Origin of the sequence: Lysinibacillus sp. Y5S-8 (assembly GCF_036894365.1) — a bacterium.
Lineage (GTDB): Bacteria > Bacillota > Bacilli > Bacillales_A > Planococcaceae > Lysinibacillus > Lysinibacillus fusiformis_D.
Genome location: NZ_CP145889.1, coordinates 869,727 through 1,100,412, shown reverse-complemented (window position 1 = coordinate 1,100,412; position 230,686 = coordinate 869,727). Strand labels below are relative to the sequence as shown.

The 230,686-nt window shown below is 37.6% G+C and carries 219 protein-coding genes, 1 pseudogene, 1 riboswitch and 1 other annotated feature (2 of these 222 only partly in view); of the genes and pseudogenes, 42 read left to right on the top strand and 178 right to left on the bottom strand.

The window, feature by feature from the left end:
- The 39 genes from V6670_RS05110 to V6670_RS04920 form a co-directional block, all read right to left on the bottom strand.
- Positions 1 to 2,253: the 5' end (the start) of an AAA family ATPase gene (locus V6670_RS05110; RefSeq protein WP_338652961.1), read on the bottom strand. Its footprint begins 3,663 nt before the window's first position; only the first 2,253 of its 5,916 coding nucleotides appear in the window; it begins with the start codon at positions 2,251 to 2,253; its stop codon lies off the left edge, out of view.
- Between the two features lie 451 nt (positions 2,254 to 2,704).
- Positions 2,705 to 3,658 (bottom strand): hypothetical protein, encoded by a 954-nt coding sequence (locus tag V6670_RS05105; RefSeq protein WP_338652960.1) that lies wholly within the window; start codon positions 3,656 to 3,658, stop codon positions 2,705 to 2,707.
- A 9-nt stretch (positions 3,659 to 3,667) separates the two neighbouring features.
- Positions 3,668 to 4,753, bottom strand: coding sequence for a DUF3696 domain-containing protein (locus V6670_RS05100; protein ID WP_338652959.1), 1,086 nt, complete (start codon positions 4,751 to 4,753; stop codon positions 3,668 to 3,670).
- A 13-nt stretch (positions 4,754 to 4,766) separates the two neighbouring features.
- Complete coding sequence (locus V6670_RS05095) at positions 4,767 to 6,020, bottom strand: DUF262 domain-containing protein (RefSeq protein WP_338652958.1); 1,254 nt, start codon at positions 6,018 to 6,020, stop codon at positions 4,767 to 4,769.
- Between the two features lie 445 nt (positions 6,021 to 6,465).
- Entirely contained in the window at positions 6,466 to 7,719 is a 1,254-nt protein-coding gene (locus tag V6670_RS05090; RefSeq protein WP_338652956.1) for a site-specific integrase, read from the bottom strand.
- Positions 7,720 to 7,740: 21 nt separating this feature from the next.
- Positions 7,741 to 8,136 (bottom strand): hypothetical protein, encoded by a 396-nt coding sequence (locus V6670_RS05085; RefSeq protein WP_338652954.1) that lies wholly within the window; start codon positions 8,134 to 8,136, stop codon positions 7,741 to 7,743.
- Positions 8,129 to 9,151, bottom strand: a complete 1,023-nt coding sequence (locus V6670_RS05080) for a hypothetical protein (RefSeq protein ID WP_338652953.1) — start codon at positions 9,149 to 9,151, stop codon at positions 8,129 to 8,131. Before V6670_RS05080 ends, V6670_RS05085 begins: the two co-directional genes overlap by 8 nt.
- Positions 9,105 to 11,345 carry a tyrosine-type recombinase/integrase gene (locus V6670_RS05075; protein WP_338652952.1) on the bottom strand — a complete coding sequence of 747 codons (2,241 nt, stop codon included), beginning with the start codon at positions 11,343 to 11,345 and terminating at the stop codon, positions 9,105 to 9,107. Before V6670_RS05075 ends, V6670_RS05080 begins: the two co-directional genes overlap by 47 nt.
- A 1-nt stretch (position 11,346) precedes the next feature.
- Complete coding sequence (locus tag V6670_RS05070) at positions 11,347 to 13,689, bottom strand: hypothetical protein (RefSeq protein WP_338652951.1); 2,343 nt, start codon at positions 13,687 to 13,689, stop codon at positions 11,347 to 11,349.
- Entirely contained in the window at positions 13,689 to 14,267 is a 579-nt protein-coding gene (gene rnhB, locus V6670_RS05065) for a ribonuclease HII (protein ID WP_338652950.1), read from the bottom strand. Before rnhB ends, V6670_RS05070 begins: the two co-directional genes overlap by 1 nt.
- A 166-nt stretch (positions 14,268 to 14,433) precedes the next feature.
- The gene (locus V6670_RS05060; RefSeq protein WP_338652949.1) at positions 14,434 to 14,688 is read right to left on the bottom strand and encodes a hypothetical protein; all 255 of its coding nucleotides are present in this window, start codon (positions 14,686 to 14,688) and stop codon (positions 14,434 to 14,436) included.
- Positions 14,689 to 14,853: 165 nt separating this feature from the next.
- On the bottom strand, positions 14,854 to 15,729 hold the full coding sequence (ylqF, locus tag V6670_RS05055; protein ID WP_036124777.1) for a ribosome biogenesis GTPase YlqF: 876 nt from the start codon (positions 15,727 to 15,729) through the stop codon (positions 14,854 to 14,856).
- Positions 15,730 to 15,786: 57 nt separating this feature from the next.
- Positions 15,787 to 16,350, bottom strand: a complete 564-nt coding sequence (gene lepB / locus V6670_RS05050; RefSeq protein ID WP_036124779.1) for a signal peptidase I — start codon at positions 16,348 to 16,350, stop codon at positions 15,787 to 15,789.
- A 105-nt stretch (positions 16,351 to 16,455) separates the two neighbouring features.
- Complete coding sequence (gene rplS / locus V6670_RS05045) at positions 16,456 to 16,800, bottom strand: 50S ribosomal protein L19 (RefSeq protein WP_036124783.1); 345 nt, start codon at positions 16,798 to 16,800, stop codon at positions 16,456 to 16,458.
- Between the two features lie 116 nt (positions 16,801 to 16,916).
- On the bottom strand, positions 16,917 to 17,654 hold the full coding sequence (gene trmD / locus V6670_RS05040; protein WP_338654496.1) for a tRNA (guanosine(37)-N1)-methyltransferase TrmD: 738 nt from the start codon (positions 17,652 to 17,654) through the stop codon (positions 16,917 to 16,919).
- Positions 17,654 to 18,169: a ribosome maturation factor RimM gene (gene rimM / locus V6670_RS05035; protein WP_036124784.1), complete on the bottom strand. Its 516-nt coding sequence runs from the start codon at positions 18,167 to 18,169 to the stop codon at positions 17,654 to 17,656. The genes trmD and rimM overlap by 1 nt, the downstream gene beginning before the upstream one ends.
- A 386-nt stretch (positions 18,170 to 18,555) precedes the next feature.
- Positions 18,556 to 18,789: a KH domain-containing protein gene (locus tag V6670_RS05030; RefSeq protein WP_004269410.1), complete on the bottom strand. Its 234-nt coding sequence runs from the start codon at positions 18,787 to 18,789 to the stop codon at positions 18,556 to 18,558.
- Between the two features lie 15 nt (positions 18,790 to 18,804).
- The gene (rpsP, locus tag V6670_RS05025; RefSeq protein ID WP_004269411.1) at positions 18,805 to 19,077 is read right to left on the bottom strand and encodes a 30S ribosomal protein S16; all 273 of its coding nucleotides are present in this window, start codon (positions 19,075 to 19,077) and stop codon (positions 18,805 to 18,807) included.
- Between the two features lie 94 nt (positions 19,078 to 19,171).
- Positions 19,172 to 20,530, bottom strand: a complete 1,359-nt coding sequence (gene ffh, locus V6670_RS05020) for a signal recognition particle protein (RefSeq protein WP_036124787.1) — start codon at positions 20,528 to 20,530, stop codon at positions 19,172 to 19,174.
- Positions 20,531 to 20,542: 12 nt separating this feature from the next.
- The gene (locus tag V6670_RS05015; RefSeq protein WP_036124788.1) at positions 20,543 to 20,878 is read right to left on the bottom strand and encodes a putative DNA-binding protein; all 336 of its coding nucleotides are present in this window, start codon (positions 20,876 to 20,878) and stop codon (positions 20,543 to 20,545) included.
- A gap of 201 nt (positions 20,879 to 21,079) precedes the next feature.
- Positions 21,080 to 22,372 carry a signal recognition particle-docking protein FtsY gene (gene ftsY / locus V6670_RS05010; RefSeq protein WP_338652937.1) on the bottom strand — a complete coding sequence of 431 codons (1,293 nt, stop codon included), beginning with the start codon at positions 22,370 to 22,372 and terminating at the stop codon, positions 21,080 to 21,082.
- Positions 22,369 to 25,950, bottom strand: a complete 3,582-nt coding sequence (smc, locus tag V6670_RS05005; RefSeq protein ID WP_058843498.1) for a chromosome segregation protein SMC — start codon at positions 25,948 to 25,950, stop codon at positions 22,369 to 22,371. Before smc ends, ftsY begins: the two co-directional genes overlap by 4 nt.
- 3 nt (positions 25,951 to 25,953) lie before the next feature.
- Positions 25,954 to 26,718 (bottom strand): ribonuclease III, encoded by a 765-nt coding sequence (rnc, locus tag V6670_RS05000; RefSeq protein ID WP_036124796.1) that lies wholly within the window; start codon positions 26,716 to 26,718, stop codon positions 25,954 to 25,956.
- 441 nt (positions 26,719 to 27,159) lie between these two features.
- The gene (acpP, locus tag V6670_RS04995; protein WP_036124798.1) at positions 27,160 to 27,396 is read right to left on the bottom strand and encodes an acyl carrier protein; all 237 of its coding nucleotides are present in this window, start codon (positions 27,394 to 27,396) and stop codon (positions 27,160 to 27,162) included.
- Between the two features lie 58 nt (positions 27,397 to 27,454).
- Positions 27,455 to 28,201, bottom strand: coding sequence for a 3-oxoacyl-[acyl-carrier-protein] reductase (gene fabG, locus V6670_RS04990; RefSeq protein WP_058843497.1), 747 nt, complete (start codon positions 28,199 to 28,201; stop codon positions 27,455 to 27,457).
- Positions 28,194 to 29,147 carry an ACP S-malonyltransferase gene (gene fabD, locus V6670_RS04985; RefSeq protein ID WP_338652934.1) on the bottom strand — a complete coding sequence of 318 codons (954 nt, stop codon included), beginning with the start codon at positions 29,145 to 29,147 and terminating at the stop codon, positions 28,194 to 28,196. The genes fabG and fabD overlap by 8 nt, the downstream gene beginning before the upstream one ends.
- Before the next feature lie 18 nt (positions 29,148 to 29,165).
- Positions 29,166 to 30,158: a phosphate acyltransferase PlsX gene (gene plsX / locus V6670_RS04980; RefSeq protein ID WP_338652933.1), complete on the bottom strand. Its 993-nt coding sequence runs from the start codon at positions 30,156 to 30,158 to the stop codon at positions 29,166 to 29,168.
- A gap of 2 nt (positions 30,159 to 30,160) precedes the next feature.
- On the bottom strand, positions 30,161 to 30,733 hold the full coding sequence (gene fapR, locus V6670_RS04975; RefSeq protein WP_036124838.1) for a transcription factor FapR: 573 nt from the start codon (positions 30,731 to 30,733) through the stop codon (positions 30,161 to 30,163).
- Positions 30,734 to 30,864: 131 nt separating this feature from the next.
- Positions 30,865 to 32,910 (bottom strand): ATP-dependent DNA helicase RecG, encoded by a 2,046-nt coding sequence (recG, locus tag V6670_RS04970; protein WP_338652932.1) that lies wholly within the window; start codon positions 32,908 to 32,910, stop codon positions 30,865 to 30,867.
- A gap of 143 nt (positions 32,911 to 33,053) precedes the next feature.
- On the bottom strand, positions 33,054 to 34,205 hold the full coding sequence (locus V6670_RS04965) for an amidohydrolase (protein WP_338652930.1): 1,152 nt from the start codon (positions 34,203 to 34,205) through the stop codon (positions 33,054 to 33,056).
- Positions 34,206 to 34,369: 164 nt separating this feature from the next.
- Positions 34,370 to 35,278 (bottom strand): L-serine ammonia-lyase, iron-sulfur-dependent, subunit alpha, encoded by a 909-nt coding sequence (sdaAA, locus tag V6670_RS04960; RefSeq protein ID WP_058843493.1) that lies wholly within the window; start codon positions 35,276 to 35,278, stop codon positions 34,370 to 34,372.
- A gap of 14 nt (positions 35,279 to 35,292) precedes the next feature.
- Positions 35,293 to 35,955 (bottom strand): L-serine ammonia-lyase, iron-sulfur-dependent subunit beta, encoded by a 663-nt coding sequence (gene sdaAB, locus V6670_RS04955; RefSeq protein WP_036124814.1) that lies wholly within the window; start codon positions 35,953 to 35,955, stop codon positions 35,293 to 35,295.
- 351 nt (positions 35,956 to 36,306) lie between these two features.
- Complete coding sequence (locus V6670_RS04950; RefSeq protein ID WP_338652928.1) at positions 36,307 to 37,956, bottom strand: DAK2 domain-containing protein; 1,650 nt, start codon at positions 37,954 to 37,956, stop codon at positions 36,307 to 36,309.
- 18 nt (positions 37,957 to 37,974) lie between these two features.
- Positions 37,975 to 38,334 carry an Asp23/Gls24 family envelope stress response protein gene (locus V6670_RS04945; RefSeq protein ID WP_004269431.1) on the bottom strand — a complete coding sequence of 120 codons (360 nt, stop codon included), beginning with the start codon at positions 38,332 to 38,334 and terminating at the stop codon, positions 37,975 to 37,977.
- 108 nt (positions 38,335 to 38,442) lie between these two features.
- Positions 38,443 to 39,648: a diguanylate cyclase gene (locus tag V6670_RS04940; protein WP_338652921.1), complete on the bottom strand. Its 1,206-nt coding sequence runs from the start codon at positions 39,646 to 39,648 to the stop codon at positions 38,443 to 38,445.
- A gap of 728 nt (positions 39,649 to 40,376) precedes the next feature.
- Positions 40,377 to 41,981 carry a M20/M25/M40 family metallo-hydrolase gene (locus tag V6670_RS04935; protein ID WP_338652919.1) on the bottom strand — a complete coding sequence of 535 codons (1,605 nt, stop codon included), beginning with the start codon at positions 41,979 to 41,981 and terminating at the stop codon, positions 40,377 to 40,379.
- Between the two features lie 38 nt (positions 41,982 to 42,019).
- Entirely contained in the window at positions 42,020 to 43,441 is a 1,422-nt protein-coding gene (locus V6670_RS04930; RefSeq protein WP_036124822.1) for an amino acid permease, read from the bottom strand.
- Positions 43,442 to 43,542: 101 nt separating this feature from the next.
- A complete protein-coding gene (locus V6670_RS04925) occupies positions 43,543 to 44,304 on the bottom strand; it encodes an arginine deiminase family protein (RefSeq protein ID WP_141903442.1) in 762 nt (253 codons plus the stop codon).
- A gap of 14 nt (positions 44,305 to 44,318) precedes the next feature.
- Entirely contained in the window at positions 44,319 to 45,191 is an 873-nt protein-coding gene (locus V6670_RS04920; protein ID WP_338652914.1) for an arginine deiminase family protein, read from the bottom strand.
- 267 nt (positions 45,192 to 45,458) lie between these two features.
- On the opposite strand from V6670_RS04920, the gene V6670_RS04915 reads away from it, so the two are divergent.
- Together V6670_RS04915 and rpmB are read left to right on the top strand one after the other, a co-directional pair.
- Positions 45,459 to 46,202 (top strand): IclR family transcriptional regulator, encoded by a 744-nt coding sequence (locus V6670_RS04915; protein WP_141903583.1) that lies wholly within the window; start codon positions 45,459 to 45,461, stop codon positions 46,200 to 46,202.
- A gap of 185 nt (positions 46,203 to 46,387) precedes the next feature.
- Entirely contained in the window at positions 46,388 to 46,576 is a 189-nt protein-coding gene (gene rpmB / locus V6670_RS04910; protein ID WP_004227417.1) for a 50S ribosomal protein L28, read from the top strand.
- A 96-nt stretch (positions 46,577 to 46,672) separates the two neighbouring features.
- On the opposite strand, the gene spoVM is transcribed toward rpmB, so the two are convergent.
- The 15 genes from spoVM to V6670_RS04835 form a co-directional block, all read right to left on the bottom strand.
- The gene (gene spoVM, locus V6670_RS04905) at positions 46,673 to 46,774 is read right to left on the bottom strand and encodes a stage V sporulation protein SpoVM (protein ID WP_099805045.1); all 102 of its coding nucleotides are present in this window, start codon (positions 46,772 to 46,774) and stop codon (positions 46,673 to 46,675) included.
- Positions 46,775 to 46,792: 18 nt separating this feature from the next.
- Entirely contained in the window at positions 46,793 to 47,443 is a 651-nt protein-coding gene (locus V6670_RS04900; RefSeq protein ID WP_141903440.1) for a thiamine diphosphokinase, read from the bottom strand.
- Positions 47,440 to 48,108, bottom strand: a complete 669-nt coding sequence (gene rpe, locus V6670_RS04895; protein ID WP_338654488.1) for a ribulose-phosphate 3-epimerase — start codon at positions 48,106 to 48,108, stop codon at positions 47,440 to 47,442. Before rpe ends, V6670_RS04900 begins: the two co-directional genes overlap by 4 nt.
- Before the next feature lie 2 nt (positions 48,109 to 48,110).
- Complete coding sequence (gene rsgA, locus V6670_RS04890; RefSeq protein WP_141903439.1) at positions 48,111 to 48,995, bottom strand: ribosome small subunit-dependent GTPase A; 885 nt, start codon at positions 48,993 to 48,995, stop codon at positions 48,111 to 48,113.
- Positions 48,996 to 49,006: 11 nt separating this feature from the next.
- Positions 49,007 to 50,995 (bottom strand): Stk1 family PASTA domain-containing Ser/Thr kinase, encoded by a 1,989-nt coding sequence (pknB, locus tag V6670_RS04885; protein WP_338652897.1) that lies wholly within the window; start codon positions 50,993 to 50,995, stop codon positions 49,007 to 49,009.
- A 2-nt stretch (positions 50,996 to 50,997) separates the two neighbouring features.
- Positions 50,998 to 51,747: a Stp1/IreP family PP2C-type Ser/Thr phosphatase gene (locus V6670_RS04880; protein ID WP_058843486.1), complete on the bottom strand. Its 750-nt coding sequence runs from the start codon at positions 51,745 to 51,747 to the stop codon at positions 50,998 to 51,000.
- A 6-nt stretch (positions 51,748 to 51,753) separates the two neighbouring features.
- Positions 51,754 to 52,896 carry a 23S rRNA (adenine(2503)-C(2))-methyltransferase RlmN gene (gene rlmN / locus V6670_RS04875; RefSeq protein WP_036124927.1) on the bottom strand — a complete coding sequence of 381 codons (1,143 nt, stop codon included), beginning with the start codon at positions 52,894 to 52,896 and terminating at the stop codon, positions 51,754 to 51,756.
- Positions 52,896 to 54,257 (bottom strand): 16S rRNA (cytosine(967)-C(5))-methyltransferase RsmB, encoded by a 1,362-nt coding sequence (gene rsmB / locus V6670_RS04870; RefSeq protein WP_141903437.1) that lies wholly within the window; start codon positions 54,255 to 54,257, stop codon positions 52,896 to 52,898. Before rsmB ends, rlmN begins: the two co-directional genes overlap by 1 nt.
- Positions 54,254 to 55,195, bottom strand: a complete 942-nt coding sequence (fmt, locus tag V6670_RS04865) for a methionyl-tRNA formyltransferase (RefSeq protein ID WP_141903436.1) — start codon at positions 55,193 to 55,195, stop codon at positions 54,254 to 54,256. Before fmt ends, rsmB begins: the two co-directional genes overlap by 4 nt.
- Position 55,196: 1 nt before the next feature.
- Positions 55,197 to 55,691 carry a peptide deformylase gene (gene def / locus V6670_RS04860; protein WP_036124934.1) on the bottom strand — a complete coding sequence of 165 codons (495 nt, stop codon included), beginning with the start codon at positions 55,689 to 55,691 and terminating at the stop codon, positions 55,197 to 55,199.
- Positions 55,692 to 55,777: 86 nt separating this feature from the next.
- Positions 55,778 to 58,189, bottom strand: a complete 2,412-nt coding sequence (gene priA, locus V6670_RS04855; RefSeq protein WP_338652896.1) for a primosomal protein N' — start codon at positions 58,187 to 58,189, stop codon at positions 55,778 to 55,780.
- Positions 58,186 to 59,190, bottom strand: a complete 1,005-nt coding sequence (coaBC, locus tag V6670_RS04850; protein WP_141903433.1) for a bifunctional phosphopantothenoylcysteine decarboxylase/phosphopantothenate--cysteine ligase CoaBC — start codon at positions 59,188 to 59,190, stop codon at positions 58,186 to 58,188. Before coaBC ends, priA begins: the two co-directional genes overlap by 4 nt.
- A gap of 125 nt (positions 59,191 to 59,315) precedes the next feature.
- The gene (gene rpoZ, locus V6670_RS04845; RefSeq protein WP_036125003.1) at positions 59,316 to 59,543 is read right to left on the bottom strand and encodes a DNA-directed RNA polymerase subunit omega; all 228 of its coding nucleotides are present in this window, start codon (positions 59,541 to 59,543) and stop codon (positions 59,316 to 59,318) included.
- Positions 59,544 to 59,547: 4 nt separating this feature from the next.
- Entirely contained in the window at positions 59,548 to 60,165 is a 618-nt protein-coding gene (gene gmk / locus V6670_RS04840) for a guanylate kinase (RefSeq protein ID WP_036125005.1), read from the bottom strand.
- Positions 60,166 to 60,208: 43 nt separating this feature from the next.
- On the bottom strand, positions 60,209 to 61,084 hold the full coding sequence (locus tag V6670_RS04835; RefSeq protein ID WP_036125007.1) for a YicC/YloC family endoribonuclease: 876 nt from the start codon (positions 61,082 to 61,084) through the stop codon (positions 60,209 to 60,211).
- A gap of 260 nt (positions 61,085 to 61,344) precedes the next feature.
- Between V6670_RS04835 and V6670_RS04830 the strand changes: the two genes are divergently transcribed.
- The 7 genes from V6670_RS04830 to V6670_RS04800 all read left to right on the top strand — a co-directional run bounded on the left by V6670_RS04830 (position 61,345) and on the right by V6670_RS04800 (position 71,513).
- Positions 61,345 to 63,039 carry an NFACT RNA binding domain-containing protein gene (locus tag V6670_RS04830; RefSeq protein WP_338652895.1) on the top strand — a complete coding sequence of 565 codons (1,695 nt, stop codon included), beginning with the start codon at positions 61,345 to 61,347 and terminating at the stop codon, positions 63,037 to 63,039.
- A gap of 247 nt (positions 63,040 to 63,286) precedes the next feature.
- On the top strand, positions 63,287 to 64,972 hold the full coding sequence (locus V6670_RS04825; protein WP_338652894.1) for a methyl-accepting chemotaxis protein: 1,686 nt from the start codon (positions 63,287 to 63,289) through the stop codon (positions 64,970 to 64,972).
- Positions 64,973 to 65,881: 909 nt separating this feature from the next.
- Entirely contained in the window at positions 65,882 to 67,543 is a 1,662-nt protein-coding gene (locus tag V6670_RS04820) for a peptide ABC transporter substrate-binding protein (RefSeq protein WP_141903430.1), read from the top strand.
- A 132-nt stretch (positions 67,544 to 67,675) separates the two neighbouring features.
- Positions 67,676 to 68,605, top strand: coding sequence for an ABC transporter permease (locus tag V6670_RS04815; protein ID WP_141903429.1), 930 nt, complete (start codon positions 67,676 to 67,678; stop codon positions 68,603 to 68,605).
- Complete coding sequence (locus V6670_RS04810) at positions 68,605 to 69,525, top strand: ABC transporter permease (RefSeq protein WP_141903428.1); 921 nt, start codon at positions 68,605 to 68,607, stop codon at positions 69,523 to 69,525. Before V6670_RS04815 ends, V6670_RS04810 begins: the two co-directional genes overlap by 1 nt.
- A 13-nt stretch (positions 69,526 to 69,538) precedes the next feature.
- The gene (locus tag V6670_RS04805; RefSeq protein ID WP_141903427.1) at positions 69,539 to 70,594 is read left to right on the top strand and encodes an ABC transporter ATP-binding protein; all 1,056 of its coding nucleotides are present in this window, start codon (positions 69,539 to 69,541) and stop codon (positions 70,592 to 70,594) included.
- Positions 70,587 to 71,513, top strand: a complete 927-nt coding sequence (locus V6670_RS04800; RefSeq protein WP_141903426.1) for an ATP-binding cassette domain-containing protein — start codon at positions 70,587 to 70,589, stop codon at positions 71,511 to 71,513. Before V6670_RS04805 ends, V6670_RS04800 begins: the two co-directional genes overlap by 8 nt.
- Before the next feature lie 174 nt (positions 71,514 to 71,687).
- Here V6670_RS04800 and V6670_RS04795 read toward each other — a convergent pair whose 3' ends face one another.
- From V6670_RS04795 to V6670_RS04705, 19 genes are all read right to left on the bottom strand, one after another.
- Entirely contained in the window at positions 71,688 to 73,514 is a 1,827-nt protein-coding gene (locus V6670_RS04795; RefSeq protein WP_141903425.1) for an oligopeptide ABC transporter substrate-binding protein, read from the bottom strand.
- A gap of 17 nt (positions 73,515 to 73,531) precedes the next feature.
- On the bottom strand, positions 73,532 to 74,431 hold the full coding sequence (locus V6670_RS04790; protein ID WP_036125031.1) for an ABC transporter permease: 900 nt from the start codon (positions 74,429 to 74,431) through the stop codon (positions 73,532 to 73,534).
- Positions 74,432 to 74,466: 35 nt separating this feature from the next.
- Positions 74,467 to 75,429 carry an oligopeptide ABC transporter permease gene (gene opp4B / locus V6670_RS04785; protein ID WP_036125033.1) on the bottom strand — a complete coding sequence of 321 codons (963 nt, stop codon included), beginning with the start codon at positions 75,427 to 75,429 and terminating at the stop codon, positions 74,467 to 74,469.
- A 1-nt stretch (position 75,430) separates the two neighbouring features.
- Positions 75,431 to 76,366, bottom strand: a complete 936-nt coding sequence (locus V6670_RS04780; RefSeq protein WP_036125035.1) for an ATP-binding cassette domain-containing protein — start codon at positions 76,364 to 76,366, stop codon at positions 75,431 to 75,433.
- The gene (locus tag V6670_RS04775) at positions 76,363 to 77,376 is read right to left on the bottom strand and encodes an ABC transporter ATP-binding protein (protein ID WP_036125038.1); all 1,014 of its coding nucleotides are present in this window, start codon (positions 77,374 to 77,376) and stop codon (positions 76,363 to 76,365) included. The genes V6670_RS04780 and V6670_RS04775 overlap by 4 nt, the downstream gene beginning before the upstream one ends.
- A gap of 1,068 nt (positions 77,377 to 78,444) precedes the next feature.
- Positions 78,445 to 79,074, bottom strand: a complete 630-nt coding sequence (gene pyrE / locus V6670_RS04770; protein ID WP_338654486.1) for an orotate phosphoribosyltransferase — start codon at positions 79,072 to 79,074, stop codon at positions 78,445 to 78,447.
- 3 nt (positions 79,075 to 79,077) lie between these two features.
- Positions 79,078 to 79,782, bottom strand: coding sequence for an orotidine-5'-phosphate decarboxylase (gene pyrF, locus V6670_RS04765; protein ID WP_338652892.1), 705 nt, complete (start codon positions 79,780 to 79,782; stop codon positions 79,078 to 79,080).
- Positions 79,782 to 80,693 (bottom strand): dihydroorotate dehydrogenase, encoded by a 912-nt coding sequence (locus tag V6670_RS04760; RefSeq protein WP_338652891.1) that lies wholly within the window; start codon positions 80,691 to 80,693, stop codon positions 79,782 to 79,784. Before V6670_RS04760 ends, pyrF begins: the two co-directional genes overlap by 1 nt.
- Complete coding sequence (locus tag V6670_RS04755; protein ID WP_101966394.1) at positions 80,690 to 81,463, bottom strand: dihydroorotate dehydrogenase electron transfer subunit; 774 nt, start codon at positions 81,461 to 81,463, stop codon at positions 80,690 to 80,692. Before V6670_RS04755 ends, V6670_RS04760 begins: the two co-directional genes overlap by 4 nt.
- 1 nt (position 81,464) lies before the next feature.
- Positions 81,465 to 84,662, bottom strand: a complete 3,198-nt coding sequence (gene carB / locus V6670_RS04750; protein WP_141903421.1) for a carbamoyl-phosphate synthase large subunit — start codon at positions 84,660 to 84,662, stop codon at positions 81,465 to 81,467.
- Positions 84,655 to 85,755 carry a glutamine-hydrolyzing carbamoyl-phosphate synthase small subunit gene (gene carA / locus V6670_RS04745; RefSeq protein ID WP_141903420.1) on the bottom strand — a complete coding sequence of 367 codons (1,101 nt, stop codon included), beginning with the start codon at positions 85,753 to 85,755 and terminating at the stop codon, positions 84,655 to 84,657. The genes carB and carA overlap by 8 nt, the downstream gene beginning before the upstream one ends.
- Positions 85,755 to 87,032: a dihydroorotase gene (locus tag V6670_RS04740; protein WP_141903419.1), complete on the bottom strand. Its 1,278-nt coding sequence runs from the start codon at positions 87,030 to 87,032 to the stop codon at positions 85,755 to 85,757. The genes carA and V6670_RS04740 overlap by 1 nt, the downstream gene beginning before the upstream one ends.
- Before the next feature lies 1 nt (position 87,033).
- The gene (locus V6670_RS04735; RefSeq protein WP_338654484.1) at positions 87,034 to 87,912 is read right to left on the bottom strand and encodes an aspartate carbamoyltransferase catalytic subunit; all 879 of its coding nucleotides are present in this window, start codon (positions 87,910 to 87,912) and stop codon (positions 87,034 to 87,036) included.
- Between the two features lie 194 nt (positions 87,913 to 88,106).
- Positions 88,107 to 89,417, bottom strand: a complete 1,311-nt coding sequence (locus V6670_RS04730) for a solute carrier family 23 protein (RefSeq protein ID WP_338652886.1) — start codon at positions 89,415 to 89,417, stop codon at positions 88,107 to 88,109.
- Between the two features lie 17 nt (positions 89,418 to 89,434).
- Positions 89,435 to 89,980 (bottom strand): bifunctional pyr operon transcriptional regulator/uracil phosphoribosyltransferase PyrR, encoded by a 546-nt coding sequence (pyrR, locus tag V6670_RS04725; RefSeq protein ID WP_089931954.1) that lies wholly within the window; start codon positions 89,978 to 89,980, stop codon positions 89,435 to 89,437.
- A gap of 241 nt (positions 89,981 to 90,221) precedes the next feature.
- Positions 90,222 to 91,133 (bottom strand): RluA family pseudouridine synthase, encoded by a 912-nt coding sequence (locus V6670_RS04720; RefSeq protein ID WP_338652884.1) that lies wholly within the window; start codon positions 91,131 to 91,133, stop codon positions 90,222 to 90,224.
- Positions 91,130 to 91,609, bottom strand: coding sequence for a signal peptidase II (gene lspA / locus V6670_RS04715; RefSeq protein ID WP_036125155.1), 480 nt, complete (start codon positions 91,607 to 91,609; stop codon positions 91,130 to 91,132). The genes V6670_RS04720 and lspA overlap by 4 nt, the downstream gene beginning before the upstream one ends.
- A gap of 167 nt (positions 91,610 to 91,776) precedes the next feature.
- Positions 91,777 to 93,345: a cation acetate symporter gene (locus tag V6670_RS04710; RefSeq protein ID WP_036125158.1), complete on the bottom strand. Its 1,569-nt coding sequence runs from the start codon at positions 93,343 to 93,345 to the stop codon at positions 91,777 to 91,779.
- Between the two features lie 24 nt (positions 93,346 to 93,369).
- Positions 93,370 to 93,705: a hypothetical protein gene (locus V6670_RS04705; RefSeq protein WP_036125161.1), complete on the bottom strand. Its 336-nt coding sequence runs from the start codon at positions 93,703 to 93,705 to the stop codon at positions 93,370 to 93,372.
- Positions 93,706 to 93,908: 203 nt separating this feature from the next.
- Between V6670_RS04705 and V6670_RS04700 the strand changes: the two genes are divergently transcribed.
- Positions 93,909 to 95,105 (top strand): AraC family transcriptional regulator, encoded by a 1,197-nt coding sequence (locus tag V6670_RS04700; RefSeq protein WP_338652881.1) that lies wholly within the window; start codon positions 93,909 to 93,911, stop codon positions 95,103 to 95,105.
- A gap of 104 nt (positions 95,106 to 95,209) precedes the next feature.
- Here V6670_RS04700 and ileS read toward each other — a convergent pair whose 3' ends face one another.
- The 31 genes from ileS to V6670_RS04545 form a co-directional block, all read right to left on the bottom strand.
- Positions 95,210 to 97,978, bottom strand: coding sequence for an isoleucine--tRNA ligase (gene ileS / locus V6670_RS04695; RefSeq protein ID WP_338652879.1), 2,769 nt, complete (start codon positions 97,976 to 97,978; stop codon positions 95,210 to 95,212).
- A 111-nt stretch (positions 97,979 to 98,089) separates the two neighbouring features.
- Positions 98,090 to 98,313: a binding site (T-box leader), on the bottom strand.
- A 96-nt stretch (positions 98,314 to 98,409) separates the two neighbouring features.
- A complete protein-coding gene (locus tag V6670_RS04690; protein ID WP_036125171.1) occupies positions 98,410 to 98,934 on the bottom strand; it encodes a DivIVA domain-containing protein in 525 nt (174 codons plus the stop codon).
- 95 nt (positions 98,935 to 99,029) lie between these two features.
- Entirely contained in the window at positions 99,030 to 99,818 is a 789-nt protein-coding gene (locus tag V6670_RS04685) for an RNA-binding protein (protein ID WP_338652876.1), read from the bottom strand.
- A 267-nt stretch (positions 99,819 to 100,085) separates the two neighbouring features.
- Positions 100,086 to 100,367, bottom strand: coding sequence for a YggT family protein (locus V6670_RS04680; RefSeq protein WP_058843470.1), 282 nt, complete (start codon positions 100,365 to 100,367; stop codon positions 100,086 to 100,088).
- Positions 100,368 to 100,387: 20 nt separating this feature from the next.
- Positions 100,388 to 100,885 carry a cell division protein SepF gene (locus tag V6670_RS04675; RefSeq protein WP_036125175.1) on the bottom strand — a complete coding sequence of 166 codons (498 nt, stop codon included), beginning with the start codon at positions 100,883 to 100,885 and terminating at the stop codon, positions 100,388 to 100,390.
- Positions 100,869 to 101,573: a YggS family pyridoxal phosphate-dependent enzyme gene (locus tag V6670_RS04670; protein ID WP_338654481.1), complete on the bottom strand. Its 705-nt coding sequence runs from the start codon at positions 101,571 to 101,573 to the stop codon at positions 100,869 to 100,871. The genes V6670_RS04675 and V6670_RS04670 overlap by 17 nt, the downstream gene beginning before the upstream one ends.
- Positions 101,574 to 101,691: 118 nt before the next feature.
- On the bottom strand, positions 101,692 to 102,039 hold the full coding sequence (locus tag V6670_RS04665; RefSeq protein WP_338652875.1) for a YlmC/YmxH family sporulation protein: 348 nt from the start codon (positions 102,037 to 102,039) through the stop codon (positions 101,692 to 101,694).
- A 23-nt stretch (positions 102,040 to 102,062) separates the two neighbouring features.
- Positions 102,063 to 102,836, bottom strand: a complete 774-nt coding sequence (gene sigG / locus V6670_RS04660) for an RNA polymerase sporulation sigma factor SigG (protein ID WP_010858342.1) — start codon at positions 102,834 to 102,836, stop codon at positions 102,063 to 102,065.
- A gap of 114 nt (positions 102,837 to 102,950) precedes the next feature.
- Positions 102,951 to 103,658, bottom strand: coding sequence for an RNA polymerase sporulation sigma factor SigE (gene sigE, locus V6670_RS04655; protein ID WP_009373518.1), 708 nt, complete (start codon positions 103,656 to 103,658; stop codon positions 102,951 to 102,953).
- A gap of 13 nt (positions 103,659 to 103,671) precedes the next feature.
- Positions 103,672 to 104,505, bottom strand: a complete 834-nt coding sequence (locus tag V6670_RS04650) for a sigma-E processing peptidase SpoIIGA (protein ID WP_036125177.1) — start codon at positions 104,503 to 104,505, stop codon at positions 103,672 to 103,674.
- A 191-nt stretch (positions 104,506 to 104,696) separates the two neighbouring features.
- The gene (gene ftsZ / locus V6670_RS04645) at positions 104,697 to 105,854 is read right to left on the bottom strand and encodes a cell division protein FtsZ (RefSeq protein WP_058843469.1); all 1,158 of its coding nucleotides are present in this window, start codon (positions 105,852 to 105,854) and stop codon (positions 104,697 to 104,699) included.
- Positions 105,855 to 105,907: 53 nt separating this feature from the next.
- The gene (ftsA, locus tag V6670_RS04640; protein ID WP_036125235.1) at positions 105,908 to 107,191 is read right to left on the bottom strand and encodes a cell division protein FtsA; all 1,284 of its coding nucleotides are present in this window, start codon (positions 107,189 to 107,191) and stop codon (positions 105,908 to 105,910) included.
- Between the two features lie 95 nt (positions 107,192 to 107,286).
- Positions 107,287 to 107,658, bottom strand: coding sequence for a small basic family protein (locus V6670_RS04635; protein ID WP_141903411.1), 372 nt, complete (start codon positions 107,656 to 107,658; stop codon positions 107,287 to 107,289).
- Positions 107,659 to 107,661: 3 nt separating this feature from the next.
- Positions 107,662 to 108,381, bottom strand: a complete 720-nt coding sequence (locus tag V6670_RS04630) for a DUF881 domain-containing protein (protein ID WP_141903410.1) — start codon at positions 108,379 to 108,381, stop codon at positions 107,662 to 107,664.
- Positions 108,382 to 108,501: 120 nt separating this feature from the next.
- Positions 108,502 to 109,227, bottom strand: a complete 726-nt coding sequence (locus tag V6670_RS04625) for a DUF881 domain-containing protein (protein WP_036125243.1) — start codon at positions 109,225 to 109,227, stop codon at positions 108,502 to 108,504.
- Positions 109,208 to 110,038 (bottom strand): cell division protein FtsQ/DivIB, encoded by an 831-nt coding sequence (locus V6670_RS04620; RefSeq protein WP_141903409.1) that lies wholly within the window; start codon positions 110,036 to 110,038, stop codon positions 109,208 to 109,210. Before V6670_RS04620 ends, V6670_RS04625 begins: the two co-directional genes overlap by 20 nt.
- A 20-nt stretch (positions 110,039 to 110,058) precedes the next feature.
- The gene (gene ftsW, locus V6670_RS04615; protein ID WP_338652862.1) at positions 110,059 to 111,138 is read right to left on the bottom strand and encodes a putative lipid II flippase FtsW; all 1,080 of its coding nucleotides are present in this window, start codon (positions 111,136 to 111,138) and stop codon (positions 110,059 to 110,061) included.
- A gap of 40 nt (positions 111,139 to 111,178) precedes the next feature.
- Positions 111,179 to 112,528, bottom strand: a complete 1,350-nt coding sequence (gene murD, locus V6670_RS04610; RefSeq protein WP_338652861.1) for a UDP-N-acetylmuramoyl-L-alanine--D-glutamate ligase — start codon at positions 112,526 to 112,528, stop codon at positions 111,179 to 111,181.
- A complete protein-coding gene (gene mraY / locus V6670_RS04605; protein WP_141903406.1) occupies positions 112,528 to 113,499 on the bottom strand; it encodes a phospho-N-acetylmuramoyl-pentapeptide-transferase in 972 nt (323 codons plus the stop codon). The genes murD and mraY overlap by 1 nt, the downstream gene beginning before the upstream one ends.
- Positions 113,500 to 113,624: 125 nt before the next feature.
- The gene (locus V6670_RS04600; RefSeq protein ID WP_141903405.1) at positions 113,625 to 115,541 is read right to left on the bottom strand and encodes a stage V sporulation protein D; all 1,917 of its coding nucleotides are present in this window, start codon (positions 115,539 to 115,541) and stop codon (positions 113,625 to 113,627) included.
- Positions 115,542 to 115,598: 57 nt separating this feature from the next.
- The gene (locus tag V6670_RS04595; RefSeq protein WP_141903404.1) at positions 115,599 to 117,821 is read right to left on the bottom strand and encodes a penicillin-binding protein; all 2,223 of its coding nucleotides are present in this window, start codon (positions 117,819 to 117,821) and stop codon (positions 115,599 to 115,601) included.
- Positions 117,818 to 118,189: a cell division protein FtsL gene (locus tag V6670_RS04590; protein ID WP_141903403.1), complete on the bottom strand. Its 372-nt coding sequence runs from the start codon at positions 118,187 to 118,189 to the stop codon at positions 117,818 to 117,820. Before V6670_RS04590 ends, V6670_RS04595 begins: the two co-directional genes overlap by 4 nt.
- Positions 118,190 to 119,140: a 16S rRNA (cytosine(1402)-N(4))-methyltransferase RsmH gene (gene rsmH / locus V6670_RS04585; protein ID WP_036125261.1), complete on the bottom strand. Its 951-nt coding sequence runs from the start codon at positions 119,138 to 119,140 to the stop codon at positions 118,190 to 118,192.
- A gap of 61 nt (positions 119,141 to 119,201) precedes the next feature.
- Entirely contained in the window at positions 119,202 to 119,633 is a 432-nt protein-coding gene (mraZ, locus tag V6670_RS04580; protein ID WP_036125263.1) for a division/cell wall cluster transcriptional repressor MraZ, read from the bottom strand.
- A 253-nt stretch (positions 119,634 to 119,886) separates the two neighbouring features.
- The gene (gene bshC / locus V6670_RS04575; RefSeq protein ID WP_338652859.1) at positions 119,887 to 121,503 is read right to left on the bottom strand and encodes a bacillithiol biosynthesis cysteine-adding enzyme BshC; all 1,617 of its coding nucleotides are present in this window, start codon (positions 121,501 to 121,503) and stop codon (positions 119,887 to 119,889) included.
- Between the two features lie 278 nt (positions 121,504 to 121,781).
- Complete coding sequence (locus tag V6670_RS04570; RefSeq protein WP_036125267.1) at positions 121,782 to 122,177, bottom strand: DUF3397 domain-containing protein; 396 nt, start codon at positions 122,175 to 122,177, stop codon at positions 121,782 to 121,784.
- Positions 122,174 to 123,076: a 2-dehydropantoate 2-reductase gene (locus V6670_RS04565; protein WP_141903401.1), complete on the bottom strand. Its 903-nt coding sequence runs from the start codon at positions 123,074 to 123,076 to the stop codon at positions 122,174 to 122,176. The genes V6670_RS04570 and V6670_RS04565 overlap by 4 nt, the downstream gene beginning before the upstream one ends.
- Positions 123,077 to 123,289: 213 nt before the next feature.
- Entirely contained in the window at positions 123,290 to 123,667 is a 378-nt protein-coding gene (locus tag V6670_RS04560; protein ID WP_036125273.1) for a transcriptional regulator, read from the bottom strand.
- Between the two features lie 110 nt (positions 123,668 to 123,777).
- The gene (locus V6670_RS04555; protein ID WP_058843463.1) at positions 123,778 to 124,545 is read right to left on the bottom strand and encodes an enoyl-CoA hydratase/isomerase family protein; all 768 of its coding nucleotides are present in this window, start codon (positions 124,543 to 124,545) and stop codon (positions 123,778 to 123,780) included.
- 163 nt (positions 124,546 to 124,708) lie between these two features.
- Positions 124,709 to 124,882, bottom strand: a complete 174-nt coding sequence (gene rpmF / locus V6670_RS04550) for a 50S ribosomal protein L32 (protein WP_010858320.1) — start codon at positions 124,880 to 124,882, stop codon at positions 124,709 to 124,711.
- Between the two features lie 24 nt (positions 124,883 to 124,906).
- On the bottom strand, positions 124,907 to 125,440 hold the full coding sequence (locus tag V6670_RS04545) for a YceD family protein (protein ID WP_036125282.1): 534 nt from the start codon (positions 125,438 to 125,440) through the stop codon (positions 124,907 to 124,909).
- A gap of 167 nt (positions 125,441 to 125,607) precedes the next feature.
- Here V6670_RS04545 and V6670_RS04540 point away from each other — a divergent pair, with 167 nt between their 5' ends.
- The gene (locus V6670_RS04540) at positions 125,608 to 126,819 is read left to right on the top strand and encodes a nucleotidyltransferase (RefSeq protein ID WP_338652839.1); all 1,212 of its coding nucleotides are present in this window, start codon (positions 125,608 to 125,610) and stop codon (positions 126,817 to 126,819) included.
- A gap of 51 nt (positions 126,820 to 126,870) precedes the next feature.
- Here the strand turns inward: V6670_RS04540 and V6670_RS04535 are convergent, their stop codons facing one another.
- The gene (locus tag V6670_RS04535; protein WP_338652835.1) at positions 126,871 to 127,917 is read right to left on the bottom strand and encodes a SepM family pheromone-processing serine protease; all 1,047 of its coding nucleotides are present in this window, start codon (positions 127,915 to 127,917) and stop codon (positions 126,871 to 126,873) included.
- A 118-nt stretch (positions 127,918 to 128,035) separates the two neighbouring features.
- On the opposite strand from V6670_RS04535, the gene V6670_RS04530 reads away from it, so the two are divergent.
- On the top strand, positions 128,036 to 128,935 hold the full coding sequence (locus V6670_RS04530; protein WP_338652833.1) for a hypothetical protein: 900 nt from the start codon (positions 128,036 to 128,038) through the stop codon (positions 128,933 to 128,935).
- Positions 128,936 to 128,993: 58 nt separating this feature from the next.
- On the opposite strand, the gene coaD is transcribed toward V6670_RS04530, so the two are convergent.
- The 3 genes from coaD to V6670_RS04515 form a co-directional block, all read right to left on the bottom strand.
- Positions 128,994 to 129,485 (bottom strand): pantetheine-phosphate adenylyltransferase, encoded by a 492-nt coding sequence (coaD, locus tag V6670_RS04525; protein WP_036125293.1) that lies wholly within the window; start codon positions 129,483 to 129,485, stop codon positions 128,994 to 128,996.
- Position 129,486: 1 nt separating this feature from the next.
- On the bottom strand, positions 129,487 to 130,053 hold the full coding sequence (gene rsmD, locus V6670_RS04520) for a 16S rRNA (guanine(966)-N(2))-methyltransferase RsmD (RefSeq protein ID WP_141903398.1): 567 nt from the start codon (positions 130,051 to 130,053) through the stop codon (positions 129,487 to 129,489).
- Positions 130,054 to 130,125: 72 nt separating this feature from the next.
- The gene (locus V6670_RS04515) at positions 130,126 to 131,547 is read right to left on the bottom strand and encodes an RNA polymerase II (RefSeq protein WP_141903397.1); all 1,422 of its coding nucleotides are present in this window, start codon (positions 131,545 to 131,547) and stop codon (positions 130,126 to 130,128) included.
- Positions 131,548 to 131,603: 56 nt separating this feature from the next.
- Here V6670_RS04515 and V6670_RS04510 point away from each other — a divergent pair, with 56 nt between their 5' ends.
- Positions 131,604 to 131,993 carry a methylthioribose kinase gene (locus V6670_RS04510; protein ID WP_141903396.1) on the top strand — a complete coding sequence of 130 codons (390 nt, stop codon included), beginning with the start codon at positions 131,604 to 131,606 and terminating at the stop codon, positions 131,991 to 131,993.
- A 2-nt stretch (positions 131,994 to 131,995) separates the two neighbouring features.
- Here V6670_RS04510 and V6670_RS04505 read toward each other — a convergent pair whose 3' ends face one another.
- Complete coding sequence (locus V6670_RS04505; RefSeq protein WP_036125303.1) at positions 131,996 to 132,268, bottom strand: YlbG family protein; 273 nt, start codon at positions 132,266 to 132,268, stop codon at positions 131,996 to 131,998.
- Positions 132,269 to 132,595: 327 nt separating this feature from the next.
- Between V6670_RS04505 and V6670_RS04500 the strand changes: the two genes are divergently transcribed.
- Positions 132,596 to 133,510 carry a glycerophosphodiester phosphodiesterase gene (locus tag V6670_RS04500; protein WP_141903395.1) on the top strand — a complete coding sequence of 305 codons (915 nt, stop codon included), beginning with the start codon at positions 132,596 to 132,598 and terminating at the stop codon, positions 133,508 to 133,510.
- Positions 133,511 to 134,032: 522 nt separating this feature from the next.
- On the opposite strand, the gene V6670_RS04495 is transcribed toward V6670_RS04500, so the two are convergent.
- Entirely contained in the window at positions 134,033 to 134,479 is a 447-nt protein-coding gene (locus V6670_RS04495; RefSeq protein WP_036125306.1) for a YlbF family regulator, read from the bottom strand.
- Between the two features lie 90 nt (positions 134,480 to 134,569).
- On the opposite strand from V6670_RS04495, the gene V6670_RS04490 reads away from it, so the two are divergent.
- The gene (locus tag V6670_RS04490; RefSeq protein WP_338652827.1) at positions 134,570 to 135,067 is read left to right on the top strand and encodes a PaaI family thioesterase; all 498 of its coding nucleotides are present in this window, start codon (positions 134,570 to 134,572) and stop codon (positions 135,065 to 135,067) included.
- Here V6670_RS04490 and V6670_RS04485 read toward each other — a convergent pair.
- Together V6670_RS04485 and V6670_RS04480 are read right to left on the bottom strand one after the other, a co-directional pair.
- Entirely contained in the window at positions 135,048 to 136,520 is a 1,473-nt protein-coding gene (locus V6670_RS04485) for a UDP-N-acetylmuramoyl-L-alanyl-D-glutamate--2,6-diaminopimelate ligase (RefSeq protein ID WP_036125315.1), read from the bottom strand. The two genes, V6670_RS04490 and V6670_RS04485, sit on opposite strands and share 20 nt — an antisense overlap.
- Before the next feature lie 150 nt (positions 136,521 to 136,670).
- Positions 136,671 to 137,858, bottom strand: coding sequence for a CAP-associated domain-containing protein (locus V6670_RS04480; protein WP_338652825.1), 1,188 nt, complete (start codon positions 137,856 to 137,858; stop codon positions 136,671 to 136,673).
- Positions 137,859 to 138,005: 147 nt separating this feature from the next.
- On the opposite strand from V6670_RS04480, the gene V6670_RS04475 reads away from it, so the two are divergent.
- On the top strand, positions 138,006 to 138,407 hold the full coding sequence (locus V6670_RS04475) for a YugN family protein (protein ID WP_141903391.1): 402 nt from the start codon (positions 138,006 to 138,008) through the stop codon (positions 138,405 to 138,407).
- Between the two features lie 147 nt (positions 138,408 to 138,554).
- The gene (ytvI, locus tag V6670_RS04470) at positions 138,555 to 139,613 is read left to right on the top strand and encodes a sporulation integral membrane protein YtvI (RefSeq protein WP_141903390.1); all 1,059 of its coding nucleotides are present in this window, start codon (positions 138,555 to 138,557) and stop codon (positions 139,611 to 139,613) included.
- A gap of 18 nt (positions 139,614 to 139,631) precedes the next feature.
- Here the strand turns inward: ytvI and V6670_RS04465 are convergent, their stop codons facing one another.
- From V6670_RS04465 to cyoE, 7 genes are all read right to left on the bottom strand, one after another.
- Positions 139,632 to 140,093 (bottom strand): DUF420 domain-containing protein, encoded by a 462-nt coding sequence (locus V6670_RS04465; protein WP_036125319.1) that lies wholly within the window; start codon positions 140,091 to 140,093, stop codon positions 139,632 to 139,634.
- A gap of 40 nt (positions 140,094 to 140,133) precedes the next feature.
- Positions 140,134 to 141,057 (bottom strand): cytochrome c oxidase assembly factor CtaG, encoded by a 924-nt coding sequence (gene ctaG, locus V6670_RS04460; RefSeq protein WP_036125321.1) that lies wholly within the window; start codon positions 141,055 to 141,057, stop codon positions 140,134 to 140,136.
- 181 nt (positions 141,058 to 141,238) lie between these two features.
- Entirely contained in the window at positions 141,239 to 141,583 is a 345-nt protein-coding gene (locus V6670_RS04455; RefSeq protein WP_036125323.1) for a cytochrome C oxidase subunit IV family protein, read from the bottom strand.
- Positions 141,583 to 142,209 (bottom strand): cytochrome c oxidase subunit 3, encoded by a 627-nt coding sequence (locus V6670_RS04450; RefSeq protein WP_036125326.1) that lies wholly within the window; start codon positions 142,207 to 142,209, stop codon positions 141,583 to 141,585. The genes V6670_RS04455 and V6670_RS04450 overlap by 1 nt, the downstream gene beginning before the upstream one ends.
- Positions 142,209 to 144,092 carry a cytochrome c oxidase subunit I gene (ctaD, locus tag V6670_RS04445; protein ID WP_036125328.1) on the bottom strand — a complete coding sequence of 628 codons (1,884 nt, stop codon included), beginning with the start codon at positions 144,090 to 144,092 and terminating at the stop codon, positions 142,209 to 142,211. The genes V6670_RS04450 and ctaD overlap by 1 nt, the downstream gene beginning before the upstream one ends.
- Positions 144,093 to 144,132: 40 nt before the next feature.
- A complete protein-coding gene (coxB, locus tag V6670_RS04440) occupies positions 144,133 to 145,221 on the bottom strand; it encodes a cytochrome c oxidase subunit II (protein ID WP_141903388.1) in 1,089 nt (362 codons plus the stop codon).
- 99 nt (positions 145,222 to 145,320) lie between these two features.
- Positions 145,321 to 146,238 (bottom strand): heme o synthase, encoded by a 918-nt coding sequence (gene cyoE, locus V6670_RS04435; RefSeq protein ID WP_141903387.1) that lies wholly within the window; start codon positions 146,236 to 146,238, stop codon positions 145,321 to 145,323.
- A 336-nt stretch (positions 146,239 to 146,574) separates the two neighbouring features.
- Between cyoE and V6670_RS04430 the strand changes: the two genes are divergently transcribed.
- Positions 146,575 to 147,498, top strand: coding sequence for a heme A synthase (locus V6670_RS04430; protein WP_036125337.1), 924 nt, complete (start codon positions 146,575 to 146,577; stop codon positions 147,496 to 147,498).
- Positions 147,499 to 147,552: 54 nt separating this feature from the next.
- Here V6670_RS04430 and V6670_RS04425 read toward each other — a convergent pair whose 3' ends face one another.
- From V6670_RS04425 to V6670_RS04405, 5 genes are all read right to left on the bottom strand, one after another.
- Positions 147,553 to 147,741 carry a hypothetical protein gene (locus tag V6670_RS04425; RefSeq protein ID WP_338652814.1) on the bottom strand — a complete coding sequence of 63 codons (189 nt, stop codon included), beginning with the start codon at positions 147,739 to 147,741 and terminating at the stop codon, positions 147,553 to 147,555.
- Positions 147,734 to 148,354: a TetR family transcriptional regulator gene (locus V6670_RS04420; RefSeq protein WP_141903385.1), complete on the bottom strand. Its 621-nt coding sequence runs from the start codon at positions 148,352 to 148,354 to the stop codon at positions 147,734 to 147,736. Before V6670_RS04420 ends, V6670_RS04425 begins: the two co-directional genes overlap by 8 nt.
- Before the next feature lie 131 nt (positions 148,355 to 148,485).
- The gene (pyc, locus tag V6670_RS04415; RefSeq protein ID WP_338652813.1) at positions 148,486 to 151,920 is read right to left on the bottom strand and encodes a pyruvate carboxylase; all 3,435 of its coding nucleotides are present in this window, start codon (positions 151,918 to 151,920) and stop codon (positions 148,486 to 148,488) included.
- A 12-nt stretch (positions 151,921 to 151,932) separates the two neighbouring features.
- Positions 151,933 to 153,114 (bottom strand): FtsW/RodA/SpoVE family cell cycle protein, encoded by a 1,182-nt coding sequence (locus V6670_RS04410; RefSeq protein WP_338652812.1) that lies wholly within the window; start codon positions 153,112 to 153,114, stop codon positions 151,933 to 151,935.
- A 60-nt stretch (positions 153,115 to 153,174) separates the two neighbouring features.
- The gene (locus tag V6670_RS04405; RefSeq protein WP_036125355.1) at positions 153,175 to 153,456 is read right to left on the bottom strand and encodes a YlaN family protein; all 282 of its coding nucleotides are present in this window, start codon (positions 153,454 to 153,456) and stop codon (positions 153,175 to 153,177) included.
- Positions 153,457 to 153,638: 182 nt separating this feature from the next.
- Between V6670_RS04405 and V6670_RS04400 the strand changes: the two genes are divergently transcribed.
- From V6670_RS04400 to V6670_RS04390, 3 genes and pseudogenes are all read left to right on the top strand, one after another.
- Complete coding sequence (locus V6670_RS04400) at positions 153,639 to 154,139, top strand: hypothetical protein (RefSeq protein ID WP_036125357.1); 501 nt, start codon at positions 153,639 to 153,641, stop codon at positions 154,137 to 154,139.
- An 11-nt stretch (positions 154,140 to 154,150) separates the two neighbouring features.
- Complete coding sequence (locus V6670_RS04395; RefSeq protein WP_036125360.1) at positions 154,151 to 154,354, top strand: YlaI family protein; 204 nt, start codon at positions 154,151 to 154,153, stop codon at positions 154,352 to 154,354.
- A 446-nt stretch (positions 154,355 to 154,800) separates the two neighbouring features.
- Positions 154,801 to 155,023 (top strand): annotated as a pseudogene (locus tag V6670_RS04390) (IS5/IS1182 family transposase); the annotation flags it as partial.
- Between the two features lie 90 nt (positions 155,024 to 155,113).
- On the opposite strand, the gene V6670_RS04385 reads toward V6670_RS04390, so the two are convergent.
- The 5 genes from V6670_RS04385 to typA all read right to left on the bottom strand — a co-directional run bounded on the left by V6670_RS04385 (position 155,114) and on the right by typA (position 160,174).
- Positions 155,114 to 155,908, bottom strand: a complete 795-nt coding sequence (locus tag V6670_RS04385; protein WP_141903383.1) for an ABC transporter permease — start codon at positions 155,906 to 155,908, stop codon at positions 155,114 to 155,116.
- The gene (locus tag V6670_RS04380; protein ID WP_338654479.1) at positions 155,901 to 156,668 is read right to left on the bottom strand and encodes an ABC transporter ATP-binding protein; all 768 of its coding nucleotides are present in this window, start codon (positions 156,666 to 156,668) and stop codon (positions 155,901 to 155,903) included. Before V6670_RS04380 ends, V6670_RS04385 begins: the two co-directional genes overlap by 8 nt.
- 1 nt (position 156,669) lies before the next feature.
- On the bottom strand, positions 156,670 to 157,662 hold the full coding sequence (locus tag V6670_RS04375) for an ABC transporter substrate-binding protein (protein WP_338652811.1): 993 nt from the start codon (positions 157,660 to 157,662) through the stop codon (positions 156,670 to 156,672).
- A 238-nt stretch (positions 157,663 to 157,900) separates the two neighbouring features.
- Positions 157,901 to 158,299, bottom strand: coding sequence for a YlaH-like family protein (locus V6670_RS04370; protein WP_036125369.1), 399 nt, complete (start codon positions 158,297 to 158,299; stop codon positions 157,901 to 157,903).
- Between the two features lie 30 nt (positions 158,300 to 158,329).
- On the bottom strand, positions 158,330 to 160,174 hold the full coding sequence (gene typA, locus V6670_RS04365) for a translational GTPase TypA (protein WP_036125372.1): 1,845 nt from the start codon (positions 160,172 to 160,174) through the stop codon (positions 158,330 to 158,332).
- A 138-nt stretch (positions 160,175 to 160,312) separates the two neighbouring features.
- On the opposite strand from typA, the gene V6670_RS04360 reads away from it, so the two are divergent.
- Positions 160,313 to 160,498 carry a DUF5325 family protein gene (locus V6670_RS04360; protein WP_036125374.1) on the top strand — a complete coding sequence of 62 codons (186 nt, stop codon included), beginning with the start codon at positions 160,313 to 160,315 and terminating at the stop codon, positions 160,496 to 160,498.
- 103 nt (positions 160,499 to 160,601) lie between these two features.
- Here V6670_RS04360 and V6670_RS04355 read toward each other — a convergent pair whose 3' ends face one another.
- Both V6670_RS04355 and V6670_RS04350 read right to left on the bottom strand, forming a co-directional pair.
- The gene (locus V6670_RS04355) at positions 160,602 to 161,396 is read right to left on the bottom strand and encodes an inositol monophosphatase family protein (protein ID WP_036125376.1); all 795 of its coding nucleotides are present in this window, start codon (positions 161,394 to 161,396) and stop codon (positions 160,602 to 160,604) included.
- Positions 161,397 to 161,604: 208 nt separating this feature from the next.
- Positions 161,605 to 161,802: a hypothetical protein gene (locus V6670_RS04350; protein ID WP_036125378.1), complete on the bottom strand. Its 198-nt coding sequence runs from the start codon at positions 161,800 to 161,802 to the stop codon at positions 161,605 to 161,607.
- Positions 161,803 to 161,930: 128 nt separating this feature from the next.
- On the opposite strand from V6670_RS04350, the gene V6670_RS04345 reads away from it, so the two are divergent.
- The gene (locus V6670_RS04345; RefSeq protein WP_338652808.1) at positions 161,931 to 162,557 is read left to right on the top strand and encodes a DUF1054 domain-containing protein; all 627 of its coding nucleotides are present in this window, start codon (positions 161,931 to 161,933) and stop codon (positions 162,555 to 162,557) included.
- 113 nt (positions 162,558 to 162,670) lie between these two features.
- Here the strand turns inward: V6670_RS04345 and V6670_RS04340 are convergent, their stop codons facing one another.
- Together V6670_RS04340 and V6670_RS04335 are read right to left on the bottom strand one after the other, a co-directional pair.
- Positions 162,671 to 162,958: a UPF0223 family protein gene (locus tag V6670_RS04340; protein ID WP_036125382.1), complete on the bottom strand. Its 288-nt coding sequence runs from the start codon at positions 162,956 to 162,958 to the stop codon at positions 162,671 to 162,673.
- A 20-nt stretch (positions 162,959 to 162,978) separates the two neighbouring features.
- The gene (locus tag V6670_RS04335) at positions 162,979 to 163,938 is read right to left on the bottom strand and encodes a nitronate monooxygenase family protein (RefSeq protein WP_338652807.1); all 960 of its coding nucleotides are present in this window, start codon (positions 163,936 to 163,938) and stop codon (positions 162,979 to 162,981) included.
- A gap of 143 nt (positions 163,939 to 164,081) precedes the next feature.
- Between V6670_RS04335 and V6670_RS04330 the strand changes: the two genes are divergently transcribed.
- Positions 164,082 to 165,551: an aminotransferase class I/II-fold pyridoxal phosphate-dependent enzyme gene (locus V6670_RS04330; protein WP_058843449.1), complete on the top strand. Its 1,470-nt coding sequence runs from the start codon at positions 164,082 to 164,084 to the stop codon at positions 165,549 to 165,551.
- A 285-nt stretch (positions 165,552 to 165,836) separates the two neighbouring features.
- Positions 165,837 to 166,433: a class I SAM-dependent methyltransferase gene (locus V6670_RS04325; RefSeq protein ID WP_141903378.1), complete on the top strand. Its 597-nt coding sequence runs from the start codon at positions 165,837 to 165,839 to the stop codon at positions 166,431 to 166,433.
- Positions 166,434 to 166,492: 59 nt separating this feature from the next.
- Here V6670_RS04325 and V6670_RS04320 read toward each other — a convergent pair whose 3' ends face one another.
- The 15 genes from V6670_RS04320 to pdhA all read right to left on the bottom strand — a co-directional run bounded on the left by V6670_RS04320 (position 166,493) and on the right by pdhA (position 181,196).
- Entirely contained in the window at positions 166,493 to 167,170 is a 678-nt protein-coding gene (locus tag V6670_RS04320) for an LrgB family protein (protein ID WP_141903377.1), read from the bottom strand.
- Positions 167,163 to 167,609 (bottom strand): CidA/LrgA family protein, encoded by a 447-nt coding sequence (locus tag V6670_RS04315; RefSeq protein WP_338652803.1) that lies wholly within the window; start codon positions 167,607 to 167,609, stop codon positions 167,163 to 167,165. Before V6670_RS04315 ends, V6670_RS04320 begins: the two co-directional genes overlap by 8 nt.
- A gap of 194 nt (positions 167,610 to 167,803) precedes the next feature.
- The gene (locus V6670_RS04310; RefSeq protein WP_058843445.1) at positions 167,804 to 168,586 is read right to left on the bottom strand and encodes an SDR family oxidoreductase; all 783 of its coding nucleotides are present in this window, start codon (positions 168,584 to 168,586) and stop codon (positions 167,804 to 167,806) included.
- A gap of 534 nt (positions 168,587 to 169,120) precedes the next feature.
- Positions 169,121 to 169,933 carry an ABC transporter ATP-binding protein gene (locus V6670_RS04305; protein WP_101966402.1) on the bottom strand — a complete coding sequence of 271 codons (813 nt, stop codon included), beginning with the start codon at positions 169,931 to 169,933 and terminating at the stop codon, positions 169,121 to 169,123.
- On the bottom strand, positions 169,930 to 170,931 hold the full coding sequence (locus V6670_RS04300; protein ID WP_036125460.1) for an iron ABC transporter permease: 1,002 nt from the start codon (positions 170,929 to 170,931) through the stop codon (positions 169,930 to 169,932). Before V6670_RS04300 ends, V6670_RS04305 begins: the two co-directional genes overlap by 4 nt.
- A 14-nt stretch (positions 170,932 to 170,945) precedes the next feature.
- Positions 170,946 to 172,094 (bottom strand): ABC transporter substrate-binding protein, encoded by a 1,149-nt coding sequence (locus V6670_RS04295; protein WP_338652801.1) that lies wholly within the window; start codon positions 172,092 to 172,094, stop codon positions 170,946 to 170,948.
- Entirely contained in the window at positions 172,091 to 172,693 is a 603-nt protein-coding gene (locus tag V6670_RS04290) for a hypothetical protein (RefSeq protein WP_338652799.1), read from the bottom strand. The genes V6670_RS04295 and V6670_RS04290 overlap by 4 nt, the downstream gene beginning before the upstream one ends.
- Positions 172,690 to 173,322, bottom strand: a complete 633-nt coding sequence (locus tag V6670_RS04285) for a hypothetical protein (RefSeq protein ID WP_141903375.1) — start codon at positions 173,320 to 173,322, stop codon at positions 172,690 to 172,692. The genes V6670_RS04290 and V6670_RS04285 overlap by 4 nt, the downstream gene beginning before the upstream one ends.
- 199 nt (positions 173,323 to 173,521) lie before the next feature.
- Complete coding sequence (locus tag V6670_RS04280) at positions 173,522 to 174,130, bottom strand: hypothetical protein (protein ID WP_338652796.1); 609 nt, start codon at positions 174,128 to 174,130, stop codon at positions 173,522 to 173,524.
- Positions 174,130 to 174,756, bottom strand: a complete 627-nt coding sequence (locus V6670_RS04275) for a phosphate starvation-inducible protein PhoH (RefSeq protein ID WP_141903373.1) — start codon at positions 174,754 to 174,756, stop codon at positions 174,130 to 174,132. The genes V6670_RS04280 and V6670_RS04275 overlap by 1 nt, the downstream gene beginning before the upstream one ends.
- Positions 174,757 to 175,185: 429 nt before the next feature.
- Positions 175,186 to 176,091 (bottom strand): LysR family transcriptional regulator, encoded by a 906-nt coding sequence (locus tag V6670_RS04270; protein ID WP_141903372.1) that lies wholly within the window; start codon positions 176,089 to 176,091, stop codon positions 175,186 to 175,188.
- Positions 176,092 to 176,294: 203 nt separating this feature from the next.
- Entirely contained in the window at positions 176,295 to 177,710 is a 1,416-nt protein-coding gene (lpdA, locus tag V6670_RS04265) for a dihydrolipoyl dehydrogenase (protein ID WP_036125472.1), read from the bottom strand.
- A gap of 4 nt (positions 177,711 to 177,714) precedes the next feature.
- Positions 177,715 to 179,052, bottom strand: coding sequence for a dihydrolipoamide acetyltransferase family protein (locus V6670_RS04260; protein WP_338652794.1), 1,338 nt, complete (start codon positions 179,050 to 179,052; stop codon positions 177,715 to 177,717).
- A 47-nt stretch (positions 179,053 to 179,099) separates the two neighbouring features.
- Complete coding sequence (locus V6670_RS04255) at positions 179,100 to 180,077, bottom strand: alpha-ketoacid dehydrogenase subunit beta (protein ID WP_036125477.1); 978 nt, start codon at positions 180,075 to 180,077, stop codon at positions 179,100 to 179,102.
- A 3-nt stretch (positions 180,078 to 180,080) separates the two neighbouring features.
- Entirely contained in the window at positions 180,081 to 181,196 is a 1,116-nt protein-coding gene (gene pdhA / locus V6670_RS04250; RefSeq protein WP_141903370.1) for a pyruvate dehydrogenase (acetyl-transferring) E1 component subunit alpha, read from the bottom strand.
- 394 nt (positions 181,197 to 181,590) lie between these two features.
- Between pdhA and def (V6670_RS04245) the strand changes: the two genes are divergently transcribed.
- Complete coding sequence (gene def / locus V6670_RS04245; RefSeq protein ID WP_036125484.1) at positions 181,591 to 182,148, top strand: peptide deformylase; 558 nt, start codon at positions 181,591 to 181,593, stop codon at positions 182,146 to 182,148.
- A gap of 45 nt (positions 182,149 to 182,193) precedes the next feature.
- On the opposite strand, the gene phnX is transcribed toward def (V6670_RS04245), so the two are convergent.
- Genes phnX through V6670_RS04220 form a run of 5 tightly spaced genes read right to left on the bottom strand, consistent with a single transcriptional unit; the run spans position 182,194 to position 187,450 of the window.
- On the bottom strand, positions 182,194 to 182,988 hold the full coding sequence (gene phnX, locus V6670_RS04240; protein WP_141903369.1) for a phosphonoacetaldehyde hydrolase: 795 nt from the start codon (positions 182,986 to 182,988) through the stop codon (positions 182,194 to 182,196).
- Positions 182,978 to 184,078 (bottom strand): 2-aminoethylphosphonate--pyruvate transaminase, encoded by a 1,101-nt coding sequence (locus V6670_RS04235; protein ID WP_141903368.1) that lies wholly within the window; start codon positions 184,076 to 184,078, stop codon positions 182,978 to 182,980. The genes phnX and V6670_RS04235 overlap by 11 nt, the downstream gene beginning before the upstream one ends.
- A gap of 12 nt (positions 184,079 to 184,090) precedes the next feature.
- Positions 184,091 to 185,077, bottom strand: coding sequence for an extracellular solute-binding protein (locus V6670_RS04230; RefSeq protein ID WP_141903367.1), 987 nt, complete (start codon positions 185,075 to 185,077; stop codon positions 184,091 to 184,093).
- Positions 185,074 to 186,705 carry an ABC transporter permease subunit gene (locus V6670_RS04225; RefSeq protein ID WP_338652792.1) on the bottom strand — a complete coding sequence of 544 codons (1,632 nt, stop codon included), beginning with the start codon at positions 186,703 to 186,705 and terminating at the stop codon, positions 185,074 to 185,076. The genes V6670_RS04230 and V6670_RS04225 overlap by 4 nt, the downstream gene beginning before the upstream one ends.
- On the bottom strand, positions 186,698 to 187,450 hold the full coding sequence (locus tag V6670_RS04220; protein ID WP_338652791.1) for an ABC transporter ATP-binding protein: 753 nt from the start codon (positions 187,448 to 187,450) through the stop codon (positions 186,698 to 186,700). Before V6670_RS04220 ends, V6670_RS04225 begins: the two co-directional genes overlap by 8 nt.
- Before the next feature lie 145 nt (positions 187,451 to 187,595).
- Between V6670_RS04220 and V6670_RS04215 the strand changes: the two genes are divergently transcribed.
- Positions 187,596 to 188,369 (top strand): DeoR/GlpR family DNA-binding transcription regulator, encoded by a 774-nt coding sequence (locus V6670_RS04215; RefSeq protein WP_338652790.1) that lies wholly within the window; start codon positions 187,596 to 187,598, stop codon positions 188,367 to 188,369.
- Positions 188,370 to 188,411: 42 nt separating this feature from the next.
- Here V6670_RS04215 and V6670_RS04210 read toward each other — a convergent pair whose 3' ends face one another.
- Complete coding sequence (locus V6670_RS04210) at positions 188,412 to 189,182, bottom strand: Cof-type HAD-IIB family hydrolase (RefSeq protein ID WP_036125558.1); 771 nt, start codon at positions 189,180 to 189,182, stop codon at positions 188,412 to 188,414.
- Positions 189,183 to 189,617: 435 nt separating this feature from the next.
- On the opposite strand from V6670_RS04210, the gene V6670_RS04205 reads away from it, so the two are divergent.
- The 4 genes from V6670_RS04205 (at position 189,618) to V6670_RS04190 (ending at position 192,574) form a co-directional block, all read left to right on the top strand.
- Entirely contained in the window at positions 189,618 to 189,827 is a 210-nt protein-coding gene (locus V6670_RS04205; protein ID WP_012293082.1) for a DNA-directed RNA polymerase subunit epsilon, read from the top strand.
- Positions 189,828 to 189,832: 5 nt separating this feature from the next.
- Positions 189,833 to 191,500 (top strand): ribonuclease J, encoded by a 1,668-nt coding sequence (locus V6670_RS04200; protein WP_036125500.1) that lies wholly within the window; start codon positions 189,833 to 189,835, stop codon positions 191,498 to 191,500.
- Positions 191,501 to 191,618: 118 nt separating this feature from the next.
- Positions 191,619 to 191,798 carry a hypothetical protein gene (locus V6670_RS04195; protein WP_141904855.1) on the top strand — a complete coding sequence of 60 codons (180 nt, stop codon included), beginning with the start codon at positions 191,619 to 191,621 and terminating at the stop codon, positions 191,796 to 191,798.
- Positions 191,798 to 192,574, top strand: coding sequence for a protein kinase (locus V6670_RS04190; protein WP_338652783.1), 777 nt, complete (start codon positions 191,798 to 191,800; stop codon positions 192,572 to 192,574). The genes V6670_RS04195 and V6670_RS04190 overlap by 1 nt, the downstream gene beginning before the upstream one ends.
- A 48-nt stretch (positions 192,575 to 192,622) precedes the next feature.
- Here the strand turns inward: V6670_RS04190 and V6670_RS04185 are convergent, their stop codons facing one another.
- Positions 192,623 to 193,456 (bottom strand): TetR/AcrR family transcriptional regulator, encoded by an 834-nt coding sequence (locus tag V6670_RS04185; protein ID WP_338652781.1) that lies wholly within the window; start codon positions 193,454 to 193,456, stop codon positions 192,623 to 192,625.
- A gap of 99 nt (positions 193,457 to 193,555) precedes the next feature.
- Here V6670_RS04185 and V6670_RS04180 point away from each other — a divergent pair, with 99 nt between their 5' ends.
- On the top strand, positions 193,556 to 196,645 hold the full coding sequence (locus V6670_RS04180) for an efflux RND transporter permease subunit (RefSeq protein WP_338652780.1): 3,090 nt from the start codon (positions 193,556 to 193,558) through the stop codon (positions 196,643 to 196,645).
- 58 nt (positions 196,646 to 196,703) lie between these two features.
- Here V6670_RS04180 and V6670_RS04175 read toward each other — a convergent pair whose 3' ends face one another.
- Positions 196,704 to 198,272, bottom strand: coding sequence for a family 10 glycosylhydrolase (locus tag V6670_RS04175; RefSeq protein ID WP_338652778.1), 1,569 nt, complete (start codon positions 198,270 to 198,272; stop codon positions 196,704 to 196,706).
- A 592-nt stretch (positions 198,273 to 198,864) separates the two neighbouring features.
- Here V6670_RS04175 and V6670_RS04170 point away from each other — a divergent pair.
- The 3 genes from V6670_RS04170 to V6670_RS04160 all read left to right on the top strand — a co-directional run bounded on the left by V6670_RS04170 (position 198,865) and on the right by V6670_RS04160 (position 200,966).
- Positions 198,865 to 200,088, top strand: coding sequence for an MFS transporter (locus tag V6670_RS04170; RefSeq protein ID WP_338652776.1), 1,224 nt, complete (start codon positions 198,865 to 198,867; stop codon positions 200,086 to 200,088).
- A 75-nt stretch (positions 200,089 to 200,163) separates the two neighbouring features.
- Positions 200,164 to 200,367, top strand: coding sequence for a hypothetical protein (locus tag V6670_RS04165; protein WP_338652775.1), 204 nt, complete (start codon positions 200,164 to 200,166; stop codon positions 200,365 to 200,367).
- A 278-nt stretch (positions 200,368 to 200,645) separates the two neighbouring features.
- On the top strand, positions 200,646 to 200,966 hold the full coding sequence (locus V6670_RS04160) for a GNAT family protein (RefSeq protein WP_338654477.1): 321 nt from the start codon (positions 200,646 to 200,648) through the stop codon (positions 200,964 to 200,966).
- Positions 200,967 to 201,050: 84 nt separating this feature from the next.
- On the opposite strand, the gene V6670_RS04155 is transcribed toward V6670_RS04160, so the two are convergent.
- From V6670_RS04155 to V6670_RS04125, 7 genes are all read right to left on the bottom strand, one after another.
- Positions 201,051 to 202,031 carry a S66 peptidase family protein gene (locus V6670_RS04155; RefSeq protein ID WP_338652774.1) on the bottom strand — a complete coding sequence of 327 codons (981 nt, stop codon included), beginning with the start codon at positions 202,029 to 202,031 and terminating at the stop codon, positions 201,051 to 201,053.
- 24 nt (positions 202,032 to 202,055) lie between these two features.
- On the bottom strand, positions 202,056 to 202,550 hold the full coding sequence (locus tag V6670_RS04150) for a GNAT family N-acetyltransferase (RefSeq protein ID WP_338652772.1): 495 nt from the start codon (positions 202,548 to 202,550) through the stop codon (positions 202,056 to 202,058).
- Between the two features lie 162 nt (positions 202,551 to 202,712).
- A complete protein-coding gene (locus V6670_RS04145; protein WP_338652770.1) occupies positions 202,713 to 203,216 on the bottom strand; it encodes a GNAT family N-acetyltransferase in 504 nt (167 codons plus the stop codon).
- Between the two features lie 131 nt (positions 203,217 to 203,347).
- Entirely contained in the window at positions 203,348 to 203,827 is a 480-nt protein-coding gene (locus V6670_RS04140; protein ID WP_338652768.1) for a hypothetical protein, read from the bottom strand.
- 6 nt (positions 203,828 to 203,833) lie between these two features.
- Positions 203,834 to 204,496 carry a TrkA family potassium uptake protein gene (locus V6670_RS04135; RefSeq protein WP_004224679.1) on the bottom strand — a complete coding sequence of 221 codons (663 nt, stop codon included), beginning with the start codon at positions 204,494 to 204,496 and terminating at the stop codon, positions 203,834 to 203,836.
- Positions 204,497 to 204,638: 142 nt separating this feature from the next.
- Positions 204,639 to 205,094, bottom strand: a complete 456-nt coding sequence (locus tag V6670_RS04130) for a TlpA disulfide reductase family protein (protein ID WP_036125531.1) — start codon at positions 205,092 to 205,094, stop codon at positions 204,639 to 204,641.
- Positions 205,095 to 205,242: 148 nt separating this feature from the next.
- A complete protein-coding gene (locus V6670_RS04125; RefSeq protein ID WP_004224676.1) occupies positions 205,243 to 205,785 on the bottom strand; it encodes a peroxiredoxin in 543 nt (180 codons plus the stop codon).
- A gap of 406 nt (positions 205,786 to 206,191) precedes the next feature.
- Here V6670_RS04125 and V6670_RS04120 point away from each other — a divergent pair, with 406 nt between their 5' ends.
- From V6670_RS04120 to thiW, 7 genes are all read left to right on the top strand, one after another.
- Positions 206,192 to 206,734 carry an XRE family transcriptional regulator gene (locus V6670_RS04120; RefSeq protein WP_036125534.1) on the top strand — a complete coding sequence of 181 codons (543 nt, stop codon included), beginning with the start codon at positions 206,192 to 206,194 and terminating at the stop codon, positions 206,732 to 206,734.
- Between the two features lie 17 nt (positions 206,735 to 206,751).
- Positions 206,752 to 207,858 carry an ABC transporter ATP-binding protein gene (locus tag V6670_RS04115; protein ID WP_036125536.1) on the top strand — a complete coding sequence of 369 codons (1,107 nt, stop codon included), beginning with the start codon at positions 206,752 to 206,754 and terminating at the stop codon, positions 207,856 to 207,858.
- On the top strand, positions 207,848 to 208,657 hold the full coding sequence (locus V6670_RS04110; RefSeq protein ID WP_036125538.1) for an ABC transporter permease: 810 nt from the start codon (positions 207,848 to 207,850) through the stop codon (positions 208,655 to 208,657). Before V6670_RS04115 ends, V6670_RS04110 begins: the two co-directional genes overlap by 11 nt.
- Complete coding sequence (locus V6670_RS04105) at positions 208,654 to 209,451, top strand: ABC transporter permease (protein ID WP_036125540.1); 798 nt, start codon at positions 208,654 to 208,656, stop codon at positions 209,449 to 209,451. Before V6670_RS04110 ends, V6670_RS04105 begins: the two co-directional genes overlap by 4 nt.
- Complete coding sequence (locus V6670_RS04100) at positions 209,448 to 210,521, top strand: ABC transporter substrate-binding protein (protein ID WP_036125543.1); 1,074 nt, start codon at positions 209,448 to 209,450, stop codon at positions 210,519 to 210,521. The genes V6670_RS04105 and V6670_RS04100 overlap by 4 nt, the downstream gene beginning before the upstream one ends.
- A gap of 213 nt (positions 210,522 to 210,734) precedes the next feature.
- The gene (locus V6670_RS04095) at positions 210,735 to 211,931 is read left to right on the top strand and encodes an MFS transporter (RefSeq protein ID WP_141904843.1); all 1,197 of its coding nucleotides are present in this window, start codon (positions 210,735 to 210,737) and stop codon (positions 211,929 to 211,931) included.
- 66 nt (positions 211,932 to 211,997) lie between these two features.
- Positions 211,998 to 212,105, top strand: a riboswitch (TPP riboswitch).
- A 91-nt stretch (positions 212,106 to 212,196) separates the two neighbouring features.
- Positions 212,197 to 212,697 carry an energy coupling factor transporter S component ThiW gene (gene thiW, locus V6670_RS04090; protein ID WP_141904842.1) on the top strand — a complete coding sequence of 167 codons (501 nt, stop codon included), beginning with the start codon at positions 212,197 to 212,199 and terminating at the stop codon, positions 212,695 to 212,697.
- 235 nt (positions 212,698 to 212,932) lie between these two features.
- Here thiW and V6670_RS04085 read toward each other — a convergent pair whose 3' ends face one another.
- From V6670_RS04085 to V6670_RS04015, 15 genes are all read right to left on the bottom strand, one after another.
- On the bottom strand, positions 212,933 to 215,530 hold the full coding sequence (locus V6670_RS04085) for a VWA domain-containing protein (protein WP_338652758.1): 2,598 nt from the start codon (positions 215,528 to 215,530) through the stop codon (positions 212,933 to 212,935).
- Positions 215,514 to 217,259, bottom strand: a complete 1,746-nt coding sequence (locus tag V6670_RS04080; protein ID WP_338652757.1) for a BatA and WFA domain-containing protein — start codon at positions 217,257 to 217,259, stop codon at positions 215,514 to 215,516. Before V6670_RS04080 ends, V6670_RS04085 begins: the two co-directional genes overlap by 17 nt.
- Before the next feature lie 11 nt (positions 217,260 to 217,270).
- Positions 217,271 to 218,146 (bottom strand): DUF58 domain-containing protein, encoded by an 876-nt coding sequence (locus tag V6670_RS04075; RefSeq protein WP_141904839.1) that lies wholly within the window; start codon positions 218,144 to 218,146, stop codon positions 217,271 to 217,273.
- Positions 218,143 to 219,138, bottom strand: coding sequence for a MoxR family ATPase (locus tag V6670_RS04070; protein ID WP_141904838.1), 996 nt, complete (start codon positions 219,136 to 219,138; stop codon positions 218,143 to 218,145). Before V6670_RS04070 ends, V6670_RS04075 begins: the two co-directional genes overlap by 4 nt.
- 11 nt (positions 219,139 to 219,149) lie before the next feature.
- Positions 219,150 to 220,553 (bottom strand): hypothetical protein, encoded by a 1,404-nt coding sequence (locus V6670_RS04065; RefSeq protein WP_338652755.1) that lies wholly within the window; start codon positions 220,551 to 220,553, stop codon positions 219,150 to 219,152.
- Between the two features lie 12 nt (positions 220,554 to 220,565).
- Positions 220,566 to 221,411, bottom strand: a complete 846-nt coding sequence (locus V6670_RS04060; RefSeq protein ID WP_036125707.1) for an ABC transporter permease — start codon at positions 221,409 to 221,411, stop codon at positions 220,566 to 220,568.
- Entirely contained in the window at positions 221,408 to 222,343 is a 936-nt protein-coding gene (locus V6670_RS04055) for an ABC transporter ATP-binding protein (RefSeq protein ID WP_141904836.1), read from the bottom strand. The genes V6670_RS04060 and V6670_RS04055 overlap by 4 nt, the downstream gene beginning before the upstream one ends.
- The gene (locus V6670_RS04050) at positions 222,343 to 224,733 is read right to left on the bottom strand and encodes a hypothetical protein (protein WP_338652753.1); all 2,391 of its coding nucleotides are present in this window, start codon (positions 224,731 to 224,733) and stop codon (positions 222,343 to 222,345) included. Before V6670_RS04050 ends, V6670_RS04055 begins: the two co-directional genes overlap by 1 nt.
- Positions 224,734 to 224,906: 173 nt before the next feature.
- On the bottom strand, positions 224,907 to 225,794 hold the full coding sequence (locus V6670_RS04045; protein WP_036125714.1) for a LysR family transcriptional regulator: 888 nt from the start codon (positions 225,792 to 225,794) through the stop codon (positions 224,907 to 224,909).
- Positions 225,795 to 225,862: 68 nt separating this feature from the next.
- Complete coding sequence (cbpB, locus tag V6670_RS04040) at positions 225,863 to 226,303, bottom strand: cyclic-di-AMP-binding protein CbpB (protein ID WP_036125716.1); 441 nt, start codon at positions 226,301 to 226,303, stop codon at positions 225,863 to 225,865.
- A gap of 197 nt (positions 226,304 to 226,500) precedes the next feature.
- Entirely contained in the window at positions 226,501 to 226,740 is a 240-nt protein-coding gene (locus tag V6670_RS04035; protein ID WP_036125717.1) for a hypothetical protein, read from the bottom strand.
- A gap of 63 nt (positions 226,741 to 226,803) precedes the next feature.
- Complete coding sequence (gene fadH / locus V6670_RS04030; RefSeq protein ID WP_338652748.1) at positions 226,804 to 227,571, bottom strand: 2,4-dienoyl-CoA reductase; 768 nt, start codon at positions 227,569 to 227,571, stop codon at positions 226,804 to 226,806.
- A gap of 154 nt (positions 227,572 to 227,725) precedes the next feature.
- Entirely contained in the window at positions 227,726 to 228,910 is a 1,185-nt protein-coding gene (locus V6670_RS04025; RefSeq protein ID WP_338652747.1) for an iron-containing alcohol dehydrogenase, read from the bottom strand.
- Between the two features lie 16 nt (positions 228,911 to 228,926).
- Positions 228,927 to 229,688, bottom strand: a complete 762-nt coding sequence (locus V6670_RS04020; protein ID WP_338652745.1) for a 3-hydroxybutyrate dehydrogenase — start codon at positions 229,686 to 229,688, stop codon at positions 228,927 to 228,929.
- Between the two features lie 62 nt (positions 229,689 to 229,750).
- Positions 229,751 to 230,686 carry the 3' portion of a CoA-acylating methylmalonate-semialdehyde dehydrogenase gene (locus tag V6670_RS04015; RefSeq protein WP_338652744.1) on the bottom strand. It continues 585 nt past the right edge of the window, so 936 of the gene's 1,521 nt are visible here — the last part of the coding sequence; its start codon lies off the right edge, out of view; it ends in the stop codon at positions 229,751 to 229,753.

The window sequence follows — 230,686 nt, the reverse complement described above, 5'->3', positions numbered from 1 at the left end:
TAATTTATTTACATAAGATTTGTCTAAAACATTATATTCTTTATTATAATACTCAAAGTATGTTTGATGCTGAGATAGCGTAAATACAGCTAGATAAACACTATGGAACTCAATCCAATTCTTTGATTCTAATACTGCCTCGTATGCCAGAATTGCTTGCTCTTCCAAATTCTTTTTTGACATTCCGTTTGCTAATGAATGAATAATATAATCTGTATTAAACACATTAGGTATCATGGCTTTTTTTTCTGCACTCATTAATAAAGGAATAATATTTATCAAGCTATCTCTAGTTAATTCCTTAGACATATAATATTGGGCCAATTGTAAAGCGAGAGCTTTAAATTTAGGACCCTCACTATTCTTAGAAGTTAAAAATACCCTAAAATCATTATGGAACAGTACATATTCATTCTCATTTACTTTTTGTATAAGTGGATATAACAAGTTTAATAGCTCTTCCCAATCTTCTTTCATTAAACCTACCTGTATCGCTTCTTTCAAAAGGTCTATATCCAGACGACCATTCAATAAAATAATTAAACTTGCTAATAATTTATCGGGAAAGACTATTCCTAATGACTTCGAATTTAAAAAATCCGTAACAAATTTCCATATGTAGCTATAATAGTTTGTAATATCTTCACTAACATGTTTGCTGTCTAATATCTTTTTATAATCTTCTAAAGTACTACATTGCTTTGCTTCTTCAATCGCAAAGACTACTGATAAATTGTTACCTTGAGTTTTCTCATAAATAAATCCTGCTAGTATTTCATTGGGAATACTGTAATCAATATTGCTTTCATCTAATAATTTTTTTATATCACCTTGTTCAAGATTTGGTATCATACAATGTTTTACTAATTCCGTTTCTTTTTTTAGCCACAAAGGATAATTTTCATAAAACTCAGCTGGCTGCCCTACTATAATAAAAACTACACCTTTTGAAATTTCTTCAGGCCTAAATAAATTATCTAAAAATGTTACCTCTTTGTTTGCTCTTGCGGCATGATCAATTCCGTCAATACAAATTACAGTTTTTGTTCCTGTTAACTCATAAAGTATTTCAGATAATCGCATAACTTCATTTCGCATCTGTTCAAGCGTACATAATGCGTTTAAAACAGGAACACTGTACTTATGAAGATTACCTTTTAATTTCTTTCTCAGTTGAATTAATAAATCATTCCACAAAGATTCTTGGCGACATAAACCTGCATCATTATTGTAATACTTTTGTTCAGGAGAAATAGGTTTGAATGTATGATATCTAGCAGTAAATAGGTTGTGTTTTAATTGTAGATAACTTATTAAACTTGTTTTACCACTACCAGGATTACCTGAAATCCAAATCACTTTCTTATCCTCTTTTTCTACAATATCTCTAATCACTTGCGCATACATTTCTCTGCTTTTAAAAAAGGGTGTAGGATATGGTAATTCATGTTCGCCATACTCTACATCATGGTTCAATGATAAGGCATCATAAACATCTTCAACAGTTACTTTAGTATTTTCTCTTCTAGTTGTTGCCCAGAACCTTAATTTTGAACATAACTTTTCAAATAAGTTTTCAGCAATGACCTTATTACATTTAAATGTAGTTTCTAAAGAGTTAACCATCACCTCTTCTAGTTCATCTAGCGATCCCTCATTCGACTTAATCTCCAATTTTTTTAAGAAATCAACAACTATTGAATCATCGTTTATTGCAAGTTTAAATTCTTCCCATTGTATTAATAAATCTTTATCAAATAACTCTTGTTGTACATCATCAAGCGACTTCACATTTTTTATAGCCTCTAGAATACTTTCCATAAATAAAGCTAATGGCAAAGAATTATACTTCGTTTCATTAAAAACTCGAGTTGTTTTATTAGTTCCTAACTTTCGATTTGTGTATAGTACTGGAACAATAGATTTGTCTTCATATTCTGAAGCCTCTTTCCATCCGAACGCCAAAGCTCTAATTAGACTTATTTTTTCGTTTCCATTAGAAGACGTAGTACTTTCAATCAATTTACTAAACGTTAAATTTGCTCTTCCTTGATTTCCAATTTCATGCTTAACCTGATAACAAATTTCTTTTTTATTAGTGTACCCAACAACAACATCATCAATAGTATTATGAATGTCAGATTGAAACATTACATATTCAATACTATTATCAGGATTTAACATTCTTATTAACTGTTCTAAACCAACATACCATTCGTACCAATATGGATCTCCAATACCTGGTGTTGTCATGTAGAACCTCCCATTTCAAGAATATTTTTATATAAAAATAAGCTAGCATTTTTTAATGCTAACTTTTATGTAGATTCTAACACAACTTTTAGTTATAGTTTGCAAGAACATATTGTTGTAGTTATTTAAAATTGCTAGTGTCGATTATTTTCTAACTCTTTAAACACTTCGTAGCTCTTTCATCACTTTTATACAACCTGAATTCCTGAATACTTATGAAAGTGTTTCCATTCGCGCTCACCAAAGTCTTTCATTTAAACTGAGTAATCAAAAAACAAATGGCATAGCTAAAATAAAATACTAAGAATTAAGTGGTAATCACAAGAAATAAAAAAATGGCCTCAGCACGGAATCTGCAGACCATTATATTAGTTAAAAACAAAATAAATTAATTAGACGCTATCATATTAGATTCCTTCCTACTTAGACAACTATATAGAAATGTTTATAATTAAAAATTCTTAGTAGGCAAATGTTTTCCAATATAACCAATAAAACATTTTTTAATTGTGTCATCTGGGAAGAAGTGAATTCTCCCACAATATTTCCCTGTAAATCCAATATGATTATAAAAATAATCAGTACTGCCATCAGGTTTTTCAAATAATCGATAAGATTTTAAAGTTGGATTAGATTTAACAGTTTCAGATTCTGTTCTAGCATTAAACCCCAACTGTTTAGGGTCATATAATCCATCATAGCTCGAAAAATACTGTTGGATTCTCATAAGTTTTTTTATAACTTGTTCAACATGGAATTTTTCTGGATCATTATACAATTGAGCCTTAACACTTTCACAAAAAACTAAATTCGGAAATAATACTTCTCTTTCTTCCCACAGATCTTGTCCAGAAGATATCTTTTTAAAGCGATTTTCTGTTAAATTATTGGTTAAGTGATCAAAGTGTATGTCTTTAGAAATGTTATTAACATTTCTACTCTCTTTTATTTCTGTCCCTTCATCATCCAAAGTTAAATAGGATCCATTAATAGTATCAGTAGACCAATTATGATGTGTTTGTAAACTTACAACACTTTCACTCATTTCGGTAGCCACTAAACATCCTATACCGTTATATTCATTCTGATTTAAGGATATAATAAACTCTGATAAAGGATAATCATGAGTTTCTATAAAACTACATCTTTTATTAAAAAACACTCTAAGAAAATCTTTATATTTCTTTTCAACTAACGAATCTTTAAGCCATTCCTGTATTCCATACTCTTTAGATATATTAAAACTATATATATCAGTTGTAGTTATTAGACCATCAAATTCATTTAGATTCTTAGCTCTATGTAATATCTCAACAAATAAATTTATTATATTCCTAGCATTTCCGTGATCATGTTCCTCCATTAGATCAGCATGAATTGAAAGTTCATTCAATACAGTGTACATAGTAACCTCCTAAAACAACTCATCAATTGCTTTTTCCCATTCATCAAAAAAACCATCCGGCCAATCCGATAAACTTCCATCATTCAATATTGCTGGAGAACACTTTGTATGAACTAATTTAGTATTTTCATTAGATTGATAAAAATAATTAAGTCTAATCGAATTTCTACTAATTTTGTTTTGTTTTACAGCTAATCGAATTCCATTGAGCAAATGATCGCTATGTGTTTCTAAAATTACTTGAACACCACCATTACAAGCTTTAGCTATTAATTCCCCCATCTTTCGCTGCCCTTTTGGATGAAGGTGTGCTTCTGGATTCTCAAGAATAATTAGATCTCCTTGTTTTGCTTTGAGTAGACTAACAATAATTGGGGCAACATAACTTAAACCAAAGCCAATATTCAGAGGATTAAATCCATCTTTACCATATTCAACTTCTACAAGGCCTGCTTTTGTATATTTCTTTGAAGTAATCTTTATTCCTGGACTGATTTCAGACAGCCATGCTTCGGTCTGATACAGCAATAAATGACTTTTTACACTTTTATGAATTACGGAAGAATTTTCAACTTTATCTTTTAATCCACGTTCTGCGACAAAATCCGCAAACAATTCCCCTCTGTATCCTAATTGATTTTTCTCAACAACTTCATGATAAGATTTTTTATAAATTCTTTTTGGACCAATTCGTTCGGCAGAGACATATGCGAAAGTAGATTGAAATAAATTGATATTAGAGTTTTTTGTGTCAATAATATTACAAGCTTTTAAACTCTGAAAGTCAGAATCCTTATTGTATTCATAAATCCAATGATATTTATTAAGATCATATTCTATGTAAATTTCAACTTCATCCTTTTCACTATTTCTATATAGCAAGTCATACCCTGTACCCATTTCTGTTATTTCACCATTCAAATGAAGTCCTTTGTTTATTGACCCCATTTCATAAGATTGACGTAGTAATAAGAGTGATTGAATAAGAGTAGATTTCCCCATACTATTTATACCCGCAAAAACATTTAAGTTGGACATTTCTATAAATATTTCTTCAAAACATTTAAAGTTTTTTAAAGTTATACTATTTATCACTTTTTGCACTTCCTTAAATTATTTCATTGATAATTTTTCTAATAGATGTAATCCTTGCTTGAACAGCTTTTTTATCAGATGCTTTCAAACTATATAAGAATTGTTCTTCCTCACACAGAGCAATAAATTTTTCTCTCAACAACATTTTATTATTTACTAAATGATTAATCTCATCATCAGTAAGTGAATTTATAACACTTGACCAAATTTCAAACAAAGCCTTATTTATCGGTCTCTTCCTACCATCTTCTGCTATTTTTCTAAAAGCATATACACCAAATATTTTTTCACATGCTACCATACTCCGAATAAAGCTATTTTTTATGTTATCTAAATAACTTTTATTTGCATTAGCTAATAGTTCCATGGCTGTATTTAAAAACTCTTCAATTGAATTATTATACGAATCTATCGATAAGTAAGTAAAAGCTACATATCTTAAACAAAATTCTCTATCTAACATTCTTTCAGTTTTTATACTTTTATCAGTAGCTTGAACAAATTCTTTAGAAATAGATAGTTCTTTGAGAAAGCTAGCTGCTTGACCATGGTACAAAGCATTTCTTATTTCTTGAGGTTCTAAAACAAGCCCACCTGTATTTATTCTCTTAAAGATATTAAATTTAACATTAACAGGAGTCGCAGGATTTACTAAATAAGCATTTACATTAGTTTCCTCAATTCTTCTTTGCAATGATCTAGGTAACTTATCAAACTTCAATCCATTTAATTCCTTTAAGAACTCCATTCCTTTTAGTGCAAAGGATTTATCCACAATGTACTCTTTTAATGTACTTATTCGCTGTAATCCATCAATAATAAGCCATTTATCATCATTAGTTGCATCAAAATAAAATGCGGGTAATGGTATTCTTAAAAGTATCGATTCTATTAATTGGCTTTTTTGTACAACCCTCCAAAGACCCGATTTACGTTGAAATTCTGAATCAAATTCAAGTTCTTCAAATTTTATTCTTTTAACAATTGAATCAATAGTCATTTTATCCATTTTAATATCAATTTTTGAAGGATCAAACGGGTTGATACTATTATCTAAAAATTCACTACTTTCTTCAGTAGAATCTGGCTCAATATCCGAGTTTATTATTTTAATATTATTTTCTTCAAAATAATTCAAGATACTTTGCAAATCGTCATCTTTTGTATTTATAGTCATCAAGACAATTGATAAATTTAATTCATTTCCTTGTCCTTGAGCTATATGTATTAAATTTGTTAAGTCCTCTTTGTATTTTTCAATAATCATATTGTTTATTCCCCTAACGTATTGTTAATAATAAGGATAGGTGGTGATTCAATTGCATAAAGTCTTTAAAATTGAAGTAAGTGTTACACCAAATTATAATGATAACAAATATAAGCCATATCATTGGGTCTTGTTAGGCTATAATAGTGAATGGTGTAATGAGTGTTTTGGATGGGCAGAATCTCCCACAAAAGCATGGGAAGAAGCGTATACCTTTTACATTACATTCAAAGATTCTTGATTAACAAAAATAATTGTCAATATTACACCTTATATTCATAAAACCAATTATTCCTATTTTATCACAATTTTATTTCCTTTTATTACACTAGTATTATTTAATAATAAACCTTTAATTTACCTAATTATTATCTAATAATACTTTCTCTTCAATCAATTTCTTTTTAATCAACACGAATGTTTTTTATGTCCCTCTAAGTTTTTATCAGGATTGCCCAAACGCTTCTAATATCGCTTGGTTAACCGGATCCTCCATAACTTCTAATAACCCATTATAAAAATAACGATTTACTAGATGAACATAGTGTTTATATGTAGTTCCAATATTCTCATGCCCCATCCATTCACGCAATTCAGCATCTATTACAGCATTATACACATAAGCTTTTCCTAACATATTTGTAGCTTGTAACCTATCAAGAATAAAGTATGTCGCAAATGCGTGTCTAAACATGTATGGAGTAATTTTCTTCTCAGGACATGTATGATTTTGGGCTACTTTGTTAAAGTTATCCCTTAACATTTTCGGTGTAACGACTGTCCCATTCTCTGTTAAAAACAACACATTATTCGGAGGCATTTTCCCATTATTTCTTTCTTGATATCGTGCAGCACGTTTAACCCGTTCTGGTAACCATTTGGTACAAATAATAGCCCAAACATCTGCTGGAAAATTTATTTCTCTATCTTTTCCTTTTGATTCAAAACGAAATCTTATATCATTAAGTGCCAATAACTCTTCATCTCGATAACGTTTAAGCCCTGAATTGATTCCCACACCCATATAAGGCAGCTGAAACAACTCTTTCGGTCTTAAAGCAGTTCTCCATAACACTAGAGCTATAAAACCGTATACAACATCATCAAATAAACCTATAAGTGTTGGTATATTTTCTCGATGAATAAACTTATCTTGTTCGGGGGCAAAAATTGTACTTTTACCATTTGCTATTTCCATGCGTTTCTCTACTTGTTTTTCCATTTTGACCATTGCATTACTACCCTTAATATGAACTGTTACTTTATGTGGATCTATCTTCCAATAATGCTTATAACCCTTTTCTGTTGCCCACTTGAAAAAATAACTTAGCGTAGCTATATAATCCTCAATTGTTTTATGACTAGGTCTACCATATTGATTTCGATTATCAATTAAATAGCCAATATATGCATTTATTACATCCTCATCTGTCAATTGCCAGCTCATTGCTTTAATCCCTTGATCATCTCTCCATTGAAGGAATCTAGCCAATACAGTTGTATATTGCTTTAAAGTTTCAATACTTCTAGACCTTTTTTGTGCCAATGAAATTGCCCAATAACTAGGCCCTTCTATAACTTGAAATTCGTCATCTAAATAAATTGGAACAGTATCCTTAGGAGATACATCAGTATTTTTTAAACCATCAGAATTAAGTAGATGCATATTATCTTTTCCTTTATAAAAATATAAACTCACGAAACGAAGTTGAAGAAGTTCTCAATTAACCAATTTATCTAATTCAGATTGATATAAATTAATTACCCCTTTAACATTTTCTATCTTCTCTTTGAGTTCTCTTAAATTCAATTCATATGAGTGAATAAAGTCAGCTTGGTGTGGATAATCAATCATTTCCTCATGAGAAGATTTATCTCTTAATAGCCCTTTTTCGAATAACTCCACTTCAAGTTTCTCTAACATATTTTTTAACGACGGATTTTGTCTTAACGCACTTTTACCAAACCCACACTCTTCACATATACTTAATCGTATCAACTTATCTTTCCTAGGAGTTATATACTTTTGCCAATCATCTTGTTGATTACGTAATTCGATAAACGCCTCAAATTTCTTAACGTTATTTGCTCCTCTAACTCTTCCTGATTCAGCCATTTTGTAATCCTCCTATAAGGATTTCATCGAATCCTTCGTCAAGAGTAACCTCTTCAAAAATTTCTGAAAATCTAATGATTAACTCTTTTGGAATAGTTGTGTTTAATCTAATCCGACTTTCATTCATATTTCTTTCCAAGCAATCTTGGGTATCACAAAAAACTCTTACACAAACAAACTTACAATCCGAATTTAGATTTCTTATGTACTTTAAAATAATTCTTCTTATTGATTTTGTATGATTAGTCCCATCAAAATATAAGACTGAACCCACATTTTGTGATTTATGTTCTGCAATCCAAGATGATTTACCACTTGCGAAGTTTCCACATAATACATAAACAACACTAGGTGGATAACTTTTATTAAATAAATTATTTAATTTTAATAATGCATCGTATGTTAATTCAAGCAAATCCATTGTTACTATATTTTCTCTCTGAATTTCCGAGTACACATCAATTATTTCCTTTTTTACAAACGGAACCATATTGGTGTTATATTGAGAATCTGCCATTAATCTTTTATTCTCTGCCTCATAGAATTCACACCGTTCTTTGAGTTCGTTTAACTCCAGTAAGATATTAGATTCTCTTCTGGCTTGTTCAGGTGTTTTTTTTGCGAGGTACATATATTTATGAAGTTGATTTAGTAGATTTTGAAATACACTATCAGCTTGAATGCTTAAATTCCCCAAATTTTCTTGACAAATTTTTAATTCATTCTCTAAACGTTGAGCTTCTATTTGCCATCTGGTTTTTTCATGATTTTTTTTGGAAGCTAATTTAAGATGTATTGATGGCTTATTATTTTTTATAACATCACGCACTTCAACCCAATCTGAGTGTTTTGAGTAAATAGTAGCACGACTAACTCCAGAAATTTCAGCTACCTCTGTTACCGTGATTTTTTCCTTACCACTCTCTCGTAACGATGCAATCACTGAATAAACTAATTCTAATGCTTCATTATGCTTTAATATCTTGGTTGCTATTATTATCCCTCCATAATTCAATTAACTGCAAATTCTCATTTGCGAAATCAGGAAATTTAACTTTCACGTAATCTAATCCCTTTAACTCGTATAACCTTTCAATACAGTCCTTTATTGTTTTATTTGAAAAACGTTTTTGACTTTCACTACAACTATCATTTTTTATAAAAGTAGTATGAAATCTGATAGTATCTTCAAGGTCCTCTACCGAGTTGACAGTGAATACAGACCATTTACAATCAGTAACATTACAATTACATGATTCAGGCGCTAAGTGAACTAATCCAGAATGAGTATTTGTACAAATAGCACCGAAAGAAGTTCGATGTAAAATATTTAAACCATCATGTAATAAGATTTGAACGTATTGCTCAAGACCCTCCCAACCATCGTCATTCAATTTAGCCTTAAATAACATTGAATCGTCAGCTAATCTTTTAATCCTATTACCTGCCACACCACCAATACATTTTTTATCTAAAGCTTCTAATAATTCACTTAGTAACTCTTTATTTTGCTCTATTACAGCTATTTTAATTTCTTCAGCCATTCCTGGCATTTTCACGATATATGCAAGTGTCATTGCTAAACTTTTATGAGAAAATAACCTCTTAATGACACCGATATTGTTAGGATTTTGATAAATTGCAAACATAGCAATTGTTTTACGAAATTGATGGGGATGAATATGTTCTATCCCAAGATCTTCACACCAACGTTTAAGAAATTGATTTATACTACGAGCCACAATTTCCTTCCCAAAATTTGAAAAGCAACTAACCATCAACTTCTTTGACTCTCCCCATATTCGAGCTTTTTCTGTTAAGACTTCTAAACATTTAAATGCATTATATGCTATCTCTGGTACCGGGAGTTCTATCGGATCACCTGTTGATCCATCCGATGTTTTAGGAACTGTTATTTTAATTCGAAAATCATCTTCACTCCCCTTAATTTGCCAACAATTACCTTCTTCTAGAAGATACATTTCACTATTCCGCATTCCCGTAACCAAAAAGAGAATTACAACACATGAATTTCTTAAACCATTTACAAGTTCCATGGCCTTTATCTTAAGTTTTCTTACATCATAAATAATTGCCACGTCTATACTCTCTAAATCGATTCCCAGTTTTAAAGCTGCACTTACTACTTCACTTATTTTTAATTTCCTAATGTTAGAAGTGAAAATTTCATTTTGTTTATTCCAATCGGGGTGATTTTTAACAATATCTCTAAGTTTGTTATTTAATTCCCTACTCATTGTAATCTGAGTATAATCCGTAAATTTATAGCTTTGAATATCTAATATCTTCAAATCCATTTCCAACAAATCACTAATAGCTTCTCCCCAATCAAAAGGTTGTATTTTAGCAACATCACCACCTGCTAGATTGGGCCAAAGAACATTGTATAACTTCAAAACTTCAACTGTTTTTTCTCTAATGTTATCTATACAATAAGGAATTAATTCTGAAAGTGTCTCAATTGAAATAGGCAAATATTCTCCCTTATCATCTTCTGCATTTTTAGCCAATTTCGAATATAATTCGTTATCAAACGGTTCAAAATTCAGACGATACTCTACAGGAATCAGTTTGTTCTTTGACAATCCTACCCAATGCTTAACTTGTTTAGCAAAGTCATATATTACACCAGAATTTTTCAAATCATTATTAATAAAATCTATAAAATGTTCTTTCCTTAAATACAAAGTATTTGTGAAAAATCCATTTCCTTGAATATCAACAAAAATTTTTTGTTTATAAAGAAATCTCCCTAAGATTTGTAGTTGTTTTAAAATTCCTTTAGATGTATTAAAAGATCTTACATTTTGCAAACATGCATTTTGAGGTAAAGAATAAAATGCTATCATTTTGAGTAACCGACATAGATATTTATTTTCATTTTCAAGCAAGGATACACCATCCGAAATTTCTTTGTTCCACGAAAAAAAGCAATCATCTTTATATATTAGGCTTCCCTCTTGTCTCCAATCCCAAATAATATCTTTAAAGAAACTTAATTTACTAACCTTTAAATCTAGTATTTTCTCAAATGGGATTTCTGATAAACTATAGAAATTAATAGACATTTCATCTATTTTTTCTTCCTCGACTTGAGTATTACCAGAGTTAATCTCTTCATCTATAAGTTCTAACTTATATTTTTCTGCTATTTGTTCAATAACTCGGTCATACAGATTTTTTTGCATTCTATACTCCTCTCATTATCTTTGGTAATACAACAAAACCCATTTTAGCCAGTTCCCATGCTTTTTTTACTTGATCTTTATTACTCCAATATTCTAAAATTTGATTCCACGCCTCATACTCATCACCGTATTTAAATATCCAATCAGAAGAACCATGTATTATTTTTAACTTTTCCAAATCAAGAATGCGTCGGGCGATATATGGGAGGGCCTCAGGGAATACAATAGCTTGTTTACATAAGGAACACTTGTTAAAATATCTACAACTTTTACCTTGACCAACATAATCATCCCACCCCGGCCACGATGGGTTCTTAGCATCTTCACAAGCAAGTATATATTTTTGTGAACCCACATCTAGTAAGTTTATTATCGTTTTTTCATCCATTTGAAGTTTAAATGCTTCTTTGCTTATTTGTTTCAACTTATCTTGCTCCGTCTTTGCATCATTAGTAGCGTTACGGAGGGATTGAAGTGATGTTGACTCCACTACTCGAACTTTGAAATTAGTTATATCTTCTACAAATTGCTTTTGAATCTCTTTTATTCTTAAATTAAGCACGCTGTTTGTACTTTCATCAGATGTATAATGGTCTATAGATTTTTTGTTAATATGATCAATATCATCACTGATTTCAAATTCGGTTTCACCTAAAAGTTGTTTAATTGATACATATCCAGATCGAACCTTTGGATGAGAAATAGCGGTTGTATCAGAAAAATATTTAAAATTATGCCGATCAATAAACCTTTTTGTTACACCACTAAAATTTTTTTGTTCATTGAAGGATGAAGTTATGTCTTTTTGGTTTGCTGGTATAGTAAATTGCCATAAAAAACCAGTTCTATAGAAAGGGCTATCCTTATATTGAGTTATTATACTTTCAACATATTTAAGCAGTTGATAAGTATCTAACGCTTTATTTTTATTCGAACGACGTGTAACATTTAAAAATTCTCTTCCCTTTGAACCTCGGATTTTTCTTCCGTGAATTATTACATAATTTTCAGGATCTAATAAATCCGGTGTTATATGCGCATCTACGTCATCGCTTATTGAGAGTAGACTTTCAATATTCCATCCAGTATTTATTAAAGCTAGAAGAAAAAACGGGTACAAGGTATCACTTACAAAGTGTTGTGCGGCGTGGACAGCCATTTTCCCCAAGGTTCCATCAAAGAAATTAATTTTACTATTACTATTAAATACAGCACTATTAACTAGAAATGCCAATGGATCTTTATCCTTTAGAATTGTAGTGTTATCCATATTATTATAATTCAAAAAACCCTTTGCCTCGTCGAGATTCATGTAATATGGAAATTTTGGGAATCGTTTCTTTAGTGTGCCTAAAGCTAGATTAAATTGTGATATGGCTCTTACTTGATCAGGAACTTGAGAAATTCTGGTTGCAAATGGAGAACGTCCTAATGAAGCTAATTCTACTCCTTTTTGTATGTATAAATCTTGTAACTGTTCAATTGTATACCCTAGCTCCTCCATTCCTTTCTGAGCATTGGGTGAATTTAAAATAAACCTTTTTATCAATCCACTTTCAGATTGATTTTTCTTTATAATACTTTCATCATTTCTCTGTATGCCTTCATGAAGAAAAAACATAAGATTCTCTATATTCCATTCCTCAGTTACAAGCTCTTCATTAAGACTTAAATACACCTTATGAAAACTCTTAATATTTTTTATATCTTGTATGCAAGCATTGATTAACTCTTTCATTTCTCTAGGATGATATCCTTCAATATTACTCTCTTTTCTTCCCGGACCTGTTGGCCAAGTAAAACCTAATCCTATTGACGGATCTTCAGGAAACAGCATTTGTAATTTTTGGACAATTCGTCTAATTGCTGCAAACCATTTACGACTATGACTATCATCTGGATAAGTACTCCGTAGGTAATTTGTGAATGATTTAGCTACTATAATGTTTATTTCATTTATATTAGCTACATAATTATTGCTCAAATTGTTATCACTATTAAGAAACTCTAGAAAAACTCTAATTCCTTGAGCTATATCTATAATAGTAGTTTTACTACAATCTGGTACAATGATTTCGTTCATACCTACAATAAGTTGTTCAATTAAAACCCTATTTCTGGAATGATTACACACTAGTTCATTGAAATCAACTGTATAGTTACTAACTTGTCCTCTATCCTTTACTTGATAAGTATTTATAAGTGATACAGAAGGCAAATACTTTCTTGAGCTTGCTCTAGAAATAATGGACTCTTCAGAAGCATCTAATGTTAAAAAGTTAACATCAGATGTTTCTTCAATCTTCTTTACCACTATTTTTTTTAACTGTGCCTTTTTAGCCATTAGAACAGCTCCAATTGCTTCTCTAATAACGCACGAATAGGACTGTATGTTTTCCTATGGATAGGACAAGGACCATTCTCTTCTAATGCCGCCATATGACCTTTCGTTAAATAGCCCTTATGCTTATCAAAACCATATTGTGGATACAGCTCATGTAATTCCTTTATTACTTTATCTCGTTCAACTTTAGCTAGAATAGATGCAGCACTAATTGCAGGAATCAAATCATCTCCCTTAATGATAGCTTCAGCTGGAATATCTAAATCAGGTAATTTATTACCATCGACAAAAACTTTATCCGGCTTAATATGTAAGCTTTCTACGGATCTTTTCATACCAAGAAGTGTAGCATTTAATACATTTAGAGTTTCCACTTCCTCTAGCGAAGCAATACTAATACTCCAGCTAAGCGCTTTTTCCTTTATCTCTTCAGCTAATTCCTCACGTCTTTTAGCTGATAACTTTTTCGAGTCTCTTAATCCCTCAATAGGATTGTTCGGGTCAAGAATACAAGCTCCTACCCATACACCTGAAATTGCAGAACCTCTACCTGTCTCATCTACACCACAAATTAACATAAATTATTTCCTCCAATTAGCATCTTCTAAGTTAGCATTAAAACTTCATAGAACTTTACTCCAATAAAAAAACACCTTGTTAGGTGATTCATGACTCTACCCATTCTAGAAAACAAATTAAAGTTAGTCAAACGGATAATTGGTAACATATTATTTAGTTAGACACTCAGTTAGAAAGTAAAATAACACGTCCTGCTTCATCTACACCCGCAACCAATGTATCGATACTCCCATAGCTTAAATCAAATGCTACTTTCGCTTGATGTTCTTGCAGTAATTGACGTTTTTTATCTTGTCGTTTTTGCCAAGTATGCCACGCCTTCTGTACACCTGTTCTTTCATCCGTTGCTATTTCCATCATCCAATCTTGCCATTCTTCTGCACCTTTCAATGCATTGTTAATTTCTTTAATGGTTTTCATTTAAGTGCTCCTTCTTGCTTCTACTCAATAAAACTATATCATGTTCAGTTCTTTATGTAGTCTCTTTCATTTGAAAACTATTTTCCTCTCTATAGTCATTATCGGTAAGAAAATTCATTCCTAAAAGAAAAACTGTCACAAAAGAACATGTGACAGTTTCAATACTTATAATTGTTCAGCTTCTTTTTTTAGCTGTTCATCGACAAAATCAAAGGTCAGTTTGCCTAATTGTAAGCCGCGTATATCTCGAACAATCAGCTGTGCTACTTGATCATAATCAATTTCTCCGCCAGGTCCAAATACACGACGTAGCTTGCCTATATGATCAAAAGTATCCACTAGCTCCTCATGGATAAATTCGAAACCATAACGTTCCTCCATACGCTTTGGATAATGATCGGATAAGAAACGCAAGCCATAGACAGCTAAATCTTCCATATTTGTGATGGTATCCTTAATCGCACCAGTTAAAGCTAATTTAAAGCCTACTTCTTGATCTTCAAATTTTGGCCATAAAATACCTGGTGTATCCAATAGCTCTAGCTCTTTACCAACTTTAATCCATTGCTGTGCTTTTGTTACACCGGGTGTATTTCCGGTTTTAGCGATATTTTTTTTCGCCAAGCGATTAATCAGTGTGGATTTCCCTACGTTAGGTATTCCAACAATCATGGCACGAATAGCTCTAGGTTTCATACCTCGCGCCTTCATGCGATCAAATTTCTCTTTTAAAATTTCTTGCGCCGCTTTTGTTACTTGCTGTAAGCCCTTACCCTCAAGTGAGTTTATGGCTACGGCTTTATGACCACGTTGTGCAAAATATTCTACCCATTTACGTGTTTCTTGCTCATCTGCCATATCCGCTTTATTTAAAATTAAAAGACGAGGTTTTTGGTTAATCACTTCGTCGATCATCGGATTACGTGAGGATAGCGGTAAACGTGCATCTATTAATTCAAATATAATATCGACAAGCTTTAATTTTTCCGTTACTTCACGTCGGGCTTTCGCCATATGCCCTGGAAACCATTGTATTGTCATAGCTATACCTCCTAAACTAAAAGAAAAAGGGAGTGATTAAGCTCTCCCTTTCTTGCATTACTTTACAATTTTTATGTCACTAAATGGCCAGAAAATCAAACTGGTATTACCGATAATTTCCTTTTGTTCAACAAGGCCAATATGACGACTATCTTTACTATTTCGACGGTTATCCCCCATGACAAAAACATATCCTTCTGGAATAGTATCCACGGATACATCAATATCTTTTAAGGTAAAGTCTTCTGTTAGGGTCCCCCCAGCAATTTGCGCTTTATATGCATCTAAATAGGGCTCATCTATTGGTTCACCATTAATATATAATTGATCGTCCTTATATTCCAGCGTATCTCCTGGCAGTCCTATTACACGCTTTATGTAATTTTTTTGTTCAGGTGCATGAAATACAACGATATCAAAACGCTTTGGTTCACCTATTTTATAACCAATCTTATTCACAATCATCCGGTCGCCATCTTCAAGGGTTGGCATCATGGACTCTCCATCAACTGCAATGGGTGTAAATAAAAAATATCGAATCACTGCAGCAATCGCAAATGCAATTAATAGTGCTTTTGTCCATTCCCATAATTCATTCTTTTCTTTCACTTGTTTTTCCATTGAGAATTGCCCCCTTGTCTAACACTATTTTAGATGATAGTGAATAAAGATGACAAGCAAAAAGAAAAGGGGCTTGAACACAAGCCCCTCACTTTTAAGTCATAATTATCGAATTTCTTTAATACGAGCAGCTTTACCACGTAGGTTACGTAGGTAGTAAAGTTTAGCACGACGTACTTTACCACGACGTACAACTTCTAAGTTAGCGATTTTTGGTGTGTGTACAGGGAATGTACGCTCAACACCTACACCGTAAGAAATTTTACGAACTGTGAAAGTTTCGCTAATACCGCCACCACGACGTTTAATTACTACACCTTCGAAAAGTTGGATACGTTCACGAGTACCCTCTACTACTTTCACGTGTACTTTAACAGTATCACCAGGACGGAAAGTTGGTAGATCAGTGCGAAGCTGAGCTTTTGTAATTTCTGTAATAATGTTTGACATTGTTTTCTCTCCTTAGATAGATGCTCTTGCACGCAATCTATGCCACAGCGGAACACCATAATTCAGCACTTCACATAGAAGTACAGATTAGATGTTATCATAAATAGGGCAGGCAATCAAGCATCTTGATGATTGTTTTTTAGTTTTTCTAGATACAATTTTTGCTTGTCTGTTAATGGATAATGCTCCAATAAGTCCGGACGGCGCTCAAAAGTTCTTTTCAGCGATTGTTCCTCTCGCCATTGCTCGATTCTAGCGTGATTCCCCGATAATAAAACATCAGGTACCTTCATCCCACGAAATTCCGCAGGTCGTGTATAATGTGGATGCTCAAGTAGACCCGTTGAAAAAGAATCCTGGATATGCGAATTCTCTTGCCCTAAGACACCAGGCAACAATCGAACTACACTATCAATAACAGTCATAGCGCCTAATTCCCCACCTGTTAACACGAAATCGCCAATGGAAATCTCGTCTGTCACGAGGTGCTGACGTATACGCTCATCATAGCCTTCATAATGACCACATAAGAACACTAACTCCGTTTCTTGTGCTAGCTCTTCTGCTTTTTTCTGGGTGAATCGTTCACCTTGGGGGCACATTAAAATGATACGTGGTTGTTTGCCAGCAGTGATGGCCTCCACTGCACTAAACATAGGTTCAGGCTTTAAAACCATACCCGCACCACCACCATATGGATAGTCATCGACTTGCTTATGTTTGTTCCCTGAAAATGTACGAATATCCGTGACCTCTAGCTTTACAGCACCTTTTTCTTGCGCTTTCTTTAAAATAGATGCACCAAAAACGCCTGAGAACATATCAGGGAACAGGCTTAATACATGAATGTTCATCATAATAAGCCTTCCATTACATGGATGATAATTTTTTTATCTACAACATCAATATCTTTTACGATATCTTCGATATAAGGGATATAATGCTCTTTCTTCGAGCCTTTAACTACCCATACATCGTTTGCTCCTGTTTGCAGGATATCTGCCACAACACCAATTGTTTCGCCCTCTTCAGAAATAACTGTGCAACCTATTATTTCATGGAAAAAGAATTCATTTTCTGCAAGTAGATCATCTGTCATTTGATCTTTTGTTACTTTCAGCATGCCTTCTTTAAACGGTTCAACCAAGTTGATATTGTTCATGCCTTCAAAAGTTAAAAGAATAAAGTTTTTATGACGACGCACCGAACCAATCGTTACCCAGGTTGGCTTCTTATCGTCTTTTTTAAAGGCAGCAAGTTTATTTCCTACTGCAAAACGCTCTTCTTCAAAGTCTGTTGTTGATAATACACGTATCTCACCACGAATACCGTGTGTATTGACAATACGACCTACATTAAACCATTCCATTCAACTTTCACCTCGTAAAAAACTTCTCTCCATAAAGCATCCTGCTCACCCAATAAATAGCTACCGTTCGTTCATTTATCACCGCTTACAGATGTGCTTGGAAGAATGTCGTTTTAGCTAAGACTGATTTGTCTTGTCATTATTAATATAAGCAATACCCTTTAGCTGTAATCGTTATAACAGTTTTCTGCTCTGCTTAAACAGAAGTACTAGATACATGCTGCTGTTAAAACAAGATAAAAAAAGGAAGGAACCTACAAGCTCCCTCCTTCTTTGTCCAGATTTTACGTTTCATGCTAAAAGCCACTTTGAACTCCTAAGCGACATGTAAACACACCTATCAGGACTCATTTGTACTTGTTGCAAGAGCGTGAAAATCTTTTCTATTAATCCAATATATCGACGTAGGTCTTCTTTTGATGGTGACTACCTGCCGCTGAATAAACAATTGTACGAATCGCTTTCGCTACTCGCCCTTGCTTGCCTATGACTTTCCCTCGATCCTCTGGATGAACAAAAAGTTTATAAACAATTCGATTTGCATTTTCATCCGTCTCAATACGAACTTCTTCTGGATAATCGACTAACGGTAAAACGATTGCTTCAATCAGCTGCTTCAAAGACGTCGCCCCCGATTATTTACTGAATTTTTGGTTATGGAATTTTTCCATGATACCTTGTTCTGAGAACAGGTTACGCACTGTATCTGATGGTTTTGCACCGTCAGCTAACCATTTAAGAGCTTTCTCTTCATCAATGTTTACAGTAGCTGGTTGAGTTAGTGGGTTGTAAGTACCAACTGTTTCGATTTGACGACCGTCACGTGGTGAACGAGCGTCTGCAACTACGATACGATAGAAAGGAGATTTTTTAGCTCCCATACGTTTTAAGCGAATTTTAACTGCCATTTTAATAGCACCTCCGAATAAGTTTCACACAAGATAGTATATTATCAATGTTTAGGTTGTTTGTAAAGTGTTTTTTCTTAACACCTAAAAATTATTATTTAAACAATGAATCAAAGCCTGGTAATTTCATTTTTTTCTTGCCTTTACCACTTGCCATTCCAGTCATTTGCTTCATCATTTTTTTCATTTCATCGAATTGCTTAATGAGACGATTCACCTCTTGAATAGATGTCCCAGAGCCTTTAGCAATACGCTTTTTACGGCTACCATTTATGATTTCTGGGTTGGTCTTTTCAGCAGGGGTCATCGAGTAAATAATGGCCTCTACACGCCCCATTTGTTTATCATCTACTTTTACATTATCCAAGCCTTTGATTTTGTTTGCACCTGGGAGCATTTTTAAAATTTCATCAAGTGGTCCCATTTTTTTGACTTGTTGTAATTGTTCAACGAAATCATCAAATGTAAAGGTTTGGGACTTGAATTTTTCTTCTAATTCTTTGGCTTTTGCTTCATCTACATTTGCTTGCGCCTTTTCGATCAGCGACAGAACATCTCCCATGCCTAATATACGAGATGCCATACGCTCTGGATGGAAAGGCTCTAGCGCATCCATTTTCTCACCCATACCGACAAACTTAATCGGTTTCTGCGTTACAGAACGAATGGATAATGCAGCACCACCACGAGTATCACCATCAAGTTTTGTTAAAACAACTCCTGTAATACCAATGGCCTCATTAAAGCTTTCTGCCACATTGACAGCATCCTGACCTGTCATAGCATCGACAACAAGGAATACCTCATCTGGCTCTTTTAATGCACGAATATCTTTTAATTCCTGCATTAAATCTTCATCGATATGAAGACGACCAGCCGTATCGATAATTACCACATCATGATGCTCTTCCTTTGCCAATTCGATTGCTTGACGAGCAATTTCTACTGGAGATACCTCGGTTCCTAAAGCAAAAACAGGTAATGATAACTGTTTACCTAATGTTTGTAGCTGTTGAACGGCTGCTGGGCGATAAACGTCTGCGGCAACTAGTAATGGCTTACGATTAAATTTTTTCCGTAAGACATTTGCCAGTTTTCCTGTAGTCGTCGTTTTACCCGCACCTTGTAAACCGACCATCATAATGACTGTTGGCGGCTTTGTATTAAACTTAATAGGGCTTTGTTCGCCACCCATTAATTCCGTTAATTCATCTTGTACGATTTTAATAACTTGCTGCCCTGGTGTTAAGCTTTGCATAACTTCAACACCGACAGCACGCTCACTTACCTTTTTCACAAACTCTTTGACTACTTTTAAGTTAACATCCGCTTCGATTAAAGCAAATCGGACTTCTCGCATCATTTCTTTAACGTCTTGCTCTGATACTTTCCCTTTGCCTTTAATCTTTTGGATCGTTCCTTGGAGTCGTTCCGCTAATCCTTCAAAAGCCATTGCTTTCGCCTCCTAATCCCATTCTTTCAGCTGTTCAATAAGTGCTAACTGCTGTTCATCTGTCATACTTTTCTCTGTAATCCCCATTGTAAGCTGTGACAGCATTTGGGTACGTTGTTGAAATTTTTCAAGTAAACATAATTTTTCTTCATATTCCTCAAGCATCGCTTCTGTTCGACGAATATTATCGTAAACAGCTTGGCGTGAAACTCCATACGATTCAGCGATTTCTCCTAGAGAGTTATCATCCAAATAGTATAGTTCCATATAACTTCTTTGCTTATCTGTTAATAATGCTTGATAAAAGTCGAAGAGAAAGTTCATGCGTGTTGTTTTTTCAAGTAGCATCGAATGTTTCTCCTCCCGCTATTAGTCATTTGTATCATAACGAAAAGCGCCCGTCTGTGTCAAGGTAATCTCCTTGTCTAAAAGCTTAAATGTCTGCTTGCAGGCATATTTTACGCCTTTAGCTAGTATTACTCTTTTAAACAAGTCAATTCACCTATACACAGTCGAGCGTTTTATAAAATTACTCAGCGATGTTCGCTGTTAATCTTCATTATTTTCTAATTCTTTATCCAAACCATCGGCAAATAAACCATAAACATATCGTTCAGCATCAAATGGCTGTAGATCATCCATTTTCTCACCAAGACCAACAAATTTCACAGGAATGTGCAGCTTATTGCGAATAGCAAGCACAATACCGCCCTTAGCTGTACCGTCTAGCTTCGTTAAAACAATACCTGTTACATTCGTTGCTTCTTTAAATGTTTGTGCTTGCACAAGTGCATTTTGGCCTGTTGTGGCATCTAATGCTAATAATACTTCATGTGGCGCATTTGGAATTTCACGTGAAATGACACGATGTACCTTTTCAAGCTCATTCATTAAGTTCACTTTGTTTTGCAAGCGACCAGCTGTATCGCAAATTAATACATCGGCTTTCCTATTTTTGGCTGCACGAATCGCATCATACATGACTGCCGCTGGATCAGAGCCCTCAGATTGTTTGATAACTTCACAACCGACACGATCTCCCCATACTTGTAATTGATCTATCGCACCAGCACGGAACGTATCACCAGCAGCTAAAACAACGGTTTTCCCTTGTGTTTTTAAGCGATGCGCTAGTTTGCCGATCGTTGTCGTTTTTCCAACGCCATTTACTCCGACAAATAGAATAACTGTCAGCTCACCATCTGGCTGCATATTTAGATCAATTAAATCTTCTTCACCTTGCTCATAAATTTCTACAAGCTTCTCAGAAATCACGGCTTGGATACCGTTCGTATCTTTTATATTTTTACGTTGTACTTCGAAACGCAGTTTATCCATTAGCTCCATAACTGTTTCAAAGCCGACATCAGCTTGTAATAATAAATCCTCTAATTCTTCAAAGAAATCCTCATCCACTTTACGATAACGCGCAACAAGGTCGTTCACTTTAGAAGTAAAGGAATTACGTGTTTTTTCAAGACCAGCCTTGAATTTTTGTGTAATCGACCAAGCAGAAGGCTTTTTCTCCTCTACTGGTGTATCCTCAACAACTGCTAGCTCTTGTACTTCCAGATCTTGTACTTCCGGCTGTATTTCTGGTTGTTCTTTTTCTATTTCAGTTGAAGGTTCTACTGCTGCTTCTTTCACAATTTCCATCTCTGGAGATTCTTCTATTTGCTCAACCACTTCTACATCAACAGTCTCAATAGCAGCCGTTTCGTTTGCTTCATCTAGATCTAGCTCTTGAAGATCAGCATCCTGCTCGTTGTCAAGCGCCTCTAGTTTTTCTTCCTCGGCTGGATTTCCCATTAATTTATCTTTTAAACGCTTAAAAAAACTCATGCTTGTTCGCTCCTTTGCTCCGCAAGTACGGGTTCATCTTCTAATTTTACTGATACGAGTTTTGATACACCCGATTCTTGCATTGTTATACCATACAAGACATCAGCTCCCTCCATCGTCCCTTTACGATGTGTAATAACAATGAATTGTGTGTCACGGCTAAATCTTTTTAAATACTGGCTATAGCGCACAACATTTGCCTCATCCAAAGCCGCCTCTACTTCGTCGAGAATACAGAATGGTACAGGTCGTATATTTAGGATAGAGAATAATAAGGCAATTGCTGTCAGTGCTCGCTCACCACCAGAAAGCAAACTTAAATTTTGTAGTTTTTTCCCTGGAGGTTGTGCCACTATTTCAATGCCTGTTTCTAGTAAATTTTGCGGATCAATTAACACTAAATCCGCTTGCCCACCGCCAAATAATTCACGGAAAACAAGTTTAAATTGTTCTCGTATTGCATAGAACGTTTCACTAAAGCGCAATGTCATTTCTTCATCCATTTCTTTAATGGCTTCATGCAATGTTTCCTGTGCAGCAAGTAAATCCTCTCGTTGTTCAGTTAAGAATGTATGACGTTCAAGTACTCGTTCATATTCCTCAATCGCCCCTAAATTAACAGGACCAAGCTCTTCAATGGATTTTTTCAACAGTTTCACACGGCGTCGTACGAACTCTTCGTCTTCTATCGAAAGAGCTTCTTCCTCTGCCTCTTCGAATGTTAACTGATAGTTTTCTTCGAGTTGTTCTTTGAAATTATCCATTTCAAATTCTAAACGGCTTTGTTTCAACTCATTTGCACGTATTGCTTCAAGGTATCCTTTATGTATACGTTGCATTTCTTTCAGTTGTTCTTCTAATGTTGTGAGTTCTTGTTGTTGCCCTACCTTCTCCTCTTTCTTTCGAGAAATAGTCTCTTGTAAGGCATCTCTTCTCGCTTTCCATGTGATTACCTGCTCCTCAACCTCTTCATCACTTAAATGATTTGTCGATTCATCGGATTGAAGCCATAATATTTCCTGAGAAATATTTTCAACTTTTTGTTGAGCTTTGTTCAATTGTAGTGCTAGCTCAGCAGTGGAAATTTGAACTTGCGACATTTGTTCTTGCATTACTGCTAATTGTGAACGTTTTTCCGCTAGTTGCTCTCGTAATACGTCCTTCTCTGTCTCACCTTGTAGCTTTACCTTACTTAATTGCTCGACAGTATCATTGATTTCGACAAGCTCATCGGCTAGTGCGTTTAATCGCTCCATTGCCTCTTGCTTTTGTGATAACAATGCTTCCTCACGTGTTTTTACATCTTGAGTTTCAGTTGAAGTAAAAGATACTCGGGCTGATAAGCTTTTTTCAACAACCTCTAACTCGCGGATACGACCAGCCTGTTGCATCTCATCTTTTCGTAATTGCTCTCCTTCAAGCTTTAACTGTTCTACTTGATCTCGAAGTGTTGCAAGCTTGTCTTTTTCGGTTGCTACAGCCTGTTCGGCACTATAAATGGAATCCTGTAATGACTCTAGCTTGAGGATTAAATCGTCTAATTCGGCTTTTCTTGTAAAGAGTGAGGATTGCTGTTTCATAGCACCACCCGTTAAAGACCCCCCTGCATTGACAATATCTCCATCAAGTGTGACCACTCGGTATCGGAAACCACATAATCGAGCGATTTGACTGGCCCCTTCCAGATTTGCTGCCACAATGACATGCCCTAAAAGATTTTCAACAATTGTACGATTATCTTCATTAAATGTCACAAGCGCATCTGCTATTTGAATAAAAGCTGGATGCTCTATCGCTAGTTGGATCGTAGCTGGATTAATTTTACGTGACTTCATCACGGTTTTTGGTAAAAAAGTAGCTCGTCCAGCTCGTTTTTGCTTTAACCAATGAATGGCTTGCTGTGCATGTCGTTCATTCGTTGTGACAATATGCTGAGAGGCTGCACCTAAAGCTGTTTCTATCGCTTGAGAGTATTTCCCCTCAACTTGTAGTAATTCAGCGACAGCCCCCTCAATTCCTTGTAATTCACCTTTATCACGAGCAAGCAAAACTTCTTTAACTCCTTGGAAAAATCCTGAAAAATCGGCTTCCAATTCAGCTAATGTATCTTTTCTCGCCTTTAATTGCTGCTGATGCTGATAAGCTTTATACAGCATATCCTGTTTCTCAGCAAAGGAAGAATTTGTATTTTTCAACTGAACTTGCAGCGACTCATATTGTTCAAGCTTAGCTTGCAAATCATTTGTTGTGGAAGTGTGTTCAGCGACTAGCTTTTCTTTCTCAGCAACAATTTGCGTAAGCTCTTGTCCAATTTCATCAGTTTGATTGGACATTCTTGCTGCCATAGCCTTTTGTTGCGCTAATTGCTGATCGATATTTTTCAATTCATTCTTAATAGTTGCTTCTTCATTCAATGAATCAATATATCGATTTTTTTGTTCTTCAATTTCTTGTTCAATTTCCGTAACAGAACGATTTAATGACTGTTCTAACTGTTTAATGCTCTGCTTGAGTATGGAGAGTGCTTGCTGTTTCTCTGAAAATGCTTCTTTTTTCTCCTGTTCTTGTACAAGCAGTACGTCTACTTCTTCTTTTGCTTCTTGTAATGTCGCATTCAGCTGCAGTAGTTGATTGGAAGCATTTTGTCGTTTTTCAGCCATTAGTGCCTTACGACCATCCCAACGCTCTACCTCCATTGTGGCATTGACAAGATCAGCCTGTGAAACATCCAAATAATCATCAAGTTCTTTTAATAACTTGCGAATATTGGTTGTCTGTATATCGATTGTTGCAATATTTTGAGCTTGTTGTTGCTCAGTTGCAGACAGCTCGGTAAATTCAGCTTTTAGTGCATGCAAAGATTGTGCACAATTTTTAAAATCATGCACAAGAATGGCAATATCAAAATCTTTTAGCTCGGTAGACATTTGGACATAGTCTCGCGCACTAGAAGCCTGCATTTCAAGCGGCTCTAATCGGTTGTCTAATTCATGGAGTATATCTAATACACGATACAAATTCTCATCTGTCTCTACAAGCTTATGCTCTGCTTTTTTCTTTCTTATTTTATACTTTAAAACGCCAGCTGCCTCTTCAAAAATCGAACGACGGTCGTCAGGGCGGCTATTTAAGATTTCATCAACACGGCCTTGAGAAATAATTGAAAATGCCTCTTTCCCAAGCCCTGAATCCATAAACAAGTCCGTAATATCCTTCAGGCGACACTGTTGGTTATTTAATAAATATTCACTATCACCTGAACGGTATACGCGTCTTGTTACGCTGACTTCTGTATAAGAAAAAGCAAGTTGCTCGTCAGTATTGTCTAATATAAGTGTTACCTCTGCAAAGTTGAGTGGCTTACGAGAGTCACTGCCAGCAAAAATAACATCTTCCATCTTTGCTCCACGTAACGACTTTGCCGATTGCTCCCCAAGTACCCAACGAATCGCATCTGTGACATTACTTTTTCCACTGCCATTTGGTCCAACAACCGCTGTAACACCGGGTACAAAATCAATTCCAATGCGCTCCGCAAAGGATTTAAAGCCAATCACTTCTAGTCGTTTTAGGAACATCTATTAAGCCTCCTCTTTTGCAGCTTCTTCACGCATCATTCGCATTGCACATTGTGCAGCTTGCTGCTCGGCTTCTTTTTTTGATTTTCCACGACCAATACCAAGCTCTTGCCCGTTCAATAATACGCTTGATACAAAGGTACGGTTATGTGCTGGGCCTTTTTCATCGATTATCTCGTAATGAAGAAGTCCATTATTGGTTTGTTGTACCATTTCTTGCAATTGACTTTTAAAATCCATCACATGCGAAAAAGCACCTACTTCTACTTTTGGGAACACGATACGCTCTAAAAACGACACGACCGTTTGTAATTCTTGATCTAGATAGAGTGCACCTACAAATGATTCAAACACATCTGCAAGTAGCGCTGGGCGTTCCCGACCACCTGTTAATTCCTCACCTTTTCCAAGTAAAACGAAGCGTCCAAAGCCTAATTCATTCGCAAAAATAACTAGTGATGGCTCACAAACGATAGAAGCTCTTAACTTTGTTAACTCACCCTCGCTCATATTTGGGTATTTCTCAAAAAGATATTTAGAAACAGATAGTTCAAGTACTGCGTCTCCTAAAAATTCAAGACGCTCATTATCCGTAAATAGCTTACGGCGATGCTCATTCACATAAGATGAATGCGTGAATGCTTGATACAATAAATTTTTATTAATAAAAGTGATATTTAATTCATGCTGTAACAGCTCGAATTGGTTGCGTACTTTTTCAGGAAGTACGCCAGATTTCTGCATAGTTCCTTTTCTTTTCATAGCCATTGAACAAATCTGCCTTCCTAATAGTTTCTACCGTTTTAGTGTACCTTTTTCAAGGCGTTTATGCAAAAGTATTTCGGCTTAAACACAATGTTTTGGAAATTTTTTCGAAAATTTATCTTATTCATAGAAAATGATCTCCTCTAAAATGAAAGTTGAATGCTTGTGGGACGATTTTTGGTTAACTCCAGTCGTCAGCTCAAAAAAATTTTAGACATTATGCCCCCGATTTCTAACATGAAAAAGGGACGTCAATAGATCGAAAATCGATCTATTTCGTCCCCTTTGAATACATCTTTGTTCATTGAAGCTGCTTCTTCTATCAAGTCAAAGCAGACAAACTATTTCTACTTTATTCATGCTATCATAAATACCATTGTGTATTATGATGACCATCACATCTATAAAGGTGATCCATTTTCGCTAAATAAAGTTTTAACGAAATTAGTTTAATTTACTTTCGATGTATGAAATTGCAGAACCTACTGTTGAGATTTTTTCAGCATCTTCATCAGAAATTTCCATATCAAACTCGTCTTCAAGTTCCATTACAAGTTCAACTACGTCTAATGAGTCAGCACCTAAATCATCACGGAAAGAAGCTTCAAGTGTTACTTCGCTTTCTTCAACACCTAAACGGTCCACGATTACTTTTGTTACACGTTCTAATACTGTAGACAAATGATTCACCTCCCCTCAAATGATTATACAAAAAATCAGCGTATATGCCTAATTGAAATTACATTACCATACCACCATCTATATGAAGCGTTTGCCCTGTCATATAGTTAGCATCATCAGAAGCAAGGAAAGCCACTGCCTTGGCAATATCCTCCGGCTGTCCAAGTTTCGCAAGAGGAATCTGCGTAAGCATACCTTTTTTAATATCTTCTGGTAGTTGCTCTGTCATTTCTGTTTCAATAAAGCCTGGCGCAATAGCATTAACTAAAATATTGCGTGAAGCTAATTCTTTTGCCGTCGTTTTTGTGAGTCCAATAACACCTGCTTTAGCCGCAACATAGTTTGCTTGACCAGCATTACCCGCTACACCAACGATGGAAGAAATATTAATAATACGACCTGCACGCTGCTTCATCATTTGACGTGTTACCGCTTTTGTACAAAGGAAGACCCCTTTAAGATTCGTATTTAATACATCGTCCCATTCGTCTTCCTTCATACGCATTAATAGGTTATCTCTAGTAATACCTGCATTATTCACTAAAATATCAAGTGAACCAAATGTTTTCACAGCGGCATCCATTAATGCGGTTACTTCTTCCGTCTGTGAAACGCTAGCTTGCACCGCAATGGCTTCCCCTCCGTTTGCTTGAATCATCTCAACGACTTCTTCCGCTTTTGCCTGCGAGCCACTATAGTTCACTACAACCTTAGCACCTTCCTCAGCAAGCTTTACAGCAATAGCACGTCCAATCCCTCTTGAAGCTCCTGTTACAACAGCTACTTTACCTTCTAATTTACGCATTGATTGACCACTCCTTCGACGCTTCTAAAACCGCTTCTAATGATGCTTCATCATAGACACAATAAGCAGCAACTGAACGATCAATTTTTTTCAAGAGACCGCTTAATACTTTGCCAGGTCCACATTCGATAAAGACATCGACACCTTGTGCAATCATTTCACGCATAGATGCTTCCCATTGCACTGCACTATATACCTGTTCAACTAGCTCCTGCTGAATCGCTGGTACATCCTTTAATTCCTTCGCCATTACATTGCCGATAACCGGGATTTCAGGTGCAGATAAAGTAATCTCTGCTAATGCTGCTTGCAGTTTCTCTGAGGATGGTCGCATCAATTCAGAATGGAATGGACCGCTCACAACTAAAGGTATTGCGCGCTTTGCCCCTGCTTCTTTTGCAGCAATAATCGCTTTATCTACACCTTCTTTAGTGCCTGAGATAACAATTTGTCCTGGACAATTCACATTGGCTACCTGAACAGAATCACCCGCTGCTGAAACCAGCTCTGTAACTGCGTTCAATGCCTCTAATTCCATCCCTAGAATCGCTGCCATCGCTCCTTGCCCTGCTGGTACAGCTTCATTCATATAAAGACCACGTTTATGCACGATAGACATGGCATCATCAAATGACATTACGCCTGCTAAAACCAATGCACCATATTCTCCAAGCGAATGACCCGCAGCATAGTGTGGCTGAATTCCTGCTGCACGCAGCTTTTCAGCTACCATTACACCCGTAGTAAGAAGTGCTGGCTGAGCGTGGTATGTCAGTGTTAACTCCTCAGCTGGACCTTCTAACATTAACTTAGATAATTCAAATTGAAGAGCTTGATCTGCACGATCATAAAATGCTTTACTGTCTGCTGCATTTTCAACAAACTCTTGACCCATCCCTACTACTTGCGAACCTTGTCCTGGAAAAATAAATGCTATTTTCGTCATTTGAATAATCCCCTTTGTTTAATCAATTTCTAAGTGACGTACTGTATCAGTAATCGTCGAAATAACAGTATGCTCTACCATCGTATTAGCTTGTCGAATCGCACTAAAAATTGCTTTTGCATTCGATGAGCCATGCGCTTTAATTACAGGTGCTTGTAAGCCAAACAACCCTGCACCACCATACTCTGTGTAGTCCATTTTATTTTTTAAGTCACGTAAATTATTTTTCATGAGTGCTGCTGAAATTTTCGTTTTCGTTGATGACATAAATGCCTCTTTTAACATTGAAAATAAAGCGCCAGCCGTCCCTTCAATAGACTTCAACACCATATTGCCTGTAAAGCCATCTGTTACAACAACATCCGCTACTCCATCAAGCAAATCACGCGCTTCTACATTGCCAATAAAATTCAAATCAGCTTCCTTCAATAATTCGAAGGCAGCTTTCGTTAATTCATTACCTTTTTTTTCCTCGGTACCGATATTTAATAGGCCAATTCGTGGTTTTTGTAAGCCCCCAACCTTTTTAGCATAAATATCACCCATAATCGCATATTGCACTAAGTGCTCTGGTCGTGCATCTGCATTTGCTCCTAAATCAAGCATTAAGAAGCCTTTACCATCCAATGTCGGTAATGTTGTAGCCAAAGCTGGACGGGCTATCCCCTCAATTCGGCCAACTTTAAATAAGCCCCCTGCCATTAACGCTCCGGTATTCCCAGCAGATAGGCAAGCATCTGCTCTACCTTCTTCCACCGCTTCCATCATGCGAGCCATTGAAGAATCCTTTTTTCTACGAACAGCACGTGCAGGGTCATCCGTTCCTTCTACTACTTCCTCACAATGTATGATTGTTAATCGATCATGTTGTTTTAAAAATGGCTCAAGCTTATCTTGCTGACCATATAATTGGATTTCTAAATTTGGGATTTGCTCTAATGCTAAGAGTGCACCTTCAACAACTGATTTTGGTGCATTGTCTCCACCCATTCCATCAAGCGCTAATTTCATTGTTACTCACCTTTACCTTTCGTGCGGTACATATCAAATTCACCAACAAAAACGGTTTCACCATTTACGGTAGATGTTACCTCGACTTTTGTACGATGATTAAGATCATCTCGTCCGATAACAATCGCTTTTGTAATAACACGATTTCCAGCACGTACAGGTTTCACAAATGTAATATTGGAATGTACGGTTAATGCTAGTTCGTCATCAATTACTGCAACCGCTAATGAGTTTGCTTGTGCAAACAAATGATGTCCACGTGCGATGCCATTGCGCTGAAAAACATGCTCTTCTTGTACATCAAAAATCGATAGTGCTCGATTATCTAATTCAATATCTACAATTTCTCCGATGACTTCATCAATCGGTAGAGATTTTACTTCATTTTCATAGTTTTTAGAAGCAACATCTTTAATTCGCTCTCGTAATTCTGGTATAGATAACTCCATACGATCTAAACGAATTGTTTGGACACTTACCTGAAACTGTGTTGCTAGCTGTTCATCTGTGACGAATGGATTTTCAGCTATCGTTTCAGATAGTAGTCGCTGTCGCTCTTTTTTCGTTCGTCTCAACATCATTCGCCACCTTTTGAGTTGTTATTAGCACTTGGTACTAATATCAGTATATAGAGTATAAAAAAAGAATGCAAGACTTGTTTTAAAATCAAGTACTTACATTCTCCTATGCTCATAAGCCCTCAATACTAATCGAAGCGCTCTCCTTGTAATACACCAGACTCTTCTAGCATTTTACGCAAGTATTGATAGTCAGCATCCTGCCAAAACGCTTTTGTTTCAAGCATCTCTGTTGCATCTTTTCTTGCGGTCTCGAGTATACGATAATCATGTACTAAATCAGCTACTTTAAAATCTGGCAAACCACTTTGCTTTCTACCAAAAAAGTCCCCTGGTCCCCTTAATTCTAAATCTTTTTCGGCTAAACGGAAACCATCATTCGTTTCCGTCATCGACTGCATACGCTCTTTCCCTTCATCAGACTTAGGATCAGCAAGTAAAATACAATATGACTGGTGCTCACCGCGCCCGACACGCCCTCGGAGCTGGTGCAATTGCGCTAGACCAAAGCGCTCAGCATCATAGACAATCATAAAGGTAGCATTCGGTACATTAACACCTACCTCCACAACTGTTGTAGAAACTAAAAGCTGAATTGTTCCTTCACTAAAATCGCGCATCACCGCATCTTTTTCATCGGCTGATAAACGTCCATGCATTAAACCGACCTGATAACGATCTTTAAAATAAGTGGCTAATTGCTCATAAATTTCTACAGCATTTTGAACATCAAGCTTATCAGATTCCTCAATAAGTGGACAAATAGCATAAGCTTGTCTTCCAGCCGCTAGCTCCAATTCTAGCTTGGACATCACAGAGCCGAGTTGCTCTTTTTTCATCCAATGCGTTTCAATCTGTTTACGGCCCGCTGGCATTTCATCAATTATTGATACATCCATTTCCCCAAATGCAGTAATAGCCAGTGTACGCGGTATAGGAGTAGCAGTCATAAAGAGAACATCTGGATTCTCCCCTTTATCACGCAAAATTCGACGTTGTTCCACACCAAAGCGATGCTGCTCATCTGTGATGACAAAACCTAGCTTTTGAAATATAACATCTGGCTGAATTAACGCATGTGTGCCAATGATAATGTCAAGATCACCATTTGCCAAATCTGCTAAAATCCCTCGTCTCTCCTTTGTTTTAGTTGACCCAGATAACAAAGCAACACGAACATCAAAGGGTTGAAACCATTCTTTTAAGTTCTCCAAGTGCTGTTCCGCTAAAATTTCAGTTGGTGCCATTAAGGCTCCTTGAAAGCCCGCTGTCACAGCTGCATATAAACCGATTGCCGCTACTACTGTTTTCCCAGAACCTACGTCGCCTTGCAGCAAACGATTCATTCGATGTGGTTCCTTCAAATCTTTACAAATTTCATTAACCACTCGTTTTTGAGCATTTGTTAATTCATAGGGCAATGAAGCAATAAATGCTCGTAGTTTATGCACATCAAACTGAATGATTGTGCCACGCTCACTCTCTTTCCGCGTTTTACGTAATGCCTGTATACGCAATTGGAAGTTTAATAGCTCCTCATAAGCAAAGCGTCTTCTTGCTTGTTTAGCATGCCCAGCATCCAGCGGAAAATGGATACCCTCCAAGCCCTCTCGTATCGGAACAAGCTTATAGGACTCCTGTAAATAATATGGAATCGCCTCTGGTAGCTCTGCACCAAAATCATCTAACACTTGTCGCATATATTTACGAAATCTTTTTTGTGGAATCAAACCTTTCAGACTATACACTGGCTCAAAGTCTACTTGATCTGTTTTTGGCCCAAATGTGACAGTTGTACCATTGATTACTTGTCTACCACGATCCCATTTCCCCGTCACAGTAATAATGGAACCCGGTACAAGCTTTTGCTTTAAATAGCCTTGATTGAAAAATACAACTTTTACTAAGTGACGTCCTGCCAAAACTGTTACCTGAAGTCTTGATTTATTACGACCTAAAAATAATATCGTAGGCTCACGTTCTACCTTGCACTCAACTGTAACGCGTTCGTTATGTGGTGTTTGCGCTAAATCTTTTAAACGAAAATCTTCATGTCGATGTGGGAACGTCCATAATAAATCAGCTACTGTATTGATGCCTAGTGATTCAAGATGTGCTGCTGTTTCTTTCCCGATGCCTTTCACTTCATTGACATGGCTAAATAATTCAGTCATCCTATCCCACAACTCCCTTCATTCAAGTGGTACTCTTTATGTAACCATCCTAGCTTCCTCTATCTAATGTATCATATATTAATTCACAGCCTCTACACATAAGCAAAAACCCCATCAATGCATGATAGGGTTATAAACGTCTGTCATTTATATTGCAAAATCATGTCAATAAAAAGCTTAATGGCATCAGGAAAGACATCTTCATCTAAATCAAATTTTGGATGATGATGTGGATATTGGCTTTTTTCGCCACCCATCCCAACAAAAATAAATGCACCTGGCTTATGCTTTAAATAATATGAAAAATCCTCGCCCCCCATCACTGGATCAACAAGCTCGAATACATCCTGCCCAAAATTTTCACAAACGATAGATTCTACGAAGCGTGATTGCTGAGGATCATTGATAAGGGGAGGCGTCCCTATAATAAAATCGATTGTCCCTTTCGCCCCAAAAGCATGGCAAATCCCTTCTGTTAAACTTACCATCTTCGTTTGAATGGTAGCTACTGTTTCAGGAGTTAATGCCCTAATCGTTCCTATTAATTTTGCTGTCTCTGGAATAATGTTATACGTTGTTCCTGCTTGAATATTTCCTACTGTAATAACACCAGCCTCAATAGGATTGATTGTTCGACTAATGATACTCTGAAAGGCTTGCATTAAATGGCTCGCAATATAAATGGGATCAATCGTTTCATGAGGCATTGAACCATGTCCACCATGACCTTGAATCTCAATTTCAAAATCATCGACCGAAGCCATCATTGGCCCATGCGTTAAGCCTATTTTCCCTTTCTCTAAACCCTGCCATAAATGAATACCAAAAATAGCATCAACATCTTCTAGCACGCCATTTTGAATTAAAAAATCTGCTCCACTTGGCGTGATTTCCTCAGCTGATTGGAAAATAAGCATAATATTTGGCTCGATTTTTTCCTTATTCATCGCTATCCATTGTGCTACTGCCAATAAAATCGCTGTATGCCCATCATGACCACACATATGTGCCACACCTGGCTTTTGAGAGATATAGGGCTTATCACCTTCTTCAACAATTGGTAAGGCATCTATATCTGCTCGTAAGGCAATTGTCTTCGTACCTTTTGTTCCTTGAATCATAGCCACTACACTAGGAGGATCATACTCTAATATTTCAATTTGAAGCTGCTCTAATCGTTTACGAATGAATTGACTTGTTTCAAATTCTTGTCCAGAAAGCTCTGGATATTGATGAAGATAACGACGATCTTCTATAGCTTGTTTTGTTAAAAATTGTAGATTAGTTATTTCCACTAAAAAAACTCCTTTTAATTTACCTTGAGCGTTCCTACAAAGGAATGGAGCGTCTTATAAAGCCACCCTTACAAAATGGGTGCTTATTTTATTATACTAAAATCATTCGCAACTAAACCAATATAAAAACATGCTACCTTTTTAGATAGCATGTTTCACCAGTTTTATTGAAGTGCTTTAATACTTTGTAGGCCACCATTTTCAAGTATAGCTTTACTAATAGCCTTACCAGTTGGTGTTGCCGCTAGACCGCCTCGTGCAGTCTCTTTCAGATTCGGACTCATGGATTGTCCAATGCGATACATAGCGCCAATTACTTCATCACAGGGAATACGACTTGTTACACCTGCAAGTGCCATATCTGCCGCTACTAGCGAGTTAGATGCACCCATAGCATTACGTTTGACACATGGTACTTCAACAAGACCTGCTACTGGATCACAGACAAGACCAAGCATATTTTTTAAGGTAATGGCAAATGCTTCCGAACATTGCTGTGGCGTACCTCCAGCCATTTCAACAATGGCAGCAGCCGCCATTCCTGCAGCAGAACCAACTTCTGCCTGACAACCACCAGCAGCACCTGAAATGGAAGCGTTATTCGCAACCACAAACCCAAAAGCTCCTGACGTAAATAAATAACGGATCATTTGCTCACGAGTTGGATTTAATTTATTTTTCACTGCAAAAAGCGTTCCTGGTACAACACCTGCAGAACCCGCTGTCGGCGTTGCACATATTGTTCCCATCGCTGCATTTACTTCATTTGTTGCAACGGCTTTGCTTACAGCATCTAATAATAAATCACCTGATAGTGATTTTCCTTGCGCAATATAATTTTGAAGCAATACGGCGTCCCCACCAGTTAAACCTGTTACTGATTGCACACCTTGTAATCCTCGTTCAATAGCTTCTTCCATCACGGTTAGATTTCGATCCATTTGTTGGATGATTTCTTCTCGCGTTCTGCCAGTAATCAATATTTCCTGTTCGATCATGATTTCTGATATTAATTTTTCTTCTTGCTCTGCTCGTTCTACAAGCTCACGAACATTATGAAATAAAACGTCCATTTTGGGACACCCCCTTAGTTATTAATTTTAGAAACCTTTGTAATATGTGGAATTAAAGATATTTGCTGTAGCACCTTATCTTCAATGTTTTGATCAATTTCAATCACCATTAGAGCTGTTAAACCACGTTCTATACGTGAAACTTCCATATGCCCAATATTGACTTCATGCATTGCTAAACAATTGGCTACATTGGCAATACAGCCAGCACGATCATCATGCACAACAAGAATTGCTGGCATACCACCTGTTAAACGTAGCTTAAAACCATTGACTTCACTGATTTCAATCTTTCCGCCACCAATCGAAATACCAACTACAGACATTTCCCCTTCATCGTCTCCAATGACAAGCCGAGCTGTATTGGGATGCTCCGTATTAGCCGTTTCGGGAATAAATTCATATTCTAATCCCACTTTTTCGGCCTCTTCAAATGCTATTTTAATACGGTCATCAAATGTATCGTAATCTAATAAGCCCCCCACTATCGCAACATCTGTACCATGCCCTCTATACGTTTCAGCAAATGATCCATATAAATGAATTTTTGCCCATTTAGGTTGTCTACCAAATAAATCCCTTGCAACACGCCCAATGCGAGCTGCACCTGCCGTATGAGAGGAGGAAGGCCCAATCATGACTGGTCCAATAATATCAAATACTGAAGTAAACTTCATACAAACACCCCTCTATTCTATTCATATAATAAAATTTATTTTTACTTATATCATGCTTGATAGCTACTATAAAAGTAAAGCATTTAATTTATCAACTTTCAGAAAATTACCACTACTATAATTTATAGTAACTATATAGGCCTATTTTTTGTCCACACCATATATACACATCAATAAAACAGTTGATATTCCATTAATTCCAAATTATTTATCCTCTGGACACGTACATCTAGCTGTTCATATTTAGCACGTTTTTACTAAATATTATACATCCTTCTCTTTGTAGCATAAACAAAAGCAGTACACGTTTTGTGCACTGCTTTCTTTACGGAATAGCAAAGTAGCATGTAATTATTCTACTGAAATAATATATGGATATAACCCTTGTTTACCATCAAATAATTCAACTTCTACATCTGGATAGTTCTCTTCAATGAAAGCTGCTAATGCTGAAGCAGCCTGTTCAGTTGTATCTTCGCCATAGATCACTGTAACTATCTCAGCATCTTCATCGACTAAATCTGTGATTACCTGTTCCGCTGCATCCTTTAATGCAGGTGTAGAAAGGACAATTTTACCTTCTGCTAATGCCATAAAATCATCTTTACGGATTTCCACACCATCAATAGATGTATCACGCACTGCATAGGTTACTTGACCTGTCTTCACATTAGCAAATGCATCGGACATTGTCTTTTTATTTAGATCAACAGCTGCTTCAGGGTTAAACGCTAAAATCGCTGCCATCCCTTGTGGAATCGTCTTCGTAGGAACAACCGCTGCGTCAATCTCTAATAGTTCAACCGCTTGCTCTGCTGCCATAACGATATTTTTATTATTCGGTAAGATTAATACTTTTTCTGCACCGATTTCTTGTACGGCTTTAACGATATCTTCAGTTGAAGGGTTCATTGTTTGACCACCTTCAATGACATATGAAGCACCGATAGAGCGCAATAATTCTGCCACACCCTCACCCATCGCGATCGTTACGATAGCATACGGATGTTTTTCTACTTTTTTGGCAGTCGTTGGCGCTTTATGCTCCTCACCAACAATCGCTGAATGCTGCTCACGCATATTATCAACTTTTATTTTAATAAGACTACCGTATTTTTGTCCGATTGATAAAACAGAACCTGGTTGCTCGGAATGGATATGAACCTTCGCAATTTCTTCATCGGAGATCACAAGCAAAGAATCCCCCAAAGGATTTAATTCATTACGGAAATGCTCCTCATCGAAAGGTTCTTTCCCTTCTTCTAAACGCACCATTATTTCAGTACAATAGCCAAATTCAATATCTTCAGTATTCATGAAATCCTGTACTCTATGATGCTCTGCATTGATTAAATCATCTAAGGTCGCATCATTTTTCTCTGGAAGAGGCTCACCTTTTAAAGAGGCTAGAAACCCTTCATACACAAATAGTAAGCCCTGACCACCACTATCCACAACACCGACCTCTTTTAAAACAGGTAGCAATTCAGGTGTGCGATCTAATGAAGCCTTTGCTTCTGCTGTAAAAGCTTCCATCACGGCAATGATATCGGTTTCAGTTTCTGCCACTTCTACACCTTTTTTTGCCGCCTCACGTGCTACTGTTAAAATAGTTCCTTCTACAGGTTTCATAACAGCTTTATAGGCTGTATCAACACCTGCTTGGAAAGCCGCTGCAAAGCCTTTTGCATCAATGGTTGCTTCTTTTTCAATAAACTTCCCAAAGCCTCGGAATAATTGCGATAGAATAACGCCTGAATTTCCGCGCGCACCCATTAAAAGGCCTTTTGATAATGCCTGTGCTGTTTTACCAATATGTTCTGAAGCGGCAAGTTCTGTTTCCTTTGCGCCAGATGTCATCGATAAGTTCATATTAGTCCCTGTATCACCGTCCGGTACTGGGAATACATTTAATGAATCTACATAATTTGCATTTTGGTATAGATGATGCGCACCCATTTGTACCATTTCAGCAAACTTTATACCGTCTAAAGACTGCATTCGATTTAGTTCCTCCTCTTAATTCGCTACACGAACGCCCTGTACAAAGATATTGACAGATTTTACGCTCATACCTAATGTTTTATCTACTGTATATTTCACTTTCGATTGCACTTGGTAAGCAACTTCCGAAATTTTTGTCCCGTAACTAACAATAATGTACATATCTATATGTAAATCGTCGTCCTGTTGTCGAATAACAACACCTTTTGCGAAGTTTTCTTTACGTAAAATATCAGTTAGACCATCACGAATTTGATGTTTAGATGCCATGCCAACAATACCGTAGCATTCTACAGCAGCACCACCAGCAATTTGTGCAAGTACATCTGTTGAAATATCAATTTGGCCGAATTCATTGTTTAATTCAATTGACATAGGAATGCCTCCTTGGCTCTTTTTGACTAAAGTATATTGTAACACTTCCGTTATAATTTAAGCAACCTAAGGCAGTATAGAAAGGCTTTATAGCAACGTTTTCTGACTTCAAATAGACGCATTTTCCTTTCCGTCAAAAATTGCCATTTTACGAAAATAGTTATTTCGTCCGTTCTGCTTAGCTAAATATAACGCTTGGTCAGCAATATCACAGCATGTTTGTAAATGCTCATGCATTGTCAGGTTAGCATGACACATTCCAATACTAACCGTTACGTATTGAACAATATCTGATTGCCTATGTGGAATCTTTAAGTCACGCACTTCCTTTAAAATTTCTTCACATATAGGCTCTGCAAACTTTTCAGTATGCTGACTAATCATAATAAATTCTTCTCCTCCCCAACGAGCAACAAACGCCTGATACTTCTCTGCAATCTCCGCCAATAAGGAGGCTACTTTAACAATGACCACGTCACCCTGTATATGTCCATAGTAATCATTAAACTTTTTAAAATAATCAATATCAATCATCATTACCGTTAATGTTTGTGGTTGATGAAGCTGATGTCCTATTTTAGTCAATTGCTGATTAAATGCTCGTCGATTTGGCAGATTCGTTAAAGGATCTTTTAGTGCTTGCTCTGCTAACGCTTTATTTTTAACAGCTAACAGCTCTGATAATTGTTTCGTTTTGGTCATTTCTTCATCCAATAAAGTATGCTGTGTAGTTATTTGTTTCCGAACCTTGTAGGTCTGATATTGAATTATGATACCAATCGGAATTAAAAGAGACATCGGTAATATGACTTTAATATTCTCACTGGACATGCCAACACTCAAATACATACTCGCAATAATTGCTGGTGCAGAAAGTAAAATAATCCAACTAATTTTTCGTAAAGGTAATGCAAATACCGTACAAATGATGATTAAAATCACTTCATATAATGCTGCATGATGAAAGAAATAAACATCCATTACCGAAATTGCCGTAATCAATAGCATAATCGTGTAAATATAAATGACAACTAGGTGTTCATACTTCTGTATATTAACAGAGGTAATGTGAATTCGTTTTTCCCTAACAAATAACAATACGGCTATATCTATATAAAACATGGCGATATGAATGGCAATATAGACGGGAACCATGGCTCTTTCTGCTTTGACAAAGAAAACCTCTCCATAATGAATAAGGGAAATAATAGCCGATACATACATGAGTGACCAAGCAACTGTTCTCATCCCTTTTAAATTCGACTGAACCATTTCTTTGCGAATAGAAAAAGCTATTTTTTCTTGATTTTTCATAATACTCGCTCCTAGTGTCCGCTTTCAGTTATATAATGTTCTATATGTATCGTCTAAAGAATGAAAAATACAAGTAGGTCGAAATTTTTTTGATAAATAAAAAAGTTGATACTTTTATAGCATCAACTTTGCATAGTGATGAAAAACAAAACCATCCATAGAATTTTTGTGAAAGGTGAAAATGGATTTCCGTTGCAGGCTATCGCTTGCCTGTGGACGTGCGCCGAGCCGCTTCCTCCACTACTGTGCCGTTTAGAGGCTTGCCTGTCTCGCTATCCCAAGGGAAATAGCCTTCCACGCCAATGTTCCTTTTTAGCAAAGGTTTTCAAATAAAATGTAGATGTTCACTACTCATTTTAAGGAGAGGTATTGTCACTCATCACTTCTCCACATTGAAGAGCCTCTTTTCTTTAATTATACAAATAATGAGCTATTTTGATCGCTTCAGCTAGTATAAAAGTTACTTTTGATTGGAGTGGAGCCTGCGTCACTCCTAGGGGAATTAGCGTCCACAGGTGAGACCCTGGAGCGAAACGTAGTGAGTGAAGCGGCTCATCGGACGCCCCCTGGAAAGGACGCTGGCGGAACGGAAATCAACCCCTCGCCTTGCGAAAGGTTCTTTTTCTGCTATTGACATCACCTTTTTTCAACAAGATGAAAAGTTGATACTTTTATAGCATCAACTTTGTTTATATTATATTCAGTTCAATATTTTAAAATTTATTTGACTAAAAAAGACTTTTAATCAGCTTGTCGATCATAACAGGCATTTCTTTAAAGGCACTATCCACATGCAGTCTTTCTGTTTTTTGGTGTGCATCTTTGCCAAAGGGACCGACATTTAATACAGGCCCCTGTAATGCAGACATTTCTTTAAACGGAATACTATACGTATCTCCCCATACAGGTGTGTTACGTTCGAATGCTAACCACTCGTTTGAATCATCTGTGTAGTTAACATAACTTAAATCACAAATCCCGTTAAAATAGTGAATCTGCTCCACCTCAATAGCAAATGTTTGAGCCGTTTTCTTCATCAATTCAATCGATTGAATAACAAGTGGATGATTGGATGAATTAATTGCTGGATAATAAGGTGGTGCATATAGCAAAACTGTTGCTGGTGCTAATTCCTGACAACGAATCATGAGCTGATCAACAATACGTATACATTTTTCACGATCGTCCCATGCATGATGCTGAAGAACTTGCTGTTTGATCGTTCGCACTTCCTCCTCACCCAATTTATGGATAGCATGCTCCAACAATGCCTCATATCGTAAGACCTGTACATTCCCTACCCCTTGTACTTTTTCTCGGGTGCAAATCTTTTGGTATTGCTCATTACAAGCAGCCATGGCTTGTAATGCCACTTGTTCAAAAATAGCCATTACTTCTGCAGCTGTACGTTTTAATAAAAATACATTGTAAAGTGCAGCCGCACGATATGGTGTTTGTGTAGAATACTCCATTTTTAAATCTTTTAATTGTAAGGAAACTGGCAGTGGCGTACTTTCTCCCAAATCTGTTTCACGGAAAAGAGGATTCCACTCCATATACTGTGTCATATAAGAAGCGATAAAGTTAGCGGTCATGCCCTTTAAAGGTTCGCCAACATGCGTCTCTTTGCCATAAAATAAAGCAGCTGGCATTATTTTCCCTATAGTACCTGAATAGATATATTCATTTGTATCAGATGGCCCTTGCGAAAAGGAAGGTTCACTATTTAAAAATAATTTATAGGTTAGCCCATGTTGTTCACGAAGTCTCACAAGCTCCACAACAGCAGCTCGCATTCCGGCAGAGTTTACTTCCTCATCAGGTACAGTAGTTAAAATCAAATTAATTGGCCATTGTTCAAAGCTTGCCTTTTCAATGAGCTGCATATGTAAAGCAAGTCCCATTTTCATATCCATTGTGCCACGACCAAATAAATAATTACCTGACTCCAAATCAATTCTAGCCGCTTCTGGTAAATCTTCTTTGTATTTAGACTCCATCAGTTTTTTTGTTAATTCCTCTGGATAAAAAGCTAATGGCTCTAGTTCTCCATATTCCTCTGTATGCACTGTATCGAAGTGACTGATTAACACCACTGTTTCTGTTGCTGTTGGGTGCTTATAAAATGCCGTAACAGCATTTCTTCCAAGCCCTGCATCATGTAATTCAATAAGCTCTGGATGTTTTTCAAAATATGGAAGCGTTAACAATTTATCTTTTAATTTATAGGCAAAGTCATTTTCACCCTTTGTCAATGTCCTGCTTTCCCAACTGACAATTTCACATAGCAATGCTCGCAGTTTTTCAGGTGTATTCCACATATAACTATTCATACAAACTCTCCTTTAGCCCCAATTCGTTAAATTTTTGGTTAACGAATTTCTAGTGACTCTTCACTTTTACTATCTGTCGTTGTTGCATTTTTTAATTTCAATTGATAAAAAATCATACAGGCAATAAAGAAGCCAATCCCGTACAGTAAACCGATTCTTTGCGTTGGATCAAACGCTAAAAATACTAAAATAAATACACAAAAGATAATACAAAATACAGGTATTAAAGGAAATAGAGGTGTTTTAAATTTTAAATCAGCCAAATTTCCTCCAGACTTTACATAACGATAGCGGAACATTAGTTGAGAAGCACAAATCCCCATCCATGAGATTGTGACAGAGATTCCGGCCACCGACATGAGTAACACAAATACTGCGTCTGCTTCCATTACACTTGTTAATAAGGATAATAGTGAGAAAGCCATTGTAAAAATGAGCGCATTTAACGGCACTTTATTTTTAGTCAATCGACCAAATAACTTAGGTGCCATTCCCTCTTGTGACATAGAGAATAATAAACGTGTTGACGCATACAGACATGAATTGCCGACTGATAAAATAGCCGTTAATATAACAAAATTCATAATACTAGCTGCATATGGAACACCTGCTATATTCATCAACGTTACAAATGGACTCTCTACAAGACCAAGCTCTGATGCTGGGAATATCGCCGATAATACAATAATGGAGGCAATATAAAAGACTATAATTCTAAAAAGAATAGTACGAATCGCTCTTGGAATATTTTTTTCAGGGTTCTCGGTTTCACCTGCTGCAATACCAACAAGCTCTGATCCCTGATAAGAGAAAATAACATTCATCATTGTGACAAAAATAATAGAAATACCTGCTGGGAATAAACCAGTAGGTGCTAAATTTGTCAGATGTGGCGTTGGACGATCTGCTAATGGAATTAATCCGAAAATGGCCGCACCACCTATAATGATAAATGCTATGACTGCAACAACTTTGATACTAGCAAACCAGAACTCTGCTTCAGCGAAGCCCTTTGTTGTTAAAGCATTTAAGACAAATAAAAGAACCATAAACACAGCACACCAAATCCATATTGGTACAGTCGGAAACCAATGTTGCATTAAAATCCCAGCAGCTGTAAATTCAACACCAGCTGTGGCGGCAGACCCGACAAAATACATCCAGCCTAATGAAAAACCAGCTGAAGGACTAATGAAACGTGTAGCGTATGTTTGGAAGGAGCCTGTAACTGGCATATAAACAGCCAATTCCCCAAGACAGTTCATGACCATAAACAAAATTAGGCCACCAAACAAGTAACCAATTAGAGCACCACCTGGTCCTGCTTGATTAATGGTATAGCCAACATTTAAAAATAAGCCCGTTCCAATAACACCCCCAAGTGAAAGCATTAATAAGTGACGGCTTTTCATCGATCGATTCAATTGATTGTTGTGAAGCTGATCCCCTTTATTCAACATCCATCCCTACTTCCTATATAGTGTAAATATTCAGATATTTAAAGAATAAAAGTACCCAATCAATTTTCCCTTTTAAATTGATTGGGCAATGTTAGCATGTCTTAAAAACGTAATGATAAACAGCTTAAGCCACCATCGTGTTTTCTAAACTCAGACATCTCAAGTTCAATAGTTTGATAGCCAAGATTTTGTAATTTACGATTTGTTTCTGGGTAGCCAGCTGGAATAATAATATAATCATTTACTTGAATACAGTTAGCAGAATATTCATCTTCTTTAGGAATCACGATTTTATCATAAGATTCAAATGCAGGGTGATCGATAAACTCACCAGCTAGCACCATACGATTTTCCCCAACATAGGCAATCCCTGTTTTTAAATGGAAGAACTCTTTTAATGGAATAATAGTCGCTTCATAGCCTTCTTGCTCAACAATTTTTTTAAATTGCTGTGCGCCTTCTTCATTTGTACGGTCTGAGATCCCTACGTAAAATTTCTTCTCTGCTTGTAATACATCTCCACCATCAAGCGTTCCAGCGCCTTTAATATAGTAAATTTTTTCAAAGAATGGTTTCACTGCCGGTTCAATATCTTCGATTTCACGATTACGAGCAGCTGCTCCAGGGTTTGAGATAATAGCAAATTCAGATGTTAATACTGCCGTATCTTCTACAAATGTTGAATCTGGGAATGCTTCATTTGCTGGTAATTGTGTAACTTCAACGCCACATTTTTTCAAAGCATCTATATACTTTTCATGCTGTTCAAACAATTTTTCTAAAATGGGTTTACCTAAATCACTAGTTGTTAAACCGTTTACAAAACTATTTCCTGGATTTTTAACAATAACATTTTTAAACATAATTTTCGTCTCCTTTATCCTCTTACTACTGGACAAGTTAGGCATGTTGGCCCACCTGTTCCTTTAACAGTAATTTCATCACCTTTATATTCAAACACTGTTGCACCAACATCAAGTAGCTGTTGTTTTGTTACTTTGTTCCCTTCAGGAATAACGCACACTCTTGGTGCAAGCGCCAAGACATTACAGCCCAGTGCATCATACTCATCCTTTGGTACTTCTATTAATTGGATGCCTCGCTCGATAAGCAGTTGTCGGAAAAATACCGGCATTAAACGTGAATGTACAACAGCTAAATCTCGATCTACCATACTTATGAAAGACATTAAATGTAAACACTCAGCTTCACCTAAGTCATGTGGTAGCTGCACAACAATAAACTCATCCACCATATCTGCTGTCATTTCCTTTAATTGATGGATAGCTTCATCATTTGTACGATAACCTCTACCTACAACGAGTGTTCGATCATCTAACCAAACAAGATCTCCACCATCTGATACCGCCTCTCCTGCTAGTTCCCCAATGATTGGAATACCTTTCTCCTGTAAAAAGGCCTTATATACTGCTGCTTCTGGCTGTCTCAATTTTTTGCCAGATTTCAGTATAATGGCGCCATTTGGTGTGAATTTAACTGGATCATGTGCATAAAGCGAATCTAACCCTACTTCATCATTAGCAGGCAAATAATCAATCGTATCAACATACTTTTCAAGAATCCTAATAAATTCAGCATATTCTCTTAGCGCTTCTTCATAGTTAGGCTCAGATAAATAGTTAAATGTTTTCCATTCATCGCTAAGATGTGCTTGGCTTCGGAAAGCATCTTTCGGATGTTTTACTATAACGTGTTTCAAAGGTGCATACATTGATGAACAATAATGCATTCCCTTCACCCCTTTTCCGTGTAGTGGAAAACGTTTCCGTTAAGAGGAAAGTTTATATGAAAAATATATTCGTTTTATGCTATACTGTCAATATATTTAGAAAACTTTTTATTTTTCCTTTAATCTAAATTTGGTTTATCCATTGCAAAACAATGGTACGAGGATTCATGTTACACATCTTTGTATAGACATCTATTCGCTCGAAAATATTGGAACTAGACGTAATTGGAGAATAAAAATAAAATAGGAGGAAGGGAGGTGGGACAAATGCAATTATTAGAGCGAGCTATGACGATTGCGAAGGTTTTAGCGTCTGAAGCAGATGACCGTAGCTTGTCTATTTCAGAGCTTTCTACAAAATGCGATTTACCCCTAAGTACTTTACATAGAATTTTAAAAGCCATGATTAAACAAGGTATGATTGAACAGGATGAGCAGACTAAGCATTATCGCCTCGGAACAATATGGATGGAACTTGGCTTACAGGTATATGACACGATGGATTATATTAGTAAAATTAGACCTGAATTAGAACGCTTAGCAAGAGAAGTTGAAGAAAGTGTCTATTTAAGTAAGCCTGCTGGTTTAGATACAATTATTATAGAAAGAATAGACAGTGCTGCAAATCCGATTCGTATTTATGACCAACTTGGTATTCGCATACCTATGCATATCGGCGCAGCCAATAAAGCCATTCTTGCCTCTATGCCTGACACTCAGTCGAAAGAAATTTTGGAACAGCTAATAACGAAAGACGAAATTGCTGAATTAGAAGAACAACTTCAAAACATCCGACAACAGGGCTATGCAATAAGTCATGGAGAACGAACTGCTGGTACTTCCTCCATTGCGGTATCTGTACAAGATGGTTTTGGTGAAGTGATAGGTGCAGTGAGCATCGGCTTTGTGAATTTTAATGTCTCTCAAGATCATATTAATACATTAATTGAACGCTTAGTTGATACTGGTAAACGTGTATCGACGAAACTTGGTTATCGTGGAAAAGGGTAGTAATACTTCTTTTCTTAAGTTTCCCTTCTTTTACTAACTGATTTTTGCCTGTAAAGGTTTTTTTCTTGAAAGGATATGTGAAAACTATTGCACTGAACGCCATCGTATGTTAAATTATTATGGTATGTGAAATACCGAACTGAAATAATAATCTTTCAGCATCAACAGTAAGGAGGGAATACAACATGCCAAAACAATGTGTAATCACTGGACGTAAAGCTCGTACTGGTAACAACCGTTCCCACGCTATGAACGCTAACAAACGTACTTGGGGTGCTAACCTTCAAAAAGTTCGTATCTTAGTTGACGGTAAACCAAAACGTGTATGGGTTTCTGCTCGTGCATTAAAATCAGGTAAAATCGAGCGCGTTTAATCGCCGCTTCTAAAAAATCGATTTCGCATTGGGCGCAAATCGATTTTTTTCTTGTTACAGTATTCAATATACTTAACGTAAAAAATCCGACTAACATTAGTCGGATTTTTTTACTTTCTTATCTTTTTTAAATAGGTTAATACACGTACGCGTGATACTACTCACGAATTTCGGCAGCTGGAACGTATATACTTTCAGGACTCTCTCCCCCTTACGCTAATCTATGCTTCTTATCATTAAACATATGCCATGCGAGAAAGATATAGACCCTGAAGTTCCTATTATTTCATTACTTGTAAATCGTGATGTTCCTAAAGAGATTTCCTCATTCGTTGTTTCATATTTTACTTGCCGTAATGTCACATCTTGAATCGGTTCCTCATGAGCAAAAAAAGACAAGTATCGGTATCGATCATCTGCAAAAATAGTATGCGTACCAGGTAATAAAAATTGCAACATATTTGCATGATTAATAATCTTCAGCTCAACTTGAGGATGCTCTTTTTGGAGTCGATAAATGGAACGAACCGCTGCCTCATAATGATCTAAGCGCCCACCTGTAACACCTGTTAGGACAATTTCTTGAGGTGCATAAGTATAGGCTTTAAGCAAAGCTAAATCCGTGTCTGTTTCATTTTTCTCTTCCTGAAAACGTTGTTGATCATTGGTTTGTGCCATCACAAATTGATATTCCTCATCTGTTAAGGAATCAAAATCACCAACAATGGCATGAGGGGTAATCCCATGCTCCAGTAAATATAAAGCACCACGATCTGCTCCAATAAATACTACATCCTGTTGTTGAAACGATGAAAATGAGCAAAGCTCTTGTTTTGGACCACCTGCACAAACAACGACTATCGTCATCTCTTAATCGCTGCCTCACCAGCCTCTAAAATCTCTTGGAGTGCAGCTGTTCGATCTTCTTTACTATAAATAGCTGATCCTGCCACAAAAATCGTCGCTCCAGCCTGTGCACATGGAACAATCGTTTCAGCAGTAATACCACCATCAATTTCAATGGCAATCTCTAGACCCCGCTCTTTAATAATTGCCGATAACGCTTCAATTTTAGGTACAACAGAATGAATAAATTTTTGTCCACCGAAGCCTGGATTAACAGTCATCAACAATACCATATCGATATCTTCTAAAATGTGTTGAATCGACTCTATGGGTGTATGTGGATTTAATACTACGCCAGCCTTTACACCATACGAACGAATTAATTGTATTGTTCGGTGTAAATGACGACATGCTTCAACATGCACTGTAATATAATCTGCACCAGCTTTTGTAAATTGTTCAATATACTGATCTGGATTTTCAATCATTAAATGTACATCTAACGGTAAATTCGTTAATGGACGGATAGCATCCAATACGATTGAGCCAAATGAAATATTCGGTACAAAGTGACCATCCATGACATCAATATGAATCAGTGTTGCACCTGCTTGCTCTACTTCTTTTACTTCTTCCCCTAATTTTGCAAAATTTGCTGCTAAAATTGATGGTGCTATTTGTATCATCATTAATACCTCGGCTTTCGATCCATAATTTCTTGCATAAATTGCTCATAATGCTTGTAGCGGTAGTCACGAATTTCTCCTGTTTCTACTGCTGCCTTTACTGCACATTTTGGTTCTTTCAAGTGTAAACAGCCTCTGAATTTACAATCATCCGCCACTCTGACCATTTCAGGAAAACATGCGCCTAATTCCTCTTTATCAATTTCATCAAAATCAAAAGAACTGAATCCAGGAGTATCTGCCAATAAACCATCACAGACCTCAATAAGCTCGACATGACGAGTAGTATGTTTTCCTCGCCCTAAGCTTTGAGAAATGATGCCTGTTTTTAAGTTTAATTCAGGAATTAGTGTATTCAGCAAAGTTGATTTTCCAACACCAGATTGACCCGCTAATACAGTGGTTTTTCCTTTTAAAATAGGCTGTAGGCGTTCAACTAATTCTTCTTCATCTTTATAGGTTTGTAAAACCGTATAGCCCATGTTTTGATAATCGACGATATATTGCTGTAATTCCTCCCGTTTATCATTTTCTAGCAAATCCATTTTTGTTAAACAAATAATAGGATGCACATGAAATGATTCTAAAACAACTAAAAAGCGATCCAATAAAATGGTATTGAAATTAGGCTCTTTTACGGAAAATACTAAAATACCTTGATCAATATTGGCAATTGGCGGACGAACTAATTCATTTTGACGCTCCAAAATCTTTTGAATGGTGCCATCCGATCCTTCTGTTTCCGTTGTATATTCTACAATATCACCGACAAGCGGGGATTCTCCGCGATTGCGAAAGACCCCACGTCCTCGACATTGAATAAGTTGATGACCATCATAAACATAATAATAACCGCTTAATGCTTTTCTTATTTGGCCTTGAGCCATCCAATTCCTCCTTAATTGACATCATCATAATTAATCTTCTCTTCAAAAATGATTTCTGAGTCACGGATAATTCTATAACTTGCTTGTTTCCCATCCTCAATGACGAGCTGTATATTGTAATTCGTATCTTCTAAAATAGGAAATTCATCGACCTGTTCAGACATTGTATGATTTTTATCTTGAATTTCAATGCGAATGTTTTGAGCTATACCCTCTTCTGTTGGTTTATATTCAATGACTACGGGTTTGACAAGCATTTTATCAGGCTTTTTCGCTGGTCCTTTACTGATTACAACTGATATGAAGGACCCTTCTTCCACCATAGTACCCGCTTTTGTCAATTGTGATATCACACTGCCAACAGGAATCGACTCATGATATTCTTCACGTGAAATACGCCAATTAAGGCCAACTCTCCTCACATAATCATCCATATCCGCTTTTGTATAATTACTGAGGTTTTCAAGCCTTATCATTCTAACCCCTTGGCTTACTTTAAACGTAATGGTTTCTTCCTTCGCAACAACTTCAGTATTTGGGGGTATACTTTGCTCAATGATTCTTCCTTCTGGTTCATTAGAAGGGACATCCTCTTTTAGTACTTCTTTATACTTTCCTTTTATTAAAGCTTCCACTTGACTATAATTCTGTCCAACATAATTATCTACAGTCGTCATTTCCACACCTAAGCTGACGATTAAATCAATCTCTGTGCCTTTTGCGCGCAATGAATTTTTTGCTGGATCTGTTTCAATGATCTTACCTTTCTCAATTTCCTCATGGTTCCGCTCCTGATGCTCCTCACCAACAACAAACCCCTCTGCTTCTAATTTTTTTGTAGCTTCTTCCACAGTTAAATTTGTCACATCAGGTACAGAAATCTTTTTCGGGCTAAACGAATCTGTTGCAAATAAAAAGAATAGGAAGATGACAATCACAGCAATCAATAATCCAGCAACATACTTTGGCCAATTCTTCTTCTTTACCTTAACAGGAGCTGGTTTTTCTACAGTTTTTTTAGGCTTTACTTGAGATGGTGTTTTCACTTCCATAATCGGTTCCATAACTCTCGTTTGGGTTAAATCTTCGCCTTTTTTATGAACAGGCTCTTTAATAATTGGTATAGCTTTCGTCGTATCATTATCAACAGGTATGACAAATTTTGGTTCGTTTACTCGTGTTGGTGATAAGACTGTTTCCAAATCATCATATATTTCTTCCACTGTATTATAACGATGGGAAGCATCTTTAGCCGTAGCCTTCAGCACCACATTTTCCAAACTTTGAGGAATGGTTGCATCAAAAGCACGAACAGAAGGTGTTTCTGTTTGTAAATGCTTGAGTGCAATGGAAACTGCTGATTCTCCAGAAAATGGTAATTCACCTGTTAATAATTCATATAGCACAATGCCAAGTGCATAAATATCTGATTTATTAGTAGCCGTACCGCCTCGAGCTTGCTCAGGCGATAAATAATGCACCGTACCTAACACTGAATTCGTTTGTGTAAACGATGTAGCACTTAACGTCATGGCAATACCAAAATCAGTTATTTTTACATTACCCTCCGCATCCATTAAAATATTTTGCGGCTTAATATCACGGTGGATAATATGATTTTCATGGGCATTTGCAATGGCAGACGTTAATTGTTTCATTATATGCACACTTCTAGCAGGAGAAATTGGTGCAAATTCTTGTATGTACTGCTTTAACGTTTTTCCTTGAACATATTCCATCACGATATAATGTAGATCGCCATCGTCCCCTACATCATAAACACTAACTATATTTGGATGTGTAAGACTTGTAGCAGACAGTGCCTCACGTTGAAAACGTCGATGTAATTCATCCTCATTGGAAAAATCATAGCGTAATATTTTTATGGCTACATCACGGTTTAATATCATATCGTGCGCTAAATAAACATTGGACATACCTCCGCCACCAATGAGCTGCAAAATTTTATAACGGTCACTAATTCTTTTACCTACAAGCATTCTTACACCTCCTCATCCTTTTTTGTTAGTAGCACGAGGGAGATGTTATCTTCTCCCCCGCTGGCATTTGCCAATTCTACAAGTTTACGTCCTTTTTCTTCAATGGCATCTGGATACGTTATAATTGAAGCCATTTCATAGACAGTGAGTTTATTGCTTAAGCCATCTGAACAAATGAGTAAATACGATTCTGATGCTAAATCTACTTCATAAAAGTCTGGCTCTAGCGTTTCCTCTGTTCCAACAGCTTTTAAAATAAAATTTTTCTTTGGGTGTGTCAAAGCCTCTTCTTCACTTATTTCGCCATTTTCAACCAGTACATTTACATATGAATGATCTCTTGTTATTTGTTGTGCACCATCTTCAAAGAAATAATACACACGACTATCCCCAACATGTGCAATGAAGCAATGATACTCTTCTATTAACACCGCAATAAACGTCGTGCCCATTCCTTTACAGTCTTCATGTGATAAAGAATAGTCATATATCGTTTTATTCAATTGCTTAACTGTGTGCAATAACCATTCTTTTTTTGATGTTGTTGATACAAAATGATGTGCGTCTGCCTGTAAAAAAAAGGATTCCATCTGTTTAATTGCCATATCACTTGCTACATCACCAGCATTATGACCACCCATGCCGTCCGCCACAAGTGCTAGTGCAAGCCCGTCAGGACGTTTAAAAAATGCAGCACGGTCTTCATTAATTGATCTTTTTAAACCAATATCACTTTCGACTGTGTATTCCAACACTGGTCACCTCGTTTCTTCAGATCTCTCTTGAGCACGTAATTGACCACACGCAGCTGCGATATCTGAGCCTTGCTCTCGGCGGATCGTTACGTTAATCCCATTTTTCTTTAAGGTTTTTTCAAAAGCAAAAATTTGACTACGAGACGTACGAACATAATCACGTTCTGGTACGTAGTTGACAGGAATCAAGTTGACGTGACATTTAATTCCTTTAATTAATGCCGATAACTCCTCTGCAATTTCCACTGAATCATTTTCACCAGACATCAATCCATACTCAAAACTCACTCGTCGCCCTGTTTTTTTAGTATAGTAACGAACAGCCTCCATTAATTCATCCAATTTGTATGCACGAGCAATTGGCATTAGCTTTTGACGTGCCTCTTGGTTTGGTGCGTGTAGTGACACGGCGAAGTTAATTTGTAATTGTTCATCTGCAAACTGATAAATTTTTGGAACAATCCCTGATGTTGATACAGTAATATGACGTGCACCGATATTTAACCCTTTTTCATGGTTGATTACTTTTAAGAAGTTCATCATCGCATCATAGTTATCGAAAGGTTCGCCAATACCCATAATGACAATATGCGATACTCGCTCGCCCACTTCATCTAAAGTCTGCTGCACTTTGACAACTTGCTCCACGATTTCTCCTGCTAGTAGATGTCGCTTCAAACCACCTAAAGTGGAAGCACAAAATGTACAGCCGATTCGACATCCAACTTGTGTTGTCACACAAACAGAGTTGCCATATTCATGACGCATTAACACGGTTTCGATTGAATAGCCATCTTGCAATTGAAATAAAAATTTAATGGTACCATCTTTAGATTCTTGCTTAATAATGGTTGATAGTGTTGTTAACGCAAAATTGGCTGTTAACTTATCACGCAATCCCTTTGAAAGGTTCGACATTTCTTCAAATGTCTTTACACGTTTATTATACAGCCAGTCAAAAATTTGAGTAGCACGGAAAGGTTTTTCACCGTTTTCTGTTAACCATTCTTCTAACTGATATGGCTGTAAAGAATAAATAGATTCTTTTAAATTTGGTTTTTCTTTCTTGACACGTCGGACGGGCTTGTCTTCCGCTTCATCAACTAAATCGTTAATACGTTCATTAAATTTTTCTTGATCCACCATTAGTTGGATTCTCCTTTTTTACGAAAGGCGGCAACGAAGAAACCGTCACTGCCAAAGTCTTGTGGAAAGACTTGAAGCATGCCATTAGCTTGCTTTTCCGCTAATTTTGTTGGTAAAGACTCTAGTTGTATTGCTTCCATTTCTGGATGCGCTGTTAAAAAGGCATGAACTGTGCCTTCATTTTCTTGTAGATCGACTGTACAAGTACTGTACACAAGCTTTCCATCTGTTTTCAATACTTTAGTTGCTGCCTCAAGTAAAGCTAATTGGATTTTTTGTAGATTTTCTAAATCTTCTTCTCGCTTTGTATATTTAATATCTGGCTTACGTCGCATAACCCCTAGCCCACTGCATGGTGCATCAACTAAAATAGCATCAAAAGACGCTGCTTGTAAAAATTCTGGTGCTTTCCGTCCATCAATTGGGGCTGTTTCAACAATATCAAGCCCTAGACGTTCTGTATTATGGTCGATTAAATCTAATTTATGTGGATGAAGGTCTGTCGCTAAAATAGACCCTTCATTTTTCATTATTTCGGCTAAATGTGTTGTTTTTCCACCCGGGGCTGCACACATATCAAGAACACGCATGCCAGGAGCTGGATTTAATACTTTAGCAGGTATCATTGAACTTTCATCCTGGATAGTAATGTGACCTTCTTTAAATACTTTTGTACGTGCAGGTTGACCATTGGTTACACGTAAACATTCAGGCATTAAATCACTTTGCTGTACTGTTAATCCTTCTTCCTCTAGTTCAGCAATAGCCTGTTTAACCGTTGTTTTGGTTGTATTCACACGCACTGTTTGCATAGCTGGCACATTGTTTTCATGCAACATTGCTGTTGCTAGCTCTAAACCGTAGTTTGCTACAAATCGTTGCACTAACCACTCGGGATGGCTTGTTTCAATAGCAAGTCGCTCCATTGGATCTGCTATATCCTCTGTAGAAGGAACGCCGCTACGTAACACCGATCTTAAAATCCCATTCACCGTCGAAGCAATACCACGATGCCCTCTACGCTTGGCTATTTCCACTGCTTCATTTACAGCAGCATGTGGTGGGATACGAGTTAAATAATGAATTTGATACAACGATATTCTTAATAACCAACGTACCCAATGATCGACTGACCCACGAATAAAAGGCTCTAAATAAAAATCAAGCGTCATTTTATGCTGTAAAGTTCCATACGTAATTTCAGTTAATAAGGCACGATCTTTCGCCTCAATTTTATGTCGTTTAATTGTTTCGTTTAGCAATAAGTTGCTATATGCTTGGTTTTTATCAACTGCTAATAGAATAGATAATGCGGCATCTCGCACATTTCCATCCCAAATCACTACACTTTTTTTACTCATTTAAATTGGTCCCCAATCTGTAATTTAGAACCTGTACCACGTAAATACTCCTCTGCGGTCATACGCTTCTTGCCAGCTGGCTGCACGTCATATAATGCTAAAGTTGTACCGTTGCCAGCTGCTACTTCAAAATGATCTTTCTCAATCGCTACAACTGTACCTGGATTCGTCTCATGCTTGCATTTACCAATAGCTGCCCACCATACTTTAAAATTACCATCCTCAAAAGTTGTATAAGCAACCGGCCACGGATGAAGACCACGTACTTGATTGTATAAAGTAGCAGCATCGTTTGTCCAATCGATGCGTTCTTGCTCTCTCGAAATATTGCTGGCAAAGGTAACAAGTGCTTCATCTTGGACTGTTCGGTTATTTGTACCATTTATAATAGAAGGAAGTGTCTCTTTTAGGAGCTCACAACCCACTATGCTTAGTTTTTCAAAAAGGCTACCTGTATAGTCGTTTTCTTCAATAGGAATCGCTCTTTGAGAGATAATATCTCCAGCATCAAGCTTTTCTGCCATATACATAATGGTTACCCCAGTCTCTTTCTCGCCATCTATAATAGCTTGATGAATAGGAGCGCCTCCACGGTATTTTGGAAGTAGTGAGGCATGAACATTAATGCAGCCAAGAGCAGGAGCATCTAATAGCTCCTTTGGTAGTATTTGTCCAAAAGCTGCTGTTATCACTAAATCTGGCTGTAGAGCAAGAATTTGTTGTAACTCTTCAGAGCCGCGCAATTTTTCTGGTTGAATAATTGGTAAGCCAAGTTCCAAAGCTGCAGCCTTCACAGGTGGTGGTGTCAATACACGCTTTCGCCCAACTGGACGATCTGGCTGTGTCACAACTGCTTTAATATCGTATCCTTCATCATGTAGCATACGCAAAATAGGTGCTGAGAAGTCAGGTGTCCCCATAAAAATTATAGACGTCATTTTATTCCTCCTCTTCTGCGTACAGTTCTTCAAGTTCTTCTGCTGTAATAATACGCTTGATTTTCGAATCAAACAGCACGCCGTCTAAATGATCAATTTCATGTAAGATGGCACGGGCATCAAAGCCTCCTGCTTCTAATTCATATACACGTCCTTCACGATCACAAGCTTCAATTTTAACATAGTTAGGACGCTCTACTTCACCATATAACCCTGGAAAGCTCAAGCAACCTTCAATATCTATTTCCGCTCCATCCGTTTCAATAACCGTTGGATTAATCATTTCTAAAATATCGCGTTCCTCACCTAGCTCTACAATTGCTACGCGTAAGCCTACATCTATTTGTGGCGCTGCAATACCAACGCCATCATATTCCACCATTGTGTCATATAAATCATCTAGTAATGCAATAATTCCATCATTAATTTCTGTCACTTCTGCACATGGTGTTGATAGTACTTTTGCTGGGTTTTCGATTACTTTTTTTATAGCCATTCTCATTTCCTCATTTCTGTATTCAAGCTAGTGCAATAGCTGATTGTTCATTTTACTATTGTAAAAAAATCTTGCAGTTATTTTCACTATATAGTAGACGGATCTAAATCTACCGTCATTAATATTCCTTGTTTAATCCATTCTGCTCGATACATGGCAAGCAGTCGCTGTAACACTGGAATTAGATTTGGTTCAATTTTATATTTTATCAAACATTGATAACGATATCTATTTTGGAGACGAGCAATACTTGCCGTTGTTGGTCCTATAATGGCTACTTGATTCGATAAATTTCCTCGTAGCCAATCTGCCACTCTTCCAGCATATTCAGCAGCCATCATGACATCTTCATGAGATAATTGAATAAGGGCTACAAAATAATAAGGTGGATAGCTGGAGCGACGACGTAAAAACATCTCTCGTTCATAAAATGGTTCATACTCCTGCGTTTTGGCTAGCTCAATTGCATAATGCTCAGGGGTGTACGTCTGAATAATTACTTCCCCTGGCTTATCATGTCGTCCTGCCCTTCCACTTACCTGTGTTAGTAGCTGAAATGTACGCTCTGCTGCACGATAATCAGGTAAATGCAGCGATGTATCAGCACTCAGTACACCGACAAGAGTAATATTAGGAAAATCAAGACCCTTTGCGATCATTTGCGTCCCCAGTAAAATATCTGCATGTCCAGCTCCAAATGTATCTAAGATTTCTTCATGTGCCCCTTTATGCTTCGTGGTATCTACATCCATACGTAACACTCTTGCCTCAGGAAATAGTTTAAAAAGTTCTTCCTCGACTTTTTGTGTACCTGTACCAAAGTAACGAATATGATCGCTTTGACATTGGGGACATATTTTAGGAACAGATTCCTCGTAACCGCAATAATGACATTTTAATTTCTCCGTTGTCCGATGATAGGTTAAGGAAATGTCGCAATTTGGACATTGTACAACCGTACCACAATCCCGACATAGGACAAACGATGAATAACCACGACGATTTAAAAACAGCACCATCTGTTCTTTTTTCTCAAGTCTTATACGAATCGCCTCAGCAAGAGATTCTGAGAACATAGAACGATTTCCTTGACGAAGCTCTTCACGCATATCTGCAATAAAAACAGTCGGCAATGCTTGGTGTAAAGCACGTTGTGTTAATGAGAGTAGTGTATATACGCCCTTTTTAGCTCTGGCAAATGACTCTAAAGCTGGTGTTGCACTGCCCAAAATAATAGGACATTTATAAAATTCGCTCCTCCATATGGCGACATCTCTTGCATGATAACGTGGCGAGTCTTCTTGCTTATACGTTGATTCATGTTCCTCATCCAAAATAATAAGACCAATATTCGTAAAGGGTGCAAAAATAGCGGAACGAGCACCAACTACTACTTTCACTTTACCTTGTTGGATTTTACGCCATTCATCATACTTCTCTCCAACAGATAATCCACTATGCATAACAGCAACCATCTCACCAAAGCGACTGCGGAATCGCTCAGTCATTTGAGGTGTTAAAGAGATTTCAGGTACCAACATAATGGCTTCTTTCCCTTCATCTAGCACCTTTTGAATAGCCTGTAAATAAACCTCTGTCTTACCGCTCCCTGTTACACCATGTAGCAAAAATGTTTGCGCTTGTTGCTGCTCTATAGCTGTAGTAATAGCTTGAAGAGCACCCCTCTGCTCCTCTGTTAATTGTAAGGCCTGTGTACGAGAAACTTTCTTCGTAAATGGATCACGAAAAACTTCCTCCTGAATAAACTGGGCAGCTCCTTTTTCAATTACTGCCTCTAATACCGATATCGAGACTCCTGTTTCCTCACAAATGTGCTGGGGTGATAAAATTTCTCCTAGATGTTGACACATCCATTGTAGTAATAGACGTTGTTTAACGGCTCTTTTTGACTGTTCCAAAGCCTGTTCTACAAGCTGCTGGTCTTCTGTAATTTGAACCATTCGGATTTCTTTTACATTGCCCTGCTGCTTCACAACATTCTCAATTGAAACAATGCTCTCTGCAACCAACTGCTTTAATAAAGGAAGTAAACCTGCTCGCTCAAATTCTTTAAAGTTAGCTTGTTGGCGTTTACCAAAAATGTACTGTACTTCTTCTGGTAGACTTTGAGACTGTTGTAATTTAATTATTTTTTCATACTTAGCCCGAAGTGCAGATGGTAACATCACTTGCAAGGCATCTATTTCATAGCAAATCGTGTTGTTCTTTAACCATTTCGCCATTAGCAGCATTTCTTCTGTCAGGACCGGCTCCATGTCTAAAATTTGAGTGATAGCCTTTAATTTATTCAGTGGTACATCTGTTTCCTTTTTCAAGCCAACGATAAAGCCTAAAACATTTCTTGGACCAAATGGCACTTTCACACGACAGCCTAATTCTATTACGTTTACCCATTCGAGAGGTACTTGATAATCAAAGGGACGGTCTACATGGTAGGTAGAGACGTCTACAATGACCTCTGCTATTAAAAAGCTCATTGCACCTCATCCTTTGTAATATGAGACCAGAGTGTCTGTGCAAAAAGCTGGGGATTTGTCGTAGCCAAAAATTGTCCATTAAGCTGAGCATTTTCACTAAAATCAATCCAGCTATCAGAAAGTATGTTGATCATTGGTTTACCTTGCACTTGCTGTCCGAAAGTGATTGCATTCGTTCCTTCTACAGAAATAATCGGCGTTTCGTCGATGGTTGGTACATTCGCTGCATGTATAAAAAATGCTTGGGGATATTGGATTTTATAGGCTTCCAGTTGTTGAATAACATCATACAAATTGCTATTTTCAATTTCAATCACATGTGCCCCACGTATCCTTGCCTCATTCGCTAATGCTCGTCCAATAATGCCACTTGCCTGTGGGCTAATCATATGCTTTTCATCTAATGGTACTTGCAACGCACCTGCTGTCACAATTACGGTTTTACCTTTTAATGGTTTGGATTGTCCTGAAAAAAAAGTCTTTACTAGGGCCGTTATTTTTTCAGGTTCCTCTAAACGTCCCTTCCCGACATAGCCACATGCTAAAAACCCCTCTGAAGGCTCAATGAATTGGTATCCATCAGCTGATAGCCGATCTAAATTTCGTTTTACCGCTGGATGGTCATACATGTGTACATTCATAGCTGGTGCAATCCAGACAGGGGCTGTAGTAGCAAGCAAGGTTGTTGTGACCATATCATCAGCAATACCATTGGCTAATTTGCCAATCATATTGGCCGTAGTGGGAGCCACTAAAATCAAATCAGCCCAATCTGCTAAATCGATATGGGCAATCACACTTGAATCTTTTTCATCAAACGTGTCAAAATAAACGTCATTTTTGGACATCACTTGAAAACTTAATGGATTCACAAACTGTCTAGCAGAAGCTGTCATCATAACTTTTACATTGGCCCCTGCTTGTGATAGTTTGCTAACGAGCGCAACAGCCTTATATACTGCAATTCCGCCTGAAACACATAGTAAAATATTTTTATTCATGCTAGGTGTCGTCCTTTCAAATGATAAGCTCCCAAAGAAGGATTCCCTGGGAGCTCTCGGCATTCTGTATAATCAAAATCTACTGCGAACTAGCATGCATGTAACCCAACTACGTTACATGTATGTTAAATTTCGTCTTCGTACACAGCGGACTCATCCTGTGATACCTTCGTAAGTACACCTGCCGCTACTTCTTCAAGTGCTCTTCCTACGTATTTATGAGAAACATACTTGTGTAAACGTTCTGTATCTTGTTCTTCTTGCATTTGGCGAGCACGTTTAGAAGCAAGGCTCACTAATGAATATTTTGAATCGATTTCTTTTTTTAAAGCGTCCACTGATGGGTATAACATTGTTTTATTCTCCTCTCAACATTGACAAATATCTTTTTTCAACACGTTCTCTACGACAATGCTCGGCTTTAATAATCGCATTTATACGATCACAGGCATTCGTCACTTCATCATTCTCCACAACATAATCATACAAGCTCATCATTTCAAGCTCTTCACTTGCAGTAGCTATGCGTTTCGCAATGATATCCTCTGTTTCCGTCCCACGCCCAACTAAACGGTCTTTTAATTCCGTTAAACTTGGAGGGGCCAAAAAAATAAATAAGGCATCTGGTGCTTTTTTACGAATTTGTGCTGCACCCTGCACTTCAATTTCTAAAAATACATCACGACCTGCATCCAGTGTTTCATTCACATAGGCTAGTGGTGTTCCATAATAGTTACCAACAAATTCAGCGTGCTCTAATAAGCCACCTTGTTCAATTAACGTTTCAAATGCTTCACGTGTCTTGAAAAAATAGTCTACACCATCTACTTCCCCTTCGCGAGGATTTCGTGTTGTCATCGAGATGGAATACTCATAATTCGTATTCGGCTGAGAAAATAATTCTTTTCGCACTGTCCCTTTACCTACACCAGATGGGCCAGACAGAACAATTAATAATCCACGTTCTTTTATCATTTATTCTCTATATCTCCCTTAATTTATAACAGACACGTGCAAGTTATTCGATGTTTTGCACTTGTTCACGCATCTTTTCTAAAATTGTTTTCGCCTGAACAACAGCAACAGCTGCTTCTGTAGATTGATTTTTTGAACCAATCGTATTAATTTCGCGATGTATTTCCTGCATTAAAAAATCTAATTTACGTCCAACTGAAATGGTTTCAAGTAATGTTTCCTCCAGCTGATTAAAGTGACTATCTAGTCTGTCTAATTCTTCGGAGATGTCTACGCGTTCTGCAAAAATCGCTACTTCTGCTAGTAAACGATCATCTAGCAATGTGCCATCTGCGACTTCAGCAATTCGTTCTATTAATCGTGTACGATATTTTTCAACAGCAAGAGAAGAGCACAAACGAATCTGATTCACTTGTTCCATCAACTGTTCTTTATATTGTACAACAACTTCTTGTAATTCTTGCCCTTCACGTTCCCGCATTTGTACGAGCTGTTTAATTGCTTGTGAAATCGCTTGTTCAACAGCACTTAGCAAATCCTCTGGTGTAAGCTGTGGCTTTTGCTGTACAAGTGCCTGTTCTAGCGATAAAAGCTCTTGCATCGTCCATTTTTCTTCAAGTGGTACTTTACTTGCTAATTGCTCTTTTGCCTTACGATACGCTTCAATTAATGACCAATTAATTTCAATAGATTGCTCTACGTTCTCTAAGTCTTTCACATATACCATCACATCAATTTTGCCGCGTGACAAAGCTTGTGAAATTAGTTTCTTTGCAAAAATTTCTGCTTCAAGCCATTCTTTCGGAAATTTTGCGTTAATTTCTAAAAAACGATGGTTGACCGAGCGCATTTCCACGGTTAATTGAAAGTCTCTAGTTGTTGTGACACCTCTGCCAAAACCAGTCATACTACGCACCAAGGTTCGTCACACCTTTCTTTGCATACTGGGATTATTATAACATAAGCTCTGTCGATTATGACGACTCTCCCAAAAAAATTGGTTAGAATAAAAGCTAATTCTACCACAATTGAAGCTATATTTTAATATTCACCTAAAAAATGCTATGATAAACATACAAATTGTGTATTTGTCAGAGCTGACAGACAGCGAAAGCAACTACACCATGAAAAAATACGAAAGTACCAAGATGCTTGATATCGTTGGAAAGAGGAATTCATATGGCATTCGATGGCTTATTTACTTATTCAGTAACGGCCGACCTACAACAGCTTGTCACTGGTCGGATTACAAAAATACATCAACCTAATGCGCAAGAAGTTGTGTTACATGTGCGGGCAAACGGAAAAAATCAAAAACTACTGTTCTCCATCCACTCTTCATATGCACGTGTCCATCTTACGGAGCATACGATTGAAAATCCAGCAGAGCCTCCCATGTTTTGTATGCTTTTGCGTAAACATTTAGAGGGTGGTTTTATTTCATCCATAAAACAACATGATTTTGATCGTATTATAATAGTAGAAATTCACAGTAAAAATGAAATTGGCGATCCTATTGTAAGGGAAATACATGCTGAAATCATGGGTAGACATAGCAATCTACTGTTGATTGATCAAGAACAAGGGAAAATTATTGATAGCTTAAAGCATTTGCCTCCATCCGTAAATAGCTTCCGAACTGTGTTACCAGGTCAACCGTATATTGCACCACCCACACAAAATAAATGGAACCCTTTAACGGTTACAGATGAAGAGCTAACAATGTTTTTCGCTGAAGCAAAAACGACCAAAGAGATCGTAACACAGTTAGCCGGTTTTTCGCCTCTTCACGCTGAGGAATTATTGTACCGCATGACAACAGCATCTAATGCACTAGCCTGTTTCAAGGAATTTATGGCATCCTTTGCAAACGGTGGTATGAAGCCAATGTATGTACTTTCTAATAACAAAACGTATTTCTCGTCGATTGAGTTAAGTCATTTGCAGGGAGAAGTAACAGTCTACCCTAATGTTCACGAGCTTCTCGACCGCGTATTTTTTGCACGTGCAGAACGAGACCGTGTGAAACAACAAGCAGGTGATTTAGAGCGCTGGCTGCAAAATGAAATTGATAAACTATCCTTAAAAACGAAAAAGTTGACAAAGGACTACGAGCGTGCCTCCAAGCTTGATCAATTTCAGCTTCATGGTGAGCTATTAATGGCAAATATTTATGCCTTTGAAAAAGGTGTCAAAGAGGTCACGGTAACAAACTACTATAGTGAAACAGGCGAAGTGATTACGATTCCAGTAAGCGAACGTAAAACACCGATTGAAAATGCGCAAAGCTATTATACAAAATATACAAAGGCAAAAAACGCCTTGGTTATGGTTCAAGAGCAGCTTGAAAAAACGACAGAAGAAATTGCCTACTTTGAAATGCTGGCACAACAAGTACAGCAAGCTTCTCCAGGGGATATTGAGGAAATTCGCGAAGAGCTGGCAGAGCAAGGTTACTTAAAACTACGTCACGCCAAGAAAAAGAAAAAACAAGTAAAGCCAGAACCAGAGCGCTATGTTTCATCTACAGGTGTATCGATCTCTGTTGGGAAAAACAATAAGCAAAATGATATGCTGACGTTTAAAATAGCAAAACGTACAGATATTTGGTTGCACACAAAGGATATTCCAGGATCTCATGTTGTCATTCATTCAAGTGAACCAGATGACACAACATTGCGAGAAGCTGCCACATTAGCCGCTTATTTTTCTAAGGCTAGAGAATCTTCTTCTGTGCCAGTGGATTACACAGAAATTCGACAGGTCAAAAAACCAAATGGTGCCAAACCGGGTTTTGTCATTTACTTTGAACAGAAAACACTGTATATCGACCCTGACGAGGCTGTCATTTTACAGTTAAAAAAACAGTCATAAGATAGAAACCGAGACAAAACATCTCGGTTTCTTCTTTTTTATAGTATAAACACGTAATCCGTACTATAAAACGATGAAAACAGCCATATCCTCATTGTTTTTTACAGACAATCTTCCTTATTATAATAACATTAAAAAAACATATGAATAATCTGAACTGTTTCTCCCATCAGTTATTGACTTCTCCCTTTCAGAAAAGCAATATTTAAATATACAACTTGAATAGCATCAGAAAGGGCGTATCCATATGTCTGTAGGTAAAAAATTAAGCTTTGGTTTCTTTACAATTATTCTCACGCTAATCATTTCATTAATGATTATGTTCCTGCTATTTTCAAACATTGAAAAAAAGATTGAAAATGCATTAGAAGGACATGTCGCTCTTGTAGAGTTAGCAGATGATATTCAATTTGAAATGGCCATGCAAGGACTTTTCATTCGTGCCATTATCATTGAAGACACTCCAGCAAATAAAGAGAGTTTTACAAAATATGCAAGTATGCTAGATAAGCATGTAGAAGCAATAACGGAAAAAGCGGATTCAGCTGAAATGGAAACATATGCAAACGAATTAGCTACATATAATAATGCTTTTAATAAGTCTGCGACAGAAGCACTGGCACTATTTGAAGCTGGTAATCTTGAAGGTGCTTTGCAAAAGGTCAATGGTGACGTACAGCAAGCTAATAGAAATATACAGGACATATCAGATAAAATTGGTAGCTATCAAAAACAACAGCTTGACAAGGTGACAAAAGAATCGAAACAGGCAGTATCCAACTCTCAAATTATTTCTGTCATTGCAATTATTATTGGTATTGCCCTAGGTGTTTTCCTAATATTCTACATACAACGCACTATTTCTCGTCCTTTAAAATCGGTAGTTCAAGCAGCTAACCATATTGCCAGCGGTGAATTGTTTCATGAAAATCTTACTCACTATTCAAAGGATGAAATTGGTCAGCTATCGACTGCTTTTAATGAAATGAAGGGAAATATAAAAAATTTATTAACCCATATTCAAGATAATGCAGAGCATTTAACAGCTTCCGCAGAAGAACTCTCTGCCTCAACTGAAGAAATCACTACCTCTGCAGACGAGATTACAATGCGTATAAATGAAACAGCTAATGCAGCTGTAGCCGCTACAGTTGCAGCCAATGAAAGCGCACATGCTATGGATGAAACAGCAGTAGGCGTTCAACGTATAGCGGAAGCAACTCAACAACTACATCATAATGCTGTTACAACATCTGAATTAGCGACAAATGGCAATAACACAGTAGAAGAAGCTCAACAACAAATGAATGTAATTCATGAATCAACACAAGTAATCAATACTCTTGTTCAAAAGTTGAGCAAACAATCAGAAGAGATTAGTCAAATCACAGCTGTCATTACAGCCATTACCGATCAAACGAATTTATTGGCACTTAATGCAGCGATTGAAGCAGCACGTGCTGGAGAGCATGGGAAAGGATTTGCAGTTGTTGCAGATGAGGTTCGCAAGCTAGCTGAAGAGTCCAAGCAATCAGCCAATCAAATTGTTACATTGACACAGGAAATTCAGGAAGATACACATAATGTAGAAAAAGCAGTTTTCGATGGACTTCACTCTGTCACAGAGGGTATAAAAACCATTGGACATGCAGGGCAAGCATTTGAATCAATCGTAAAAGCGATTAATACGATGACAGATCAAATAGAAGATATATCAGCTACTTCTGAAGAAATTTCAGCCAGTGCCGAACAAGTAGCCGCCTCTGTTGCAGAAATTGCTCATGGTGCTTCAACTAGCTCAGACAATACTCAAATCGTAGCTACAGCAAGCAAGGAGCAATCTATTACGATGCAACAAATAAATCAAGTTGCCTCTGATCTAAGTGAAAAGTCCTTAGATTTACAAAATCAAATCAATCATTTCAAACTTTAACTTAAAAAACAGTGCATTTCATATACATGAGAGCACTGTTTTTGTAATTTCCATACATATTATCCTTATGAATCCAGAAGCATATCTTTCTGAAAAGCTAATGAAGGCGGTTTCAATCAATTAAAAATCAGATTTTTAGTAATTATTTGCATAATCAATCCTTGTCAGCAAGACAAATGACATCCTTAAAAAAACACCATTGACATAGTTGGCTGTTTTGGGAGAATATGGTCAAAAATCAAGCAATACTTGAACTAATTGATAGATGAATAAAATAGATTAGCATTGCATATATGCATGTATAGCCAGTTAGCTAGTAAATTATTTCAAAAAAATATAATTATCATCATTCACTTCTCGTTAAACCCAAAATTTTCTTAGAATGGGTACCTTTTTTCATAGATTTGCTCTATTTTTTCTTGTTCCTATCCACAATTGGTTAATCCTAGAAAATTACAAAACAAGTTTCTTATATATCATTAATAGATAAAAATAATCATGTTTCGCGATCATAAATTACAAGAAATTACCTCCAAAAGAAACTAATTCACTTAGTTTTACACAGATTTTCTACAAATCTATACAAATCCCTCAAGGTATTACATCCATGACTTTTGATTCATTTTTCAAATATCGATAATATTATCAAAAAAATAGGAATTTTCGGTATAGTAAATCATTTTTTTATTTTTGATTTATTTTTGATATTCAAAATAGATAATTATCAAAATATTATTATATAAACACTCTATTCCATTAGAGTGATAAATCAGAAAAATTTATCACTCTATTAAATGTCAGATAATACTATATAAATTTGAATCTTTTTTATTTTGTGCACAATGATTTTTTTGGTATATTAAATAGGAGCTTCACAAAAGGCTTAAAAATTGTATAAGGGGGATTCACATGAATAAAAACAAAAAGTTTTTATTATTAACAGTTCTTGCAGTATTTTCTTTAGTACTTGCTGCATGTGGCTTCGGTGGAGATTCGTCTGAAAAATCTAAAGGCGATGGAAAAGATTCTGATTCATCAGAAACAACTTCATCAGGTGGCGAATTAAATCTAGCGGTAGCTTCTGAGCCACCATCACTTCATCCTGCATTAGCAACAGATACAACTTCTGGAGTTATTCTTACAAATACTTTTGAAGGATTAACAACACTTGATGCAGACGCTCGACCAGTTGCAGCTGCGGCTGAAAGCTGGGAAGTTAGCGACGACCTAAAAACATACACATTTAAATTACGTGATGCTAAATGGTCAAACGGAGATCCAGTAGTTGCTGGTGACTTCGAATATGCTTGGAAATGGGCATTAAACCCTGACAATCTTTCTGAATATGCTTCAATCCTTTACTCAATTAAAGGTGCTGCAGCATACAACAATGGCGAAGGTTCTGCTGATGACGTAGGCGTTAAAGCTGAAGATGACAAAACATTAGTAGTAACTTTAGAAAACCCAACACCTTACTTCTTAGAATTAACAGCATTTAAAACATATGCACCATTAAACCAAAAAGTAGTTGAAGGTAATGATGAATGGTATGTAGATGCTGGTGAAAACTTTGTTACAAACGGTCCATTCACACTAGCTGAATGGAGACACAACGATACAATCGTATTAAAGAAAAACCCAGAGTACTGGGATGCTGATAAAGTTTCTTTAGAAACTGTAAATATCGGTATGGTTGAATCTGAAACAACTGTAGCTACAAGCTTCAAAGCTGGAGAACTTGACTACGTAGGTGCACCATTCCAAAGTGTTGCACTTGATGCAATTGATGGATTCAAAGCAGATGGGTCATTACGTATTGCAGACCAAGCTTCTGTTTACTGGTACAAGCTGAATACAAAAGATAAAATCACTGGAAACGCTAACATCCGTAAAGCGTTAGCATTAGCAATTGACCGTCAATCTTTAATTGATAATGTTACTAAAGGTGAGCAAAAACCTGCATTAGGTATGGTTCCTATCGCAGTACATGGCTTTGAAGAAGACCGTGGTTATTACAAAGATAACGATATCGAAGGTGCTAAAGCTGCACTTGAAGCTGGTATGAAAGAACTTGGTATTACAAACCCAGCAGATATCAAAATTAACGTTTCTTACAACACTAGTGAAGCACACGCTTCTATCGCTCAATTCATTCAAGAGGGCTGGACTAAAAACCTTGGAATCACTGTAGGTCTAGATAACTCTGAATGGCAAGTTTACTTAGAAAAACTTAACCAATTAGATTACCAAGTTGGCCGTATGGGCTGGGTTGGGGACTATAACGATGCTTATACATTCTTAGAAATGTATGACACTGCTGCAAACGGTAACAACGATACTGGTTGGGAAAATGCAGAATACAAAAAATTATTAGATCAGTCTAATACAGAAGCAGATCCAGCTAAACGTTTAGAGCTTTTAAAACAAGCTGAAAAAATTGCTGTTTCTGATTTCCCAGTTATCCCAATCTACTACTACACGAACCTTTCTGTAGTACAAGATTATGTGAAAAACATGAAGGCAGACATCCTTGGTAACATCTCTCTAAAAGAGGTTAAAGTAGAGAAATAATCAACAACATTTCGCTTATTTAGCTCTACAGCGAAGAGCTGCCTCGTAGCCACTACGGCGCGAGTCAGCTCTTTTTAAAATACGAAGGCATATATTTGTCTGATAATTGACAAATAGAAGGAGGAGTTTTATGTGATTAAATATATTTTGAAAAGGCTGATGTATATACTTCTCGCGCTTTTCGTCATCGTAACGGTTACGTTTTTCTTAATGCGTCTCGCTCCTGGTAGTCCTTTCGCGAGTGAACGTAATTTCCCACCTCAGATCGAGGAGAAGTTAAACGAAACGTATGGATTAAATAACCCTTGGTATGTACAATATAAAGATTATTTAATCGATACGGCCACTTTCAATTTCGGTGAGTCAATGAAATATAAAGCGCGTTCTACAAATGATATGATTTCTGAAAGTTTCCCTGTTTCCTTGACATTAGGGATTGAAGCTATGCTATTAGCAGTTGGTTTCGGTGTTTTAATTGGCGTAGTTTCCGCGCTTTATCATAATAAATGGCCGGATTATTTGGCAACGTCTTTTGCGGTGCTAGGCATTTCAGTACCTTCATTTATCTTAGCGGGTTTAATGCAGTATTTCTTAGCCTTTAAGCTAGGCTGGTTCCCCATCAGTGGATGGAAGGGCTTTGTTTATAGTATATTACCAGCCCTTGCAATCGCTTTCACACATATGGGCTTTATCGCAAAATTAACTCGTTCAAGTATGCTTGAACAAAACAATAGTGATTATGTAAAAATGGCTCGTGCAAAAGGTATTGGTAAATGGACAATCGTATTCCGTCATACATTACGAAACGCCCTTCTACCAGTCGTAACATACCTTGGCCCATTAACAGCTGGTGTTGTAACAGGTAGTTTTATTGTTGAGCAAATTTTTGCTATTCCTGGACTTGGAAAACACTTTGTTCAAAGTATTACAAACCGTGACTATACAGTCATTATGGGTACGACTGTTTTCTATTCCATCATCCTTTTATTTGCGGTATTAATCGTTGATATTCTATATAGCGTGATTGATCCGCGTATTAAACTGAAAGGAGCGAAAAAATAATGACACAGCAACAAATTGAAAAAGATAAGTTTAAAATTGTTGGTGGAAATCATGAAGCAACGGAAAAATTAGCTGATAAATCAGTCTCCTTTTGGAAAGAAGTATTTCTCCGTTTCTCTCATAATAAATTGGCCATTATTGGGATAATTATTTTAATCATTGTTATCTTAATGGCTACTTTCGTACCAATGTTTTCACAATATAAATCAAGTGATCAACTAGGTGTTTATAATGCACCACCATCTGCACAATTTTGGTTTGGAACGGATGATCTTGGTCGTGATATTTTCGTTCGTATTTGGGAAGGAGCTCGTATCTCCCTATTTATCGGAATTGCTGCAGCGGTTATTGACTTAATTATCGGTGTTATTTGGGGAAGTATTTCAGGCTTAGCAGGTGGTCGCGTTGATAATATTATGATGCGTATTGCCGATGTTTTAACAGCAGTTCCTTACCTATTAGTAGTAATCGTACTGCTAGTTGTTATGCAACCTGGTTTAATCCCAATGATTATCGCCCTATCCATCACAGGCTGGATTAACATGGCACGTATTGTACGTGGTGAAGTATTATCTATTAAAAACCAAGAATATGTTCTTGCCGCTCGTACATTAGGTGCTAGTACAAGCCATTTAATCATTAAACACTTAGTTCCGAATGCTCTTGGTGCCATTTTAGTTACGATGACTTTAACAATTCCATCTGCTATTTTCACTGAATCATTCCTAAGTTACCTTGGTCTGGGAGTTCCTGCTCCAACAGCTTCTTGGGGTACAATGGCTTCTGACGGAAATAAAGCCATTGCGAATGCTCCATGGCGCTTGATTTTCCCAGCGGTATTTATCTCACTAACAATCTTTGCGTTTAACGCAGTTGGTGACGGCTTACGTGATGCACTAGATCCAAAACTACGTAAATAAGGAGGTGGCCGAAATGAGTAAAACAATTCTAGAAGTAAAAGATTTAAAAATTAACTTTAAAACTTATGCAGGGCTTGTCCGTGCTGTACGTGGTGTTAACTTTGATTTAAAAGAGGGTGAAACACTCGCTATAGTAGGAGAATCTGGTTCTGGTAAAAGTGTTACGAGTAATGCGTTAATGAAACTAATTCCACAGCCACCCGGTATTTATGAGTCAGGACAAATTTTATTTAATGGTCGTGATTTAGTTCCGTTAACAGATAAAGAAATGTCAAAAATACGCGGAAATGAAATTGCTATGATTTTCCAAGATCCAATGACAAGTTTGAATCCAACTATGAAGGTCGGACGTCAAATAACTGAGGTAATTTTGCAACACAAAAAAGTTTCCAAAGCTGATGCCAAAAAACGTGCAATTGAACTTTTAACACAGGTAGGTATCCCCTTTCCTGAGAAACGCTATAACCAATATCCACATGAGTTTTCAGGTGGTATGCGTCAACGTGTTGTCATCGCCATCGCCCTTGCAGCTGATCCGAAGCTATTGATTGCTGATGAGCCAACAACAGCCCTAGACGTAACAATTCAAGCACAGATTTTAGAGCTAATGAAAGAAATCCAGAAAAACTCAAAAACATCTATCATTTTCATTACACACGATTTAGGTGTTGTTGCAAATATCGCTGACCGTGTAGCAGTAATGTACGCTGGTCAAATCGTAGAATATGGTACTGTTAATGATATTTTCTATAATCCGAAACACCCATATACATGGGGTCTACTTGGTTCAATGCCTGATTTAGACAATGACACTGATGAGCTATTACGCACAATACCAGGTTCACCACCAGATCTTACGAATCCGCCTAAAGGTGATGCATTCGCAGCTCGTAACGAATATGCTATGGCAATTGATTATGAACAAGAACCACCAATGTTCCAAGTAAGTGATACACATTTTGCAAAAACTTGGTTGTTGCATCCTGATGCACCAAAGATTCCTCTTCCAGATGCGGTTGCTAAACGTATTGAAGGGTATTTAGCGAAGGAGGCACAAGAAAATGACTAAAGCTGGTGCGAAAAAAATTCTTGAAATCAAAAATTTAAAGCAGTATTTTGGTTCACCAAGTAATCCGATCAAAGCTGTAGATGGTATTAGCTTCGATGTTTACGAAGGAGAAACACTTGGACTTGTGGGTGAATCAGGTTGTGGTAAATCAACAACTGGTCGTTCAATCATTCGATTATATGATATTACAGGTGGCGAGATTGTTTTCGATGGTGAAAATATCCAAGGAAAAAAATCTAAAACTGAGTTAAAGAAATTTAACCGTCAAATGCAAATGATTTTCCAAGATCCTTATGCTTCTTTAAATCCTCGTATGACAGCTGGTGAAATCATTGGTGAAGCCTTTGATATTCATGGCCTTTACAAGGATAAAAAGGTACGTCGTGCGAAAATTCAAGAGTTACTTGAAGCTGTTGGTTTAAACAAAGAGCATGCGAATCGTTATGCACATGAATTTTCTGGTGGTCAACGTCAACGTATTGGGATTGCCCGTGCATTAAGCCTAGATCCTAAATTCATCATTGCTGATGAGCCAATTTCTGCGCTTGACGTATCGATCCAAGCACAAGTTGTTAACTTATTAAAAGAGTTACAAAAAGAACGTGGCTTAACATATCTTTTCATTGCCCATGACCTTTCCATGGTCAAATACATCAGTGATCGAATTGCTGTAATGTACCGTGGAAAAATCATGGAAATCGGTAAAGCAGATGATATTTACAATCATCCTGTTCATCCGTATACAAAGTCTTTATTATCAGCTATTCCACTTCCTGATCCAATGTCAGAGAAGCGCCGTCAACGCATTCAGTACAAGCATACAGAGGTTGACCAAAGTGCAGCCTACCATGAAGTAGGCGACCAACATTATGTTTATGGTACTGCTGATTTAGTAAAAACTTGGGTTAATAATCGATAAAACTAACTATATCCATCCATTGGAGCTTTCCAGTGGATGGATTTTTTGCTCTCCGCTTTTCTCCTAGGTGTAGATGTCTTTACCCCTTTTACCTTATTTTAAGCAAAGTCCGTTTATACTTTTTGAAAAAAACAGTCTTTCTTCTATCAAGAAAGACTGCTTCTTCGATACCAATTATTTTATTGGAGCATCTGCTGTTAATTCAATATCTTGTAGTTCTGTAGAATTTCCATATTCCACATTGTAATTTTTCACGCGCTTATTAACAGGAATAACTTCTGTACGGAAGAAAGTCGGTACTACCATTGCTTTTTCACTCATATATTCTTGCCACGCTCGGAATGCTTTTGTACGTGTATCTTGATCCATTGCCTCTTCTGAGTCAATAGCGTCTAATAATTTTGTTAATTCAGGTGATACATAACGGCTAAAGTTAAATTCAGCACCTTCACTATATAAACCTTTAGGAGATGGATTTGTTCCAGTTCCCCACGCAGCTTGATACATATCGATTTCTGGATCATCTGCTTGTACTTTATCATAGAAAGCATTGAACTCGATAAGACGACCAGTTGTTAATTGCACGTCTAAGCCAACTTCTTTCCAGTTTTGACGGAAGTATTCAACAATTGCTTCGTCCGTTTCGGATCCAGCCATTGAAGCTAAGCGAATAGAGAATTTTTTACCATCTTTATCTTCACGAATACCATCACCATCAACGTCTTTAAAGCCAGCTTTATCTAATAGCTCTTTTGCTTTTTCAGGGTCATAGTTATACCCTTCTAATGTTGAATCATAATACGATGCAAATACTGGTGGAATTAGAGAGTTTCCACGCTCACGTAATCCTTGATAGAATTTTTCTGCAACACCTTCAACATCCATTGCAAAAGCAACAGCTTGACGTAATTCAATACTGTTCATTTTTGACTTTTCATCAAATACGTTTACTTTATTTGTTGTATCATATTTTCCTAATTTAAAACCGATATAAGAATATGATAATTCTGGTCGACCTAATAATGCTATATTTTGTAAATCCTTAATGCTATCATACTGATTAGTTGGGTATGATGTTGCAAGATCATATTTCCCTGTTCGTAATGCTTCGCCAATTGAAGTTGGTGGAACAACCTCAAGTACTACTTTATCAACTTTCGGCTTACCTTTAAAATAATGTTCGTTTGCTACAAACTGCACAGACTCACCATTTACGACTTTATCAATTTTAAATGCACCAAGTGTTACTGGATTTTTACGTACTGCATCTGAAGCAAGTAAATCTTTCACTGGAATAGATTCTAATTGATGTTTAGGCTCTGCATATGCCCATAAACCATCACCAATTGAGTAAATGGCTGGCGATATTTTCTTTAGTTGGATTTTAATACTCTTATCATCAACTTTTGTAATACCTGAAATTGTATCTGCTTGACCATTATGGTATTCTTCTGCACCAACAATGTTTTTGAAATCATCATCATAGCGGACACCTGTATAATCTGGATGACCAATTAGTTCATATGGGAAAATTAAATCATCAGCTGTTAAAGGTGTACCATCTGACCATTTATAATCACCTTGAATTGTGACAGTTGCTGTTTTTGCATCAGCATCAACATCTAACTTTGCAATACCTTTGTCCGTAACAATGAAGTTGCCATCTTGTTCAAAAAGTACATTTGAAGCAAATGCTAAAATTTCTGAATCATAAGCATCTTCGTATAGCTCCCAGTTGAAAATCCCTTGAAATGGAGAGCTTGTTACAAGTCCTACGCGTAAAGTACCACCTTGGATTGCGTCTCCTTCATTTGTTACCTCCATTGGAAGTAACGAATCATTCGTTGCCTCAGATTCACCGGATTTTTCTGTTTCACCTGACTTTTCTGTGTTATCTGTTTCTGAGCCTTTTTCAGACCCACTGCCTCCACCACCATTGCAGGCTGCTAAAATTAGCATGAATGCAAAAAGTACGGATAGGAATAACCAATTCTTCTTCATGTGTAAATCCTCCCCTTTTATCCTAATCGTTGTTTTGCGTCAGCCGCACGTCTTAGCGCTTGACCAACATAATTTATACCAAGCATCAAAACTAAAATTAATAATGATGCGGGCAACCAAATCCACCATTTTGTAGATAATACTATCGGGTTTGTTGCATAGCTTACTAATGTCCCTAAGCTAGGTGTAGAAGGAGGTAAACCAAAGCCTAAAAATGATAGACCTGTTTCAATACCCACATTCCCTGCAAAGTTCAACGTTAACTCTACTATTAGCAACGAACTTAAATTTGGTAGTATCCCTTTAAACATAATGGCAAAATCACTAGTCCCCATTGTTTTGGAGGCACTTACATAATCTCGTCGTCCTTCAGATAAAGCTTTACTTCGAACAAGACGTGCAGTACCTATCCATTGAAAGGCACTTAAAATCAAAATTAACTCTAAAACACCATATTTAGGAATAATTGTAACTAATACAATGATAATCATTAATGTTGGTAATGTCATAAGAAAATCAATGATACGCATAAATAAATTATCAATAAAGCCACCATAGTAGCCCATTATTATTCCTAGTGCGATCCCTAAAGCATTTGCAATAAGAGTGATAGCAATTGCAATTAAAATAGAATTTTTCGCACCGATAATAAGCTGTCCATACATATCACGCCCAGCTTCATCAGCCCCAAGGATATATCCATTAACGCCAGGTTCTGTAAAACGCTCTAATAATTTAATTCGTAATATTTCATCCTGGTTCATAAAAAAGGACATAATTAATATCGCAATTATAAGTAATGTTATTCCTATAAATGAAAATAATGCTAATTTATCTTTTCTAAATTCACGTATAACCACTTGAATTCCTGTTGGTGGAGTACTTTCAACTTTCACTACATCATTTTTTTGATCCATTTTATTCACCTCTCCTTATGCGTTCAATTTAGCTGTTAGTCTATGCGGATACGTGGATCAACAATGCTCATAATTATATCTGACAATAGACTACCTAATAACGCTAAGAAGCCATAAAGCATAACAAGAGCTGTAATAACACTATAATCGCGACTTGTTACGGAATGGATGAATAATTGCCCCATGCCCGGGAAGCCAAAAATTGTCTCTATGAATATCGAGCCGCCTAATAAACCTGTAATTGTAAAACCAAGGAAGGCTGCAATTGGTAATAAGGAGTTACGGAAAATATGTCTTCTATAGATTTTTTTCATCGGTACACCTTTACTACGTGCTGTTTTAACATAATCCTGTGTCTTGGCATCGATAATTTCTGAACGTAAGTATTGAATAATCGTCGTTGTAGCTAAAATTGCATACGTCATTGCAGGTAATATTAAATGATACAAGCGATTCCAATAATACTCGAGTGTTCCAGGCTCTACACCTACATCGACTGTTCCGCTCGTTGGGAACCACATTAAACGGTATCCAAAGATATATAAGAAGATTAAACCCAATACAAAGGTCGGTATCGCATAGCTTATAAAGCTATACAGAGTAATCGACTTATCGTACAAAGTATCCTGTTTACGTCCAGCTATCATTCCTAATGGAATAGCTATTAAATAAACGAGAATGGTACTAAGTAGAGCGAGCCAGAATGTGTTTAATGCACGCTCGCCAATCAATGTGGACACTGCAAGTTTATATGTATAGCTTTGTCCAAAATCGCCCTGAAAGGCATTGATTACCCAATGGTAATATTGTACATACCAAGGGTCATAGTAACCCGCTTGAATTCTTAGTTCTTCAATTCTTGCAGGGTCTGTCTCTGGAGTAATTAACCCTGTAAAAGGATCTCCTGGCATTTGTTTTGCTAGGATAAAAATAATCAAGCTTAACACAAACATTTGAGGAATCATTAAAATTACTCTTCTAATAATTGTTTTCCACATTTCACATTCCTCCCGACATTGCAACCATATGTGTCTCTGAAATGGATTTCAGTGGATAGACTTTTCCATGCTCATCATAATATTTATGTTGCTCTTGTTGATAATTCTCTTCTACTTTTTGTCGAATTAATTTGCGCTCATTCCTAGTCTCTGGTTCGATATTCGGGATGGCTGATAAAAGTCGATTCGTGTAAATATGCTGTGGATTCTTATAAATATCATGTCTTGTACCAGTTTCCACAAAGCGTCCTTTATACATAATAGAAATATGATCACACATATGTTTAACAACACCTAAATCGTGGGAAATGAATAAGTAAGTAAGACCATATTCATTTTGGATATCTTTCATAAAATTTAAGACCTGTGCTTGTACAGATAGATCTAGCGCAGAAACAGGCTCATCCGCAATGATCATTTTAGGGTTACATGCAACCGCTCGCGCAATGCCAAGACGTTGCTTTTGTCCTCCCGAAAATTCATGTGGATATTTAAGTAAGACATCCTCTGACATCCCAACAATAGCTAGTAGCTCTTTAATACGTTTGCGTTCCTCTTGATCACTAAGCTTCATGAAATTCCGAATTGGTTCTGCTAGAATATCAAGAACGCGTTTTCTAGGATTCATACTTGAATGAGAGTCTTGGAAAATCATTTGAATATCTTTGTTATAGGCAGAATCACGCTGTCTTTGTTGATTTGTCACATTCTCACCCTCATAAAAAATTTGACCAGAGGTGATTTTTTCTAAGCCAATTATCGCTTTTCCAGTAGTCGATTTACCAGATCCTGATTCACCTACTAATCCATAGGTTTTCCCTTTTTCAAATTCCATTGTCACGCCATCCACCGCATATACTCGATCAACAATAGTATTAAAAAATCCACCACGTATTGGATAATGAACATTTAAATCCTTAATTTGCATAAAGCTCATATAGCCCCGCCCCCTTCTTCACCTTCAAAATGAAAGTGTTTCCAGCAGGTACATCTCACAAAATGTCCTGGTGCAATTTCATGTAATTGAGGTTTTGTCTCGTGTGAAGATGCATCAATCCACGGTATTCTTCCTGAAAAACGACAACCTTCTCGAGGTAAATTTATTAGAGATGGCACCATCCCTTGAATAACCTCGAGTCTTTCATTTTCGCTATGTGTTTGTGGAATTGAATTTAATAGCGAGCGAGTGTATGGATGTCTTGGATTATTGAATAATTCCTGAACTGGAGCCTCTTCCACTACTTCCCCTGCATACATAACTACAACTCGATCAGCCATCTCTGCTACAACACCCAAATCATGAGTGATGAGAATAATGCCTGTCTCCGTTTCAGTCTGTAATGTTTTTAATAGGTCCAAAATTTGAGCCTGAATCGTAACATCTAAAGCTGTTGTCGGTTCATCAGCAATTAATATAGCAGGCTTACATGATAAGGCAATTGCAATCATGACACGCTGACGCATACCACCAGATAACTGATGCGGAAATTGTCTAGCAACACGTTTTGGATTCGCAATCCCAACTTGATTTAGTAGTTCTAATACTCTTTCACTTCGCTGTTGTTTTGAAAGCTTAGTATGATAGATTAACCCTTCTTCAATTTGTTCGTTAATTCTCATTAAAGGGTTAAGTGCTGAAAGTGGGTCCTGAAAGATAAATCCTATGTCATTACCACGTAAGTTATTGAATTGTTGGTCATTCAATTGGGCTAAATTTTGATTATTATAAAAAATATCACCAGAAACCTTTGTATTTACTTCATTGTGCAAGCCTACAATAGTAGTCGCTAATGTACTTTTACCACAACCAGATTCTCCAACTATTGCTAATACCTCATTTTTTTTAAGCGAAAGTGAGACATCATCTACAGCAGCGTGGTATGTATCTTTAATGCGAAAACTTGTAGACAAATTTGTTATTGTTAATAAGTCTTTTGCTGTATTCAAACAATCTCTCCTCTATTATTCAATATTCTGAAAATACAAATGATACTTTATATCAGAATCATATTTAATTTTTCTCTCTTCCCCTCTCTTTTTCATTGTGGCTAGTGTAATTTTAATAATTTTTTCGCTTTAAACGCGTAAACCACTGATAGAATTATCTGAAAATTAAACTGTGCTATTATTTTAGCTAGAAAACATGTATAAACGCAAGTACCTTTTTCAAATTATTACAAACCAAAATATAAATTTCCACCATACCTCTTCCTCAAAAAAATAGTAATTTCATTATTTAAAGTTAAGAATTATTTTACTTTTTCTTTACAAAGTTACAATTCTCACAAATAAATATTATATAAACATAATTAATGATATTTCACATTATATTTATTTGCACAAATAAAATGCTTAATAATTCAATTAATTCAGTATTTTAAAGCAAAAAGTAAAAAAAATACTTTTTATGAAAAAGTTATATTTCACACATTTTTGTTTTCAATAAATAATTTTGGGCGTTGAAGTGCTAATATTTCAAATTACTTTAAAAAAACAATTTATAGCTGTTAATTTATAGCTATCTACCATACTTCTTAAGTATTCTAGGTTGCCGAATTTTTCTCCAATTTTCAATATAGGAATACTATTTCGAATATTTTAAAAGGAAATTACATGATTTTATGTTAAAATTTCCAATGACAAAGTTTTATTAAATATTATTTATATTTCAAACATAAGGTGAGGTTGTCTGTCATGGTAGAAATGGAGGATTCTTGGTTTACAGTAGAAGAAATCAATAATGAAACTTTTGCTATAAGTAAATACAGTTATAGAAAAAATCGCTAACATATCTTCCATTACAAAAATTTTCGGTTCATATCACATATTAGGTCTCGATCCCTCTATATTATTCGAAGTAAAAAAAGCTGTTAATACAATAATCTTGTACGATTTGATACCGGAATTCACCACTTTAAGAGCTTTAGTATCCAATTTTAACGCTCTCGTTCCTATTTAAAAGGAAAAAAACTGTCCCACAGATCATTTAACGATGACCTATGGGACAGTTTCCAATTATAGCTCTCCAGCTTTTAACTTGCCGTGCCACTCTTTTAAAAATGGAATATCTTCTTCTTTAATAGCACCTGATTCGTTTGCTGCTTCAATTAAATAATCGAAGTTTGTTAACGATATATACTGAATGCCAGCCTCATCAAATGCTTGCTCAGCGCGTGGAAGATTATAGGTGTAGACACAAACTACTCCTAATACTTCACAGCCAGCTGCACGCAATGCTTCTACTGCCGTAATCGAAGAACCACCTGTAGAAACGATATCCTCCACAACAACTACTTTTTGACCTGCTGCGTATTTTCCTTCGATTTGATTACCACGACCATGTTCTTTCGCTTTTGATCGTACATAAACCATCGGTAATTCTAAAATATCACTTACCCATGCTGCGTGTGGGATACCCGCTGTAGCTGTTCCTGCTACGATTTCTGTTGCACCGAAATTCTCTTTGATAACAGCTGCTAAGCCATTTGCTAATTGTTTACGAATAGCTGGGTCTGAGATTGTTAGACGAGTATCACAGTAAATAGGAGATTTAATACCAGATGCCCATGTAAATAATTCAGTTGGATTTAATTCTACAGCACCTACTTTTAACATAGCGTGTGCAATTTCATTTTGTAATATCATCATTTATGCCTCCCATAATTCACTTACGATTTTATATGCAGCTACTGGATCCTGTGCACCAGTTACGGCACGCCCAACAACGATGAGTGATGAACCGTCACGCTTTGCGCCCTCTGGTGTGGCGATACGCTTTTGATCGTGTGCAGCACCGCCTGCTAGACGAATTCCAGGTGTTACACGTAGAAAATCATCTCCACACACTTCTGCAATTGCCTTCGCCTCATGTACAGAGCAAACTACACCTTGTAAACCTGCTTGTTTTGTAAGACTAGCATAATGTAAGACAGACTCTTGCAAAGATAGAGCAATTTGTTGTTCTGCTTGCATTTGTTCTTCTGTTGTTGATGTTAATTGTGTAACGGCTATTAATGCTGGACGTTCTTTGCCAGCAGGTGTACCCGCTTCAAGTCCTTCTAGTGCTGCCTCCATCATAGGACGTCCCCCAGCAGCATGCACATTGACTAAATCTACTCCTAGTTTTGCTAGACCCTTCATCGCCGAGCCTACTGTATTCGGGATATCATGTAATTTTAAATCAAGGAAAATATCATGACCTAAATCCTTTACTTTTCGAACAATGTCAGGCCCTTCTTGCATATATAATTCCATACCAATTTTCACGAAAAGAGGCTCATTGAACTGTTTTAGAAAATCAAACACTTCTTTTTCTCCTGGAAAATCTAGTGCTAATATTGGTTTCGTATTCATCAGCGATGGCTCCTTCCGATAATCTCTGTTATATGTTCTACACCTAATGCATCAAGCTTTGCTGGTAATTCTTCAATGATGTTTGGACAGACAAAGTGGTCAACAAAGTTTGCTGTTCCTACTGCTACAGCTGAAGCACCTGCAGACATAAAATCAATGACATCCTGCGCTTCTGTTACACCACCCATACCAATTATCGGAATATTGACAGCCTTGTACACCTCATAAACCATTCGGATTGCTACAGGTTTAACAGCAGGACCTGATAGTCCACCTGTTCCATTAGCAATGACAGGCTTTCCTGTACGCTCATCTAAACGCATACCTACCAATGTATTTATCATCGTAATACCATCTGCTCCACCTGCTTCAACAGCTAAAGCAATATCCACAATATTTGTCACGTTTGGTGATAGCTTCACATAGACTGGCACTTCAGATACAGCCTTGACAGCCTCAACAAGCTGACGTGCTGTGGCTGGGTCTGTCCCAAATTGGATGCCACCACACTTCACGTTAGGGCAAGAAATATTCAGTTCCAACGCTTTGACATTTGGTGCTGCTGAAATACGCCGTGCTACTTCCACATAATCTGCCGTTTCAGTACCAGCAACATTAGCGATAATTGGCACATCATAGCTCTCTAAAAATGTCAATTCTTCATTCATCACTTTTTCAATGCCTGGATTTTGTAAACCAATTGCATTTAACATCCCCGCCGCTGTTTCAGCAACACGTGGCGTTGGGTTACCGGCACGTGTTTCGACCGTTGTTGCCTTAATTATTATAGCACCTAGTTTTGACAAATCATAAAGCTGTGCATATTCACGGCCGAAGCCAAAGCAACCCGAAGCTGGCATAATTGGATTTTTTAACGCTAAGCCTGGTATTTGAATGGTTAAACGACTCATAGTGCCACCGTTCCTTTCGGGAAAACTGGACCATCAGAGCATACTTTAACATAGTCTTTTTCAACTTCATCAGTTGTTTTACATACACATGCAAAGCAAGCTCCAATACCACAGCCCATACGTTCTTCAAATGATAAATAGCCCTCTTTTTCAGGATAAAAGCCCTCTAATGCTTTTAACATCGGTAATGGCCCACAGGAATAAAATACATCAAACTTTGGGGCACTTGACTCTAATACAGTTGTTACAAAGCCTTTTGTACCTTTCGAGCCATCCACAGTCACATAATGTGTTTCACCAAGTGCACTAAATTCATCCTCATAAAAGCAGACATCCTCTGTTTGGAAGCCTAGGACATGGATGGTTTTCACACCACGAGCATTCAATTGTTTGGATAATTCATGTAAAGGTGGTACTCCAATTCCACCGCCAACTAATAGTGCAGTGCCTCCCTCTTGTACCGCATCTACTGGGAAACCATTACCTATTGGACCAAGCACGTTGACTTGTTGACCTTCTCGATTCGTCGCCAGTACTTTCGTACCACGCCCTTCAGCACGATAAATCATAGTAAACTCATTGTTTTCTTTATCAATATTTGCAATACTAATTGGTCGACGTAAAAGCGGCTCCAATGAATCTGACACCTTTACATGGACAAACTGGCCAGGAGTCATCTCCTGAACCAGTTCACCATGAAGTGTCAGTTCGAAAATGTTTGTCGCAATTTGCTTTTGAGAGACGACCGTCATTTTCTCTTGACGTATCATATTAGTGCACTACCTCCGCTTTTGGCATTTGTTCTGCTGTAAATGTCATGGATTCGATAACACGAACCATTGCTTCTGCCGTATCTAAAGATGTTAGACAAGGTACGCCATTTTCTACAGACTCACGACGGATTCGGAAGCCATCACGAGCTGGCTGCTTCCCTTTAGTTAATGTGTTGACAACAAGCTGAGCTTCACCATTTTGGATAAGGTCAATCAATGTTTGTCCTTTCGCACCAATTTTGCCAACAATATCTGTACGTACTCCTGCTTCTTCAAATACTTTTGCTGTACCTTCAGTAGCTACAATGCGATACCCTACCGTAGAGAAACGTTTTGCTAATGCAATCGCTTCTCCCTTATCTTTATCAGATACAGTAAACAATACTGTACCTTCTGTACGAATTTCCATACCTGCTGCAACTAAACCTTTATAAAGGGCTTTTTCTAATGTTGCATCTTTCCCCATTACTTCACCAGTGGATTTCATTTCAGGTCCTAATGTAATGTCTACACGACGTAATTTTGCGAATGAGAACACTGGTACTTTCACAAATACACCCTTTTGTTCAGGCGCTAAACCTGTTGGGTAACCCTGCTCTACAATAGATTTTCCAAGGATTGCTTTCGTTGCAATGTTAGCCATTGGAATATTTGTAATTTTACTTAAGAATGGTACTGTACGTGATGAACGTGGGTTTACCTCAATCACAAATACTTCGCCCTGTGAAATTACGTATTGGATATTCATTAAGCCAACGATGCCTAGGCCCTTCGCGAGACGAGTTGTATAATCAACTAATGTATCCTTTTGTGCCTGTGTTAATTTTTGTGGTGGATAGACAGAGATTGAGTCTCCAGAGTGAACCCCTGCACGCTCAATATGTTCCATAATCCCTGGAATTAGAACATTTTCGCCGTCACAGATAGCATCTACTTCGATTTCCTGTCCTGTTAAGTAACGGTCTACTAAAACAGGATGATCTGGAGATGCCTCCACTGCATTTTCCATATAGTGCTGTAATTCATCTTGATTGTAGACAATTTCCATTGCACGTCCACCAAGTACATACGATGGACGAACAAGTACTGGGAAGCCTAGACGCTCACTAATGGCAAGAGCTTCCTCTGTAGAAACGGCTGTTTCCCCTAGCGGCTGCGGAATGTTTAATTCACGTAAAGCCTGCTCGAACTTATCGCGGTTTTCTGCACGGTCAGTATCTTCTAAAGATGTACCTAAGATTTTTACACCATTTGCTGCTAATTTATCGGCCAGGTTAATGGCTGTTTGACCACCGAATTGAACAACAACACCAATTGGTTGTTCTAAATCGATAATATGCATAACATCCTCAATTGTTAATGGCTCGAAGTAGAGCTTATCAGAAACAGAGAAGTCTGTTGATACTGTCTCTGGGTTGGAGTTGATAATGATTGCCTCATAGCCAGCTTCTTGAATCGCCCATACTGAGTGTACTGTTGCATAATCGAATTCTACCCCTTGGCCGATACGGATTGGTCCTGATCCAAGTACCACAACAGAAGGTTTTTCTGACTTAATAGATTCATTTTCTTCTTCATATGTGCCATAGAAATATGGTGTTTCCGATTCAAATTCCGCTGCACATGTATCAACCATTTTATAGACTGGAATAATGCCATGTTCTTTACGATAAGCATAAATGGCTTCTGGTGTTGTTTCCCAAAGCTCAGCAACTTTCTTATCTGCAAAGCCTAAACGTTTTGCCGTACGTAGGACATCTTTATCATTTTTATTGTCAGCAAGTGTTTGTTCCATATCGACGATATTTTTAAACTTATTTAAGAAGAATAGATCAATCGCTGACCATTCATGAATTTGTTCAATTGTTACACCTCGACGTAAAGCTTCACCGATAAAGAATAGGCGCTCATCTCCAGCTTTGCGGATACGCTTTTCAATCCAAGAATCTGAATTTTCCTCAGCATGCTTTAACTCTAAATGTACTTGTCCGGTCTCAAGAGAACGAACCGCTTTTAACATAGCTTCCTCAAATGTGCGACCTAATGCCATTACTTCACCAGTAGCTTTCATTTGCGTACCAAGATTACGTTTAGCTGATTCGAATTTATCGAATGGCCAGCGAGGAATTTTAGCTACGATATAATCAAGTGCAGGTTCAAAACAAGCATATGTTGATCCTGTTACAGGGTTTTTAATTTCATCTAATGTTAAACCAACTGCAATTTTAGCTGCTAGCTTAGCAATTGGATAACCTGTTGCTTTAGATGCTAGTGCAGATGAACGCGATACGCGTGGGTTTACTTCAATCACATAGTAATTAAAGCTATATGGATCAAGTGCTAGCTGGACGTTGCAGCCACCCTCTATTTTAAGTGCACGAATAATATCTAGCGAAATATTACGTAGCATTTGGTTTTCACGATCTGATAGTGTTTGCGTTGGTGCTACAACGATTGAGTCACCTGTATGGATTCCTACTGGGTCAACGTTTTCCATGTTACATACAACAATGGCATTGTTAGCCGCATCACGCATTACTTCATATTCAATCTCTTTATAGCCAGCAATTGATTTTTCTAATAAACATTGTGTTACGGGTGAATATTTTAAACCCGATGTCACAATCTCTTCTAAGTCTTGATCGTTGTAGCAAATACCGCCCCCTGTACCGCCAAGTGTAAAGGCTGGTCGAACAATTACAGGGTATCCAATTTTCGCAACAAATCTTTTCGCTTCATCTAAGTTATGAATAATATCAGACTCAGGAACTGGAGCACCTAGCTCATACATTAAATTACGGAATAAATCACGATCTTCTGCTTTATGGATAGCATCTAGTTTTGTACCAAGAATTTCAATACCAAGCTCGTCTAAAATACCTGATTTGTCTAACTCAATCGCCATATTTAAACCTGTTTGACCGCCAAGTGTTGGTAAAATCGCATCTGGGCGCTCTTTACGTAAAATACGAGAGACAAAATCAAGAGAAATTGGCTCGATATATACTTTGTCCGCAATTTCTGTATCTGTCATGATTGTGGCAGGGTTTGAGTTGATTAAAATAACACGGTAGCCTTCTTCTTTTAATGAAAGACAAGCTTGTGTACCTGCATAGTCAAATTCTGCTGCTTGTCCGATAACGATTGGGCCTGAGCCAATTACTAAAATAGTTTCAATATCTGTACGTTTAGGCATGTTGTTTCCCCTTCCCTGCTTCTACTTCCATCATTTCGATGAATTCATCAAATAAGTGGTTTGAATCCTCTGGTCCTGGTGATGCTTCTGGGTGATATTGCACTGTGAAAATCGGATATTTCTTATGACGCACACCTTCACATGTTCCATCATTTAATGCGATATGTGTTAATTCTAAATCCGTTTCTTTTAATGAATCGATGTCGATAGCATAGCCATGGTTCTGAGATGTTAAATCTGTACGTCCTGTGCGCAAGTCTTTGACTGGGTGGTTACCACCACGGTGTCCAAACGGTAGTTTGAAGGCTTTCGCTCCACTAGCTAATGAAAAGATTTGGTGTCCTAAACAAATACCGAACATTGGCACTTTTCCGATTAAGTTACGTACCGTATCAATACCTTCCTGAACATCTTCAGGATTCCCTGGTCCATTGGATAGCATGATACCATCTGGATGCCAAGCTAAAATTTCCTCAGCTGGTGTGTTATAAGGTACTACCAACACATCACAATCACGTTTGTTTAATTCGCGTAGGATTCCGTGCTTCATACCATAATCAATTAAGACAACTCGTTTACCACGACCAGGAGATGGATAAGCAGCTTTTGGAGATACTTCACGGACATGGTGTGTAATGGCTGGTGTCGCTTGTAATTGTGCTACAATTTCATCCACATTTACTTCTTCATCAGCAGCCGTCAAAATCGCTTTAACCGATCCTTTACTGCGTATGATACGTGTTAATTTTCGCGTATCAATGCCTTCAATTCCTGGGATATCCTTTGCTGTCAAATAGTCATCTAATGTTAAATCACAGCGGAAGTTCGAAGGTTTTTTAGCCAATTCACGCACAACGAATCCACGAATGGCTGGCGTAATCGATTCAAAATCATCACGGTTAATGCCGTAATTACCAACTAAAGGGTAAGTTAATGTGACAATTTGTCCATAGAATGAAGGATCTGAAATCGTTTCCTGATAACCTGTCATCCCTGTTGTAAATACAACCTCACCTTGTGAAGCGCGCTCGCTACCAAATGCTATACCTGTAAATACTGTGCCATCTTCTAAAACTAGTAAACGTTTTTTCATTACTCTGCCTCCTGATATACGATATTGCCTTCAAAAATCGTTAGTACTGGCCAACCCTTTGCCACCCAGCCGTTGAATGGTGTATTGCGACCTTTTGATACAAAGCCATCTGCATCAATTGTTTGTTCTTTTTGAATATCAATTAAAATCATATCAGCTGAAGCGCCTACTGCTAATGTGCCATATGGCAGATCAAAAATCTCAGCTGCTCTCACTGTCATCCAATCAATTAATTGCTTTAAAGTCCATTTTCCTGTTTCAACAAATTGTGTATAGAGCAAGGGGAAAGCTGTTTCGAAACCGACGATACCAAATGGTGCGCCAACCATACCGCAGCATTTTTCTTCTACTGTATGTGGTGCATGATCTGTTGCGATGCAGTCGATTGTGCCATCAAGTAGTGCTGCATGTAGAGAATCTTTATCATCAGCTGCGCGTAATGGTGGATTCATTTTCCAATTTGCATCGTCAGATGGTATATCCATCTCTTCTAGTAATAAATGATGTGGACAAACTTCTGCTGTGACACGAATACCTGCTGCCTTCGCATCTCTTACTGCACGCACCGATTCCTTCGTAGAAACGTGACAAACATGATAGCGGGCCCCTGCCGCTTCTGCTAGTAGCACATCTCGTGCAATTTGTACTGATTCACAAATGGAAGGTATCCCTGGAAGGCCAAGCTCTTTATTACGCTTTCCTTCATGCATCACACCATCATAGATTAATGAGTTGTCCTCACAATGTGCTACAACAACCATATCGTGCTGTGCCGCATCTTTCATTTGCTCATACATCGTTGAGGCTAGCTGAATGCCTACACCATCATCTGAGAACGCTACGGCTCCATGTGCTTTTAATTCTTCAATATTTGTTCGAACCTCGCCCGATATATCCTTTGTTAGGGAACCATATGGGAGTACTCGAATAACAGCGCTGTCCTTAATGAGCCCATTGATGAGCTGCATGTTGTCAACCGAATCAGGTACTGGCTTTGTATTAGGCATCGCACAAATTGTCGTAAAGCCACCCTTTGCTGCTGAGGCAGAGCCTGTAGCAATGGTTTCTTTATGCTCAAATCCTGGCTCCCGTAAATGTGTATGAACATCGATAAAGCCTGGTGCCACGATTAAACCATGTCCTTCAATCAGTTCTGCACCTGCTACAGTCACACCCTGACCAATAGCCGTAATCTTTCCGTCTGCCATTGCAATATTGACTGTCTTCAATTCACCTTGTTCATCTAGCATTTGTACATTTTGAAGTACCTTTGTCATGTTATTCTCTCCCCTTTAAAATGGTTTCCATAATAGCCATCCGTGTGTAAACACCGTTCCGCACCTGTTCAAAAATTCGAGAGCGATCACACTCTACTAACTCAGAAGCAATTTCGACATCACGATTTACGGGTGCTGGATGCATAATAATGGCCGATTCTTTCATTTGCTTTTCTCGTTCAATTGTTAAACCAAACTCTTGATGGTAACCTTCCTTTGAGAAGCTTTTATTTACTTTATGACGTTCATGTTGCACACGTAGTAACATAATGACATCACTTATTTCGATCAGATTATCCCATGAATGATGCGCTTCAAAACCGCCAGACCATTCTTCTGGGCAAAGGAAATGAACATTTGCCCCTAAATTTTGTAATGCTGTTGCATTTGATTTGGCTACTCGACTATGAGAGATATCTCCTGCAATTGTGACATTCAACCCTTCGAAACAGCCAAACTCTTTTTTGATGGTATAAAGATCCAATAAGGATTGTGAAGGATGTTGCCCAGCACCATCCCCTGCATTAATAATCGCTACATTAATACCAGCCAGCAGCTCATTGTAATACTCATCTTCTGAAGCTCGAATGATGACAGCATCTAAACCAATCATTTCTAACGTTTTGACAGTATCGTACATCGTTTCCCCTTTCGTAACACTCGAAAACCCTGCATCGAAAGGGATAACATGACAGCCAATTTTATATTCTGCCATTTCAAAGCTTGTTTTTGTACGAGTACTTGGTTCAAAGAATAGATTGGCCACCTTGTATGGGCGAGATAACGATGATGTTTCACCATTTTCAAATGCTTGCGCAAGATCTAGGATTTGGTTAATCTCTTCTGTTGTTAAATGTTCCATCGATAATAAGTTCTTCATCATGTGACCTCCATTAGGTTGTGAATCGTGAACGTCTATGTATGACGTTCTCTGTATATAAAGTAAAAGCCCCGTTGATGTCATCAACGAGGCATAAGGAGGCGTGACAAACTACAGCAAGACATACATCCTACTTCAGCCTGTCCACAACTTCCCTTTTTTTGCCTCTCTGGACAATTCATTAAAAGGTACTACTATGAATCTTTATTTTGATTGTATTGTACGGGTATATCTGCTTCTTTTTTACCTGGTAGAATCGCATTCAATAGCACACCGATAATCGCGGCTAGTGCCATTCCTTCAACACTTAATGATTCAGAGATAACAAACTTGGCACCGCCAATACCAATGACTAATATTACTGAGGCAATAACTAGGTTACGGGTATTACCAAAATCAATATGATTATCTACTAGCATACGTAAGCCACTGGCTGCGATAATTCCGAAGAGTAAGATAGACACTCCACCAAGTACTGCGGTTGGAATCGTTGCAATCACTGCCATTGCTTTCCCGAAGAATGATAGTAAGATGGCAACCACTGCTGCACCTGCAATAACGTAGATACTGTACACTCGAGTAATGGCTAGTACACCAATATTTTCACCGTAAGTTGTTTTCGGAGGACCCCCGATTATAGCACTGACAAATGTTCCAAGTCCGTCTCCTAATAGGGAACGGTGCAACCCTGGCTCTTTAATATAATCTCGATCTACTACTTTTCCTAATACTAGCTGGTGACCAATATGTTCCGAAATTGTTACAATCACGATTGGTACCATGATAAGTAGAATTTTTGTTGTTATTTCAAACTCATAATGCACACCTGGTATTAAGAAATCAGGCATTGCGAAGAATTTTGCTTGGGCAATCGGTGTATAATCTACGATGTCTACGATCATGGAGTAAATATACCCTACGATTAAGCCCATCAATATTGGCATAGTGCTTAAAATTCCTTTAAAGAAAATCGTAAAGATGATAGCTGTAAAGACCGTAACTAAAGCAGCTGAGAAGTGTAAAAAGCTATACTCTCCATTGACGTTCATGGCCATATTCACAGCTGTACCAGATAGTCCAAGTCCAATTACCATAATAACTGGACCTACCACGATTGGCGGCAAAATTTTCATAATCCACTTATAACCACTTTTCCAAATGATTAAGGATACAACTCCATACGTAATCCCGACAGCCATCGCACCGATCATGGCATTGCCTGGGTGGACACTCGAGCCATCATCATTTAAACCGCCTGCCGCAAGTATGATTGGTGCTATAAAGGCGAAGGACGACCCTAGATAGGCTGGTACTTGAAATTTCGTAATTAATAGGAAGAATAATGTTGCAATCCCGCTTGTTAAAAGAGCAATCGCTGGACTAAGTCCTACTAACTGTGGCACTAAAATTGTTGATCCAAACATCGCAAACATATGCTGGAAACTTAATGTCACAAGCTGAAGTGGAGTTGGTTTATCCTTAATATCTAAAACTGCATTTGACATATTGTTTCCTCACTTTATTATTCGTCTTCTTTATAAATAATGACGCAATCTTCTCCATCTACTTCTTGTAAGTTGACAATGATGCGCTCAGAGCCAGAAGTCGGAACATTCTTCCCTACATAGTCTGCTCTAATTGGCAACTCTCGATGCCCTCTATCCACTAGCACGGCTAGTTGAATTTGAGCAGGTCTCCCCAAATCCATTACAGCATCCAGTGCTGCACGTACTGTTCGTCCTGTATAAAGTACATCGTCTACTAAAATGATTTTTTGATTTTTCACGACATACTCAATATCAACTTGTTCTACATGTGCTTGTTCGTTTTCATGTTTGGTTGTTAAATCGTCTCTGTATAGCGTAATATCAATTTCCCCTGTACGAATAGGTTTACCTTCAATTTTTTCAATTCGTTGTGCCAAACGTTTGGCTAGAAAAGCACCTCTTGTTTTAATGCCAACTAAAATACATTCATCGATTCCTTTGTTGCGTTCAATAATTTCATGGGCAATACGTGTTAGTGCCCGTGTCATTGATGGGCCATCTAATAATTCATTTTGTGCCATATCCGTTCCTCCTCTCTCTACTCTAGTGTCGGCCATGTGTACATAAAAAAACCTCTCGAGGCGAATAGCCTGAGAGGGGTTGTATACGTGTCGAAAAAAGCATGTCGAAAAATTTGCAGCACAAATTTTTGCAACACTATCACATGTCCCTTCTCAGCCTCTCTGGACTGCTATTAAAGGTGAATATTTAGTTATGTTTGTTCATTCACTGTGGTTAGTATAGACTTTCTTTTCTTATTCGTCAATGCCTATTTCGTAAATCACTTAATAATTGCTCATAATCAACTGGAAGTGGTGTTTCAAACTCCAAATATTCACCAGAAGAAGGATGATCAAATCCTAAAGTTGCAGCATGTAAAACTTGTCCACCAAAGTCTATTGTCTTTTTCGGACCATATTTTGGATCTCCCACTAGTGGGAAGCCGATATAATTCATATGCACACGAATTTGGTGTGTACGTCCCGTTTCTAAACGACATTCTACTAGTGTATAATCACCAAAACGCTCCACAACTTGGAAGTGTGTCACCGCATGTTTACCGTTATCAACGACTGCCTGTTTTTGACGATCCTTTTGATCGCGACCAATCGGTGCATCAATTGTCCCCTTATCATGAGCAATATGTCCATGTACAAGAGCAATATATTTACGTGTCACCGTTTTATTCACTAACTGATTCACTAACGATTCATGGGCTGTATCATTTTTAGCCACCATTAATAGACCTGATGTATCTTTATCAATACGATGGACAATACCAGGTCGCATCACACCATTAATACCTGATAAATCCTTACATTGATACATTAAACCATTTACCAATGTACCTGACATATGGCCTGGTGCTGGATGAACGACCATCCCCTTTGGTTTATTGACAACAAGGACATCTGCATCCTCATAAACAATATCCAAATCTAATTTTTCGGCTATTACATCTAGAATTTCTACTTCTGGTACATCAATCATGATGATATCACCAGCTTTTACTTTATATTTTGCTTTTACAGCATCGCCATTCACTTTGATAATCCCATCATTAACCCAGTTCCCAATTTGTGTACGTGACCACTCTGATTGTAAGCTTGAAAGTGCTTTATCAATGCGCTCTCCTTGCTGCTGTTCTTCGATTGTATATGTTACTTGCGTCATTGTTTCACCTGTTTCTTTTCTTTTTTATCTTCCATAATCAAACCAATCATAAGTACAACGACAGCTATAGTTAATGCAGCATCTGCCACATTAAAAATAGGGAAGTCATAATTAATAATTGGAATTAAAACATCAACAAAATCGACCACTTCTCCTCTAAAAAGACGATCAATAAAGTTTCCTAATGCGCCACCAAGTAATAGCATTAAACCCACTTGAAAAACGGGCTTTCCTTTTGCCTCTTTATGATAAAAGTAGAGAATGGCACAAATGACAGCAACTGTCACGATACTAAACAACCACATTTGCCCTTCTAGCATCCCCCATGCTGCACCTCTATTACGATGAGATAAAATGCCAAACCATGGGTCCCACACAGCAATGCGTTCAGCATACTCCATATTTTTCACAATTAGCCATTTTGTCCATTGATCTAATAAAACGACAAAAGCAGCCAATCCATAATATTTATACACAGTCATTCCTCCGTTCACTCAACATCTTACCTATTCTACCATAACAGCACCCATCACAATAACTAATATCACATCAAAATATGGCGGATGCCCAATCTCCTTCAAGAATATAAAAAAGCTATTTCTATTCACTTTTTAAGCAATAGAAATAGCTCTGACTTATTGAGTTAAACGGTTTCAGATTCTTTCGAATGCACTCGCTTCATGAAATCATTGACATCAGCCGGAACTTTACGATCTAGTAGTGACACGATAATAACAGATAAGAAGCCAACCGGTACTGTCACAATACCTGGTATTTTAAACTGCAAGAAACTTGGTAATGTTCCTGGTAAAAAGATCATCCACATTGACACGCCAAGACCAATGAGCAATCCTGCAATGGCACCCTTCTCTGTCATGCCCCTCCACCAAATACCGAGAATAAAGATTGGCGTGAATGTACTGGCTGCAACCGTAAAGGCGAGCGCCACTAAATGACCAATGGATGCATCCTTGACAAGTAAACCAAGTGCTCCATATAAAATCCCTAATAATACAATGGCCACTTTACCAGCAACAACACGTTGTTTTTGTGTTATATCCTTTTTCATAATATTGGCATATAAATCATGGGCTAATGCGCCAGAGCTTGTAATAAATAGCCCTGAAAGATTAGAGAAAATAGCTGCAAATGCACCTGCAATTACTAAACCAAGTAACCATTTACCACCTAGCGCAAGGGCTGTCGTCGGAATGACCATGTTATTCCCACCTAATACTAAATCGCGCATTACCTCCTCACTAGCTGTTCCCGAAATGAAAATAGATCGGCCTACAACACCTAAATAAACAGCTAATAAGAAAAACGTACTAGCAATACCAATAGCCATAAGCGCAGATTTACGTGCTGCTTTAGCACTTGGGTTTGTATAAAAGCGTAATAATATATGGGGAAGCCCAATTGTCCCTAAGGCTAAACCAATGGTCATACTAATAGTTTGCCAAAATGTTGGGAAATAAAAGCCTGTGCCTGTCCAAGCGGCACCATCAAAATTCACATCATTACCATCTAAGGCATACGGAGAAGTTCCTGTAATAGGGCCACTGAATGAATGGATGGCAGCTAAAATTTTATCGTAATGCAAACCACCATAAACTGCAGCAATTAACATCACAATAAATGCGCCAAGACGAATCCACAGCTCCAAAGCTTGGTTGATTGTCGTACCTTTCATTCCACCTATCCCTACATAAAAAACCATGACAACACATGTAAAGATAATGCCAAATTCATAGGAAGTACCAAAAAACATACTTAATATTTGAGCAGCACCTAATAATTGAGGAGCCGCATAAAAGCCTGAGATGGCTAAAACGACTGCAACCGCTACGAGTCGAGCCCTGCTACTATGAAAACGATAACCTAAAAAATCAGCAACCGTAAATGCACCAAATCTTCTTAAAGGGCCCGCTACGAAAATAGCTAATAATGTTAATCCAATAGAGAAACAAAAAGCATAATAAGCACCATCATAACCTAGTTGAAATGTTAAACCAGCTATTCCAAGAAATGTTGCTGCACTTAAATAATCCCCGCCAATGGCAGAACCATTTGTAAACCATCCAAAGCTTCGGCCACCTACAAAGAAATCCGAAGCTGTTGCATTTCTCTTTGTTAAATACGTAATGTAGACAATCGTTCCCATTAACGCAACGGTCATTAACATCTTTGGTTCTAAAAGAGCTTCCATCATTCAACACTTCCCCCTTTGTCTCACCTACTTATTTGCTATATCGTATTTTTTTAAACGCTTCTCATACATGGCCGTATGCACATACGCAATAATAAAAGCCATAGCCATCATGACAATCGTTGTCACAAACCATGTGACTGTCATACCGCCCCATATTTTCTTAAATGCAAATGCTGGAGCAAACCAATTCATAACAGGAATACTAAAAATCAAAATAAAGTAAAATACCGTTAAGCCTAAACCTGTTGTAAATTCATCCTTCATAATTTTATTTGTTGTTGCATCTAGAGGCGGTAGATCTTTCACATCAATTGTTCCTGCCTCCACGTAGTCATAATCATGACTGCCTACTTCCGCCATAAGCTAACTCCCCCTTTGTCATATCATCGAATAATTATCTGAAATTTCAAACTATTATTCACTACAATTATTTTATTCTATTTCAACCACAATATAGATATAAAATTTTGCTGTATTAGTACAAATAATTGCTATTTTAAGTTAAAATATTTTTATCTTTTCATTCGTAGGAGGCTGGTAGCATTTTAAAGGTGGTATGGTATATGGAAAGCTCATTTGATAAACAGCAAATGAGTGAATGGTTAAAAGAGGTTTTACCAAATGCTTTGGAGGAGTGTAAAGTGCCAAAGCGAGAAGATGAAGTCATTATTGTCTATGAGGTCAATCGGTTATTTGATTGGGTGAAGATTAATCGATTAAAAAGAAATTATCCTAATAGTATAATTGTCCCAATTGTTACAGAACACCTCACCTACTCGACTGGTATAGCAATTGAATTAGTTTTACCTGCACTTCTCATAAAACCATTACAGAAATCAAAATTTTTACGAATCGTAAAAAAACTGTACACATCCTATCAGGACAAGAAAGCAAGTACACTCACAATGCTTGAGCTATCACAACAAGTGTCCCAGCATCATACCTCTCCGTTCAGAGAAGCATTTTTGAAACGTCTTATACGTGGCGAAATTGATAATGAACAAGAAATCATTCAATCTGCATCATTTTTATCAACAAATTGTATTCCTAATATTGTGTTCTTAATTCAGGGCTATATCGATAGTGATGCTATTCCTCATGACGCAAGCAGTAACATTACAAATGTTTTTCGTCAGCATTTTGCCAATAAAGCACCCTTATCTTTTTTACATTTCGAACGCTACTTATTACTTCTCATGAGAATTCCGACTGAGTATAACTCTTTTAAACATTGGACAGCAGGCGAATTATGTCTATTGGAGGTCATCGAGACACTTAAAAAGGACTATTGTATCCATCTTTTCATGGGGGTTGGAGGAGTGTTTCAGGACGCAATGCACGTAAAGGAGTCCTATAGTCAAGCACGAAAAGCACGTAGAAAACCACCTATAGATAATATTCATATCAGATATTATGAAGATTTAACAAAGCATGTGCAGCTTCAAAAGGCCATTCATTATATTGAAGAACATTATGATGAGCAATTGACCGTTCGTGATGTTGCAAAATATATAAGCTTTAGTCCCACACATTTTAGCAGGCTATTTAAAAAAGAGACTGGTCGCAATTTCGTTGACTATGTCGCCTTTACACGCCTCATCAAGAGCTTACCCTTTCTACGGAAGTACGACTATACCGTAGAAAAGATCTCCTCCACCTGTGGCTTTAATACACCTAATTACTATAGTTTAACCTTTAAAAAATATGTAGGAATCTCTCCAACCGACTATCGCAATACGACAGAAATTTTATTTAAATAATCTAACAAGAATCTGCAAAACCTCCATGAAAAAAAGCAAGCCCCCATCAAGGAGACTTGCGTATGATCTACAATAGAAATGCAGATTCTTATTATTCATTTCCGTTAAACGTAATATTTTTCTACAACTTCTGCACAGCGCGCACAAACTGTAGGATGTGCCTCATTTGCACCAACTGTTTCAGAAATTGACCAGCAACGCTCACATTTCTCCCCTGTTGCCTTCTCAACTACAATGGATACATGCTCAAGTGCTAAAGCTTCAGCAGGCGCCTCATCAATAGTAGCTACTTCAAAAGCAGAAACGATTGAAAGCTGTGCAAAGTCAATGTTCACATCATTCAATAAAGCTACAACATCCTCTTTGGCATATACTGTTACTTTTGCTTCTAGTGATTTACCTATTGTTTTAGCATTACGAGCTTCCTCTAATGCTTTTAAGATATCGTCACGTACATCAATAATATTTTCCCATTTTGTACGTAGGCTTTCAAAATTCTCTTGTACATCTACCTCTGGGAAGTCCGTTAATTGAACAGAAACTTCCTCTACAATACCTTGGGCATGTAGATAAGACCACATTTCATCTGTTGTATGAGGGATGATTGGTGTCATGATTTTAACCAATGTCATTAATGTATCGTAAATAACTGTTTGCATCGCTCGACGATCTTTATTGTCGTGACCTTCGATATAGACAATATCTTTTGCAATATCTAAATAGAATGAAGATAACTCGACTGCGACAAAATTATTGACGATGTGATAAACAGCAGCGAAATCATAACGATCATATGCTGCACGAACAGTTTGTAAGACATCCTGTAAACGCATATAGACATATTGATCCATCTCACGAAGCTCTGCATAGGCAACACGATCTTTCTTTGGATCGAAATCAGCGATATTGCCGTGTAAGAAGCGGAATGTATTACGAATTTTACGGTACACCTCTGATACTTGCTTTAACATATCCATCGAAATTCGTACATCCGCTGTATAGTCAACAGAAGCAACCCATAGACGAAGAATATCTGCTCCATACTGATCCATTACTTTTTGTGGAATGATCACATTTCCTAATGATTTACTCATTTTACGTCCTTCGCCATCAAGAACAAAACCATGTGTTAATAGTCCTTTATATGGTGCATAGCCATTAATAGCAACAGATGTAATAAGAGATGAGTTAAACCAACCACGATGCTGGTCAGAGCCTTCTAAGTATAAATCAGCTGGATATTTCATGCCGCGCTCTACAAGTACACCTTGGTGGGATGAACCTGAATCGAACCAGACGTCCATAATATCATTTTCTTTTGTGAATTCGCCGTTCGGGCTACCTGGATGTGTAAAGCCCTCTGGTAATAATTCTTTTGTTGTTTTTTGGAACCAAATATTCGATCCATGCTCACGGAATAATGCTGAGATATGGCTAATTGTTTCAGGTGTAATAATTGGCTCTCCGTTTTCTGCGTAGAAAATTGGAATCGGCACACCCCAAGCACGTTGACGTGAAATAACCCAGTCTCCACGATCACGAATCATATTATAAAGACGAGTTTCTCCCCAAGCTGGTGTAAATGCTGTAGCTTTTACAGCTTCTAACAACTCACCACGGAATGCTTCAACAGAGGCAAACCATTGTGGTGTCGCACGATAAATAACAGGTTTTTTCGTACGCCAGTCATGTGGATAAGAGTGCGTAAAGAAGTCAAGTTTTTCTAATGCATCTACTTCTTTTAGTTTTTCTGTTACAAGTTTGTTGGCATCATTATAAAACACGCCTTCAAAGCCAGGTGCTTCATCTGTATAACAGCCGCTATTATCAAGAGGGCTAAGAATGCCTAAACCATATTGTTTACCAATATGATAATCGTCTTCCCCGTGTCCGGGAGCTGTATGAACACAACCTGTACCCGCTTCAGCAGTTACGTGTTCTCCTACCATAATAAGAGATTCACGATCATAAAATGGATGCTGCGCTACAAGACGATCAAGTGCTTCCCCTTTTACTTCTTGAACAACCTCATAGTCTTCCCATCCAAGGGCATTCGCTACTGATGTTAATAATTCTTTGGCAATGATGAATTTTTTATTAGCTACAGCAACTACAACATACATAAATTCAGGATTTAAAGAAATGCCTAGGTTTGCTGGTAATGTCCAAGGTGTTGTTGTCCAAATAATAAATTTAGCATCTGCTGGTACAATACCTTTCGCATCTTTAATAGCAAAGCTAACATAGATTGATGGTGATTTGATGTCCTTATATTCAATTTCAGCTTCTGCTAAAGCAGATTCAGAAGATGGTGACCAATAAACTGGTTTTAAGCCTTTATAAATGTAACCCTTTTCAGCCATTTTACCGAACACTTCAATTTGACGTGCTTCAAATTCAGGCTTTAATGTAATATAAGGGTTTTCCCAATCACCACGAATGCCTAGACGACGGAATTGGGCACGTTGATTATCAATTTGCTCATATGCATACTCTTCACAAAGTTGGCGGAATGCTGCTACTGACATTTCTTTACGCTTTACACCTTTGTTTGTCAGTGCTTGTTCAATTGGTAGACCGTGCGTATCCCAGCCTGGAATATAATTCACATGGTAGCCAGTCATTGAACGATGACGTGTAATCATATCCTTCAATACTTTATTTAAGGCATGGCCGATGTGGATATCACCATTTGCATAGGGAGGACCATCATGTAGAACATATTCTGGACGATCGGCAGTACGTTCCATCTGTAATTTGTTAATATCCATGTCATTCCATTTTTCTTGCGTTTTTGGCTCATTCGCCGGTAGATTCCCACGCATTGGGAAATCTGTTTTTGGCATTAATAACGTATCTTTGTATTCAACCATTAAAATTCCTCCTTTATTTTACCCAAGCATATAGACAATTACTTCTAGGACAGTTATTGGCAAACGCAACTCAAACAATTCGCGAACAAATAAAAAAAGCCCTCAATCCCACTAAGGGACGAGAAGCTTCTACTCGCGGTACCACCCTACTTGTAGCACAAAAATATTGCACTACCTCTTTCAAGCACGTTAACGTCGTGCATCACGAAATAACCTACTTTTTTCAGCTATTTAGCTCAGAAGTGATATTCAATGTTAGTTGCATGTTTGGGCTCTCACTGTCCCCAAATCGCTTAACTACGCCTAACAAATACTGTCTTCGTCTCTGCCTGTATGCATATCTTTTCAAAATAATTACTATTACAAAGTATATGAAATTCAAACAATGGCGTCAAGTTTCATTTGTCGAGTGCAACCATTAAAAAGAAAAGTTACATCTCTTCAGATTCCTGTGCTTCCTCAACAGATGCTTGAATTTCTGTTAAATCAATATCATATTGAAGCAAATGATCCCAGTCATCAGCATTAAGCAAATCAAGCTGTGCCTCAACAAGCATCTTGAAACGATTACGGAATACTTTAGATTGTTTTTTAAGCTCATCAATTTCAATCGTCACCTTACGAGCTTTTGTTAAAGCATCATTGACAATTCGATCAGCATTTTTCTCAGCCTCTTTTACAATGAGTTTAGCCTCTTTTTGTGAATTTCTTCGCACTTCATCAGCCGCTTCTTGTGCAACAACAATGGACTTCTGCAAAGTTTCTTCTAAGGAGCTAAAATGCCTCGCCTGTTCTAAGGCCATCTCTAATTGCTTATCAACCTCTTTTTTTTCACGTAACAAAATTTCGTAGTCTTTAATGATTTGGTCTAAAAATTCATTTACTTCATCTTCAGCATAACCTCTGAAAGCTTTTGTAAACTCCTTATTATGTATATCAATAGGTGATAATGGCATACAATCCTTCTCTCCTTTACATGTACATTCGTAATTTCTATTATACAATTGTTCCGACAACTTAGCAGTAAAAATTAATGAAATTTACTTCACTTTCAGCTTTTTTGGGCCAATCGACCGATTTGCAGACGGATTTTATCCTTTTTTGTACGGCCTTCTGTCATAATAATTTTCACACGACCGCTCCCTCGTATCGATAAAATATCCCCTTCTTGTAATTCAAAGGCAACTGTATCTCGCTCTGTCCAATTGACACGTACTTTATTCCCAGTAATCAAAGCTTGTGCCTTTTGACGTGACACATTTAAAATGGTAGCGATAATCACATCTAAACGCATGGATGAAACAGTATGAGATTCCTCAAACCACTCATCCTCATTGAAGAGAAGTGGCTCGTCTTGCTTTAAAGATTCAACATGTACCTTGACTTTACCAATACCCGTTAAATGCAAACGAACATAATCTGCTACCTCCTGTGCTACTACAAATTGCACCTGCTGCTCATTGACACGTATATCACCAAATTTACCACGATTCAAGCCTAATGATAACAAGGCCCCTAACACATCTGGATGCCGGAGCTGGACAAATTTCATAGGATAGTGAATCGTAAATGCTGTCAGCTGAAAGTCTTCCTCCATAACTTCATAGTAAGTAGGATAAATAAGCATACGCTGTCTCTCTGCCCCGTCAAATAACCCTGCACATGCCGTTTTCAATGTGTCGTCCTGTCCGATAATAGATGTCACGATAAAACGCTGTCTGGGATCAAGAAAATCTGTTAGCTTAGGTGCATAGCGATCCTCTACCTCACGCTGCCAGCTTATTACTTGTTCAATAAACGGTTGTTCATCTTTTCGAAAATGCTGAATTAAGTGTTCCATCTCGTTGTCTCCTCTTTCACTAGTTCTATATGCTTGGTGGGCTGGATGAACATAGTATTTCCAAGTTATGACGTCTTTGCATCATTGAGTATAATTTTTTTACGTTTACTTGAAAAGCTCTTTTTTCCACTGGGGCAGTCTCATTATACAAAGATATTTGAACACCCGTTAAACAAACCTTTATCACCCTCTATTTTTGGCCGTTGCTCTTTCCGTACAAAAACATTGCTAAATAAAAAATCCCCACCTAAGAGTGAGGATTTACTGCTAAACGAACATAAGAAATATTTTCTGGATGACTATAACAAGCCCTCGTTCAATAAAATTCAACATGAAGATAGCCACAATTGGTGAAATATCAATCATTCCAAGTGGTGGAATGAACTTTCTGAAAATCCCTAAATACGGCTCACACACTTTTTCAAGCATACGTCCAATGGCTGAATTTTGAGCGGCAGGCACCCAAGACATTAAAATATAGCCAATTAGCATAAATGAATAGATTCTAAATGCTAATGATACATAACCAAGTATTATAAAAAAAGTCATATAAACTACAATCCTCGCTATTAATTATCGTCTAAAATAAAGTTTGTAATTTCACCAGTCACTTCTACATTATCTGGCGTACAAAGGAAAATATCTTTACCGATACGTTGGATATCCCCGGCAAGTGCATAGACTGTACCACTTAAAAAATCAATAATGCGTTTGCCTTGCTCTCGTTCAATACGTTGTAAATTGACGATTGCAGCACGCTTATTTTTTAAATGCTCCGCGATATCTTGTGCTTCTGCATAAACTCTAGGCTCAATTAAAACAACTTTTGCTCCCTTAGAGCTCATAGCTGCCTGCAAGCTTACAATGTTGTTAGGCGTTGCTGAACTTTGCGGCATAATTTCTTGAATAGGCGCCCTACGCTCTTTAATCGTTTTTTTAGGCTTTACGGAATGAATCGGTTGCTGTTGTTGTATGGGCTGTTGCTGCTGAATAGGAGCTTGCGTGATTTCTTCTTCTAGTTCTTCTTCAAGGTAAAAGAAGTTTTTAATTTTATTTTTCATGCTCATCCTGTTCCCCTCTTTCATTTCCAACAAGAGCCGTTCCGACTCGAACAAAAGTAGCCCCTTCCTCTACCGCAATTTCAAAGTCATTAGACATGCCCATTGATAACTCGGTACAAGGTGCGTGTGCGAATCCTTGCTCGGCTATTTGCTGTTGACATTGTTTTAATTGCTTGAAAACAGAGCGAATGATTGCTTCGTCTTCTGTATTTGGTGCCATGGTCATTAAACCTACAACTTGAATCTTTGTAAAACTCTTTAACGCTTTTACAAAAGGCAAAACTTCTTCGATACTTAAGCCATGTTTTGATTCTTCACCCGAAACATTTACTTGTACAAAACATTTAACTGGCTGATCTGCTCTTTTTTCAATTTCTTCTGCTAGACTCAAACGATCTAAGGAGTGTAAATAATCAATGCTGTTAATGACTTGTTTTACTTTACGTGTTTGAAGAGACCCGATATAATGCCAATGTACATCAGCGTGAATCTCTGCAATTTTACGTTGCAGGCCTTCAGGTCTATTTTCTCCTAAATGAGAGAGTCCTGCATCAATTGCTTCTTGTGTTCTTTCAACAGAAACTTCTTTCGTTACGGCAATTATTTGGACTTTATCACCCTGACGATTCCCTTTTTTTTCTGCTGCTGTTATTAAATCCTGTAGTTTGTTTAAATTTGTTAAGATTTTTGTCACTGTTTTTCCCAACTTTACAACAATAGTTTCTTTTATTGTAACAAGCAATGCTTGATTTATCAATGAATAGCCTGACCTATGTCAGTTTACATTCACCACAATTTTATTAACATATGCCCTAGGAAAGTGCTTTAACTAAAATAACATCCTTGCCAACAACAAGCACATCTTTCATATACACTTTTCTTACAGACTCTTCCCCTTTAAAAAAACCAAGATATTTACGAGGCTCTGCAATCAAAAATGCTGTCACATAGCCCGTTTCTTTTGAGACTTCAGCATCTATTACAAATCCTATAAATCGCCCATTTCCTGCTTCAATCACTTCTTTTTGCTGTAATAATGAAAAACGCAATGACATACCTCCTCTATTCTTTATTTTTGTACATTCATTTCTATCATCAAACTTAGCTGTTACTTTATATTTATGTATCACTTGTTCATTGAATGAAGATAAAATGCGCATCGAATAATCCGATGCGCATTTTTTTATTTGTAATCTTTTTGCATTGTTTCAATAGCATTTTTTTCAAGACGTGAAATTTGTGCTTGGGAAATCCCCAATTCCTTCGCGATTTCCGTTTGCGTTTCACCAAAATAGAAACGTTTGGCAACAATCATTTGCTGACGTTCATCTAGCTTTTGCAAGCTTTCCTTTACCGACACGTAGGCAACCCATTGATCCTCTGATACATCATCATCACGTAATTGGTCCATCATATAAACAGCGTCTCCACCGTCTGAATAAATGGGCTCCTGTAAAGAAACTGGATCTTGAATGGCATCTAAAGCGAATAAAACATCTTCTTTTTTCATGTCAATCATCTCAGCAATTTCTTCAATCGTTGGTTCACGCAAATTATCGGTTATCCATTGCTCTTTTGCCTGCATTGCCTTATAAGCTATATCTCTTAGAGAGCGCGATACACGCAATGCATGATGATCACGCAGATGGCGACGAATTTCACCAATAATCATTGGTACAGCATATGTCGAAAATCGTACATTATGCTTTAAATCAAAATGATCAATGGCTTTCATGAGCCCAATACAGCCCACTTGAAATAAATCATCTGCCTGTTCACCCCGATAGGCAAATCTACCGACAATACTAAGCACTAACCTTAAATTGCACATGACAAGCTCTTCTCTGATCTCAGTTTCTCCAGCTTGTAAACGGATGAAGAGTTCCTTCATTTCCTCGTGCTTTAAAATTGGCAAAGTCGATGTATCTAAGCCGCAAAGATCTACTTTTGTTCGCATATTCGATTCCTCCGGATGTTATTCTCTGACTAAACCGTGACATCAGTTTGTCCGAGAGAAACAAGAATATGCACAAAAGCTGTGACCAATTTTAGGTAGGTTAAATTTCCCTTTCTACGAAATTGGTTGATTTAAATTTTCACGTAAATCTTGAATAATTTTCTTTTCTAATCGGGAAATATATGATTGCGATATGCCTAAATGATCTGCCACCTCTTTTTGAGTCATTTCAACTTTTCCATTGAGACCAAAACGACATTCCATAATATACCGCTCTCGCGCACCTAATAAATTAATCGCATGGAACATATGCTGACGTTCAATTTTCTTCTCTACATTATCAAGAATAATATGCTCTTCTGTTCCTAAAATATCTGACAGTAATAATTCATTTCCATCTGCATCAGAATTTAGTGGTTCATCTAGTGAAACTTCACCCTTCATACGACTTGTTTTTCGTAAATGCATTAAAATTTCGTTTTCAATGCAACGTGATGCATATGTTGCAAGCTTAATATTTTTATCAGTATTGAACGTTTCAATCGCCTTAATTAAACCAATCGAGCCAATGCTGATTAAATCTTCTATTGGCGTGCCCGTGTTATCAAAACGTCTTGCAATATATACAACAAGACGTAAATTACGTTCAATTAGTGTGTCTCTAGCACGTAAATCACCGTTCATAAAGGATGCAATGACTGTAACTTCTTCTTCTCGACTTAATGGCACTGGCAATGAATCATTTCCCCCTATATAGTACGTTTCACGACTCCGAAACTTACTCCATAATTTTTTCAAGCTAGCAAGTAGCCTAAGAAGCAATAGTTCTCCCCCTCTATGAGTTATTTGAAAGCGCTGAAAAATGTAAAATTGCTGCTGTGCTATGTGGAAAATTTTTAGCTTTCTTGGTTAAAACGATATATTCGTTTGTTTTCACTTGTGAGGGCTCCCCCTTTATATGCCACTCATCAAAACGAAAACCAAGCACTACGGTTTGCTGCTGTACCGTATTAACATGAATAAATCGTATATAACGCTGATAATCTTCTGAAAACATGGATACATTGTACGGATCTGTTTCTTGCCATTCTATTAATGATTGACGGAACGCTGAAGGTAAATGTGGCCGTAAAGCTGTATAGGAAACAAAATGAACCGGCTTTCCTGATAATGGCTCAATAGCTTGATTACCTGTATCCACAAAAGCAGAAAGTGGTATGGTTGCCCCAAAAATTTTTAAAGTTGTATCAAAAACAAATTGACCACTTAAGCGTTCTAGCTTTACAAAACCCCATTGCTTGTAGAATGCAATAAGATTTAAAACGGCAAGTAAAAAGCAAATCATAATAAAGTGGGTAACAGAAAGATTTTTTAAAAAAGGTTGTAGAGCTGTTAATAAACCGCCAATAACGATTGTTGCTGTTAATACAATAGGACCTTGCTTCTGAAAACTTCGAATCTTGAAGTGAAATGCTATACCAATTAGCAATATAAAACTAAGAATCGTCGTCCACAGCATTTGACCGCCAATGACAGCTACAAAACTACTACAAATTGAACTCATTAATAATCTTGAATTCTTCACCAAGACCCCTGTTACTCTTGCCGTAAACGTGAGTATTGCTAGATTAAAAAGCGTATTAATGAGCACCAGCCATTCTCCATACATAACAGCCGCCTCCTACTTACAAAGTTAGCACGTTACTCCCACAAATATTGTCAAACAATCGCATCATTTCCTGAAAATGTTTTGACAAAATACATGGTTTCCTTACACATTTGAACAACATGTTATGCAATATAAAAAGCTCGTACCCTACCTAAGTAGAATACGAGCTTTCAAGAAGATTTATGCTTGTTTTATCCGCGATTTTTGCGGTTACGTAAAAATGCTGGTACTTCAAGCATGTCATCCTGTGCATAATGTTGCTGATTTTGACGTGGCTGCTCTTGTTGAACATGCGTTTCTTGTCGTTGTTCACGAATCGGCGCCTGTTGTTGTGGAGCAGATTGTCTGTTTATGTTGAGTGACGGTTTTGCTGTATTACGTTGTTGCTGTAGTGCTTCTTCTGTGAAGCCAGTCGCAATAACTGTAACAATGATTTCATCTTTAAGATTTTCATTAATAACAGAACCGAAAATCATATTTACTTCTTCATCTGACGCAGAAGCTACGATATCTGCCGCTTCTTGTACTTCAAATAAACTAAGATTTGAACCACCTGTAATGTTCATAAGGACGCCTTTAGCACCATCAATTGACGATTCAAGCAATGGACTTGAAATTGCTTTCTTCGCAGCTTCAGAAGCTCTATTTTCGCCTGTTGCGATACCAATGCCCATTAATGCTGAACCTTTGTTAGACATAATTGTTTTCACGTCAGCAAAGTCTAAGTTAATAAGACCAGGTGTTGCAATTAAGTCTGAAATACCTTGTACACCCTGACGTAAAACATTATCAGCTTCTCTGAAGGCTTCTAACATTGGTGTTGATTTATCTACAATTTGTAAAAGCTTATCGTTCGGAATCACAATCAGTGTATCTACTGATTCCTTCATACCACCAATTCCACCGATTGCTTGTGTTTGGCGCTTACGTCCTTCAAACGTAAATGGGCGTGTGACAACCCCTACTGTAAGGGCTCCCAATTCACGTGCAATTTGTGCAATAACTGGGGCTGCACCAGTACCTGTTCCGCCACCCATACCGGCTGTCACAAATACCATATCTGCTCCACGAAGAACTTCTTCTAGCTGTTCTCTACTCTCTTCAGCAGCTTTTTTTCCTACTTCAGGATTTGCACCTGCACCTAGTCCACGCGTTAATTTAGCACCAATTTGTAGCTTTATTTCCGCTTTGGATAAGTTTAATGCCTGTGCATCTGTGTTCACTGCGATAAAGTCAACGCCTTGTACACCATGTTCTATCATTCGATTGACCGCGTTGTTACCGCCGCCACCAACACCTATGACCTTTATTACTGCAAGTTCATCAACACTTGTATCAAATTCTAACATCTCTTTTTCCTCCCACGGTAACTCGACTCTGTATCATTCATTACGCATTCTAGTTAATCAAAAAACTTATCAAATAATTTTTTTGCTTTCCCGATTACGCTTTCTTTTGGTTCTGAAGGTGTAGAATACTCTTGCTTTTTATTTATAGCTGGTTGAGCCCCTACAGCTGCATATTCAACAGGTTGCGTATTCGTACTCTTACCGTAAAAATCATCTTCTAAATAGGCGTAACGAATAAGTCCAACTGCCGTCGCAAATGAAGGCTCTCTAACGCCAATATAATCGGGTGTATAGATTCTTACACGCGTTTGTAGAATTTGACGTGCCAATTGGGCTATTCCTTCAAGCTTTGCAACGCCACCGGTTAAAACAACGCCACCTGGTAAATCTCGAACACCTAAACGCGCTAACTCATCAATCACTAACTCCAATAATTCTTCTAATCTAGCGCCAATAATTTCTGAAATATAACGCTGACTGTACTGATCAGTTGAATCTGTACCTACAACAGGCACTTCAAAGACTTCATCATCAGATGCATCGTCATAAAAGGCATGTCCAAATTGGTGTTTGATCTGTTCTGCTTGTTCTGTTGGTGTTTTTAAAACGATTGAAATATCTTTCGTTATATGATCACCACCAACTGGTATGACACCCGTATGCGTTAACAAACCCTCTTCAAATACCGTGATTGTTGTAGATCCGCCTCCTAAGTCTATAAAGGCAGTCCCTTGGTTTTTTTCATCTTCAGTTAATGCAAAGTAGCCTGATGCTAATGGCTGCAAATATATTTCTCGTATACTTAAACCAGCTCGTTCGACACAGCGAAGAACGTTGTGTAGAAGCGTTTTGGAAGTCGTTATCATTGTTGCATCCATCTCAAGGCGGATGCCAATCATACCACGAGGATCTTTAATTTCATCAAGGTTGTCTACAATAAACTGTCTTGGAATGATGTTAACTAATTCACGTTCAGGAGGTATCGACATGACTTGTGCAGATTCTACCACTCTGTCTAAATCATCATCTGTAATTTCTCTATTTTCACTATTCACAGCGACAACACCTTTAACTAGCTGTAACATCGTCTGGTTAGCTGGAACGCCTAAAACGACTTCATGAATTTGATAACCTGTCATTCGTTCGGCTTGTTCTACTGCTTTTCGAATAGATTGTACTGTTGCATCAATATCAACAATTGCACCTTTTCGAACGCCATTCGATTTTACATTTCCGACGCCAATTACATGTAATTGCCCGTCACTCATTTCACCTATTAATACCTTGATAGAGGAGGACCCAATATCAAGTGAAATGTATAAATCTTGCTGATTCAATTCGCTGCACCTCCTTGAAAAATGCTCTTATTTTCATTCTATTGTAAATTTGGCATAATGTCTAAGCAAATCGAGTATTTTGGTCAATTTTTCTCTCATTCTATGGAAGTTTTTTTTCTCTTGTGACGTTTTTCATCTAAGCGGGTTAGTAATATACGCCTAATTATTGCTATATTTTGGAATAAACGTACTCCAAAAGCGAAAATGGCTGCTAAATACAAATCAATCCCTAAGTTCACGCCTATAAAGGCTAAACCCGCTGCTAGAACTATATTAAAAAAGAATCCTGATACAAATACTTTATCGTCGTAAACTTGCTGTAATTGCGCGCGAATACCACCAAATAATGTATCTAAAGCTGCTAAAACAGCTATTGACAGATAATTTTCATACATAGAGGGGATTTGTATATTTGTTAACAAGCCAAGGGCAAGTCCAAATAGCAAACCTAAAAATGGTAGCCACATATATTAATCTCCTTTTTTTACCTCTGCTAAATAATCATTTGTCAATGGCTGATCAAATGCTGGAATTTGTAACTGCTCAGTTGGCTCTTCAATCACTAAATTAAAATTATCTAAATAAAATGAGTCTACAAATGTTGAGGCTTGTAGTGAATTATACAATTTTTGTGCTGCTTTATAATTGCTTGTCCCAACATGAATCTCGAAAGTAGGTGAAGACAGTGGTATACTATTCACTGTTGTCTTACCATTTATATCCCGAATGGCTGTTGTTTGTACAACACGGTTGCCATCAATGGAAACACTCGTAGCATCATTTTTAAAAAGCGTATTTAATAACTGAGTTAATAAATCGGGTGAAATTTCTTTAATTTCATACCCCATTTCAATTAATTCTGGTGCAGGTTCAACATGTAGTATGACACCTGACCCCATAACATCTGTTAATCCTGCCTGTAGCTTTAAACGATTTAATGTTTCATTTAAAGCTGCTTGCTGATTTACTTTCTCAGATTGCTCATAGCGATCCACTACTTCATGAAGTGAGCGAATTTCTGCCAGTAATGCGGAATGTCTTTGCTTTTCTTGTGCTAATTCCTCTCTTATTGCCCAAATATCTCGTGTATCTCGCTCAGCTGGTTTTTGTATGGTATTGTATTGTACCGCTATCATCAAACCGATAATAAATAGCACGATCGTTATTCGGGTGTACATATTTCTTTTCAAAATAGCCCCTCCTAGACGTATCGCATGCCCCGCAGAATTCAAATTTGAATTGTAAATACTACAATCGTCTATTTATCTGGAGGCTAAGTTAGACTTTAATAGGAACAATAAAGCTTGTCCTTAACTCTCTACTTTTACTTTTGGCATTGTCAGCTTTTGATTTTCTTCCAATGACACGATAATATTGTCATTTAATAGCTGATCCACCACACCACCATTTAAATTTAAAGAAGCCATTAAAGTTTCTGAATCACCTACTGCTTCTATCACAAATGGCGCTGGGTGCTGTGTCCCATCAATTGTTATCACTGGTCCATTACAGCGAATATAGGAATTAGCCATAACACGTTGTCCATTGATAGCAATGGCTTGAGCACCTGAAATTTTCAGTTCGTTCAACAATTTAAAAACATGGCTTTCATGAACGATATAATCATTTGGATTCAAAGATTTCGGATCATAGTCTCCATCTTGAAGAGTTACACGTATGCCTTTTCCCTCACTTTTTAGTTCACCAAGTAATAAACGTAAATCCTCTGCTTGTTCAACAAGCTTCTTATAGTCCTTTTCATTTGAAGCAAATGATTTTTCATACTTTCGAATCTGTTCTTGTAAATTATTTAGCTCTTCTGTAAGCTCTTTATTGCGTTCTTGTTGAGTGATTAACTCCTCACGATAAGAGTCCTCTTGCTCAAAAAGCTCTGAATTAATAGTGCCTGCTTCCCGATTGTCTTTTGCTTGGTTGTATGAATAGCCTATGATAAATCCTGTTGTTACACAAACAATTAGTAATTCAAATTGTTTTCTAGAAAAAAAACTCCCTTTGCTATTCTTCTTGTTGTTCATCTTCCGTCACTTCCTGGTTAACCATTTCCCCATCTGCATTTGCTTCCAAGTCAATACTTATCTTGTTGTACTCCTCATTAAAAGGACGATAGTATGAACCGACCTCTAAATCAATCACACCTTTTTCTAAGTTGGCAATTTGCGCAACGATCGAGGGGTAGTAATCTAACTTTTCCGCCAGCGTCTGAATCACAGCACGTACTTCATAGCCATCATTCATATAAAGCTTGACCGCATTTGGATTCGCATCATTACTATTCGTGTTAACTTGAGAAATTAAAGCCAAAACTTCCGGCTTTAATTGCGCTAGCTGCTCAACAAGCTTATTAATGGTTTTTTCACCGGTTATCCCGATAAAAACAGGTGCATCAATTGGTGTATCATTACCAGTTTGTTCAAAGCGTTTGCCGTTTTCTAGCAAAGGATAGTAGGTGCCGTCTCCAGCTAAGTACGCAACCTTTTTCCATTCTTTTATTTCAATTGTAACGCCTTGTAGCCAGTTACGTTTAACATGTGCTTCTTTTACCCATTTATCCTTTAATAAAATCTGCTCAACATCCTCCACTTTGAAACCCCACATTGATTTACCTGGAACAAGAGTACTTGTCTCCAAATAATATTCGTCATTCGCTAGCTTAGCACCATGAACTGTGATTTTCTTGATATTGCTATATGGAGATTGAAAATAAAGGAGTACTGCTAACACAATAAAGAAAAGTAATATTAGCACTATAAATTTCCGGTTAGTACGCTTTTTTCGTCGCTTTTTAAGCGTAGGTATGCGATCTTCTATATCGATTACTTTCTCCAAAAAGTACTCCTCCTTTATATTTATTTCGCTAATTGATAAATAATACCTATTATTAACCACATTGTTACTAAAGATGTACCTCCGTAGCTAATAAAGGGCAATGTAACACCCGTTACTGGCACTAAACCTATTACGACAGCTATATTTAGAAATGCTTGCACCATCAACATCGTAACAAGCCCGATAATCGCATAATAGGATGTTCGATTTTTAGCCTGTACAGCAAATTTATAGCCTGCATAAATTGTCAGTACAAAGAGCGCTAAAATGACAAGGCCACCAATTAATCCGATTTCTTCTAAAATAATCGCGTAAATAAAATCATTTTGCGGTTCAGGTAAATAAAGGAATTTTTGACGACTTTGACCAAAACCATGACCGAATATCCCTGCTGGACCAATTGCCATTAAGGATTGCACTGCTTGGAATCCACTTACTAAGGGATCTGCCCATGGATCAAGAAATGCTTCTATACGCTTTAGACGATACGGTGCTGTCGCAATGAGCCCTACCAATCCAGCAGCGCCAACTAGCATAATCATGGCGTACAGTTTTAGAGGATAGCCAGCGACAAAAAATAATAAAAACACAGAGACAACAAGAATAAATACTGAGCCGAAATCAGGCTGCAACATAATAAGGGCAACGGGTAGTAGAAGAATCGCCCCATGGCGCCAATTAACAATCGGTTTTCCTGTTTTATGTTGCGCTAATATATGACTCAAGTACACAATGACTGTAATTTTCGTTAGCTCTGCTGGCTGAATTGTTAATGGACCTAAACCAATCCAGCTTTGCGAGCCATTTCTCACAAGCCCAATACCTGGAATTAGTACGAGAACAAGTAAAATTAACGAAAATATATAGGCCATTTTCCAAAAGGACTGCTCTCTCAAAATATTTAATCGAATCGTGATTAAAAATACGACAATGGCTACCACAAAGTATATGCTTTGCTTCATATAAAACGGCATTTTTCCACTATAATGAACGGCACTCCAGTAGGTACCTGCAGAATAGACGAAAACAATGCCGATTATTGATAGCATCAAAGTTGTGACGAGCAATAAGTAACTTTCTTTACCTCTCAGTAATGCCATCCTTCCAAGTCAAGTATATTCTAAAATAGTTACAGGCTCATTACAGCTTCATTACAGCATCAATAAAAACATCTCCGCGTATTTCAAAGCTGTCATATTGATCCCAGCTTGCACATGCTGGAGATAGTAAGATAATATCTCCCTCTGCCGACATCGGTGCTGCATAGTGTACAGCGTCTTCTACATTTTGGGCAATGACTGTCTGTTGGACACCACACGACTTTGCAAATTCTACAAAGCGTAAGCCTGTTTCTCCAAATGCAACAACACCTTTTACATGATGCATACAAGGGCGAAGTTCTTCAAAAGAATGTCCACGATCTAAGCCACCTGCGAGTAAAATAATAGGTGCTTGGAAAGCATCTAAAGCACTCTTTGTTGCTAAGCAGTTGGTTGCCTTGGAATCATTGTAAATCTTTCGACCATTCCATTCGCGAACGAATTGAGTACGGTGACGAACTCCACCAAAAGTCGCTAACACCTCTTCCATCTTCGCCTTGTCACAGCCAACTAAAATACAAGCTGCAACGGCTGCTAGGATGTTTTCTAAATTATGCTTGCCAGGCAGGGCGATATGAGCGCGCTCCATATATGGCTCACCTTGCCAATAAATCGTTGTCTCATCTGCACTAATGCCGCTTGTAGTACGTCCCTTTGAACTGAATGGAACTTTTTGAGCATTCGATTGTGCTGCATATCCAACAACAATCGGTTGATCCGCATTATAAATAAAATAATCACTATCATCTTGATTACGTGTCACACTAAATTTTGCTCCAGCATAATTGTCAAATGTCCCATGATAATCAAGATGTGCATCATAAAGATTTGTTAAAATAGCAATTTTAGGCTTAAACGTTTTTATTCCCATCAATTGGAATGAAGACAATTCAGTTACAATGATGTCATCTTTATTAGCTTCTTTTGCGACACCACAGGCTACTGTCCCAATATTTCCTGCAATTAGAGGATTTTTATTCCCACTATTTAACATATCAAAAATTAAAGTTGTCGTTGTGGTTTTGCCATTTGATCCTGTTATACCAATAAATGGCGCATCGCTAATTAAATAAGCAAGCTCAATCTCTGTCCAGACAGGTATTTCACGATGAAGGGCATCAGCCACAATTCGATTGCTATAAGGTATCCCAGGATTTTTGACTACTAATTCAAAGCCTTCATCTAGTAAATCTTCAGGATGACGACCACAAATCACTGTAATCCCCTTTTGTAATAAACCTTGTGCATCTGGACTTTCATCAAATGGTTTGGAATCATTGACGGTTACAAAGGCGCCAAGCTCATGTAAAATTTCAGCAGCGGCTACACCACTCTTTGCTAGACCTAACACAAGTACTTTTTTATGTTGTAAATCTGTATAGTTTTTCATTAGAACGCCTCCGATAAAACTGCAATCAATGCTACTGCTAGAGCAGTTGACCAGAAGACAAGCACGACTTTCCATTCTGACCAACCTGATAATTCAAAGTGATGGTGGATAGGACTCATTTTAAAAATACGCTTTTTGCGAAGCTTAAAGCTACCTACCTGTAAAATAACGGATAATGTTTCGATAACAAACACTAAACCAACTAGCAAAAGCAAGAATTCTTCCTTTACTAGCACAGATACCATCGCTAATGCCCCACCTAATGCTAACGAACCCGTATCTCCCATAAATACCTTGGCAGGATTGGCATTAAATAATAAAAATCCTAATAAAGCACCTGTTACAGCAAATGTAAATAGTGCAATATCCGCTTGATTTTGGAAGAGCGCAATAACGCCAAATGCTGCAAAGGCAATTGAAGCAGTGCCTGCCACTAGCCCGTCTAAACCATCCGTCAAATTTACGGCATTGGAGAAGCCTACTAGCCAGAAAATTAAAAAGGCTACATAGAATACCCCAAGATCTATTGTCCACTCAGTAAACGGAATAGCGAGCGTTGTATCAAATGATCCTACATACAGCAGGAAATAAGCAAGAATAGCAATAACAATTTGACCAATCAACTTCTGAAGAGAAGTTAAACCTAAATTTCTTTTAAATACAACTTTTAAACCATCATCCAATAAACCTATTAAACCAAACCCTGCTAATACTAATAAAAGTACTACGGTTTGTGTCGTTAATAAATCTAAAAAGCTTCCTACACCAACAGTTGTAAGGAGGATAGATATTAAAAAAATGATTCCTCCCATTGTTGGTGTACCAGCTTTTTTCATATGTGATTTTGGTCCCTCTTCACGAATACTTTGCCCAAACTTTAGACGACGAAGAAGTGGAATACTAATTGGTGCCAGGATAACTGTTACTATAAAAGCAAGAGCTAAAATGGTAAGTGTTGTTGCGAGTTTCATTGAAAAATCTCCTTTAAATCTTGTTTCACTTTCTTCTTTAAGAAAAAAGCATAAACTTTCATTTATTTATTACTACCCTTCATAATAATAGTGGTTCTTTCCCATTTTTTAAAGGTAAAGTTATTTTAGTTCTCCAAATATAAATGAATGGTACCATCTTGTTTGATAACACTATCCACTTCAGGTAATTGGTTACCAATTTTGGTCCCTTCCCCATGCCATTCTATACGGAATGGATAAAATTGCTTGGCAATATCATCTTTTGTTTGACCAATAAAATTCGGTACCTTCACAGTAATTGGATCACCATAACGATAATCCTTTTCAAGCTGTTCCTTCGATTTTTCAATACCTACAAAAGGTGCAACATCCTCAATAATTTGCCCAACAATCGGTGCTGCTACAACACCGCCAAACTGTGTTGTCTTTTTCGGATTGTCAACAGCTACATAGACGACAATTTGCGGATTGTCTGCAGGCGCAAAGCCTATAAATGATACGATGTATTCTCCACTTTTATAACGACCATTTTCAACCTTTTGTGCGGTTCCTGTTTTACCGCCAATTCGTAAGCCATCACGAAAGGCTTGTCGACCTGAACCATTCGCCACTACCGATTCTAATGCACCTCGTACTTTGGCAGATGTCTCCTCACGAATCACCTGATTTTTAACAACTGGCTCCGTCTCTTGTATAACTTCCCCTGTATTCGGATTAAATACCTTTTTCACAACATATGGCGTATAGAGCTTGCCTCCATTGATTGCAGCAGCTACTGCCTGCACTTGTTGAATAGGTGTCACGGCTACCCCTTGCCCAAATGAAGTGGTGGCCTGCTCAACAGGTCCAAAGGCTTCCTTAGAAAATAAAATCCCTGAAGCTTCACCAGCAATATTAGATCCTGTCTTTTGACCAAAACCAAAATCTTTAATATATTGCAACAACCGCTCATTACCTAACCGCTGTCCTAATTCTATAAAGCCTGGGTTACAGGAGTTTTCAACTACCTCTAAAAATGTTTCATGCCCATGCCCCTCACGCTTCCAACAGCGAAGCCTTGCACCAGCAACCATTGTATAGCCTGGGTCATAAAAAGTATCATGTTCTAAATCCACTAAATTTTCTTCCAAGGCTGCACTCAAGGTAATAATTTTAAAAGTTGAACCAGGCTCGTATGTCATCCATACAGGTAAATTTCGATTATAAATCGCAGGCTCTACTAATTGATATTCAGCTGGATGGAAAGTCGGATAGGAGGCTAATGCCAAAATTTCACCATTATTTGGATTCATAGCAATAGCCAATGCTTGGTCAGCTTCATAGCGCTTCATAGCTTGTGACAATTCACGCTCAACGACCTGCTGGACATCGACATCGATGGTTAACTCAATCGTTGCACCATCCTCTCCCGCTTTCCATGCACTCGAAACATTTGGTAAATTATTACCTTTTGCATCTGTAAAGAGGCGAATCGCAGAAGAATTAGCCTGCAATAATTTATCATATTCATATTCAATCCCAGCTAAGCCTTGAGCATCATAGCCAGTAAAGCCTAAAAATCGAGATAAGAGTGTGCCGTAAGGATAATCCCTAGAATAGTCCACACCACTGTATAATCCTTCAATTTGCATACCTTGTAATTCCACCGCTTTTTCATAGGGTATATTTTTCCCTTCCGGCGCTAACTTCACTAAATAGGCTTTTTTCTGCATTTTCTCTAGTAGCTTCTCTTTGTCTACTTCCAGAACTTGCGCAATTTTTTCTGCAGCCCCTTCAATATCCTTACTTTGTGAAGGCATGAAATACAAGGTTGGAGCTAGCTTATTAGTTACGATGCTTTCACCATCTCGATCTGTAATATGCCCACGTTCATTTGCAAATGGAATTTCTCGGTCCCAATTCTCCTCTGCCTTCGTTGTCAGTTCTTTTTGATCTAATACTTGCAAAAAGAACAGTCTCACAATAATTGCCACAGCCACACACATAAACAACACATATAAAATACGTAAACGCTTTTTAGAATGGATAGAAATCCACTTCATTCGACATCACACCTTGTTTTTTACAACGTATGAAATAAAGTGGACTTCTATTCAGTATTATTCATCCTCTATTTCTTCAACTTCACCCTCAGCGGGGGCTTCAACATCTTGCACAAAGCGTTCTGCAGGTGTTTTGAGCTTGACAACAATCGGTGAGCTATCAGTGATGATAGTTCCTGCGGATACACTTTGACTCGCTACAAAGCCTTCACCGAAAATTTCCATCTCTAGCCCTGTCATGGATTTGAAAACAAGTAAATTGCGTAATGACCAATTCGTAAAGTCTGGCAATGTTATTTCGCCATCTGTCTTCAAAAATATAAAACTACCTTTTACGAGTTTTTGAGTGTTCGTTGGATATTGTTCAATAATTTTACCACCAGCACCAACAATGATTGGCTGTAAACCATCATTCGCTAATTCTACCTCCACCGCTTCAGCACTTTGACCTGTATAATCTTGTATACTAACTTTATTGACATGCTGTACATCTTCTGGATTGATGTTAAGATGCTTTAAGCTATTTAACATAACCGGGTTAAATACTTTTGACACTGGTACAGATCCAAGCTCGTTGCTCAACTTAGGTTTTTTCACTGAGACATAGACAATTAGTTGTGGATCGTCTACAGGAGCCAAGCCTAAGAATGAATAGAGGTATTGGTTTGAAAGATATCCACCACTAGCTTTTGGAATTTGGGCAGTACCTGTTTTCCCAGCAACTTCATAATCCTCCAGTATAAAATCCTTCGCCGTACCTTTATCTGAGGTTAACGTTGAAGCAAGGATTTCTCGTACTTGTTTCGCTGTATCAGCTTTAATTGGTTGTCCTTTTTCCACAGGCTCGTGCTTTTGAATAACTTTTCCAGTTGATGAGTCGACAATACGATCAATAACATATGGTTGCATCATTTTTCCATCATTCGCAATTGCTGTCATCGCTTGGATTAACTGAATAGGCGTTACTGTAGAACCTTGACCGTAAGTTGTTGTCACTCGTTGAATAGGATACTTCGATAAAATAGTACCTGCCGCTTCATTCGGTAAATCAATACCTGTTTTATGACCAAAACCAAAGCGGTCCAGATATTCAATAAAGACATCATCACCAATCTTCGTTAATAAATGGGCCATACCCGTATTGGCAGATCGTTGGAACCCTTCTAAATAAGTAATTGGTCCCCAACCATATCTATTGTGATCTCGGATCGTACGGTCAAATACCGTATATGATCCTGACATAAACCATTCATTCGGTGTCCATTTTCCTGTATCAATAGCCGAAGCAAGCGTGAATGTTTTCATCGTTGATCCAGGCTCAATTGTCTCCTCAATCACCTCATTCAACCACTTCATATTTTGACTTTCACGTGTTTCAGGGTTGAACGTAGGACGCTGAGACATCGCTAAAATTTTCCCTGTTTTCGGATCTGCTACGACCGCTGTCATAGATTCAGGATTATATTCCTGTTCAACCTTTGTCATTGCTTCCTCTAAAAAGCTTTGGATTGTTTTATCGAGCGTTAAATAAATATCATTCCCGTTTTTGGCAGGTGTCACCATTTTCTCGCTATTTGGAAGTAAGTAATGGAATGCATCCGTCTCATATTTAATCTTGCCATTGACGCCTGTTAGCTCTTTATCGTACGTATACTCTAGGCCCATTTCTCCCTTTGTTGTAACTGTTCCATCTTCATTATCCTTTTTCAGTGCATAGCCTATTAAATGGGAGGCAAATACACCATTTGGATAATAACGTTTTAAGTCACTGACAAACAGGATTCCTGGTAATTTTTCATCCTTTATTTTACTCATGACTTCGTGACTAATGCCTCGGCCAGCGCTGCCAAACTCAACTTGGTATAAAGGCTCGCCATCACTTCTATATCGATTGTTCAGTTTTTTAACAATCTCTTCTTCATTGTCCTTCATTGCTGGAATATACTTAGCCAAAACCTCGGCCGTTTTTTCAGAATCTACTACATGTCTTGGTTTCTTAGGATCTGTCGTAGCCTTTTCGCTTACAATGGCAATTATGCGGTAACTTAATGTATCTTCCGCAATTACTTGCCCATTTTGATCATAAATCTTCCCACGATTTGCTGTAAGTACACTTTCCTTACCATACTTCGCTGCGGCTCTCGCTGCAAGCTCATGTCCTTTGACTTCCCCTGTCGCCTGAATCGTCACCATTCTTGTGAATAATAGAAAAAAGAGCCCTCCATAAAAAATTAATAATAGAAAGGCTCCCCATTGGAATCGAAATCTCTTTTTTTTCATTCTCCCGGCACTACCTTTACATTTTTCTCATTTTGAGTTAAACCGAGTTCTTTCGCTTTTTTCCATATGATTTCGTATGTAGAAAGTTCACTCACACGAACCGTCAAGTCAACATTCTGTTTCGCAATCTCTTCTGCTTCTGATTCAATGTTTTGAATGTCTATACTTGTTGTTTGAATAGCTGCTTGTTTATTTAACACTATTACTCCTAAAACTATAATAATGCCAACTAAAGCAAGTAGCATTGTCTTTTCAAACTTCTGGTTCGGTTTTTTACGACGTATGATAGTGGGTTGTGGACTAGGTGGTGTTATCGGTTGTTGCACTTGTTGATGTTGGTGCTGTTGCCTTACACGAACTGCTGCCATTTACTCACGCCCTTTGTCGTTAATTTTCTCCACCACTCTAAGCTTCGCTGAACGTGCACGATTATTGACTGCCAATTCTTCATCAGAAGGAATAATTGGCTTTCGTGTAATAAGCTTTAAAGTTGGCTTCATGTCATCAGGAATTACAGGTAAGTTTGGTGGTAATTCCGGTAATGATGACGCTTCCTTAAAGATTGTCTTACATAGGCGGTCCTCCAATGAATGGAACGTAATGACACTAATGCGCCCCCCTACGTTAATCATATCAATCGCATCGACTAATGAATCCTCTGCTGCGCCTAGCTCATCATTGACAGCAATTCGTATTGCTTGGAAAATGCGCTTTGCTGGATGTCCACCTTTTCGGCGTGCCGCTGCTGGAATACCCTCTTTAATTAATTCTACAAGGTGACCAGTTGTTTCAATTGGAGCTACTTTACGAGCTTCTTCGATTTTACGAGCCACTTGCTTTGAAAACTTTTCTTCCCCATAACGGAAAAATATCCGAACGAGATCTTCATATGCCCAATGATTGACAACATCAAATGCTGTCAGCGTTGCTGTTTGATCCATACGCATATCAAGTGGTGCATCATGGTGATAGCTAAAGCCTCGTTCAGGTGTATCTAATTGTGGAGAAGATACGCCTAAGTCATACAAAATGCCGTCAACCTGCTCGAAACCATGAGCTACTAGTTCCTCTTTTAAATAACGGAAATTCGAATGAATAAATGTAACACGCTCAATATAGGGCGCTAATCGAATTTTCGCATTTTCAATGGCCGTCGTATCTTGGTCAAAGCAAATCAAACGACCTTTATCTGATAATTGTTGTACTAAATATTCACTGTGACCTGCACCACCTAGCGTACAGTCCACATATACACCATCAGGATCGATGTTCAACCCATCAACAGTTTCTTTTAATAACACGGTTGTATGATCGAACATACCACACGCTCCTTTCAGGCCTTAACCTCATACAACTATCGCGTTGTAATACCTATAAAAGTTAAAAATCAAAGCCAATCATATTTTCTGCAATTTCATTAAAAGATTGTTCAGACTCACTAAAGTAAGCCTCCCAAGCATCTTTCGCCCAAATCTCAATTCGATTTGAAACCCCTAACACCACACACTCTTTTACAAGATGTGCATGTTGCATAAGAGTAGTTGGGATATTGATACGCCCCTGCTTGTCTATTTCTACCTCTGTTGCTCCAGAAAAGAAAAACCTTGCAAATGCTCGGGTATCTTTTTTGGTCATTGGTAAACCTTTTAATTTTTCTTCGAGTTTTCGCCATTCATTCATAGGATAGCCAAATAGACAGTTATCGAGACCTCTTGTGACAACAAACGTTTCGCCTAAAGCTTCACGAAATTTTGCCGGTACGATTATTCGCCCTTTTGCATCAACGGAGTGTTGATATTCTCCCATGAACATACTACTCACCCCACTTTATTAAATAATGTACCACATCCCCCCACTTTCCTCCACTTTTTTTAAAAAAAACTTGACATTTTATCACTTAATATGCAATTTGGCCTTTAGGATTTTTTTTGATATATGCTAAAGGACATAAGAAAAGAGCTACCCTTAGTAGGATAGCTCTTTATATACTATTTTCCTCGACATTATTCACCAAATCCATATGGAGGTAAACGAACAATTAGGTAAAAAGAACTTATTTCATTATTTATAAATAGAGTAAATAGTGGTGCTTACCAATGCTGTAATTTTGTTTCAGCATTTCGTTAATTAGCATAGGTCCAAACTCATTGAAATATTGGTATGGATTATAGGTTCTTTCTTGGAAACCATCATTTGGATACAATTCATTTTGTAGTGTCATAAATTTACGAATCGTTGCTTCATGCTTGCTTAGTACAGTTTGTTCAATTTTTTGCTGTAGATAATCAAATTGCTTCGCATGATTTTCTTGGTTTTTCACAAGGATCTTCTCTAAATGCACATGTTGTTTTTCTAAATAGGAAGCTAACTCCTCATATTTTTCTGTTAGCATCTGCTGCATAGCTTGAATTTGTCGTTTTGCTTCACTGTCCTGTACCTCTGCAATAAAGCGTTCTTTTAATTGCAATGCTTTGCCTTCCCATACATCCGTCACAGTTAGTTGATGCTCGCGTAGCAACTGCTCTGCGTGACGCGTAACAATTGTGATATGAAGACGAGGCGCAAAAATCGGCATTTGTAAATCTAATGCTGAAAATGCATTTTTCAATGTTGCCCAATAAGCCAATTCACCTGGGCCACCAACAAATGCCAACACAGGCAGTGTCATCTCCTGCATTAACGGACGAGTCACTACATTATTACTTAAACGTTCAGGATGATTATCAGCGATTGCCAATAGCTCCTCCTGTGTAAATTTGAGATTTGCCGCTAAATTAACAAATAGCTCATTTTTTCTTTCTAAAAGATGACGTTCTCCATCCTCTACATAAAATAAATTGGCTGCTTCATATGTCGCCAAAATAGGCTTACCATAACCAGCACGCTCCAGCTCCTCTTCCTGTTCCGTTACTATTCTAGCAATGTCTTCGTTGTAGTGGATGATTTGCGCAAAATATTTGCTTTCAAATTGACGGAATTGGAAGTTGGCTGCATCAATTAACAGTAGACCTTCCTCTTTGAATAATTGATTCATCAAATAGGCAAAAAAGTCTGTAAATGTTTTACTTTCGTTCAGCGCGTCCACTAGTTGCTTCATTAACGCTTCTGTATACTCTGTCTCACCAATATCCCGAACAATGGTATTAATCAATTGCGTCATCAACTCTTTATTTAGAGCAGTTGCAGAAGCCATTGTTTTACGTCTAGAGCGCTCACTATACGCTCGCTTTTTCAGTAATTCTCCATGTACCGTATAGGTGTGATTAATCTCTTCTAAGTCGTGATCCTCCCCAGCTATCCAAAAAACAGGAATGACAGGCTGTTGAAGCTTAGCACTTTGCTCTTTCGCTAATGCTATCACTGAAATAGCTTTATGAACGGAGTAAAGAGGGCCAGTTAAGATACCTGCTTGTTGTCCACCGACTACCACCACAGCTCCTTGCTCTAGTTGTTCTAAATGTTCATTCGCCTTGTTAGAAAGCCCAAGCGGCTCCATAAATTGACGAATGATGGCTGTTAATTCTTTTTGGTCTTGAGCATGTTGTGCTAAATGCTTCGCTCTTTCCTCAAAAGCTTGATCATTATACTCATACTCAAAAAATTGATGAATGGCGGTATTTGGCGACCAGTAATCTGCTAGCACATGATTTTTTATAGGTACTTGGATAGACTCCAGTTTCATTTAACATAAACTCCTCTACTCACTAAATCATTTTCTTACTCCATAATGAGAAATTAATTCCATTCATACTATGCACATGATGTCTTAAATGTTTTTAGCCCATCTTCTATCTTTCATCATTACATAAGCTAGCAACAGCACAAGATGACTAAACTATGCTTATAGCACTAAGATCTATGAATTTAATCAAAATTCCCATTCATAAAGAATGATTTTTTTATAACTAATTTTGATGCTATTATTTTAACGCTTATAGCTTCAACATGAAAAGAAAATGCTTAGACAACCTGTAAATATTCTACAATGGATTGAATAACCCCCACTATCCAGATCACTACATAGGCTGTACTAAGTATTAAAAATAAAAAACGCCAAATTTTCTTTAGTAACGGCTTTACTTCTATTTCCTTTTTAGTTCTCCAATCAATATATGTAAAAATCATAGCCATCATTATCGCAAGCATGACTAAAAGTGCTCCCACATTCACACGCCACAGCACCCCAATAGCTAATGGAACAGAAAAAAACAAGCACAATGTCGTCACATCAGATGCTGCTCCAAAAGCATGTGTGCCGCGAATTTTAACCTTTCTGCCAACAAGATAAACAATGACAAAAAGAACAATTGGACAAAAAATGATGATACTAATCAGTATATGTAAAAAGTCTTTCAACTTCGTTCACCGCTCTCCTCTATTGCAAGTACTTGGTGATATAAAGTACGCAAAGTAGGTAAATTATGACCGTTAGCCAAAGCTTTGTTTAGAATGACACCAACAATTGTTTCAATTTCACTTTTTCGACCCTGTAGACGATCTGTAAGCATAGATGATGTATTCTTGGCCGTTTTCCTACATAAGTCTACCACATCAGCAAAAGGTATAGTCTGTTCAATAGCTTCAAAAGCTTCTGTAAGCTCTTTATAAATAGTTTCCATAAGTAAAAACGCCTGTTGATTCGTTACCAACTCACCGTTCTTCACTTGCAATACAGCTGATAATGGATTAATTAAGCTATTTAGCACTGCTTTTTCAAAAAGCATTTGCTCAGCATTACGAACCAGCTCAACAGGAAACAAAGAATTTTGTAATTGTAATAGCTTTTGAAAGATCCGTTGATCCCCTCTTTCTACCGCGAGTTTACAGTGTCCCACTCCTCTATGTTGAACTGTTGCTTGCCCCATCATTTGAGCACCAAAAGAAATTGAACAAAAGGCAATATTTTTTTGTGGTAAGGTTAGTGCCTCCTCGAAATGCGCTAAGCCGTTTTGCATAAAAAGCAATGGCATATCACTCGATAATGCAGCAAATTGTTTGTAGAGCTTTTGCAAATGACCATATTTAACAGCAATCACAAGTAAATCTTGTGGTGGTAGAGTGGCCAAATCTGTAGTAGAAACAACATTTTGCACAGTTTTGGTACCATCAACATTGATACGTGTTAACCGCTTTGTATTTAGCTCATTGACCTGTTCCTGCCTCCTTGCAACCAACGTTACTGACATACCCGATTCCGCTAAAAAGCTCGCTGTTAGTTGACCTACCGCTCCTGCACCAATTACCGCTACGTCCATCTTCTCCACCCCTCCTTCGTTTGAATATTTTCGGCACAAAAAAACAATTGCTAAACCAAAATAAAACTATAAGAATAAGGTGCCTCAGATTACTTCTAAGGCACCTTCTATGCAGGTTCTTTTATTATACAGGATAGACCGATTGTTGACGATACACTGAAAGGGTTTTATCGCCAGGAAAGAAAAATAATGTAGTTCACCATACTTAGAACTTTAATCTTTCATCAATGAGTAGCCCTGTTGTAGCCATTTCACTAACTTATCATGTTCATTTTGCAATTCACGATGCTTCATCTCAAGAGTTTGATAAGCCTCCGTTAATTCGTCAAAACTTGTCAATGCCAATTTCAAGTGACTTCGCATAGATTGTTGGGGCTGATTTCGAACAGCTAATAGTGACTGACTATATTGACCACGCAATGTTTTATTCCAGCGGAAGCCACAAGCTTGCTTTGTACGACCCAATTCTACAGCCGCCATTTCAAAGGCTTCTAGCTGTGTTTTGCCATTTTGCACATTATGCAACACAATTTCTGCTAGTCTTTCATCGTCTTCCTTTGTCCATTGATCTTTTCTTTTTTTCAATTCCATAATCTATCACCCTCGCATTTTTTACTACTATATGCACAAGTGGGCAAAATAGAATCATTGCATGAAAAAAGACAGTGATTATGTTTCCCTCTCATCACTGCCTTTATACATTACTTATTATTCTTCTTGGTCAAGAAATTATTAACTGCTTGGTGATGCGCTTCACTTTCCCACAGCTTCGCGCAAGTACGAACTTCCTCCATCACACGCTCATACATATTGCGTTCACGCCACTTCCGAAGTTCAATTTCCTTATAGGCTTTATGAACAGCAGGGTGAATTTTTCGCATATGTTCAATAAAATCATTTAAAGCCTCTTCTTTTGAGCCTTCAAATACACGCATCGCCCATCCAATTTCATATAGTAGCTGTGCAGGATACGGCTTTGCATCTACTAGCATCTTCATCGCGCGATCATGGCGTAAACCTCGTTCAAATAAATATGTACCGCCACCCCATCCACTTGTAATGGCTAATGTACCTTGAATAAAGCCACATTTCGCGTGACTTGCCACTAAACGGAAATCACAAGCTGTTGCAATTTCACAGCCGCCGCCAACAGCAGTACCATTTATAAGCGCTATAGTGGGCACAGGTAACGTAGCAAGATCGTATAATATTTTCCCCATCTTACTTAACATACCAAATGCCTCATCCTCTGTTTCCAGTGAATGAAACTCAGATAAATCCCCCCCTGAGCAAAATGATTTATCGCCTGCACCTGTCACTACCAAAAAACGCACATCTTCATGCTGACGAATATATGTAATGACTTCTTGAAGACCATTCATAACCTCATCATTGACAGCATTCCGCTTCTCTTCACGGTTAATGGTAAATGTCATAATGCCATCATGATTATCAATTGTGTAAGACATACTGTTACCCCCTTTATTCTTGTGAATAAATTGTATCACACAATTATTTTACTATTGTAAAGAACTTCATAATCAACGAAATATTCCGTCTTTTCAAGCTGACAAAAAGGCTAGTAAAGAGCCATGGTCTCTCTACTAGCCTTTTAAGTGAGCAAACACTGTATTATTTGCTTACTACTTCTTTACCTTTGTATTGTCCGCAAGCTTTGCAAACACGGTGTGATAATTTTGCCTCACCACAGTTAGGGCAAGCTACCATACCAGGTACAGATAATTTGAAATGCGTACGACGCTTTCTTTTTGCAGTTTTAGAAGTTCTTCTAAATGGTACAGCCATTGATGGCACCTCCTTACAGATCGTCTATTCGTCTGTTTGATCAAAATACTTAGCTAAAGAAGCTAGTCTTGGATCCACTTTTTGTTCGTCAGCTTTTTTGTGTAGCTTTACGTCTTCATCTGTTGCATAAGACCAGTTTTTACCGCCCTGCACTTGTCCTTCAGAATCTTCCTTGAACACTTGCATTGGTACCTCAAGCAATACTAATTCCTCGAGAATTGGTTTCATGTCGATGACTTCACCTTCTATATAGTGAATGTCTCCGTCATCGTCTCCTCGTTTATCTTCATCAATCCAGCTAAAAATTTCAACTGTTTCGACTTCAATTGGAAACTCAACATCCTCCCACGTGCGAGCACATGGCAGTGTTAACGTTGCTGTCACAGTTAACTGACATGTCATTTGCGATGCACCAAAAGTACATAGCCCTTTTACATGAACGGGCGAAATTGCTCGAATATCCTGGTTTCGCTCCATCACTTCGTCCAGCTGGACAAAGGCATCGATTGGCATCCCGTTTTGGCGGTATTTAGATAATTGATGAATTGACCATTTCATTCGTTTAATCACCTCGAGACAACAATGTTGATTATATAATGTGTAAAAATAGATGTCAAGATAATTTCTTGTCACCACTTAAAAACCCACTTATAATTAAATACTATGAGAAGTGTATTTGCTCCTAACAGTTTCAAATAATGACACAAATTATAAGGGGGAAAAGCATGCAAGCAGTTGGAATTGTCGTTGAATATAATCCTTTTCACAACGGACATGCTTATCATTTAAAACAGGCTAAAAAAGTAGCACAGGCGGAACTTGTTATCGCTGTTATGAGCGGCACATTTTTACAACGTGGAGAGCCAGCCATGGTAGATAAATGGACACGTACTAAAATGGCGCTTGCTGGTGGTGTAGATATTGTTATTGAGCTGCCCTACGTCTATAGTACAGCACCAGCCACAGATTTCGCAAAAGGTGCCATTTCCTTATTAAGCGCCGTTGGCTGTGACTCATTTGCCTTCGGAAGTGAAGACGGCTCGATTCAACCCTTTTTAAACACATATGAGTTGATAGACCACAACCGTGCAGAATATGACATGCTTATTAAAGACAGCCTTAAAACAGGTGCAAGCTATCCGAAAAGCCTACATTTTGCCTATGAACAGCTTTCTCAGAAGTTCCCTGCTCCATACATTGATCTCGCACAGCCAAATAATATACTAGGCTTTCATTATCTTGAAGCAGCGAAATCACTTAACAGTCACATCAAACCCTTAACTATTTCTCGCGTAGCGGCAGGATACCATGATGCATTAAAGGAAGACACATCGATTGCAAGTGCCACTGGTATACGTAAAGCACTTGCGTCTACAAATTCTTTACAGAGTGTGCAAAATGTTGTTCCTGAGACTACTTATAGCTATTTAACAGACTGGCATAAACAGTATAGTCAATTTGCAAGCTGGGAAGCATTTTGGCCGTTATTACAGTTTACCATCATCAGACACACGCCTTCAGAACTGACTCGTTATGCAGAAGTAACAGAGGGAATTGAAAATGCTATTGTGAAAGCAGCCAAAACTAGCTCCTCCTTCAATAGCTTTATGGAAAAAATTAAATCTAAACGTTATACATGGACCCGCCTTCAACGCATGATAACACATATATACACCGGGTTTACAAAAGAGCAGCTTCAAAGTTTCGAAGCACCCTCTTATATTCGGCTATTAGGTATGAGCTCGGTGGGGCAAGCTTATTTAGGTAAGCAAAAAAAGGATATCCAAATACCTTTAATTAGCCGAGTGGCAGCTACCAATGATGCAATGTTAGCAATAGATATACATGCAGCAGAGCTATACAATTTAAGTATCGAACAAGGCACAAAAGATTGGACTCTTCCCAAAGATTATCAAACACCGCCTATCCGTTGTTAACGGCTATCAAAAGGGATGCTAGTAAAATTTTAGCATCCCTTTTTCACCCTATCATTTCGGCTGTAGTTGTTTTAAATAGCTAATGGCATCGTCAACCGTTTTCACTGGAACGATTTTCATTTTAGTTTTGATCTCTTTGGCCGTTTTAACAGCCGTCAAATAGTTAGATTCTAGCTCTGGGTATTTCGCTTTCATTTCTTGAGAAATTTCATCATCAGGCGCGAAGAAGATTTCCATGTCGTCTCGATCAGCGGCAATGACCTTATAATCAATCCCGCCAATTCTACCAACTGATCCATCTACTAACATTTCACCCGTACCAGCAATAGCATAACCCTTTGTTAAATCTTCATCAAGAAGCTGGTCCAATATTTCAAGTGTAAACATCAAGCCAGCAGAAGGCCCTCCAATATCCTCTGTTTTCATCGTCACTTTTGGCATTGTTTCAATCGATTTACTTTCCGTATAAGAAATACCTAACCCTGCTCTATGTTCCTGTGTATTCGGAATCTCCTGTAAGGTAATCGTCTCCTGTTTTTGTTCTTCATTACGTATAAATTGTATTGTTACTTTATCTCCAAGCTGTTTAGGTTTTAAAAGGTCAACAAGCATTTGCTGGCTAGTTATTTTTTGACCGTCAACCTCGATAATTTCATCTCCAGCTTTTAAAATGCCATCAGACGCTCCTCCATCTAACACATTTAATATAAATACACCGTTAAAATGAATCTTAGTCTCTAATCCTGCTCTTTGGAAAGCTACATATTTCGCATTAAATTGGGAATCAGACATTAATTTTAACTGTCGAATATTATATTCCTCATCATCCTCTAAAGGATTGCGTACTTGTTCAATATCCATTAGCTTTTGATATTTTTGAACTTTAGCCCACAAATACGAAAATGGGGTGGCTTGCTGCATCGCGACAGTCATTAAGCTTAAAGACCCCACACTATCAGCCTCTTTGCTATCTACCGTCACAAATTTACTGACATCATATGCACTTCCAGGTTTCATAATATACGCGTCTAGTCGGTATAACATCATAAAACAAATCACGACTATTAACACTGCATAAATACCAATTTTTTTCTTCACTTGAAAACACCTCCTAGGACGCTTGCAAAACCATACGTTCATGTTTTTGCCTTTCTCACATATATTGATTTTAGCATTTGCCTATGTGAATGACAAAAAGTTGAAACGAGTTGATAACATGTTTGCTACAATTCAAATAGTGCTCTGCGTAATTCTAATTCTCTTACTCTTGTTATTCCCACAAACCGCTCATAGTGGTACTGATTTAGGCGTTAACCTTTTCATGGAAGCACTTTTTCCGTATTTATTGCCGTATCTAGTATTAACACAATGGCTTCTGCGTTTAACTGCCCCTATGCGTACTAAAACGAAAAGGGCCTCATTATACGTACAAGCCTACATTATTAGCGCACTTGGAGGCTATCCAACAGGGGCAACAACCATTGTTTATTTAAAAAATAGTGGTCAATTACACCCCAAAGAGGCAAATTTTCTACTAGCTGTTTGTCATGCACCAAGTCCACTGTTCGTTTTAGGTTTTGTAAGTCTTGATTTACTACACAGTAATACGTTTGGATGGTTGTTTTTATGTTTACTACATACGTTTAATATTTGTTGCTTAGTAATTGGCTACTACTTATTTCGTAAAACTGACCCACCCACTATTTCCGTACACAACACACCACTGTATAGTGCACCATTTTCAGAAAGTATTAAAGAAACAGCTCCAACAATTCTGTTAGTTGGTACAACCATCATCTTTTTCACAACCATTCAGACCATTGTCCAACAAGGGCTAGATCAACTAATCCCTAAACTTCCCTATACGATTGAACTTTCTCTTGCAGCTATTCTTGAGGTGACGAATGGTCTTAAAATGACCGTTACAGCCTTCCCAAATCTTCCACATATCACCTTACTAGTTGTCATTTTATTAACGATGCAAAGTATTAGTATTCACTTACAAATCTTCGTTATCGCAAAATCGGCAAAACTTTCTGTCAGACCCTATATCAAATTCCGCCTCCTTAGCATAATCATTGTTCCGACTATTTATGCTCTATTTTTTCTGAAATAATGATCGCTCTATGTACCAAAAAGAGGATGTCACTTTGCTTTTGACATCCTCTGCATAATTATTGAGCAAAATCATATTTATCTTGTAAAGCCTTTACGACACATGTAGGAACTAGCTCACTAACATCACTACCGTATTTCGCAACCTCTTTTACTATACTGGAACTTAGGAATGAATATTGGTTTTTCGTCATAATGAAAAATGTTTCGATTGTTTCATCTAGAAAACGGTTCATAGAGGTAATTTGCATTTCATATTCAAAGTCTGAAACAGCTCGTAAGCCACGTACAATGGCCTTCGCCTTTTTTTCTTTAGCATAGTCTATTAAAAGACCTGAAGAGCTTTCTATACGGACATTCGGTAATGCTTTTGTTACTTCAGCCATTAAGGCCATGCGTTCCTCTACAGAAAACAACGGATTCTTTGCTGAATTGTTTAATACTGCTACATATACGATGTCAAACACATCTGCCGCACGTTTGATAATATCAAGATGGCCGAATGTGACAGGGTCAAAACTTCCTGGAACTACAGCAATTTTCTCAGACAACTTATTCTCCCTCTTCCTCTGTACAGCGATAAACAGAAATAATTGTTCCGCCATATGTTTCTTGTCTTGTTAACACAAACTCACCAAAATTTCGAGGCAATTGTACCTCTTTCGCATGTTCACATAATATAATACCATCTCGTTGAACTTTATCATTGTCCACAAGAATCTGAACTAAATCATAGTATTCCTGTTGATGGTAAGGTGGATCTAAAAAGACATATTTAAACGTAAGATCACGTTTTAACAGCGCTTTCACAGCACGCTTTGCATCAATACGAAAAAGCTCTGTATCTTCTTCATAACGACATTTGTTTATATTTTCTTGTAGCACTTGGAATGCTTTTGCATCTTTTTCAATAAAGATTGCTTGCTCTGCCCCACGACTTAGTGATTCAATGCCCAAGCCTCCGCTTCCTGCAAACAGGTCAAGCGCGATTCCTCCATCAAAAAACGGACCTATAATATTAAAAATCGATTCCTTCACTTTGTCCGTTGTAGGTCTTGTCGTATTTCCAGCTATTGCTTTTAGCGGCATTCCTTTGCGCTCTCCTGCTACAACTCTCATAACAGCATATCACCGTACTTTCATCCATATAAAGTATTTTTGCAGCGAAAGGATGACCCTCCGCTGCAAAAGTTATTGTTGTTCTTGTGTTAATACTTGAATCCGCTCGTCCTTCTTTTGTAATTCAACTAGGAATAAACGTTGCAACCAAGCTTCTTCCACATAATAATGATCAGCAATTTTAATAATTGGCTCTGAAATTGTTGCATATCTTCGCTGATTAAATACATAGAAACCAGGCTCTTTCGGGAATCGGAATGTGCGATGCTCGCTATTTACGTAATAGCCATTCTTCCCTTCCTCAGCCGAATAGCCAAGATAAGGCAATAACGTATCTGCCGTATACAACACTTGACCTTCATATAGAATAACATGAACGTCTTCCTTTAATACATCATCCACATACACATCACGTGCATCCTCAAATAAGAGCGGATATGTTCCATCTTTCTGAGCTGCGTTTAATGTAAAATAAGATGTTTTCGCATCTAACGCTTGTGATAAATACTTGTCCAATGTATCAGGAGAAAGCGGTTCATCCCCAAGATTCTTCAGCTTTTCCTGCCAAGCTTGCTGTTGACTATCTGTCATATAGTCATTTAATGTCTTAACCATTTTCTTTGTTTTGTCTCCACCAATTGAATCGTTTACTAAATAGGATGCCACAACTTCGGGCAACCATTCTGGGGAATCTACAAATTTAAATTGTGATTTGATTTGTGATAAAATCACTTCCTGCTCAACGGCTTGTGCAGTAAGAGTTGGTAAAAATAACAATCTTTCATCATGAACTGTAACCGGACTTTTTTCTTGAATAATAGCAATATGCTCATCATTCAAAAACTGCAAGCTTTCTAATGATTTTAAGAAATCATTAGGAATTGACTGCTGTGCATAGATAGATAAAATCGGTGTTTGCTCTTGTACTTTAAGTTTACCAGCTTGCCAATAAAGATCTTGAACGGTACCGTTTCCTTTAAACATTGTGTAATTCACAAGAGAAAGTTGTTGTTGCCCTACTAAAGGTAAACCTGTAATCCACTGTCCATTCACTTTACTATCTGTAGAAATATGAACAATTGAATACGATGCTTCACCATTTATTAGTGTAGCAAAAACATTTTGAAGGAGCATCTTATTTTTTAAGCCACCCTCAATTGGAATTATGTATGACACAGATTGTGATTTCGTTTCCCCTTTGGCAAAATAAGAGACCTCATCTGATAAACGATCACAGCTATTTTCGCTCTCGATAAAACAACTAGGATTTGTCGCTTTTTCTGGCCATTTAATTTTCACCTTTTGATTTGGTAAATTTTTGAAATGCTGGCGAATATCTAAGCTATTTTCACGATAGACAATCTCTATTTCTTGAGAGTAATGAAAATCCCCTATGCCTGTTTCTAAATCGGATGAATACGCATGATATTGGAAAAATAACGTTCCTGTAATGATTAGTGCTAAAATAGAAAAAAAGCTTAATGCAAATTTCATGTGCTTGACCTCCCGCAGCATGATACTATGAGTATTGGAAAGGATGTGCAATTATTATGCCACAACAATTTATAGAATTAGGAGAAGGCTATGGTGATGTTTACGAGTTACTCGAAATTATCAAAACAAATCAGGAACGCTTTCATCAAGCCTTTATACTAACATCTACAAAAGAAGATAAAAAGGTGCTCTCATTAGCTGTAGCTCTCAAACCAGTTGGTGAAAGTAAGTTCATGCCTATCTATATTTGCCGAGAAGGCATCCCATATAATGAAGAACAACCAACAATGCGACAAAAAATGTTTGAAGCACAAATAGAACAACTAGATCGGAAAGCAGTTGTTGTAGAAATAAAGCACTCATCTATATTTTCGGAATCAAAACTATTTTATCAATACTTAATCGGTATATTAAGACTAAATAACTATATACCTGCATTGACGTAAGATTATAGACCTACTTTGTAGTCATATTCCTTTGCTTTATCTGGTTTTGCATTTTCATATTCAGTTTTCACAAATGGACGATAAGACTCCACAACGTCTTTCACAAATGGAAGGCGTTGTAGTTTTGTTGTCATCATATCAATGTCCTCACGATTACAGTAAAGCACTACGTATTTTTGCCTTCTTGAAATATAAAGAACATGACCATATTTCCGAAGAGATTTAGCATGTTTTAATTGATGGACGTAAACGATTAGCCCTTGTCGTTCGTTCATATTGGATTCCCTCATTTCTTACATAAAAGAATACCATAGACCGGAAAATGATAGCAACAGAGTTTAGCTGACAGAAAGCTCAATTTTCCGTTATAATGGAAAAGCATACTGCGAGAAACATCGTAGAGATATGAATTAGTTGTTTTCATGGAACATTTACGCCTCCGCGTAATAGCTCCGTATTTTTTTGCTTTTGCATATATTAGCATGAAAAAAGCATCATTCACTTCTACTAGCTATTAGTTTTAGTAGGCACTTTAATTATGAATACTGACAATGAATTCACCATTACTTTTTATATGAAGATAATTGTTAAGGAGGACGAATATGGGTAAGAAAACAAAAATTGCCCTTGCTATTGCTGCGGCAAGTGCAGCGGCTTGGGCAGGTAGTAAAGCTATTTCTAAACCACAGCAACGTGAAGGCAAACAAGCATTGCAATTTGATCGCCCCATCATTCTGGCGCATCGTGGCGGGGCTCTTTTAGCACCTGAGCATACAATGCTCGCATTTGAAAAAGCAGCACAGTTAGGAGTCGATGGCTTTGAAATCGATATCCGTTTAACAAAAGACGAGGAAATCATTGTTTTCCATGATGATACAGTTGATCGTACAACGGATGGCTATGGTCTCATTGCCGATATGACCTTAGCAGAAATCAATGCCTTAAACCACGGCTATCAATTTGAAGATTTGGATGGCGCTTTTCCATATCGAGAGGAAAAGATCAATGTAGTGACATTACGAGAGCTACTTGAAACTTATCCAAATATGCTCATCAATATTGATATTAAAGATGCTCCAGATACTTATGAGGGAAGTTTGATGCCTTCTAAACTCTGGCGCTTAATCGAAGAGCTAGGCGTTGAACATCGTGTCGTTGTGACAAGCTTCTATGGTGAGCAAATCGATCGTTTTAATTTATATGCCCAAAATCAAGTAGCACTTGGTGCCGGTGAATCAGATGTGAGAAAAGCATTTGCCTCCTTCTCAAGTCAATTTGGGCACTTATATCATCCGAAAGTTGATGTTTTCCAAATCCCACCTAAATCAGGCGTTATCGCATTAGATTCACCTAAATTTATTCAATTTTTGAATCATCTCAACATACCTGTCCACTATTGGACAATCAATGATATCGACACGATGAAAAAATTAATCCATAATGGCGCCAAGGGGATTATTACAGATCGCCCTGATATAGCTGCTGAATTATTACAGGAACAAGAGTCGTTATCATGATACGAACATAAAGGGGAAGGACACTAGTTACGTGCCTTCCCCTTCATTTGAATGTTCCACCTATATAATGAGCAGATATGGGCTTTTCTAATCTGATGGATTTCATGAGCAATAATATATTGAAGAATTACTGTATTCGTTTTCTTCCCCAGAGACCGTTACTAACTCGTCATGGTTCTCACGATAGCTCCTTAAAAATGGGCTAACTCCCTGTCTTAAATCTGAGGAAAGCCTCTAAATCTTAATAATCCTCAAATCTAGTATCCAATCCTTTTGACCTTGCATACCACGGATCCAACTAGACTATAATATAAAAGGATATTTGTAAGACCATCCAATAAAGCTGCTTGATTTAGAACCTTTTTAGCAGCCTACACAACTTTTTTCCTATCCTGTCACCAGGGATGACAGCCATTCAAGTATGTTTCCTCCTATCAATTGAAAAAAGACTGTAGACAACCTCCTGTGAATACTTGGAGTTGTCTACAGTCTAGAAGAGATGTGTAACATACACATCGTATTTTATGCTGAGCAAGAGCATGAGCCGCCCGAGCCACATCCTCCTCCGCAAGATGAACCAGATGCAAAGAATGGGTTACTAACAGGAACTTTTACAGCTTCAGAGACTGTTTTACCTATTAATAGGCTAATCTCATCGAGTAAATCCTGAAAATCGTTTTCAGCAATTTTTAAAGCTGAAACTTTTTCATTCAAGTCAAGTGCCCTTTTCTGTTGGCGAATTGACTTCATGATTGTATGGTAGTCTGGATGATATTTTCCGAAACGTTGTACATCTTCGTACTGCTCTTTCATGCGATTAAATGCGTAAATAGCTTCTACAATTTGTGCATCACTATAGACTGCATCATACGCTTGCTGTAGCGCAATCGCAGGTTCTGAGGAAAGAATCATCTCACAAAGCGCTTCGGTCTCATCCAAAATGAGTACCCAGTCAGAGGTCATCATCATTTTTAATTCCCCCAATCTCTCTCCCATCATAACAGATTTTATGGTAATTTTACATTATTGATACTTTTAATGAAAGAGGTTTGCCAATTAATGACAACATCTAAAGGACAGATAGAACAATTACTAGCTGAAATTTTACAAGAAAGTACTGAGGAAGATGAAGAAGTTTTATTACATCTTTTAAATGGGCTAAGGGAGAAGCAGCAAGGCATTCATCGTCGTTATCTTAATGCTGCCCTACATATGGTAGGTAAATTTGATCCTGAAATTAGTGAGGTTCGTATCCCTATTACACCAGTTATTCATAATACAATTAAGGTGCCTCATGGTGGCATTATTGCAACAATTGCCGATGCAGCTATGGGCGGGCTTGCTTCACGCTCTGTACCAGAGGGATATAATGTGGTTACAACGAATATGAATCTATCGTATATTGCCACAACAACGAGTAAAGAATTGATTGCGCGCGGTCGTTTTGTTCATAAAGGACGTCAAACACTCGTCATGGAATGTGATATCGAAGATGAGACAGGTCGCAAGCTGGCTATTGCTACAGGATCTTTCTTTGTTATTCAGCGTCGTCTGTAATGAGACTGGCAAAATAATCTTTGATGCATTGTTGATCGGAAAAAGGCAATTTTTGATTTTTAATTTGCTGTGTTTGTTCATGCCCTTTTCCGGCCACTAGGACAATATCGCCCTTTTTCGCCTTTGCTAACGCTTGATGGATAGCAAGCTTCCGATCTAAGTAAATTTCATAATATTGTTGCTCTGTAAAGCCTGCAATAATGCTTTCATTTATCACGATTGGATCTTCATCTCGTGGATTATCTGTTGTTAAATAAATAACGTCCGCGTATTTACTTGCTACTGCTCCCATGGCGAAGCGCTTCGCCTTATCACGATTTCCACCACAACTAAAAACAAGGTAAATTGTTTTGGAACGATTAAAGGTTTGTAAAACGGCTTGTAAGGCTTCTGCTGTATGCGCATAATCTACATAAACCTCTATACCCAAAGGATTATCAATCTTCTCAAGTCGCCCTTCTGGTAGTTTTAAGGACCACATATGACCAACTAGATCTTCCATCGGGACACCTAGGCGCCATATAGCCATTAAGGCAGCAATAGTATTTTGTACATGATATTTTCCGACAAAAGGGATTTCCACAATATGCTCACTCGCTGTTGTTTGTAAGCAAAGTACGGTTTTTCCAACTGTTTCACTGACAATTTGAATATGTAGATCATTGTGATTATCAAAGCCAAATGAACAGGATTTTTTCTTATCATAAATCCCTACAGAACGACAAAAGTTATCATCTCCATTTAATACTAACTTTTTGGATAAATCGGCTAATCTTTTTTTTGCACGTTTATATGCTTCTAAACCACCATGATCTTCTAAATGGTCTTCTGATAGATTTAAAAATACACCACAGTCAATATCGCAATGGTCGAGTCTATGCTGCTGTAAGCCCATTGAAGAGGCTTCTAGCACAACATGTGTAACCCCTTTTCGTACACATTGCTTTAATATCGGATGCAATTCTTTGGCCTGCAATGTTGTTAGTTGCTCGTAAGCCGTCTGTTGTTTCTCGCCATTGATGAAAAAGCCAACCGTTCCAATAACTGCTGCTTTTTTATGTAAGGCATTTAGAAGCTGACTAACAAAATGGCTCACCGTGGTCTTTCCATTTGTACCGGTAATGGCAATAACCGTTAAAGCCTCTGCTGGAAAAGCAGCGAGCTTCGCACTCGCATACGATAAAAATAATGCTGTATTCGGAACCCACACAAAAGGAATTTCTTTATCCATAATCGGCAAAGAAATACTCTCTTCCGAAACAATGGCAGCAGCCCCCCGTGCCAACGCTTCTTTAACAAAACGACTTCCTGATGTTTTTTTGCCCTTTCGTACAATAAAAATGTCGCCAGGTTGTACGGCCTGTGCATAATCTTCTACGCCTGTAATTTCTGTTCGAATGGATCCTCCTGTCACACTACATGGCCAATCTTTTAATAGCTCAGCTAGTTGCAAGCCTCATTCCCCCTTTCCGTTCTCTATCATATGACGGCGTTTGTAACGGTGTGACGAAAAGTGTAGAAGCCCACAGTGAAAGTACTACCTTATAAAAAAATAAAGACAAGCTCGGCTATTCGAACTTATCTTCAAACTGATATTCTGTTGTTAGAATGAGGAGGATTGCTCTGTATTCTCTACAGGGTCCTCACTATCTGGTTCTTTATTTCTCTGTTCTTCGTTATCCTGTTCTTCAATATTTTGTTTTTTTCTATCTTGCTCTTCACTATCCATCGTCTGTACAGTAGGCTCTATATAGATTTGCGTATAATAATCTACGAAAGCACCGGAACCAACGCGTGTATATTGATCATCCAATAACACCTTCCTATGTTCAGGCGAATTTGTCCAACCATGCATAGCTTCTATCGCATCAAAATAAGCAGTAGCAAGATTTTCATTCGCTACACTATAGTCGATATCATGTGCCTGTAATCTCTTTTTTAAATCTCCATTAGTTGGAGACTCATGTGATAAGAAATTTTGCACCTTCATATCTTCACTATGCATTTTTGCAGCTTCTTCTAATGATTCATCCATTGCTAAAGGTGGTAATTCATGATGTACCCTCGTAACATTTAAGAGATCATCAAGCTGTTTGGCGCTAGCTACATCGATTTCTTGCTGCAAAAATGAAGAAGGTGGCGTACGTCTCACTAATTCACCTTGATAACTCATTTCATATGGTTGATGAAGGACAAGTGTTTCACTGTCTGTATAACGTATTCCCTGTAGTTCACTTGTCTCCCTATCTATATAAAGCTGTGCGTAAAGGCCATCAAATTTGACAAGCAACCTTGTTTGCATATCTTCTTCACTCATCGAGAAAATGAAAATATTTTCTCCCACAGTGGCCGAAACCTCATAATCAATAATCGTCATACGGTATATTTCATCGCGTTTTTGTCCAACTTTAAAAGGAAATGCATCGATTTCTTGTCCAGCTATGTAAACTTGCGTTACAATATTATTTTCAACACCAATCATAAAAAACGTAGCAACATCTTTATTGTAGACCCACCATTGATAGCCAAATGAAGACGGTTCTTTTCTCGTTGGTTCCCCATATTGCTCTAAAACGGTTTGAATGCCTTTTCCTACCAAAGTTGATATGCCTGTTTGAGGACGTGTCATTGCTCCTACAGCAGACTGTTGCTTTAGTTGTGTTTGAGGGATTATATTAGAATTGGTATTTGGTCCTTCTAACGGCTCATTTTCCTTCGGGGTATTGAAAAACATAAAGCCAATTAATGCAATTGCGCCACAAACCATTAAAATGCGGAATAAAGCTTTCATACAGGACTCCTTTTCATCACCATTATTGTAAGTTATTATATCAATTGTAATTGGGTTGACACAATGTTGTCATTGCAACAATGTCGAATATGCTCTATTATAAAAATGAGCGTATACTTTGTACGAGAACCTAAAGGAGGACTATACATGTATTTTGAAAATACTAACCTTGAAAATTTAACAGCTGATCAAGAGCTAATTGTCAGCATTATGAAAAAGCATGGTTTAGAATGTGATGGCGGTTGGGATTACGAACGTATGACATTCGATAAACGTTTCGATACTCGTGAAGGTCGCTATTACCTACGCGTATTCGCATATGCCATTTCTGGTGATGTAGGTGCACACGATGCCATCCTTACGTTAATGAAACCAGCCCTAGGTAAATACTATTACCCACATGGTGTTGAATATGGGGATGATGAAGTTTACCCAGCACATCTTGTAAAAAAATGTGAAGAAATCTTAAAAAAGGTTAAATTAGAATTAGATCAATTCTCAATTGAGCCAACAAATAAAAATAACTTCGAACCTGTTAACGCACGCTAATCTTTATTAAACTAAAGTGACAGCAAGTATAGCGTAAGTAGCTTCATTTTATGAAAAGACTGGTGGTCCAGTCTTTTTTTATTTTGAGTAAAAAAATTTTTTCTCCTCATACTACCTATATCTATTACATGGATGTAGGTGAGAAAAATGTTATCTTTTTTTAATCGTCCTTTTTTTCGGCATCCCATAATCGTCATAGCGATTGGGCTTCTGCTTCTCTGGTTCATTTCTATATCGTTACCAATCCTCCTTGCCTACTTAACCGCGTTACTTTTAGAACCGATTATTGTTCGAATGAGCAAACGGTTTCGAAAAAAACGTAAAATAGTTGTTTTCATCTTTTTTTTATTTTTTCTCAGTATCTCTTTATTATTATGTACACTTATACTCTATATAAGCTGGAAACAATTTTCTTCTTTTATCATCGATATTCCTGAGTACCTTAATCAACTATCGGCCTTATGGATTCAAATGCAATCCAAGCTCAGTAACTACACCTATCATTTACCTGTAGAACTCGTTTTACAAATTCAATTCATGATTGAAAATGCTTTAGCCTCTATAGAAAAATTTGCCATATCCTTAACAAATGTGAATGTATTGTCTACTTTACTAACATATATCCCCTCCCTTTTATTTGATGTTTTTGTTTATTGGATTGTCTTGTATATGTTGCTCTTAGATTTGCCAGCCATTAATCGGAAATTATTAATGCCCTTTCCTTTTCACTATCATCAAAAAATCATTTTTATTGGGCAACGCGTTAAACTAGCCTTATTCGGCTTTTTAAAAGCACAATTGCTTGTTGGTGCTAGTATCTTTGCGATATCCTTCGCAGCATTTTATTATTTAAAAACGCCATTTCCCATACTGTTAGCTTTATCACTCGTTGTATTAGATTTTATCCCTTTTCTCGATTCATTTATCCTTTTAGTCCCATGGGCCATTTATCAAGTATTTGCAGGCGACTATATATATGCTGTCGTTCTAACGTTACTAAATGTGGGGCAATTTCTAGTCCGCAGAATGATTGAACCAAAAATTATTGGTGATAAAATTGGCCTTTCCTCCTTAAATACCTTCATTGCCATGTTTATCGGCTTTAAAATATTTGGTTTTCTTGGGATATTAATAGGCCCTTTACTTGTTGTAGTGATACTTTCTATATTTCAACCAACTACAAAAAATCTCCCACCTTTACAATAATAAAGAGGGAGATTTTTTTTAAAACCCTAAAATGGCTTTAATAACGGATGTTGTTTCACCTGGTTCAAATAAAATATATAGCAATAAATAAACAAGTACACCAGTGATGGCAACAAAGAACCAAATAATACTTGTGATTGGGCCAATACGTCTGTGTAACTTAATATTTGTTTTCAAACCCGAAATAATGCTAACGATACCAAACACGGCTCCAGATGTCGCCAAAATAATATGGAAAATCAAAAAGAACGTATAATATGGTTTTAAATGTTCTCCACCGCCAAAAGCCGTATTTCCAATAAAGATTGTACGGGATGCATAGATAATAAAGAATATAAGTGCCGCAACACCTGCAGCAAGCATTACTTTCTTATGCCCCTCTACATTTCTTTTTATAATTAAGCCCCATCCTATCGCTACTAGTACAGCACTAATTACGATAAATGATGTACTAATAGTAGGCAAAATTTGCAATTCCATTGTCAAAACCCCTTATACAAAGTAAATTTCTATATTACAATTAATGTTGCTGTTGACTTTCCCATTTTTTTTGGTGTGCAGCTAATGCATCAGCCGTAATTTTATCTGGATCTTTTTGTTCAGAACGATACCATCTCGTAAAGATTGTCCCAATTAATACACCAAAGATAAGCTCTTGTAAGATTTTCATTAATACGCCACCTAATTGCTGGTCTGCAACAGGTTTCATGTCTGTAAACAGCTCTGGTCCTGATAATGATAAGCCTGATAACGTAGAGGCTGGTACACACAGCTCCATTGCTTTTAACCATGCATCACCATTTGTATATGTCTCATACATTGCATTAGGAGCAAAAATGATTAATCCACAAGCAGGTGTAATTAACACAGCATTTGCAATAATATAGGCTAATTTATGCAAAGGCTTCATTTTAGCACTATTAGGCATATTTTGAATTAAAGGCCAGTACATAAAAATAGCAGAAAGAAATAATACAAATGTATAGGTACCATGTAATGTTTCATTTAATTTAATGTAATCTAATACTGAAGGCAAATGATAGAAGGAAAATAGACCAATAAACACAAAGACTGCAACAACTGGTAATGTCAGTACTTTAAACAATGTTCTAACAACTGGTGCTTCAATCGCAACCTTCCAAACCCACCAAGGGATTCCTTTAATTAAGAAAATCGGAACAAGCAATAATAAGATCGCCATTTGAACCATATGCATGGTAAACATAATATGAGCCATTAAATCAACTGGAGAACCTTTAATGATATAAATAGTAATCATGGCTAACACGAAATAAATGGCTTCTCCCTTTTTCAAAGGTTCACTTACTTTAAAATCATTACGCCACTTTACTGTGACTAAAAAATAGATAATCGTTATAAAAACAAGAACTCCTATTAAATAGGGGCTCCACAATGCTTGGAAACCAAATATACTAAGTGGCATATAGAACGCACTCCTTTAAACTTCAGTACTCCTATTATAAAACGCTTACAGCTATACTGCAATGAACGAAAGGTGAACAAATATTAAGTTTAACAGTGTTTGTCTCTTTTTGAAACCTTCATAACTTTAAAACATAAGAAAAAGCACGTTCGTACAAATAACGAACGTGCTCTTTTGGTGATTACCACCAAATGATTGTTAAAAATGCTAAGAAGAATGTAAATGCGATTAACATCCCCATCCACATGAAGAAACCAATAACACCACCAAAGTGTGTTTTTTTGTCCTCTAAGTGCATGAAAGAATAAAGCTGAAGTACAACTTGAACACCAGCCAATAATAATACGAATGGCATGATTAAGTATTTAGAAAAATCAGCTGCAACTACTGCGAATGCGATAAACGTAAAGAAAATCATGATCGCAAAGTTGATTACTTGTTTACGCATATGAACGGCATTATGATGACGATCATACTCATACTGTGCCTGTGACTTAGCAACTATAGGTGTATCGTGTGAAGACATTATCCGATCACTCCCATCAAGTAAACTACTGTAAAGATAAATACCCAAACAACGTCAATAAAGTGCCAATATAAAGCAGCTACGAAAAATTTAGGTGCATTGTACAAGTTTAAACCACGTTTCGCATTACGGATCATTAAAGTTGCAATCCATACAAGTCCTAAAGTTACGTGGAAACCGTGTGTACCAACTAAAGAATAGAACGCAGTTGCGAATGCAGATTGGTTAAATGTAAAACCAAGGTGCACATAGTGTTGGAATTCATAGATTTCAAGTGCTAAGAATCCAAGACCTAAAGCTAAAGTAATGGCTAACCAAGTTTGCATCCCTTTAAAGTTAAAGTTACGCATATGGTAAATTGCATAAACAGAAGTTAGTGATGATGTTAATAATAACATCGTCATAGCAAATGCTAATGGTAATTCAAATAAACCTTGAGTTGTGAACTCCATGCCAGCTGGCCCTTTGTTCTTAAGCGCTAAATAAGTAGCGAATAAACTTGCGAAAAGTACAACTTCACAGGCAAGGAAAATCCAGAAACCAACGACTTTATTTTTACCTTCCATCGTAGCTTGTTCAGGATGATCTGGCCAAGTATGAGGAGTAAATTTAGTATTGAAATCCATTATTTATTTCCTCCTTTGCCGTAAAGATGTTCTTCAATTTCAAGAATTTCTTCTTTGTGTAAGTGGAAACCATGATCGTCTTTAACTGAACGAACAATCATCGCCCCAAATGTAATAGCTAAACCAATGATTAATACATAGATAGACCATGGTTTATCTGCATCTGGATTGTAAAGTGCACCGAATGCTGCAATAAACATACCTAATGAAATAACGAATGGAATCGCTGAGTTATTTGGCATATGAATATCACCGATTGGCTCAGCAAATGTCACTTCTTTATTCCCTTCTTGTTTTTCAATCCACCATGGATCTAAACCACGTACAAGTGGCGTTTGACGGAAGTTGTAGAATGGAATTGGTTGTGGAATTGACCATTCTAAAGTACGTCCATCACCCCATGGGTCGCGACCTGCTGGTTTGCCCTTAATAGACATTAAGCAGTTGATTACCATTAAGATAACCCCTACACCCATCATTAATGCACCGATTGTAGAGATATAGTTGAACTGATCCCAACCTTGACCTTCCATATAAGTGAATACACGACGTGGCATACCCATTAAACCTAAGAAGTGTTGAACGAAGAACGTTAAATGGAATCCAATAAAGAATACCCAGAACGTAATTTTACCAAGCGTTTCGTTTAACATACGGTTGAAGAAAATTGGCCAGTAGAAGTGCGCTGAACCAAATAATGCTGTAACGATACCACCAACGATTACATAGTGGAAGTGAGCAACGATAAAGTAAGAATCGTGTAATTGATAGTCAAGAGGTGCAGATGCTTGCATTACCCCTGTAACACCACCCGCAACGAATGACGGAATGAAACCAAGTGCATAAAGCATTGGTGTTGTAACTTTAATAGATCCGCCCCAAATAGTTAAGATCCAGTTGAATACTTTCATACCTGTTGGAACCGCAATTGCCATTGTTGCAACAGCGAAGATTGCGTTTGCTGTTGGCCCAAGACCAACTGTAAACATATGGTGAGCCCAAACCATGAACCCTAGGAAACCAATTAAAATTGTTGCGAATACCATTGAAGAGTATCCGAATAAACGTTTACGAGAGAACGCTGGAATAATCTCGGAGAATAAACCGAACGCTGGTAATACTAAGATATAAACCTCTGGGTGTCCGAAGATCCAGAATAAGTGCTCCCAAATTACTGTGTTACCACCCATTGTATGGTCAAAGAAGTTACCACCGAACATACGGTCAAATAACATCATTAATAAACCAATTGTTAATGGAGGGAATGCGAATAAAATTAATGCACTTGATACAAGAGCTGTCCATGTGAATAATGGCATACGCATGAATGTCATACCAGGAGCACGCATTGTAATGATCGTAACGATGAAGTTAAGACCTGAAATTAATGTACCTGCCCCTGAAATTTGTAAACCAAGAACATAGAAGTCAATACCATGTCCTGGAGAATATAAAGATAATGATGCATAAGAAGTCCAGCCCGCATCAGGAGCGCCACCCATAAAGAATGACAGGTGAAGGAATACAGCACCTAGGAAGAATAACCAGAACCCTAAAGAGTTAAGGAACGGGAATGCAACGTCACGCGCACCAATTTGTAATGGTACAAGCATGTTCATAAATGCGAATAGTAATGGAGTAGCAGCTAGGAATAACATTGTTGTTCCGTGCATTGTTAATAATTCATTGAAAAAACCAGCTGACACGAAATCGTTATTTGGTTTCATTAACTGAATACGCATTAATAACGCTTCAAAACCAGCGATAGCGAAGAACAATGTACCGGCTAATAAATACATGACTGCTAACTTTTTATGGTCAACAGTAGTAATGTAATCCCAGACAGTTGCTCCAAAGCCCTTTTTCTGTGTGTATGAGCTCACAACTTTTACCTCCCTCAAAATTTGTTACATAGAACGAAATTTATTTTTCAACTGATAAGCCCATGATATAAGTTGCAAGAGCTTCAATTTCTTCATCAGATAAATCACCGTAAATAGGCGCAGTGCCTTCAGCGTTCATCATTAAGTTACCTGGTTTAAATTCCTCTGGGTTTTTAATCCAAGCTTTTAAGTTTTCTTCATTGTGTTCTAAGAAACCAGCAACACGGTTACGGTCACCAAACGTAGTTAGGTTTGGACCTGGTGTACCGCCTGCTCCTGAACCTGAGATAGCGTGACAGCCTAAGCAGCTGTTAGCAAAAGTTGCTTCACCAAGATCTGTTGAAGCTTTGTCAGCAATTTGTCCTTCTGTTGCTTTCATTGCATCAACCCATGCGTCAAATGCATCTGGGCTTAATGCTTTTACTTTAAAGTCCATTAATGCATGTGAAGGTCCACATAATTCAGCACATTTTCCATAAAATACGCCATCTTTAAGATCTTTAGATTCTTTATCAAATACTAAGTAGAATTTGTTTAAGTTTTCTACGTTTGTATCCATTTTACCGCCTACAGCAGGAATCCAGAATGAGTGCTTAACATCGGCAGCTTTTAAATTAAAGTAAACCTTTTCACCTGTTGGTACTACTAGCTCTTGAGCCGTTACGATACCTTGGTTAGGGTATTCGAATTCCCACCAGTATAATTTTGCTGTTACATTGATCGTTAGGGCAGTTTTATTCCCTTCTTCATCTACCTCATCCATTGCAGCAACATCTGCAAATTTATAAGTAGTTGTAACAACTGGTACAGCGATAATTAATAATAAAATAATCGGTATAACTGTCCAAATCACTTCTAATGTGTGACTACCCTCTACTTGCTTAGGGATAACATTTTCACCAACGCGTGAACGACGGTATTTTAGGAATGCAAGTAAATAAATAACGGATACGATTACTACTACTAGCGTCATAATTATAGTAGTTAACAGTAATAAATTTAATTGTTGTTTACCTACTTCTCCAGATGGTTTTAGTGTAGAAAGATAATCTTCACCACAACCTGAAAGGAAAACCATCATCACTGCTAGAAGTGAAAAAAGACGCCATTTTTTAAGCCCTTTCATCATGCTTAATTAAACCCCTCTTTCTTTGTTGTATTTTCATGTGTTCCTAGGACATTAGTTCTGTCTATATGAATTCTTTAAAAAAAGAAAGAATTCCTAACTTTAGCTAAACAGCGCAAATATTATGATGGCTACAAATAGTATGGTCATATGATTCAACGAATAAATAAACATTTTATTTGCCCACTTCATATCATCTTTTGTTGTAAAGCCTTTCAGAGCTAGTATTAACCAACCCAAATTCAATGCAGTGGCAAGAGTTAAAAAGCCAAGTCCAAGCTCTGGTAAAAGGAAAGGTAACGGTAATAATAAAAGAATCCAGAATAACATTGAGTACTTTGTACGTTTAAATCCCTTTACTACAGGTAGCATTGGTATTTTAGCTGCACGATATTCCTCCGTACGTTTCATAGCAAGCGCATAGAAATGTGGTGGCTGCCATGCAAACATAATAAGAAATAAGGCAAGTGCTCCTAGACCTAAAGCAGGTTCAACCGCTGCAAATCCAATAACAGGAGGTATAGCCCCTGAAATACTTCCTACAACCGTGTTACTAACATGCTTCCTCTTTGACCACATTGAATACAGAACGACATAAGCAAATATTCCTGCTAGTCCCCACATGCCGGCTGCAAACGATGCCGCAAATAACAAAATTTCACCTACAATTAAAAATGAGAGGGCAATGGTCAATACAAAATTCGGCTTGAATCTGCCAGTCACTGTCGGTCTTGCTTTTGTTCTTTTCATGATAGGATCAATATCCTGATCAATGAAGTTATTCATTGCACCTGAGCCACCAATGATTAATGCCGCACCCAGCATGGTGTAGAATATAACATCAAGCTCTTGCAAGAAATGTCTACTAGTAAACTGAAAAGCCAGCCACATCCCTGTAAACGTTGTGACAAGATTCGAGTTAACGATGCCAATTTTTATTAGTGCTAAGAAATCTTTTACAACAGATGTTGTTTCTGGGCCAGTATTTCTAGTAGCCGCCAGTGTACGACCGTTTGACATAATACCTCTCCTTTCATTTTTGTAAGCATATTCCGCTAACAATAACTATAGCGAAATTTGCGATTGATTTCTAGACATTAAGTGAAATTTAGATGAAGTTGTAAAAATTAGTTTTGTCTAGAAATATAAATAAAAACAACATATCTATAGTAAAACATTTTCTAAAATGAATTGTGAAGGTTAAAGCACGAAATTATGAACAATTTGTGAAATGGATTCGACATCTATTACTCCCTTCTCTTTACAAGTTGTTTTTTATACGTATTTTCGATATTATCTAGTAGCAGAAACATTACGCTCTTGTAATGTTGATAGATAAAGTAGGTGACTCATTTTATGCAACACAACAGGTATTTAAAGTGGTTTGCTGTTGCCGCTACAGTAGGGATGCTCCTTATATTACTAGGTGGGGCTCTCGTTACCAAAACAGATAGTGGCTTAGGCTGTGGTCGAAACTGGCCTGATTGTAATGGATCTCTTATTCCAAAGGAGATTACACCAGAAGTCCTGATTGAATTCTCACATCGTCTTGTAACTGGAGTCGTATCTATTTCAATTCTTGTGTTAACCATTTGGACATGGCGTAAACTCGGACATATTCGTGAAGTAAAGCTATTAGGTTTCTTAGCGATGTTTTTCTTAATCGCACAAGCTCTTATTGGAGCAGCTCAAGTATTATGGGGACAAGGTGATTTCATCCTTGCACTTCATTTTGGGATTTCTCTTATTTCCTTTGCTGCGGTTCTTCTTCTTTCTATGATTGTATTTGAGGTCGATCGAAAATTTGATGCCGATAACGTATTTATTGGTAAAAAGTTACGTTGGCATACAATTGCTGTCACAATTTATTCTTATTTAGTTGTTTATACAGGGGCGTTAGTTCGTCATACAGATTCGAGCTTAATTTGTCCTGACTGGCCATTTTGCTATAATGAAACACCTTTCGCACTACCGAATAACATGTACGAGTGGGTGCAAATGGGACATCGACTAGCTGTTCTTATTATTTTCATTTGGATTGCATACATAACTTGGCACGCTGTGAAAGAATATAAAAATCAACGTGTTATTTACTATGGATGGGTTATTGCCTTTACTATAGTAGTTTTACAAGTGATTGCTGGTATGTTAGTAGTCCTCACTAGACTGAATTTAACAGTCGCTTTACTGCATTCATTATTCATCTCCCTTTTATTCGGTCTATTATGCTACATGATCATGTTAGTTGCTCGTAGTAATTATAATGAAAAAAAGAAATAGGCTATCAAAAAAGATTCGCCACCTATTATGTGACGAATCTTTTTTCTATGATTCTTATTTTTGTTTCTTCAAGGTCTCCGTTCCTATAATTCCTACAATTAAAATAATCATAGATACTAGCGCATAGTCTTTAAAAAATGTTGTAAAAGGAATTTCGAAATATCGACAAATAACCGTTACAAGACGACCTCCTAATAGAATTAAACCAATGACAAACATCCAATTAAATAGTGCTTTAAGCATTTTTATGTCCCTCTACTTTCATTGCTGCCCACATAATCTTAATTACTTCTTGACTATATTCCTCTGCCTCAACCGAAATCGGTCCACCTATTAGCATATATTCACCAATAGCACCTTGAATCACTTTTGCCATCACCTGGACAGAGTCAACAGTAAATGTCCCCTGTTCTTTACCATCCTCTAATATTTTACATAAAGCCTTCAATAAAGGATCTTCACCATCATCCGAAATTTTATAATAAGGAACATCCTCAGCTGTACGAGCATTGAATATAATTTCTAATAATGCCGCATTCTCCTTCGGATGTGTCGCTTGATAAGCAATACTTGCCTCTATGAAATTTGCCAATTGTGTAGCTGGATCATCGGCAGCATATGTTTTTGTCAAAATAAATGTTGCGGATTGTTCAAGTAGCGCTTGTAGGCTTTGATTGATCAAATCTTGACGATCTGCAAAATGGTAGGAAATTAATGCTGTGCTGATAGTAGCCCGTTTAGCAATTTGTGCTAAACTTGCCTTGACATAACCAATATCATCTAGCGTCGTTATAGTTGCTGCAATAATTTGTTGCTTTCTAGCTTCCTGAATAAACGTGTTTTTATGGCTATCCATAGAGCCTCCTTCTGATTAATTAATTATTTTTTTGATTACTTAATCAAATTTTAAAGGATTTAATGTCTAAATACAATGAAAAAGGTTATGTAGATGCTCAAATAGCATCTCATAACCTTTTTCATGATTATTTATTCAATTTCAATCAATAAATCCCCTGTTGAAATGGCATCCCCTGCACTTGCATAAACCTCTTTCACAACGCCGTCTTTCGGTGCTTGAACGGTTGTTTCCATTTTCATTGCTTCTGTGATTAATAGGTGGTCACCCCGTTTAACTGGACTACCTTTGGAAACAACGACTTTTAACACAGTACCTGGCATTGTAGCACCAATTTGATTTGGATTGCTTGGATCTGCTTTTAAAGCTAGATTACCATCTACCTCTACGGTCATATCTTGAATAACCAATTCACGAGATTGTCCGTTTAACTCGAAGTACAGAACACGTGTCCCATTGTGCTGAGGCTCACCAATGGAAACAAGTTTAATAATTAATGTTTTTCCTTTTTCGATTTCGACTTCAATAATTTCCCCTAGCTTTAAGCCATATAGGAATGTAGGTGTGTCTAGAACCGAAATATTGCCGAAGGATTCTTCCGTTTTCGCGTACTCTTCAAAGACTTTTGGATAGAGTGCATAGGCTAATACATCCTTCTTCGTAACAGGACGATTTAACTTATCCTCCAGTACAGTCTCTAATTGTTCAAACTGAATAGGCTCTAATAACTCTCCTGGACGAATTGTAATTGCTTGGCGGTCTTTGAGCACAACCTGCTGTAGTGCCTCTGGGAACCCACCATGTGGCTGTCCAAGATAGCCTTGGAAGAATTCAATCACAGAATCTGGGAAATCAATCGTTTGCCCTCGAGTTAGCACTGTGTTTTCATCTAAATCATTTTGCACCATGAAAAGTGCCATGTCACCTACCACTTTGGAAGATGGTGTTACTTTGACAATATCACCAAATAGTAGATTTACACGGGAATACATATGTTTTACTTCTTCCCAACGATCGCCAAGACCCACTGCTTTTGCTTGCTGTTGTAAGTTACTATATTGTCCACCAGGCATCTCATGCACATAAATTTCAGAATGTGGGCTGATCATACCACTTTCAAAATCTTTATAGTATTTACGCACATCTTCCCAGTAGTACGATAATTTCTCTAAAGCGTCTATATCCGCACGTACCTCGCGTTTACCGCCCTTCATCGCATAGTACAAAGAGTTTGCACTTGGCTGAGATGTTAAGCCAGCCATAGAGCCAAGAGCTGTATCAATGATATCTACTCCTGCTTCAATGGCTTTCGCATATAAATAAATCCCGTTACCACTTGTGTCATGTGTATGCAAGTGGACTGGCAGACTTGTCGTCTCTTTTAACTCGGAAATTAAACGATAAGCTGCTTCTGGCTTCAATAAACCCGCCATATCTTTAATCGCTAAAATATGGGCACCTGCTGCTTCAAGCTCTTTCGCCATATCTTTATAATATTGCACCGAATATTTGGCACGACTATCGTCCAAAATATCTCCTGTATAGCAAACCGCCGCTTCCGCAATTTTTCCAGATTGACGCGCTGCATCAATAGCTACTTCCATGCCTTTAATCCAGTTCAAGCTATCGAAAATGCGGAAGACATCAATGCCTGATGCTGCCGATTCGGCGATAAATTCACGGATTAAATTGTCAGGATAGTTCGTATAACCAACAGCATTGGCTCCACGCAATAACATTTGGAATAACACATTTGGTACTTGCTCACGTAGTTTGGCTAAACGCTCCCATGGGTCTTCTTTCAAGAAACGATAGGCTACATCAAATGTTGCCCCACCCCACATTTCAAGCGAGAATAGTTGATGCATCATATGAGCTGTTGCATCCGCAATTTGATACATATCCTGTGATCGAACACGTGTAGCGAGCAGGGATTGATGAGCATCACGGAATGTTGTATCTGTTAGCAGTACATCATCCTGTGCTAAAATCCATTGTACTAAGCCATCTGCCCCTTGTGTGTCTAAAATTTGCTTCGTACCTGCTGGTGGCACAATAAGTGGATCGATTTTAGGTATGTTCGGTCGCACAAAAATGGGCTTAGATTTTTTCTCTACTCCAGGGAAGCCGTTTAATGTAACATTCCCAATATAGCTTAACAGCTTAGTTCCTCGGTCCTTTCGAACAGGGAATTCAAATAACTCTGGTGTTGTATCAATAAAGCTTGTATCAAAAGCACCTGATAAAAATTTTTCATGTGTGACGACATTATTTAAAAATGGGATATTCGTTTTAACACCACGAATACGGAATTCTTTTAAATTACGATCCATTTTCGCAGCAGCTTCTTTAAAGTTCATGCCCGATGTTGAGATTTTCACTAGTAAAGAATCATAGTATGGTGTAACGACAGCACCTTGGAATCCATTCCCTGCATCTAAACGCACACCGAAACCGCCACTTGAACGATAAACCATTAATTTTCCTGTATCCGGCATAAAGTCATTAGCAGGGTCTTCCGTTGTCACACGAGCCTGAATAGCATAGCCAATCATTGGCATATCCTCTTGCTTCGGCATATGAATTTCTTCACTGTGTAGACCATAGCCTGCTGCCACCTTGATTTGGGCATGGACAATATCGACACCTGTAATCATTTCTGTAATCGTATGTTCTACTTGAATGCGAGGGTTCACCTCGATGAAATAAAAATCTTCTCCTGCAACTAAGAATTCCACTGTCCCTGCATTTATGTACGAGACATTCTTCATTAATTTCACCGCAGCATCACAAATACGATCTCTTAACTCTTGTGAAATCGAATGGGATGGCGCGATCTCAACTACTTTTTGATGACGACGCTGAATCGAGCAATCACGTTCATATAAATGCACAATATTGCCCTGCTGATCGCCAATAATTTGTACTTCAATATGTTTTGGTTTGATGATGGCCTTTTCAACATACACCTCATCAGATCCAAAAGCAGCCTTTGCCTCTGATTTTGCCCTTTCATAAGAAGAAGCAAGCTCCTCTGGTGTATGCACAAGACGCATCCCACGCCCACCACCGCCAAGTGCTGCTTTAATCATAACTGGAAAGCCATACTCGCTAGCAAATGCCTCTACCTCTGCAAGATCGGCTACAGGACCATCTGTACCAGGAATAACAGGAATCTCAGCCGCAATAGCTTGCGAACGCGCTTTGACCTTATCCCCAAACATATCTAAATGCTGAGAAGTTGGTCCAATAAAGACAATCCCCTCTTCTTCACAGCGACGTGCAAATTCCACGTTTTCTGATAAAAAACCATACCCTGGATGAATCGCATCAACATCTGCATCTTTTGCGATGGCAATAATACCCTCAATATCTAAATAGGCATCAATTGGTTTCTTGCCAGCTCCCACTAAATAAGCTTCATCTGCTTTAAAGCGATGAAAGGCACCACTATCTTCCCTTGAATAGACGGCAACGGTTTGGATATTCAGCTCCGTACAGGCACGGAAAATACGAATTGCAATTTCTCCTCGATTGGCTACGAGAATTTTGTTGATTGATTCCATAGATATCCCCCTTTATGATTGTGTTTTTTTCCTCTCTACCTTTTCAAACATAGAAACATTGATTAATATTCCCATCGCTAAAGATAGAATGATTATAGATGTACCGCCATAGCTTATAAAAGGTAACGTTACACCGGTTAACGGGATTAACCCGGTTATCCCCCCAAGATTAATAAACGATTGCCAGCCTATCCAACTCGCAATACCAGCTGCAATCATGCGTGCCAACGGATCTTTTGTTCGTAATGCAATGGAAAAACCTTTATATACAATAAATCCTAAACCACCTAAGACAATTAAAACTCCCCATATTCCCAATTCCTCCATTATAATCGCCATTATAAAATCTGTTTGTGGTTCAGGTAAGTACCCTAATTTTTGAATCGATTGACCAAGACCACGTCCTTCTAAGCCACCTCCGCCAATGGCATAATAACTATTCACTACTTGGTGACCACTACCACTCTCATATTCAAACGGATTTAAATAAGATAGAATCCGTCCTTTACGGTTATCAGTTAGTAGTTCCCCCTTGAATAGCAAAAGGATACCAAGGATTGCTGCACCGAAGGCTACTAATACACCAAAGAACTTCCAAAATGTTTTAAAGGGAATGCCACTTGAAGCTACTACAGATATAGCTATCCCACACAAAATAATAACTGCTCCTAAGTCTGTTTCGAAAGCCACCCCAGCAACCACTAAAATCCATAGGAAAATGGGATAAAAAATTTCAGTTGGTTGTAGCTTTTCAAACGTATGTTTTTGCGCTTTTCTATAAAAAGCAGCTGCAAAATATAAAATAATAAATAGTTTCGCATATTCCGAAGGTTGAAAATTCCCTAATCCTGGAATAGCAATCCAACTCTGAGAGCCTACTTGATCTGCCCCGTGACCAAACAATTTTAACCATGTGAATAACACCGCTAGTACGATCGTTAGTAATAACATAATGTTTTTATTCGCATAATGCTTGTAGGGGAAAAAGGCTGCCACTATAAAACCAATAAATGCCACCAATAAATTGGTAACTTGTTTTTGATAAAAAAAATCAGGTGCTTGCTCTTTTTGCGCAATCGCTACCATCATACTTGAACTGTAAATCATTATTAACCCAAATAAACTTAATAATAGGACCGTAAAAAATAGGGGGTAATCAAAATTTTGTGCATATCGTTTTAAGTATTGTCTCATTAGAAAACCTCGTTCTAGTAAAAAAACTCAAAGCGCAAAGAAGCGTTTGAGTTTTTCTTTTTATTTGTCTGTATACGCATCGTGCAACACAGACAGTTCCTTCTCGAGTGAATCGAGAATTTCTTTGCCTTTATCACGTTCAATCAGTCCAAGCTTCACAGCAAAATCGATTTCACGTGATAGGCCGAACATTTGTGTATCTAATACTTCCTCATATAAAGGGCATTGTGGCATTGTTAAATGATCCATTTGTACTCGAATAAGGCGAGCAATCTTGTCTGCATCAGCAACTAATAGCTCCAAAGCCTTCTCTTGAAAAGAAGTTTGTGATTTCGTATCCATGAGGACGCCCCCATTATCTGATATTTCTTCGATTCTATCTTAATAAAGTTTATCTTCTAGTCGTTAAAAATGCAAGTGTCTTCATTGGAAAATAGAGAATTCGGTTTATATTTCTTTATTATCTCTAGGCATTAGCGTTATACTATGTCATGGATATACAAGATTTAAGGAGGATTTCTATTATGGAAACAATAATTCCTATCACAGGTGCCGTCTCATACCAACTAACATTAGATCCCACTGTATGGATATTCGACGATCGTAAATTAGATTTAAACACTTACTTTACGACACAAAACATTGAGGAAGATTCTGACATCAAATATATGCGTGAGGTTGGTGCTCACTGGTCACGTGAAATTATGGAGGGAGCCACATTCCCACCTACATTAAAATCAGAGCGTAAATTTGACCGTAAAGGAATGGAAACAGGTACTTTTGGTATCCAATTAAGTCATTTCTTGAAGAATGCTGAAATTAAACCTGAAGCGACAAAAATCGTTTTAGAATGCAAAGATGGACAAGAATTCCCATTCACAATTGAAGAAGCTTCAACACTAATTTTAAAATATAGCCAAGACGGCAAGCCTCTTTTAGAAGATGGACCAATCCATGTATTATTAAAAGATGGTTCAAATATTGACAATCCTATTAAAAACATATCAGCCATTCGCGCTGAATAGGAGGGAATGCAATGCGCGTAAAATGCGTTATTTGCGATACGATTGATAATTTAGATGATAATCTGCCTTTAGCCAAGAAGTTACGTAATCGTCCAATTCATACGTATATGTGTACAATTTGTCATGATCGTATTAAAGAAAATACGTTTGCACGAATAGAAACGGGCAATTTCCGTTTTTATCGTACTTCACCTCAAATGGATAAAGAATTTTAACTAAATGACAGATTAAAAAGAGGTGCCTCAACTATAGAGACACCTCTCAGACTGAAGACAGACTCAAAAAAATTGAGAGTTTGCCTTCAGTCTTTTTTCTTTTACTTTCCACTACAGGCGGACGCTTTTCGCGAGCGGAGTCACTGCCATTCGTTCCAATCAACTTTTACATAAAGTACTCCACCTACATGTATTGATGAAAAGTAAACCTTTGAGGTGATAATCCATGAATAAAATCAATAAACGTAAACAATTAGCGATTGATCCATTCATACCCAATGATTACTTAGTATGAATACTAGAGGCTGCTATCGATTGTCGTTTAACTTAGTAGAAAAACTCTCTTCAGCTTATGGTCGTCCAAGTATGTTCTCTTGCCTTTATTCTATTTATCTTTGGCATTGGCTCCTGCCCAAATTATCAAAGAAACCGCATTCAATATGGCGTATTACCAAAGTAAACCGAATCCTTTGATTTGTGTGAAGTGCCCTCGCCTAATCCTTATGACAATGAACAAAAAGTAATAATCATCAGAAACTCATTCAACGTTATATTGAGGAATCGTAGGCAGCGGAAGTTGAATATTTACAACATCCCTATAATATCAAACAAATCTATGCAAAGCTTAGAGGAACCATTAAGCGTGTCTTTGCGAATGGAAAAGCAAGGGTATCAAAAATGACAAAAGGAATCGAGAAATTCACACTCGATTCCTTTTGTCAACAGTCTGAGAAGTACCTCAACTATAGAGAACCTCTTTTATCCGTTATTTTTAATAATTATTTTTTCAACCAATTCAACAACTTGATACATAATGGTCGCAAAAAACGCAATGATCAGAAGCGACATGAGCACAAGGTTAAAATTAAATACTTGGAAGCCATAAATAATTAAATAACCAAGCCCTTTTGAAGCTACTAAAAATTCACCTACAATCACCCCTACCCATGATAAGCCAACATTAACTTTCAAAGTTGAAATAATCGTAGGAAATGAAGCTGGCAAAATTACTTCCCGAAAGATTTGCCATCTAGTTGCCCCAAATGTTTGTAAGACCTTACTATAATTTGGATCGACACCTTTGAACGCTGTATACACAACAATGGTTGTAATAATGATGGAAATCAATGCACCCATGGCGATAATGGAAAAATAGCCTGGTCCGAGTGCAACGATCAAAATAGGGCCAAGTGCAACTTTTGGCATCGCATTTAAAATTACTAAATAAGGGTCGAGAACCTTTGATAGTAGCGGAGACCACCACAATACTATAGCGATTAATGTTCCTAGTAAAGTACCAGCAATAAAACCAATCACCGTCTCCATTAATGTCACACCAACATGCACTGTTAATGTACCATCACTTACTTTTTCAATAAATGTATGCCAAACATGCGTCGGTGAGCTAAATATTAAACGATCAATCCACTCTAGTCTTGAAAGAAGCTCCCACCCACCAAAGAATAGCAGTAGAATGATAAGCTGATATAACCGTACAAAGCGTTTTTCTTTTTTTAGTAATTGCTGATATTGTTTAAATAATGTGTTATCCAAGACTCTCCAGCTCCTTCCAAATGGTTTGGAAAACATCTGTATAGGCTGGATGCTGTCTTACATCAAAGGGTGATAGCTCACGAAGAGCTTCAGGCATTTCAAACACTCTGTGCAATGCGCCTGGATTGGCTGAAAATAGAAAGACACGCTCACTCATCGCGATAGCCTCGCCAATATCATGTGTTACAAGAATAGCCGTCTTTTTATAAGTTTTTAAGGTCTCCACAACTAAATCCTCAAGCTTTAATTTCGACTGATAATCCAAAGCGGAGAATGGTTCATCTAATAATAATATTTTTGGGTTTACGGCTAATGTACGAGCAAGAGCCACACGCTGTCGCATACCCCCTGATAATTCTCGTGGATAATTATTCCCGACATGCGGTAAGCCAATTTCCTGCAACAGTGCATTGGCTGTCACTTTATGTGTTTTATTGCTTCGTTCCATAATTTTCAAACCGATTGTTACATTTTCCTCAATGGTCTTCCACGGAAATAAATAATCTTGCTGAAGCATATAGCCAATGCTAGATTGATTATGTGCTGATAGCTCTTCACCATCTATATAGACCTTGCCTTCAGTTGCAGGAAATAATCCTGCAATAATTGATAATAATGTCGTTTTCCCACAGCCACTCGGTCCAATAAAGGACACAAATTCTCCTTCACGAATCGCTAGACTAATATCACGTAATACTTCCTTTGCCTGTGTGTTTGAAAAATAACTATGGTGAATGTTCTCCAGCTGTAAAAATTCCATATTACTCAGCAGCCTTTTTGGCAAAGGTTGTATTCACAAGTTTGTCATATTCCACTCGTTGAGGAAGTTCACCTGCTTCCTCCATAATTGTTTGCAAGTTATCCCACTCTCCTTCATCGAGAACTGGGTCAGTAGCATAAGAGCCCTGTGCTTTGTAACGCTCAATCACGGTTTCAATGATCGCTATATCGACATTTTCAAAATACGGCTGAATAATTTTTGCTACTTCTGCTGAGCTCTCATTTTGTACAAAATCCTGTGCTCTTTGCAATGCATTTGTAAAAGCCTGAACCGTTTTCGCCTCATCCTTTAAATAACTACTTTTTGCCATAAAAGACGTGTAAGGAAGATTGCCAGACTCCGTTCCAAACGAAGCTACGATATAGCCTTTCCCCTCTTTCTCAAAGACACTCGCAGTTGGTTCGAATAATTGTACATAGTCACCAGTACCTGAGGCAAAAGCAGTAGCAATATTGGCAAAATCAATATTTTGAATAAGTGTTAAATCATCTACAGGGTTAATGCCATGTTTTTTTAACACAAATTCTCCTGCCATTTGAGGCATACCGCCTTTACGTTGCCCTAAAAATGTTGAGCCCTTTAATTGATCCCACGAAAAGCTATCCATTTTTTCTCTTGCCACTAAAAAAGTACCATCAGTTTGGGTTAACTGAGCAAAATTCTGAATGGGATCATTCGCACCTTGTAATGTTACGTAGATTGATGTTTCTGATCCAACTAAAGCAATATCAATACCATCTGACAGTAACGCCGTCATAGTTTTATCGCCACCTGCAATCGTTTGTAGCTCAACAGAAAGACCCTCCTCCTCGAAGAATCCTTTTTCAAGTGCTACATATTGTGGCGCATAGAAAATTGAACGAGTTACTTCTCCTACTTTGACTTTTTCTAGCTCTGCTTTATTACATGCTGTCAAAGAAAGGAGTAACAAAGCAATGACACCTAATAGCAAACCTTTTGTAAGCCCACGCATTCCCTTTCCTCCTTGATGTGATGAAAATAAGCCTATCGACATTAACTTATTCACATCAGAAGATTTCGGTGCCTACCAATTTATTTTGATTTAGCAATTATTTAGCGTCAGTTACATCAAATAATATTTTTGAGAAGGAACTTTTCGAGCAAGCTCGAGAATTGATACAAAAGAAAACAGCCTTAGCGTAATAATCGCTAAGACTGTATACAAATTCTTATTATAAAATACATACTTGTTACTGATTGGTAGCTTGTTGCTCTTCTCTTTTTTCACGCCATAATCTTGTTTTATATACGATTAAAATTAAGGCTGCTACAATCAGACCCTCAATCATTGGCAAGAATAGGGCAAAAAACGTTAGCATGATACAACCTAAAAATAGGAACGCATAAATAATAATGTTTTGAGATAGTTTTAATTTCTTGGCAAAGCCTAACTTATAGACAATGGCAGAAAGTGCAAATACAAGAAGAAATACAACATAGCCTGCAATTTCATAGCTTGGTAAATTTTCGTATAAAAATCTAGTTATACCCGCCATTCTTCCATAAACTCTTGTTGTTTCATCGGAACTTGTCTGTGCAGCAACTTGAATAACATTTAGTTCACCCAATAAAGCGGACTTAATATCCAAGACTCCTCTTCCTTTCATGTCAGCGGAAAATTATTGTTCTGCGTTACGTAATTTTTTCGCTGCTTTCTCACGTTCATTTTTATCAAGAATTTTTTTACGCAGACGAATAGATTCTGGTGTGATTTCTAAGTACTCGTCATCACCTAGGTATTCAAGCGCTTCTTCTAAAGATAAAATACGTGGTTTTTTAATAACATTCGTTTGGTCTTTATTTGCTGAACGGATGTTTGTTTTTTGTTTCATTTTTGTGATGTTTACAGTGATGTCAGCGTCACGAGTATTTTCTCCAACGATCATACCTTCGTAAATATCTGTACCTGGCTCCAAGAACAGTGTACCACGGTCTTCAATTTGCATCATCCCATAAGTTGTTGATTTACCAGTTTCCATTGAAACTAGTACACCTTGGTGACGTCCACCAATTTTACCTGGTAGTAATGGTTGGTAGCAATCAAACGTATGGTTGATGATACCGAAACCTTTTGTCATCGACATGAATTCAGTAGTATAACCAATTAAACCACGAGCTGGTACTAAGAACGTTAAACGAACTTGACCACTGCCGTTGTTCACCATATCAAGCATTTCACCTTTACGTGCACCAATGGATTCAATAATTGAACCAACATTTTCTTCTGGTACATCGATTTGAACACGTTCGAATGGCTCACATTTTACGCCGTCGATTTCACGCACGATTACTTGTGGTTTAGATACTTGTAATTCGAAACCTTCTCGACGCATATTTTCAATAAGAATTGATAGATGAAGCTCACCACGACCTGAAACTGTCCAAGCATCTGGAGAATCAGTATCTTCAACACGTAAAGATACGTCCGTTTGTAATTGAGCACGTAAACGCTCTTCTACTTTACGAGAAGTAACCCATTTCCCTTCACGACCTGCGAATGGCGAATTGTTTACTAAAAACGTCATTTGTAAAGTCGGCTCATCGATACGTAATGGTGTAAGCGCTTCTTGGTGTTCAACAGGACAAACTGTTTCACCAACGTTGATGTCTTCCATACCTGAAACGGCGATTAAATCACCAGCTTTTGCTGTCTCTACTTCTTCACGTTTTAAACCGAAGAAACCAAAGATTTTCGTTACACGGAAGTTTTTCACTGTACCGTCTAATTTCATCAGTGCAACTTGTTGACCTACAGAAATTGTTCCACGGAATACACGACCAATTCCGATACGTCCAACGAAGTCATTATAGTCAAGTAGAGCTACTTGGAATTGTAATGGATCTTCTGAGTTATCCACTGGTGCTGGAATAGCCTCGATCACTTTTTCGAATAGACATTTCATATTTTCTTCTTGTTTAGATGGATCTGCGTCCAAAGAAGCTGTACCATTTACACCTGAAGCATAGACAACAGGGAAATCTAATTGATCATCATCTGCACCTAACTCGATAAATAATTCAAGCACTTCATCCACTACTTCTAGTGGACGAGCTGAATCTTTGTCTACTTTATTAACAACAACGATTGGTGTTAAGCGTTGTTCTAATGCTTTTTTCAGTACGAAACGTGTTTGAGGCATACAACCTTCATACGCATCGACAACTAGTAAAACGCCGTCTACCATTTTTAAAATACGTTCTACCTCACCACCGAAGTCAGCGTGTCCAGGCGTATCAAGGATGTTGATACGAGTTCCTTCATAGTTTACTGCTGTATTTTTAGCTAAAATCGTAATACCACGTTCGCGTTCAATATCATTAGAGTCCATTGCACGTTCTTCAACACGTTCGTTTGAACGGAATGTACCTGATTGTTTTAGTAATTGGTCGACTAGGGTAGTTTTACCATGGTCAACGTGGGCGATAATTGCGATATTGCGAAGATCTTGACGTAAGTTTGTCATTATTCCACTCCATATTCTTTTTTCGAATGTTTAACTGTGATATTATAGCACAAGAAGGATAGAAATGTCCTTATTAGAATTTCCATCATTCTAAAAAATATATTTGATTTACAAATTTTTTATATAGGAGGCTAGGCTATGAATCGTGCAAAAATCGTAATGGCTATCTATGCATTAGCAGCTGTACTAGCAATGTGCTCTATCGGCTATTCTGTTGCGGCTAGTAGTGTATTTGGTGCAATAGCAGGTATTGTGGCAACTTGTGTCATTTTCATGACAGCCTTTAAAATGAAGCGTAAACTACGTACACAAGGCTTACTTTAATCAAGTATGCCTTGGCAGATGTTAATTTAGCTGGTTGAAAACCCACTGAAAAAATAAGCAATCAACATGAAAAGGAGCTGTCTAGTTACTAGACGGCTCCTTTTTAATCGTACGGCACAATATATTTTTCTAATAATTCTTTATGGATGGAAGGATTGGCGATGATAAAAGTATCTTGATGGAGGAAATCAAAACCTTCCCCATGTAAATTTGTTGCAACTGCCCCAACCTCTTGAGCAATGATGGTTCCGCCTGCAATATCCCATGGTGCTAGTCGCATGGAGACATATGCATCTAGTTTACCACTAACAACAAATGCAATTTCCATTGCCGCTGACCCGTAGGATCGTGTACCACGCACTTTGCGAACCATTTCTATCACCTTTTCATGGTGGATATGTCGATTGGGTGCCACCCAATGTGCATTAATGCCAATGACCGACTCCTCCATTGAGACAGACTGTAATTTACGCAATGGTGAATCATTATACCATGCCCCTTGACCTTCAATGGCATTAAATAAATCCTCTCGCATGACATCAAATATGTACCCTAACTTTCCAACACCATTTACAAAAATACCGATAGAAATCATAAAATGACGATGTTGTTTGACGAAATTCATCGTGCCATCAATCGGATCAATAATCCAGACAACACCATCTAATGATTCGACCTTTTCGCCCATTCCTTCTTCCCCTAAAATTTTATGGGTTGGATCAAAAGCTTTAATTTGCTCGATAAAAAATAATTCTGTCTCTCGGTCAATATTGGTAACGAGATCATTTGCACCTGATTTTGTCTCAATAACTAGATTATACGAAAAAGCCTCTCGAATACGTCTTCCAGCTTCAAAAATGATACTTTTTGCAAATTCATCAATTTGTTGTAAATGCACTCAAAACCCACCCTTCGAATATAAGAAAAGGCTCTCTCGCTCTCTTTATGCTCCTCATACCTTTTCCATCACTTAACCATTTGTTTTGACTATACAAAACAGAGGACTGCAATTTGATATAATTTCTATTTTACCCTTTGTCACAATAAAAATCACCTGCTGTCGGAATATTCAGCAAGTGATTTTTTAAATAGGTATTAAATTTTGATTACGCATAGGCGTGCAAGCTTTCAAGTTCCATCTGTATTTCAGCCAGACGTTTTTTACTTTTTTCAATCTCAATATCATTTTTTTCATTCATCGCCTCAAAGAGTGATGCTAATTCATAATCTAATTCTAATTGTAAAATGTGTTCATATTGCTTTTCAATGTCAACTTTACGTATAATTTTTACGATGGGTTTCATAAAAAACACTTCCTTTTTTAAAATTTTTTTTACAAAAACTTTTTTATTTCGATAAAGTTCTTGTTATAAGATTTTTTCCCAAAATCAGCGTAAAATAAACCTTATAAAACGAAAGGAGTAAAATAAAATTGCCAAAAATAAAGTGGACAAACAAAGACTTTAATGTTTTTACAATAGACGGTTTAGAACAAAGAATGGATGCCTTAACTACCCTTGTACGTCCAAAATTCAATCAGCTAGGAGAAGATTTTTCTGCTTATTTCTCTAGCCAACTAGGTGAAGAATTCTTCCCCCATGTTGCCAAACATGCTCGAAGAACTGTCAACCCACCAAAGGATAGTTGGGTTGCCTTCGCTCCCTATAAAAGAGGTTATAAATCATTGCCTCACTTTCAGATTGGTCTATGGCACACACATTTATTCATCGTCTTAGCTATTATTTATGAAGCACCGCAAAAAAATGTTATGGCTGAGCGTTTACTTGCTCATAAATCTTTATTGGAGCAACTTCCTACTGATTTTATTGTGTCGGGTGACCATATGTCCCCTGAGGCCATTTCTCTCGAAGAGGCAAAAGAAGACAAGCTTGAAGCATTGCTTATACGACTACGAGATGTCAAAAAAGGTGAGTTCTTAGTTGGTCGTCACATTCCAAAAGAGCAAGCGACAAAGCTAACAGCTAGTGAGTTACAAAAATTAACAGAGGAAACATTTAATCGTTTACTCCCTCTTTACAACGTCATTGTTGGAAAATAGTTTTACTTAGATTCATTTGATGATGATTTTTATTGATGTAGTTTATGCAAAATGTCGTTTTTTAACACAAAAAATAAAAAAAATGGATGTGAGTTGTGCTCACATCCATTTTTTTATCGACCGTTTTTAGGGACAATTTTTATAAGCATCCCATCTTCGGCTTCCTTGGTTTGTTTAACGACAGGATAGCTAATATAGCCACTTGCCTCTTCGAATTCTCGAAAAATTGTTTTTTCCTCTGCTTGAGATGGAACAATCTCTTTAAAGCGACGATATTTAGCCAGCATGACTTCACGCTTGATGCCCTTTTCATAAGCTTTCTCAATTCCTTCAAAGAATTGAACGACATCCACAATTTCCTCTGTGGACCAATCAGTTGAAAACGGATAAGAATATTCCATTCGACAAAACCACCTTTATGTTATTGCCCCCATTTTAACCGGATACTTTCAGCTTCTGCAACCATTCGATTGATAAGTTCCGCTACGGTTGGGATATCGTGAATCATTCCCGTCACTTGACCAGCCCAGCCAAAGCCTTCATTTTGATTGCCATTGTAAATAAAACGCTTATTGGCTGAACCACTGATATAGCCTTTTAAAGCCTCATATGTTGGTGTTTTTTCCTCAATTTCTAAAATCTTTGTCGTAAACTCATTACGTAAAGCTCGTGCTGGCGCGCCGATAGAACGCTTAATAATCGTCGTATCAGCTTCCGTACTAGCAAGTAGAGCCTCTTTATAAGCTTCTGATGCATCGACACATTCTTTTGTGGCAATAAAGCGAGTGCCCATTTCAATGCCTTCAGCTCCCAATGCGTGTGCAGCTAGCCAACCACGCCCATCACCAATGCCTCCAGAAGCAATGACTGGAATTTTCACACTATCAACCACTTGAGGAACTAGCACCATTGTGCCAACGTCATCTCGTCCAAGATGACCTCCCCCCTCTTGACCAACAACCATCACAGCATCTGCTCCTAGTTGTTCAGCTTTTTGGGCTTGTCTACGAGCAGCTACAAGTACCAATTTTTTGATAGCTGTTCCTTTTAGCAACTCAAAAATAGGTGCTGGGTTTCCTCCAGTCATCGTGATAACTGGTACTTCTTCCTCAACTGCAACGCGCACCATCTCCTCAAAGCCTATACCATGCAGACCAATCGCAAAATTTACGCCAAACGGTTTATCTGTTAATGTTCGGACTTTCTGGATCTCTGCTCGTAATAAATCAGGATCTCGTAAGCTCATGGCTGTTATTTGCCCTAGACCGCCAGCATTCGATACAGCTGCGGCTAAATCAGCATATGCTAAATAGGCTAACCCTCCTTGAATAATGGGGTATTTAACCTGCAAAAGCTCCGTCACTCGTGTATTCCAATTCATAGTACCTCCCCTTTCGTTCGATACTAATTTCTCTTTATCCTGAAAAAAACCTTTTATTTTTATGAAAAGTCTATTTTTTCGTGTCGTTAGGTGCTATAATTCATTTGTTTTCTTAGATATTATAAAGTGAGGTGGTACCTGCGTTGTCACAACTAGAGACTCCATTGTTCGACGTATTACTTAAACATCGGAACAGACATCCAATTCAATTCCATATTCCAGGCCATAAGAAAGGGCAAGGGATGGACCCTGCTTTCCGAGAATTCGTCGGCGACAACGTTTTATCAATTGATTTAATTAATATTGCTCCACTAGACGATTTACATTCACCAAAGGGTGCTATTAAAGAAGCACAAAGCCTTGCAGCTGAAGCCTTTGGTGCTGATCATACATTCTTTTCCGTTCAAGGTACTAGTGGCGCCATCATGACGATGATTCTGACCGTCGTCGGCCCAGGTGATAAGATTCTAGTGCCACGGAATGTTCATAAATCTATTATGTCGGCGATTGTATTCGCTGGTGCAATTCCAATTTTTATTCACCCAGAAGTCGACAGTGAATATGGAATTTCTCATGGCATATCGCCTGAAGCTGTGGAAAAAGCGTTGAATGCTTATCCAGACACAAAAGCTGTACTTGTTATTAATCCAACTTATTTTGGCTTTACAGCTGATTTAAAGCGCATTGTCGAAATCGCTCATGATCGTCAGATTCCGGTAGTCGTAGACGAAGCACATGGTGTACACATAAAATTCCATGATGACCTACCGTATTCAGCAATGGAGGCAGGTGCAGATATGGCAGCGACAAGTGTACACAAGCTCGGTGGCTCCATGACGCAAACTTCCATTTTAAATGTCCGTGAAGGTCTTGTTTCAGCGAAACGTGTACAAGCTGTCTTTTCCATGCTAACAACGACATCGACTTCATACCCATTACTCGCTTCGCTTGACACAGCTCGTCGCCAGCTAGCCATTCATGGATATGATTTAATCGACGATGCATTGCGTTTAGCAAAAGATGCGCGTAAACGCATCAATCAAATAGCGCATTTAAAGTGTGCAGGTAAGGAAAAATTACATTCATCGGCCACCTATGATATGGACCCATTAAAACTGCTTATTAGTGTAAAAGATTTAGGTATTTCTGGTCATAGAGCTGAAGAATGGTTACGATATAATGCTAATATTGAAGTGGAACTGTCTGACCTTTACAATATTTTATGTTTAGTGACATTAGGAGATACGAAAAAAGAAATTAATCTTTTAGTAAATGCACTAACTCGTATGTCAAAAGCATTCGATTCTGAAGCGGCTATCACAGAAGCTGTAGTTAATGTACCAGAAATCCCAGCTCTTGCCATGTCACCTCGTGATGCCTTTTATGCCGATACAGAAGTCGTTCCTCTTGCAGAAGCAGATAACTGTATTTGTGCAGAATTTATTATGGTCTATCCTCCTGGAATTCCGATTTTTATTCCCGGGGAAATAATTACACAAGAAAATATTCATTATATTCAAATGAATATTGAAGCAGGTTTACCAGTACAAGGACCCGAGGATACAACATTGAAAACAATTCGGGTAATAAAAGAACGAAAACCTATTTTTTAAAAATTAAAAGCTAGTTCTTCATTATGAAGAGCTAGCTTTTTCATTATCTCTAAAACACTCAAGTGAGCATTGCTATGCTTGGATATCATTGCTGCTTTAGAAATTTCTCTTTACCTGTCCCAATCATTATTAATTACATAATAGATGGTACTTGAATATTACTTGAGAATTTATTATTTGCCTTTTCATAACGATTAGTTGCTTTTTCAAGCTTTCAACTAAATAAGCTAAAAATTAGAATAAGCAATCTATATTATTTACAATATAAAAAAGGGAGTGAACTAAATGAATACTTGGGATCAACGTTTTCAAGGAGCAGAATACGTTTATGGCGAACAACCTAATGCCTTTATTAAAGATTATGTATATTATTTGAAAGATTACCCTAATATCGCCGCCTATGCAGAGGGTGAAGGACGTAATGCTGTTTTTTTAGCCACAGCTGGACATACGGTTACTGCCTATGATTATGCACAGAGTGGTCTTCAAAAAACTGAACAATTAGCACTGAAGCATCAAGTGACAGTTCAAACTAAGCTAGCCGATTTACTGCTGGATGAGCTTCCCGTTAATAAATATGATGCGGCCATTATGGTATTTGGACATTTTCCAGCAAAGCAACAACAAACGGTCATACAAAAGATTATCGATTCAGTCAAACCAGGAGGGCGAATCATGATGGAGTTATATTCCATTTATCAGCTCCCTTATGCTTCAGGTGGTCCACAGCAACTCGATTTTTTATATAACCCTTTAGATGTCCTCCAATGGTGTCAAGCTTATAAAATTATCCACTTTTTCACAGGTGAGCAAATTCGACATGAAGGAATGCTACACACTGGGCTAGCCCATACGATTCAATTGATTATTGAAAAAAGCTAAAGAGGTTGTCTCAAATAGTTTTTGAGACAACTCTTTTTTTGCACAAAGCGACAATTGGATTATAAAAATAAATAAACAAATAAAGGACAGAAAAATGCCCCAATAACAGCCGTTAATCCCATCGATAATGAACCAACTGATAATTCCTGTTCCCCATATTCTCTTAATTTTACAAGACCTACACCATGTGAGGCACTGCCTACAGCCACACCTCTACTAACGGCCGAGTTGATTTTGCCATATTTAATAACTAATGGTCCAATAATAGCCCCTACAAACCCTGCAATCATCACAAAAACAGCAGTTAGAGGCGGGATACCCCCTATCGTTTCGCTTACCTGCATCCCAACAGGCGTGGTTAATGATTTAGGTAAGGCCGTCAGCATCCAGCTAGACTTTACACCAATCCATTTTAGTAATACAAAAATTGTCATTAAGCCTGTAATCATACCGATGAAAAGTCCTGATAAAATAGAATACTTATATTTTATAATAATAGCTCGTTGATTATAGAGAGGATAGGCAAGTGCGACAACTGCTGGTCCAAGCATTTTCTGAAGCCATTCTCCACCTCTCATATATGTTGCATATGGAATATCGAATATAAGTAAAATCATCATACTGACCACTGTAGTAGTGACCAAGGGGATCATGATGGGATGTGGAAATCGCTGATAAAGCTTTGTGAACAATACAAACATAATGACGGTACTTAGGACAACAATTGCTTCAATCAACCGTTAACTCTCCCTTCCCTTCATCAACAGTGGTTTCCGTACCTTCTTTTTTCGCCAATTCTTTTTTCTCAATGATTTGTGTCAGTAAACCCGTGACATAAATAGAGATTAATGTACTAGCAATAACGGCTAAAATAATCAACAGGCCAGTGACTGACATGAGTTCTGGATAATCAATAACACCTACTGTTGCTGGTATGAAAAACAATGTTAACATACCTATTAAAAAACTTGCACCGTCTTGAATATATTCCACCTTAATGATTTTAAAAATGAGTGAAAGTGCTAATAATAGTAATCCAATAACACTTCCTGGAAGAGGTATGTGTAAATATGTTACTATTCCCACCCCCATGTAATAAAAAATCGTCAGAATGCCAATTTGAGCAATGATACGAACAACTCGTAACAACAGCGCAGCAAAATTTTCGTTCAACATTTCGCCACTTTTCACCCCCTATATCGTTCATTCTACATCTGCAAGAATTTTCTGTCTATTATAATTTTAGGAAAATAATATAAAAAAAGAAAGCGGATGGCTTTCTTCTTTTAATTAAGAGAAATATAGGGGTTGTCTCATCATAATTTAATGAGACATCATTAAAATTATTTTCCTAAAAAAGATTATCCTATTTATAATGCGTGACCAGAGCCACCATCAATATTCACTGAAGTCCCTGTAACATAACTTGCTGCATCAGAAACTAAAAATGTGATGACGTTAGCGGCTTCTTGCGTATCACCTACACGTCCAAGTGGAATAGTTTTCCCTACCATACGAGAATATTCTTCCCACGATAAATTAGGTTCTTCTTTTTTCCAATTCTTCTCAATTTGATCACTGCGAATAAGCCCAATACATACAGAATTTACGCGAATATTATCCTTCCCTAAATCCTTGCTCATCGCTTTTGTCAAAGCAAGTCCCGCAGCGCGGCTAACTGTAGTAGGAAGCGAGCTTGCCGGGGGTGTCTTAGCCATCACCGCTGTCACATTAACGATTGCACCTGCACCAGCCTTACGCATATATGGTGCAGCATATTTTGAGCAATGTATAGCCCCAAATACCTTTAAATCTAAATCTGCTTGCCACAGCTCACTACTCACTGATTCAAAGGGATTCGCTGAAGCCGTACCTGCATTATTAATGAGAATATCAATGCGTCCAAAATGTTCTACTGTACGCTCAATTAGATACTTACAATCCTTTTCCTTTGTAACATCAGCTGGAACAATTAAAACATCCACATCCGTTTCATTTTTAATACATCCAGCCGCCACCTGTAGCTGTTTTTCTCCACGTGCGCAAAGTACAACATGAGCCCCCTCTTTGACAAGCTGCATGGCCGTATAATAACCAATTCCTTTACTCGATCCTGTAATAATTGCTACTTTCCCAGTTAAATTAAGCTCCACTATGAAATCCTCCCTTACTTTCTACAATGCTATCATTATAGCATTTATCGATTATTCAGAATAATTAAAGGAACTTGCAAATAATAGAAATAATATTTGAAGGCAATACCACTACCTGATCATCAATGTAGCCGACTCACTCACCAAGCTAATACAGTAAAATAGCTAAAAAGCATGTAGTTGGGAAAACAACTACATGCTACATAGTGTGGAAAAACAAAACTATCCATAGAATGTTTGTGAAAAGTGAAAATGGATTTCCGGCTACTTGCTTTCCTGTGGGCTCGCCTGTCTCGCTATCCCATCGGAGTCAAGTAGCCTTCCAATCCATAAAAATGTTATCTTTTTAGCAAAGATTTTCACTACTCATTTTATTGAGGGGTGCTGTCACTCATCACTTCTCCATCTTGAAAATAAGGTCTATCCTCTCTCTAATAAGACAAATAAAGGGTTATTTAGTTCCCAACGGCTAGTATGAAAGAGGAAAAGACACTTTTGCAGAATGGATGATTGGAGTGGAGCCAGCGGCACTCCTTATTTTTCTGCACCTAATGCACGTGGAACCATCGTTTCTACCACATAATTCTCTTCTTCATACAGTATTTTTTTTAGCTCGATACCAAAAAACGACTGCATTCTTTCCTCCGTCATTATTTCACGTACAGCGCCATATACAACACCCTTATCCTTTGCCGTCATCAGGACCCGATCAGCTAAATAAAAGGCATGATTAGGATAATGCGTGTTAATAATACAAGAAATGCCACGCTCTCTCGCTAATTGCTTGATTGTTTGTAAAATAGTAATTTGTTTTTGAATATCCAAATGTGACTCTGGTTCATCTAAAATAAGTATTTCTGGATCGGCAACCAGTGTGCGAGCTATTAAAGCCAGCTGTAGCTCGCCGCCACTTACCTCATTGCATGATTTTTTTGCTAAATGGACGATACCAATTGTATCTAATGCCAAATGCGCCGCTTCTAAATCTTTTTTTGATGGTTGGGCCAATGTACTAATAAAAGGGGCTCTTCCCATCACAACAAGCTCTTCTATTGTAAAACCAAATACCATTTTATGAGCTTGCGGTACATAGCCAATACGTTGCCAAAGCTCCTTACGCTTAACAGTAGACAATGGCTTGCCATCTATATAGGTTTCTCCCTGCTTCCACTCTAGTAACCCTGTAATACATTTAAGCATCGTTGTCTTTCCAGCTCCATTAGGACCAAGGATGGCCATAATTTGTCCTGGTTCCAGTGTAAAATTAATATTGTTTTCATAAAGATTTTGGGATTTCTTACGATGCTTTTCATAATAAAAATTGCCATTTTTCACTTCAATTATCACGCCCATCCACCTCCAGATTTACGCAGTAAATAAGCAAAGAATGGTGCACCAATAATCGCTGTTAAAATCGATAAAGGTATTTCTGTTGCTGTTATAGAACGTGCTAAATTATCAATTACTAACAAATAGACGCTTCCAATAGCAATCGACATTGGTAATACATGCTGATTATTGTTTCCAACAAGCATACGAGCAACATGTGGAATAATCAAACCCACCCAGCCAACAATTCCTGCAACCGCAACAGATACCGCAGTAATCAAAGTGGCACCAAATATGATCATCCATTTTAAAGGCACTACAGAAATTCCCATTGATTTTGCCTCATCCTCTGGGAGGGTTAAAATATTTAATCGCCATCTTAGGAAATAAAGTATTAACATACCGATAATAATCAGTGGTCCACCTATATATAAATCTTTATAAGTAACCGTTCCTAAGCTACCCATCAACCAATAGGTAATCGCAGGTAGCTTTTCCTCTGGATCAGCTACAAATTTAGTTAACGAAATAAGCGCGTTAAACAGTGCTGATGTAATAACACCTGCTAAGACAAACATAAAAATAGGGGCATTTTTGCGTGCGCCAGCAATTAAAAACGTAAAGCCGATGGCACCTAATCCAAAAAGCAATGCCATTATCTGTGTGGCAAAATTTTGCCCAAACAATAATATCCCAAGAGAAGCACCGAAGCCAGCTCCCGCCGAAACACCTAAAATATCTGGTGATACTAGTGGATTACCAAACATTCCTTGGAAGCTAGCACCTGCAATTGCTAAACCTCCACCAATTAACAATGCGAGAAGAATACGTGGCAAGCGAATATTGATAATAACCGTTTCTTCCATCTCTGTCCATGTCGGCTCTATAGGGAAAATCTGTGAAGCAAGAATCTTTAATAGCTGCTCGATACCAACCTCAAAGCGTCCTACACCAAGAGAAATAACGGCAATCACCAAGGGGAGGAGCCATAAAATAATCTTTTTCCAGTTTTGCATTTACCAATCATTCCTTAATATTTAGCTGCTTCTGAAGACGGATTTAAAATACCTTGAATATCTTCATCTGTCACATCGTATTCATAAAAATCTTTGTAATATGCTTTAATCTCATCCTCTATTTTATAATCAAATAGCGCTGGGTGATTTTTTTGTGCAAGCCACTTTAACATTAAAGGTGCGTCTCCACTAGGTGGGAACCAACGATAGATACCTAATGGAATCTTATACACTTTACCCTCCTGAACTGCCTTCACCTGACTCCAATCCTGCCCAGCTATCTTATTTTCAAGTAAATCAGCTGGCTGTGTCTCTGTAAAATTGGTAATAAAAATAATATCTGGATTCCAAGTATATACCTGTTCCATATTGACTTCTTTTTGCCCTTGGATATCATTTTCAGCTACATCAATTGCTCCCGTCGCATTGAGCCATTGATTACCAAAGAAGTTTTTCCCTCCAATTGTAATCGACTTTTCATTATGTCTAAATAACATCATCGCGCGAGGCTTATCTTTTTCTTCAATCGTTTTTAACTTTTCATCTAATTGAGCTTGTACTTTTTTGCCTTCCTCTAGGAAGCGATTAGCACGTTCTGTTGTGCCTGTTATTTGACTTGTTATTTCTAACCAGCTATTAAAAGTAGCTAATGGCTCTGCCGCAGCTGCGTCAATTGCCTTGAGCGCAACCACAGGAATACCTGCCTCTGATACTTTATGGATCGATTTCTCATCTGTTGCAATCTCTATATATAATTGTGGATTTACTTTCATTAATTCTTCCACATTGACTTCGCCATTCTGAATAAACGAAGTATCAGCCTTTAAAACATCTGGAGACATTTTTGCTAGCATCGAATGTTTTGCTGCATTATACGAATTTGGATGCATACCAGCAATTTCTTTTGTAGAGTTTGTTGCTACATACCAAGTAGAGAAGTATGGAAGAATGCCCCCCATTACAACACGGTCAATCGAATTTGGTACTGTTACTTCACGTCCTAATTGGTCAACTACAAGCTTCTCTTCCTTTGTCGTTTGTAACTCTGATGATTGTTCCTCCACCTGAGGCTTAGTATTATTTTGCGTCTCTTCGTTGTTATTATTACAAGCTGCCAGCAACATTGTTAGTGCAACAGCAGCGACAAGTCCATACTTCTTCAATGTTTTTCTTCCTCTCTTAACCATTTTGCCATCCCATGTAAAAACGGCTTTGATTGATCAATAAATCCTAGTCCAATATGAAACATCGGATCAAGTGTAGTGACAACTAGTTCTCCATTAAAGCTCACATTATCTACATAAAATAATGATCGTCCATTTGGAATATCTAATAACGATTGCGCTCCTTGTGGCGGTAAAAAAGAACCGTGATAATGCCATTTCATATCATGCAATGTCACGTATTTGAAGAGTGGATGCACATTATTTTGCATTTTCATCGGTAAATCACCGCCATCTCTCACCCACCAACTAAAATTGACCTCAGAATCTTCCCAATCAATTGTCGGAAACCAGCAATCCAATATTTCACCAAAAATAATCAGTCTTTTGCCAGCATTAACAAATTTCAGTAATTGCGACTGATACCGCTTTAAAGAACGGATATCTAAGCGACAAGATAAAATAAGTGTGTCATACTTTGTTAAATCATATTGATGAAAGTGGCGAATATGTAGCACTTCATCATATAAATAATGAAATTCTTGCTCTGCAAAAAAGCGATTTTGAAATGGTAAGCCATTCGTCATAATCCCTATCATTTGCCCATACCTCCACTTGCATAATTGCGGTTAGCTTCCTCACGAATACAATCTAGCATTTGCATACTAAGCTTTTTCGATGTATTTTCTTCATGCATAAATACCTTGTAAATATCGGTACCTGCCCCTGCAAAAATAGTGCCATTTGTTGAGTGTCGATCAACATAAAGTATCGGTACACCACTTTGATCTGTAATTAACACTTCCGCATGTGCTGGTAATTCTTCAAAATAGCCACGAGAAAAGAAGCCCCGTACACCTTTTCGATAATTAATATCATATGGCTCTATCCCTTTAAATAAAGAACAATTAGCTTGTTCGATCATGATTTCGCGATCTTTCAATGGAATAGGAGAGCGTTTCCAATTAGCTACATTTGCTAACCATGGCAATGATATTTCTGTCAGTGAAAAGATAACACCACCCTGTAGCAAATATTCATCTAAAATCATTTTATGTTCTAGTAGAAATTGCTCTTCTACATGATTTGTGATAATTATTCCTGCATAGGCAGTTAAATCAACATAGGGTAAATCATATAAATATAAAAATACTAAGCCACGTTCACAATCCTCAGCCGTTAATCGAGTAAACTGAATATCAATGCCAACATAAGCAATAGGTTCCACTAGTTCTCCTACTTTCTTTTATCAAAAAATTTCCTTATCAATGACGAGCAAATTCCAAAATAATTAATTTAATACCCACAAGCTTATTTTTCTACACTATGTACGGCAAGCCTTCCTGTCAAAACCTTGAACCAACATACTACTAACACTTGCTCCTCAAATAGAGCTATTAGTAATCATTTTGCGCACTTAGCATTCCTTATATTTGCCCTTTCTTTAGCCAAGGTAAAAATCCTCGTAAGAAGCGTTCTGTTGCCGGCATAAAATAAGATCCAAAATGATAATCTGGATCCAATGTTGTATTGACCCAAATCCCATTTGTGTTCACTCGATCAATATATAAGACGGCCCCACCATCATCTGTCGATACTAAAACTTCACAGCCCTCACTTGGCCAGTACACACCATGTTGGTGCCAAGTTGCATCCTCCAATGTAAGATAATTCTTAAATAAATCATGAGTTGCCTCTACTAAACGCAAGCCACTATCAGCATTAGGCCCTAGCCACCACCAAAAATTAGTTGGCCTAGATTCCCAATTATGCATTGGCAACCAATCTCTGTGCTGAGGGCCAAATGTGACCACTACTTTACCTGTATTCGCAAAATCATAGATCTTTTGAATATTTTTATCTAATAACCCTGTATGAGATTGAGAAGGGATGATTAATACATCAAAGGCATCTAAATTTTCTTCCTCTAACTGACGCACTGGAATCAATTGATCGATATACTGAGCGAATTCAGATGTCTTATATGTACGCCAATGTTGTGAACTACCACTATACATAACAGCTATTTTACGCACTACTTGACACTCCTTTCCGCTAAATACATGTATTCTTCTTGTACCCATTGCATTAACTGTGTAGGAATACGACTGGTTGTTTTTGATGATGACGGTGTCATGCCTCCAATATTAAAAAGATTATTACCTGCATGCATAAAAATAGTCCCATTTGTTGAGCTTCGGTCAATAAATGTCACAGGCTCACCGTCTGGCAAGGTTAATAATATTTCCGCATCTGTAGGTGCTGGATGATGTCCACGAGCAAAAAATCCTTTCACACCTTTATTTATTGTCATATCTTCTTCCTTTACACCTGCAAAAATTCTGTGTTGTTTCGCAATTGAGATGTCATAATCCCAATGATTTCGAATTTCCTTTGCAATAAATGCTTGCTGCCCTGGCAACCAATTTGTGACTAAGTTACCGAAGAAGCATACAATCTTTTTACTTGCCAAAAAATCTGCGATAATTTGCTTCTTTTCTTGCAAAAATTCTTGATCAACAAACCCTAAAATTATCATACATTTATAAGAAGACAGCTCAATATTCGGTAAATCATACATATCTACAATTTCAAAATTTTCATCTGCTTTGCCTTGAGAAAAAATATTACATGGATGAACAACAATATAGTCTTTTGACATCTTCATACCTCCTTGCATTTCGAACTATATCACCATTGATAACGATTATCAATATCATGTAAGGTGTAAGATTTTAATTTTCGCTGACCATTTATCAATTTTTCTCGAATTATAAAAATCTCCTATTGTACTATTACATTTTCTTATAGAATGCTATAAACCTACAAATTAAGGATGATATTCTATCAAAAATGATCCTTGGAAGTCATCGCAGAAAAGCTATATAAATTCCTCTAAGTGCTACTATACTGCTGGCATAGAGGCTCAATTAAGATAAAAAAACCCAAACAATTACGAAACAGTAAATAAAAGCTTCGTATATTGCTTGGATTAATTTAGAAAATATTTTATTTTAATGAATATAATGGTAAAAATAAATATATATAGAAGAAACACTATAAAGGATTTATTTACCTTTATAAGTTTAACTTACCTGACAGACTCTATCTTCAATTTCTTCTTTATACGTTCACAAAATGCTTGTTCTTGCTCATTTAAAATTTGGTTACGGTTAAATACAATACCATTTTTTCGTTTAATAGATAGACCTTTCACATATTTAAACGTTAATTTATCTAGACTATCCTCTATTGATTTATAAGGTAAAAAGGATACGCCCATACCCTGCTGCACAGCCTTTTTAATAATTTCAAAATTAGTCATCTGTATATAATAAACAGGTACTGCCTTCTGATGTAAAGCTTGTTTAATATGCTGATTCAAATAAGAACTTTGGGACAATAGCATCGATAAGTTTTTCAAATCTCTTGTATAAATGATTTGACGACTTGCTAAAGGATGATCATTTGTCATCACTAATACTAATTCTTCCTCAAATAAAATATCGATATCAAATGACTCGTGAACAATCTTATCAGCATCATAAATCGGCATCACAGCAAATTTGGCATGGTTTTCTACTAAACTACTTTTTAAATCTTCATAGCAATAGCTATTAATTTCATAAGGATATTGTTTATATGTGCTATTATTTTTATCAAATAGCTCGTCAAAAAAGCTATCGGCAATATAGTGACTTATATATAATTTGATATTTTCCTGTTGTGTTTGCTTTACTGCTATTCGCAATTGTTGGTCCATTTCCTGCATTTTCTGCGCATAAGCCAACACCATTTCGCCTTGTGTAGTTAACTCGATTTGTCGTTTTTTCCGTGAGATAAGCTGGCAGCCTAATTCACTTTCCAATTGCTGAATATGCTGAGAAACTGTTGGTTGGGAACAAAACATCTGCTTCGCTGTTTCAGTAAATGATTTGTATTGTGCTAATAAAATAAATGTTCGGTAGCGCTCATTCATCGTAACCCATTCCTTCATTTTTAATTGATAATTGTTATCAATTATAATACTATTTTTTATGCATAAAGTAAAATTTAATATCCATAGGGCCACATCTTCAAGTTATTACCTTTTATTTATTTTATTCAACGACAAGCTGCATTTAAGAAAACAATTGTAAATAAAAAAGGAGTGTAGATAAGCGAATGAACATCCGCTTTTTCTACACTCCTTTATTCAAATTATTTTTTCGCTACAATGTGGATTGGGTTGCCAAGTAATACTTCAGCAGTTTCCATTGTAATTTCACCTAATGTTGGGTGAGCATGAATTGTCAAAGCGATATCTTCAGCAGTCATGCCGCCTTCAATCGCTAAGCCCATCTCAGCGATCATATCAGATGCACCAGCACCTACGATTTGAGCACCAATTAATAAGCCATCTTCTTTACGAGCAACAAGCTTCACGAAACCTTCTGATTGGTTTAATGCAAGCGCACGGCCGTTTGCTGCGAATGGGAACTTCGCTGCAGTATATTCAATGCCTTCTGCTTTCGCTTGTTCTTCGTTGTAACCAACTGTCGCCATTTCTGGATCTGTGAAACATACAGCCGGTACAGCAAGATAATCAACAACTGATTTTTCACCAGCAATCGCTTCAGCAGCAACTTTACCTTCGTAAGAAGCTTTATGTGCAAGCTGAGGACCTGCAACGATATCACCAATTGCATAGATGTTTGAAATATTTGTACGACATTGTTTGTCAACATTGATTAGACCGCGTTCACCGAATTCAACACCGATTTCAGCAAGGCCCATTTCATCTGTATTTGGACGACGACCCACAGTTACTAATACATAGTCAGCTTCAACTTTCTTCTCTTCTCCGCCAACTTCATAAGTTACTACTACGCCGTTTTCAGTTTCTTCAACGCCTTTTGCAGATGCGTTAACTTCCATTTCAACGCCTTTCTTTTTAAGGCCTTTTTTCACGATTTGCGTCATTTGTTTTTCGAAGCCAGCTAAAATATCTTTTCCGCCTTCGATAATTGTAACTTGTGAACCTAGGTTTGCGTATGCTGAACCTAGCTCTGTACCAATATATCCGCCACCGATAACAACTAATTTACCAGGAACTTCTTGTAAAGAAAGTGCTCCAGTAGAGTTTAGTACGCGATCAGAGAATTTGAATGTTGGAATTTCAACTGGACGAGAACCTGTTGCAATAATGACATTGTTAAATGTGTAAGTTTGAGCAGATTCACCATTGATGATACGCACTGAGTTAGCGTCAACGAAATAAGCTTCACCTTGTACAATTTCAACTTTGTTACCTTTAAGTAAGCCTTCAACACCGCCTGTTAATTTTTTAACAACGCTGTCTTTAAATGCTTGTGCTTTTGAGAAGTCTAATTTCACATCAGAAGCGATGATTCCCATGTCATCTGAATGTTTAGCTTGCTCAAAACGGTGACCTACTGAAATTAATGCCTTTGATGGGATACAACCTACGTTTAAGCACACACCACCAAGTACATTTTTTTCAACGATTGTTACTTTTTGGCCAGTTTGAGCTGCACGAATTGCTGCTACATATCCTCCAGGACCTGAACCAATGACAAGAGTATCTGTTTCGATTGGGAAATCTCCTACTACCATTTTGTTACGCCTCCATTAATAATAATTCTGGCTCACTTAACAAACGCTTTAAGTGATTTAAAGCATTTTGTGCAGTGGCTCCATCGATCATACGATGATCAAAGCTCAATGATAATGCTAACACAGGTGCGGCTACAATTTCACCATTTTTTATTACAGGTTTTTCTGAAATTCGACCAATACCTAGTATAGCTACTTCAGGATGATTAATTACTGGCGTGAACCATTGTCCTCCCGCAGAGCCAATATTCGTAATGGACATGGAAGCACCTTTCATTTCATGTGGCGCAAGCTTGCCTTCACGGGCTTTCGTCGCTAACTCATTGATTTCATTAGACACTGCAAATACAGATTTGCGATCTGCATGCTTAATAACGGGTACTAATAAGCCTCTTTCAGTATCAGCAGCAATACCAATATTATAGTAATGCTTTTGAATAATTTCTTGCGTTGCATCATCTAATGAGCGGTTAAATTCAGGGAACTCGCGTAAAGTTGAAATAAGTGCTTTTACTACATATGGTAAATATGTTAATTTGACACCTTTTTCAGCAGCGATATCTTTGAATTTTTTACGATGTGCTACAAGAGCTGTTACATCGACTTCATCCATAAGTGTAACATGCGGAGCTGTTTGTTTCGAGTGTACCATTGCTTTTGCAATCGCTTTTCGAATACCAGACATTTTCTCACGAGTCTCTGGGAATTCCCCTTCAAGAACTACAGGTGCTGCTGGAGCTGCTGCCTCTTGCTGAACTGTTGCATCAACTGTTTCAACAGTTGCCGTATCAGCCTCTACAGAGCCACCACCTTTTAAGAAGTTTTCAATATCTTCTTTTAAGATTCGACCATTTTTACCTGTACCCTTCACTTCACGGATGTTAACATCTTTATCACGTGCAAATTTACGTACAGAAGGCATTGCAATCACACGTTTTGTTTCATCAATCACTGTCTCCACTTTTTCAGGAGCTTTTTCTGGTGCCTTCTCCTCTTTAGCAGGAGCTTTCTCTACGTCCTGACCAGACTCTGCAGTTGCCTGAACTTGTGCTTCTGTTTTTTCTTCAGCATGATGATCACCTTTTAGCTTTAAGTCCTCATAGCCAGGTGCATCCAAACGGATTAGGACATCGCCAACTACAGCAACTGTTCCTTCTCCTACTAAAACTTCCTCAACTGTTCCTTCAACTGGTGAAGGAATTTCTACTACCGCTTTATCATTTTGGACTTCACAAAGAATATCGTCTTCTTTTACTGTATCTCCAGCTTTAACGAACCATTTCACGATTTCGCCTTCGTGAATTCCCTCGCCAATATCCGGTAATCTGAATTCAAATGCCATGTGTACCCATCCTTTCTAGTTACTGTTGTTCAAGTTTAGAAGCTTTATTAGAATGTTAAAACTTTTTTCGCTGTTTCCATTACATCTTTGTAGTTTGGTAACCAAACACCTTCAGCTTGTGGGAATGGGTACACAGTATCTGGTGCAGCCACACGAAGAACAGGAGCTTCTAAGCTTAAAATTGCGCGCTCTGTAATTTCTGCTACTACGTTTGCAGCGATACCTGCTTGTTTTTGAGCTTCTTGGACAACGATTGCACGACCTGTTTTTTCAACTGATGCGATAATTGTTTCCACATCGATCGGTTGAATTGTACGTAGGTCAATGACCTCTACAGAATGTCCTTCTTTTTCTAGTTCTTCTGCAGCCTTTAAGCTTTCATGAACCATTAAGCCGTAAGCAACAATTGTTAAATCAGTACCTTCACGTTTTACATCTGCTTTTCCTAATGGAATTTCGTATGCTTCTTCAGGTACTTCTTCACGGAATGAACGGTATAGTTTTAAATGCTCTAAGAAAATAACTGGGTTGTCATTACGGATAGATGAAATAAGTAAACCTTTTGCATCATATGGTGTTGATGGAACAACAACTGTTAATCCTGGTTGTGCTGTCATTAAGCTTTCTAAGCTATCAGAGTGCATTTCAGGTGTGTGCACACCACCACCAAATGGTGAACGGATTGTTACTGGTGCATTATATACCCCGCCACTACGGTAGCTCATACGTGCTAATTGACCACTGATTGAATCCATTACTTCATAAACGAAACCGAAGAATTGAATTTCAGGAACTGGACGGAATCCTTGAAGAGAAAGACCGATTGCTAAGCCACCAATACCTGATTCTGCTAATGGTGTGTCAAAAACGCGATCAACCCCAAATTCTTTTTGTAGGCCTTCTGTCGCGCGGAATACCCCACCGTTGACACCTACATCTTCCCCGAATACAAGAACGTTTTCATCATTCTTTAATTCTGTGCGAAGTGCATCTGTAATTGCTTGAATCATCGTCATTTGTGCCATAGGTTATTTCGACTCCTTCTCTTTATAGATTTCATACTGTTCTTTTAAATTAGATGGCATTTCGCCTTTATACATGTTTTCCATTAATTCTGTTACTTTTTGTTTTGGAGCAGCATCTGCTTTTTTAATTGCTTCTTTAATTTCTTCTTTTGCACGTTCGATTACTGCTTCTTCTTTCTTTTCATCCCATAAACCTTTTGCTTCTAGGTATTTACGGAAGCGAACAAGTGGATCTTTTTGTGCCCATTCATTATCTGTATCAGATGTACGGTAACGTGTTGGGTCATCTCCAGCCATTGTATGAGGACCATAACGGTAACACATTGTTTCAATTAATGTTGGACCTTCACCATTAACTGCGCGCTCACGTGCATCACGCGTTGCTACATAAACTGCAAGCGCATCCATTCCATCTACTAAAATACTTGGTAAACCAGCTGCCACACCTTTTTGTGCAATTGTTTTAGCAGCTGTTTGCAATTCACGAGGTGTTGAAATTGCATATTGGTTATTTTGTACGATGAAGATTGCTGGTGATTTAAACGCACCTGCAAAGTTAATTCCTTCATAGAAATCGCCTTGAGAAGAACCACCGTCACCAGTATAAGTTACTGCAACAGCTTTTTTTCCACGTTTTTTAATACCAAGTGCCACCCCAGCAGCTTGAATATATTGTGCACCGATAATGATTTGTGGAGCTAAAACGTTTACACCTTCAGGAGCCTGATTCCCAATGAAGTGACCACGTGAGAATAAAAATGCTTTTTCAAGTGGTAAGCCATGCCATACAATTTGTGGTACATCACGGTAACCTGGTAAAATCCAATCTTCTTGTTCTAACGCAAAATGAGAAGCAAGTTGCGAAGCTTCTTGACCAGCAGTCGGCGCGTAGAAGCCTAAACGACCTTGACGGTTTAGTGAGATTGAACGTTGATCTAAAATACGTGTATAAACCATACGTGTCATTAGTTCAACTAGTTCCTCATCTGATAATTGTGGATCTGCCTCTTTATTTATAATTTCGCCTTCTTCATTCAAAATTTGAAACATTTCAAACTTATCTTCGATTTCAGTTAGCGTTTGTTTAGCATCAAAAATATTATTGTTTTTCTTGCTCATTTGTCACATCTCCCTTTCAGCTGTATTAAAATAAATCACCTTTTTAACTAGTACAACTTATTCTTGAAATTCAGTATACTGAATAAAATACTGTCGGTCAATCATCTATTACTGCTCTATACAAAGATTTTTTCTAGAATAACAATCAAACATCGCTGTCCTATACTGTATCAGTAATATTCAAATTCTGTATTACAACACCTTATTTACACCGTACAGCTCATACGTTTTCTCACAGCTTTTCCCCTAGTAGAATACCCCATTCTCGAAAATCTAATAGCATTAGAAAAATTTTTTGAGTATATTCAAATAAGGTCTTTTTTCATGTGATTGTTTTAAGACGTGATGTATACTTATTAATAAGGCACTACAAAGTTGAAAGGAAGATTACTATATGATTTTAATGGATGATATTATCCGCGAAGGTCATCCGACTTTACGCACAAAAGCAGAGGAAGTTAAATTCCCTTTAACTGATGAAACAAGAAAGCTTGCAGAGGATATGCTTCAATATTTAATCAACAGCCAAGATCCTGAAATGGCCGAAAAATATAATTTGCGTAGTGGCATTGGCTTAGCTGCCAATCAGGTAAATTGCTTACAGCGTATGTTTGCCCTTCATTTGAAAGATGAGGCTGGCGAACAATTAAGCTTTGTGGCCATTAATCCAAAGATCGTTAGCCACTCTGTTGAAAACACATACCTATCAGCAGGAGAAGGATGTCTTTCTGTTGATCGTAATATTCCTGGGTATGTGCCACGTCATGCACGCATCACAGTAAAATTTAAAACAATTGATGGTGAAGAGAAAAAGATGCGCCTTAAAGGATTGCCAGCTATTGCATTTCAGCATGAATTAGACCATCTGAATGGTGTTATGTTTTATGACCGAATTAATGAAAAAAATCCATTTGCCGAAATACCAGATTCAATCCCATATGAGCGAGACTAAAAACAAACCTCGGCAGTTATCCACATCTGCCGAGGTTTGTTTTGTTTATATTCTAGTTATACATTCATTAATCGTTTCAATTAACGCAGGTAGCTCTGCCATTGTTTCAATCGTATAATGAGCGCCAGTTTCTTCAAAAATGCATTTCGTTTTCGCTATCACTTGCTGTTGTTCTTCAGCAGTTAATGCTTGGAACTCTGCTTCAGAAAGTCCCATTTCTGAACTTCCAATAATAACACCAATAGCCCAAACACCTGCATTCAAGGCCTCCATTATATCTGAGGTTGTATCGCCAACCTTCACAACTTGCTTTGTTGCTTTTGACCCTAATGCCTCCATATTTTTAAAAATCATGAATGGGTATGGACGTCCTTTATCCCCTACCTGTGTAGGTGTTACGAGAAAATCAGGTTGGTAACCCTTGTCAGCTGCATGTCTTGTCACTACTTCCATCATGGAATCAGTATAGCCTGTCGTTGAGCCAATTCGAATTCCCGCTTCTCTCAATTGCTGTACGGTCGCTTTCACATGCTGGATAGGATCTGTATAAGTTGCCAACGATTCCATTAACTTCGTTTCGAACTGCTTGTATAATGCACTGACATTTTCTTCTGTAAAGGCTTGTCCATGCACACGTTGCCATTCTTCAGCAATTCTTGGCATTTCCAGCATCGTACGGATATGGTCAATTTTCAGCATACCCATTGGTTTACGAGCCTCTTCCAGTGTAACTGTGACACCTGCATCTTCAAAAATCGTTAAAAAAACATTTACAGGGGCAAAGCAACCAAAATCTACTGCTGTTCCTGCCCAATCCAAAATAACCGTTTCAATTTTCATTCGTTTTCACCACCATATAATTTTCTATGACCTCACATAACGTCATCATATCTTCCTCATGAATATCACCAATATTGCCAATACGGAATGTATCCACATCAGTCAACTTACCAGGATAGATGACAAAACCCGCTTTTTTCATTTCCTGATAAAAATGCTCAAAAGTAAACTCGTTGTGTGGGAATAAAAATGTTGTAATAATAGGTGATTGAAGCTCTTTTGAAACGTACGCTTCAAACCCAAGCACTGACAAACGAGAGCGAAGTATATGATTATTATGCGCATAGCGCTTATGGCGGGCATCGATTCCACCTTCATCGATTAACTCCTCAAGCGCCTTCGCAAAAGCTGCCACTACATGAGTAGGTGATGTGAAACGCCACTTTCCATCTTGCTTCATCACTTCCCATTGGCTATACAAGTCTAATGCTACGCTACGGGCTTGTCCTTTACATTTTTCTAAAGCTTCTGTGTTCGCGATAACAAATCCAAAACCTGGCACACCTTGAATACATTTATTGGCACTACTAATGCAAAAATCAATATGCAAATTGGATACATCCATCGGTACACCACCAAAGCTACTCATCGCATCCACGATAAACGTTTTATCGAATGAATGAACAACTTCTCCTATTTCTTTTATTGGATTTAAAATACCAGTAGTTGTCTCACAATGCACTACAGCTACATGTGTAATACTTGCATCTTTTTCAAGAAAAGCTTGAACTTCTAATGATGATGGCTGTTCATCGTAAGGGACACTATAAACAACATGTTGTAACTTTAAAACGTTAGCCATTTCAACAATTCGCTCACCGTACGCACCATTTGTTAGAATTAGTACTTTATCGTTATCACCAATCGCAGTTGTTAGTACAGACTCTACGACAAAGCTTCCACTTCCTTGCATAAGCACCGTAGTATATTCAGGCTCCTCGACATGAGCTAACGCTAAGAGTTGCTTGCGAATCACTTGTGTCACATTTTTATAGTCGTCATCCCATGTACAACGATCTTTTAACATTTCCTGTTTTACCGCTTCAGTTGTTGTCAATGGTCCTGGTGTCAATAATTTATAGTTACTCATCTGCTATAACTCCTATCGCTGCGCCTCTTTAAAGAAGGCTTGATGTTTTTCTAATAAATCAACCGTTAATGTTGTATCCCATTTTTTTAAATAAGCTGGAACATACTCATCCTTTACCTGTTCCCCTTCATATAGAGCTACAGGATACTGCTCCAATAAACCACTACGAGCCTCCGTTGCAATCACCTTTGCTATTTCTTTAGCTAAAGCCTCATCACCGTCTTTATCCACAACAGCCACAGATTCCGTTAAAGTGAAGTTTCCTTCTGTCGGGTCAATATATTCAATTGGCAATCCTTCGTTTTTAGCATCAATCGCTTGAATACGTAAACCAAAGCCTGCAGCAACCTCACCAGTTTTCACCTTTTTGATAGGGCCAGAACCTGAGCTTTCAATATGTGGGCCAGCATTTTTAATTAAATCGGCTAACACCTTTTGTCCTTCATCGTCACCATATTCCTTTATAATGGCTTGTACTAAAAGCCAGCCTGTTGAGGAATCCATAATATTTGGGAAGGATACTAATTCCTTGTAAGCAGGGTCTGTCAAATCCTTAATCGATTTCGGTACTGCTAGTCCTTTTTGTTGCAATACCTCTGTATTAATAAAGATGGAGCCAACATTGCCTAAAATCGGCAGTGCATATGTAACTCCTCCATCAAGCGGCTTTAAGTCCGAAGAAATATCTACAAACATGGCTTTAGAGGTTTGAGCACTTTCTATAAAATAGGAAGCCATCGTGACAACATCTGCTTCAATATCTGTTCCTTCTGCCATCATTTTGCCACCTAACTCAGAAGTACCGAATGATTGGATTAAATACTTACCTTGATAGCCCTTATCATCTAATGTGGATTCCATTACTTCAATTGCTTCATCATCAGCATTTGAATAAATAATGACTTGCTCTTTGGAATCAGCTGCTGCCCCTCCACACGCAGCTAAAACAACACCCGCTGCACTAATTGTCCCTAACATCATGCCTGTTGACTTGTTCATTTTGATATCTCCTCCGCTTTTTCTTTATGTGCTGTTATATAATCACAACCTAATTTCACAATGAGGTTTGTACATAAAATGAATATTGATAGTACGAAAATATCGGTGTACTTTGCGAAATGCTGAAGCTCTTTGATGCGTGTTGAGACAAGCATTGTCTTCGTGCTGACAAGGAAAATAACACCACTAACCGTGACCATAGCATTTAAAAAAAAGTAACTAAACATTTGATAAATCGTCGGTCTAATATTCGGCAAAATAATTCGTCTAACGGTTTTTAACCAAGAATCCTTTAATAGCTCAGCTGTCACTTCCCATGTAGGGTCCATCTTTTGTAATGAATTTTTCGCCATTAAATAAGGTGTCGTAAAAAAATGGACAATATTACATGCAACAATGATGAAAAATGTACCTTTTAATGTACTTCCATTAAAGAAAAACAAGTAGGACAATCCAAGCACCATTCCTGGTACTGTATTTGTAATCATGGAGGCTACATCTAAGCCTTTTCTTCCTTTTAACGGTGTCCGAACATTGAGTAGCGCTGACAAAAATGCAATGACCACGCCTAATATAGCCGTTAATACTGCCACGATAAGAGAATTAACATAAACCTTTGTCAAATCCTTCTCTGCTAGTACATTTTGAACATGCTCTAATGTAAAGCTGAAGTTATATGGATAACCTTTCGTAAAAGGCACAATAAACATCGTTGCAAAAATAATGAATACGATCGTCACACAGACAATTGAATAAATAGTAAACAGCGTGTCACGCAGACGATGCTTTACAAGGTCACTTCGCCCACCTTGTTTATAGTGAAAATTGAAACGCTCTAAAATTGTTAATAGGGCAACACCTAGTACGGCAGGTACAAGCATTAACACTGATATCACTGCGCCACGCTCAAAATGGACAATGGAGCCTAACATCGCTTGATAGAGTTCAGTGGCAATCACCGTGTAATTTCCACCAACAGATGCGGGTATACCAAAGTCTGTGAAGCTTAAAATAAACGTTAAAATAAAAGCACCACCAATCGTACCTAACATTGGACGGAATACGGTATGATAAAAGCGACGAAGTGAATGATCATGCATTAACATGGAAACCAGTAAAAATCGTTTGTCGATATATTGCATGGAGTTTTGCATTAAAATAAAAGCGACTGGCAATGTATATAAAACGTAACCAAGCACCAAACCGTTGTACCCATAAATTGTAAAAAGGGGTTGCCCCACTAATTTCGTTAGAATTCCTTGATTCCCAAATGTATAAATCAGCACAAAGCCATAGGTGATGGTTGGCAAGAGCATGGGTAAAGTAATGCCTATTTGCACAAGCTTTTTCGCATGGCGATGCATCGTTGTAAAATGAACAGCATAGGCCAATAAAAAAGCTAAAATGGTTGTGATCACTGAGGCTACAAAAGAAACTTTAAAGCTATTGATAAAGGCCTCTCGAATTTCGATATTTTGTAAAGCATCTATATAATTTTGAATGGTCACCACATTTCCTATTTTGAAAGACTGCCAAAACATATAAAGTAATGGCACAATTAAAAAGAATAGGAAAAAAATAAGAATCGGTAGAAAAATCAATTTCATCATTTTATTCGTTTTAAGCATATGTTTCTCCAAACAATTGATAGATGTTATGTCGCTTAATATGAAGCTGCCTTAAAATAAAATCCTCAATAAATTGATTTTTTGGTGCTGTTACTATTTCATGAGGCGTACCAAATTGAGCAACTGTTCCCTCATTAATAATCATGACCCTATCAGATAATGTGAGGGCTTCTTCTGGATCATGTGTCACGATAATGGTTGTCAATTTAAATTCACGGGCAATGGATTTAATACGCTCCTTGATGGATTCCTTAATGACGCCATCTAATGCACTTAGTGGCTCATCTAACAATAGTATTTTAGGCTGCATCACAAGTGTCCTCGCAATGGAAACTCGTTGTTTTTGCCCACCAGATAATTCATGAATCTTTTTCTGCAGATGAGGTGTTAGCTCTAAAAAATCGATATATTCTTGTATCTCCTCTTTCGACATTTGCACGTTCTTATTTTTCAAACCATAAACGATATTGTCGTATGCATTTAAATGAGGAAATAACGCAAAATCCTGAAACACAATATTAAACCCTCTTTCTTGCATCGACTGCTTGGATATATCTTGTCCATTGTAGACAAGCTGACCAGCCGTTGAATCTACAAGCCCTAAGATGATATTGAGCAAGGTGGTTTTACCACAACCACTTGGCCCTAGTAACGAAATGATTTCACCTGATTCGATGGTTACATTGATATCTACTAAAACTTTCTTATTTTTATAGCTTTTTGCGATATTTTTTAGCTCTAACAAATTGGTCACCTCTCTCAGTTCTTAGCTTTAGTATAGTGACCATTTGTAAAGGAAAATGCATTTTCGTGTAAATGTTGAGTAAATTCTAACTAAGTGTTGACAAAGTTATGGTTATTTTGAGTAAATATCTAGTAGAGGTGATAACATGTATATGATAGAAAGACAACATCAAATTTTGCAGTATGTAAGACAACATAAGGTTGTTAAGTTAGTAACACTCACAAAAGAATTTAATGTTTCGATGGAAACAATTCGCCGCGATGTCCAACAGCTGATGCATGATAAGAAAATTGAAAAGTTTTATGGGGGTATTAAATATATTGAGCCTGTTGAGGGAATAATCGATCAAAGACTTCATGAGCAGTTAGCAGAGAAAATCGCCATTGCCAAAGCTTGTGCCTCACTCGTGGAAAATGGGGAATGTATTTTTGTCGATAGTGGAACCACTACCTATCAAATGACCCCCTTTTTATTGAACAAGGAAAAATTAACAGTAGTAACAAACTCACTACCTGTAGCATTTGATCTAATCGGCTCTAATATCGAGGTTATACTAATCGGTGGTAAAGTTCGTCATTCCGAAAAATCAGTAACATCGAATGAGTTTTTATTTCACTTTGAACATTTGAATATCAATAAAGCGTTTATATGTGCTAGTGGCGTTTCCATTGAAAAAGGTATTTCTGATTTTAGTTTGGATGAGGCGATTACTAGAAAACAAATTATCTCTATCTCCCAAACAGTTTACGTTGCTACAGATTCCTCCAAATTTAATAAGGATGTAGCGATTCAAGTTTGTCCTTTGACTGACGTAGATGTCATTATCACAGATAATGCACTATCTAAAAAGACGATTCAGCATTTTTCCGATAGAAGCGTTCAAATAAAAGTCGTCAACATTGAGGAAAACCAGTCATAATAAAAAAACAACTAGTTGAAATTTTTCCAACTAGTTGTTTTTTTATATAATTGCTAGCTTGCGCATGATTTTTGCAAGACCATCCTCATCTACATGGTCGGCAATATGATGTGCCACCGCCTTCACTCTCTCATGACCATTCCCCATGGCAACACTTGTCCCAACAGCTTGCAGCATTTCAATATCGTTTATACCATCTCCAAAAGCAAAAGCATCTTGTAAAGTGATGCCCATTCTTTCTAGCACCTTTTCGATACCAGCAGCCTTTGAGCCACCTTTTGGTAAAATATCACAAGAATAGCGATGCCAACGTATGAATTGAACATTTGGGAATGTCTCACAATATAAAGATTCATCTTTTTCTTCCATAAAAATAAGTGTTTGATATACATTGTTCTGCATATAATAAGAAGAGTCTAATGCTGGATATGGATATTTCAGTGTATCTAAGCTCTCAGCTACCATATGATGATCGCCAATAGAGGCAATCATACGTTTATCATCTAAAAATACTACTGGTTCATTACGAGCCTCACCAAAGGCAATGATTTTTGCTAGTTCTTCCTTTTCAATACCATTTGTATAGACAACTTCACCCTTGTATACAACATATTGTCCATTGAAAGTAACATACGTATCAATTTCTAATTCTTCTAGTAGTGACTCAATCATAAACGGAGCTCGTCCTGTTGCAATTGCCAGTTCATAGCCATTTCGACGTGCTGCCAAAAGTGCCTCTTTTGCAGATGCGGGTAATTTTTTTTCACTGTTATAAAGCGTACCATCTACATCAAAAAACAAAATTTTGTTCATTTTATTAACCATTTCCATAAATAGCATCCTTTCAAGGTAAATGACTTTACATAGACAATAATTTTTATTATAATGATCCTAAGGAGTGATGTGCCATGCTGAAGAAACTAAAACGGAAATTGTTGAAGCAACTTCGTGGCGTACTCGGAAAAAAATCAATTGCCTAACATTTGCCCTTCATTATTTGAAGGGCTTTTCTTTATTTTAGAGGAACTGCGTGATAATATAAAGGAAATGCATTTATTTGGCTATACGCAACCACTGTCTCACTACTTCCTATATAAATTTAAAACATAGTGCACAGCTGAAGCTTTGAGATACAAGGATTACAAACGTACATTTCTTTATGAAGGAAATTCGTTGTTTTCTTGTAGCACGTGTGTGGTAGTAGTCAAAGGTGCAAGAAAATTGTACGCAATTAAAGGAGAGCAAACTATGATTTACAAAGTTTATTATCAAGAAAATGCAAATGAGATTCCAGTTCGCGAAAACACTAAAAGTCTATACCTTGAAGCTGCTTCAGAACGCGAAGTACGTCAAAAGCTAAAAGACCGTAACTACAACATCGAGTTCGTTCAACTGCTTGAAGGTAACTATTTAGAGTACGAACAAGCAAGCCCGAACTTCGTCTTGGAGGAAATTTAACAAACATGAAGTTTGTTAAAAATGACCAAGCAGCTGTTTTCGCGCTCGGCGGACTGGGCGAAATCGGCAAAAACACTTACGGCGTTCAATTTCAAGATGAAATCATTTTAATTGACGCTGGCATTAAATTTCCAGAAGACGATTTACTCGGCATTGACTATGTTATTCCTGATTATACGTATTTAGTACGTAATGTCGACAAAATTAAAGGACTGTTTATTACACATGGACACGAGGACCATATCGGTGGTATTCCCTACCTTTTACGTCAAGTAAATGTCCCTGTCTATGGTGGTAAGCTTGCACTTGGCTTATTACGTAATAAATTAGAAGAACATGGCTTGCTACGTACAACAAAGCTAATCGAAATTAAAGAAGAGGATGTTATTAAATTTAGAAAAACATCTGTGAGCTTCTTTAGAACAACACACAGTATCCCTGATGCATATGGTGTTGTTGTGAAAACACCACCTGGTAATATCGTTCACACAGGTGACTTTAAATTTGATTTTACACCAGTGGGTGAGCCAGCCAACTTAACGAAGATGGCTGAAATTGGACGTGATGGCGTGCTTTGCTTACTATCAGATAGTACGAACGCTGAAAAGCCTAATTTCACAATGTCAGAGCGTACAGTTGGAAAGAGTATCGATGAGATTTTTCGTAAAGTGGATAGTCGTATTATTTTTGCTACATTTGCGTCAAATATTCACCGATTACAGCAAGCCACAGATGCTGCCATAAAATACGGAAGAAAAATTGCTGTCTTTGGTCGCTCCATGGACAATGCTATTACCATTGGCCGAGAGCTTGGTTATATTACCGCTCCAAAGGATACATTTATCGATGCTCAAAGTATTAATCGACTTCCTGCAAACGAAGTGATGATTTTATGTACAGGCTCTCAAGGTGAACCAATGGCAGCCCTATCACGCATTGCCAATGGTACGCACCGTCAGATTCAAATACAACCTGGCGATACGGTTATCTTTTCTTCTTCACCAGTACCAGGTAATACTGTGAGTGTTAATAAAATTATTAATTTATTGTTCCGCGCAGGTGCAGAAGTCATTCATGGCGCATTAAACAATATCCATACATCTGGTCACGGCTCACAAGAAGAACAAAAACTGATGCTTCGTTTAATGAAGCCTAAATTCTTTATGCCTATCCATGGTGAATTCCGTATGTTAAAAATGCATACACATCTAGCAGAAGATTGCGATGTTCCACTCGACAATACATTTGTGATGGAAAACGGTGATGTGTTGGCATTAAGTGCCAATGAAGCGCATGTTGCCGGTCGTATTCCTTCTGGAGATGTTTATATTGATGGTAATGGTATTGGCGACATCGGCAATATCGTATTACGTGATCGTCGCATCCTTTCTGAAGAAGGTCTGGTCATTGTAGTAGTTAGTGTGGATATGGAAAACCAAAAAATCGTTTCAGGTCCTGACATCATTTCACGTGGCTTTGTCTATATGCGTGAATCAGGTACGATGATTAACGAGGCACAGAAAATGCTAAATCGTCATCTGAATGCAACGATTCAAGGCAAAACACCTCAATGGACAGAATTGAAAAATGAAATAACTGATGTTTTAGGGCCGTATCTATTCGAAAAGACAAAACGTCGACCAATGATTCTACCGATTATTATGGAGGTTTAACCTCTTGTGAAGAAGCTATGTAAAGTTTACATAGCTTCTTTTTTATTTTTGAAATATTGAAACCTCCTTTTTTATATTTACGTATATAGTTATAACAACATCTAAAGGAGCGTTTTTTATGCTAGATAAAATTCTTCATTCCTTGTTCAATGGTAAATCCAAACGTCGTTATTCTTCATCGAGTAGCCGTCGCAAGTATTCTAAACGACATAATTATTATGGTCATAAGCATTATAAACGTGGCTCTCGTAAAAGCTCACGTAGTCTTTTCAGCTCAATGAGTTTCTTTAGCAGTTAATGTGGTGGAAGCGACTATCCGAAAAAGGCTTCGATCAGGCTGTAGCACATTACATTGCCAAACATCCCAACTTCTCTTTTAAAAAATTGCTTGGCTATGGTGCATATGGTCGTGCATATTTGATTGAGGATTGTTCATCAAAGCCATTTGTCTTAAAATGCTTGCGTCCCAAACACCGTCACCACAAGAAAACCATCCAAAAATTTAAACAAGAAATACACATACTCCAACAAGTTTCACTGCCCTATGTTCCTACCATCCATTCAACAGGAACAATTCAAGATAGCCCATTTTTTATTATGGACTACGTCAATGGGCAAACTTTTGAACAACTGATTTTTGAGGATGGTGCCAAGTTTACAGTTGTTCAATCACTTGCCATTACAAAGCAACTTTTAGAACAAATTATTGAATTACACAATCATGGTATTGTTCATCGTGATTTACGTATTCCTAATATATTGCTAGTCCATCAACAATTGCATATTATTAACTTTGGTCTCGCTACCACTTATCAGAAGCACATCGACCTCTCTGCTATTGAAAATCCTAAACGAGCAGAAAATCATATTAGCGATTTATATTTTGTCGGTCATTTTTTATTATTTTTACTGTACTCAGACTACAAACCAAGCAAACGAAAAGAGCAAGCCTGGCAGCAAGAATTGAAATTACCGATCGAAGTCAAAAATTTTCTTGAACGGCTATTATGGATTCAAGCCCCTTTTAATAGTGCATTAGAGGCTTGGCAATCTGTACCCTCATTCACCCACTAAAAAATAGAATTGTTCACCTATCTAACGTGAACAATTCTATCCAGCAGTTCAAATATTAAAGTATTTTGCGCTTACATAAGCAATCCAATGATAGGCTATATCTTGACGTAGATTTTCAATTAGCCCTTTTATGATGGCTTTACTGTAAGTAGGATTTTCTATCTCTTGTCTCAATAGCACAAGGGATTCTTTTACAATAGGATCCTCAGTAGGATCAATATTTTGCTCCAATAATTGTAGTAAAGCATCTTTTGAAACATCTTGTTCACAAGGTTTTGCAATAAATGGCACAAGATCTGCTGTAATAAAAGGAATGGTTGTATGGTGTGCAATAATATCTGTCTTCTCTGCTAAAGATTTTGCCAATTGCTCTAAATCTAGTGGCATATCTGAAAAAATAAAAAGCTCAGCATAACTCTTCATAAATCCTTTTATACAATACATCACATCATATTTCGTTTCTTTTAATTTATCCTGATAAAGTTGTTCAAGCATATAGATGATTGATTTCGACATTTCTGCTTCATACGCTGTTATTTTATGAAATAACTCTTTTTTTGTTAGAAAGACCTTTTCGTTAAAGAACACACGAGCAGATGTAGAATGTGCTTTGAATGCTTGAAAGATGCTTTTATAAAATTCAACCAATACGGTTTCTTTACTATAGGTTCCTCTGACTACTTGGTCAATATCTGTAATGAACTGCTGTAAATAGTAATCCACCATTGAAATAACGAGCTCATCTTTTGTTTTGAAGGATAAATAAAATGCACCTTTAGAAATTCCACAGCGTTCTGTAATTTGTTGAACTGACGTAGCTTCAAAACCCTGTTCAGAAAATAGCTCTATCGCTTTCTCCATAATTAATTGCTTTTTTAACATATTTTTAAATCTCTCCTAATGCATTTCGTTGACAAATGACCGATTAGTCATTAGTATAAATAATTGAATTTAGATAGTCAATAAAGGGTAGGTGTGAAGGTGAAAGGTTTAGTTAATTTCGTATTAAAAAACAAATTGGCAGTTTGGTTACTAACAATTATCATCACTGTCTCTGGTATTTATTCCGGTACAAGAATGAAAATGGAATCAATACCCGATATTTCAATCCCATATTTAATTGTCATGGGAGTATATCCTGGCGCAACGCCTGAACAAGTAATGAATGAGCTTTCCATTCCATTTGAAAAATCCATAGAAAGCTTAGAAGATGTGAAAGCTGTTTACTCAACATCCTCTTCCAACGTAGCACAAGTTCAAGTAGAATACGAATACGGAATTGATATGGATGAAAAGAAACGTCAATTAGAAGCAGCTTTAGATAATCTTAAACTACCTGAAGGTGCTCAAGAGCCTACTATTATGGCGATTAGCATGAACATGATGCCAGTAGTTGCTTTATCTGTAAGTAGCTCTAAGGAAGATATTGTAGACTTAACTTCTACAGTAGAAGACGTGTTACTTCCAAAAATCGAAAAAATTGATGGTGTTGCCTCTGCGACCATCACAGGTCAGCACATTGAACAAGTATCATTTAAATATGATGAAGAAAAAATGGCTGCACTTGGTTTAACGGAGGATACAGTTAAACAAATGATTCAGGCAAGTGATATGTCACTGTCACTTGGTTTATATCAGTTTACTGTTGGCGAACAGGCTGTTTCAGTAGATGGTAAAGTACAATCTGTTGATGAGCTAAAAGATTTATTAATTCCAGTTACACCTTCAGCTACAAATCCTTCACCTTTCGTTCGTCTAGGTGATATTGCAAAAATTGAAGTAGAAGGTAAAGTACAATCTGTTTCACGTACAAATGGGCAAGATGCCATCGCCATTCAAATCGTGAAAGGTCAGGATGCGAATACGGTAACAGTTGTTAATGCAGTAAAAGACCTTATTAAAGATGAAGAAAAACGATTAGACGGCTTAAATGTAGATATTTCCCTTGACCAAGGAGCCCCAATTGAAGATTCTGTATTTACAATGATCGAAAAAGCAGTATTTGGTGGCGCTATTGCAGTCTTAATCATTTTACTATTCCTACGCGATTTCAAATCAACTATTATTTCAATTATTTCTATCCCAGTTTCTGTCTTCATGGCATTACTGCTATTAAACTGGATGGATATCACTCTCAACATTATGACACTTGGAGCGATTACCGTCGCAATTGGGCGTGTGATCGATGACTCGATCGTAGTTGTTGAAAATATTTATCGACGCATTCACTTAAAACAAGAAAAACTTACGGGTCGTGCCCTTATTCGTGAAGCAACGATTGAAATGTTTAAACCAATTCTTTCGTCTACATTAGTAACGGTAGCGGTATTTGCCCCACTAATTTTCGTAGGTGGTATGGTAGGCGAATTATTCATGCCATTCGCCCTAACAATGACATTTGCACTAGGTGCATCATTATTAGTAGCTATCACAATCGTACCTGCATTATCTCACTTCTTATTCCGTAAAAAATTATACGGTGAGAAAACAGAAAGCCAACATAAAGAAGTTGGGAAACTTGCTACTTGGTACAGAGGTATTTTAGAAAAAACATTAAATCACAAAATTATTACTTCTATCATTGCGATTGCCTTACTTGCTGGTTCTCTTGCATTAACACCACTTATTGGCTTTAGTTTCATGGGATCACAAGAAGAAAAAGTAATGTACTTAACGTATACTCCTTCAACTGGAGAGCTAGCTGATGAAACAGCAGCGAATGTTGAAAAAGTAGAAAAAGAATTAATGAAGCGTAAAGACGTTGATATTTTACAAGTTTCCATAACGGATGCAAATAATGTTGATCCATCAGCAATGATGATGGGTGGAGGCGCTGGCGGTGCCTTAATGTACCTTATCTTTGATCCAGATATGGAAGACTTCCCTAAAGCTCGTGAAGAAGTAGAAGACTATGTATTCAACATCGGTCAATCAGGAGAATGGAAGTCTCAAAACTTCTCTTCTATGTCTATGTCTTCAAACGAAGTCAGCTACACATTATACAGTGATGACTTAGATAAACTTCGAGATGCTGTGAAACAAGTAGAAGGTGTCCTAAAAGAAGTAGATGGCTTAGAAGATATTAAATCTGATAACGAAGATCCATACGTAGAGCATGTACTAAAAGTAGAACAAAAAAATGTCCTACAATATGGTTTAACAACAGCTCAAATCGTGATGGCATTAAATTCGAATACAACAAAAGAAGTATTAACTACCGTTAAAAATGATGGTAAAGATATTGATGTGATCGTTCAACGTGATGCTAAAGCAGCTGCTACTTCCTTAGATGATGTCTTAGCTACTGAAATTAAAACGGCTTTAGGCACAACCATGACAATTGGTGAATTAGTTGATGTCGAGGAAGGTACGACACTTAACTCGTTATCTCGTTCAAAAGGTGAATACTTTGCAACAGTATCTGGTACGATTATCGGAGATGATATTTCAAAAGCCACTTCTGCTGCTGATAAGAAAATTAATAAATTAGATTTACCAAAAGGTGTTACAACTGGTGTTGCGGGTGTTGCTGCCGATATGCAAGAAACATTCACTAAGCTTGGTATTGCTATGTTAGCAGCAATTGCCATTGTTTACTTCATCTTAGTAGTAACATTTGGAGAAGGTTTAGCTCCATTCGCTATTCTATTCTCCCTACCATTCGCCGTAATTGGAGCATTTATTGGTTTATTCGTTACAGGTCAAACTATTTCTGTATCTGTAATGATGGGTCTGTTGATGTTGATTGGTATCGTCGTAACCAATGCCATCGTATTAGTCGACCGCATCATTCATATGGAACATGATGGTCTTGCCATGCGTGAAGCGATCCTTGAAGCAGGAGCAACACGTTTACGTCCAATCCTAATGACAGCCATTGCCACAATCGGGGCAATGATTCCAATGGCACTTGGTTCTGGTGGCAGTGGTTTAATTTCGAAAGACTTAGCTATTACTGTAATTGGTGGTTTACTATCTTCAACACTATTAACATTAGTTGTTGTACCAATTGTCTATGAAATGCTGTCTAAAATGTTAAAGAAAAACCGTAAAGATATTGAAGAAAATTAATAAAAAACAGCTACTCATGCAGTTATTGCGTGAGTAGCTGTTTTTTATCATAAGCTATTTACTGATTATCTTTCACCACAAAAACTTCCTTGCTTTCCACACCAGCAGCAGATACAGCCGTAATGCCGTATGTGTAGCTTTGCTTAGCAAGAGCTGTCTTGTCCACAAATTCAGTGATGCCATCCATATTATAAACAACATCCACTATATTTTGAGGATCATTATAAGAACCCTCTTTGTTCCCTACAAAACGATAAATGACATACTTGCGTGGTTGTGTTTCATTTTCGTCTATAATTTCAATTTTGCTACCAGTTGCTCCCTTTGTCACTTGTACAAAAGTCGGCTTATTCGGCCTAGTGTCATCATCCCAAGTTGTACCTGGTGTCAGTGCTGTATAATTATATAGTTGTTGATTAACAATCGTTGCATAGCCCAGTTTATTGTTTTGAATACTTTTTAAGGAGAAGTGCATTTGCCCTTTGGCTGCTACCTTTTCCGAGCGATTCGCTAGTATTTGACTTGGTAATTCCATTTTGTTTTTCCATGCTGCATCACTGTCATTGCCAACTTTGTAATCAGCAAGTCCAATGTATAGATGAATAGGGTGTGTTTTTGCATATGTTTGTACCTCATGGCTCCACCAATCTAGCAATGTCCCATATTTGGCAACAGCTAATGTTCTTGACCAATAAATTTGTGGTGTAATGTAATCAATCGTGCCATTTTGAATCCATGTTCTGACGTCTGCATATAAATCATCGTAATTATTGACACCAGCTCGCGTATCGCTTCCTGTTTTATCCAGTGATTTATTGCGCCATACGCCAAATGGTGAAATACCAAATTGAACATATGGTTTTGTATCTTTAATGACTGTGTATAGATTTTCTACAAGTTGGTTGACATTATCTCGTCGCCAATCTTCCACCTTTTTAAAGGAACCACCATATTTTTTAAAAGCTGCTTGATCTGGAAAGACTTCATTTGCAATTTTATATGGATAAAAATAATCATCCATATGGACTGCATCAATATCGTAATTGGCTACTAGCTCTCTTACTGTTTCCACTAAATAGTCTTGTACCTCTGGTAAACCAGGATTTAAATAATATTGTTTGCCATATTTGACAACCCAGTTTGGATGGGTTCTTGCCACATTATCGGCAGCAAGATCTGTTAGTTTTTGTCCAGACATTGTTACACGATAAGGATTCATCCAGGCATGCAGCTCCATCCCTCGTTTATGTGCTTCCTCTACCATAATTGCAAGGGGATCGTAACCAGGATTTGTGCCTTGCTTTTTCCCTGTTATGTAGGATGACCATGGCGCTAGCTCAGACGCATACATTGCATCATTTGTTGGTCTTACTTGATAAATAACTGTATTCAATTTGCTGGCTTTTAATTGATCCAATGTTTGGCGTGTCCAAGCTGTATACTGCTCCTTAGTCATACCCGCTTTCATATCAATATTAAGAACCGTTGAAATCCAGACAGCCCGCATTTCTCTTTTCGGCTGTGTCGTGCTTGCCATCGCTGTCTTTTCAGGTATTGTCGATAGGCATAACACAAAAATCATTGCGACAAAAGTGATAAGTTTCCATTTACTATTATTCTTTCTCATATTTCCTCCATTTGCTATTTTTCTATTTTAGTATATGATAGGTTCTCGCTAAATGCACGTCTCCAAAGATACTTCACCGGATGAATGAAATAATGCGGTCATAAGTATTCCCGTCTATTTAAGAAGAAGCAGCTTAAAATCTATAAAATAATAGTACTACTAAATGATACTTTTTGTTGTCGTTCATTTTATCAAATATTTTAGTTGATTCCAAAATCTGTATAATCAAAACAAAAAAACAGCCAAGAAAGCGGTGAAATGCTTTTCTGGGCAATTTGTTATTTTTCTATCATTTCCCTTGTTATTAGCTCTGGTCCTAAAATGTTAAGGTGTTTGATTCGTTCTTTACGCGCAGATAAACTTTATGCTACAATCAACACAACTTATATAGAACGGAGGGTATTCCTAATGACAGCTTCAATCAGACTACGATTTCACATTACTAACTAAATATGTGTACACTTTGCCTGCTGTGCAAGGGAAATGGGATTAGTCTAGTCTGTTTTAGGAATACAGGAAGAGAGGGGACTTCAACACCCCCTCTTTTTTGTTGTCTTTCAACTTTCCACACAGGCACTACTGTTAGAAAGGGATGACGAATTTGGAACATTGGAAACGCAATACGATACTTTTTTTAAGCAGTCAAACCATTTCACTTTTTGGCTCTGCTCTAGTGCAATATGCCATTACATGGTATATCACACTTACAACGCAATCAGGCGTCATGATGACCATTGCGATTATTTGCGGTTTTGTACCGACCTTCTTCTTAGCACCAATTGCTGGTGTCTGGGCAGATCGCTACAATCGTAAATGGCTTATTATTTTGGCAGATGGCATGATTGCCTTATCCACATTAATTTTAGCTATTTTATTTTTAACTGGCTATGATGAGCTCTGGCTATTATTTGTTATATCAGCGGTACGTGCAGTTGGTGCAGGTATTCAAACACCTGCTGTAGGTGCTATTTTACCGCAATTTGTGCCTGAAGAGCATTTAATGAAGGTTAATGGGATAAACAGTAGTATTCAAGCTTTTATCATGATTCTTGCACCCATGGCAAGTGGGGCATTATTAACGATGGCTTCAATCGAATCCATTTTCTTTATTGATGTGACGACAGCTGCTATTGCCATCACCATCTTCTTATTATTTCTGCATATTCCTGCACATGCCAAAGCGAATCAGCCACAGACAACAAGCTATTTTAGTGATATGAAACAAGGCTTCATCTACATTAAAGAGCATGCTTTCTTAAAGCAATTATTCTTGTTCTTTGCCTTTTTCATGTTGCTCGCTGCACCTGCTGCCTTTTTAACACCTTTACAAGTTACACGTAGCTTTGGCGATGATGTATGGCGTTTGACTGCCATCGAAATGGCCTTTGCCATTGGTATGTTAATCGGTGGTATCGCCATCGCGACATGGGGTGGCTTTAAAAATAAAGTGCATACCATGACATTATCTGCTTTATTATTTGGTCTTTGTACAATGGCTCTTGGAATTATTCCTGTTTTTTGGCTGTATCTCGTGATAATGGCTGTTACAGGAATAGCTATGCCAATCTTTAATACACCCGCAACGGTGTTATTACAAGAAAAAGTAGAAAGTGATTATATGGGGCGAGTATTTGGTATTCTTAGTATGATTTCTACTTCTATGATGCCTTTAGGTATGCTTATTTTTGGTCCAATAGCTGATATAATTGCCATTGAATGGCTACTAATAGGGACAGGAATATTACTTTTCATTCAAGGATTTTTCTTACTTGGAAGTAAAGTCTTGTTAGCTACTGGTAAACCAACAAACGATTAGTCCACATATCACCTAAAACTAATATGTTTTAACTCTAGTAAAAAAGTGAAAACTTATAGTAAGAGGTGATAATGAATGACTGAAAAAAAACAAGCGAAAACTCGTTATACAAACAACCCTGATGTACTGGATACAGGTAAAGAAAGCATTTTCGATCAACACGAGGATATGAAAACAGTCGATCCAATACCTGTGGAAGAACTGAATGAAAAAGTAAAAGACGAACAACATAAATCCAAAACAAAGGATTCGTCAGCTACTGCTAAACGTTATCCATAAAGTGAAGCTAGCAGGATTTTTCACCAAACAGCTTTTAAGGATATTAAGATAAAAAGTCGACCCAATGTATTAAGAAATTGGGTCGACTTTTTCATATAGTAATTTAAAGAGGGAAATAAATGAAACATACAATACCTATTTTGAAAACTGAAAGGCTACTTTTAAGACCTATTACTCCACTAGATTTAGAGGCTACGCTTCTAGCAAAAATGTGGCACGCTATGTGACGTGGCAGGCCCATACAAGTTTAGAGGATACTAAAGCTTTTATAAACTTATATTAAATGGCTATCAGCAAGGTTATCTCTTACTTTTGGGCATCGAAGTATACTAATTGGTACAATCGATTTTGTTACGATTAGCAACACACATCATTATGCAGAAATTGGTTATGTACTTTCGGAGGATTATTGGAATAAAGGATTCACTACAGAAGCAACAAAAAAACTGATTGACTTTGGCTTTAAGGAAATAAATTTGGTACATATTCAAGCACGATGTTTTGAAGAAAATATAGCCTCTCAAAAGGTTATGGAGAAATCAGGCATGCAATTTGAAGGAATTTTACGTAAAAGTATGTTTGTTAAAAGGAAATACTAAAATGTGAAAATGTACGCCATCACTGATGATGATTATAGAAGTCTTTAGCAAATAAAGCCTTGCTCCGTATGCAAGGCTTTATCATTACAACCATTTTTCTACACAATATATCTTTTTAGCTGTTGCATCTAGCTTTACTCGTTTCCCTATCGCTATTGGATGCATAGGATGTGTATGGCAAATATCCACCTCTGCTAATAGAGGTATCTCTATTCCATCCAACTGTTCAAGTAGAATATCATAGGGTTGTCTGCCCGTTCCTAAATCATCATAGCATTCATGTTTGCCCAAAATAATGCCCCTTACTTTATTAAAGACACCGTGCAATTTCAGCATAGCAAAATTCTTTTCAACAATAGCAGCATTTTTTAAGCAGTCCTCCACTAATAAAATGTCACCTTCCAAAATTTCAGGGAAATAAGGCGTGCCAATAAAACCGTACATTGCATTTACATTGCCGCCAATTAACCTACCTTCTACAACCCCTTCCTGAATTGTTAACCATTCATTTTTCTTGAGCTTTTTATCGACCGTCTTCTCGAGCCAGTTAACAGGTTCATCTGACCAGTAAGAGGGCATTGGCATTTCATAGGGTAGTGCTTGCGGTTTAAAGAAATAATCCTCAAAAAACTTGAAGGTGTCATTTACTAATGGTTCAAACTCGCCAAAAGAAGGGACAAACGCTGGACCATAGAAAGTTGCTATATTTGTCTTTGCATAAAGAGCAAGTAAAATGGCTGTTGCATCCGAATAACCTATGACTATTTTGGGCTGTTGACGAAACGCCTCATAATCAATATAGGGCAGCATACTATTGGCATTTGTCCCTCCGATTGTAGACATAATGATATCCACATCTGGATTGCGTAGTAATTCATTTAATTCTTCCGCACGTTCCTTTGGTGAACCAGAGCGGTAATAATCTGATTTGCCAGTAAGAGAACCTGTTACGATTTGAAAGTTTTTCTCTTCTAGAAACAATTTGGCACGTTCATAACGTTTCAACGCCGTCACCGTTGCTGGTGAGGATGGTGAATAAATGCCGATGTTGATCTGTATCGTCATACGTACATTCCTCCCCCTATCAAATTATAATAGCCTTGACATATAATATTCATTAATATATTGACCATCTACATATAAGGAATTTCGCTTTATTCCCTCTATATCAAATCCCATTTTCTTATATAAAGCAATTCCAGCCTCATTATTTTCCATAACGGTTAACTCTAAACGATGGATACCATTAACTTTTGCCCAATCCTCTACATGATTAAATAATGCCGTCCCTATTTTCTTTCCTCGATAGTCACTATGTATGCCTATTACAAGATAAGCACGGTGAGCAATTCTAGATGGTTCATTGCCCTGTAAAATTAAATAAGCAACAATCTTCTGTTCCATTTCCGCCACGAACAAAGCTGAATGGTGGCTATGATATAGCTTTTCAATATAGCTTCCAAATTGCTCGGGCTCTAATTTTCGCTCACCTGGGCCAAATAGCATAAGATTAGATGCCTCTGCATTTGTCATAACAGCTATAATCTGTGTACTATCCTTGCGTGTTGCTTCTCGTATTAGCATGTAAAGTTCCTCTCTCTTTAAAATTTAGTAATCTGCATTATTCGTTCTTAATGATGGCATGCTGAATAAAACATATTTTGATTCGTTCATTTGATGCAAAATATAGTCAGCGATAAATGAAGGGATTTGCCGCGAAAATCCACCTCCTGATAATGCAATAATTTATCTTGACCCTTTATAATTTTTCCTTATTTCGTACAGGGCTTGTTCATGACCAAATCTTTCTAACACCTGTACTTTGTGCATCCCTAACTTTTCGAGTAAGTGACAAGATGCCTTATTAGCAGTTTGTGTTTCTGCCACAATCGATGATATATCTAAATAATTCAGACCCTCCTCCATCACCGCTGTAAGGACTTCAAAAGCTAGCCCCTTTCCCCAATACTGTGGTAAAAATTGATAGGAAAGCTCATATAACTCTTTATCATGGTATTCATCGATAGAAACAAGACCAATAAATTCACCTGTCGTCTTTAATGATATATATAAATATGTATTAGGAAATGGTGCTGCTAACATGCCTTTAAAGGATGCCTCTATATAGCTGTCCTGTGGCACACCTCCAAGATAGGTTCTAACTTGTTCATTGGAGTAAAGCATATGTATAGCTTTGTAATGTTCTGGTTGTAATGGCTCTATCACACAGTTACTTGTTATAAACTGCATTTTTCTACCTCCTTCTTTATGCAAAGTGTAATTCAACCATCAGACAGAAATCAAATATTTTTTCCAAATATTACTTTCCACTTTTATAAAAAAAGTAGTGACCAGCCCTTATTGCTGAATCACTACTTGCGTTATTGTCCGAATTGTTCGAGTAACCTTTGTGTATTGGTTGATTGTTCGAGGGCTTTTTTCTCACTGGCCCAATAAACCAAATATTGTGTATCGCCAACGGTGAAGACCATTTGTTGCAATTCTTCATCAAGCTCAGAACGAATGGCTACCTTTAAAATTTCCACCTCATAAAGAGGCTTTTCTTTCATTTTATAAACAATATGATAAGCTGGCTCTTCTTCAAAAATTGTTCTTTCCTTTTTAGAAAGATCTCTTACATGACTTAATGGATGTTTCTCTATAAAGTCTTTTGCTTCATCTCCTGTAGCTTGCAATAAAGATTGGTCCCCTTGCAATAATTCAATTGCATCGATTTCTGTGGCATGATCTAAAATTAGGGAGATTGCCTCATCTTCATTTTTTTCTCGATATTGCATGATAAAAGCACCAATTAGTAAAACAGCGGCAAAAATAATAAGTCTCCATCTTCGTTTAGTCATTTGCCATTACCCATTCAATGCCTTTTTAACAAAGCGATTTATATCAACGTCAGCACCTATCACAAGCATAATATCTCCTAGTAAAATCTTATCACTTGCTTGTGGAGACACGATAATATCAGCTCCACGCTTGATTCCTACAATGTTAATGCCATATTTTGCTCGAATATCTAAATCCATAATGGAGTATCCTGCAATCGCGTCATTTGCCTTTAACTCCATAATTGAATGTTCATCCGAGAGTTCTAAATAATCTAGCACTGTATTAGATAACATATTATTAGCAATACGAATCCCCATATCTCGCTCAGGATGGACAACAAAATCTGCACCAATTTTACGTAAAACTTTTTCATGATAGTCATTTTGAGCCTTTACTGTAATTTGCTCAACACCAATTTCCTTTAAAATAATCGTTGTTAATATACTTGCCTGAATATCTTCACCAATTGCTACAATAACATGCTCAAAATTACGGATACCTAATGAATTCAGTACCGATTCATCAGTTGAATCTGCAATGACAGCCTGGGTAGCAATGGAGGCAAATTCATCTACACGCTCTGAAGAATGGTCAATTGCCATCACCTGTGCACCCTGACTCATTAATTCACGAACAATACTTCCTCCAAAACGTCCAAGCCCTATGACCGCAAACTCTTTTTTCATCATAAAAAATCCCTCCGAAAACTACTATACCACCATTGTAGCTTATTCTTTATCATATGTATTGTTAAAACAAGAGTCTATTCGTCAATGTTGGATAACTAAAAAAGACGAGGACCTTGATCCCCGTCTAAACTTCTTTTTATTATTCAGCGTTACGCATCTCATCTAGCACGCGATTGACACGCTTTTCTAGCATTTTCATACCACTTCCTCCAGCTTGCATATGACGCAGCTGACCATCTTTATCAAACACAAAATATGCTGGTACATATTGGTTTTCAAAAGCATCTGTTAGTTTCATTTCACTATCTACAAAGATTGGTTGCACAATATCATGTTCTGCTGCTACTGCTTTGATTGTATCTAAATCAGTGTCTGCCTCAGAACGCGGCATATGTACTGCTACAACATTTAATTCATCTTTAAATTGATCACGGAAATTATTGACGTCCGGCATTGCTTCTTTACATAAATGACAGCTTACTGACCAAAAGTGGATTAATGTTGGTTTCTCGCCTACTAATTCAGCTTTTGTCACTTCCCCGTTTAACCAAGTCGTTGCACCTACTAGTTCAGGCATTTGTTCACGAAGTTTCATAAAAATCCTCCTCCAATATATAGGTTGTTTTCAAATAGTTCGATAACGATTGAAAACCCTTCTCAAAAACAAAAATTCAGTTAAAAGTCCCCACAAACTTGTCGTGGGGACTCTTAATTTGTTCCATAATGACTCGACTCTATTTAGATTATAGAGTTGCTTGACCTGGACGCCAGTTTGCTGGGCAAAGACCACCAGTTTGAAGTGCTTGAAGTACACGTAACGTTTCATCAACATCACGGCCGATGTTGTTATCGAATACTGTTTGGTATTTTAATTCGCCTTCTGGGTTGATGATGAATAGACCACGTAATGCGATACCTTCTTCTTCAATTAAAACACCATATTCTTTCGAAACTTGGTGGTTTGTATCTGCAGCTAATGGGTATTTTAATTCACCAAGACCATTTTGAGTGCGGTCTGTGTTAATCCATGCTAAGTGAGTGTGGATTGTGTCTGTAGAAACACCGATTACTTCTGCATCTAAGTCTTCAAACTCGTCATAACGATCACTCATTGCAGTGATTTCAGTTGGACATACAAATGTGAAATCCATTGGATAGAAGAAAAGAACTGTCCATTTGTCTTGTGCTTTAATATCTTCTAATGATACTTTACCAAATGATTTGTCTGAAAGTACTGCTTCCATTGTAAAGTCAGGTGCTTGTTTACCTACCATGCGTTCTGCCATAATAAATCCCTCCGAATAAATATGTAGTTTATATATTCCATTCGCACAAGCGAACTCATCTTCTACGATAGCAGAGTAATCGCAGTTTTTCAAACAAGTAAACTCCGCTCGTTTGTACGTTTGAAGTGGCATGACAAGAAATCGTCAAATCCACAAATGAAATGACTGCTACAGCCTATTTATTCACTATTTTTAACAAAAATATTCTACCCTATACAAAATTTTTCTCCATTTTCTTTATGCCTGATTTTTTAACATTTTATAGCTATTTTTTTCACGAAAAATGATTGCAAAAAAAAAATTATTATGTATAATTGTAATGGTTTTAGTAAACTAAAAGTTTCGTTAAAGTAAACTTCGTATTTCAAAAGTTTATGATTGCTAAACTTCTTCTAGGAGGGAAAAGATGCAAATAGGAGCAAAAATTAAAGCGCTTCGTTTAAAAAAAGGTCTTACCCAAGAGGAACTTGGAGAACGTACAGATTTAAGTAAAGGTTATATCTCCCAATTAGAACGTGATTTAAACTCACCTTCTATTGAAACATTATTTTCTATTTTGGAAGTGTTAGGTTCAACACCTAAAGATTTTTTTGATGATGACTCACCTGAACAAAAGGTTGTCTATACAGAAGAAGACCAATCTATCTATACAGATGAAGAAAAAAATTATGAAATTCAATGGCTAATCCCTACATCTAACGAAAAAGAGATGGAACCCATTTTCTTAACCTTTGCTGCTGATGGCGAATTCAAGCAATTTGAGCCGTCGCTCTCAGAAACATTTATTTATGTTGTCAAAGGACGTATTCGTCTTGTTTTAGGGAATGAACAGTATATCGCAAGTGAGGGCAATGCTCTTTATTTTGACGCGACAGATCATCATCAAATTTTTAATGCACATGCAGATGAAACTAAAATTTTACTCGTTGCAACAGATTCTTATTTATAGCTTAAGGAGGCGCATCAATGACAACGAATTCCATTATCCGCTTTGAAAATGTTTCAAAGTCTTATAGTGACGGTACCGTCGTCTTAAAGAATATCAACTTGGAGCTTGAAAAGGGTAAATTTTATACACTCCTTGGTCCATCTGGTTGTGGAAAAACAACCATTTTACGAATTATTGCTGGTTTCACAGAACCAACGACTGGAGATATATTTTTCCACGATAAAAAAATTAATGCAGTACCTGCAAATGAACGTCAGGTCAATACTGTTTTTCAAGATTATGCGCTATTTCCTCATTTAAATGTTTTCGAAAATGTCGCATTTGGACTACGCATTAAAAAGCTGCCTGAAAATGAAATAAAGGAACGTGTGGCTGAGGCATTAAAATTTGTCAATTTGGCAGGCTACAGCAACCGCGAAATCTCTGAAATGTCTGGTGGGCAGCGTCAACGTGTGGCGATTGCGCGTGCCATTGTTAATGACCCTGAAGTCATTTTACTGGATGAGCCACTTTCCGCATTAGACTTAAAGCTACGTACTGAAATGCAGTATGAATTGCGTGAATTACAGCAACGTCTTGGCAAAACCTTTGTCTTTGTTACACATGATCAAGAAGAAGCACTTGCTATGAGTGATGAGATTTTTGTTTTAAGTGAAGGACAAATTCAGCAATCAGGTACGCCAGTGGATATTTATGATGAACCGATTAACCGCTTCGTGGCTGACTTTATTGGTGAATCTAATATTGTACCAGGTGTGATGATTGAAGATTTCAAAGTTGAATTTGCTGGCAAAATTTTCGAATGTGTCGACCAAGGGATGAAACCAAATGAAAAAATTGATATTGTTATTCGACCAGAAGATTTAGAAATGACAACTATCGATAAAGGGAAACTTGTGGTGAAAGTGGATACACAATTATTCCGAGGCGTACATTATGAATTATCGACGTACGATAAAGATGGCAATGAATGGCTAGTCCATTCATTGAAAAAAGCAGAAGTAGGGACAGAAATTGGCTTAGGCTTTGATCCTGAGGCTATTCACGTAATGCGCTTAAATGAAACTGAGGAAGAGTTCGATAAACGATTAGAATCATATGGAGACGATGAAGATGCAAACTAAGACATCGAAATCAGCATTATTTCCATATGTGCTATGGATTGCCTTTTTCGTTATCGCGCCGATTGCCCTCGTTGTTTATTATTCCCTACTTGATTTACATGGCAATTTCACGCTCGATAACTATAAAGCGTTCTTTACTTCTGTTTACTTAAAGATGACATTGAGCTCGTTTTGGTATGCCTTTTTAATTACATTCTTTACTTTATTAATTTCATACCCAACTGCTTATTTCTTAACGAAGACAAAGCATAAACAGCTTTGGCTTCTGCTCATCATTATTCCTTCTTGGATTAATCTATTGTTAAAAACATATGCCTTTATCGGCATCTTTGGATTATATGGACCAATTAATGCATTTATCGAAGTATTTGGCTTCGATCCTAAGCAAATGCTCTTTACTGATATTAGCTTTGTCTTTGTATCGGTCTATATCTTTATTCCGTTTATGATTTTACCGATCTTCAACTCCTTAGATCGATTAAACCCAACGCTTATTTATGCAGCACGTGATTTAGGTGCCTCTGCTTTTACAACTTTCCGCCGTGTTGTTTTACCATTAACAATGGATGGCGTTAAATCTGGAATTCAAGTTGTCTTTATTCCAGCGCTATCCCTGTTCATGATTACACGCTTAATTGCCGGAAATCGCGTCATCACCCTTGGTACAGCGATTGAACAGCAATTTCTTGTAACACAAAATTGGGGGATGGGTTCTACTATTGCTGTGTTCTTAATTTTATTCATGGTGATTATTATGCTTGTTACGGGACAAAAAGATAAAGGAGGTCGCGTACGATGAACAAACTATCTGCATCAGCTAAAGTCTATTTAACGATTGTTTTTATCGTTCTGTATGCTCCCATCTTCTATTTAATTTTTTACTCGTTCAATAGTGGCGGCTCCATGAATCACTTTGAATCCTTTACTTTAGAGCATTATAAAGCTGTTTTTGAAGATTCACGTCTTCTTGTTATATTAATTAATACTGTAATCGTGGCATTACTTTCTGCTTTGATTTCTACTATTATTGGCACACTAGGTGCAATCGGTATTGTGACTGTCAAGGATTCAAAAATGCGCAATACTTTACTATCCTTAAACAATGTCTTAATCGTCAGCCCAGACGTTATTATTGGTGCTAGCTTCTTAATTTTATTTACAATGGTTGGCATTAAGCTTGGCTTTGCGTCTGTCTTGTTAGCCCATGTCGCATTTAGTGTACCGATTGTTGTTCTAATGGTTTTACCTAAACTACTAGAAATGAATAAATCGTTAATCGATGCAGCATTAGATTTAGGGGCTACGAAAAAGGATATTATGATGCGTGTCATTCTTCCTTATATTCAACCAGGGATTTTTGCGGGCTTCTTCCTTGCCCTTACGTATTCTTTAGATGATTTTGCCGTGACATTTTTCGTAACAGGTAATGGCTTCAGCACATTATCTGTAGAAATCTACTCCATGGCCCGTGCAGGTATTTCTTTAACGGTTAATGCTATTTCTGGTTTGGTATTCTTTGTTACGGTGTTAGTCGTTGTTGGTTATTATTTCATTACAAGTCGTACGAGTAAAAGAATGGAGGGACAACGATGAAGTCATTAATTCAAGCTACCATCGCCATCCTTGTTGTTTCAGCCCTTTTATTCTATGCGGCTGACGCCTTAAGTGCAGGCGGCGGTAAAAGTGGAAAAGACACGTTGACAATCTTTAACTGGGGAGAATATATTGATCCTGACTTGTTGAAACAATTTGAAAAAGAAACAGGCATTCATGTCATCTACGAGACATTTGATTCCAATGAAGCGATGATGACCAAAATTCAACAAGGTGGAACAGCGTATGATATTGCCGTTCCATCTGAGTATATGATAGAAAAAATGAAGGAAGAAAATTTATTGATTCCTTTAGATAAAACAAAAATCCCTAATTTTAAAAATATCGATCCTTACTTTTTAGATTTACCATTCGATGATGACAATAAATATTCAGTCCCTTATTTCTGGGGAACAGTAGGCATTGTCTACAATCCAAGCCTTGTGGGAGATTTAGATTTCTCTTCTTGGGATGATTTATGGGACCCATCCTTAAAACGAAAAGTCTTTTTAGTGGATGGTGCTCGTGAAGTCATTGGAATGGGCTTAAACAGTCTCGGATATTCCCTGAATTCACTAGACAATCAGGAACTACGTGAGGCTACTGATAAATTAATTACACTTGCACCAAATGTAAAAGCCATCATTGGAGATGAAATTACACCATTAATGATCAACAATGAGGCCACTGTAGCCCTTACTTGGTCTGGGCAAGCAGCAGATATGATGTATGAAAATGAGGAGCTAGACTTTGCTGTACCTGAGGAAGGCTCAAATTTATGGTTCGATAATATGGTCATTCCTAAAACATCGAAAAATATCGACGGTGCCCATGCCTTTATCAATTTCATGCTAAGTGCTGAATCAGGTGCACAAAATGCCGATTATGTAGGCTACTCTACTCCTAATATCGCTGCTATGGACTTAATGGATGAAGAAGTTGTTTCTGATGAACGCTACTATCCTTCTGAAGAACAACGCGATACATTAGAAGTTTATAAAAATTTAGGACCAGATTATTTAGGGAAATATAATGAATTGTTTTTAGAATTTAAAATGAGTATTCGTTAAAGCATATAAAGGTCTATCGATGAATTTTTATTTTGTCGATAGACCTTTCTCTATTATCTTCCTGCACCTATTGTCTGTTTATTGTTTTCTACATCGTGGATTGGCATTGCTGCACTAGCAGGTATGTTTCATTTCAGACTTTCAACCGATATGATGATAGGATATCTTATGATAGACTTTAGTATATTTGATTATAAAAAGGGGGTTCATTCGATGACCCAGCAGAAGTCCAATAAGGCGGCTTTATATATTTTAATGTTTAATATGTTTATCGCAATGGGGAGTATTGGAATTATTATTCCTGTCATGCCAGAGTATTTAAAAATATTCGGTGCAGCAGGACAAGTTCTAGGTATGCTAATTGCAACGTTCGCCTTAGCTCAATTCGTATTTTCTCCAATTGCTGGGAATCTTTCGGATCAGTATGGTCGGAAAAATTTAATTATTTTCGGTCTTATTGTGACAGGTCTTGCACAAATCGGTTTTGGTCTTGCCACAGACGTCTGGATGCTATTTTTAGCACGCTTTTTAGGCGGTCTAGGTTCCGCATTTGTTGCACCTCCTATTATGGCATTTGTAGCTGACGTTACTACCTACGAGGAACGTGGAAAAGGTATGAGTATGTTGGGTGCTGCTATGTCACTTGGCTTTATGATAGGGCCAGGAATAGGTGGTTTCTTAGCAAAGGTTAGTTTACATTTTCCATTTTTCACGGCAGGAGTTGCTGCCATACTTGCATCTATTTTATCTTATTTTTTATTACCATCTACTAAACCAAACACTTCACATGACAAGCAAAGGCAAGAAAATCTGGCGAAGCAAATGGCTCGTTCCATACATATGCCTTATTTCGTTATGCTCATTATCATGCTCGTGTTCTCGTTTGGAATTGCCAACTTCCAAACAACCTTGTCATTATTTGTGACAGAAAAATTTAATTACACACCCGTAGATATTGCGATTATTTTAGTTGTCGGTGGTGCTTTTGGGGTAGTTGTACAAATGTTTGTAATTACACCACTTTTTAATCGCTTTGGTGAAATGAAAGTTGTGTTAGTCAATTTATTTATTGCATCTGTTGCTATTTTCTTAATATTGTTTGTATCTGGCTTCGCTCTTATATTAGTTGTAGCAACTATTTTCTCTACAGCAACAACACTAATTCGTCCTGCTGTAAATACACTAATTTCAAAGCTTGCAGAGAAAGAACAAGGGTTTGCTGCGGGCTTGAATAATGCTTACATGAGCCTTGGCAATATGATCGGTCCAGCCTTAGCTGGTTTACTATTTGACTGGAATATGAACAGTCCATATATATTCGGATCTATCATATTATTAGCCTGCTTCTTCCTTGCACTCATCTGGACATTGAAAAAAGCACCTCATCTAATGCATCCTGATACGAAATAGTCAGAAAAATCATTGACTATTTTTAACATTATGTTACAGTAATGTTGGTTAATAAAATTGAATGATATTTACCACTAGGGGAGCCTTTAAAAGGCTGAGACGTATATGATGATGTACGGACCCTTTGAACCTGATCTAGTTCATACTAGCGGAGGGAAGTGGCGCTACTTGCTATTGTCATTGTCTATGCAAGGCCGCTTCCTATTGTTTAAAGGAAGCGGCCTTTTAATTTCCCTCATGATTTTATTCAAGAGGAGTGAACCTTATGTCAATTCGTAAAATGACAATCATGGCTTTATTAGTAGCTATTGCTGTAGCAGGATCTACCTTTGTATCCATACCAACAGGCATCGCACGCGCCTACCCCGTTCAGCATGCTGTTAACGTAATAGGAGCTATTATACTAGGACCCGTGCCAACAGTTCTAGTTGCCTCTGTGACAGCCATCATTCGTATCTTTACTGGTACAGGCTCTCTTTTAGCGATTCCTGGTAGTGTTATTGGTGCATTGTGTGCGGCCCTTGCCTACAAATACAGTAGAAAACCATGGCTAGCAGGATTCGGCGAAGTTTTTGGCACTGGTATTCTAGCTTCACTTATTGCCGTACCCTATGCAAAATTGCTTATGGAGACATCCGTAGTCGCATTATTCTTCATGCCAGCCTTTTTAACATCAAGTACCATCGGGGCCATCTTAGGTGTTATGGTGGCTAGCACTTTGCGAAAATCGGTACTAGTAAAGAGTTTTAATTCTTCGCTTTATTGAGTGGTGCTGAGTGCTTTTTGATTTTGGAAATTCTTTAAGATGTGCGAGAAGATTCCTTTTCTAGTCTTTAAGTTTCTTTATGAGCGTCTCTCTCCTCTGAGAGGCACTTTTCGAAGGCTACACTTTGTCAATCACCTTTGCACCATTTTCCTAGCGGAAACCACCATTTTTTAAAACCTCAAAGCATTTAAAAAAGCAGTGCAAAATGGAATGATTTTGCACTGCCTTCACTATATTATGATCGTTTTTTCATACCCTTTAATAGCTGGGCTACGTTCGTGTCTTCTGCTTGTACAGGTTTCTCCTCAATTGGCTGCTCTTTTTTATTCGTTTTTGTTAGGAAACTCCACCCAAAACGTCTTATGGTAATATCCATAAAGAATAGAAGCATACTTGCTAAAAGAAGCCATGTAGCAATGTTTTGTCGATCCGCTCCTTTAGTTGTAAAGTCACGGAACACATCTTGTGGTTCCTTTAAAACAGCTCCCCCTGTTTGATTTGTTAACTCTTCAACCAGTTTTTCATTAACAGGGAGCAGTTCATACTCAGCACTATAAGGAACACTTAGACCTGCCTGATAAATGGCCTGCTGCTCATCCGCTATACGGAAGAAAATCAATCCAGGTTCGGCCTGTACAACAGCTCGAACTTGGGAGGCTGAAATGGTTTCTAACTGAGTTTCTAACTCCTCCCCTGCTTCATTAACCGCTACAATGTCTAAAAATGCGGCTTCATTTGTAGGGTCTGTAATCATAAAGGAGCCATCAGCTTCTAATCTCACATCATAGGCAACATCATTATAGCTTGGCAACATTTGTGAAATAAGCGTCTGCCAAAATGTTCCCCAGTCCTGCCATCTTGCCCAATCTCCTGTCCATTTACCCGTTGAATCGGATGTAAAAGCAAATGTTTTACCGAGTCCATATTGCCATTGTGCTAACACAGGATCTTCCTTCTCACTTTCTGCAATTACGGTTGTCCCTTGCTTAGCTGTCGTTCCAATATAAGCATTCATTTGAGGGACGCCATTGGCAAATAGCGAATTCCATCCTGCGGCATTATAAATTGCTGGATAAAACGGATTATCCTCAATATAGGTGCGAGAAATCATAGCTGTTTCACGAGATAAAATAGAAGGAATGGTTTGTTCATCAATGACATCATAGAACCGTCCACTACCCATATCACTAAGTGCTTCGAGTAAGTTAGCATCAGCATCTTGTCCAATCGCTACTGTTGATAAAGTTATACCATTTTCTTTTCCCTCAGCAATTAAATCCTCATAATTCCCAGACTGTGATTGCCCATCGGTTAAAAGAATAATATGTTTACGTTGCAGCTTTAAATCGGCGAGATTTTCATAGGCTTTAGCTAATGAACTATAGATTTCTGTTCCGCCTCCTGGTGTTACTGATAGAATGGTATCCACTGCCTCTTCTTTACTTTTAAGAGGTGCGGTTTCTATAATTTCCCAAGGACGATCATCGAAGGCGATAAAGCCTAATGTATCCTCATCTCGTAGCATTTCAACAGAACGTGCCGCTGCTTCCTTAGCTAGCTCTAGCTTCGAGCCATGCATACTGCCAGAACGATCCAGCACTATGACTAGCCCTAATGAAGGTAATTGCTCCTTGCCCTTAATTTCCATCTCCACAGGCAATAACGTTTCAATTGGCGTTTTAAAATAGCCTCCTAAACCAAAACTATTTTCTCCACCAACCATCGTGAAACCAACCCCAAAGTTTTTGACTGCTTGCTCAATCACACTCATTTTCGCCTCACCAACTAAATGACCAGGCACATTGTCAAAAATGATCGCATTATATTGTAAATAACTGGACAGTTCATTTGGTAGGCTTTTAGGATCGACAACATCATAGGCAATAGATTGACTACCAAGTGCTGCTGCGATAGGTGAAGCTGTTTCATAGCCATTGACGATGAGTAAATGGGGTTCACTTTGTACCATTGTGACACTTGTTAATTTATTGTTTTCAAAAATAGCATCCTGCCCAACTTGAATAACTGCTTCGTATTTTACAAGTCCTTCAGCTGATGCTGCGTGTTTATAGGTAAACACATTTGTACCTTCCGTCAACTCAACTGCCTCGCGATGAATTAGCTCATCATTTTCATATAATAACAGCTCCCCTTGCCCTGCTGCTGTTGCATGAATTTCTGTTACTAATTGTTGCTGCTCTCCTACATAAGCAACCTGAGGGGAGACAAAGCTTTTGAGCGACACATCATGGACAACTGGTAAACTAAAAGGTACAACGTCCACACTAATATTGGCACCTTTCAATCTGGAGACAAATTCTAAAGCATCTCCTTTTGTCTCATTACCATCTGTTAATAATACAAGGCGAGTCGCTTTTTTAGGATCAACAATGCCTGTTGCAAGCTGTAGACTTTGTTCAATATTCGTTTGATCTGTTGCTTTGATTTCTGTAAGCTTCGGTACATCCTTTAATTCTTTAGACAAAATGGCTTCTGTTTGTAAAGTGGAAGAAAAAGAATAGATCCCTGCAAGTTGGGGTTCTTTTTTAGATTGTAGGCTCTCCTGTATAAACTGAGCCATCTCATCTTCTGTACCATTCATAGACGCCGATCGGTCTAGTAAATACACGATCTGTTCTTCTTTTATCGGTAATAATAAATACGGCCCTGCAAGTGCCAAAACTAAACAGCATATCGCTACTATGCGAATAGCAAGCACAACAATATGACTCTTTTTTAATCGCTGCCGTTCTCGAAAATAAGTCCATCCAAAATACAAGAACAATGGAAGTAATAGCAACAATACTAATGGCGTATCAATTCGTAAATCCACGACGTCGTTGCACCTCCCACTCTGAAACAAGCAAAATTAAAATTATCACAATTATCCAAGGCACGAAGGAGGCCATCGATACCTCTTCCTTCCCATTGTCTGAAATGTCGCCTAATGTATAGCTTGTTCCTTGTTCAATAACACGTTCTTGGGCTTGCAATTGCACAATAAATTGTTTTTCTTCATTATTTAAACGTACCATATAAATACCTGGTTGTTTTGGTGCAGTTAACATGCCCTGTGTAATAGAAGAAAGAAACTCATCTTCTTGCGAATAAACACTCCAGTCTCCTTGTGCTAAGGCTACTGCACGCTGTTCATTTGGTGTGAAAATACCAAGTGAACCGACTGATTCTGTTAACTGTTGCTCAGTACTCCATAAAAATAGCGGGAATGATGGATGTAATGGCCAATCTGTATCAGCAATATCCGCCAAAACAACGATATCTCCTTTAGGGGAGCGTTGGATAAACGGCTCATCTCCTACAGAAGCAATGGTTTCATAATCCGAAAATCCAGGATAAATAGCACTAACATAAATATCCTTTAGTTCGCTAAAAGCAAATAATGCATCACTTTTAGCACTTACTGTACCACTTGCTTCCACTTTTTCGGCATCATCACGTCCAAATAATACTAGCGGTTTCTCCATCTTCTCCAATAAGGCTGTTTGGTTTGTGATGACAGTTGCATCCTGATTGTCAGCTACTTGTAAAGACGGAACGATTTTCACACCGCTACTGACACTTTGAAAACCTTTTTGTATCAACTGATGCATACCCTGATCAACAACAATTTTTGAAGTAGTCGTTTGGAGTAAGACGGTTTGTTGATTGTCTACGGCATAATCATCCTTTGCATCAATAATAGCTGTCATCGATTTTGCTAAGGGCAAATCTTTGAAGGTTTTCGTAATGGCTTCATTTGGAGGCACAACGACACGTTCTGCTACCAGCTCTTCACCCTCTGCATTTTGTATCACTAATGTCACCTTTTGTTCAGCAGTTGTATCATTATGGAGCTGTACAAGTGCCATCGTAACCTGACCATCTGTCGTTGCAGCAAAGCGTGTAATGGCGATATTTGTTAAGTCTTTTGCAGCACCTCTAACTAGCCATTTCACTGAATCTTTATCCATTGGTAATTGCTTTTTATCAAGCGTATCTGTAAAAACATAGATAGAAGTCGGTGTATCGCCCACAAATGCCTGTGCAACATCCAGTGCCTTCGTCATTTCAGCCGTTTCATAAGATACTTGTAAATCTTTAATCGCTTTTTCAATGTCATTCATATTTGTTTCTTGCTGCAAAACGGCTTTTGGAGCGGCACCTGTTGTAATCAATGTAACAGGTCGCCCATTCAACTCTTCCATCAATGTCAACATTTCTTGCTTATGTGTGTCAAAGGTTGATGAATCTTTTCCTGCTAGCATTGTGGCTGATGTATCAACAATAAATATCGTTTGTGCACCCACAATGGTTGATTTTTTCACATATGGATTCATCAGCGCCAATACAAGTAGCAGTAATGCTAGCAGCTGTAAATATAGTAAGGCATTTTTTTGTAAATGCTTTAAATAAGGTGATACACGGGTTTCCTGCATAATTTCAGACCAAAATAGAGTAGAAGAGACAGTTTGATCAGTATATTTTTTACGAAAGAAATAATAGAGTAGGACAATGACCGGGATGATGGCCGTCCAGCTAAATATAATTTGACTAAAGCCCAATACGGCTCACCTCACCTAATCCAATGTGCTTTTAATAATTGTTGAAAGATCGCATGTTGCAGTCCATCTTCCACTTTCAATTGTAATTTTCGAACGCCAAAGCGACGGCAAATGGCTTCAAATTCTTCTTCATGTAATAATCGTCTTGCATGATAGGTGTCTAATACTTTAGTAGACATCGTCACATTGACATCATTGCCTGTTTCACGATCAAGAAGGCGGACATCCCCCAAATAATTTGGTGATAACTCTTCTTGCGTAACAATTTGCAAAATGCGAACATCCCCAGCATAGCGTGGTAGTCTTTTTAACAGCTGCTCCCATTCCTCAATTGGCTCTAACCCATCTGTAATAATGAAGAGTACGGTACTATCCTTAGGCATAGCTTTTAGTGCACCCTGTGCAAATCGATTGGCATAATTCGCTTCCTCTATATCTGTTACTACTTGTAAAAAAGCTCTACGATACATGGCACCCTTCCGTCGAAACGGTGGTTTCACTTCATCTTGGACAAACGAAAAAGACAAACGATCATCACGACCGAGCACCATTAAGCCGAGGGAGGCCACAATTTGACGAGCAAATAGCCACTTAGCGCTCTCCCCCATTGATTTAGTAGTATCGAGTAAAATGTGTACACGCATCTCTTGCTCGTCTAAAAATCTCTTGATAAAGTATTTCTCTGTTCGAGCAAAAACGTTCCAATCTACTTGGCGTACATCATCACCTAAATGGTATTCTCTAAAATCTGAGAAATCGAGAGAAGCCCCGAAGCGTTGTGAACGGTGCGAGCCCTTATGCTGCCCGCGTAGTTTGGAGGCCGTCGCTACTTGAAAGCGACTGATTTTTGCTAACCAGTCTTCGGGCAATAAGTATTTTGCTGTCACTTGCTAACACCTTGTTGAACTTTTTCTAAAATAACATCAATTACATCATCAGCTGTTTTCCCTGAAGCCTCCCCTTCATAATTCAACAGCATTCGGTGACGTAAAACGGGTTTTGCAACAGATTTTATATCAGCTACAGAAACATGGAAACGTCCGTTCATAAGTGCTCTAGCCTTTGCTAGTTTTATTAAGCTTTGCAAACCACGTGGACCACTGCCATACATGGCATATTGTTTAACTTCATCCAGAGCATCTGGTCTTTCAGGATGCGTAGCCACCACTAGATCTGTGGCAAATTCCAGCATTTCATCGGCAACCATTACTTCTTTCACCATTTGCTGAGCTTCCGTAAGACCCTCAGTATTCATCATCTTCTGTAAACCAATTTCCTGCGCACCTGTCGTTCGCTTCATAATTTCCATAAGTTCACTTTTTTCAGGATACGGTACAAGAATTTTACAAAGGAAACGGTCCATTTGTGCTTCAGGTAATGGATAGGTTCCTTCCATTTCAATAGGATTTTGAGTCGCTAACACGAAAAATGGTTTTGCCATTTTTTTCGTATCCCCCAAAATCGTCACCGTTTTTTCTCCCATTGCTTCCAACAAGGCACTTTGTGTTTTCGGTGTTGCCCGGTTAATTTCGTCGGCTAACACCATTTGACTAAAGATTGGCCCAGGTTGAAATGTAAATTGTTGCTTGCCATCAGGCGTCCGTTCAATCATACTTGTCCCTGTTATATCAGCAGGCATAAGATCGGGTGTAAATTGAATACGTGAAAACGACAAATCTAGTACTTCAGAAATTGTACGGATTAACATTGTTTTCCCTAATCCTGGTAAACCTTCTAATAAGGCATGACCATCTGCTAGAACTGCATACAACGTATAATCAATTGCTTCTTCCTGTCCAACAATGAAGCGATGAATTTCTTCTTTTACTTGGTGTAATTTCTCGCTCATCTCTACATACTGTTGCTCTGTAAATGCCATTTCTTTTCCTCCTACTGCGACTCAATTGACGTGAAATAAGATTGCACGACATTTTGTAAATCCTTTGGTAATTGTAAACGCTCTGAGCTTTCTAAATAGCTGTCTTTATAGGAGCCAATTACTTCTTCATATGGTCGAATAGAGCCCTTTGTTATTGGTCCATTTCCCTGTTGCTCAGATACGTGAGAACCATCTCCTAACGCTCCACCATCTACTGATGTCTCACTTGATCCGCCAACTCGATTAGGTGTCGTTAATAAATTTCGACCGCCTTGGCCACTTCCTGCTCCTTGACCTTGACCCTGTCCTTGCCCTTGTCCCTGTCCTTGTCCTTGTCCCTGTCCTTGTCCTTGTCCTTGACCCTGTCCTTGTCCTTGTCCTTGCCCTTGTCCCTGTCCTTGCCCTTGTTGTTTGGAACCACTTTGAGCATTATTTTGACCAGACTGACTTGCTTGGCTTTGCTGATTGCTAGGTTGGGCATTACCAGAAGACTGTTGATTGTTTTGTTTGTTACTGCTTGCATTATGATTGGCACTAGCAATAGCATTTTGTAAGGAATTACTTGCTGGCTTACCAAGCTTGCTCATAGCCGTTTGAGTAGCATTTGCATTTTCCGTTAGCCCTTGCTGCATTTGAGCAAGCTCTTTTAGCTGCTCAACCTCTTCCTTCGATAAGCTTTGTTCTTCTGCTGCCCCATCTTGACTAGCCGTTTGTTTATCCTTTAATTGCTGTTCCTTTAGGGCTAGTTCCTTTTGCTTTTTCACAACTTCCCGTAAAGCCTCTTCTGCCGTTTCAGCCTCTTTTAAAGTATTTTGAAGCTCTTGCAATTGCTCCTTAACTTCTTTTGTTTGTGCTTTTTTTTCTAGTTCAGCAACTTCCTTTTTCATATCTTCGATAACAGCTTGCTCTTTTTCAACCTCGATTGCTTCTATTTGCGTCGCTGCTGGGAACATATAAAGAATGGCTAGTACAATTGTTGTGACGAATAATCCGATAAATGCCTTTGGACGAAACAGGTGTTTCTTTCGAGCCTTAAAGTCAGCAAAAGCTTTTTCAACATTTTGTATGGCTTTAGATAATAAAGATTGGACAAGGGGGTCCTGATCATCTTTAAACGATAATGCTGTCACTAACTCATTATGAGAAAAATAATGATCCAGAGTATGCAAAGCCTCTCTTTCGTTGACACGTTTCCACCATATGTAAACAGTAGTTGCAACCATAACAGTAATGAACGCACCTAATGCTATTTGACGATAATATGGCCAAACAAATAGTCGGGAAATTAAAACGAGAGAAGCACTCGAAAGCAATGCCAAAAACAAACCGTACTGTGCAATGGGAATACTTCTTTCAAGAGTTAAGCTCGACTTTGCACGCTGAATATATTTTCGTAACTGCTTACGACGCTCCATACCAATTCCTCCTCATCGGTTACTTTTCATGTTGGCACGTAATTTTTTAATTGCAATCGTTAAACAAAGTACAATGATCAATACATAAGCAATTAAATACATAATCCATACAGGTAGTTCTATACCAGAAAGCTCAGCTAACGCATCACCCATCTCTGGTGAAATAAGCGTCAACATCAAGGCACCTGGATTGATAGACGCCCAAAAATAAGTCATAAAGGAGGTACTTGTACCAATGGCATTACCCATTTGATGAAAGGCCATTGTTAAAAAGAAGAAGAATGCTGTAATACCACCTAAAAAAATAATCGATCCATATGTTGCAATCATGGCCACAATGGTTCTCTTTGTAATTGTTGAAAACATCACACCAATACTACCTATTGCTACTACAGTAACTAAATAAAATAAAAATATAGAAATAAGCTGCGAAGGTGATACACCACCGAATAGAAATACTAAGCTATATAGTGGTAATCCTGCTACTAGCATCAATACTAGAAATGCTACAGAGGATAATAATTTTCCAATAACAATTTGTGTAGAACTTTGTGTTGTTGTTAGTAAAATATTTAAAGTTTGCTTCTCACGTTCACTACTGATGGCACCTGCAGTTAAACTTGGAGTAATGAAAAGAACTAATGCCATTTGTAAAATGGTTAGCACAGCAAACATCATAAAGCTTGTTTCTGGTCTAAAGAAGCCCCTGCCAGTAAATTCAGTCGTAAGCAATAAAAATCCTGCAATGAAAATACAAAGTACTGCTAAATAAAACATTAACCCTGAGAAGCTTTTAAAAGAACGGAAGCGTAACTTCAATTCTTTTACGAGTACCGGATTATAAAATCTTTCCATCATTGATTGTCCGCTCCCTTCGTAATCGCCATAAAGACATCCTCTAAATCTTTCTCTTCCTCACTCAAGGCATAAATCGGTAAATCGGCAAGCATTGCCTTTTTCAATAATGACACTTGCTCTACGTCTGTTCCACGATAATTAAAGGCTATTTCTAAGCGATTGTCGATGACATCAATAGAAGAAATATGGGGATCTTCCTCCAAAAATGCACGTACTGCATCGAGTCGATCTGTCACTTTCATCACAATACGCTTTTCTCCCTGTAGTTGTGCTTGAATCGCAGCTACATTGCCATGTGCAATTAGCTTGCCATTATCAATGACGCCGATTTCATCACACATCTCAGCAAGCTCTGGCAAAATATGCGAGGAAATTAAAATGGTTTTCCCCATGGATTTTAAATTCCGTAAAATGTCTCGCATTTCCACACGAGCTCGTGGATCTAAACCTGATGCAGGCTCATCCAAAATCAATACCTTGGGATCGTGGATAAGGGCACGGGCTAAACATAAGCGTTGCTTCATCCCCCGTGATAATAAATCCACATATTCATAGCGTTTGTTTGTTAAATTCACTAGCTCTAATAGTTGTGGAATTAACACTTGACGCTCTGCTAGCTGAATACCGTAGCTCGCACCGTAAAAATCTAAATATTCATCTACTTTTAACTGGTCATAGACACCAAAGAAATCAGGCATATAGCCAATTTGCTTGCGCACTTCCTTCGGTTCCTTCACAACACTTTTGCCATTGATTAAGGCATCACCAGAAGTTGGCGACAATAATGTGGCTAAAATAGAGAATGTTGTAGATTTCCCTGCCCCGTTAGCACCAACAAATCCAAATACAACGCCTTCTTCTAAGGACAAGTTTAAATGATCTAGTGCTGTAAAGGAGCCATATCGTTTCGTTAAGTCACGAATTTCTATCATTATTTTGCCACTCCTTTCAGCTCTATATCTGGTAATTTCGTTTGTTCTCCAGATGGGTCAGGACCATATTTTATTTCCATTCGTAGTTCTCCATCTTGATTAAAGTACTTTGAAATTTTATCCGTAAACACTTGCTTTGTATCTACCAGTGGTTCATATACGTTAGTTTCATTATTCCAGATCGCTATCTGCATACGTGCAACATCCTTATTGGAAACTGTGAGCTCATTAAGTGATTGAACAGCATCCATAAATTGATCTGGCATTGCCATTGTGACTTCGTATAAACCATCAGATAGGTACCAATTGTTCAATTCATCAATTTTTTCATAGTGTCCACTTGCTGAAAGTGGTACTAATGTATAGGTAAAGTTATTACGCTTCATTGTAAATGGACCTGATAGTTCCACTTTTCCTTTAAACGGTTGAACAAACGTAGTAATCGGTGACATATTAGCACTTGTTTCTAGTTCAACTCCTACAAGAGCTTGATCTGTCCAAGCTGTCAGTATTGGCTGGTTATCATTTTCTACAAGCGGTAATGCTAATGATTTCATTCTTTCAATACGCATTGGGTCTACCTCATCCTTCTTCGATGGGTAACTATAATTATAATTATTGAATATCGATGGTTTTTGAAGAACTGTTGTTTTCAGTTCCTTGTTAACCTGTAACGTTCCATTCGCTTCAATATCCCCTAGCTTCACTTCTTTCACACCAGAAATTAATGTGACATCTTTTAATGTGAATGGGAAATTATTTTTAACCGTTCCTGTCAACTTTTCATTTTTCAATGTTATATCAATATCCATCTTGCCCATATTTTGAGCTGATGTTTTTCCGCCAAAGGATTGCACAGACCAGTAGCTTAAGTCGCGTAATGTTAACGTCGAACCGTTAGCATTTTCTTTTATATAAGAAGATTCATGTAAAGCTCCCATCGTCCCTGTGAAATTATTGTAATTTCTCAAAGCAACGGCAGTCGTATTTTGATCAGCATTGACCACAAAATCCCCACTGCGATTTGTTAGAATCGACTCTACATAATAACCATTTACACTACTATCTTCGTTTACTTTATAGAATGCAGATTGTTGAGCTTGTGGCTGAACAATACGATCCTTCGCTCCAACAATAAAGAGAACAATTGAAAGGACAATTGAAATCGATGGAATGATCCACCATGCATGCTCACGCTTGTCCATTTTTTTTAGAACAACGTAAAGCAGTGGCCCGATAATTAAAATATAAAGAATAATGACAATTAGCATATAGCTTACTGATACTTCAAAGGATGGAAATAATTCATTAATGTTACGAAGCTCATAAGAAATTTGGTCGAGTGATGATTGCCCCTGTCTCATCATCCCTTGCTGCGAAATGTTTTGAATATCAATCATTTTAGCTATAAGGGCAGCATAGCCGTCCATTGATGCAAGCGGTTGATCACCTAAAGAGAAAGCTGTTTGAATAATTTCTCCACTACCAATTTTTTTCTTTGCAGCTAACACTGTATTATTTTCTGTTAGTACTGGTAAACTCCCTTCACTACTAGTAGACGAGTAAACCGAAATAGGCTGTGTAAAAATGCCTCCACCCGATAATTTAGTTAATGCCTCTGCAGAAATAGAAGTCATCTCTTGTGATAATGATAAAGGTAAATACTCTTTCAAAATACCGGCTGTGGCATCAATTTGGTCAGCAGCCCCTAAGAGTAATGTACCGCCATCTTGTACCCATTTTAGTAAGGACTCTTGTTGTTTTTGTGTTAAATCGGCTATCGCCACTTCATCCACTACAATGACGTTGGCCATAGCAAGTCCCTGTGAATCTTCTGGGAATGTATAATCTTTTAATTGATTGATATTAAATACTTCCACACTGCTTTGAACAACAAATGTTGATAAACGTAAAAAGGCCGATAGTCGATCACTTTTATCTGTTAATGTATAAATAAACGTTGCTGAAGGATCTAAAAAATTAGATTGTAGGCGTTTAGTTCCTTTATAGGCAACCTTTTTTCCTTTCTCAATGCTTCCCTCATAAAAGGCAAATAAATCTGCGTCCGAATAACTATAGTCAGCTAACCCATCCTGATAGAAAGTAAATGTCTTTTCTTCTCCTGCTGCTATATCGATTGGAACGACGATTGCTGATGCAGCCTCATAAGAATTGGCAGAATTAATGGCCATATCTCCAGAAAAATCTGCACCATTATTTTTTATTGTTACTTGTAGTGGCACCACTGATTGATATTTAGCTTTACCTGAAATACCCGCTGTTGCTTTGACCTCTAATGTAGCAGCAGCACTTGCCTGTGTAGAAGGCAATAAAAAGCTAATTACAAGCATGACTAATAAGGTCAGTGCCGTCATTTTTGTCTTTTTCAAAAGCTCAACTCCTTTTTATGTAAATAGATGGTTACATAATTATACGATTTAAATTGCATTTTGTTCCATTTCTTATGATATCTTCATGAATATTCATAAACTCTTAAGAAATAAGCGATTTAATAATGAATACAAAAAGGCAATTCCGACATGACTTGGAACTGCCTTTTTGGCTATTTTGTATAATCAAACAAACAACGTGCATGATCCTGCACTACTTCAACAAAAGCCTCTACCTGTCTCAATTCAAAGGAGGATTCATAGCCAATTAACCAAGTATCTCGCGTAAGCCCAAATTCCTTTTCATCATTGGACAGCGGGATTTTATGAATGGCATCGTGGTCATTTAAAGTAATGGAAGGTAAAATAGCATAGCCGATGCCATTTAAGGCCATTTGCTTACAAATCTCAATTTGATCCACTAAAATTTGTTTTCTAGGATTTGATGCAAAATGCTGTTGCCACCATTGTTGAATTTCTTGATAGTAGTTAGAATCACTTTTATATTGTATAAATGGACGGTCTGTCTTCAACACATCTTCAATGGTCTTAACTTCTTTGTCCACTAAATAAAGAGTATCTCTGAAAAGGTGAATCTTTTCTCCCTTCCAGTCAACTTGGCCACGTACAATGCCTACATGTGCCTCGCCCTCATAGAGTGCCTTGACAATTTCAGAGCTCCAGCCCGTCATCAGTGATATTTTAGCTTCAGGATATTTTGACACAAAATCCTTTAAAATTTTAGGTAGCCAGTTTTGACCAACAATGGATGCACAGGCAATTTTTAATGTCCCGTTGACCTTTGTTGTTAAGGATTGAATGGTTTCAAAAATCTCTTCTTTTTTAGCTAGCATTTCCTTCGCATACGCAATCACCTGTTCTCCAGCGGGAGTTGCAGTTAGCCCCTTTTGTGAGCGAATAAATAACTGTGCACCCCAGTCCTTTTCAATCGTTTGTAATCGTTGAGAAAGGGCCGGTTGGGATAAGAATAGACGCTCTGCTGCTTTCCGCATATTGCGTTCTTCTGCTAAAATTTTTAATACTTCTGCCTCTGTTGCCATCAATCTTTAAACCTCCACTACAAGCAAAGAGGGCCTCATGATTTTCATCTGAGTTCCCTCTTAAGCTACTACTCTTTTTGATAAATATATTTTTTCAATTGCTTCAAAATAACACGTCTTGTTAATATCCCTGCAAATGTACCGTCTTCGTCTACTACACATAAAAAGGCGTGGTTAATGACTAAATCTAAAGCTCGCTGGAACGTATCCGTCAACTTCAATACGGCAATTTCTTTGTCCATTATAGAGTCAACTTTAATATCAGGTAGCTTTTCGTATTCAATATGCTCAAGACCAAGAATCGATTCGGTAATCATTTTCATGCTAAGTAAACCTTGAAGTCGATATTTCAAATCTAATACAGGTATGGACGAGTACCCTGTACGCGTTAGTACAAGGAGTGCATGTTCTGCACTATTTCCACTTTGTACATGCGCAACTTTTTCAGAGGAAATAATAAATTCACTAATTGGCATTGCTAATAAGTCTTTGCTGTTAGTTGAAATCATGAACTTCTTCTCCTTTTCTGTTCTCGCTGTGGAGAACAGTCCTTCTCTTTCATCATATCATAACTTTTCTATGTATGACCATGACCAGGTCGGGAAGAGTTTTCATGAACAATGAATTATTTTGGTCTATCCTACAAAAACTAAGTATATCTTCATTCAGTCAAGTTTCTACTTAACTGAATGAAGATGGTTTCTATCTAATAACCAGCCTTACTCCAGTAATAAAAAATCATAATCCCTAAAAAAAGCAAAAAAATCGCATAGACCCAAACAATTGGGTTCAACATCGTGGCATACTCTTCGACTGTTTCTGAAATCGGTGTATCATTTTCAGATTTCCGTTCAGAGGTCATTTTTGCAATTTTCAGCGTAGACACAAACGAAATTGCAGAAATGATCACAATGGCAATAATAGCTGGAATTAACCACATACCCATAGGTAACACTCCTTTCTTTACCCTTAGTATGCGTCAACCCAGCTCACTGTTATGCAAATATTTTTAGAATGGATATTGATTGAGCCATTGCCCACCATCCAGTGTTACACATTCTCCATTCATATAGCTTGCCTTGTTAGACATCATAAACGTAGCTAAATCAGCAATTTCTTCTGGTGTTCCTATACGACCTAATGGAACTGAATCTAGCGTACGAGCTGCTGCTGCTTCGGATTCCCAAAGCTTATCTGCCCCACCTGTTCGTTCAATTGGGCCAGGTGCAATCGCATTAACACGAATACCATACTGTTTTCCCCACTCGACAGCCAACGTTCTCGTCAGTGACAATACACCAGCTTTTGCTGCAGCTGAGTGAACAACACCAGCTCCAGCATTCCAAGCATAAGTAGCCACCATATTTAAAATAGATCCCTTTATATTATTTTCAATCCAATAATTACCAATTGCTGAAGAACAGAAAAATGTACCATTTAACACAATATCCACAACAGCCTTCCACCCATTCGGAGATAGATCCTCAGCTCGTACAATAAAATTACCTGCCGCATTATTTACTAGCCCATCCACCTGACCGAATTTATCAATAGCAAATGCGAGCATGGCCTCTGCATGCTCAGGTACACGCACATCCATTTGAAACGTCTCAATAGAGGGACCCGCCTCAGCAATAAATTTTTTAGCCTCTGCTAATCGTTCTTCGTCACGCCCTGTTATGATAACATTAGCACCTTCAGTGACGAATTGCTTTGCCATATAAAGCCCCATACCACTTGATCCACCCGTAATAATAATCGTTTTCCCCTGTAACATTCCATTTCCCCCTTAGTAAAAAATGAATGATGATTCATTAGAATTTTACTATATTTTCTCGAATATGTCATATTAATTCTATAGATTACTAGAATATTTTCTGTTTTTTCAAAAAAAGAGAGCTATTCAGCAGTTTGAATAACTCTCACAATCATTAAAACTCATACGTATAGGCAATTTTATATAGTTCCATTAATTCTTCTTTTGTTGGTATCTTCGGATTATTGCTAGGACTGCCACTTGCAAGAGCATCCTCAGCCATTTTAGGGATAGCATTGTAAAAAGCTTGTTCTTCTATTCCCCAATGTTTTAAATTGCCAATCTTCATATGCCTACACATTTCCTTAATGGACGTAATGGCTAATTGTGCTAGCTCCTCTTGTGAATATGACTCTTTTGTTTTGTTAAAAAACTGTCCTAAATCCGCTAGACGATCTATACAAGCTTCTTTTGAATAGTCCAATACAGCTGGTAAAAGCATCGCATTGGAGATGCCATGTGGAACATGGAAGAGTGCACCAATTGGACGCGACATTCCATGAACTAAGGCAACAGAAGCATTTGAAAATGACAGCCCTGCCTGCATGGAGCCTAATGACATCGCTTCCCTCGCATCCACATCATCACCTTGTTCATAAACTTTAAGTATATTATTGACGATTAATTCCATGGCAGATAATGCAAGAACATTCGAATATGGATGCGCTAAGCATGATAAATAGCTTTCAATAGCATGACTTAAAGCATCAATTCCCGTTGCTGCGGTAATCGCAGGCGGTGATGTTATAGTTAAAACAGGATCGACTATTGCAACAGTTGGCATAAAAGCTGGCTGTTTAATCATCATTTTTACAGCCGTTTTTGTATTCGTAATAACAGTTGCATCTGTGGCCTCAGAGCCTGTCCCCGCTGTGGTTGGTATGGCTATATGCGGTATTGGTGCATGCGCTGCAACTTTGGCCATTTTCATATAATTTCCTATGTAGCCACCATTTGTAGCTACTACCGCAATCGCTTTTGCTGTATCAATACAGCTTCCTCCACCAACAGATATAATGACATCACAGTGGTCTTTCTGCAGCAGCTGTAGTCCCTCGGCTACATACGTATCATCCGGCTCAGTTGTCACTCCTAAGTATGAAACAGCCTCTATCCCTTGGATTTTTAACAAGGTATGACACTGCTTAACAAAACCTAAGCGATCCATGATTGGATCGCTAACGATTAATGCCTTAGAGCCTAATGCTTTGGCATAGTCCCCTACTTCTTCAAAAGAATCACGCCCATATACAATGGTTCCTGGTGAATGAACGGTAAAGATTGTTTTCGTTTGAATCATATTTCACCCTCCTAAGCTATTGAGCCGTATAACCACCATCTAAAAGAATCGCCTGACCAGTTAACCCCTTTGCTACATCGCTTGCTAAATATAAAGCTAGCCCTGTAATTTCAGAGACATCCAACAGCCGTTTTTGCGGTACAAGTGGATAAAGCACCTGTTCTAGTACTTCCTCTATTTGAATACCTCGAGTCTTCGCTAAATCACTAAATTGATTGTGCACTAATTCTGTATCCACATAACCTGGACAAATGGCATTAACTGTAATACCATCATTTGCTACCTCCAGGGCTGCCACTTTTGTTAACCCAATAACACCATGCTTTGCTGCGTTGTAACCAGCCTTACCAGCAAACCCGATAACCCCATTGATGGAAGCCATATTGATAATGCGACCAAATTGATTGTTCTTCATATGTGGTAATGCATATTTCATCGCCACAAATGGTGCAACGACCATGACCTTTTGCATAGCCTCAAAAATCTCCGTTTTAAAGTCTTCAATCAATGAGACATGTTGAAATCCTGCATTATTAATTAAAATGTCTATTGTTGAAAATTTTTCAATCGTAAATGCAATAGCCTCTCGTATAGCTTGTTCTTCTGTCACATCACATGTATATATCGTTAAAGAAGGGTTTTGAGCAACCGCTTCCTTTAAAAGCTGTTCATTTTTATCCGTAATTACTACATATGCTCCTTCCCTAGCAAATGCTTGGGCGATGGCAAGACCAATGCCACGAGCAGCCCCTGTAATGAAAACTGTTTTTCCTTGCATACACCATTCCCTCTCCTTTTTTAAGAAAAAGAGCTGTAAGAATCTACAGCCCTTTGTTTGTATTAGTCGTTATTACTTGGGAATGCAAATGTGGATGCTGTAGAGGCATTACCTGCCATCCAACGCTCTGAAATTGTCTTAGTTTTTGTAAAGAATCGTGCCTGATCTGGACCAAACATATGCCCTTCACCAAAACGAGAGCCTTTAAAACCAGCAAAATTATGGTAGCCAACTGGAATTGGAATTGGTACATTGACACCTACCATGCCAACATCTATTTCAGTCGTAAATTGACGAGCTGCTAACCCGTCATTCGTAAAGATTGTGACACCATTGCCTAGCTCATGTTTATTAATAAGTGTGATAGCTTCCTCCAGTGAATCTACACGTACAACATTACGAGCAGGTCCAAATACCTCTTGCTCATAAATTTCCATCCCTGGCTTTACATGATCTAATAATGTAGGTCCTACATAAAAGCCTTTAGATTCTTTGACAATATCAAGTTCACGGCCATCACAAATCACCGATGCTCCCTCAGTTTCTCCTCGCTCAATTGCAGCAAGAATCACCTCTTTTGATTGTTGAGAAATGACAGGGCCAAAATCTGCATCAGGGTCTGTATATGGACCTACCTTCAGATTAGTGATTTTCATTTTAAGAATCGCCACTAGACGGTCTGCTGTCTCTTTCCCTACAGGCATAATCGTAGATATTGCCATACAACGCTGAGAGGCTGCACCATATGCTGCCCCAATAAAGGCATTTGCTACCTGTTCAAGGTCTGCATCTGGCATCACAACCATATTGTTTTTACCACCACCAAGGGCAGTGACACGTTTTCCATACTTTGAGCCTGTTTCATAAATATACTTCGCCACCGGTGTTGAGCCAACAAATGAAATGGCTTGCACAGTTGGGTTTTCCAAAAGTTCATTAACGGCATCCTTATCACCATTTATCACTGTCCAAATACCATCGGGCAACCCAGCTTTTTT

What these genes read in the sequence shown, in the direction of transcription:
- V6670_RS05105 (WP_338652960.1), bottom strand. Translation starts at nt 3,658, where the DNA reads ATGTACACTGTATTGAATGAACTTTCAATTCATGCTGATCTAATGGAG.
- V6670_RS05095 (WP_338652958.1), bottom strand. Translation starts at nt 6,020, where the DNA reads ATGATTATTGAAAAATACAAAGAGGACTTAACAAATTTAATACATATA.
- V6670_RS05085 (WP_338652954.1), bottom strand. Translation starts at nt 8,136, where the DNA reads ATGGCTGAATCAGGAAGAGTTAGAGGAGCAAATAACGTTAAGAAATTT.
- V6670_RS05075 (WP_338652952.1), bottom strand. Translation starts at nt 11,345, where the DNA reads ATGCAAAAAAATCTGTATGACCGAGTTATTGAACAAATAGCAGAAAAA.
- V6670_RS05070 (WP_338652951.1), bottom strand. Translation starts at nt 13,689, where the DNA reads ATGGCTAAAAAGGCACAGTTAAAAAAAATAGTGGTAAAGAAGATTGAA.
- rnhB (WP_338652950.1), bottom strand. Translation starts at nt 14,267, where the DNA reads ATGTTAATTTGTGGTGTAGATGAGACAGGTAGAGGTTCTGCAATTTCA.
- V6670_RS05060 (WP_338652949.1), bottom strand. Translation starts at nt 14,688, where the DNA reads ATGAAAACCATTAAAGAAATTAACAATGCATTGAAAGGTGCAGAAGAA.
- ylqF (WP_036124777.1), bottom strand. Translation starts at nt 15,729, where the DNA reads ATGACAATACAATGGTTTCCAGGGCATATGGCGAAAGCCCGACGTGAA.
- lepB (WP_036124779.1), bottom strand. Translation starts at nt 16,350, where the DNA reads ATGGAAAAACAAGTGAAAGAAAAGAATGAATTATGGGAATGGACAAAA.
- rplS (WP_036124783.1), bottom strand. Translation starts at nt 16,800, where the DNA reads ATGTCAAACATTATTACAGAAATTACAAAAGCTCAGCTTCGCACTGAT.
- trmD (WP_338654496.1), bottom strand. Translation starts at nt 17,654, where the DNA reads ATGAACATTCATGTATTAAGCCTGTTCCCTGATATGTTCTCAGGCGTT.
- rimM (WP_036124784.1), bottom strand. Translation starts at nt 18,169, where the DNA reads ATGGAATGGTTTAATGTAGGTCGTATTGTCAATACACACGGTATTCGT.
- rpsP (WP_004269411.1), bottom strand. Translation starts at nt 19,077, where the DNA reads ATGGCAGTTAAAATTCGCTTAAAACGTATGGGAGCTAAAAAATCTCCT.
- ffh (WP_036124787.1), bottom strand. Translation starts at nt 20,530, where the DNA reads ATGGCTTTTGAAGGATTAGCGGAACGACTCCAAGGAACGATCCAAAAG.
- V6670_RS05015 (WP_036124788.1), bottom strand. Translation starts at nt 20,878, where the DNA reads ATGCTACTTGAAAAAACAACACGCATGAACTTTCTCTTCGACTTTTAT.
- ftsY (WP_338652937.1), bottom strand. Translation starts at nt 22,372, where the DNA reads ATGAGTTTTTTTAAGCGTTTAAAAGATAAATTAATGGGAAATCCAGCC.
- smc (WP_058843498.1), bottom strand. Translation starts at nt 25,950, where the DNA reads ATGTTCCTAAAACGACTAGAAGTGATTGGCTTTAAATCCTTTGCGGAG.
- rnc (WP_036124796.1), bottom strand. Translation starts at nt 26,718, where the DNA reads ATGGCTATGAAAAGAAAAGGAACTATGCAGAAATCTGGCGTACTTCCT.
- fabG (WP_058843497.1), bottom strand. Translation starts at nt 28,201, where the DNA reads ATGCGTAAATTAGAAGGTAAAGTAGCTGTTGTAACAGGAGCTTCAAGA.
- fabD (WP_338652934.1), bottom strand. Translation starts at nt 29,147, where the DNA reads ATGACGAAAATAGCATTTATTTTTCCAGGACAAGGTTCGCAAGTAGTA.
- plsX (WP_338652933.1), bottom strand. Translation starts at nt 30,158, where the DNA reads ATGAAATTAGCGCTTGATGGAATGGGTGGAGACAATGCACCAAAATCA.
- recG (WP_338652932.1), bottom strand. Translation starts at nt 32,910, where the DNA reads ATGACTGAATTATTTAGCCATGTCAATGAAGTGAAAGGCATCGGGAAA.
- sdaAA (WP_058843493.1), bottom strand. Translation starts at nt 35,278, where the DNA reads ATGGACGTTTTATTTCATAATGTTCGTGAGCTTGTAGAACGAGCAGAG.
- sdaAB (WP_036124814.1), bottom strand. Translation starts at nt 35,955, where the DNA reads ATGAAGTTTACTTCAGTATTTGATATTATTGGACCAGTCATGATTGGG.
- V6670_RS04950 (WP_338652928.1), bottom strand. Translation starts at nt 37,956, where the DNA reads ATGCAGTCTTTAGACGGTATAAAGTTTGCTGAAATGGTACAAATGGGT.
- V6670_RS04945 (WP_004269431.1), bottom strand. Translation starts at nt 38,334, where the DNA reads ATGTCAATTGAATTAAACAATGAATTCGGCCAAATTGATATTTCAACA.
- V6670_RS04940 (WP_338652921.1), bottom strand. Translation starts at nt 39,648, where the DNA reads ATGAAAAATCAAGAAAAAATAGCTTTTTCTATTCGCAAAGAAATGGTT.
- V6670_RS04935 (WP_338652919.1), bottom strand. Translation starts at nt 41,981, where the DNA reads ATGAATAGTTATATGTGGAATACACCTGAAAAACTGCGAGCATTGCTA.
- V6670_RS04930 (WP_036124822.1), bottom strand. Translation starts at nt 43,441, where the DNA reads ATGTTGAATAAAGGGGATCAGCTTCACAACAATCAATTGAATCGATCG.
- V6670_RS04925 (WP_141903442.1), bottom strand. Translation starts at nt 44,304, where the DNA reads ATGTTTAAAAATGTTATTGTTAAAAATCCAGGAAATAGTTTTGTAAAC.
- V6670_RS04920 (WP_338652914.1), bottom strand. Translation starts at nt 45,191, where the DNA reads ATGCATTATTGTTCATCAATGTATGCACCTTTGAAACACGTTATAGTA.
- V6670_RS04915 (WP_141903583.1), top strand. Translation starts at nt 45,459, where the DNA reads ATGCAATTATTAGAGCGAGCTATGACGATTGCGAAGGTTTTAGCGTCT.
- rpmB (WP_004227417.1), top strand. Translation starts at nt 46,388, where the DNA reads ATGCCAAAACAATGTGTAATCACTGGACGTAAAGCTCGTACTGGTAAC.
- V6670_RS04900 (WP_141903440.1), bottom strand. Translation starts at nt 47,443, where the DNA reads ATGACGATAGTCGTTGTTTGTGCAGGTGGTCCAAAACAAGAGCTTTGC.
- rpe (WP_338654488.1), bottom strand. Translation starts at nt 48,108, where the DNA reads ATGATACAAATAGCACCATCAATTTTAGCAGCAAATTTTGCAAAATTA.
- rsgA (WP_141903439.1), bottom strand. Translation starts at nt 48,995, where the DNA reads ATGGCTCAAGGCCAAATAAGAAAAGCATTAAGCGGTTATTATTATGTT.
- pknB (WP_338652897.1), bottom strand. Translation starts at nt 50,995, where the DNA reads ATGCTTGTAGGTAAAAGAATTAGTGACCGTTATAAAATTTTGCAGCTC.
- rlmN (WP_036124927.1), bottom strand. Translation starts at nt 52,896, where the DNA reads ATGGTGGATCAAGAAAAATTTAATGAACGTATTAACGATTTAGTTGAT.
- rsmB (WP_141903437.1), bottom strand. Translation starts at nt 54,257, where the DNA reads ATGAGTAAAAAAAGTGTAGTGATTTGGGATGGAAATGTGCGAGATGCC.
- fmt (WP_141903436.1), bottom strand. Translation starts at nt 55,195, where the DNA reads ATGACGTCTATAATTTTTATGGGGACACCTGACTTCTCAGCACCTATT.
- def (WP_036124934.1), bottom strand. Translation starts at nt 55,691, where the DNA reads ATGGCTATAAAAAAAGTAATCGAAAACCCAGCAAAAGTACTATCAACA.
- priA (WP_338652896.1), bottom strand. Translation starts at nt 58,189, where the DNA reads ATGAGCTTTTTAATAGCAGAGGTCATTGTAGACGTCTCTACCTACCAT.
- coaBC (WP_141903433.1), bottom strand. Translation starts at nt 59,190, where the DNA reads ATGAATAAAAATATTTTACTATGTGTTTCAGGCGGAATTGCAGTATAT.
- rpoZ (WP_036125003.1), bottom strand. Translation starts at nt 59,543, where the DNA reads ATGTTATACCCATCAGTGGACGCTTTAAAAAAAGAAATCGATTCAAAA.
- gmk (WP_036125005.1), bottom strand. Translation starts at nt 60,165, where the DNA reads ATGATAAAAGAACGTGGATTATTAATTGTTCTGTCTGGCCCATCTGGT.
- V6670_RS04830 (WP_338652895.1), top strand. Translation starts at nt 61,345, where the DNA reads ATGGCATTCGATGGCTTATTTACTTATTCAGTAACGGCCGACCTACAA.
- V6670_RS04825 (WP_338652894.1), top strand. Translation starts at nt 63,287, where the DNA reads ATGTCTGTAGGTAAAAAATTAAGCTTTGGTTTCTTTACAATTATTCTC.
- V6670_RS04820 (WP_141903430.1), top strand. Translation starts at nt 65,882, where the DNA reads ATGAATAAAAACAAAAAGTTTTTATTATTAACAGTTCTTGCAGTATTT.
- V6670_RS04810 (WP_141903428.1), top strand. Translation starts at nt 68,605, where the DNA reads ATGACACAGCAACAAATTGAAAAAGATAAGTTTAAAATTGTTGGTGGA.
- V6670_RS04805 (WP_141903427.1), top strand. Translation starts at nt 69,539, where the DNA reads ATGAGTAAAACAATTCTAGAAGTAAAAGATTTAAAAATTAACTTTAAA.
- V6670_RS04800 (WP_141903426.1), top strand. Translation starts at nt 70,587, where the DNA reads ATGACTAAAGCTGGTGCGAAAAAAATTCTTGAAATCAAAAATTTAAAG.
- V6670_RS04795 (WP_141903425.1), bottom strand. Translation starts at nt 73,514, where the DNA reads ATGAAGAAGAATTGGTTATTCCTATCCGTACTTTTTGCATTCATGCTA.
- V6670_RS04790 (WP_036125031.1), bottom strand. Translation starts at nt 74,431, where the DNA reads ATGGATCAAAAAAATGATGTAGTGAAAGTTGAAAGTACTCCACCAACA.
- opp4B (WP_036125033.1), bottom strand. Translation starts at nt 75,429, where the DNA reads ATGTGGAAAACAATTATTAGAAGAGTAATTTTAATGATTCCTCAAATG.
- V6670_RS04780 (WP_036125035.1), bottom strand. Translation starts at nt 76,366, where the DNA reads ATGAGCTTTATGCAAATTAAGGATTTAAATGTTCATTATCCAATACGT.
- pyrE (WP_338654486.1), bottom strand. Translation starts at nt 79,074, where the DNA reads ATGATATTACAAAATGAAATTGCACACGCTATGTTAAAAGTAGGTGCT.
- pyrF (WP_338652892.1), bottom strand. Translation starts at nt 79,782, where the DNA reads ATGAATACGAAACCAATATTAGCACTAGATTTTCCAGGAGAAAAAGAA.
- V6670_RS04760 (WP_338652891.1), bottom strand. Translation starts at nt 80,693, where the DNA reads ATGAGTCGTTTAACCATTCAAATACCAGGCTTAGCGTTAAAAAATCCA.
- V6670_RS04755 (WP_101966394.1), bottom strand. Translation starts at nt 81,463, where the DNA reads ATGATACGTCAAGAGAAAATGACGGTCGTCTCTCAAAAGCAAATTGCG.
- carB (WP_141903421.1), bottom strand. Translation starts at nt 84,662, where the DNA reads ATGCCTAAACGTACAGATATTGAAACTATTTTAGTAATTGGCTCAGGC.
- carA (WP_141903420.1), bottom strand. Translation starts at nt 85,755, where the DNA reads ATGAAAAAACGTTTACTAGTTTTAGAAGATGGCACAGTATTTACAGGT.
- V6670_RS04740 (WP_141903419.1), bottom strand. Translation starts at nt 87,032, where the DNA reads ATGACAAAGGTACTTCAAAATGTACAAATGCTAGATGAACAAGGTGAA.
- V6670_RS04735 (WP_338654484.1), bottom strand. Translation starts at nt 87,912, where the DNA reads ATGAAGAACTTATTATCGATGGAACATTTAACAACAGAAGAGATTAAC.
- V6670_RS04730 (WP_338652886.1), bottom strand. Translation starts at nt 89,417, where the DNA reads ATGTCAAATGCAGTTTTAGATATTAAGGATAAACCAACTCCACTTCAG.
- pyrR (WP_089931954.1), bottom strand. Translation starts at nt 89,980, where the DNA reads ATGGCACAAAATGAATTATTAGATGGCCCATCAATGACACGGGCACTA.
- V6670_RS04720 (WP_338652884.1), bottom strand. Translation starts at nt 91,133, where the DNA reads ATGACGCAAGTAACATATACAATCGAAGAACAGCAGCAAGGAGAGCGC.
- V6670_RS04710 (WP_036125158.1), bottom strand. Translation starts at nt 93,345, where the DNA reads ATGATGGAAGCTCTTTTAGAACCAAAGATGTTAATGACCGTTGCGTTA.
- V6670_RS04705 (WP_036125161.1), bottom strand. Translation starts at nt 93,705, where the DNA reads ATGGCGGAAGTAGGCAGTCATGATTATGACTACGTGGAGGCAGGAACA.
- V6670_RS04700 (WP_338652881.1), top strand. Translation starts at nt 93,909, where the DNA reads ATGGAAAGCTCATTTGATAAACAGCAAATGAGTGAATGGTTAAAAGAG.
- ileS (WP_338652879.1), bottom strand. Translation starts at nt 97,978, where the DNA reads ATGGTTGAATACAAAGATACGTTATTAATGCCAAAAACAGATTTCCCA.
- V6670_RS04690 (WP_036125171.1), bottom strand. Translation starts at nt 98,934, where the DNA reads ATGCCATTATCACCTATTGATATACATAATAAGGAGTTTACAAAAGCT.
- V6670_RS04685 (WP_338652876.1), bottom strand. Translation starts at nt 99,818, where the DNA reads ATGGAACACTTAATTCAGCATTTTCGAAAAGATGAACAACCGTTTATT.
- V6670_RS04680 (WP_058843470.1), bottom strand. Translation starts at nt 100,367, where the DNA reads ATGACTTTTTTTATAATACTTGGTTATGTATCATTAGCATTTAGAATC.
- V6670_RS04675 (WP_036125175.1), bottom strand. Translation starts at nt 100,885, where the DNA reads ATGAGCATGAAAAATAAAATTAAAAACTTCTTTTACCTTGAAGAAGAA.
- V6670_RS04665 (WP_338652875.1), bottom strand. Translation starts at nt 102,039, where the DNA reads ATGCGCATTTTATCTTCATTCAATGAACAAGTGATACATAAATATAAA.
- sigG (WP_010858342.1), bottom strand. Translation starts at nt 102,836, where the DNA reads ATGCGAACAAAAGTAGATCTTTGCGGCTTAGATACATCGACTTTGCCA.
- V6670_RS04650 (WP_036125177.1), bottom strand. Translation starts at nt 104,505, where the DNA reads ATGTATGGAGAATGGCTGGTGCTCATTAATACGCTTTTTAATCTAGCA.
- ftsZ (WP_058843469.1), bottom strand. Translation starts at nt 105,854, where the DNA reads ATGTTAGAATTTGATACAAGTGTTGATGAACTTGCAGTAATAAAGGTC.
- V6670_RS04635 (WP_141903411.1), bottom strand. Translation starts at nt 107,658, where the DNA reads ATGTGGCTACCATTTTTAGGTTTGCTATTTGGACTTGCCCTTGGCTTG.
- V6670_RS04625 (WP_036125243.1), bottom strand. Translation starts at nt 109,227, where the DNA reads ATGAACAACAAGAAGAATAGCAAAGGGAGTTTTTTTTCTAGAAAACAA.
- ftsW (WP_338652862.1), bottom strand. Translation starts at nt 111,138, where the DNA reads ATGGCATTACTGAGAGGTAAAGAAAGTTACTTATTGCTCGTCACAACT.
- murD (WP_338652861.1), bottom strand. Translation starts at nt 112,528, where the DNA reads ATGAAAAACTATACAGATTTACAACATAAAAAAGTACTTGTGTTAGGT.
- mraY (WP_141903406.1), bottom strand. Translation starts at nt 113,499, where the DNA reads ATGAAACTCGCAACAACACTTACCATTTTAGCTCTTGCTTTTATAGTA.
- V6670_RS04600 (WP_141903405.1), bottom strand. Translation starts at nt 115,541, where the DNA reads ATGAAGTGGATTTCTATCCATTCTAAAAAGCGTTTACGTATTTTATAT.
- V6670_RS04595 (WP_141903404.1), bottom strand. Translation starts at nt 117,821, where the DNA reads ATGAAAAAAAAGAGATTTCGATTCCAATGGGGAGCCTTTCTATTATTA.
- V6670_RS04590 (WP_141903403.1), bottom strand. Translation starts at nt 118,189, where the DNA reads ATGGCAGCAGTTCGTGTAAGGCAACAGCACCAACATCAACAAGTGCAA.
- rsmH (WP_036125261.1), bottom strand. Translation starts at nt 119,140, where the DNA reads ATGTTCGATCATACAACCGTGTTATTAAAAGAAACTGTTGATGGGTTG.
- mraZ (WP_036125263.1), bottom strand. Translation starts at nt 119,633, where the DNA reads ATGTTCATGGGAGAATATCAACACTCCGTTGATGCAAAAGGGCGAATA.
- bshC (WP_338652859.1), bottom strand. Translation starts at nt 121,503, where the DNA reads ATGAAACTGGAGTCTATCCAAGTACCTATAAAAAATCATGTGCTAGCA.
- V6670_RS04565 (WP_141903401.1), bottom strand. Translation starts at nt 123,076, where the DNA reads ATGGACGTAGCGGTAATTGGTGCAGGAGCGGTAGGTCAACTAACAGCG.
- V6670_RS04560 (WP_036125273.1), bottom strand. Translation starts at nt 123,667, where the DNA reads ATGGAATTGAAAAAAAGAAAAGATCAATGGACAAAGGAAGACGATGAA.
- V6670_RS04555 (WP_058843463.1), bottom strand. Translation starts at nt 124,545, where the DNA reads ATGTCTTACACAATTGATAATCATGATGGCATTATGACATTTACCATT.
- rpmF (WP_010858320.1), bottom strand. Translation starts at nt 124,882, where the DNA reads ATGGCTGTACCATTTAGAAGAACTTCTAAAACTGCAAAAAGAAAGCGT.
- V6670_RS04545 (WP_036125282.1), bottom strand. Translation starts at nt 125,440, where the DNA reads ATGAAATGGTCAATTCATCAATTATCTAAATACCGCCAAAACGGGATG.
- V6670_RS04540 (WP_338652839.1), top strand. Translation starts at nt 125,608, where the DNA reads ATGCAAGCAGTTGGAATTGTCGTTGAATATAATCCTTTTCACAACGGA.
- V6670_RS04530 (WP_338652833.1), top strand. Translation starts at nt 128,036, where the DNA reads ATGTTTGCTACAATTCAAATAGTGCTCTGCGTAATTCTAATTCTCTTA.
- rsmD (WP_141903398.1), bottom strand. Translation starts at nt 130,053, where the DNA reads ATGAGAGTTGTAGCAGGAGAGCGCAAAGGAATGCCGCTAAAAGCAATA.
- V6670_RS04515 (WP_141903397.1), bottom strand. Translation starts at nt 131,547, where the DNA reads ATGAAATTTGCATTAAGCTTTTTTTCTATTTTAGCACTAATCATTACA.
- V6670_RS04510 (WP_141903396.1), top strand. Translation starts at nt 131,604, where the DNA reads ATGCCACAACAATTTATAGAATTAGGAGAAGGCTATGGTGATGTTTAC.
- V6670_RS04505 (WP_036125303.1), bottom strand. Translation starts at nt 132,268, where the DNA reads ATGAACGAACGACAAGGGCTAATCGTTTACGTCCATCAATTAAAACAT.
- V6670_RS04500 (WP_141903395.1), top strand. Translation starts at nt 132,596, where the DNA reads ATGGGTAAGAAAACAAAAATTGCCCTTGCTATTGCTGCGGCAAGTGCA.
- V6670_RS04495 (WP_036125306.1), bottom strand. Translation starts at nt 134,479, where the DNA reads ATGATGATGACCTCTGACTGGGTACTCATTTTGGATGAGACCGAAGCG.
- V6670_RS04490 (WP_338652827.1), top strand. Translation starts at nt 134,570, where the DNA reads ATGACAACATCTAAAGGACAGATAGAACAATTACTAGCTGAAATTTTA.
- V6670_RS04480 (WP_338652825.1), bottom strand. Translation starts at nt 137,858, where the DNA reads ATGAAAGCTTTATTCCGCATTTTAATGGTTTGTGGCGCAATTGCATTA.
- V6670_RS04475 (WP_141903391.1), top strand. Translation starts at nt 138,006, where the DNA reads ATGTATTTTGAAAATACTAACCTTGAAAATTTAACAGCTGATCAAGAG.
- ytvI (WP_141903390.1), top strand. Translation starts at nt 138,555, where the DNA reads ATGTTATCTTTTTTTAATCGTCCTTTTTTTCGGCATCCCATAATCGTC.
- V6670_RS04465 (WP_036125319.1), bottom strand. Translation starts at nt 140,093, where the DNA reads ATGGAATTGCAAATTTTGCCTACTATTAGTACATCATTTATCGTAATT.
- ctaG (WP_036125321.1), bottom strand. Translation starts at nt 141,057, where the DNA reads ATGCCACTTAGTATATTTGGTTTCCAAGCATTGTGGAGCCCCTATTTA.
- V6670_RS04455 (WP_036125323.1), bottom strand. Translation starts at nt 141,583, where the DNA reads ATGTCTTCACACGATACACCTATAGTTGCTAAGTCACAGGCACAGTAT.
- V6670_RS04450 (WP_036125326.1), bottom strand. Translation starts at nt 142,209, where the DNA reads ATGGATTTCAATACTAAATTTACTCCTCATACTTGGCCAGATCATCCT.
- coxB (WP_141903388.1), bottom strand. Translation starts at nt 145,221, where the DNA reads ATGATGAAAGGGCTTAAAAAATGGCGTCTTTTTTCACTTCTAGCAGTG.
- cyoE (WP_141903387.1), bottom strand. Translation starts at nt 146,238, where the DNA reads ATGTCAAACGGTCGTACACTGGCGGCTACTAGAAATACTGGCCCAGAA.
- V6670_RS04430 (WP_036125337.1), top strand. Translation starts at nt 146,575, where the DNA reads ATGCAACACAACAGGTATTTAAAGTGGTTTGCTGTTGCCGCTACAGTA.
- V6670_RS04425 (WP_338652814.1), bottom strand. Translation starts at nt 147,741, where the DNA reads ATGCTTAAAGCACTATTTAATTGGATGTTTGTCATTGGTTTAATTCTA.
- V6670_RS04420 (WP_141903385.1), bottom strand. Translation starts at nt 148,354, where the DNA reads ATGGATAGCCATAAAAACACGTTTATTCAGGAAGCTAGAAAGCAACAA.
- pyc (WP_338652813.1), bottom strand. Translation starts at nt 151,920, where the DNA reads ATGGAATCAATCAACAAAATTCTCGTAGCCAATCGAGGAGAAATTGCA.
- V6670_RS04410 (WP_338652812.1), bottom strand. Translation starts at nt 153,114, where the DNA reads ATGAGACAATACTTAAAACGATATGCACAAAATTTTGATTACCCCCTA.
- V6670_RS04405 (WP_036125355.1), bottom strand. Translation starts at nt 153,456, where the DNA reads ATGGATACGAAATCACAAACTTCTTTTCAAGAGAAGGCTTTGGAGCTA.
- V6670_RS04400 (WP_036125357.1), top strand. Translation starts at nt 153,639, where the DNA reads ATGGAAACAATAATTCCTATCACAGGTGCCGTCTCATACCAACTAACA.
- V6670_RS04395 (WP_036125360.1), top strand. Translation starts at nt 154,151, where the DNA reads ATGCGCGTAAAATGCGTTATTTGCGATACGATTGATAATTTAGATGAT.
- V6670_RS04380 (WP_338654479.1), bottom strand. Translation starts at nt 156,668, where the DNA reads ATGGAATTTTTACAGCTGGAGAACATTCACCATAGTTATTTTTCAAAC.
- V6670_RS04375 (WP_338652811.1), bottom strand. Translation starts at nt 157,662, where the DNA reads ATGCGTGGGCTTACAAAAGGTTTGCTATTAGGTGTCATTGCTTTGTTA.
- typA (WP_036125372.1), bottom strand. Translation starts at nt 160,174, where the DNA reads ATGACAAACTTACGTCAAGATCTTCGCAATATCGCAATTATCGCCCAC.
- V6670_RS04360 (WP_036125374.1), top strand. Translation starts at nt 160,313, where the DNA reads ATGAATCGTGCAAAAATCGTAATGGCTATCTATGCATTAGCAGCTGTA.
- V6670_RS04350 (WP_036125378.1), bottom strand. Translation starts at nt 161,802, where the DNA reads ATGAAACCCATCGTAAAAATTATACGTAAAGTTGACATTGAAAAGCAA.
- V6670_RS04340 (WP_036125382.1), bottom strand. Translation starts at nt 162,958, where the DNA reads ATGGAATATTCTTATCCGTTTTCAACTGATTGGTCCACAGAGGAAATT.
- V6670_RS04335 (WP_338652807.1), bottom strand. Translation starts at nt 163,938, where the DNA reads ATGAATTGGAATACACGAGTGACGGAGCTTTTGCAGGTTAAATACCCC.
- V6670_RS04325 (WP_141903378.1), top strand. Translation starts at nt 165,837, where the DNA reads ATGAATACTTGGGATCAACGTTTTCAAGGAGCAGAATACGTTTATGGC.
- V6670_RS04315 (WP_338652803.1), bottom strand. Translation starts at nt 167,609, where the DNA reads ATGTTGAACGAAAATTTTGCTGCGCTGTTGTTACGAGTTGTTCGTATC.
- V6670_RS04300 (WP_036125460.1), bottom strand. Translation starts at nt 170,931, where the DNA reads ATGCAAAACTGGAAAAAGATTATTTTATGGCTCCTCCCCTTGGTGATT.
- V6670_RS04290 (WP_338652799.1), bottom strand. Translation starts at nt 172,693, where the DNA reads ATGATAGGGATTATGACGAATGGCTTACCATTTCAAAATCGCTTTTTT.
- V6670_RS04275 (WP_141903373.1), bottom strand. Translation starts at nt 174,756, where the DNA reads ATGTCAAAAGACTATATTGTTGTTCATCCATGTAATATTTTTTCTCAA.
- V6670_RS04270 (WP_141903372.1), bottom strand. Translation starts at nt 176,091, where the DNA reads ATGAAGGAATGGGTTACGATGAATGAGCGCTACCGAACATTTATTTTA.
- lpdA (WP_036125472.1), bottom strand. Translation starts at nt 177,710, where the DNA reads ATGGTAGTAGGAGATTTCCCAATCGAAACAGATACTCTTGTCATTGGT.
- V6670_RS04260 (WP_338652794.1), bottom strand. Translation starts at nt 179,052, where the DNA reads ATGGCATTTGAATTCAGATTACCGGATATTGGCGAGGGAATTCACGAA.
- V6670_RS04255 (WP_036125477.1), bottom strand. Translation starts at nt 180,077, where the DNA reads ATGGCACAAATGACGATGATTCAAGCAATTACAGATGCACTTCGCACA.
- pdhA (WP_141903370.1), bottom strand. Translation starts at nt 181,196, where the DNA reads ATGAGCAAGAAAAACAATAATATTTTTGATGCTAAACAAACGCTAACT.
- def (WP_036125484.1), top strand. Translation starts at nt 181,591, where the DNA reads ATGATTTTAATGGATGATATTATCCGCGAAGGTCATCCGACTTTACGC.
- phnX (WP_141903369.1), bottom strand. Translation starts at nt 182,988, where the DNA reads ATGAAAATTGAAACGGTTATTTTGGATTGGGCAGGAACAGCAGTAGAT.
- V6670_RS04235 (WP_141903368.1), bottom strand. Translation starts at nt 184,078, where the DNA reads ATGAGTAACTATAAATTATTGACACCAGGACCATTGACAACAACTGAA.
- V6670_RS04230 (WP_141903367.1), bottom strand. Translation starts at nt 185,077, where the DNA reads ATGAACAAGTCAACAGGCATGATGTTAGGGACAATTAGTGCAGCGGGT.
- V6670_RS04225 (WP_338652792.1), bottom strand. Translation starts at nt 186,705, where the DNA reads ATGCTTAAAACGAATAAAATGATGAAATTGATTTTTCTACCGATTCTT.
- V6670_RS04215 (WP_338652790.1), top strand. Translation starts at nt 187,596, where the DNA reads ATGTATATGATAGAAAGACAACATCAAATTTTGCAGTATGTAAGACAA.
- V6670_RS04210 (WP_036125558.1), bottom strand. Translation starts at nt 189,182, where the DNA reads ATGAACAAAATTTTGTTTTTTGATGTAGATGGTACGCTTTATAACAGT.
- V6670_RS04205 (WP_012293082.1), top strand. Translation starts at nt 189,618, where the DNA reads ATGATTTACAAAGTTTATTATCAAGAAAATGCAAATGAGATTCCAGTT.
- V6670_RS04200 (WP_036125500.1), top strand. Translation starts at nt 189,833, where the DNA reads ATGAAGTTTGTTAAAAATGACCAAGCAGCTGTTTTCGCGCTCGGCGGA.
- V6670_RS04195 (WP_141904855.1), top strand. Translation starts at nt 191,619, where the DNA reads ATGCTAGATAAAATTCTTCATTCCTTGTTCAATGGTAAATCCAAACGT.
- V6670_RS04190 (WP_338652783.1), top strand. Translation starts at nt 191,798, where the DNA reads ATGTGGTGGAAGCGACTATCCGAAAAAGGCTTCGATCAGGCTGTAGCA.
- V6670_RS04185 (WP_338652781.1), bottom strand. Translation starts at nt 193,456, where the DNA reads ATGTTAAAAAAGCAATTAATTATGGAGAAAGCGATAGAGCTATTTTCT.
- V6670_RS04175 (WP_338652778.1), bottom strand. Translation starts at nt 198,272, where the DNA reads ATGAGAAAGAATAATAGTAAATGGAAACTTATCACTTTTGTCGCAATG.
- V6670_RS04170 (WP_338652776.1), top strand. Translation starts at nt 198,865, where the DNA reads ATGACGAATTTGGAACATTGGAAACGCAATACGATACTTTTTTTAAGC.
- V6670_RS04165 (WP_338652775.1), top strand. Translation starts at nt 200,164, where the DNA reads ATGACTGAAAAAAAACAAGCGAAAACTCGTTATACAAACAACCCTGAT.
- V6670_RS04155 (WP_338652774.1), bottom strand. Translation starts at nt 202,031, where the DNA reads ATGACGATACAGATCAACATCGGCATTTATTCACCATCCTCACCAGCA.
- V6670_RS04150 (WP_338652772.1), bottom strand. Translation starts at nt 202,550, where the DNA reads ATGCTAATACGAGAAGCAACACGCAAGGATAGTACACAGATTATAGCT.
- V6670_RS04145 (WP_338652770.1), bottom strand. Translation starts at nt 203,216, where the DNA reads ATGCAGTTTATAACAAGTAACTGTGTGATAGAGCCATTACAACCAGAA.
- V6670_RS04140 (WP_338652768.1), bottom strand. Translation starts at nt 203,827, where the DNA reads ATGACTAAACGAAGATGGAGACTTATTATTTTTGCCGCTGTTTTACTA.
- V6670_RS04135 (WP_004224679.1), bottom strand. Translation starts at nt 204,496, where the DNA reads ATGAAAAAAGAGTTTGCGGTCATAGGGCTTGGACGTTTTGGAGGAAGT.
- V6670_RS04130 (WP_036125531.1), bottom strand. Translation starts at nt 205,094, where the DNA reads ATGAAACTTCGTGAACAAATGCCTGAACTAGTAGGTGCAACGACTTGG.
- V6670_RS04125 (WP_004224676.1), bottom strand. Translation starts at nt 205,785, where the DNA reads ATGGCAGAACGCATGGTAGGTAAACAAGCACCTGACTTTACAATGGAA.
- V6670_RS04120 (WP_036125534.1), top strand. Translation starts at nt 206,192, where the DNA reads ATGCAAATAGGAGCAAAAATTAAAGCGCTTCGTTTAAAAAAAGGTCTT.
- V6670_RS04115 (WP_036125536.1), top strand. Translation starts at nt 206,752, where the DNA reads ATGACAACGAATTCCATTATCCGCTTTGAAAATGTTTCAAAGTCTTAT.
- V6670_RS04110 (WP_036125538.1), top strand. Translation starts at nt 207,848, where the DNA reads ATGCAAACTAAGACATCGAAATCAGCATTATTTCCATATGTGCTATGG.
- V6670_RS04105 (WP_036125540.1), top strand. Translation starts at nt 208,654, where the DNA reads ATGAACAAACTATCTGCATCAGCTAAAGTCTATTTAACGATTGTTTTT.
- V6670_RS04100 (WP_036125543.1), top strand. Translation starts at nt 209,448, where the DNA reads ATGAAGTCATTAATTCAAGCTACCATCGCCATCCTTGTTGTTTCAGCC.
- V6670_RS04095 (WP_141904843.1), top strand. Translation starts at nt 210,735, where the DNA reads ATGACCCAGCAGAAGTCCAATAAGGCGGCTTTATATATTTTAATGTTT.
- thiW (WP_141904842.1), top strand. Translation starts at nt 212,197, where the DNA reads ATGTCAATTCGTAAAATGACAATCATGGCTTTATTAGTAGCTATTGCT.
- V6670_RS04070 (WP_141904838.1), bottom strand. Translation starts at nt 219,138, where the DNA reads ATGGCATTTACAGAGCAACAGTATGTAGAGATGAGCGAGAAATTACAC.
- V6670_RS04065 (WP_338652755.1), bottom strand. Translation starts at nt 220,553, where the DNA reads ATGGAGCGTCGTAAGCAGTTACGAAAATATATTCAGCGTGCAAAGTCG.
- V6670_RS04060 (WP_036125707.1), bottom strand. Translation starts at nt 221,411, where the DNA reads ATGATGGAAAGATTTTATAATCCGGTACTCGTAAAAGAATTGAAGTTA.
- V6670_RS04055 (WP_141904836.1), bottom strand. Translation starts at nt 222,343, where the DNA reads ATGATAGAAATTCGTGACTTAACGAAACGATATGGCTCCTTTACAGCA.
- V6670_RS04045 (WP_036125714.1), bottom strand. Translation starts at nt 225,794, where the DNA reads ATGGCAACAGAGGCAGAAGTATTAAAAATTTTAGCAGAAGAACGCAAT.
- cbpB (WP_036125716.1), bottom strand. Translation starts at nt 226,303, where the DNA reads ATGATTTCAACTAACAGCAAAGACTTATTAGCAATGCCAATTAGTGAA.
- V6670_RS04035 (WP_036125717.1), bottom strand. Translation starts at nt 226,740, where the DNA reads ATGGGTATGTGGTTAATTCCAGCTATTATTGCCATTGTGATCATTTCT.
- fadH (WP_338652748.1), bottom strand. Translation starts at nt 227,571, where the DNA reads ATGTTACAGGGGAAAACGATTATTATTACGGGTGGATCAAGTGGTATG.
- V6670_RS04025 (WP_338652747.1), bottom strand. Translation starts at nt 228,910, where the DNA reads ATGATTCAAACGAAAACAATCTTTACCGTTCATTCACCAGGAACCATT.
- V6670_RS04020 (WP_338652745.1), bottom strand. Translation starts at nt 229,688, where the DNA reads ATGCAAGGAAAAACAGTTTTCATTACAGGGGCTGCTCGTGGCATTGGT.